Source organism: Micromonospora sp. WMMD1082 (assembly GCF_029626175.1).
Taxonomy (GTDB): domain Bacteria; phylum Actinomycetota; class Actinomycetes; order Mycobacteriales; family Micromonosporaceae; genus Micromonospora.
Genome location: NZ_JARUBM010000002.1, coordinates 2,723,358 through 2,954,043, shown reverse-complemented (window position 1 = coordinate 2,954,043; position 230,686 = coordinate 2,723,358). Strand labels below are relative to the sequence as shown.

201 protein-coding genes, 4 tRNA genes, 9 pseudogenes and 1 riboswitch (2 of these 215 only partly in view) are annotated in these 230,686 nt (G+C 72.1%); of the genes and pseudogenes, 89 read left to right on the top strand and 125 right to left on the bottom strand.

Translation table 11 applies throughout. The features are described 5' to 3' along the window. Positions 1–99, bottom strand: the 5' portion of a protein-coding gene (locus tag O7615_RS13610; RefSeq protein WP_278177878.1) for a 3-hydroxyacyl-CoA dehydrogenase family protein. Its footprint begins 792 nt before the window's first position; the window shows 99 of its 891 coding nt (coding positions 1–99); the start codon lies at positions 97–99; the stop codon falls past the left edge of the window. 192 nt (positions 100–291) lie between these two features. Here O7615_RS13610 and O7615_RS13605 point away from each other — a divergent pair, with 192 nt between their 5' ends. After that, a complete protein-coding gene (locus tag O7615_RS13605) occupies positions 292–588 on the top strand; it encodes a hypothetical protein (protein ID WP_278177877.1) in 297 nt (98 codons plus the stop codon). 45 nt (positions 589–633) lie between these two features. Here the strand turns inward: O7615_RS13605 and O7615_RS13600 are convergent, their stop codons facing one another. Next, complete coding sequence (locus O7615_RS13600; protein ID WP_278177876.1) at positions 634–1,410, bottom strand: methyltransferase domain-containing protein; 777 nt, start codon at positions 1,408–1,410, stop codon at positions 634–636. A 54-nt stretch (positions 1,411–1,464) separates the two neighbouring features. On the opposite strand from O7615_RS13600, the gene O7615_RS13595 reads away from it, so the two are divergent. Continuing rightward, complete coding sequence (locus tag O7615_RS13595) at positions 1,465–1,845, top strand: PPOX class F420-dependent oxidoreductase (RefSeq protein WP_278177875.1); 381 nt, start codon at positions 1,465–1,467, stop codon at positions 1,843–1,845. A 114-nt stretch (positions 1,846–1,959) separates the two neighbouring features. Here the strand turns inward: O7615_RS13595 and O7615_RS13590 are convergent, their stop codons facing one another. Next, the gene (locus tag O7615_RS13590) at positions 1,960–2,169 is read right to left on the bottom strand and encodes a BldC family transcriptional regulator (protein ID WP_007073996.1); all 210 of its coding nucleotides are present in this window, start codon (positions 2,167–2,169) and stop codon (positions 1,960–1,962) included. A gap of 252 nt (positions 2,170–2,421) precedes the next feature. Further along, positions 2,422–3,261: a hypothetical protein gene (locus O7615_RS13585; protein WP_278177874.1), complete on the bottom strand. Its 840-nt coding sequence runs from the start codon at positions 3,259–3,261 to the stop codon at positions 2,422–2,424. A 238-nt stretch (positions 3,262–3,499) separates the two neighbouring features. Here O7615_RS13585 and O7615_RS13580 point away from each other — a divergent pair, with 238 nt between their 5' ends. Next, positions 3,500–4,582 carry a Glu/Leu/Phe/Val dehydrogenase dimerization domain-containing protein gene (locus O7615_RS13580; protein ID WP_278177873.1) on the top strand — a complete coding sequence of 361 codons (1,083 nt, stop codon included), beginning with the start codon at positions 3,500–3,502 and terminating at the stop codon, positions 4,580–4,582. Between the two features lie 296 nt (positions 4,583–4,878). Beyond that, positions 4,879–5,091, top strand: coding sequence for a DUF3073 domain-containing protein (locus O7615_RS13575; protein ID WP_278177872.1), 213 nt, complete (start codon positions 4,879–4,881; stop codon positions 5,089–5,091). Between the two features lie 146 nt (positions 5,092–5,237). Here O7615_RS13575 and amcA read toward each other — a convergent pair whose 3' ends face one another. From amcA to O7615_RS13550, 5 genes are all read right to left on the bottom strand, one after another. After that, a complete protein-coding gene (amcA, locus tag O7615_RS13570) occupies positions 5,238–5,474 on the bottom strand; it encodes a multiple cyclophane-containing RiPP AmcA (RefSeq protein ID WP_278177871.1) in 237 nt (78 codons plus the stop codon). Continuing rightward, positions 5,443–6,546, bottom strand: a complete 1,104-nt coding sequence (amcB, locus tag O7615_RS13565; protein WP_347405125.1) for a cyclophane-forming radical SAM peptide maturase AmcB — start codon at positions 6,544–6,546, stop codon at positions 5,443–5,445. Before amcB ends, amcA begins: the two co-directional genes overlap by 32 nt. Before the next feature lie 176 nt (positions 6,547–6,722). Then, positions 6,723–7,877 carry a phosphoribosylformylglycinamidine cyclo-ligase gene (gene purM, locus O7615_RS13560; protein ID WP_278177869.1) on the bottom strand — a complete coding sequence of 385 codons (1,155 nt, stop codon included), beginning with the start codon at positions 7,875–7,877 and terminating at the stop codon, positions 6,723–6,725. 64 nt (positions 7,878–7,941) lie between these two features. Further along, positions 7,942–9,477, bottom strand: coding sequence for an amidophosphoribosyltransferase (gene purF, locus O7615_RS13555; RefSeq protein ID WP_278177868.1), 1,536 nt, complete (start codon positions 9,475–9,477; stop codon positions 7,942–7,944). Between the two features lie 161 nt (positions 9,478–9,638). Continuing rightward, positions 9,639–10,001 carry a sterol carrier family protein gene (locus tag O7615_RS13550; RefSeq protein ID WP_278177867.1) on the bottom strand — a complete coding sequence of 121 codons (363 nt, stop codon included), beginning with the start codon at positions 9,999–10,001 and terminating at the stop codon, positions 9,639–9,641. A 102-nt stretch (positions 10,002–10,103) separates the two neighbouring features. Between O7615_RS13550 and O7615_RS13545 the strand changes: the two are divergent. Continuing rightward, positions 10,104–12,232: pseudogene (locus tag O7615_RS13545) on the top strand (carboxypeptidase regulatory-like domain-containing protein). A gap of 81 nt (positions 12,233–12,313) precedes the next feature. Here the strand turns inward: O7615_RS13545 and O7615_RS13540 are convergent. The 4 genes and pseudogenes from O7615_RS13540 to purS form a co-directional block, all read right to left on the bottom strand. Continuing rightward, positions 12,314–13,069, bottom strand: coding sequence for a 2-phosphosulfolactate phosphatase (locus O7615_RS13540; RefSeq protein ID WP_278177865.1), 756 nt, complete (start codon positions 13,067–13,069; stop codon positions 12,314–12,316). 418 nt (positions 13,070–13,487) lie between these two features. After that, positions 13,488–16,052: pseudogene (purL, locus tag O7615_RS13535) on the bottom strand (phosphoribosylformylglycinamidine synthase subunit PurL); the annotation flags it as partial. A 67-nt stretch (positions 16,053–16,119) separates the two neighbouring features. Beyond that, positions 16,120–16,803: a phosphoribosylformylglycinamidine synthase subunit PurQ gene (gene purQ, locus O7615_RS13530; protein WP_278177864.1), complete on the bottom strand. Its 684-nt coding sequence runs from the start codon at positions 16,801–16,803 to the stop codon at positions 16,120–16,122. After that, positions 16,800–17,063, bottom strand: a complete 264-nt coding sequence (purS, locus tag O7615_RS13525; RefSeq protein WP_278177863.1) for a phosphoribosylformylglycinamidine synthase subunit PurS — start codon at positions 17,061–17,063, stop codon at positions 16,800–16,802. Before purS ends, purQ begins: the two co-directional genes overlap by 4 nt. 411 nt (positions 17,064–17,474) lie before the next feature. Between purS and O7615_RS13520 the strand changes: the two genes are divergently transcribed. Together O7615_RS13520 and O7615_RS13515 are read left to right on the top strand one after the other, a co-directional pair. Beyond that, complete coding sequence (locus tag O7615_RS13520) at positions 17,475–18,155, top strand: trypsin-like serine protease (RefSeq protein WP_278177862.1); 681 nt, start codon at positions 17,475–17,477, stop codon at positions 18,153–18,155. Between the two features lie 24 nt (positions 18,156–18,179). Continuing rightward, positions 18,180–18,746 (top strand): YbjQ family protein, encoded by a 567-nt coding sequence (locus tag O7615_RS13515; RefSeq protein ID WP_278177860.1) that lies wholly within the window; start codon positions 18,180–18,182, stop codon positions 18,744–18,746. Between the two features lie 134 nt (positions 18,747–18,880). Here O7615_RS13515 and purB read toward each other — a convergent pair whose 3' ends face one another. The 4 genes from purB to O7615_RS13495 all read right to left on the bottom strand — a co-directional run bounded on the left by purB (position 18,881) and on the right by O7615_RS13495 (position 23,561). Continuing rightward, positions 18,881–20,305, bottom strand: a complete 1,425-nt coding sequence (purB, locus tag O7615_RS13510; protein WP_278177859.1) for an adenylosuccinate lyase — start codon at positions 20,303–20,305, stop codon at positions 18,881–18,883. A 74-nt stretch (positions 20,306–20,379) separates the two neighbouring features. After that, positions 20,380–21,096 (bottom strand): GntR family transcriptional regulator, encoded by a 717-nt coding sequence (locus O7615_RS13505; RefSeq protein ID WP_278177858.1) that lies wholly within the window; start codon positions 21,094–21,096, stop codon positions 20,380–20,382. Positions 21,097–21,113: 17 nt separating this feature from the next. Beyond that, a complete protein-coding gene (locus tag O7615_RS13500) occupies positions 21,114–21,656 on the bottom strand; it encodes a UTRA domain-containing protein (RefSeq protein ID WP_278177857.1) in 543 nt (180 codons plus the stop codon). A 612-nt stretch (positions 21,657–22,268) separates the two neighbouring features. Further along, positions 22,269–23,561, bottom strand: a complete 1,293-nt coding sequence (locus O7615_RS13495) for an acetyl-CoA C-acetyltransferase (protein WP_278177856.1) — start codon at positions 23,559–23,561, stop codon at positions 22,269–22,271. Positions 23,562–23,615: 54 nt separating this feature from the next. Here O7615_RS13495 and O7615_RS13490 point away from each other — a divergent pair, with 54 nt between their 5' ends. The 7 genes from O7615_RS13490 (at position 23,616) to O7615_RS13460 (ending at position 31,141) form a co-directional block, all read left to right on the top strand. Continuing rightward, the gene (locus O7615_RS13490; RefSeq protein WP_278177854.1) at positions 23,616–24,989 is read left to right on the top strand and encodes a 3-oxoacyl-ACP reductase; all 1,374 of its coding nucleotides are present in this window, start codon (positions 23,616–23,618) and stop codon (positions 24,987–24,989) included. Positions 24,990–25,366: 377 nt separating this feature from the next. Then, on the top strand, positions 25,367–26,197 hold the full coding sequence (locus O7615_RS13485) for a MaoC/PaaZ C-terminal domain-containing protein (RefSeq protein ID WP_278182091.1): 831 nt from the start codon (positions 25,367–25,369) through the stop codon (positions 26,195–26,197). Between the two features lie 85 nt (positions 26,198–26,282). Beyond that, positions 26,283–27,035, top strand: a complete 753-nt coding sequence (locus O7615_RS13480) for an NUDIX domain-containing protein (protein ID WP_278177853.1) — start codon at positions 26,283–26,285, stop codon at positions 27,033–27,035. Then, the gene (locus O7615_RS13475; protein WP_278177852.1) at positions 27,032–28,006 is read left to right on the top strand and encodes a serine/threonine protein kinase; all 975 of its coding nucleotides are present in this window, start codon (positions 27,032–27,034) and stop codon (positions 28,004–28,006) included. Before O7615_RS13480 ends, O7615_RS13475 begins: the two co-directional genes overlap by 4 nt. A 10-nt stretch (positions 28,007–28,016) precedes the next feature. Further along, on the top strand, positions 28,017–28,976 hold the full coding sequence (locus tag O7615_RS13470; protein WP_278177851.1) for a hypothetical protein: 960 nt from the start codon (positions 28,017–28,019) through the stop codon (positions 28,974–28,976). A gap of 152 nt (positions 28,977–29,128) precedes the next feature. Continuing rightward, positions 29,129–30,439, top strand: a complete 1,311-nt coding sequence (locus tag O7615_RS13465) for an adenylosuccinate synthetase (RefSeq protein WP_278182090.1) — start codon at positions 29,129–29,131, stop codon at positions 30,437–30,439. Positions 30,440–30,526: 87 nt separating this feature from the next. Continuing rightward, positions 30,527–31,141: a DedA family protein gene (locus O7615_RS13460; protein WP_278177850.1), complete on the top strand. Its 615-nt coding sequence runs from the start codon at positions 30,527–30,529 to the stop codon at positions 31,139–31,141. 33 nt (positions 31,142–31,174) lie between these two features. Here O7615_RS13460 and O7615_RS13455 read toward each other — a convergent pair whose 3' ends face one another. Next, positions 31,175–31,813 carry a TetR/AcrR family transcriptional regulator gene (locus O7615_RS13455; protein ID WP_278177849.1) on the bottom strand — a complete coding sequence of 213 codons (639 nt, stop codon included), beginning with the start codon at positions 31,811–31,813 and terminating at the stop codon, positions 31,175–31,177. A gap of 66 nt (positions 31,814–31,879) precedes the next feature. Here O7615_RS13455 and O7615_RS13450 point away from each other — a divergent pair, with 66 nt between their 5' ends. The 3 genes from O7615_RS13450 to O7615_RS13440 all read left to right on the top strand — a co-directional run bounded on the left by O7615_RS13450 (position 31,880) and on the right by O7615_RS13440 (position 35,221). Next, positions 31,880–32,332 (top strand): SCP2 sterol-binding domain-containing protein, encoded by a 453-nt coding sequence (locus O7615_RS13450; protein ID WP_278177848.1) that lies wholly within the window; start codon positions 31,880–31,882, stop codon positions 32,330–32,332. A 1-nt stretch (position 32,333) separates the two neighbouring features. Next, on the top strand, positions 32,334–33,548 hold the full coding sequence (locus tag O7615_RS13445) for an acyl-CoA dehydrogenase family protein (protein ID WP_278177847.1): 1,215 nt from the start codon (positions 32,334–32,336) through the stop codon (positions 33,546–33,548). Between the two features lie 110 nt (positions 33,549–33,658). Further along, positions 33,659–35,221 (top strand): AMP-binding protein, encoded by a 1,563-nt coding sequence (locus O7615_RS13440; protein WP_278177846.1) that lies wholly within the window; start codon positions 33,659–33,661, stop codon positions 35,219–35,221. 13 nt (positions 35,222–35,234) lie between these two features. Here the strand turns inward: O7615_RS13440 and O7615_RS13435 are convergent, their stop codons facing one another. The 9 genes from O7615_RS13435 to O7615_RS13395 form a co-directional block, all read right to left on the bottom strand. Then, positions 35,235–36,176, bottom strand: coding sequence for a hypothetical protein (locus O7615_RS13435; protein WP_278177845.1), 942 nt, complete (start codon positions 36,174–36,176; stop codon positions 35,235–35,237). Then, complete coding sequence (locus O7615_RS13430; protein WP_278177844.1) at positions 36,166–36,666, bottom strand: SigE family RNA polymerase sigma factor; 501 nt, start codon at positions 36,664–36,666, stop codon at positions 36,166–36,168. The genes O7615_RS13435 and O7615_RS13430 overlap by 11 nt, the downstream gene beginning before the upstream one ends. 148 nt (positions 36,667–36,814) lie before the next feature. Continuing rightward, positions 36,815–37,741, bottom strand: a complete 927-nt coding sequence (locus tag O7615_RS13425) for an endonuclease/exonuclease/phosphatase family protein (protein WP_278177843.1) — start codon at positions 37,739–37,741, stop codon at positions 36,815–36,817. Positions 37,742–37,840: 99 nt separating this feature from the next. After that, a complete protein-coding gene (locus tag O7615_RS13420; RefSeq protein WP_278177841.1) occupies positions 37,841–43,027 on the bottom strand; it encodes a DNA repair ATPase in 5,187 nt (1,728 codons plus the stop codon). Next, positions 43,020–45,041, bottom strand: coding sequence for a flotillin family protein (locus O7615_RS13415; protein ID WP_278177839.1), 2,022 nt, complete (start codon positions 45,039–45,041; stop codon positions 43,020–43,022). The genes O7615_RS13420 and O7615_RS13415 overlap by 8 nt, the downstream gene beginning before the upstream one ends. Positions 45,042–45,201: 160 nt before the next feature. After that, positions 45,202–45,903 (bottom strand): OB-fold-containig protein, encoded by a 702-nt coding sequence (locus tag O7615_RS13410; protein WP_278177837.1) that lies wholly within the window; start codon positions 45,901–45,903, stop codon positions 45,202–45,204. Between the two features lie 128 nt (positions 45,904–46,031). After that, entirely contained in the window at positions 46,032–47,282 is a 1,251-nt protein-coding gene (gene purD, locus O7615_RS13405; protein WP_278177836.1) for a phosphoribosylamine--glycine ligase, read from the bottom strand. 101 nt (positions 47,283–47,383) lie between these two features. Next, on the bottom strand, positions 47,384–48,301 hold the full coding sequence (locus tag O7615_RS13400) for a type IV toxin-antitoxin system AbiEi family antitoxin domain-containing protein (RefSeq protein WP_278177835.1): 918 nt from the start codon (positions 48,299–48,301) through the stop codon (positions 47,384–47,386). 241 nt (positions 48,302–48,542) lie between these two features. Beyond that, positions 48,543–49,832 carry an adenylosuccinate synthase gene (locus O7615_RS13395; RefSeq protein ID WP_278177833.1) on the bottom strand — a complete coding sequence of 430 codons (1,290 nt, stop codon included), beginning with the start codon at positions 49,830–49,832 and terminating at the stop codon, positions 48,543–48,545. A 122-nt stretch (positions 49,833–49,954) separates the two neighbouring features. Here O7615_RS13395 and O7615_RS13390 point away from each other — a divergent pair, with 122 nt between their 5' ends. Both O7615_RS13390 and O7615_RS13385 read left to right on the top strand, forming a co-directional pair. After that, complete coding sequence (locus O7615_RS13390) at positions 49,955–50,953, top strand: hypothetical protein (RefSeq protein WP_278177832.1); 999 nt, start codon at positions 49,955–49,957, stop codon at positions 50,951–50,953. Between the two features lie 69 nt (positions 50,954–51,022). Continuing rightward, entirely contained in the window at positions 51,023–53,233 is a 2,211-nt protein-coding gene (locus tag O7615_RS13385; RefSeq protein ID WP_278177831.1) for a chromosome partitioning protein, read from the top strand. Positions 53,234–53,244: 11 nt separating this feature from the next. On the opposite strand, the gene O7615_RS13380 is transcribed toward O7615_RS13385, so the two are convergent. Beyond that, on the bottom strand, positions 53,245–53,673 hold the full coding sequence (locus O7615_RS13380; RefSeq protein ID WP_278177830.1) for a DUF3151 domain-containing protein: 429 nt from the start codon (positions 53,671–53,673) through the stop codon (positions 53,245–53,247). Between the two features lie 248 nt (positions 53,674–53,921). Between O7615_RS13380 and O7615_RS13375 the strand changes: the two genes are divergently transcribed. Continuing rightward, complete coding sequence (locus O7615_RS13375) at positions 53,922–55,169, top strand: hypothetical protein (protein ID WP_278177828.1); 1,248 nt, start codon at positions 53,922–53,924, stop codon at positions 55,167–55,169. Between the two features lie 64 nt (positions 55,170–55,233). Here the strand turns inward: O7615_RS13375 and fbaA are convergent, their stop codons facing one another. Together fbaA and O7615_RS13365 are read right to left on the bottom strand one after the other, a co-directional pair. Continuing rightward, a complete protein-coding gene (gene fbaA, locus O7615_RS13370; protein WP_278177826.1) occupies positions 55,234–56,259 on the bottom strand; it encodes a class II fructose-bisphosphate aldolase in 1,026 nt (341 codons plus the stop codon). A gap of 212 nt (positions 56,260–56,471) precedes the next feature. After that, positions 56,472–56,855 carry a phage holin family protein gene (locus tag O7615_RS13365; protein WP_278177824.1) on the bottom strand — a complete coding sequence of 128 codons (384 nt, stop codon included), beginning with the start codon at positions 56,853–56,855 and terminating at the stop codon, positions 56,472–56,474. 168 nt (positions 56,856–57,023) lie between these two features. Here O7615_RS13365 and O7615_RS13360 point away from each other — a divergent pair, with 168 nt between their 5' ends. The 4 genes from O7615_RS13360 to O7615_RS13345 all read left to right on the top strand — a co-directional run bounded on the left by O7615_RS13360 (position 57,024) and on the right by O7615_RS13345 (position 62,279). Then, a complete protein-coding gene (locus tag O7615_RS13360; RefSeq protein WP_278177823.1) occupies positions 57,024–57,236 on the top strand; it encodes a hypothetical protein in 213 nt (70 codons plus the stop codon). A 55-nt stretch (positions 57,237–57,291) separates the two neighbouring features. Next, positions 57,292–58,725 carry a 3' terminal RNA ribose 2'-O-methyltransferase Hen1 gene (locus tag O7615_RS13355; protein WP_278177822.1) on the top strand — a complete coding sequence of 478 codons (1,434 nt, stop codon included), beginning with the start codon at positions 57,292–57,294 and terminating at the stop codon, positions 58,723–58,725. Then, on the top strand, positions 58,722–61,247 hold the full coding sequence (locus O7615_RS13350) for a polynucleotide kinase-phosphatase (protein WP_278177821.1): 2,526 nt from the start codon (positions 58,722–58,724) through the stop codon (positions 61,245–61,247). Before O7615_RS13355 ends, O7615_RS13350 begins: the two co-directional genes overlap by 4 nt. A gap of 96 nt (positions 61,248–61,343) precedes the next feature. Continuing rightward, complete coding sequence (locus O7615_RS13345) at positions 61,344–62,279, top strand: DUF368 domain-containing protein (RefSeq protein ID WP_278177820.1); 936 nt, start codon at positions 61,344–61,346, stop codon at positions 62,277–62,279. Between the two features lie 51 nt (positions 62,280–62,330). On the opposite strand, the gene O7615_RS13340 is transcribed toward O7615_RS13345, so the two are convergent. The 10 genes from O7615_RS13340 to O7615_RS13295 form a co-directional block, all read right to left on the bottom strand. Beyond that, positions 62,331–62,708 carry a metalloregulator ArsR/SmtB family transcription factor gene (locus tag O7615_RS13340; RefSeq protein ID WP_278177819.1) on the bottom strand — a complete coding sequence of 126 codons (378 nt, stop codon included), beginning with the start codon at positions 62,706–62,708 and terminating at the stop codon, positions 62,331–62,333. A gap of 57 nt (positions 62,709–62,765) precedes the next feature. Then, the gene (pyrE, locus tag O7615_RS13335) at positions 62,766–63,296 is read right to left on the bottom strand and encodes an orotate phosphoribosyltransferase (protein WP_278177818.1); all 531 of its coding nucleotides are present in this window, start codon (positions 63,294–63,296) and stop codon (positions 62,766–62,768) included. A 168-nt stretch (positions 63,297–63,464) separates the two neighbouring features. Continuing rightward, on the bottom strand, positions 63,465–64,274 hold the full coding sequence (locus tag O7615_RS13330) for an SDR family oxidoreductase (protein ID WP_278177817.1): 810 nt from the start codon (positions 64,272–64,274) through the stop codon (positions 63,465–63,467). A gap of 8 nt (positions 64,275–64,282) precedes the next feature. After that, on the bottom strand, positions 64,283–64,999 hold the full coding sequence (locus O7615_RS13325; protein ID WP_278177816.1) for a hypothetical protein: 717 nt from the start codon (positions 64,997–64,999) through the stop codon (positions 64,283–64,285). 77 nt (positions 65,000–65,076) lie between these two features. Further along, entirely contained in the window at positions 65,077–65,871 is a 795-nt protein-coding gene (locus O7615_RS13320; protein ID WP_278177814.1) for a hypothetical protein, read from the bottom strand. A gap of 137 nt (positions 65,872–66,008) precedes the next feature. Further along, positions 66,009–66,611, bottom strand: coding sequence for a DUF4178 domain-containing protein (locus O7615_RS13315; protein ID WP_278177813.1), 603 nt, complete (start codon positions 66,609–66,611; stop codon positions 66,009–66,011). A gap of 73 nt (positions 66,612–66,684) precedes the next feature. Further along, the gene (locus O7615_RS13310; RefSeq protein WP_278177812.1) at positions 66,685–67,752 is read right to left on the bottom strand and encodes a hypothetical protein; all 1,068 of its coding nucleotides are present in this window, start codon (positions 67,750–67,752) and stop codon (positions 66,685–66,687) included. A gap of 70 nt (positions 67,753–67,822) precedes the next feature. After that, positions 67,823–68,203 carry a hypothetical protein gene (locus O7615_RS13305; RefSeq protein WP_278177810.1) on the bottom strand — a complete coding sequence of 127 codons (381 nt, stop codon included), beginning with the start codon at positions 68,201–68,203 and terminating at the stop codon, positions 67,823–67,825. Positions 68,204–68,295: 92 nt separating this feature from the next. Beyond that, positions 68,296–70,887, bottom strand: coding sequence for an ATP-dependent chaperone ClpB (gene clpB, locus O7615_RS13300; protein ID WP_278177809.1), 2,592 nt, complete (start codon positions 70,885–70,887; stop codon positions 68,296–68,298). Between the two features lie 114 nt (positions 70,888–71,001). After that, a complete protein-coding gene (locus tag O7615_RS13295; protein ID WP_278177808.1) occupies positions 71,002–72,126 on the bottom strand; it encodes a hypothetical protein in 1,125 nt (374 codons plus the stop codon). Between the two features lie 31 nt (positions 72,127–72,157). Here O7615_RS13295 and O7615_RS13290 point away from each other — a divergent pair. From O7615_RS13290 to O7615_RS13280, 3 genes and pseudogenes are all read left to right on the top strand, one after another. Next, a pseudogene (locus O7615_RS13290) lies at positions 72,158–72,244 on the top strand (potassium transporter TrkA); the annotation flags it as partial. A gap of 43 nt (positions 72,245–72,287) precedes the next feature. After that, positions 72,288–73,499 carry a cation:proton antiporter gene (locus O7615_RS13285; protein ID WP_278177805.1) on the top strand — a complete coding sequence of 404 codons (1,212 nt, stop codon included), beginning with the start codon at positions 72,288–72,290 and terminating at the stop codon, positions 73,497–73,499. Positions 73,500–73,670: 171 nt separating this feature from the next. Further along, on the top strand, positions 73,671–74,099 hold the full coding sequence (locus O7615_RS13280; protein ID WP_278177804.1) for a hypothetical protein: 429 nt from the start codon (positions 73,671–73,673) through the stop codon (positions 74,097–74,099). A gap of 56 nt (positions 74,100–74,155) precedes the next feature. Here O7615_RS13280 and O7615_RS13275 read toward each other — a convergent pair whose 3' ends face one another. From O7615_RS13275 to dnaK, 5 genes are all read right to left on the bottom strand, one after another. Further along, complete coding sequence (locus tag O7615_RS13275) at positions 74,156–74,365, bottom strand: hypothetical protein (RefSeq protein ID WP_278177801.1); 210 nt, start codon at positions 74,363–74,365, stop codon at positions 74,156–74,158. A 137-nt stretch (positions 74,366–74,502) separates the two neighbouring features. Beyond that, positions 74,503–74,940: a MerR family transcriptional regulator gene (locus O7615_RS13270; RefSeq protein WP_278177799.1), complete on the bottom strand. Its 438-nt coding sequence runs from the start codon at positions 74,938–74,940 to the stop codon at positions 74,503–74,505. A gap of 28 nt (positions 74,941–74,968) precedes the next feature. Further along, positions 74,969–76,153, bottom strand: coding sequence for a molecular chaperone DnaJ (gene dnaJ / locus O7615_RS13265; RefSeq protein ID WP_278177798.1), 1,185 nt, complete (start codon positions 76,151–76,153; stop codon positions 74,969–74,971). 85 nt (positions 76,154–76,238) lie between these two features. Further along, entirely contained in the window at positions 76,239–77,003 is a 765-nt protein-coding gene (gene grpE / locus O7615_RS13260) for a nucleotide exchange factor GrpE (protein ID WP_278177797.1), read from the bottom strand. Between the two features lie 46 nt (positions 77,004–77,049). Beyond that, positions 77,050–78,933, bottom strand: coding sequence for a molecular chaperone DnaK (gene dnaK / locus O7615_RS13255; RefSeq protein ID WP_278177796.1), 1,884 nt, complete (start codon positions 78,931–78,933; stop codon positions 77,050–77,052). 220 nt (positions 78,934–79,153) lie between these two features. Between dnaK and O7615_RS13250 the strand changes: the two genes are divergently transcribed. From O7615_RS13250 to O7615_RS13240, 3 genes are all read left to right on the top strand, one after another. After that, entirely contained in the window at positions 79,154–81,085 is a 1,932-nt protein-coding gene (locus tag O7615_RS13250) for an ABC transporter (protein WP_278177795.1), read from the top strand. A 5-nt stretch (positions 81,086–81,090) separates the two neighbouring features. After that, complete coding sequence (locus O7615_RS13245; RefSeq protein ID WP_278177794.1) at positions 81,091–82,770, top strand: GTPase; 1,680 nt, start codon at positions 81,091–81,093, stop codon at positions 82,768–82,770. A 116-nt stretch (positions 82,771–82,886) separates the two neighbouring features. Further along, entirely contained in the window at positions 82,887–84,107 is a 1,221-nt protein-coding gene (locus O7615_RS13240; RefSeq protein ID WP_278177793.1) for a hypothetical protein, read from the top strand. 34 nt (positions 84,108–84,141) lie between these two features. On the opposite strand, the gene O7615_RS13235 is transcribed toward O7615_RS13240, so the two are convergent. Further along, positions 84,142–84,420, bottom strand: a complete 279-nt coding sequence (locus O7615_RS13235; protein ID WP_278177791.1) for a hypothetical protein — start codon at positions 84,418–84,420, stop codon at positions 84,142–84,144. Between the two features lie 136 nt (positions 84,421–84,556). Here O7615_RS13235 and O7615_RS13230 point away from each other — a divergent pair, with 136 nt between their 5' ends. From O7615_RS13230 to O7615_RS13200, 7 genes are all read left to right on the top strand, one after another. Next, on the top strand, positions 84,557–85,093 hold the full coding sequence (locus O7615_RS13230; RefSeq protein WP_278177789.1) for a hypothetical protein: 537 nt from the start codon (positions 84,557–84,559) through the stop codon (positions 85,091–85,093). A gap of 636 nt (positions 85,094–85,729) precedes the next feature. After that, positions 85,730–86,905, top strand: a complete 1,176-nt coding sequence (gene pdhA / locus O7615_RS13225; RefSeq protein ID WP_278177788.1) for a pyruvate dehydrogenase (acetyl-transferring) E1 component subunit alpha — start codon at positions 85,730–85,732, stop codon at positions 86,903–86,905. Then, on the top strand, positions 86,905–87,894 hold the full coding sequence (locus O7615_RS13220) for an alpha-ketoacid dehydrogenase subunit beta (RefSeq protein WP_278177787.1): 990 nt from the start codon (positions 86,905–86,907) through the stop codon (positions 87,892–87,894). Before pdhA ends, O7615_RS13220 begins: the two co-directional genes overlap by 1 nt. 5 nt (positions 87,895–87,899) lie before the next feature. Further along, the gene (locus O7615_RS13215; protein WP_278182089.1) at positions 87,900–89,381 is read left to right on the top strand and encodes a dihydrolipoamide acetyltransferase family protein; all 1,482 of its coding nucleotides are present in this window, start codon (positions 87,900–87,902) and stop codon (positions 89,379–89,381) included. Positions 89,382–89,599: 218 nt separating this feature from the next. After that, entirely contained in the window at positions 89,600–89,737 is a 138-nt protein-coding gene (locus O7615_RS13210) for a hypothetical protein (protein WP_278177786.1), read from the top strand. Positions 89,738–90,078: 341 nt separating this feature from the next. After that, a complete protein-coding gene (locus O7615_RS13205) occupies positions 90,079–92,475 on the top strand; it encodes a hypothetical protein (protein WP_278177784.1) in 2,397 nt (798 codons plus the stop codon). Between the two features lie 116 nt (positions 92,476–92,591). After that, on the top strand, positions 92,592–94,427 hold the full coding sequence (locus tag O7615_RS13200) for an NHL domain-containing thioredoxin family protein (protein ID WP_278177782.1): 1,836 nt from the start codon (positions 92,592–92,594) through the stop codon (positions 94,425–94,427). 2 nt (positions 94,428–94,429) lie between these two features. Here O7615_RS13200 and O7615_RS13195 read toward each other — a convergent pair whose 3' ends face one another. From O7615_RS13195 to O7615_RS13185, 3 genes are read right to left on the bottom strand one after another with little or no spacing between them, the layout of a single operon-like run. Beyond that, complete coding sequence (locus O7615_RS13195) at positions 94,430–95,179, bottom strand: 5-oxoprolinase subunit PxpA (RefSeq protein WP_278177781.1); 750 nt, start codon at positions 95,177–95,179, stop codon at positions 94,430–94,432. Then, positions 95,163–96,101, bottom strand: a complete 939-nt coding sequence (locus tag O7615_RS13190; RefSeq protein ID WP_278177780.1) for a biotin-dependent carboxyltransferase family protein — start codon at positions 96,099–96,101, stop codon at positions 95,163–95,165. Before O7615_RS13190 ends, O7615_RS13195 begins: the two co-directional genes overlap by 17 nt. After that, positions 96,098–96,892 carry a carboxyltransferase domain-containing protein gene (locus O7615_RS13185; RefSeq protein ID WP_278177779.1) on the bottom strand — a complete coding sequence of 265 codons (795 nt, stop codon included), beginning with the start codon at positions 96,890–96,892 and terminating at the stop codon, positions 96,098–96,100. The genes O7615_RS13190 and O7615_RS13185 overlap by 4 nt, the downstream gene beginning before the upstream one ends. Positions 96,893–96,998: 106 nt before the next feature. Here O7615_RS13185 and O7615_RS13180 point away from each other — a divergent pair, with 106 nt between their 5' ends. After that, positions 96,999–97,676: a hemolysin III family protein gene (locus O7615_RS13180; RefSeq protein WP_278177778.1), complete on the top strand. Its 678-nt coding sequence runs from the start codon at positions 96,999–97,001 to the stop codon at positions 97,674–97,676. Positions 97,677–97,746: 70 nt separating this feature from the next. Here O7615_RS13180 and O7615_RS13175 read toward each other — a convergent pair whose 3' ends face one another. Further along, on the bottom strand, positions 97,747–98,028 hold the full coding sequence (locus O7615_RS13175) for a DUF6458 family protein (protein WP_278177777.1): 282 nt from the start codon (positions 98,026–98,028) through the stop codon (positions 97,747–97,749). Positions 98,029–98,145: 117 nt separating this feature from the next. Here O7615_RS13175 and O7615_RS13170 point away from each other — a divergent pair, with 117 nt between their 5' ends. Beyond that, positions 98,146–98,685: a histidine phosphatase family protein gene (locus O7615_RS13170; RefSeq protein WP_278177776.1), complete on the top strand. Its 540-nt coding sequence runs from the start codon at positions 98,146–98,148 to the stop codon at positions 98,683–98,685. An 87-nt stretch (positions 98,686–98,772) separates the two neighbouring features. Here the strand turns inward: O7615_RS13170 and O7615_RS13165 are convergent, their stop codons facing one another. The 4 genes from O7615_RS13165 to O7615_RS13150 form a co-directional block, all read right to left on the bottom strand. Then, a complete protein-coding gene (locus O7615_RS13165; RefSeq protein ID WP_088996804.1) occupies positions 98,773–99,042 on the bottom strand; it encodes a DUF6458 family protein in 270 nt (89 codons plus the stop codon). A gap of 81 nt (positions 99,043–99,123) precedes the next feature. Continuing rightward, entirely contained in the window at positions 99,124–100,980 is a 1,857-nt protein-coding gene (locus O7615_RS13160; protein WP_278177775.1) for an acyl-CoA dehydrogenase, read from the bottom strand. A 162-nt stretch (positions 100,981–101,142) separates the two neighbouring features. Then, complete coding sequence (locus O7615_RS13155) at positions 101,143–102,270, bottom strand: PP2C family protein-serine/threonine phosphatase (protein ID WP_278177774.1); 1,128 nt, start codon at positions 102,268–102,270, stop codon at positions 101,143–101,145. 100 nt (positions 102,271–102,370) lie between these two features. Further along, a complete protein-coding gene (locus tag O7615_RS13150; protein WP_278177773.1) occupies positions 102,371–103,012 on the bottom strand; it encodes a septal ring lytic transglycosylase RlpA family protein in 642 nt (213 codons plus the stop codon). 212 nt (positions 103,013–103,224) lie between these two features. Here O7615_RS13150 and O7615_RS13145 point away from each other — a divergent pair, with 212 nt between their 5' ends. Continuing rightward, positions 103,225–103,776: a phosphoribosyltransferase family protein gene (locus O7615_RS13145; RefSeq protein WP_278177772.1), complete on the top strand. Its 552-nt coding sequence runs from the start codon at positions 103,225–103,227 to the stop codon at positions 103,774–103,776. On the opposite strand, the gene O7615_RS13140 is transcribed toward O7615_RS13145, so the two are convergent. Continuing rightward, complete coding sequence (locus O7615_RS13140; RefSeq protein ID WP_278177771.1) at positions 103,773–104,288, bottom strand: alpha/beta hydrolase; 516 nt, start codon at positions 104,286–104,288, stop codon at positions 103,773–103,775. The genes O7615_RS13145 and O7615_RS13140 overlap by 4 nt on opposite strands. A gap of 102 nt (positions 104,289–104,390) precedes the next feature. Between O7615_RS13140 and O7615_RS13135 the strand changes: the two genes are divergently transcribed. Beyond that, positions 104,391–104,822: an ASCH domain-containing protein gene (locus O7615_RS13135; RefSeq protein ID WP_278177770.1), complete on the top strand. Its 432-nt coding sequence runs from the start codon at positions 104,391–104,393 to the stop codon at positions 104,820–104,822. Positions 104,823–104,846: 24 nt separating this feature from the next. Here the strand turns inward: O7615_RS13135 and O7615_RS13130 are convergent, their stop codons facing one another. The 3 genes from O7615_RS13130 to O7615_RS13120 all read right to left on the bottom strand — a co-directional run bounded on the left by O7615_RS13130 (position 104,847) and on the right by O7615_RS13120 (position 106,759). Beyond that, on the bottom strand, positions 104,847–105,761 hold the full coding sequence (locus tag O7615_RS13130; protein WP_278177769.1) for an LLM class flavin-dependent oxidoreductase: 915 nt from the start codon (positions 105,759–105,761) through the stop codon (positions 104,847–104,849). A gap of 78 nt (positions 105,762–105,839) precedes the next feature. Further along, entirely contained in the window at positions 105,840–106,370 is a 531-nt protein-coding gene (locus O7615_RS13125; protein WP_278177768.1) for a DUF6036 family nucleotidyltransferase, read from the bottom strand. Next, on the bottom strand, positions 106,367–106,759 hold the full coding sequence (locus tag O7615_RS13120; protein ID WP_278177766.1) for a hypothetical protein: 393 nt from the start codon (positions 106,757–106,759) through the stop codon (positions 106,367–106,369). The genes O7615_RS13125 and O7615_RS13120 overlap by 4 nt, the downstream gene beginning before the upstream one ends. Before the next feature lie 196 nt (positions 106,760–106,955). On the opposite strand from O7615_RS13120, the gene O7615_RS13115 reads away from it, so the two are divergent. Together O7615_RS13115 and O7615_RS13110 are read left to right on the top strand one after the other, a co-directional pair. Further along, a complete protein-coding gene (locus tag O7615_RS13115) occupies positions 106,956–107,444 on the top strand; it encodes a hypothetical protein (protein WP_278177764.1) in 489 nt (162 codons plus the stop codon). A gap of 130 nt (positions 107,445–107,574) precedes the next feature. Continuing rightward, on the top strand, positions 107,575–108,162 hold the full coding sequence (locus O7615_RS13110; RefSeq protein ID WP_278177762.1) for a DinB family protein: 588 nt from the start codon (positions 107,575–107,577) through the stop codon (positions 108,160–108,162). 122 nt (positions 108,163–108,284) lie between these two features. On the opposite strand, the gene O7615_RS13105 is transcribed toward O7615_RS13110, so the two are convergent. Further along, positions 108,285–108,355 (bottom strand) — tRNA-Gly (locus tag O7615_RS13105). Positions 108,356–108,600: 245 nt separating this feature from the next. Between O7615_RS13105 and O7615_RS13100 the strand changes: the two genes are divergently transcribed. Next, positions 108,601–109,602, top strand: a complete 1,002-nt coding sequence (locus tag O7615_RS13100; RefSeq protein WP_278177760.1) for a zinc metalloprotease — start codon at positions 108,601–108,603, stop codon at positions 109,600–109,602. Between the two features lie 61 nt (positions 109,603–109,663). Here the strand turns inward: O7615_RS13100 and O7615_RS13095 are convergent, their stop codons facing one another. Further along, complete coding sequence (locus O7615_RS13095) at positions 109,664–110,203, bottom strand: pyridoxamine 5'-phosphate oxidase family protein (RefSeq protein ID WP_347405085.1); 540 nt, start codon at positions 110,201–110,203, stop codon at positions 109,664–109,666. A 78-nt stretch (positions 110,204–110,281) separates the two neighbouring features. On the opposite strand from O7615_RS13095, the gene dcd reads away from it, so the two are divergent. Beyond that, a complete protein-coding gene (gene dcd / locus O7615_RS13090) occupies positions 110,282–110,860 on the top strand; it encodes a dCTP deaminase (RefSeq protein WP_278177758.1) in 579 nt (192 codons plus the stop codon). Positions 110,861–110,936: 76 nt separating this feature from the next. Here dcd and O7615_RS13085 read toward each other — a convergent pair whose 3' ends face one another. The 4 genes from O7615_RS13085 to O7615_RS13070 all read right to left on the bottom strand — a co-directional run bounded on the left by O7615_RS13085 (position 110,937) and on the right by O7615_RS13070 (position 116,376). Further along, the gene (locus O7615_RS13085) at positions 110,937–111,977 is read right to left on the bottom strand and encodes an NlpC/P60 family protein (protein ID WP_278177757.1); all 1,041 of its coding nucleotides are present in this window, start codon (positions 111,975–111,977) and stop codon (positions 110,937–110,939) included. A gap of 12 nt (positions 111,978–111,989) precedes the next feature. Further along, positions 111,990–112,125, bottom strand: a riboswitch (cyclic di-AMP (ydaO/yuaA leader). Between the two features lie 218 nt (positions 112,126–112,343). Beyond that, positions 112,344–113,354 carry a C40 family peptidase gene (locus tag O7615_RS13080; RefSeq protein ID WP_278182088.1) on the bottom strand — a complete coding sequence of 337 codons (1,011 nt, stop codon included), beginning with the start codon at positions 113,352–113,354 and terminating at the stop codon, positions 112,344–112,346. 248 nt (positions 113,355–113,602) lie between these two features. Then, the gene (locus O7615_RS13075) at positions 113,603–115,834 is read right to left on the bottom strand and encodes a (Fe-S)-binding protein (protein ID WP_278177756.1); all 2,232 of its coding nucleotides are present in this window, start codon (positions 115,832–115,834) and stop codon (positions 113,603–113,605) included. A 278-nt stretch (positions 115,835–116,112) separates the two neighbouring features. Continuing rightward, positions 116,113–116,376 carry a cell division protein CrgA gene (locus O7615_RS13070; RefSeq protein ID WP_278177755.1) on the bottom strand — a complete coding sequence of 88 codons (264 nt, stop codon included), beginning with the start codon at positions 116,374–116,376 and terminating at the stop codon, positions 116,113–116,115. A gap of 224 nt (positions 116,377–116,600) precedes the next feature. On the opposite strand from O7615_RS13070, the gene O7615_RS13065 reads away from it, so the two are divergent. The 4 genes and pseudogenes from O7615_RS13065 (at position 116,601) to O7615_RS13050 (ending at position 121,371) form a co-directional block, all read left to right on the top strand. Next, positions 116,601–117,401 carry a DUF881 domain-containing protein gene (locus O7615_RS13065; protein ID WP_278177754.1) on the top strand — a complete coding sequence of 267 codons (801 nt, stop codon included), beginning with the start codon at positions 116,601–116,603 and terminating at the stop codon, positions 117,399–117,401. Positions 117,402–119,487: 2,086 nt separating this feature from the next. Then, positions 119,488–120,411, top strand: a pseudogene (locus O7615_RS13060) (class E sortase); the annotation flags it as partial. A gap of 2 nt (positions 120,412–120,413) precedes the next feature. Beyond that, complete coding sequence (locus O7615_RS13055; RefSeq protein ID WP_278177753.1) at positions 120,414–120,716, top strand: hypothetical protein; 303 nt, start codon at positions 120,414–120,416, stop codon at positions 120,714–120,716. A 4-nt stretch (positions 120,717–120,720) separates the two neighbouring features. Beyond that, positions 120,721–121,371 (top strand): aminodeoxychorismate/anthranilate synthase component II, encoded by a 651-nt coding sequence (locus tag O7615_RS13050; RefSeq protein ID WP_278177751.1) that lies wholly within the window; start codon positions 120,721–120,723, stop codon positions 121,369–121,371. A gap of 118 nt (positions 121,372–121,489) precedes the next feature. Here the strand turns inward: O7615_RS13050 and O7615_RS13045 are convergent, their stop codons facing one another. The 8 genes from O7615_RS13045 to O7615_RS13010 all read right to left on the bottom strand — a co-directional run bounded on the left by O7615_RS13045 (position 121,490) and on the right by O7615_RS13010 (position 131,237). Further along, complete coding sequence (locus O7615_RS13045) at positions 121,490–122,176, bottom strand: YdcF family protein (protein ID WP_278177750.1); 687 nt, start codon at positions 122,174–122,176, stop codon at positions 121,490–121,492. A gap of 109 nt (positions 122,177–122,285) precedes the next feature. Then, a complete protein-coding gene (gene pknB / locus O7615_RS13040; RefSeq protein WP_278177749.1) occupies positions 122,286–124,112 on the bottom strand; it encodes a Stk1 family PASTA domain-containing Ser/Thr kinase in 1,827 nt (608 codons plus the stop codon). Further along, positions 124,109–125,479 carry a serine/threonine-protein kinase gene (locus O7615_RS13035; protein ID WP_278177748.1) on the bottom strand — a complete coding sequence of 457 codons (1,371 nt, stop codon included), beginning with the start codon at positions 125,477–125,479 and terminating at the stop codon, positions 124,109–124,111. Before O7615_RS13035 ends, pknB begins: the two co-directional genes overlap by 4 nt. A 1-nt stretch (position 125,480) precedes the next feature. Further along, on the bottom strand, positions 125,481–126,986 hold the full coding sequence (locus O7615_RS13030) for a penicillin-binding protein 2 (RefSeq protein ID WP_278177747.1): 1,506 nt from the start codon (positions 126,984–126,986) through the stop codon (positions 125,481–125,483). After that, the gene (locus O7615_RS13025; protein ID WP_278177746.1) at positions 126,983–128,473 is read right to left on the bottom strand and encodes an FtsW/RodA/SpoVE family cell cycle protein; all 1,491 of its coding nucleotides are present in this window, start codon (positions 128,471–128,473) and stop codon (positions 126,983–126,985) included. The genes O7615_RS13030 and O7615_RS13025 overlap by 4 nt, the downstream gene beginning before the upstream one ends. A gap of 26 nt (positions 128,474–128,499) precedes the next feature. Continuing rightward, complete coding sequence (locus tag O7615_RS13020) at positions 128,500–129,957, bottom strand: protein phosphatase 2C domain-containing protein (protein WP_278177745.1); 1,458 nt, start codon at positions 129,955–129,957, stop codon at positions 128,500–128,502. After that, the gene (locus O7615_RS13015) at positions 129,954–130,442 is read right to left on the bottom strand and encodes an FHA domain-containing protein (protein WP_278177744.1); all 489 of its coding nucleotides are present in this window, start codon (positions 130,440–130,442) and stop codon (positions 129,954–129,956) included. The genes O7615_RS13020 and O7615_RS13015 overlap by 4 nt, the downstream gene beginning before the upstream one ends. Before the next feature lie 6 nt (positions 130,443–130,448). Continuing rightward, positions 130,449–131,237 carry a DUF3662 and FHA domain-containing protein gene (locus O7615_RS13010; RefSeq protein WP_278177743.1) on the bottom strand — a complete coding sequence of 263 codons (789 nt, stop codon included), beginning with the start codon at positions 131,235–131,237 and terminating at the stop codon, positions 130,449–130,451. A gap of 227 nt (positions 131,238–131,464) precedes the next feature. Between O7615_RS13010 and O7615_RS13005 the strand changes: the two genes are divergently transcribed. The 3 genes from O7615_RS13005 (at position 131,465) to O7615_RS12995 (ending at position 133,525) form a co-directional block, all read left to right on the top strand. Next, positions 131,465–131,550: transfer RNA gene (locus tag O7615_RS13005), tRNA-Leu, on the top strand. A 107-nt stretch (positions 131,551–131,657) separates the two neighbouring features. After that, positions 131,658–132,731: an NAD-dependent epimerase/dehydratase family protein gene (locus O7615_RS13000; RefSeq protein WP_278177742.1), complete on the top strand. Its 1,074-nt coding sequence runs from the start codon at positions 131,658–131,660 to the stop codon at positions 132,729–132,731. Continuing rightward, positions 132,713–133,525, top strand: coding sequence for a WecB/TagA/CpsF family glycosyltransferase (locus tag O7615_RS12995; RefSeq protein WP_278177741.1), 813 nt, complete (start codon positions 132,713–132,715; stop codon positions 133,523–133,525). Before O7615_RS13000 ends, O7615_RS12995 begins: the two co-directional genes overlap by 19 nt. A 75-nt stretch (positions 133,526–133,600) precedes the next feature. On the opposite strand, the gene O7615_RS12990 is transcribed toward O7615_RS12995, so the two are convergent. Beyond that, positions 133,601–135,475 (bottom strand): S8 family serine peptidase, encoded by a 1,875-nt coding sequence (locus O7615_RS12990; protein WP_278177740.1) that lies wholly within the window; start codon positions 135,473–135,475, stop codon positions 133,601–133,603. A gap of 220 nt (positions 135,476–135,695) precedes the next feature. On the opposite strand from O7615_RS12990, the gene O7615_RS12985 reads away from it, so the two are divergent. Continuing rightward, a complete protein-coding gene (locus O7615_RS12985) occupies positions 135,696–136,298 on the top strand; it encodes a hypothetical protein (protein WP_278177739.1) in 603 nt (200 codons plus the stop codon). Here O7615_RS12985 and O7615_RS12980 read toward each other — a convergent pair. The 3 genes from O7615_RS12980 to O7615_RS12970 all read right to left on the bottom strand — a co-directional run bounded on the left by O7615_RS12980 (position 136,266) and on the right by O7615_RS12970 (position 137,966). Beyond that, positions 136,266–136,670 (bottom strand): hypothetical protein, encoded by a 405-nt coding sequence (locus tag O7615_RS12980; RefSeq protein ID WP_278177738.1) that lies wholly within the window; start codon positions 136,668–136,670, stop codon positions 136,266–136,268. The genes O7615_RS12985 and O7615_RS12980 overlap by 33 nt on opposite strands. Positions 136,671–136,893: 223 nt before the next feature. Further along, a complete protein-coding gene (locus O7615_RS12975) occupies positions 136,894–137,115 on the bottom strand; it encodes a DUF397 domain-containing protein (protein WP_278177737.1) in 222 nt (73 codons plus the stop codon). Continuing rightward, positions 137,085–137,966 (bottom strand): helix-turn-helix transcriptional regulator, encoded by an 882-nt coding sequence (locus O7615_RS12970; RefSeq protein WP_278177736.1) that lies wholly within the window; start codon positions 137,964–137,966, stop codon positions 137,085–137,087. Before O7615_RS12970 ends, O7615_RS12975 begins: the two co-directional genes overlap by 31 nt. A 532-nt stretch (positions 137,967–138,498) precedes the next feature. Here O7615_RS12970 and O7615_RS12965 point away from each other — a divergent pair. Together O7615_RS12965 and O7615_RS12960 are read left to right on the top strand one after the other, a co-directional pair. Continuing rightward, positions 138,499–138,786, top strand: a complete 288-nt coding sequence (locus tag O7615_RS12965; RefSeq protein WP_278177734.1) for a hypothetical protein — start codon at positions 138,499–138,501, stop codon at positions 138,784–138,786. 106 nt (positions 138,787–138,892) lie between these two features. Continuing rightward, positions 138,893–139,354 (top strand): hypothetical protein, encoded by a 462-nt coding sequence (locus O7615_RS12960; protein WP_278177732.1) that lies wholly within the window; start codon positions 138,893–138,895, stop codon positions 139,352–139,354. A gap of 9 nt (positions 139,355–139,363) precedes the next feature. On the opposite strand, the gene O7615_RS12955 is transcribed toward O7615_RS12960, so the two are convergent. Beyond that, entirely contained in the window at positions 139,364–140,200 is an 837-nt protein-coding gene (locus tag O7615_RS12955) for a PASTA domain-containing protein (RefSeq protein ID WP_278177731.1), read from the bottom strand. 99 nt (positions 140,201–140,299) lie between these two features. After that, positions 140,300–140,983, bottom strand: a complete 684-nt coding sequence (locus O7615_RS12950; RefSeq protein WP_278177729.1) for a PASTA domain-containing protein — start codon at positions 140,981–140,983, stop codon at positions 140,300–140,302. Between the two features lie 121 nt (positions 140,984–141,104). Here O7615_RS12950 and O7615_RS12945 point away from each other — a divergent pair, with 121 nt between their 5' ends. Beyond that, on the top strand, positions 141,105–142,511 hold the full coding sequence (locus O7615_RS12945) for a hypothetical protein (RefSeq protein ID WP_278177727.1): 1,407 nt from the start codon (positions 141,105–141,107) through the stop codon (positions 142,509–142,511). 4 nt (positions 142,512–142,515) lie between these two features. Here the strand turns inward: O7615_RS12945 and O7615_RS12940 are convergent, their stop codons facing one another. Both O7615_RS12940 and O7615_RS12935 read right to left on the bottom strand, forming a co-directional pair. Then, a complete protein-coding gene (locus O7615_RS12940) occupies positions 142,516–143,994 on the bottom strand; it encodes a glutamate--cysteine ligase (protein ID WP_278177725.1) in 1,479 nt (492 codons plus the stop codon). Between the two features lie 378 nt (positions 143,995–144,372). Next, on the bottom strand, positions 144,373–144,954 hold the full coding sequence (locus O7615_RS12935; RefSeq protein ID WP_278177724.1) for a YceI family protein: 582 nt from the start codon (positions 144,952–144,954) through the stop codon (positions 144,373–144,375). A 103-nt stretch (positions 144,955–145,057) separates the two neighbouring features. Here O7615_RS12935 and O7615_RS12930 point away from each other — a divergent pair. Beyond that, a pseudogene (locus O7615_RS12930) lies at positions 145,058–145,552 on the top strand (MarR family transcriptional regulator); the annotation flags it as partial. A 344-nt stretch (positions 145,553–145,896) separates the two neighbouring features. Here O7615_RS12930 and O7615_RS12925 read toward each other — a convergent pair. The 7 genes and pseudogenes from O7615_RS12925 to O7615_RS12895 form a co-directional block, all read right to left on the bottom strand. Further along, positions 145,897–148,344: pseudogene (locus tag O7615_RS12925) on the bottom strand (helix-turn-helix domain-containing protein); the annotation flags it as partial. A gap of 115 nt (positions 148,345–148,459) precedes the next feature. After that, positions 148,460–149,614 carry an acyl-CoA dehydrogenase family protein gene (locus tag O7615_RS12920; RefSeq protein WP_278177723.1) on the bottom strand — a complete coding sequence of 385 codons (1,155 nt, stop codon included), beginning with the start codon at positions 149,612–149,614 and terminating at the stop codon, positions 148,460–148,462. Positions 149,615–149,695: 81 nt separating this feature from the next. Further along, the gene (locus tag O7615_RS12915; protein ID WP_278177721.1) at positions 149,696–151,228 is read right to left on the bottom strand and encodes an acyl-CoA carboxylase subunit beta; all 1,533 of its coding nucleotides are present in this window, start codon (positions 151,226–151,228) and stop codon (positions 149,696–149,698) included. A gap of 68 nt (positions 151,229–151,296) precedes the next feature. After that, the gene (locus O7615_RS12910; protein ID WP_278177719.1) at positions 151,297–152,214 is read right to left on the bottom strand and encodes a hydroxymethylglutaryl-CoA lyase; all 918 of its coding nucleotides are present in this window, start codon (positions 152,212–152,214) and stop codon (positions 151,297–151,299) included. A 90-nt stretch (positions 152,215–152,304) separates the two neighbouring features. After that, positions 152,305–153,642, bottom strand: a complete 1,338-nt coding sequence (locus tag O7615_RS12905) for a biotin carboxylase N-terminal domain-containing protein (protein ID WP_278177718.1) — start codon at positions 153,640–153,642, stop codon at positions 152,305–152,307. Positions 153,643–153,781: 139 nt separating this feature from the next. Next, positions 153,782–154,408: a TetR/AcrR family transcriptional regulator gene (locus O7615_RS12900; protein WP_278177716.1), complete on the bottom strand. Its 627-nt coding sequence runs from the start codon at positions 154,406–154,408 to the stop codon at positions 153,782–153,784. 42 nt (positions 154,409–154,450) lie between these two features. Continuing rightward, positions 154,451–155,662, bottom strand: a complete 1,212-nt coding sequence (locus O7615_RS12895) for an FAD-dependent oxidoreductase (RefSeq protein WP_278177715.1) — start codon at positions 155,660–155,662, stop codon at positions 154,451–154,453. A gap of 107 nt (positions 155,663–155,769) precedes the next feature. On the opposite strand from O7615_RS12895, the gene O7615_RS12890 reads away from it, so the two are divergent. Continuing rightward, entirely contained in the window at positions 155,770–156,567 is a 798-nt protein-coding gene (locus tag O7615_RS12890) for a TetR family transcriptional regulator (RefSeq protein WP_278177713.1), read from the top strand. Positions 156,568–156,631: 64 nt separating this feature from the next. Here O7615_RS12890 and O7615_RS12885 read toward each other — a convergent pair whose 3' ends face one another. The 3 genes from O7615_RS12885 to O7615_RS12875 all read right to left on the bottom strand — a co-directional run bounded on the left by O7615_RS12885 (position 156,632) and on the right by O7615_RS12875 (position 159,869). Then, positions 156,632–157,522, bottom strand: coding sequence for a sulfurtransferase (locus O7615_RS12885; protein WP_278177712.1), 891 nt, complete (start codon positions 157,520–157,522; stop codon positions 156,632–156,634). A 95-nt stretch (positions 157,523–157,617) separates the two neighbouring features. After that, positions 157,618–158,979, bottom strand: coding sequence for an IS4 family transposase (locus O7615_RS12880; RefSeq protein ID WP_278175131.1), 1,362 nt, complete (start codon positions 158,977–158,979; stop codon positions 157,618–157,620). Positions 158,980–159,104: 125 nt separating this feature from the next. Continuing rightward, the gene (locus O7615_RS12875) at positions 159,105–159,869 is read right to left on the bottom strand and encodes an SGNH/GDSL hydrolase family protein (RefSeq protein WP_278177711.1); all 765 of its coding nucleotides are present in this window, start codon (positions 159,867–159,869) and stop codon (positions 159,105–159,107) included. 315 nt (positions 159,870–160,184) lie between these two features. Here O7615_RS12875 and O7615_RS12870 point away from each other — a divergent pair, with 315 nt between their 5' ends. Beyond that, positions 160,185–161,330, top strand: a complete 1,146-nt coding sequence (locus tag O7615_RS12870) for a hypothetical protein (RefSeq protein WP_278177710.1) — start codon at positions 160,185–160,187, stop codon at positions 161,328–161,330. A 264-nt stretch (positions 161,331–161,594) separates the two neighbouring features. On the opposite strand, the gene O7615_RS12865 is transcribed toward O7615_RS12870, so the two are convergent. Continuing rightward, the gene (locus O7615_RS12865; protein WP_278182087.1) at positions 161,595–161,945 is read right to left on the bottom strand and encodes a hypothetical protein; all 351 of its coding nucleotides are present in this window, start codon (positions 161,943–161,945) and stop codon (positions 161,595–161,597) included. Between the two features lie 409 nt (positions 161,946–162,354). Here O7615_RS12865 and O7615_RS12860 point away from each other — a divergent pair, with 409 nt between their 5' ends. Continuing rightward, the gene (locus O7615_RS12860) at positions 162,355–163,164 is read left to right on the top strand and encodes a helix-turn-helix transcriptional regulator (protein WP_278177709.1); all 810 of its coding nucleotides are present in this window, start codon (positions 162,355–162,357) and stop codon (positions 163,162–163,164) included. Beyond that, positions 163,149–163,337 (top strand): DUF397 domain-containing protein, encoded by a 189-nt coding sequence (locus tag O7615_RS12855; protein ID WP_278177708.1) that lies wholly within the window; start codon positions 163,149–163,151, stop codon positions 163,335–163,337. Before O7615_RS12860 ends, O7615_RS12855 begins: the two co-directional genes overlap by 16 nt. Positions 163,338–163,554: 217 nt before the next feature. On the opposite strand, the gene O7615_RS12850 is transcribed toward O7615_RS12855, so the two are convergent. Continuing rightward, on the bottom strand, positions 163,555–164,439 hold the full coding sequence (locus tag O7615_RS12850) for an alpha/beta hydrolase (protein WP_278177707.1): 885 nt from the start codon (positions 164,437–164,439) through the stop codon (positions 163,555–163,557). 279 nt (positions 164,440–164,718) lie between these two features. On the opposite strand from O7615_RS12850, the pseudogene O7615_RS12845 reads away from it, so the two are divergent. The 4 genes and pseudogenes from O7615_RS12845 to O7615_RS12830 all read left to right on the top strand — a co-directional run bounded on the left by O7615_RS12845 (position 164,719) and on the right by O7615_RS12830 (position 168,071). Beyond that, positions 164,719–166,480, top strand: a pseudogene (locus O7615_RS12845) (proline--tRNA ligase). Between the two features lie 55 nt (positions 166,481–166,535). Continuing rightward, positions 166,536–166,961: a CBS domain-containing protein gene (locus tag O7615_RS12840; protein WP_278177706.1), complete on the top strand. Its 426-nt coding sequence runs from the start codon at positions 166,536–166,538 to the stop codon at positions 166,959–166,961. A 25-nt stretch (positions 166,962–166,986) separates the two neighbouring features. After that, positions 166,987–167,415 carry a SufE family protein gene (locus O7615_RS12835; RefSeq protein ID WP_278177704.1) on the top strand — a complete coding sequence of 143 codons (429 nt, stop codon included), beginning with the start codon at positions 166,987–166,989 and terminating at the stop codon, positions 167,413–167,415. A gap of 20 nt (positions 167,416–167,435) precedes the next feature. Beyond that, positions 167,436–168,071, top strand: a complete 636-nt coding sequence (locus O7615_RS12830; protein ID WP_278177703.1) for a DsbA family oxidoreductase — start codon at positions 167,436–167,438, stop codon at positions 168,069–168,071. 71 nt (positions 168,072–168,142) lie between these two features. Here O7615_RS12830 and O7615_RS12825 read toward each other — a convergent pair whose 3' ends face one another. The 6 genes from O7615_RS12825 to O7615_RS12800 form a co-directional block, all read right to left on the bottom strand. Next, the gene (locus O7615_RS12825) at positions 168,143–168,691 is read right to left on the bottom strand and encodes a YbaK/EbsC family protein (RefSeq protein WP_278182086.1); all 549 of its coding nucleotides are present in this window, start codon (positions 168,689–168,691) and stop codon (positions 168,143–168,145) included. A 58-nt stretch (positions 168,692–168,749) separates the two neighbouring features. Continuing rightward, positions 168,750–168,944 carry a hypothetical protein gene (locus O7615_RS12820; protein WP_278177702.1) on the bottom strand — a complete coding sequence of 65 codons (195 nt, stop codon included), beginning with the start codon at positions 168,942–168,944 and terminating at the stop codon, positions 168,750–168,752. A gap of 37 nt (positions 168,945–168,981) precedes the next feature. Next, positions 168,982–169,761 (bottom strand): NAD(P)H-binding protein, encoded by a 780-nt coding sequence (locus tag O7615_RS12815; protein ID WP_278177701.1) that lies wholly within the window; start codon positions 169,759–169,761, stop codon positions 168,982–168,984. Between the two features lie 69 nt (positions 169,762–169,830). Beyond that, complete coding sequence (locus O7615_RS12810; RefSeq protein ID WP_278177699.1) at positions 169,831–170,463, bottom strand: GAP family protein; 633 nt, start codon at positions 170,461–170,463, stop codon at positions 169,831–169,833. A gap of 101 nt (positions 170,464–170,564) precedes the next feature. Continuing rightward, positions 170,565–171,962, bottom strand: coding sequence for an MFS transporter (locus O7615_RS12805; protein WP_278177697.1), 1,398 nt, complete (start codon positions 171,960–171,962; stop codon positions 170,565–170,567). 54 nt (positions 171,963–172,016) lie between these two features. Continuing rightward, the gene (locus O7615_RS12800; protein WP_278177696.1) at positions 172,017–172,334 is read right to left on the bottom strand and encodes a hypothetical protein; all 318 of its coding nucleotides are present in this window, start codon (positions 172,332–172,334) and stop codon (positions 172,017–172,019) included. A 154-nt stretch (positions 172,335–172,488) separates the two neighbouring features. On the opposite strand from O7615_RS12800, the gene O7615_RS12795 reads away from it, so the two are divergent. Further along, complete coding sequence (locus O7615_RS12795) at positions 172,489–177,066, top strand: cation-translocating P-type ATPase (RefSeq protein ID WP_278177695.1); 4,578 nt, start codon at positions 172,489–172,491, stop codon at positions 177,064–177,066. Between the two features lie 13 nt (positions 177,067–177,079). On the opposite strand, the gene O7615_RS12790 is transcribed toward O7615_RS12795, so the two are convergent. Further along, the gene (locus tag O7615_RS12790; protein WP_278182085.1) at positions 177,080–178,045 is read right to left on the bottom strand and encodes an L-threonylcarbamoyladenylate synthase; all 966 of its coding nucleotides are present in this window, start codon (positions 178,043–178,045) and stop codon (positions 177,080–177,082) included. A 77-nt stretch (positions 178,046–178,122) separates the two neighbouring features. Here O7615_RS12790 and O7615_RS12785 point away from each other — a divergent pair, with 77 nt between their 5' ends. Continuing rightward, entirely contained in the window at positions 178,123–179,076 is a 954-nt protein-coding gene (locus tag O7615_RS12785; RefSeq protein WP_278177693.1) for an alpha/beta fold hydrolase, read from the top strand. Between the two features lie 88 nt (positions 179,077–179,164). Here the strand turns inward: O7615_RS12785 and O7615_RS12780 are convergent, their stop codons facing one another. From O7615_RS12780 to O7615_RS12770, 3 genes are read right to left on the bottom strand one after another with little or no spacing between them, the layout of a single operon-like run. Beyond that, on the bottom strand, positions 179,165–180,115 hold the full coding sequence (locus O7615_RS12780) for a CU044_5270 family protein (protein ID WP_278177692.1): 951 nt from the start codon (positions 180,113–180,115) through the stop codon (positions 179,165–179,167). Continuing rightward, complete coding sequence (locus tag O7615_RS12775; protein WP_278177691.1) at positions 180,112–180,756, bottom strand: RNA polymerase sigma factor; 645 nt, start codon at positions 180,754–180,756, stop codon at positions 180,112–180,114. The genes O7615_RS12780 and O7615_RS12775 overlap by 4 nt, the downstream gene beginning before the upstream one ends. Before the next feature lie 52 nt (positions 180,757–180,808). Beyond that, complete coding sequence (locus O7615_RS12770; RefSeq protein WP_278177690.1) at positions 180,809–181,360, bottom strand: hypothetical protein; 552 nt, start codon at positions 181,358–181,360, stop codon at positions 180,809–180,811. Between the two features lie 135 nt (positions 181,361–181,495). Between O7615_RS12770 and O7615_RS12765 the strand changes: the two genes are divergently transcribed. From O7615_RS12765 to O7615_RS12740, 6 genes are all read left to right on the top strand, one after another. Continuing rightward, complete coding sequence (locus O7615_RS12765; protein ID WP_278177689.1) at positions 181,496–182,092, top strand: TetR/AcrR family transcriptional regulator; 597 nt, start codon at positions 181,496–181,498, stop codon at positions 182,090–182,092. Between the two features lie 42 nt (positions 182,093–182,134). Further along, on the top strand, positions 182,135–182,713 hold the full coding sequence (locus O7615_RS12760; protein WP_278177688.1) for a helix-turn-helix transcriptional regulator: 579 nt from the start codon (positions 182,135–182,137) through the stop codon (positions 182,711–182,713). Beyond that, the gene (locus O7615_RS12755; protein ID WP_278177687.1) at positions 182,710–183,435 is read left to right on the top strand and encodes an ABC transporter ATP-binding protein; all 726 of its coding nucleotides are present in this window, start codon (positions 182,710–182,712) and stop codon (positions 183,433–183,435) included. Before O7615_RS12760 ends, O7615_RS12755 begins: the two co-directional genes overlap by 4 nt. Beyond that, the gene (locus O7615_RS12750) at positions 183,432–185,891 is read left to right on the top strand and encodes an FtsX-like permease family protein (protein ID WP_278177685.1); all 2,460 of its coding nucleotides are present in this window, start codon (positions 183,432–183,434) and stop codon (positions 185,889–185,891) included. The genes O7615_RS12755 and O7615_RS12750 overlap by 4 nt, the downstream gene beginning before the upstream one ends. Before the next feature lie 71 nt (positions 185,892–185,962). Next, a complete protein-coding gene (locus O7615_RS12745; protein WP_278177684.1) occupies positions 185,963–186,241 on the top strand; it encodes a type II toxin-antitoxin system prevent-host-death family antitoxin in 279 nt (92 codons plus the stop codon). Continuing rightward, on the top strand, positions 186,238–186,648 hold the full coding sequence (locus O7615_RS12740) for a type II toxin-antitoxin system VapC family toxin (RefSeq protein WP_119578710.1): 411 nt from the start codon (positions 186,238–186,240) through the stop codon (positions 186,646–186,648). Before O7615_RS12745 ends, O7615_RS12740 begins: the two co-directional genes overlap by 4 nt. Before the next feature lie 486 nt (positions 186,649–187,134). On the opposite strand, the gene O7615_RS12735 is transcribed toward O7615_RS12740, so the two are convergent. Then, entirely contained in the window at positions 187,135–187,449 is a 315-nt protein-coding gene (locus O7615_RS12735) for a helix-turn-helix transcriptional regulator (RefSeq protein ID WP_278177683.1), read from the bottom strand. Next, positions 187,449–187,834, bottom strand: a pseudogene (locus O7615_RS12730) (type II toxin-antitoxin system RelE/ParE family toxin). The gene O7615_RS12735 and the pseudogene O7615_RS12730 overlap by 1 nt, the downstream one beginning before the upstream one ends. A 156-nt stretch (positions 187,835–187,990) precedes the next feature. Between O7615_RS12730 and O7615_RS12725 the strand changes: the two are divergent. After that, positions 187,991–188,452, top strand: a complete 462-nt coding sequence (locus O7615_RS12725; protein WP_278177682.1) for a site-specific integrase — start codon at positions 187,991–187,993, stop codon at positions 188,450–188,452. Between the two features lie 181 nt (positions 188,453–188,633). Here O7615_RS12725 and O7615_RS12720 read toward each other — a convergent pair. From O7615_RS12720 to gyrB, 6 genes are all read right to left on the bottom strand, one after another. Further along, positions 188,634–188,709 (bottom strand) — tRNA-Ala (locus tag O7615_RS12720). A gap of 39 nt (positions 188,710–188,748) precedes the next feature. Continuing rightward, positions 188,749–188,877 (bottom strand): DLW-39 family protein, encoded by a 129-nt coding sequence (locus tag O7615_RS12715; protein ID WP_210822541.1) that lies wholly within the window; start codon positions 188,875–188,877, stop codon positions 188,749–188,751. 44 nt (positions 188,878–188,921) lie between these two features. Beyond that, positions 188,922–188,995: transfer RNA gene (locus O7615_RS12710), tRNA-Ile, on the bottom strand. Between the two features lie 251 nt (positions 188,996–189,246). Beyond that, positions 189,247–190,188 (bottom strand): DUF3566 domain-containing protein, encoded by a 942-nt coding sequence (locus tag O7615_RS12705; RefSeq protein WP_278177681.1) that lies wholly within the window; start codon positions 190,186–190,188, stop codon positions 189,247–189,249. Between the two features lie 4 nt (positions 190,189–190,192). Continuing rightward, positions 190,193–193,972 carry an intein-containing DNA gyrase subunit A gene (gene gyrA / locus O7615_RS12700; RefSeq protein WP_278177680.1) on the bottom strand — a complete coding sequence of 1,260 codons (3,780 nt, stop codon included), beginning with the start codon at positions 193,970–193,972 and terminating at the stop codon, positions 190,193–190,195. Between the two features lie 132 nt (positions 193,973–194,104). Continuing rightward, a complete protein-coding gene (gyrB, locus tag O7615_RS12695) occupies positions 194,105–196,051 on the bottom strand; it encodes a DNA topoisomerase (ATP-hydrolyzing) subunit B (RefSeq protein WP_278177679.1) in 1,947 nt (648 codons plus the stop codon). A 542-nt stretch (positions 196,052–196,593) separates the two neighbouring features. Here gyrB and O7615_RS12690 point away from each other — a divergent pair. Further along, complete coding sequence (locus O7615_RS12690; protein ID WP_278177678.1) at positions 196,594–197,175, top strand: hypothetical protein; 582 nt, start codon at positions 196,594–196,596, stop codon at positions 197,173–197,175. 8 nt (positions 197,176–197,183) lie between these two features. Here O7615_RS12690 and O7615_RS12685 read toward each other — a convergent pair whose 3' ends face one another. The 5 genes from O7615_RS12685 to dnaA form a co-directional block, all read right to left on the bottom strand. Beyond that, on the bottom strand, positions 197,184–197,906 hold the full coding sequence (locus O7615_RS12685; protein WP_278177677.1) for a DciA family protein: 723 nt from the start codon (positions 197,904–197,906) through the stop codon (positions 197,184–197,186). Continuing rightward, positions 197,896–199,029, bottom strand: coding sequence for a DNA replication/repair protein RecF (gene recF, locus O7615_RS12680; RefSeq protein ID WP_278177676.1), 1,134 nt, complete (start codon positions 199,027–199,029; stop codon positions 197,896–197,898). The genes O7615_RS12685 and recF overlap by 11 nt, the downstream gene beginning before the upstream one ends. A gap of 16 nt (positions 199,030–199,045) precedes the next feature. Then, entirely contained in the window at positions 199,046–199,918 is an 873-nt protein-coding gene (gene gnd, locus O7615_RS12675) for a phosphogluconate dehydrogenase (NAD(+)-dependent, decarboxylating) (RefSeq protein ID WP_278177675.1), read from the bottom strand. Positions 199,919–199,957: 39 nt separating this feature from the next. Next, positions 199,958–201,091 carry a DNA polymerase III subunit beta gene (dnaN, locus tag O7615_RS12670; RefSeq protein WP_278177674.1) on the bottom strand — a complete coding sequence of 378 codons (1,134 nt, stop codon included), beginning with the start codon at positions 201,089–201,091 and terminating at the stop codon, positions 199,958–199,960. A gap of 774 nt (positions 201,092–201,865) precedes the next feature. After that, on the bottom strand, positions 201,866–203,686 hold the full coding sequence (gene dnaA, locus O7615_RS12665; protein WP_278177673.1) for a chromosomal replication initiator protein DnaA: 1,821 nt from the start codon (positions 203,684–203,686) through the stop codon (positions 201,866–201,868). A 642-nt stretch (positions 203,687–204,328) separates the two neighbouring features. On the opposite strand from dnaA, the gene rpmH reads away from it, so the two are divergent. From rpmH to O7615_RS12620, 9 genes are all read left to right on the top strand, one after another. Continuing rightward, a complete protein-coding gene (rpmH, locus tag O7615_RS12660; protein WP_013736606.1) occupies positions 204,329–204,466 on the top strand; it encodes a 50S ribosomal protein L34 in 138 nt (45 codons plus the stop codon). 35 nt (positions 204,467–204,501) lie between these two features. Then, a complete protein-coding gene (rnpA, locus tag O7615_RS12655; protein ID WP_278182084.1) occupies positions 204,502–204,909 on the top strand; it encodes a ribonuclease P protein component in 408 nt (135 codons plus the stop codon). After that, positions 204,906–205,193, top strand: a complete 288-nt coding sequence (gene yidD / locus O7615_RS12650) for a membrane protein insertion efficiency factor YidD (protein ID WP_278177671.1) — start codon at positions 204,906–204,908, stop codon at positions 205,191–205,193. Before rnpA ends, yidD begins: the two co-directional genes overlap by 4 nt. A 3-nt stretch (positions 205,194–205,196) precedes the next feature. Beyond that, positions 205,197–206,186: a membrane protein insertase YidC gene (yidC, locus tag O7615_RS12645; protein ID WP_278177670.1), complete on the top strand. Its 990-nt coding sequence runs from the start codon at positions 205,197–205,199 to the stop codon at positions 206,184–206,186. Between the two features lie 206 nt (positions 206,187–206,392). Beyond that, complete coding sequence (locus O7615_RS12640) at positions 206,393–206,983, top strand: R3H domain-containing nucleic acid-binding protein (protein WP_278177669.1); 591 nt, start codon at positions 206,393–206,395, stop codon at positions 206,981–206,983. 22 nt (positions 206,984–207,005) lie between these two features. Then, on the top strand, positions 207,006–207,794 hold the full coding sequence (rsmG, locus tag O7615_RS12635) for a 16S rRNA (guanine(527)-N(7))-methyltransferase RsmG (RefSeq protein WP_278182083.1): 789 nt from the start codon (positions 207,006–207,008) through the stop codon (positions 207,792–207,794). A 292-nt stretch (positions 207,795–208,086) separates the two neighbouring features. Further along, positions 208,087–209,379 carry a ParA family protein gene (locus O7615_RS12630; protein ID WP_278177668.1) on the top strand — a complete coding sequence of 431 codons (1,293 nt, stop codon included), beginning with the start codon at positions 208,087–208,089 and terminating at the stop codon, positions 209,377–209,379. Positions 209,380–209,406: 27 nt separating this feature from the next. Further along, on the top strand, positions 209,407–210,435 hold the full coding sequence (locus O7615_RS12625) for a ParB/RepB/Spo0J family partition protein (protein ID WP_278177667.1): 1,029 nt from the start codon (positions 209,407–209,409) through the stop codon (positions 210,433–210,435). Between the two features lie 1,669 nt (positions 210,436–212,104). After that, the gene (locus tag O7615_RS12620) at positions 212,105–213,046 is read left to right on the top strand and encodes a hypothetical protein (RefSeq protein WP_278182082.1); all 942 of its coding nucleotides are present in this window, start codon (positions 212,105–212,107) and stop codon (positions 213,044–213,046) included. 511 nt (positions 213,047–213,557) lie between these two features. Here the strand turns inward: O7615_RS12620 and O7615_RS12615 are convergent. Together O7615_RS12615 and O7615_RS12610 are read right to left on the bottom strand one after the other, a co-directional pair. Then, positions 213,558–214,547 (bottom strand): D-alanine--D-alanine ligase, encoded by a 990-nt coding sequence (locus O7615_RS12615; protein WP_278177666.1) that lies wholly within the window; start codon positions 214,545–214,547, stop codon positions 213,558–213,560. An 8-nt stretch (positions 214,548–214,555) separates the two neighbouring features. Further along, positions 214,556–215,869 carry a PLP-dependent aminotransferase family protein gene (locus tag O7615_RS12610; protein ID WP_278177665.1) on the bottom strand — a complete coding sequence of 438 codons (1,314 nt, stop codon included), beginning with the start codon at positions 215,867–215,869 and terminating at the stop codon, positions 214,556–214,558. A 317-nt stretch (positions 215,870–216,186) separates the two neighbouring features. On the opposite strand from O7615_RS12610, the gene O7615_RS12605 reads away from it, so the two are divergent. Next, positions 216,187–216,852: a GNAT family N-acetyltransferase gene (locus tag O7615_RS12605; RefSeq protein ID WP_278177664.1), complete on the top strand. Its 666-nt coding sequence runs from the start codon at positions 216,187–216,189 to the stop codon at positions 216,850–216,852. A gap of 67 nt (positions 216,853–216,919) precedes the next feature. Here O7615_RS12605 and O7615_RS12600 read toward each other — a convergent pair whose 3' ends face one another. The 7 genes from O7615_RS12600 to murJ form a co-directional block, all read right to left on the bottom strand. Next, positions 216,920–218,086: an N-acetylmuramoyl-L-alanine amidase gene (locus tag O7615_RS12600; RefSeq protein ID WP_278177663.1), complete on the bottom strand. Its 1,167-nt coding sequence runs from the start codon at positions 218,084–218,086 to the stop codon at positions 216,920–216,922. Positions 218,087–218,296: 210 nt separating this feature from the next. After that, positions 218,297–218,620, bottom strand: coding sequence for a thioredoxin (gene trxA, locus O7615_RS12595; protein WP_164448776.1), 324 nt, complete (start codon positions 218,618–218,620; stop codon positions 218,297–218,299). 24 nt (positions 218,621–218,644) lie between these two features. Further along, positions 218,645–219,595: a thioredoxin-disulfide reductase gene (gene trxB / locus O7615_RS12590; protein ID WP_278177661.1), complete on the bottom strand. Its 951-nt coding sequence runs from the start codon at positions 219,593–219,595 to the stop codon at positions 218,645–218,647. A 175-nt stretch (positions 219,596–219,770) separates the two neighbouring features. Then, positions 219,771–220,937 carry a hypothetical protein gene (locus O7615_RS12585; RefSeq protein WP_278177660.1) on the bottom strand — a complete coding sequence of 389 codons (1,167 nt, stop codon included), beginning with the start codon at positions 220,935–220,937 and terminating at the stop codon, positions 219,771–219,773. Next, on the bottom strand, positions 220,934–221,671 hold the full coding sequence (gene sigM, locus O7615_RS12580; RefSeq protein ID WP_278177659.1) for an RNA polymerase sigma factor SigM: 738 nt from the start codon (positions 221,669–221,671) through the stop codon (positions 220,934–220,936). The genes O7615_RS12585 and sigM overlap by 4 nt, the downstream gene beginning before the upstream one ends. Positions 221,672–221,705: 34 nt before the next feature. Further along, positions 221,706–223,304: a protein kinase family protein gene (locus tag O7615_RS12575; RefSeq protein WP_278177657.1), complete on the bottom strand. Its 1,599-nt coding sequence runs from the start codon at positions 223,302–223,304 to the stop codon at positions 221,706–221,708. Between the two features lie 442 nt (positions 223,305–223,746). Beyond that, positions 223,747–225,492, bottom strand: a complete 1,746-nt coding sequence (murJ, locus tag O7615_RS12570) for a murein biosynthesis integral membrane protein MurJ (RefSeq protein WP_278177655.1) — start codon at positions 225,490–225,492, stop codon at positions 223,747–223,749. A 125-nt stretch (positions 225,493–225,617) separates the two neighbouring features. Between murJ and O7615_RS12565 the strand changes: the two genes are divergently transcribed. The 4 genes and pseudogenes from O7615_RS12565 (at position 225,618) to O7615_RS12550 (ending at position 230,189) form a co-directional block, all read left to right on the top strand. Further along, positions 225,618–227,078 (top strand): CCA tRNA nucleotidyltransferase, encoded by a 1,461-nt coding sequence (locus O7615_RS12565; protein ID WP_278177654.1) that lies wholly within the window; start codon positions 225,618–225,620, stop codon positions 227,076–227,078. Between the two features lie 318 nt (positions 227,079–227,396). Continuing rightward, positions 227,397–227,678 (top strand): annotated as a pseudogene (locus O7615_RS12560) (protease inhibitor I9 family protein); the annotation flags it as partial. Then, positions 227,655–229,523 (top strand): S8 family serine peptidase, encoded by a 1,869-nt coding sequence (locus O7615_RS12555; protein ID WP_278182081.1) that lies wholly within the window; start codon positions 227,655–227,657, stop codon positions 229,521–229,523. The pseudogene O7615_RS12560 and the gene O7615_RS12555, both read left to right, overlap by 24 nt. 186 nt (positions 229,524–229,709) lie before the next feature. Beyond that, positions 229,710–230,189, top strand: coding sequence for a methylated-DNA--[protein]-cysteine S-methyltransferase (locus O7615_RS12550; protein WP_278177653.1), 480 nt, complete (start codon positions 229,710–229,712; stop codon positions 230,187–230,189). Between the two features lie 193 nt (positions 230,190–230,382). On the opposite strand, the gene O7615_RS12545 is transcribed toward O7615_RS12550, so the two are convergent. Beyond that, on the bottom strand, positions 230,383–230,686 hold the end of the coding sequence (locus O7615_RS12545; RefSeq protein WP_278182080.1) for an inositol-3-phosphate synthase. 776 nt of this gene lie beyond the right edge of the window; 304 of the gene's 1,080 nt are visible here — the last part of the coding sequence; its start codon lies off the right edge, out of view — the gene reads right to left on this strand; its stop codon occupies positions 230,383–230,385.

Below are 230,686 nucleotides of genomic sequence, written 5' to 3'. Positions count from 1 at the left end.
GACCTCGACCAGCTCCACCGCGTGACCGCTGCCGGCCGCCACGTACGCGATACCGAGGCCCATCGTGCCGCCCCCCACCACCACGAACCGTTCAGTCATCGCGGCACCACCGCACGGTGACGGTGAGTCGCTCGTTGACGCCGCCGGCACGCGGGATCGCCGCCACGCCGGAGCCAGCCTCTATGCTCCGCTCAGTCATCCAGCGACTCTATGCAGCACCGGACCTGCCCGAGGCGTGGGGGCGGGCGGGATCGGGTACAGACCGCCGACAACCGAGGGAAGGACGAGCAGATGAGCCAGGCACCGGAGACCGTGGACGGCGCGAGCACCGAGGGGACGATCGAGACGCGCGGCGACGAACGCATCGAGCTGCTGCGCGCCGACACCAACAGCGACGGCCGTCCCGACGTCTGGGTGGTCGACACCGACGGTGACGGCAAGGCCGACCTGTTCCAGTTCGACACCGACGGGGACGGCAAGGTCGACGTGACCATGGTCGACCTTGACGAGAGCGGCCAGCCCACGGAGGTCGTCACCGGCGACGGCGGGCTTCCCCCGGAGCAGCTCCCGCCCACCCTTCAGGTCTGAGAGGTAGGGCTGCGGACCGCAGCCACTCGCCACCCTGCCGCCGGCTCAGGCCAGCCGCAGGGTGGCGAGATAGTACGGGGCGTCGCGGTCGTCCACGTCGGTCAGCCGCCAGGCCGAGCCGTGGACCAGCTCGCCCAGCTCGGTCGGTGAGCAGACCAGGTAGTCGAACCAGGATGTGCCCAGCTCGCGGTAGCGCAGCCGCAGCCGCAGCTGCCCGCCGAGGCGACCCCGCCGCCGGTTCCGCTCGTGGTAGCCGGTGTGCACCGGGTCACGGGTGCCGTACGGATCGGTGCCGTGGGCGATCACCTGCGCACCGGGGCGGGCGAGCGCGGCCAGCGCGGCGAGGAAGGCGGGTGCCCGGTCCCGCCCCTCGATCAGGCCCAGGTTGTTGCCGAGCAGCAGGAAGGTGTCGTACCGCCGCCCGCTCGCGACGTGCTCGTCGACCGTGCCGTGCGCGAGGTCGCGTACGCCCCGGCGCCGGCATACCTGCAGCGCACCGGGCGAGATGTCCAGCCCGGTGACCGGCACGCCGCGCTCCTGGAGCAGCAGCGCGATCCGCCCGCCTCCGACACCGATGTCCAGGGTCGCGCCGCGCACCCGGTCCACCGCCCTATGGTCGTGCGGTTGCCAGTCCTGCGGCCCGTCGAGGTAGTGCGCGGCCGGCGCGCCGTTGACCAGCCCGTCGTCCCGCTCGATGATCTCGATGACCGGGCGGGGCAGGCGCCCCCCGGCCAGCGGGCGGGGGCCGATGCCGGTCGCCACGGCCAGCGCGTCGCGCAGCAGCTCCCCGAAGACGTCACCGATCCGTGGTTCCCCCGTCACATCCCTCACGCTATCGGGCTGCTCAGTCAGCCGCAGCGCCCGTATCCTGGTGGGGTGACCACGTTGGACCGCCTCGCGGCAGAGAAATACCTCCTCTTGACGACATTCCGCAAGGACGGTCGCGCCGTGCCGACCCCGGTCTGGGCGGTCCGCGACGGCGACGCCCTGGCGGTGTGGTCGACGGCCGACGCCGGCAAGGTGAAACGGATCCGCCGCAGCGGAGACGTCACGGTGGCCCCGTGCGACGTACGCGGCCGGCCGCACGGCGAGGCGGTGCCGGCCCGGGCAAGCCTCTACGATCCCGGCACGACCAACCGCATTCGTGGGCTGATCAAGCAGAAATACCGGGTGATCGGCCGGCTGGCCCTGCTCGGCAGCCGGCTGCGCCGGGGCGAGGGCGGCACGGTGGGGATCCGGGTCGAGCTGGCCGAGTGAACCGGCCCTGCACCGGCAGCTGGGTGCCGGGGCGCCCGGGGCACGACAAAGGGCGGCGGAAACGATCCCGCCGCCCTCGGTGAGGCTTGCTATCTGAGCTTTCTAACCGGTCGGTCAATCCCCCTGGCGCTGCTGCGGGATCTGCCCCTGTAGCAACGCCCTGACCTCAGACTCGCGGTAACGGCGGTGGCCGCCGAGAGTCCGGATGGCGCTCAGCTTGCCCGCCTTCGCCCAGCGGGTCACCGTCTTCGGGTCGACACGGAACATCGACGCCACCTCGGCCGGTGTGAGTAGCGGCTCTGGTTCATGCGTTCGCGATGCCATCGGTCACTCCTCCACATGGATAGACATCGGCCGGGGTCCCGCCGGCCGACGCGTCTCCCATGGTCCGGCTAGTCCCCGATGTCCGACATGGGCCGAACGGCCGAACGTCCCTAGACGGACGGATGAACCATGCCCGATTTATACAACCTTTACACCCCAGAAGCTACCTTATTCGGACTCATGATCACGGTTCGTGATGCGTCAACTACGAACCAGCTTCGCGTTGTACCTCGACAATGGGATGATTGAGGGCTAGTTGCACCGCTCCAGAAGTTGCACCGCGCGCCACCGGGCGACCAGTTTGTCGTACGCCTCCGAGGCCTCCTCCGCCTCGCCCCTGGACAGCCCGGCGAGGCCCGCCGCGACCAGCTCCGGCGAGTCGTCCTCGGCCAGCGTCTCGTCCGGGAGCAGCTCGACCAGCCCGCCGTAGTCCAGCTCGACCACCGAACGCGGGTGGAACTCCTCCAGCCAGCGGGCGGCCTCCTCGACCGCCTCGGTGATCGGCGCGTCGCCGACCGACTTACGGAGCACCGCCAGCGCCCGCGACGACCGGCGCCGGGCCTTGGAGATCTCCGTCCGGAAGCGCAGCGACCGGCGATCGGGCGCGGTCACGTGGTTGCGCTCCTGCGCCTCGAAGAGCACGAACCAGCGCAGCGGTACGCCCCAGGTCGCGATCTGCTCGTGTACCCGGGGCACGCCGTGCTCCAGCACCCGGGCCCCGCTGCGCCAGTCCTCCACCACCGCTTTGGCCTGCCCCGCCAACACCGGCGGAACGAAGGCGTCCGCCAGCACCGGCGGCACGCCGTCCCGCGCGCTCAACGCCGCCTCGGCCACCCGGATACGCAGGTTCCACGGGCACACCAGCAGGGTCTCGTCGGTCTCCAGCACGTACGCCTCGTCCGGCAGATCGGGCAGCCGCGTCCACCCGGCACCGAGCGCCTCGATGACCGAGGTCCGCTGCCGACCGGGCCCCTCCACCGGGGCCACCGCCCGCCCCTGCTCGACGTAGCGCCGCCAGTAGGACTGGCGGTCCCGGTGAAAGGCGGTCAGCGGCTCGTACACGCGCAGGTATGAGGCGAAGAGCGACGGCACGGCGCGATCCTCCCACGAACCGCAAGCCGAGCGTTGCTCGGCGTCACTCCGATCGCGGTGGCGCGGCGCGCCCGCGGCGCACGCGCGACGCGTCGGGGCTGCCCGGAGGGCGGGACGGCGACGGCGGGGCCGGCAGCCCGACGCGGACCGATACTAGGCTCGCACCACCGGCAGCATCCCCGCCGGCGTTGACCAGGTCCGCGCCCCACAAGGGCGCCCGCCGACACAGGAGCCAGTCATGGGCGTATTCGCCACCACGGACGACCCGGAGTCCACGGGCCACGAGCAGGTCGTGTTCTGCCAGGACAAGCAGACCGGCCTGAAGGCGATCATCGGCATCTACTCCACCGCGCTGGGCCCCGCGCTCGGCGGTACGCGTTTCTACCCGTACGCCAGCGAGGCGGACGCCCTCGCCGACGTGCTGGACCTCTCCCGCGGCATGGCCTACAAGAACGCCCTCGCCGGGCTGGACCTGGGCGGCGGCAAGGCGGTCATCTGGGGCGACCCCGAGCAGGTCAAGAGCGAGGCGCTGTTGCGCGCGTACGGCCGCTTCGTGGAGTCGCTGGGCGGTCGGTACTACACCGCCTGCGACGTCGGCACGTACGTACCGGACATGGACGTGATCGCCCGCGAGACGCGCTACGTCACCGGCCGCAGCGTCGAGCACGGCGGCGCGGGTGACTCCTCGGTCCTCACCGCCTGGGGCGTGTTCCAGGGCATGCGGGCGGCGGCCGAGCACGTCTGGGGTGTGCCGACGCTGCACGGCAAGCGGGTCGGCGTGGCCGGGCTGGGCAAGGTCGGCAAGTACCTGGTCGGCCACCTGCTGGAGGACGGCGCCGAGGTGGTGGCCACCGACGTCAGCCCACGGGCACTGGACTGGGCGCGTACCACGCATCCTCAGGTCACGCTGGTCGACGACGCGACCGCACTGGTCGCGGCCGACATCGACGTGTACGCCCCGTGCGCCCTCGGCGGCGCGCTGGACGACGACACGGTGGCGACCCTGCGGGCGAAGGTGGTCGCCGGGGCGGCCAACAACCAGCTCGCCCACTCCGGCGTCGAGAAGCTGCTCGCCGACCGGGGCATCCTCTACGCACCGGACTACGTGGTGAACGCCGGCGGTGTGATCCAGGTCTCGGACGAGATCGAGGGCTTCGACTTCGATCGGGCGAAGCTGCGGGCCACCCGGATCTTCGACACCACGCGGGAGATCCTCCGGCTCGCCGACGCCGACGGCGTCCCGCCGGCCGTGGCCGCCGACCGGCTGGCCGAGCGGCGGATGGCCGAGATCGGCCGGCTGCGCGCCATCCACCTGCGCTGACGACACGCCGCCGGGGGCGGGCCGGATTGGTCCGGCCCTCGGCGGTTATGCCCGGCTAAGATGAGTTTACGACGCGTTCATGAGGAATTAGCCCTGTGTCACGACCGTTCCCGGCCTCGCTCCTTACCGGGTACAATGGGTGACGACCTCACGACCGCGACGCGCGGTTGCGGTCGACGGTAACCCGAGGTGCCGAACGGTGGCATCCCCATGTACCGTAAGAGCCACGAGAGATGCCTGACGTCATCGGGGCCCGCCTTCGGGCTGCCCCGCATTCTGTGCGAGGGGGTCGAGCCATGGGGCGCGGCCGTGCTAAGGCCAAGCAGACAAAGGTGGCCCGGGAGCTGAAGTACCACTCCCCGAACACCGACCTCGCCGCCTTGCAGCGAGAACTCGGCGGCAGCGGCAAGTCGGACCGCAACTTCGACGACGACTACAAAGAGTACGTCGACGATGACGAGGACCCCGCCGAGGACGACCCGGACAACTGGGTCCGTCCGACCCGCTGACCCTCGGTCACATCTGAGCACGCGGTAACTCCCCGCGTGCTCACGCATGTGCCCGCCAGGGCGGCAGTGTCAACACCCGGCGAGCCAAGGGCCCGCCACGCCCGGACGATGCTCCGGCGGTGTGGCGGGCCCTCGGTACCGATTCGTCAGCGCGGACGGTTGTTCCAGTTGTAGAACGTCGGGATGTTCTCGAAGTGGTTCCAGGCGCAGACCGCACTGGCGCCGTCGCCACCCGCCACCTCCGCCCGCAGCTGGCGCGCGACCTCGGCCTCGTGGAGCAGGGCGGTGAGCCCTGCAGCGGCCTCGCGCACCCGGTCGGCGACCCGGTCGGGCCCGCCTCCCGTCACGGTCTCAGGCTCCCGGTGACTGGTGGTCTCGGGCATGATCCAACACTCCCTCCAGTAGGCGGATCTTGCTGTTGCGGCAGTGCTCGGTCTCCGTACCGTCAAAACGCCCCAGCTCGAAGTAGCGGTTGGCCGCGTGGCCGCCACCACAGAATCCGAAGTACGGGCAGGAGGAGCGGCAGGCCTCCACGCCGTCCATGAACTCGCCGACCCAGGTCGTGTGCTGCGCGTCGGCCAGGATCGTGTGCAACGGGGTCGTGAGCACGTTCCCACTGGAGAAGTCGCCGTAGCGGGCATCGGTGAAGCCGGCCAGTTCGGGCGAGAGCACCACGACCGAGCCGTCGTACGCCACGGTCGGGATCGGGTCGAGCCGGCCGGGCAGCAGGTCGTGCGCCGTGCCGTCCAGCACCGCCGCGGCGTACCGCAGTGACCACTCGACCTCCCGCAGATGGATCCGGGGATCACGCCGCCAGGCCGCGACCAGCTCGGCCCAGAACCCGGTCACGGCCGGGGCCTCGTGCGCGTTGTCGCGGGTGTTGACCCCCTCGGTCTCCTCGATGTTCACGCCGAGCACCTCGCAGCCGAGGCCGAGGAAGTAGTCGTACAGCTCCGTCGCCCGGCCCGGCGACGGGTCGTTGACCACGGCGAGCGCCGAGAAGGGCAGCCCGTGCCGGCGCAGCGCCGCCACCCCACGGACGATCCGGTCGTACGCCGGCCGGCCCGCCCGGGTGACCCGCTCGCCGTTGCGCTCCCGAGGCCCGTCCACGCTCACGCTCACCCGCATCCGGTGCGCGGCGAAGAACTCGCACCACGCGTCGTCGATCAGCGTGGCGTTGGTCTGGACGTGGTGCTCCACCTCGGCCCCGAAGGGTGCCATCAGCGCGGCCAACTGGTCCCGGCCGGCGGCCAGCGGTTCGCCGCCGTGCCAGACCACCGAGAACCGTCCCGCCGACGCCCAGCGGTTCACCGAGGCGGCCACCGCCTCGGCCACCGCGCTCGGCATCCGCCGATCCGCCGCCCGAAACGGCAGATAGCAGTATGCGCAGTCGAGGTTGCAGAGGGTGGTGGGCTGCATCACGACGTACGACGGGACGGTGGCCAGGCCCCGCATCCCGCGCAATGACCGTCCCCGCGCAGCCATCGCCCTCCTCCGTAGCGGTCTGAGGCTGCCGGGCGCACCCCTGCATGGGCGCGCCGCACAGCTCTGAGGGTGCCTGTTCAGGCTAGGCGGCGGCGACCACTCGGGTGAAGCCCTGATCAGGTGGTCGGAGGATCAGCGCACGGTGATCATCCTCGGGTGTGCTGGCCGACCATCCGCACCTCACCGGTGCCCTCGATCACCTCGCCGACCTGCCAGGCGTCGACACCGCGCCCGGTCAGCGTGGCCAGCGCCCGGTCGGCGTCCTCCGCCGACACGATCGCGAACATGCCGACGCCCATGTTGAAGGTCGCCTCCATCTCCGGGTCCTCGATCCGGCCCTTGGACTGGATCAGATCGAAGACCGGCTGCGGCTTCCACGTCGAGCGGTGCACCACCGCGTCCACGTGCTCCGGCAGGATCCGCACCAGGTTGCCGGGAATCCCGCCGCCGGTGACGTGGGCCAGGGCCCGCACGTCGGCCTCGGCGATCAGCTTGAGGCAGTCCTGCGCGTAGATCTTGGTGGGGGTGAGCAGCTCCTCGCCGAGGGTGCGTTGCCGGCCGAAGTCGTCGATCACCACGTCCAGCCGCATCCGGCCAGCGCCCAGCAGCACGTGCCGGACCAGCGAGTAGCCGTTCGAATGCAGGCCGGACGAGCGCATGGCGATCACCACGTCGCCCACCTCGACGCGCTCCGAGCTGAGGATCTCGCTCTCCTCCACCACACCGACGCCGGTGGCGGAGACGTCGTACTCGTCGGGACGTAGCACGCCCGGGTGCTCGGCGGTCTCGCCACCGAGCAGCGCGCAGCCCGCGTACCGGCAGCCGTCGGCGATGCCCGCGCCGATCTCGGCGACCTTGTCCGGCACGACCTCGCCGGTGGCGATGTAGTCGAGCAGGAAGAGCGGCTCGGCGCCGCAGGCGACCAGGTCGTCGACGACCATCGCCACCAGGTCGATGCCGACCGTGTCGTGGATGTCCATCTGCTGGGCGATCACCAGCTTGGTGCCGACGCCGTCGGTGGAGGAGGCCAGGATCGGGTTCTTGTACTTCGTGGTGTCCAGCCGGAACAGGCCGGCGAAACCACCGAGGTCGCCCATCACCTCCGGCCGGCGGGTCTGCTTCACCTTCGACTTGAGCAGCTCCACGGCACGGTCACCCGCCTCGATGGACACGCCGGCGTCCGCGTACGAGACCGAGCGTTTGCGAGCCGGGCGGCCGGCGCCGGCCGTCCAGGGCTGACGGTCCCCGCCTGCACCGCTCGGGCTGCTTCCTGCGCCGCTGCGCTCGGACACGTGCGTCACGGTTCTCCCCTTTGTGTTCCTCGGCTGCCGCGTCGACGGTGACCGGCGCGGCAACCGGGTGATGCTACGGGCGGTGTGTGGTCGCCGACATCTTCATGACGAGTTGCTCGGCGGCGTCGGTGTCGTCGGTCGCGTCGTGGGCGACCCGACGCCCGATCCCTTCGAGCACGTGCTTGCCGATCAGGTTGCCGACGGGCAACTCGATCGGGTACTCCCCGTCGAAGCAGGCCCGACACAGCCGGGTCTTCGGCTGCTCGGTCGCGGCGATCAGGCCGGCCAACGAGACGTAGCCCAGCGTATCCGCACCGATCGACCGCCGGATGCCCTCGTTGTCGAGGCCGTTGGCGAGCAGCTCGGCGCGGGTGGCGAAGTCGATGCCGTAGAAGCAGGGCCAGGAGACCGGCGGCGAGGAGATGCGTACGTGCACCTCCACCGCGCCGGCCTCGCGCAGCATCCGCACGATCGCGCGTTGGGTGTTGCCGCGGACGATGGAGTCGTCGACCACGACCAGGCGCTTGCCCCGCACGTTCTCGCGCAGCGGGTTGAGCTTGAGCCGGATGCCGAGCTGGCGCAGCGTCTGCGACGGCTGGATGAAGGTACGCCCGACGTACGGGTTCTTCACGAGGCCAGCGCCGTAGGTGATGCCGGACTCCTCGGCGTAGCCGATCGCCGCCGGGGTGCCCGACTCCGGCACCGGGATCACCAGGTCGGCCTCGACCGGGTGCTCCCTGGCCAGCTGGCGCCCGATCTGCACCCGGGCGGCGTGCACGTTGCGGCCGGCGATGGTGGCGTCCGGCCGGGCGATGTATACGTACTCGAAGAGGCAGCCCTTGGGCTCCGGGGCGGCGAACCGGTTGGAGCGGAGCCCTTCGGCGTCGATCGCGATCAACTCGCCCGGCTCGACCTCGCGGACCACGCTGGCGCCCACGATGTCCAACGCGGCGGTCTCGCTGGCCACCACCCAACCCCGTTCCAGCCGCCCGAGCACCAGCGGACGCACCCCGTGCGGGTCGCGGGCGGCGTAGAGCGTCGACTCGTCCATGAAGGCGAAGCTGAACGCGCCCCGCAGCTGCGGCAACACCTCGAGCGCGGCGGCCTCGACGGAGAGATCCGGCCGGCTGGCCAGCAGCATGGTGACCAGTGAGGTGTCGTTCGTCGAACCGTCGGTGCCCAGGCCACGCTCGGCCACCTCGCGCTGAAGCTCGGCGGTGTTGACCAGGTTGCCGTTATGGGCCAGCGCGATCGTCGTGCCCGCGCTGGTCGCCCGGATGGTCGGCTGGGCGTTCTCCCAGGTCGACGCGCCGGTCGTCGAATAGCGGGTGTGCCCGATCGCGACATGCCCGCGCAGGCTGGCCAGCGTCGGCTCGTCGAAGACCTGGGCCACCAGACCGAGATCCTTGTAGACCACCACGCCGGAGCCGTCGCTGACGGCGATGCCGGCCGCCTCCTGCCCTCGGTGCTGCAACGCGTACAGCCCGAAGTAGGCCAGGTTGGCGACCTCCTCGCCCGGAGCCCAGACGCCGAAGACACCGCATTCGTCCTGGGGGCCGGGTTGTTGGGGATCAAGGTCGTGGCTCAGCCGGCCGTCGCCTCGGGGCACCTGCCGCTCCCTCTTGCTGGTCTGGACTGGCCTGGCGGAAACCACTGGGCTGCTCCGCACTCCTCGGCCGGGACCACACTGTCGTCGCGTGACAGTGTACGCGAATCCATGTCGCCACATACAGTCACAGAGCCGCTGCTTTGTGTCACCAATCTCAGCTGTCACTCAAGTATCAGCGGAAGGTACGCGGACAGGTCCGCACGGTTACCACTCGCCCGCACCCGACCCTCCGTGACCGCCTCCGCCCAGGCGAGTCGACCCGTGGCCAACCTGAGCCAGGTTTGCGGATCCATCTCCACCGTGTTCGGAGGAATACCGCGGGTGTGTCGCGGCCCAGGTACGCACTGAACTGCACCGTAAGGTGGGACACGCACCTCCACCGATCGGCCGGGGGCGCGGTCCGCGAGGAGGGCCAACAGGGCCCTGACCGCCTCACGGAGCACCGACCGTTCGGGCGCGCGCCCCTCGTCGAGCGCCGACAACGCCGCCGCTACCGGGGCGGACTTAATGTACGGAGAGGACACGACGGGACGATACGGTGTGACCGCGCCGAGCATCACGCTGGCCCTGGGTCGCGCCGATCCGCCCCGACAAGGCATAGTTGCCGACGGCGTATTCGTACCGTGATGTTCCCCCGCCCGGCACCCGCCGGTCAGGGAGGTCAGTCCGGAAGGCGGTGGACGTGTCAACACACCGACGAGCCTGGCAACAGCGGGCCGGTGTGGTCGTGGCGCTGATTGTCGGTGCCCTGCTCGCCGTCCCAGCCACACCCGCCTTCGCCGCCCCAAGCGTGAACAATGTGTCCGCCTCCCCTAGCCGGGTCGAGGCCGGAAGGACCACCGTCGTTCGCTACTCGATCGGCATCACAGACGACAATGCCGCTGACATCACGGTGAGTTCCAACAACCCCAGGCTCAGCTGTGTCGACGGATGCAGCCGGGGCGGGGTAAACGAGAGCGGCAACTTCCAGGCGACCTTCCGGCTGGCGGGGGACGCAGCTGACGGGCAGGCCACGATCACGGTCAGGGCCGTCGACGCAACCGGCGAGCAGAGCCAGAGCACGAACGTAACCCTGGTTGGCGCGGCAGCGCCGCCACCGCCGCCGCCGACGACGCAGGCGCCGCAGACGGTGCGGTCGATCTCCGGCAAGGTCGTCAACCAGGGTGGCGAGGCCGTGTCGGGCGCGCTGGTGCTGCTCAAGGACAGCGCCGGCAAGCAGCGCGAGACCAACACCAACGGCGACGGCAACTTCCGGTTCACCGGCAGCAGCGACAACCCGATCGCGCCCGGACGGATCGACCTCGGCGCGAGCGCCAGCGGCGTGCAGGCCGTGTCGAGCTTCACCGCCAACGCGGGGCAGAGCGTCACCGGGCGGCGGATCACCCTCGCGATCCAGGCGTCGGCCAGCCCGAGCGCCACGCCGTCGGCGAGCGAGTCGGCGCTGCCGACCGAGGACCCGTTCGAGGACGAGTTCGCCGAGGAGGACGAGGCGGCCGAGGAGAGCGTCGCCGCGCAGGCCCCGGCCTCCAACGAGGACTCCGGCGGTGGCTTCGGCAGCTGGCTGCTGATCCTGCTGGGCGGCCTCTTCGTGGCCGTCGGCGTCGGCACGATCGTGCTGCTCTGGATGAAGCGTCGGGAGAACGAGGACGCCGAGACCGACGGCGACGCTCCCGCCGGCGCCCCGGCCGGCGCCATCCCGGCGGCCCGGGGCTCGTACGCCAACGCGGACGATCACACCCGGGTGGTGAACCGCGTCGGCGCGGGACCGGACCCGACCATGGTCGGCGGCCCCGGGCTGAGCAACGCGCCGACGATGATGCACCAGCCGGTCCTCGACGACGTACCGCCGGATCCCTACGGTGCGCCGCCGCAGCCGTACGGCGCCCCGGGTGGCCAGGCGGGCTGGTCCGGTGGCGGTTACGGCGACGAGCCGGGCGGCTACGGTGCCCCCGGTTACGGCAACGCCCCCTCCTCGGGCAGCGGCTACGGCAACAGCCCGTCGTCGGGCGGTGGCTACGGCAGCCGCGACTACGGCGCCGGCAACGCCGGGACGGACTATCCGCCGGCGGGCACCGGTGCCGGCTACGGCGAGCGGTACGACGAGCCGACCGGGCGCTACAGCGGTGAGGAGTCCACCTACCCGGCCCCCGCCGACCCGTACGCGACCGGCGTGTACCAGCCGGAGGCGGGCCAGGGCTACGGCCAGCCCGAGCCCGGCGGCTATGGGCGGAACGAGGCCGGCGGCTACGGACAGAGCGAACCGACCCGGGGCTACGGGCAGAGTGAGCCCGGCGGTTACGGGCAGAGCGACTCGACGCGCGGCTACGGGCAGGGCGAGCCGGCCGGCGACTACGGCCAGCCAGACTCCACCCGGGGCTACGGGCAGGCGGGCAGCGGTTACGGCACGGAGCCGACCGGCGGGTACGACCAGCCGGGTGGCGGCTACGGCCAGGAGCCCCCGCGTCAGCGCGGTGGCTACGACAACACCAGCTACGACAACGCCTACGACCAGGGTGGTTACGGCCAGGAGTCGCAGTCACGCGGCGGGTACGAGTCGGGTGGCTACGGCCAGGCCGGCGGCTACGGCCAGGAGCCCCCGCGTCAGCGTGACGGCTACGACAACGGCTACGAGGCCGGCGGCTACGGCGGTCAGGGTGGTGGCTACGGCGGCGACCCGGCGCAGGCCGGCCGTGGCCGCTCCGACGGCCCGTCCCAGGACCGGGGCGGTCGCCGGCTGGACTGGCTGGACGACTAGGGCCGATGTCGAAAGTCCTCGGCCGAGCCGGGCCGGGGACTTCGACACGGCCCCGATGCGGGCCGGGTGTCGCGGAAGCGGTCAGGCCGCGGCGAAGACGCCCTGGCGGAGCAGGGGAACGACGTCGGAGGCGTTGAGGCGTACCGCGATCTCGACGTCCTCGGCGAAGCCGCTCTCGACCAGCTCCCGGCCGGAGACGCAGCCCCGGATGGCCGCCGGCACGTCCGGGATGCTCGCCAGCGCGGCCAGCGCCATGGCCGCCTCCACCGAGAGCCCGCCCGGCACCCCGGAGAGGGCATCCAGCACACTGGCCGCGCCGAGCTGATCCTCCACCGACGGGCGCAACGACCCGTCCGGCCAGCGCTCACCGGCGGCCACGACACCGATCGGTGCGGCGGTCGTGCCGTACCCCTGGCGGATCAGCCAGCGCCCGACGGCGCGGGCGTTGCGAAGGTTGGCCGCGACCACGGGTAGCCCGGTGGCGCTGGCGGCGGCGCTGATGGCCGATCCGTTCGGCGACGGAAGCACCAGGTCGGGTACGACCGGCGCCCGACTCAACGCGGCCGGCGACAGCGACCACGGATGGTCGCGGGTGACCTGCCGGCGGCCGGTCGCGGCGACCGCACCGACCCGGCGCGCGAAGTCGGCGGCCTGCTCACCCCAGGGGAAGGGGTGTACGCGCATCCCCCGCCCGACGGCCACCTCGACGGTGGTGGTGAACGACAGCACGTCCACCACCACCAGTACCGCGCAGACCCGACCGAGTTCGGCCGCGCCCGCGAGACCCCAGTCGAACCGGGCCCCCGAGCCGGGTTGGCCGTGGACGGCCGCGGCCAACGCCTCAGCGCTCGTCGGGCGCGGCGGGCTGCTCGGTGGCACCGTGCTGCGGAGCGTCCGCCCCGGATTCCTCGTGGCTGACCGTCGGGGCCTGCGGGTCGACCGCCTCGGCCGACGGCGGAGCCGCCTCGACGCCACCCGTGCGCAGCGGCGGGGTGGCCCGCCCAGCCGGTCGGTCGGCCGGCTCGCCGGTCGGACCCACCGCAGCCGGCGCGGCGTCGGCCGCCGGTGCAGTGTCGGCCGTAGCCGGCGCGGCCTGCGCCGGGCCGGTCGGCTTCCCGCTGGCCGGCTCCGGCCCGGCCTGTTCCGGCTCGACCTGTCCCTGCTTGGTCTGTCCCGGCTCGATCTGTTCCGGCTCGGCCTGCTGGCGGTCGGCGGCCTGCTCCGGTGCGGTCGGCTCGCGGCCGGTGGTCGTCGCGGCGGTCGCAGCGGCAGGCGATGCGGCGTCGACCGATGCGGCGTCGACGTCGGCAGCCACGTCGACGTCGGCAAACCCGGTGGTCGGCCGGTCGATGACGAGCCCGGTGACTCCAGGGGCGGGCAGCTCGAACGGCTGCATGCCACCGAACAGGCTCGGCAGGGTGCCGGTGTACGCCTCCCGCAGCTCGTCCAGGCCGATCCGGAACTGGCCGTGCACCTCCAGCGCACCGCCGGTCGGGTCGGTGACCCCGATCAGCTCCCACGGCACGCCGTGCTCGGCGCAGAGCGCGGTGAACGCCTTCTCGTGGCCGCGCGGCACCGAGGCCAGCACCCGGCCGGCAGACTCGCTGAACAGGAAGACGAACGGCATCGAGCCGCCCTCGAAGCGCTCCGGCACCGCGATCCGCGCGCCGACGCCGTGCCGCAGGCTGGACTCCACCAGGCTCTGCGCGAGACCACCGTCGGAGAGGTCGTGCGCGGAACTGAGGTGCCCGACCCGGGCCGCGTCGGCCAGCAGCCCGGCGAGCTGCTTCTCACGCGCCAGGTCCACGTGCGGGGGTACGCCACCGAGGTGCGCGTGGGTCACCCAGGCCCACTCCGAACCGGAGAGTTCCACGTGCGTCTCGCCGAGCAGGAAGAGTTGGTCATGGTCGCCGTTGGCGCGCGGGACGAAGCCCGACGCCACCCGGTCGGCCACGTTCTCCAGCACGCCGAGCACGCCGACGACCGGCGTCGGGTGGATCGCCGCCGCGCCGGTCTGGTTGTAGAAGCTGACGTTGCCACCGGTCACCGGGATGCCCAGCTCGGCGCAGCCGTCGGCCAGGCCGCGTACGGCCTCGGCGAACTGCCACATGACGCCCGGATCCTCCGGCGAGCCGAAGTTCAGGCAGTCGGTGACCGCGATCGGCGTCGCGCCGGTGACGGCCACGTTCCGGTACGCCTCGGCCAGCGCCAGCTTGGCACCGTGGTACGGGTCGAGGCGGGCGTACCGGCCGTTGCCGTCGACCGAGAGCGCGACGCCCAGGCCGGTGCGCTCGTCGATCCGGATGACACCCGAGTCCTCCGGCTGGGCGAGCACGGTGTTGCCCAGCACGTAGCGGTCGTACTGCTCGGTGACCCAGGTCTTGTCGCAGAGGTTGGGCGAGGCGATCATGCGCAGCACGGTCTCGCGCAGCGTGTCCGGGTCGCTCGGTCGGGGCAGCGTCTCCGCCCGGTCGGCCTGAAGCAGGATCAGGTCGGCCGGCTCGCGCATCGGGCGGGCGTAGACCGGCCCGTCGTCCACCAGCGAGCCCGGGGGCACGTCCACCACCAGGTGGTCGCGCCAGGTGATCAGCAGCCGGCCCGGCTGGCCGTCCTCGGCCGGTGGGGTGACCTCACCGATCGCGGTGGCCAGCACGCCCCACTTCTCGCAGGTCTTGAGCACCGCCTCGAGCTTGTCCGGCGCGACGACGAGCAGCATCCGCTCCTGCGACTCGCTGGCCAGGATCTCGTGCGGCTGCATCGACGGCTCACGCAGCGGCACCCGCTCCAGCCACACCCGCATGCCGGTGCCCGCCGAGGCCGCGGTCTCGGTGAGTGCGCAGGTCAGCCCGGCGCCGCCGAGGTCCTGGATGCCGACGACCAGCTCGGCATCGTACAGCTCCAGACACGCCTCGATCAGCAGCTTCTCGGTGAACGGGTCACCGACCTGCACCGATGGCCGGCGCTGCTCACTGCCCTCGTCGAAGGTGGCGCTGGCCAGCACCGACACGCCGCCGATGCCGTCGCGGCCGGTCTTCGCGCCCATCAGCACGACGATGTTGCCGGGGCCGGTGGCGTCCTTCTTCTGCAGCCGCTCGACCGGCAGCACGCCGAGGCAGAGCGCGTTGACCAGCGGGTTGCCCTGGTAGCAGGGATCGAAGACCACCTCGCCACCGATGTTGGGCAGGCCGAGGCAGTTGCCGTACCCGCCGACGCCGGCGACCACGCCGGGCAGCACCCGAGCGGTGTCGGGATGGTCGGCGGCGCCGAAGCGGAGCGGGTCCATCACCGCCACCGGGCGGGCACCCATGGCCAGGATGTCGCGGACGATGCCGCCGACGCCGGTCGCCGCACCCTGGTACGGCTCGACGAAGCTCGGGTGGTTGTGCGACTCGACCTTGAAGGTCACCGCCAGCTCGTCGGAGATCCGCACGACGCCCGCGTTCTCCCCGATGCCGGCGAGCAGCCGGTCGCTCGGCGGGGCCTTCTCACCGAACTGCCGCAGGTGCACCTTGCTGGACTTGTACGAGCAGTGCTCGCTCCACATGATCGAGTACATCGCCAGCTCGGACTGGGTCGGCCGGCGACCCAGGATGTGCCGGATGCGGTCGTACTCGTCGCCGGCGAGCCCCAGTTCCGCGTACGGCTGGAGCTCCTCCGGGGTGCCGTCGGCGCGCGGCACGGTGTCCACCCCGTCGGTCCAGTCGGCGGACTCCGGCGCGGCGGCGTGCCGGGCCGGGGCGGCCGTCGGCGCGGCGGCCGGGTGCGGCTGTGCCGGGACTGCCTCCGGGGTCTCCCGTACCGGGTCCGGATGCGTGGTCATGACGTCTCCTCGTTGCGCTCGCCGCCCGACGGGCGGGTGAGCCGACCGGTGATCCCGCCGCGGACGGTCACGCCGGCGTCCCCACCAGATGCTTGAGCACCGAGGTGAAGAAGCCGAGGCCGTCGAGGGAAGGGCCGGTGAGCGCCTCCACCGCGTGCTCGGGATGCGGCATGATGCCGACCACGTTGCCGGCCGGGTTGGTGATCGCGGCGATGTCCCGCTGGGATCCGTTGGGGTTGCCGCCGACGTAGCGGGCGACGACCCGGCCCTCGGCCTCCAGCTCGTCCAGGGTCGCCGGGTCGGCGACGTAGCAGCCCTCACCGTTCTTGACCGGGATCAGCACCTCCTGGCCGGCCTGGAACGTGTTCGTCCAGGCGGTGCCGGTCGCCTCGATGCGCAGGATCTGGTCGCGGTTGCGGAAGTGCAGGTGCTGGTTGCGGGTGAGTGCCCCGGGCAGCAGGTGTGCCTCGCAGAGGATCTGGAAGCCGTTGCAGATGCCGAGCACGGGCAGGCCACCGCTGGCGGCGTCGACGATCTTCTCCATCACCGGCGCGAAGCGGGCGATGGCGCCGCAGCGCAGGTAGTCACCGTAGGAGAAGCCGCCGGGCAGGACGACCGCGTCCACCCCGTGCAGCTCCGGGTCGCCGTGCCAGAGGCGGACCGGTTCCGCGCCGGCGATCCGGACGGCCCGGGCCGCGTCCCCGTCGTCCAGCGAGCCGGGGAAGGTCACCACACCGACCCGGGCGGTCACGACCGGGTGCCCGCGGGCTCGTCGGCCTCGACCAGACGGACCGTGAAGTCCTCGATGACCGGGTTGGCGAGCAGCTTGTCGGCGATCTCCCGGGCCCGGTCCAAGTCCGGTTCACCGGTGAAGTCGATCTCGATCCGCCTGCCGATCCGTACCGAGGCGACGTCGTTGACGCCGAGCCGGGGCAGCGCGTTTGCGACGGCCTGGCCCTGAGGATCGAGGATCTCGGGCTTGAGCATGACGTCGACGACGACGCGAGGCACTGGGCACTCCTGACTGTGTACGCAGTTGGGTGCCGACCCACAACGGGCGAGCGCAGCCAGCCTACCTGGCAGATACGGCGTCAGACGCACCGGCCGGACGCCGCCAGGAGTGCTGATCGAGCCTACCCGCACGGCTCTCCCAGACCGATACTGGTTCGTTGCGATCCCGATACGGCTTTGTTGCCGGGCTCCGGCGAGTCGAACCCGGCACCATCCCGGGGCCAGCGGCCGGGAAATCCGACTGTTACATCATTCTGTTTCAATGAACCTCTTGTGAAACACCTCACGGCGCCCTACGGTACATCGTCAGACGTCGATTTATCGGCGTCTGCGGTGGCGGATCACCCCCGTCCGCCACCGCAGGTCGGCCCGGTGAACCCGGGTCCTGCGAACCCCGAAGGAGCCCCACCGATGCGCATCCGATCCCTGTTCGCGGTCTTCGCCGCAGCCCTGGCCGGCGCGCTAGGCGCCAGCTCCGGCGCCGTCGCCTCACCCGTCACGCCGTACATCATCGGCGGCGGGACCGTCTCCTCGGCGCCGTGGGCCGCCGCGGTCCTCAGCAACGGCTCGTTCACCTGCTCCGGCACGATCATCGCGCCGCAGTGGGTGCTCACCGCGCGGCACTGCCTCGGCGGCACGATGTCGGTCCGGGTGGGCAGCGTCAACCGCACCTCCGGCGGCGTCACCCGCACGGTCAGCGCCACCTACAGCCGCTACGACCTTGCCCTGATGCGACTCTCCAGCTCGGTGAGCACCACCTACGTCACCCTGGCCACCAGCAACCCGCCGGTCGGTTCGACCAACTCGATCTACGGCTGGGGCATGACCTGCTACAGCGGCTGCTCCGCGTCGACCCAGCTCAAGACCGCGAACGTCCAGGTCACCAGCAACGGCGCCAGCGACGCGTACGGCGGGCAGGCGATCCGGAGCACGCGGATCAACGGCAACGCCTGGCGAGGCGACTCGGGCGGCCCGCAGTTCTACAGCGGGCGGCAGGTCGGCGTGGCCTCCACCGCCGACGGCCAGAGCATCCAGAACTACGGCAGTGTCGCGTACAACCGGGCCTGGATCACCTCGGTGGCCGGTGTCTGACGGTTAGCGCCCCGGGCGGCGCGGATGGTGGGCTACGGGCCCGTCGTCCGCGCCGCGCGGTTTTTCAGCATCCGTGCAGGTGAACAGGGCTCACGATGGGGTGCAGCCACGGCTGCGAGCATCGGAACCGTGCTGGTCGTGACGACGGATCAACTTCCCGGCTACGAGATCCGCCAGATCCTCGGCGAGGTGGTCTCCTCCATGGCCAGGACACGCAACCCCTACCGCGAGGGCGTGAAGAATCTGCGCGGTGGCGCGTACGACCCGTCGGCGCCGGACAACCTCACCCGCTGGCGTACGGACTCGGTGTCCCGGCTCGGCGAGGAAGCCCAGCGGCTCGGCGCAAACGCCGTGGTGGGGATGCGGTTCGACAGCCGCGACTGCGGCGAGATGTGGATGGAGATCTGCGCCTACGGCACGGCCGTGATCGTGGTGCCCAAGGCCCCCGAGGTCATGCCCCCCGACCAGCCCTTGGTCGCCGCAGAGACCGCCCAGGAACCGGCCTTCACCGAAGAACCCGGCGGCATCGCCGAACCCGCCAGCGCCCCCAACCTCCGCACCGCCCCGGAAACCCCCACCCGCGACCCCTAAACCCCCACCCTCGCCATCCAACACCGCGACCACAGCTCCGTTGATCATGAAGTTAGCGGGTGTTTAGAGATCAAAATCCCCGCTAACTTCATGATCAACGCCGTCGGGCCCGGGTGGGTGGGGTGGGGTGGGGTTTAGAGGATGGGGGGTGGGGTGTAGGTGGTGGCGTTGGGGTGGGATTGGGCGATCTTGGTTATTCGGGCGGTCACCGACTGGATCTGGGCGGGGGCGGCGCCCACGAAGGCGGCGCGGTCGGAGACGAGGGCGTCGATCTCCGGGCGGGTCAGGGAGAGGCGGGGGTCGGCGGCGAGGCGGTCGAAGAGGTCGTTGTCGGGGGCGCCCCGCTCGCGCATGGCTAGGGCCACCGCGACGGCGTGTTCCTTGATCGCCTCGTGCGCGGTCTCCCGGCCGACGCCCCGCCGGACGGCGGCCACCAGGATCTTGGTGGTGGCCAGGAACGGCAGGAACCGCTCCAGCTCCCGGTTGATCACCGCCGGGTACGCGCCGAACTCGTCCAGCACGGTGAGGAACGTCTGGAACAGCCCGTCGGCGGCGAAGAAGGCGTCCGGCAGGGCCACCCGGCGTACCACCGAGCAGGAGACGTCCCCCTCGTTCCACTGGTCGCCGGCCAGCTCGCCGACCATCGACAGGTAGCCCCGGATGATCACCGCGAAGCCGTTCACCCGCTCCGACGAGCGGGTGTTCATCTTGTGCGGCATCGCGCTGGAGCCGACCTGACCCGGCTTGAAGCCCTCGGTGACCAGCTCCTGACCGACCATCAGCCGGATCGTGGTGGCCAGCGACGAGGGCGCCGCGGCCACCTGCGCCAGCGCGGCGAGCACGTCGAAGTCCAGCGAGCGCGGGTAGACCTGCCCCACGCTGTCCAGCACCCGGCGGAAGCCCAGATGCTCGGCGACCCGCCGTTCCAGCTCCGCCACCTTCTCCGGGTCACCGTCGAAGAGATCCAACTGGTCGGCGGCGGTGCCCACCGGGCCCTTGATGCCCCGCAGCGGGTACCGGTCGATCAGGTCCTCCAGCCGCTCGTACGCGATGATCAGCTCCTCGGCGGCCGACGCGAAGCGCTTGCCCAGCGTGGTCGCCTGCGCCGCGACGTTGTGCGACCGGCCGGCCATCACCACGTCGGAGTACTCGTGTGCGTGCCAGGCCAGCCGGACCAGGGTCGCCACCACCCGATCCCGGATCAGCTCCAGCGACCGGCGCACCTGAAGCTGCTCGACGTTCTCGGTGAGATCCCGCGAGGTCATCCCCTTGTGCACATGCTCGTGCCCGGCGAGCGCGCCGAACTCCTCGATCCGCGCCTTCACGTCGTGCCGGGTCACCCGCTCCCGCGCCGCGATCGAGGCCAGGTCAACATCGTTCAACACCCGCTCGTACGCCTCGACCACCCCGTCGGGCACCGGCACGCCAAGGTCCCGCTGGGCCCGGAGCACGGCGAGCCAGAGCCGCCGCTCCAGCCGGACCTTCTCCTCCGGGGACCAGAGCGCGACCAGCTCGGGCGAGGCGTACCGGTTGGCGAGCACGTTCGGGATCGTCGTCACCCGCCCATTCTCGCGGCATCGCCGTCCAGCTACCCGACCGGGTCCAGCTGGGCGCACAGGCGATCAGCAACCCATCAGGGCAGGCTCTGCCGATAGCGCAGCTCATGCAGGTGACTCCCCTTGACCAGGACGGACGCCTCGACCGGCCGGTCATCGATCGAGCGGATCACCCGGAACTGCCGAAGCACCGGGACGTACGCCGGCAAGGACAGCGCCTCGACCTCCTCGGTCGTCGGCATCCGCGCCGAGACGCGGTCCTGCATCTCCTGTGGCGGGTAGCCGAGGTCTGACAGGACTCGCGGCACCCCACCACTGATCTTGCTCCGCTCCGCCAGTTCGGTGCCCCGAGCGATGCCGGCCGGGTAGTACGACCAGGACAGCTCGACCGGTTCGCCGCCGTGCAGGAGCAGCCGATGCCGTAGTACCGCCCGGTCGCCGCCGGCCAGTTCCAGACCTTCCGCCACCTCGATCGGCGGGACGACCTCTCTTACGGCAAGAAGCCGATAGGCAAAGCCGGCCGCCGACAGCGCAAGGTACGGCGCGGCCTCCACTGCCAGCGGCCGCCGGTCCCGGACGTAGACACCCTTGCCGACCGCGCTGTAGACGGATCCCTCCGCCTTGAGCGCGGCGAGCGCGCGCTGGACGGTCGCCGTGGCGGCGGAGTACTGCGTCACCAGTATCGGGATCGACGGCAGCTGCGCCCCAGGGGCGAGATCGCCGGACATGATGCGTGCGCGAAGGTCGGCCGCGATCTGCTCATGGCGCGGACGGCCGTCAGTTCCGCTGGCCATGTCAGGTGCTCCGCTCGTCAGTCAATCGACAACTCGTATCGCAGACGCCGCCCCCACGGCACCATTGTCATGACGCTCACCTCGACCGGACGTCCCTGCTCCGTGCTCGATACGCGGGTGAGCCCCAACACCCACTCCCGGTCGACCAGGTCCAGCAAACGTCGCTCGACGGCGTCGGGCTGGCGCGTGTACACGTCCTCCCTGACCCGCCCCGGACGATAACCCAGATCCGCGAGCAGGCTGACCGCGCCGCCACGGATCTTCCGCGGCTCGGCCAGCGCGGTGTTCCGGGCGATCGACACCGGATAGTACGAGTCGGTCAGCTCGACCGGTCGATCGTCCAGCAGCATCAACCGCTGACGAGCGACCACCGGCTCACCGTCCTCGACACCCAACGCCTCGGCGACCTGCCCGGTGGGCATCACCTCACCGACATTGAGCAGGCGCTGGGTACCGACGCCACCCTGCCGCGCGGCCTCCTCGGCCCAGGCGTCCGCTTGCCGCTCCGGCCGAGGCAGGACGTAGGGCATCGAGACGCTGAGCCACTCGGTTCCGCTCATGTTCGGCTCCCACCGGGTCGTTGGCAACGCCTGACACTCGCACACCGACACCATCACGACGTCGGACCTGCGCCAGGTGCCGCCAGCGCTGCTCTACGAACGGTTCCTCGGTTGGCTACCCAACCGCCACGACAGGCCACCTGACTGACCTCACCCACTCGCCGCCGTCATGGCCGCCACGTAAGCGACCTGCCACGGCCCGACCGGGCCGCCGAAGCCATCGCCGAGGTCAATCTTGGACAGTTTCCGTTCCGTGCAGACTCCGCGCAAACAGAAACTGTCCAAGTCGCCCGGTCTCTTCGGGACGCCGCGCAGGCGCAAAGAGGGCATGCGGTCTGCCGCGCGGTCCGCTCGGCCCCCGTGGACCACGAAGCCCGCAAGGGCAAAGCCCCCGTCGGATCACGCTCCCAAGATCCGCACAGTTTCAGGGATACTGCTGCCTCAACTCCGCCCGAGGCAGCAGTATCAGGGAAGTTGCGCGGATCATGAACCCGAGGCCGGGACCTTTTGTCACCGTTGCGCTGTCGTGGGGCTCCCTCTACCGGTCAGATGGCAACGGCTGGGGGCCGCGGGCGGGGTGGGTGGGTGCGCGCTGGGCGGGCGGGTGGGGGGTCAGCGTTCGAGGATCGCGGTGATGCCCTGGCCGCCGGCGGCGCAGATGGAGATCAGGCCGCGGCCGCTGCCCTGCTGCGCGAGCAGCTTGGCCAGGGTGGCCACGATCCGGCCGCCGGTGGCGGCGAACGGGTGGCCGGCGGCCAGCGAGGAGCCGTTCACGTTGAGCTTGTCGGTGTCGATGGTGCCGAGCGGGGCGTCCAGGCCCAGCCGGTCGACGCAGAACTCCTTCGAGTTCCAGGCGGACAGGGTGGCCAGCACCTGCGAGGCGAACGCCTCGTGGATCTCGTAGTAGTCGAAGTCCTGGAGGGTGAGCCCGGCGCGCGCGAGCATCCGGGGCACCGCGTACGCGGGCGCCATCAGCAGACCCTCGTCGCCGTGCACGAAGTCCACCGCGGCCGTCTCCGACCAGGAGAACCAGGCCAGCACCGGCAGGTTGTGCTCGCGCGCCCACTCCTCGCTGGCCAGCAGCACGGTGGAGGCGCCGTCGGTCAGCGGCGAGGAGTTGCCGGCGGTCATGGTGGCCCGCTCGGCGTCCGGCCCCTGGGCGCCGAAGACCGGCTTCAACGCTCCGAGCTTCTCCAGGGTGGTGTCCGGGCGGAGGTTCTGATCGCGGGTGAGCCCCAGGTAGGGGGTCATCAGGTCGTCGAAGAACCCCTTGTCGTACGCGGCGGCGAGCCGCTGATGCGAGCGCAGCGCCAGCTCGTCCTGCGCCTGCCGCTCGATGTTCCAGCGCAGCGCCGTCTGGGCGGCGTGCTCACCCATGGAGAGCCCGGTGCGGGGCTCGGCGTTGCGCGGCATCTCCGGCTTGAACGGCTGGGCCGGGCGCAGCTTCGCGGCGAGCCGCAGTCGCTCGCCGAGGGTGCGGGCGGAGTTGAGCTTGATCAGCGTGCGGCGCATGTCCTCGTTGAGCGCGAGCGGGGCGTCGGAGGTGGTGTCGACGCCGCCGGCGATGCCGACGTCGAGCTGACCGAGAGCGATCTTGTTGGCGACCAGTATGGCCGCCTCCAGGCCGGTGCCGCAGGCCTGCTGGATGTCGTACGCCGGGGTGCGCGGGTCGAGCTTCGAGCCGAGCACCACCTCTCGGGTGAGGTTGAAGTCCTTGGAGTGCTTGAGCACCGCACCGGCGACCACCTCGCCGACCTGCTGCCCGGCCAGGCCGAACCGGGCGACCAGCCCGTCCAGGGCCGCGCCGAGCATGTCCGCGTTGGAGGCGCTGGCATAGCGCGAGTTGGAGCGGGCGAAGGGGATCCGGTTGCCGCCGATCACCGCGACCCGTCGAACGTTCTGCACGATCCGCCTCCTCAGGAGTGTTGCCCGCACCTTACTCGCCAGTAGGCTACGCCTATGACCGACAGGTACGCGAGCTTCGTCCAGTCGGGCGCCGGCAGGGCGCTGGTCAAGCGCCTCGGGCTGCCCGATCCGCCGCGACTGCGCCGGCACGCACCCGGCGAGCCGCTCCTTCCCGGGCCGGTCCTGCTCGGCGCCGCCACCGGTGGGCGCCTCGCCGAACCGGTCGGCAAGATCCTGGCCTCCGCCGGGCTCGCCCTGCGCGATCCGGCCACGGCCGTGCCCGAACCGGCAACCGGTCGTACGCCCGCCAGCGCCGCCCTCGTCTACGACGCTACCGGCATCACCGATTCGTCCGGCCTGCGACAGCTCTACGACTTCTTCCACCCGCAGGCCCGGGCGGTGCAGCCCAGCGGACGGGTGATCGTGCTGGGCACCCCGCCGGGCGAGTGCGACACGCCACGCGAGGCGACCGCCCAGCGGGCCCTGGAGGGGCTGACCCGCAGCATCGGCAAGGAGTTCGGCCGGGGGATCACCGCCCAACTGGTGTATGTCACCCGTGACGCCGACGCGGGCACCTGGACCGGCCTGGAGTCGACCCTGCGGTTCCTGCTCTCCGGCCGCTCCGCGTACGTCTCGGGTCAGGTGATCCGGGTCGGTGCCGGCCAGGCGAGCGCGCCAGTCGACTGGGACCGCCCGCTCGACGGGCAGCTCGTGCTGGTCACCGGCGCGGCCCGGGGCATCGGCGCGGCGCTGGCCCGGGTGCTGGCCCGCGACGGGGCGACCGTGGTGGCGCTGGACGTGCCGGCCGCCGGTGACGAGCTGGCCACGGTGGCCAACGAGATCGGCGGCAGCGCCGTGCAGCTCGACCTGACCGCCGCCGACGCGCCGGCCCGACTCGCCGAACACCTGGCCAGCCGGCACGGCCGGGTGGACGTGGTGGTGCACAACGCCGGCATCACCCGGGACAAGACCCTCGGCCGGATGGATGCCGACCGGTGGGACCAGGTCATCGACGTCAACCTCGGCAGCCAGGAGCGGATCAACGACCTGCTGCTGGAACGCGCGCTCATCCCGGCCGGTGGGCGGATCGTCGGCGTCTCCTCGATCGCCGGGATCGCCGGCAACCGCGGCCAGACCAACTACGCCACCAGCAAGGCGGGCGTGATCGGGCTGGTCGAGTCGCTGGCTCCGGCGCTGCGCGAGCGGCAGATCAGCGTCAACGCCGTCGCGCCCGGGTTCATCGAGACCCGACTGACCGCCCGGATTCCGCTGATGCTGCGCGAGGCGGGTCGCCGGATGAACAGCCTCTCCCAGGGCGGGCTGCCGGTGGACGTCGCGGAGACCATCGGCTGGCTGGCCTGGCCGGCGTCCGGCGCGGTCAGCGGCAACGTGGTCCGGGTCTGCGGCCAGAGCCTGCTGGGGGCGTGATGGCCCGGCGCAGGCGCAGTGAGGAACCGGCCGACGACCTGTCAGTCGGCGAGTTGATCGACGGGCCCACGGAGACCCTGACCCCGGAGATCCTGGCCGCCGCGTTCGCCGCCCCGGCAGGCGACAGCGGCCCAGCAGGCGGCCCGGCGGGGGACAGCACCCCGGCAGGCGGCCCGGCAGGCGGCAGCGGCCCGGCAGGCGACGCTGCCTCGGCGGGCGGGCCGGCGGGCGGACCAGCGGGCGACAGCCGCGCGGCAGGCCACAGCGCCCCGGCAGGCGGTGGCGGCATGGCAGGCGACAGCGGCGCGGCAGGCGATGGCGGCCTGGCCAGCGGGCTCGTGGAGCCGGCCGCCCGGGCTCGGGTCGAGCTGCCCCGGATGCCGGCGGCCGGGCCGCTGTACCGGCGGGCGCTGCTGGGCGCGCTGCCCGGGCTGGGCGGCCGGCGCGGCGACGGCGTGCCGGCGGTCGAGCTGACCGTCGGCGGGGTCGCGGTGGATCCGGAGTGGCTGGCCGACTACGACCGGGTGTGCGGATTCCGGCTGGCCGACCAGCTGCCCGCGACCTTCCCGCACGTCATGGGCTTCCCGCTGGCGCTGCGCCTGATCACGGCGCCGGAGTTCCCGATCCCGCTGACCGGGGTGGTGCACGTCGGCAACCGGATCACCGTGCACCGGCCGATCACCGTCGCCGACCGGCTGGACTTCAGCACCTGGGCGGAGAACCTGCGCCCGCACGACCGGGGGCGGCAGCTGGATGTCGTCCTCGTCGGATCGGTCGACGGAGAGGAGGTGTGGCGCGGCGTCTCGACGTACCTCGGGCGGCAGCGCACCCCCGGCGACGGCGAGCGGCGCGACCGGGGTGAGCGGCCCGCGCCGCCGGCCGCCACCGCCCGCTGGCGGGTGGCACCCCGGGTGGGTACGGACTACGCCCGCGTCTCCGGCGACCACAATCCGATCCACACCTCGCGGTGGGGCGCTCGGCTGCTCGGCTTCCCCCGGCCCATCGCGCACGGGATGTGGAGCAAGGCGCGTTGTCTCGCCGCGCTGGAGAGCCGGCTACCCGAGGCGTACACGGTCGACGTGGCGTTCAAGCTGCCGGTGCCGCTGCCCGGCACGGTGGCCTTCAGCGCCACCGCATCGGGCCCGGGCTGGGACTTCAGCCTGCATGACCTGCGCGGTCGCCCACATCTGGTGGGCACCATCCGCTGATCGAGGGCCGGGTACTTGCCCGGCCCTCGCTTTGCCGCTAGGTTGTTCTCATATAGAGATGTTCTCTAAGTGAGGTTGATCGAGCGTGAACGAGCAGGATTTCCTCGCCGCCTACGACCCGCGCGCCTACCCGGCCGTGGCGGTGACCGTCGACGTCGTCGCCCTGACCATCCGCGACGGCGCGCTGCACCTGCTGCTGATCCGCCGCGGCGAGCAGCCGTACGCGGGCCACTGGGCGTTGCCCGGCGGCTTCGTCCGGCCCGACGAGGACCTGACCGTCGCCGCCCGGCGGGAGCTGGCCGAGGAGACCGGCCTCGCCGGCGAGCGGCTGCGCCGCGTCCACGTCGAGCAACTGGCCTCCTTCGGCGCGCCCGACCGCGACCCACGGATGCGGATCGTCTCCGTCGCGCACCTCGCCTTCGCCCCCGACCTGCCGGACGCCACGGCCGGCACCGACGCCGACGAGGCGGCCTGGGTGCCGGTCGCCGAGCTGGCCAACCGGCAGCTCGCCTTCGACCACGGCCACATCGTCGCCGACGGGCTGGAGCGGGCCCGCTCCAAGCTGGAGTACACCCCGCTGGCCACCCGCTTCCTCGCGCCCGAGTTCACCATCGGCGAGCTGCGGGCCGTCTACGAGACGGTCTGGGGGCACCAGCTGCACGCCGGCAACTTCCACCGCAAGGTGCTCTCCGTGCCGGGCTTCGTGGAGAGCACCGGCGCCAGCACCGAGCGCGGTGGCACCCGGGGCGGCCCGCGCGCGCGGCTCTACCGGGCCGGTGACGCCCGACTCCTGCACCCGGCGCTGCTGCGCCCGGCCCGCGAGGAGACGGTGCGATGACGACCGACGAGGCGATCCGCATGGTCGCCGCCGCCCGCGACGACGACGAGCTGTTCGGCGCCGACGCGCCGGAGCGGCGCTACCGGGAACTCGTCGGCGCGCTGCACCCCGATCGGCTCGGCTGGGCCGGCCCGGGGGTCCGCGCCGCCGCCGTCAACGCCCTGCACCGGGTCACCGCCCGCTGGCGGGCCCGCCGGGTGACCGTGCTGCGCGGCTACCGGTGCGGCCGGCCCGCGTACTCCGGAGACCTCGCCGACCTGTACGACGTCGGCGCCGACCGGCTGCTCAAGCTGCCCCGCAACGCGGCCGACAACGACCTCATGGTCCGCGAGCAGCGCGCCCTGCGCACGCTCGCCGAGCGGGGTGACCCGCGCTGGCTGCCGTACGTGCCCCGGCTGGTCGACAGCTTCGCCCACCGGGACGCCGCCACCGGGGCGCAACGCCAGGTCACCGTGCTCGCCACCGCGCCCGGTCTGCACAGCCTGGTCGAGGTGGGGCGCGCCCACCCGGGCGGGCTGGACGCCCGCGACGTGGCCTGGATGTGGCGGCGGCTGCTGGTCGCGCTCGGCCTCGCCCACCGGGCGGGCGTGGTGCACGGCGCGGTGCTGCCGCCGCACGTCCTGATCGAACCGGACGAGCACGGTGTGGTGCTGGTCGACTGGTGCTTCTCGACCGAGCCGGGCGGCACCGTTGCGGCGCTGATGCCCGGCTACGAGGACTGGTACCCGGCCGAGGTCACCGAGGGTCGCCCGTGCGGGCCCGGCACCGACATCGCGCTGGCCACCCGTTGCATGGTCTGGCTGATGGGCCGCCGGGCGCCGCGCGAGCTGCTCGCCTTCGCCCGTGGCTGCCGGCAACGGCTGCTGCGTGCCCGTCCCGACGACGCCTGGCGGCTGCTGCGCGAACTCGACGACCTGCTGCACCGGCTCTACGGGCCGCGCACCTTCCGACCCTTCACCCTCAACCGCTAAGGAGGCTGCCATGGGCAGCGGAATGTGGTCCACCGACGTGTACGACGCCGCCGACCGGTACCGCCGGGCCACCGGCGCCAGCGCCTTCTCCTACAGCGACAGCGGGGCGCGGGTGGTCCATCCGGCACTGGACCCTCGCGGCGCGGTGCGGGAGAGCCGCGACTGCGCCGAGCACCCGCGGTCGACCCCCGTCGCCGTGCTCTTCGACGTGACCGGCTCGATGGGGTACGTGCCCCGCATCCTCCAGGCCAAGCTGCCGCACCTGCTGGGCCTGCTGCTGCGCCAGGGGTACGCCCGGGACCCGCAGATCATGTTCGGGGCGATCGGCGACGCCACCTGCGACCGGGTGCCGCTGCAGATCGGTCAGTTCGAGTCCGACAACCGGATGGACGACGACCTCGGCCGGATCGTGCTGGAGGGCGGCGGTGGCGGTCAGCTGCGGGAGTCCTACGAGCTGGCGCTGTACTTCATGGCCCGACACACGGTCACCGACCACTGGGAGAAGCGCGGCCGGCGCGGCTACCTGTTCGTCATCGGCGACGAGCTGGCCTACCCGAAGGTGAAGGCCACCGAGGTGGCCCGGCTGATCGAGGGCGACCTGCGCGAGGACGTGCCGCTGCGGCAGATCGTCGACGAGGTCACCCGCCGCTGGGACACGTACCACCTGATCCCCGCCGGCAGCCACTACTCGGGCAACCGCCGGGTGCTCGACTTCTGGCGTGACCTGCTCGGCCAGAACGTCCTGGAGCTGGACGACCTCGGCGCGGTCTGCGAGACCATCGCGCTCACCGTGGGCCTCGGCGAGCAGGCCATCGACCTCGACGAGGGCCTGCGGGACCTGGACCGGGCGGGCTCGGCGGCCACCGGCACCGTGTCGAAGGCGCTGGCCCGTCTCGGCGGGGGCCGGCGGGCCGAGGTGACCGAGCTGCCAGCCATCCGGGGCACCGGCGGCGGGGTCATCCGGCTGTGACCGGCACGGTGGCGGGTGCGATCCCGGCCGGCCCGGTGGCGGGTGCGGTCGTGGCTGGGCCGGTGGCGGGTGCGGTTGTGGCCGGGGCGGTGCGCCGGCGGGTCGGGCCGGGCGGCGGGCCGGCGGCGAGGGGCCCGCGCGGAGCGCACCCGATCGTGGTCGACCTGGGGTACGGCGACGCCGGTAAGGGCACCGTCGTGGACTGGCTCTGCGCGACCCGGCCGGTGCGGACGGTGGTGCGGTTCAACGGGGGCGCGCAGGCGGCACACAACGTCGTGCTGCGCGACGGCCGGCACCACACGTTCGCGCAGTTCGGCGCCGGCACCTTCCATCCCGGCGTGCGGACGCACCTGTCCCGGCACGTCGTGGTGGACCCGCTGGCACTGGTCGCCGAGGCCGACCACCTCGCCACCGTACGCGTGCCCGACGCGCTCGACCGGCTGACCGTGGACGGGGACGCGCTGCTGGCCACCCCGTACCACCGGGCCGCGAACCGGGCGCGGGAACTGGCCCGGGGAGTCGACCGGCACGGCTCCTGCGGGCTGGGGGTGGGCGAGGCCGTCGCGTACGGCCTCGCCCACCCCGACCAGGCACCACGGGTGGCGGACTGCCACCGCCCGGAGCGGCTGCGCCGCCGGCTGACCATGCTGCGCGACCGGCTGCACGCCGAACTCGGGCCGCTGGACGCTCCCCCGGTCGCCGACTGCCTGCCCGCGTACCGCGCCTTCGCGCGGCGGGTGGCGATCGTCGACCGGTCCTGGCTGGCCGGGGAGCTGCGGGCCGGGCTGTGCGTGTTCGAGGGGGCGCAGGGCGTGCTGCTGGACGAGTGGCACGGCTTCCACCCGTACACGACGTGGAGCACCACCACCTTCACCAACGCCGAGGCACTGCTGGCCGAGGCCGGGATGGCCGGTTCGGCGACCCGGATCGGGGTGCTGCGGACGGTCACCACCCGGCACGGGCCGGGGCCCCTCGTCACCGAGGACGCGGCGCTGCCGCTGGCCGATCCGCACAACCCGACGAACCCGTGGCAGGGCCGCTTCCGGTTCGGCCACTTCGACGCGGTCGCCCACGCGTACGCCCTGGCGGTCGCCGGTGGGGTCGACGGCCTGGCGCTGACCCACCTGGACCATGCCGGTCGCGGCCTCGGCCTGCGGATCTGCCGCCGCTACGCCGACCTGGACCGGCTGGCCCCGGGCCCGCCCGGCGACCTCGACCGGCAGGCGGCGCTCACCGCCCGGCTGCTGCGGGCCCGCCCGGTGTACGACGACGCCCCGCCGGCCGACTGGTCCATGGCGGTGGAGCAGGCGCTGGGCGCACCCGTCGTGCTCACCTCGCACGGCCCGACGGCGCAGGACAAGACCGCGCGCGGTGCCCTGCTCACCCCGCCGGCCGCCCGCTCTCCCGGGGGCCGAGGGCGGCGGTCGCGACGTGCGGCGTGTCGGGCCCTTCCGTCGGCGTGATCGCCCGGGTGCAGCCGTTCTACCCCTGATCAGCAGCGATTCGTCTGTCCCGCCACGGGGCGCCCGTCCGGCGGTGAGCATGGGTCCATGGAGGCCGCCCTCGACCTGATCCGGCAGACGCTCACCTCGCCGTGGGTGTACCTGCTGCTGTTCGGGCTCACCGCGGTCGACGTGTTCTTCCCCCTGGTACCGGCCGAGGCGGCGATCATCACGGTCACCGTCCTGGCCACCGGCGGCGAGCCGAACCTGCTGCTAGTGATCATGGCGGCCACCCTCGGCGCGCTCGTCGGTGATCACCTCTCGTACGCGGCCGGGCGCGGCGGCGGATCACGACGGCTGGACCACTCGCCGATGGACAGCCGACGACGGGCCAGCTCGGAGTGGGCGCGGCGGGCGGTGGACCGTCGCGGCGGCATCATCCTGACCGCGTCCCGCTTCATCCCCGGAGGTCGCACGGCGGTCACCCTGACCATGGGCGCGCTCCGCTACCCGCGACGGTCGTTCCTGCTCTTCGACCTGATCGGCGCGGTCTCCTGGGCGCTGTACTGCGTGCTGCTCGGCGTCGTCGGCGGTCTGGCCTTCGAGCGTGAACCGCTGCGCGGCATCCTGGCCGGGATCGGTCTGTCGGTCGCCGTGACCGTGCTGGTCGAGCTGGTCCGCCGGCTGCGCCACCGCGCCCGCCATCGTGCCCGACGGTCGTAACTGTCAGGAAGGGCCCGTCCTGACTCCGACGGCTTATTCCGACGGTGGGCGCCAGGTGGCGCCGTGCAGCAGTTGACCGGCGCCGAGCCAGGCGGCGTTCATCATCCGGGTGGCGGTCTTCTCCGGGTCGGCCTCCGGCCGGTCGGCCAGCCAGTCCGCGAGGGACTCGCTCGCGCCGACCAGGGCGTACGCGACGACTTCCAGCTCGGTCTCGGCCACCTCGCGCCCCTGCGCGCGCAACGCGTGGTCGAGCATGCCGGCGACCACCTCCACCAGCCGCGCCCGCATCACCGCCAGCTCCCGCGCGAACGGCTGCTCGGCCCGGGCCTGCCGGTAGAGCACCGCCCAGCCGTCCCGGTGTGCGCCGACGAAGCCGAAGAACGCCCGCAACCCGCGCCAGAGCCGCTCGTCGGCCGGCAGGTCGGGGACGGCCGCCCCGGCGATGGCCTCCATCATCCGGGTGCCCTCGCGGTGCAGGCAGGCGACGAAGAGTTCCTCCTTGTGCCCCAGGTACGCGTACACCATGGGCTTGGAGATGCCGGCCTCCTCGGCGATCTCGTCCATGCTGGCGCCGTGGTAGCCGCGCCGGGAGAAGACCCGCACCGCGGAGTCGAGCATCTGCTGCTCGCGTACGGCCCGGGGAAGGCGCTTGAAGGCGGGACCTGTGGACACCTTGCGAGCATACCTACTCATGCGTAAGGTTACGCCAGAGTAACCATTGTCCGAGAGGTGCTTTCCATGACTGACTTCGACCCGGCCTCCTTCGCCAACGTCGGCCCGAAGGATTTCGCCCAGCTCGTCAAGAACACCCCGGAGAGCAAGCTCGCCGAGGTGATGTCGGGCGACCTGCGCGGCAAGATTCTCGGCGAGGTCTTCGGGCGGATGCCGCAGCTGTTCCGCGCCGACCGGGCCGGCTCGACCAACGCGGTCATCCACTGGAACATCACCGGCGCCCCCGACGGCGGCACCGACACCTACGAGGTGGTCATCGCCGACGGCACCTGCACGGTCAACGAGACCGCGCAGCACGACCCTCGGCTGAGCCTGACCCTGGGCCCGGTCGACTTCCTGAAGGTCGTCTCCGGCGGCGCCAACCCGGTCATGATGTTCATGACCGGCAAGCTCAAGGCAAAGGGCGACCTGGGTCTGGCCGCCAACATCGCGAACCTCTTCGACATCCCCAAGGCCTGAGATGGTGGAGTTCTCGCTCGACCTGAACGAGGAACAGCGGGATCTGCGCGACTGGGTGCACGGCTTCGCCAGCGAGGTCGTGCGCCCGGCCGCAGCCGAATGGGACGCCCGCGAGGAAACCCCGTGGCCGGTCATCCAGGAGGCGGCGAAGGTCGGCCTGTACGGCTTCGAGTTCCTCGCCACCTGCTGGGCCGACCCCACCGGCCTGTCGCTGCCGATCGCCAGCGAGGAGCTGTTCTGGGGTGACGCCGGCATCGGGCTGAGCATCTTCGGCACCTCGCTCGCGGTCGCCGCCATCTACGGCACAGGCACCCCCGACCAGCTCGTCGAGTGGGTGCCGCAGTGCTTCGGCGACGTCGACTCCCCCACCGTCGCCGCCTTCTGCTCCACCGAGCCGGAGGCCGGTTCCGACGTCGGCGCGATACGCACCCGGGCCACCTACGACGGGGCCACCGACGAGTGGGTGCTGCGCGGGCAGAAGGCGTACGCCACCAACGGCGGGATCGCCGGGGTGCACGTGGTGACCGCCTCGGTGGAGCCCGAGCTGGGCTCGCGGGGGCAGGCCGCGTTCGTCGTACCGCCGGGCACGGCCGGGCTCAGCGCCACCCGCAAGCTGCGCAAGCTCGGCCTGCGGGCGTCGCACACGGCCGACGTCTTCCTCGACGACGTCCGGGTGCCGGGCCGGTGCCTGCTCGGCGGCAAGGAGGCGCTGGACGAGCGCCTGGCCCGCGCCCGCACCGGGCAGCGCGCCTCCGGCCAGGCGGCGATGCGGACGTTCGAGCTGTCCCGGCCCACCGTCGGCGCGCAGGCGCTCGGCGTGGCCCGGGCCGCCTACGAGTACGCCCTGGAGTACGCGAAGGAACGCGTCCAGTTCGGCCGTCCGATCATCACCAACCAGGCGGTCGCCTTCGCGCTGGCCGACATGAAGATGGAGATCGACGCGGCCCGGCTGCTGGTCTGGCGGGCCTCCTGGATGGGCCGCAACAACCGGCCGTTCACCGCCGGCGAGGGCTCGATGTCCAAGCTGAAGGCCGGCGAGGTGGCCGTCTCGGTCACCGACCGGGCGGTCCAGCTGCTCGGCGGGGCCGGTTTCCTGCGCGACCACCCGGTCGAACGCTGGTACCGGGACGCCAAGATCTACACCATCTTCGAGGGCACCTCGGAGATCCAGCGCCTGGTCATCTCCCGAGCGATCTCGGGGATGCAGATCCGCTGACCCCACTCGTCCTCGACGGACATTCCCCGGCCGGCGTCCCGCAGGTGGACGCCGGCCGGCGCGGCGTGGGCGACCCACCCAGGCTGCCGGGCAGAAGGAGGTACTCGGGTATGGACCTGCCGTTCATCGTCGCCACGCTGACCCGCCGTGGCCTGCTCACCCCGGGCCGCCCGATCCGCGTCGCGGCCCAGCTCAGCGCGCTGCGGACGTGGGGGTGGAGCCTCGCCGGCGAGCTGCGCCAGGCCGCCGCCCGGGATCCCGGCCGGATCGCCGTCGTCGACGACCAGGGCGACGAGCTGACGTACCAGGAGCTGCTGGAGCGCTCCTCGCGGCTGGCCCGCGCGATGCGCGCGGGGCTCGGCATCCAGCCCGGCGACCGGGTCGCCGTGCTCTGCCGCAACCACCCGGGTCTGATCGAGACCATCGTCGCCGCCACCCTGCTCGGCGCGGACGCGGTGCTGGTCAACACCGGCCTATCCCCGGCGCAGCTGGCCACGGTGGCGGAGGAACAGCAGCTGCGGCTCCTGGTGCACGACGACGAGTTCACCGAGCGGACCCTCGGGCTGCCGGCCGAGTTGCACCGCCTCGACGAGCCGGCCCGCGAGGAGCTGATCGCCAGCGCGCTGCCCGGCGAACTCGATCCGCCCGAGCGGGACGGCCGGATCATCGTGCTCACCTCCGGCACCACGGGCGCACCGAAGGGTGCCCGCCGCCCCACCCCGAACGGCTTCGGCCCGCTGGTCTCCATCATCGACCGGATCCCGCTGCACGTGCGCGACCGGGTGCTGATCGCCGCGCCGGTCTTCCACACCTGGGGGTACGCGGCCCTACAGGTCTGCTTCGCGCTGCGGGCCACCATTGTGCTGCACCGCCGCTTCGACCCGGCCGCCACGCTGGACGCCCTGGTACGGCACCGCTGCCAGGCGCTGTTCGCGGTGCCGGTGATGCTGCAGCGGCTGATGGAGGTGCCGGCGCCGCAGCCCCGGCCACCGCTGAAGGTGGTGGCCGTGAGCGGCTCCGCGCTGCCCGGCGGCCTGCCGTCGGCGTTCATGGACACCTACGGCGACGTGCTCTACAACCTGTACGGCTCGACCGAGGCGTCCTGGGCCTCCATCGCCACCCCCGCCGACCTGCGCCAGGCACCCACCACGGCCGGGCGACCGCCGTACGGCACCCGGCTGGAGATCCTTGACGACGCCGGTCAGCCGGTCACCGGTGGCCGGGTGGGTCGGATCCTGGTCGGCAACGCGATGCTCTTCGACGGCTACACCTCGGGCGCCGACCGGGAACGCCACGACGGCCTGCTGGACACCGGAGACCTGGGCCGGGTCAACGCCGACGGGTTGCTCTTCGTCGACGGCCGCGCCGACGACATGATCGTCTCCGGCGGCGAGAACGTCTTCCCCGGCGAGGTGGAGCAGCTGCTCACCCAGCTTCCCCAGGTACGCGAGGCCGCCGTCATCGGCGTACCCGACCCCGACTACGGCCAGCGGCTCGCCGCCTTCCTCGGCCTGCACCCCGGCGAGACGCTCGACGCCGAGGCGGTCCGCGAGTACGTCCGGCACTACCTCGCCCGCTTCTCGGTACCCCGCGACGTCGTCTTCGTCAGGTACCTGCCGCGCAACGCCACCGGCAAGGTCCTCACCCGCGAACTCCGCCGCTACTACGGCTGACCCGCTGGGCGGGTCAGAGGCGGTCGGCGGCCCGGCGGGTCATGGTCTGCGCGAAGTCGCGGGAGCCGCCGAGGTCGGAGTGGGGCTCCACCACGGCCACCAGGTCGCCCCGGCGGACCACGCCGAGGTACCAGCCGGGATAGCCGGCACCGTCCGCGCCGGTGCCGACGTAGATGAGCAGGCTCTCGTCACCGGCGAAGTTCCGCTCGACGATGACGGCGTGCCAGTCCCCCGGCATGTGTTGGTTGGTGAAGGTGGCGCACGCCGCGACGCGCTGGCGGACCTCGTCGAGGAACTCGGCGGCGGCGTCCGGGCGGTACCGGGCCACCGACTCGTACCCGCCGATCTCCGGGCCACCGTCAAAGTAGCGGAAGCGGCCGGCGATCCGCGCGGCGTCGGCCTCGTATTCGGCGTCGTCCAGGCAGACGTTCGGCTTGGCGCCGCCGGTCACCTCCGGGTCGTACACCGGGTATCCCGGCCGTTCGGCGATCATCACGTAGCAGCGGCCCCACTCCGCGGCGGTGAGCATCACCGAGGCGGGCAACGCCACCCCGGCGTGACTCGGTCCGGGATACGGGTAGTCCGCAACCTCCTCACATCGTGGTGCCGAGGTGGCGGGCGAGGAGGCGTTCTGCGCCGACGTGGAGGTCCGGCTCGACTCGGGCGTGGGCTCGACCGGCGCCAAGCTCGATGCGGAGGGCGACGGGGTGGGAGACGGGCGGGGCGACGGTGTGCTGTCGACGATCGGCGGCACCGGCGGCACCGGGTCCGCGAGCAGCTGGCGGGTGCCGACGGCGGTGCCGCCGACCAGGACGGCGACGGTGAGCAGGCCACCCACGGCGCGCACCCGCCGGCGCCGGTCACCCCGCCGGCGTACCGCCTCGGGCGCTGGCAGTGCCACGCCGTCGCTGTCCCTACCCAGCGACGAGAACATCCGCTCCAGCTCAGCCGACATCGTGGGCCTCCGGGGTCAGATCATCGAGTACGGCGGCGAGACCGGCTCGGCCACGGGACAGCCAGGACTTGACCGTCCCGGGTGGCGCGTCGGTTTCGGCGGCGATCTCCGCCACCGACATGTCGCAGAGGTAGTACAGGGCGATCGCCTGCCGCTGGACCGGCGGTAGCCGCCGCAACGCGCCCACCAGCAGCACCGTGTCGTCACTGGGGGCGGCGACGTGATCCGGCGGCCCGGCCCGCCGCAACGCCACCCGCTGGCTGCGCATCCGGCGCCACCGGTCGGTGGCCAGTCGGGCCACCACCAGGCGTACCCAGGACTCGGTGCTGTCGTACGAGGCGAGCTTCCGCCAACGCTGCCAGGCCCGGACGTACGCCTCCTGCACGATGTCCTGTGCCTCGGCGAGGTCCCCGGTCAGGGCGTACCCGTAGCGCAGCAGGCGACCGGACGTGCCCCGGTAGAACTCGTCGAAGCCCTCGGCATCGCGCATCGCTGACCACCCCTTCCTGCCCGTACCCCTGACACGGGCGGCCACCCGCAACGGTTGCACCCACCGCGCCGATCGCCGTCTGGCGGAAAGCGGTGGCTCAGGGGTGGGAGTCAGGGGTGGTGGCTCAGGGGTGGAGCGTCAGGCCGGTTCAGACGGTGATCGAGACGGTCACCGTGCCGACCAGGATGCGATGGTCCGAGCAGAGGCCACCGCAGTTGGTGGCAATGGCCAGGGAGTCGCCACTGTAACTGCCGACGATCCGGCTCTCCCGTACGAAGATCAGGTCGACCTTCTTGACCTGGCCGCACGGTCCGAGATCACCGGACTCCTGGGTCTTCTCGCCGTAGCCGTAGCAGGTCGATTCGGTGTCATCCAGCTCGCGGTAGGCCCCTCGGTTGTTGGTGTTGTTCGGGTGGTTCAGGCTGGCCGAATACCACCCGTCCAACCGACCGTAGTTGGGCTGCGCGTTGAAGTCGCCCGCGACGATGACCGTGTCGCCGTTGCCGTGAAACGCCTCCAACCTGCCCAGCACCTCACCCAACTGCCGCTCGTTGATCTTCTGCCCCCCGATCACCTCGTTGGAGGGGGTGATGTGGGTGGTGCAGAAGCGCAGCTTCGGCCGGGCCTCCAACGGTGCGCAGAGCAGCTTGCGGGTCTCGCTGCTGCCGTCAGCGGCCAGGGCGTACCGGTTGGCCGCGCCGAGCGGTGCCCGGCTGAAGATGGCCACTCCGAACGGTTCACCGCCGCAGCCCGTCTCGTTGTGTGGCTCGAACCGGGAGAAGTTCTCGACGTCCTGCGGCCAGCCGGAGTTGCGCAGATTGGCCTGCACCGCCTTGTACTGACTCCAGCACAACTCGTTCAACGCGGCAAAGTGCGAGCTGCGGTTGCGGATCGAGTTGGCCAGTGCCGGGATGAGACCGTTCGTGGTCGAACCCCGGTTCAGCTTCCAACCCGCTACGTTCCAGGTCCAGACGTTGTAGCTGGCATCGACGGTCGCCGCCCGGGCCGGCACGGCACCGCCAGCCAGGAGCAGTGCGGCGGCGGCGCACACCGCGAGTGCCCTCCGGATGAGCATGGACGTTCCCCCGTTGGTTCGCCGGTTTCGGAGTGTCACCGGTCGGCGACGATCATCGCATGCGTCGATTCACTGAGGACACCCGCGCAGTTGGCGGGATCACCGGGCGAGGTCGGCCCCGGCCCGGTCGATCGCCGCTTGCACCCCGCCGACCCGGTCGGCGAGCAGGCCCAGGGCGCCGACCGCCCGGTCCACCGGATCGTCGCCGGCGCCGCCGAGGGCCCGCGAGCGTTGGAAGGCGTCCTTCACCTCGGCCCAGCGGCGGGCCTGCTCGGGGGTGAGCCGGCCGCGCAGCTCGGCGAGCTTGAGCAGGTTGGCCTCCGCGCCCGCCGCGAGGGTCTGCGCCTCGCCCAGGTAGTGGTCGTCGATCACCGCCTCCAGCTCGTCGTCGGTGAGCACCGGGACGATCCGCTCGGCCAGCTTGTTCATGTTCCGGTACGACCCCTGGAGCTGGAACGGCGGCTCGGTGCGCGCGTCGTCGGACTGCCCCGCCGAGGCGATGTACGCCTGGTTGTTGGCCAGCACCACCTGCTGCACCCGCAGCAGCTTGCGCAGCACCGAGACGATCTGCTCGAGCTCCACCGGAGGGTACGGGTGGGACAGCTGGTCGGCCCGGACCGAGTCGTCGCCGCGGGCCATCCGGACCAGCAGTTCCAGGTCGGCGCGGTCCCGGCCGCTCAGTGGTGCCAGCACCGGGTTGGCGGTGAGCGCGTTCTCGATGTAACTGAGCGCGAAGACCTCCTCCCGGCCGGAGAGCACGTCGCCGAGATTCCACACGTCGGCCCGGTTGGCGAGCATGTCCGGGATCCGGAACCGCCGCCCCGACTCGGTGTACGGGTTGCCCGCCATGCAGACCGCGAACCGCTTGCCGCGCAGGTCGTACGTGCGGGTGCGGCCCTCCCAGACGCCCTCCATCCGGCGCTGCCCGTCGCAGAGCGAGATGAACTTCTGCAACAGTTCCGGGTTGGTGTGCTGGATGTCGTCCAGGTAGAGCAGCACGTTGTTGCCCAGCTCCAGGGCGAAGGAGATCTTCTCGACCTCCTGCCGCGCGGTGGCGTCGGGCGCCTCCGCCGGGTCCAGCGAGGTGACCTTCGAGCCCAGGGCCGGGCCGTTGACCTTGACGAAGACCAGGCCGAGCCGGCTGGCGACGTACTCCATCAGGGTGGTCTTGCCGTAGCCGGGCGGCGAGATCAGCAGCAGCAGGCCGGACTGGTCGACCCGCTTGCCGTCGCCGGTCGCGCCGAGCTGCCGGGCCAGGTTGTCACCGATCAGCGGCAGGTACACCTCGTCGAGCAGCCGGTTGCGGACGAACGCGTTCATCACCTTCGGCCGGTACTCCTCCAGCCGCAGCCGCTCCCGCTCGACGTCCACCAGCGCGTTGCGCCGCCGCTGGTAGTCGCGGTACGCCGGAACCAGCTCGGTGCGGAACGACCGGGTACGGGCCAGTGTCTCGTCCAGCCGAACGGCCAGCGTGGAGCCCTCGATGCGCGGATGGGTGCCGAGCAGGCCGCCGACGGTCTCCGTCATGGTCGCGGCGCTGTCCGCGCGGGCCACCTCGGCGCCACCCAACTCGACGGCGACCGCCTCGGGCAGGTCGTACCCGGACAGGTCCCCGTCGTCGGTGGCGAGGAACGCGGTCAGCCACGCCTGGACGAGCTGGTGGCGCCCGGCCAGGTCGTCGCCGAGGGCCCGCAGGTCGTCGTCGAACTCACGGGACGAGCGCGACTGCGGGCCGCCCAGCGCCCGGCGGAACCGGTCCAGCATGGACCGCGCCCCGCTGCCGGTGGCGAACCGCACCGGCGGAGCGGACAGCTCCGCGAAGAGGTACTCGCCGGCGAACCCGGTCCCGCCGTCCGGCGCGGGCAGCCCGGTGGCGCGCAGGAAACCGTCGACCGCATCGGCCAGTTGTCCGCAGAGCCGGTCGGCGGCGTCCTCCCCCTCGGGGCGGCCGAACCGCTTGCGGGCCCGGGCCAGCGAGGCGGCGCGGGCGGTCCAGGCGGACCGGCTCGCCTCATCGGTGCCGTACCGCCAGAACAGCTGGGCGATCGCCCGGTCGGCCGGCGGATAGCGCAGCAGGCCCGCGCCGGCGTGCAGGCGCAGCAGCACCCGCAGGATCTCGGCGGCGTCGTGGTCGTGCACGCCGCGCTCGTACCCCTCGTCGTAGCGGGTCTCGGCGACCCGCCGGACCAGCTCCCGCAACCCGTCGGCGTCCACCGCGGCCGCGTGCAGCGTGTCCAGGTCGAGCCCGTCGCGGCCCGCCTCGGCGGCGGCGAGGATCGCGGTGGCCAGGTACTCCCCCCGGTACACCTGTGCCGACTCGGAGACCAGCAGCTGGTCCCAGAACCGCCGGGTCTGCTGGAACTCCTCGTCGCGCACCGGGGCGCGGTAGTCGGTGCCGGTCACCGCCACCACCATCCGGCCCTCGGCCGGCACCACCGCCACGTCGATGGGCTGCGTGTTCACCGCGAAGCGGTGCCGGCCCAGCCGGATCGTCTCGCCGCCGTCGGCGTACAGGTCGAGGCGGTCGCGCAGGCCGCGCCCGGCCTCCTGCCGGGCGGCCCGGACCCGGCCGTCCAGCTCCTCGGCGCGCACCGCGTCGCCGAGGGTACGCAGTTCCTCGACCACCGCGCGCAGCTTGGCGACCATCGGGTCCGCCGCGAAGTAGGTGTTGATCTCGTCGAGCGACCCGAGGGTGCCGGCCCGCCGGTGCACGCTGACCAGGATCCGCTCGGCGGAGGCGACCAGCCGGTCGGCCCGGCGGGCCCGCTCGTCCAGCAGCGCCTGCTTGCGCGACGAGAACGCCTCGTAGATGTCGGTACGCCGGGTGGCCAGCTCGGCGAGGAAGTCGTCGAACTCACCGAACCGGGATTCCAGCTCCTCCACCCGCAGCAGCAGCCGGCCGAGCTGCTCGTCGCAGCGCTCGGCGGTGTCCGCCGCCGCCAGCGCACCGGTGACCGCCTGCCCGAGCAGGGCGAACTCGGCGGCGAACCCGGCCCGACCCTCGGCCGCGGCCAGTTCCTGGCGGCGCTTGTCCAGCACGGCCCGGGCCCGGTTGACCGCGCCCAGCACCTCGCCGACCCGGCCCAGGATCTGCGTCCGTACGGTCGCGTCGGCGATGTCCAGTCCACCCACCACGTCGGTGATGGTCTGCAGGCCGTCGGTACGGGCGGCCAGTTCGTCGCGGACCGCGCCCGCCTCGGCCACCGTGCCGATCCCGACGGCCTTCGCGGCCAGCCGCTCGATCTCCTGCTGGTAGCCGGTGAGCGCCTCGTCCCGGCGCAGGAACTCCACCGCCCGGCGGCCCGCCACCGCCAGTTCCTCGTCCAACCGGGCGGCCAGCTCGTCGATCCGGCCGTGGTCGACGTAGCGCAGCTCCCGCAGCGTCTCCAGGTGCCCGCGCGCCCGGTGCAGGCCACCCAGCTGGGTGACCCAGTCGTCGGCGGTCAGCGGCGCCTCGCCGCGCGCCCGGCGGGCCAGCGAGGCGATCTGTTCGGCGCTGTCGTCCAGCTCGGCGCGCGCCCGCTCGGTGAGCGTACGGACCTTCTCGTGCTCCTCCAGCACGGCGGTGGCGGTGCGGCGCAGCCCGGCCAGCGGGTTGGCCAGGTCGCCCAGCTCCTCCTCGCCGAGCCAGTGGTAGTGGTCGGTGATCCGGGCGCAGGCGGCGATCAGCGCCTCGTAGACCTCGGCCGTGGCGGTGCCGTCGACCATCCGGGCCGCCGAGAGCGAGTCCGAGATGCCGCGTACCAGGTCCGCGTTGCCGATCCGCTCCAGCGGCCCGGTCCCGGCCGGCTGCGCGGCCGCGTACGCGTCGGAGACGTACGGCGTCTGCCAGATCTGCATCGGGTGGACCCGGGTCGGTTCCTCGGAGACCGCCCGGGACACCACCAGCGTGCCGTCGTCGAAGAGCGAGAAGCCGTGGCACGGGATCGGCGCCGCCACCTCCTTGCGGATCGCGTTGTACGGCAGCAGCAGGGAGCGCCCGTCGGCGCGGGCGTGAAAGACGTAGAGCACGTCCTCACCGTTCGGCGACCGCACCACCCGCTCGAACTCCAGGTCGGAGACGTCGGTGTCGAAGGTACGGGTGACGCCGGTGGCGAGGTGGTAGCCGCCCGGGAAGATGATGCCGTGGTCCTCCGGCAGCCGCTGGCAGGCGACGCCGATGCCGTCGAGCCGGACCACCTCCCGGGTGAGCGTGTTGAAGACCAGGTGCCGCCACTGCGTCTCCTTGTACGGCCGCATCCGCAGCAGGATCAGCGCACCCATCCGGGCCCAGTGCACGTCGGCGTCGGCGAGACTCTGCAACGGCTCGTCCACCGGCTCGCTGTAGATGCCCTCGCCGACCTCGGTGTTGTTCTCCACCTTGACGGTCAGCGTGCCGCCCACCGTCTCGACGAAGACCTGGCCGTCGATGGAGATGTGCGGATGCCGGCCGAGGACATGGTCCTCCCGGGTGGTCTCGATCCACTCGAAGTCGTGCGTCGGCGGGAAGACATGATCCCGCTCGCCCCGGCTGTCCAGGTACTGCGGGCTGCCGTCGACGCCGACCTGCCAGCGCAGCACCCGGATGTCCTCGGTGCGCGGGCCGGTCTGGAACACCGCCAGCAGGCGGCCGCCGACCCGGCGCAGTTGCAGCAGCCGGGCCTGCCGGTAGTAGCGGTACAACTCGCCGAAGTCGCGGACGAACTGCGGGTCGCGCAGCAGGCCGGGCAGCTCGTCGTGGCCGGCCTCGTCGAACCGGAACCCCGCCGCGTCCGCACTGTCCGCACCGCCCTCGCGGGTGAAGCGGTGCAGCGAGAAGACGTCGTCGACCGTCGTCTCCGGCTTGAGCCCGATGAAGACGTTGTAGCCGAACAGCATCAGCCCGCCGACCGGGACGATGTCCCGGGGTACGCAGTTGTGCTCCGTACGGATCCGTTCGGTGCTCAGCAGCCGCAGCTCGGTGCTGCCGAAGACCTCCAACCGCCGGGCGTTCAGCCGCTCCGCCCGCCGGGCCAGCTCAGCCCCCTGCGTGGCGAGCCGGCGGCGCAGCACCTCGTAGCTGCCGTCGTCCAGCCCCGGCAGCCCGCCCGCCGGACCGGCACCCTCGACCGCCGGCACCGCCGCACCCGCCGGCTCCGCGCCCGCCGGCTCGGCCGGGCCGCCCGCCGGCTGCCTGGCACCGGTCCGGGCCGCCGGCGTTGCCGGATCGCCCGCCTGCCGGCTCGCGCCGGCTCGGTCCGCCGGGGCCGGTCCGGCGTCGCCGGGCGTACGCCCGACAGCGGCCGGACCGGCGTTCGGCTCACTCACCGGCGCGCTGCCGCGGGCCGGTGAGGGCGGCGACCGGGGTCTCCGCCACGCCGAGGCGCTGCGCGGCCTTCAGCAGCTCCTGGAGCTTGCCCTTGTCCGCACCGCCGGAGCGCATCTGCTGCACCAGGAACGCCGACAGGGTGAGGTTCTGCACGTCGGCGCTGTCCAGCGAGCCGACCATCCGGGCCAGGTCGTCGGTGAAGCTGGCGCTGCCGTCCAGCCACGGCTGGGCCAGGTTCTTCGCCACGTCCGAGTGGGCCACGAAGCCGTCCACACTCTTGCCGAACGAGATCGAGCTGAGCAGCCGGTCGAAGAAGACGCTGTCCCCGCCGACGATGTCGATGTTCGCCTTCTCCAGGCCGGTGGAGACCAGCTTGGCCTGCGCCTCGGCGACCTGCCGCTGGGTGTCCAGCCCGGCCAGGCGGACCTCCTTCTCCAGCTCCAGGCGCAGCCGGTACTCCTCGTGCTCCCGGGTGGCGTCGTCCAGCGCGGCCATCGCGGCGGCCTTCTCGGTGAGACCCTCGGCCTCGCCCTTCAGCTTCTCGCGTACCGCCTCGGCCGCGGCCACCGCCTTCTCGCGTTCCACGGCGGCCTCGGCGCGGCCGACCTTCTCGATCGCCTCGGCGCTGCGCTCCTGGACCTGCACGTCGGCCAGGCCGGTCGCCGCCGCCTCGGCCTGGACCCCCTCGGCCAGCCGGATCTTCGCCCGGGTGTCCAGCTCGGCGGCCTGCTGCCGGGCCTCGGCCAGCACCAGTTCCTCGCGGGCCTTGTGCTTCGCCGCCGCCTCGGCGGCCTCCGCCGCCTTGATGTCCTTGACCAGGTTCTCCTGCGCCTCGGCCTCGGCCTGGATCACCAGCGCCTGGCGGGTCCGCTCGGCCTCCTCGACCACCCGCAGCCGCTTGATGTTCTCCTCCTGCTCGGCGACGGTCTTCTCCACCGCGATCCGCTCCCGGATCACCTCGGCGATGGCCCGCTTCTCGGCCTCGACCTCCTTGTCCTTGGAGATCGTGCTCAGCTCGGTCTCCCGCTCCCGGCCGATCACTTCCAGCAGGCGGTCCTTCTCGATCCGCTCGGTCTCGATGGCGATGACCCGCTCACGGTTCTTCTCCGCGACCGCGATCTCCCGGGCCCGGTTCTCGTGCTGGACACCCAACTGCTCGTCGGTACGGATGTTCGCGGTCTCGGCCCGCAGCCGCTCCTCCGCGCGTACCCGGGTGATCTCGGCCTGCTCGCGGGCCCGCACGGTCTCGATCTCGCGGTTCTGCTTGGCCTCGGCGTCCGCCTGCCGGCGCTCCAGCTCCAGGATCGCCTCCTTGGCGTCCACGTTCTGCCGGGTGATCTCCTTCTCCTCGCTGCGCCGGAACTCGTTGGTCCGGACGTGCTCGATCGCGGTCAGCTCGGTGATCTTCCGGATGCCCTGGGCGTCGAGAATGTTCTTCGGGTCCAGCTGCGACATCGGCGTCTGCTCCAGGAAGTCGATCGCCGCGTCCTCCAGGCTGTAGCCGTTGAGGTCGGTGCCGATCACCCGGATGATCTGATCCCGGAACTCGTCGCGCTTGGTGTAGAGATCGACGAAGTCGAGCTGCTTGCCGACCGTCTTCAGCGCCTCGGAGAACTTCGCGTTGAACAGTTCCTGCAACGTCTCCCGGTCGCTGGCCCGCGCGGTGCCGATCGCCTGGGCCACCTTGATGACGTCCTCGACGGTCTTGTTGACCCGGACGAAGAAGGTGATCCGGATGTCGGCCCGGATGTTGTCCCGGCAGATCAGCCCCTCGTTGCCGGTCCGTTCGATGTCGATCGTCTTCACCGAGATGTCCATGATCTCGGCCTTGTGCAGGACGGGCAGCACGACCGCGCCGGTGAAGGTCACGTCGACCCGCCGGATCTTGGAGACGATCAGTGCCTTGCCCTGCTCGACCTTGCGGAACAGCCGGCTGACCATGAACACCACGCCGAGCGCGACGAGCAGGACGACGGCGAGGAGTACACCTACTCCGATGGTGATGACATCCATGGCTGGGCGCGCGGGCGTGGCGGCCGGCGGATGGGCCGGGCGGTACGCCGCGCATCCTCCTTTCGAGGAGTCTCAGGGGCAGCGTGGGGCGGGCCGGCGGATGGGGGTGACCGGCTGCCCGGTGGTGTCGGGGCGAACCACGCGGGTTCACCGGGGCGGGCTAGGTGGCGATATGTCTCATCGGGTCGAAGGCGGGCCCGGCGGGCATCACCCAGAAGAACTCGCCCTCGGTGTCGTAGTCGTAGATCAACGCGGAGCTGCCGGCCGGCATCCGCTCGTCGCCCGGCTGCCGGATCTGCACCACCGCCGACGAACCGTCGGCCGCGGTCACCTCGGCCTGACCGAAGTCGGCGGTGACCGTGCCGGTGCGTACCACGCAGAGGCGGCCGACGAAGGCGTGCCGGCTGGCGTCCGACTCCGTCGGGAAGAGCCGGCTCAACGGCGCCACGAGCAGGCGGGTCACCACCCAGGCGCAGGCCGTGGCGGCCAGCAGGACCCCGACCGAGACGACGATCCGGATGCCGGAGCCGATGCCGAGATCGTCGAGCAGCGCGGTGCCGGCGAGGCTGACGAACCAGGCCACCGCGACGAGCAGGGAGAAGATGACGGCGCTGGGCACACCGCCCAGGCCGAGACCCGCGAGGAAGGTGCCCGGCGCGCCGTCGACGTCCAGGTCGTCGCCGAGATCCAGCACGCCGGTCAGCACCAGCAGCCAGTAGCCGACCACGACCACCAGGAGGAAGCTGAACAACACGGTCGGAAAACTGAGCGCCACGCCGAGAAAGCCGGTCACCGCGTCCTCCTCCCCGTCCCGGTGGCCGCTACCGCCCACCGGCACGATGATCGTGACATGAGGTGTCAACGCGTCATGGTGGCCGATCGGCCGATCCCGCCGGACTGACCGGTCAGCCTCAGCCGGTCCCGGCCTCGACCAGCGCCCACCGCACCCGGTGCGCCGGCAGGTCCGGTCCGGACGGATCGCGGAGGCGGTCAGGCGGGGAGGGCGATCCGGCCGTCGACCGCGGCGGCGGCGATGTCGCGGCGGTGGTGCGAGCCGGCCAGCGTGATGCCGCGTACCAACTGGTAGGCCGCGTCCCGGGCGGCGGGGAGGTCCGGGCCGGTGGCCGTACCACAGAGGACCCGACCGCCGGCGGAGAGCAACGCGCCGTCGGCGGCCCGGCGGACGGTGCCGGCGTGGATGACGCCCGGCCGCTCCGCGCCGGTGATCACATCACCGGTACGCGGCCTCGCCGGGTAGCCCTCGGCGGCGACCACGACCGTCACCGCGGCGCCGGTACGCCAGCGCAGCGGCGGATGTTCGGCCAGTGCACCGGTGGCCGCGGCATGCAGCAGCCCACCCAGCGGCGTCTCCAGCAGGGCGAGTACCACCTGGGTCTCGGGGTCGCCGAAGCGGGCGTTGAACTCGATCACCCGAGGGCCGGCGGCGGTGATCGCCAGCCCGACGTAGAGCAGGCCGGCGAAGGGCGTGCCCCGGCGGCGCATCTCGGCCAGCGTCGGGTGCACCACGTCGCGCATCACCTCGTCGACAAGGCCGGCCGGCGCCCACGGCAGCGGCGCGTACGCCCCCATGCCGCCGGTGTTCGGGCCGCTGTCGCCGTCACCGACCCGCTTGAAGTCCTGCGCCGGCAGCAGTGGCACCGCCGCCTCGCCGTCGGTCACCACGAACAGCGACACCTCGGGACCGGCGAGATACTCCTCGACCACCACCCGGTCGCACTCCCGGGCGTGGGCCTGTGCCACCGCGCGGTCGTCGGTGACCACGACGCCCTTGCCGGCGGCGAGCCCGTCGTCCTTCACCACGTACGGCGGGCCGAACTCGTCCAGGGCGGCGGCCGTGCTCGCCTCGTCGGTGCAGGTGTACGCCCGCGCCGTGGGCACACCGGCCGCGGTCATCACCTCCTTGGCGAAGGTCTTGGAGCCCTCCAGCCGGGCCGCCGCGGCCGACGGCCCGAAGACCGCGATGCCCTTGGCGCGGACCGCGTCGGCCACCCCGGCGACCAGTGGTGCCTCCGGCCCGATGACGACCAGATCCGCGCCCACCTCGACCGCGAGCCCCGCCACCGCCCCCGGATCGGCCACCTCGACGGCCCGCAGCTCGGCCACCCCGGCAATCCCCGGGTTCCCCGGCGCCGCGATCAGCTGCTCGACGGACGCGTCATCGGCGAGGCGCAACGCGAGCGCATGCTCCCGCCCCCCACCCCCAAGAAGAAGAACCCGCACACCGAAAGATCCTACCCACCCCCCGTCCGACCCCCGCCCCACCCCGTTGATCATGAAGTTGTTGCCACTCGTGTCGGCGTGTCGTGACAACAACCTCATGATCAACGGGGTGGGGCAGCGACGAGCATGGCCTGCCGGACTGTCCACGGGATGTAGTCGGGTTTGAGCGTGTCGGACCAGGTGAAACGGAGAACGGCCCAGCCCGCGTTGATCAGGCGGTTCTGCCTACGGCGGTCGGCGAAGACGGCGTCGGGGCCGGTATGCGCCCCTCGCCCATCGGCCTCCGCGACGATCCGTTGCCGGCGCCAGCCCAGGTCACCAACGCCGAGGAGGTAGCCGTCCTGGTCTCGCACCGCCAATTGGAGTGCATCGGGTGGGACCTTGCCGTCGACGCAACGCAACCGGGCTCGCGTCTCCAGCGGCGACTGCGCCCGGCCGTCCGCCTCAGCCAGATGTGCACGTGCCACCACCGCGCCGCGCGGACCTCGGATGAGACGGTGGATCTCGGGCAGATCGTCGTCGCCGACGAGCCGCTGGTTCAGCGCCGAGTCGAGCAGGCACACTGCCGGATAGCGCCCCAGTCTCAGGATGAGGTCGGCGACTGTCCGCACGGGACAGGTGGCGGCGATTCCACCGACCCGCACGAGTTGCATGGGCCTGATGACGAGTTGGTGCACCGTCACCTGGGGATCACCCCGCCGAGCCGGTCTGGCGGCAGAGCCGGGAACCGAGAGATGAATCTCGTCGGACGCGCGAGACCCGGCGATGTGGTGCATCTCGGCAGCGGTGCCGAGCACGGCGACGGCACCGGGGCCGAACGACGCGACCGCTGCCCTGATCCGCGCCCTGCGCGGCACGCCGTCATGCAGGTCCGCGTCGACCAGGTAGACACCTCTGGCCACCATGCGCCACTGGCCGGCGCGGCAGAAACGGTGCACGTCGTGCACGGTAAAGCCGGCAGCACGGGCCTGCGCCAGCGTGACCAACCAGTCCTGTGTGGCCGCCACGCGCCGGACCACGGTCAATGCATCCACACCGACGACTGTCCCGGCCTACGGAGATCGACTAAACCCCCTGTGGATAACCACCCCCACCCCGCCACCCACTCCCCACCCCGCCCTGTGGATAACTCCCCTCCCCTCACGCGTTGATCATGAAGTTGTTGTCACGACACGCCGTGCCGAATGACAACAACTTCATGATCAACGCGGAGAGAGGGTGGAGAGGGTGAGGGTGAGGGGGTGGGGTGGGAGGGAGGGGTTAGGGGAGGAGGGGGTGGCGGGTTATGTTTTCTTCGCGGGCGGGGCCTACGCCTACGACGCTGACGCGGGTGGCGGTCAGTTCTTCGATGCGGGCTATGTAGCGGCGGGCGTTCTCCGGCAACTCGGCCTCGGTCCTGGCCTTGGTGATGTCCTCCCACCAGCCGTCGTGCTCTTCGTAGATCGGCGTGGCGTGGTGGAAGTCGGTCTGGGTCATCGGCATGTCGTCGACCCGCTTGCCGTTGATCTCATAGCCGACGCAGATCGGCACGGTGGGCAGGCCGGTGAGCACGTCCAGCTTGGTGATCACCAGATCGGTGACCCCGTTGAGGCGGCAGGCGTACCGGGCGACGACCGCGTCGAACCAGCCGCACCGGCGCTCCCGACCGGTGGTGGTGCCGTACTCGTGGCCGACCTTGCGCAGGTGCTGGGCATTGTCGTCGAACAGCTCGGTGGGGAACGGCCCCGAGCCCACCCGCGTGGTGTACGCCTTGCTCACCGCGATCACCTTCGTGATCGCCGTCGGCGGGATGCCCGCGCCCACGCACGCCCCGCCGGCCGTCGGGTTCGACGAGGTGACGAAGGGGTAGGTGCCGTGGTCCATGTCGAGCATGGTGGCCTGGGCGCCCTCCAGCAGCACCGTGTCGCCGCGGTCCAGCGCGTCCCAGAGCATCGCCCGGGTCTCCGCGATGTACGGCCGGAGCCGCTCCGCGTACCCGAGATACTCCTCGATGGTGGCGTCGACGTCGATCGCCTTGCGGTTGTAGACCTTGAACAGCACCTGGTTCTTCTCGCGCAGCGCGAGTTCCAGCTTCTTGCGCAGGATGCCGGGGTCGAGCAGGTCCTGCACCCGGATCCCCATCCGGGCGACCTTGTCGCCGTACGCCGGGCCGATGCCCCGGCCGGTGGTGCCGATCCGCGCGCTGCCCAGGTAGCGCTCGACCACCCGGTCCAGCGCCCGGTGGTGCGGCATGATCAGGTGCGCGTCACCGGAGATGCGCAGCCGGGAAACGTCGACGCCGCGCTCGGCCAGCCCGTCGATCTCGCTGAGCAGCACCTTCGGGTCGACCACCACGCCGTTGCCGATGACGATCACGGCGTTCGGGGAGAGTGCGCCCGACGGCATGAGGTGCAGGGCGTACTTCTGGCCATCCGGGGTGATCACGGTGTGGCCGGCGTTGTTGCCGCCCGAGTAGCGGACGACGTAGTCGACCCGCTCACCCAGCTGGTCGGTAACCTTGCCCTTGCCCTCGTCGCCCCACTGAGCGCCGATGAGCACGATCGCTGGCATCTTCTCGCCTCCAGAAGGCTCGGGTGCCAGATGGCGACCGGTCAGCGAGCCCGGGGTGTCAGGTTAACAAGTAGTGACGGCACGACCGGCAGGGGTCGTGTCGGGAGGCAGAGGAGCTACCCGTGTACGACGTGGTGCTGCTCACCCTGGGCTCGGAGCGGGACGCTCCGGGGGGCGGGTGTGGCAGCGGCGAGGCCTGCTGTGGCGGCGGGACCGAGGCCGCCAAGGACCGGGACGACCGCTGCGAGACGCCGCGCGTACCGGTGTTGGCCTGCTCGGATGCGCTCACCGCCCGGGGCGCCCGGGTCGAGACGGTGACCGCCCGCTCGGACGCGGAGATCGACGACGTGCTGGCCCGGCTGGACGGGCCACCCCGGCTGGACGCCCTCACCTGGCCGGACGCCGATTCCAAGACCCGGCTCGTGGTCGCCGTGGCCGGTGACGCACAGTTGCGCGCCGTCCTGCGCCGGCTGGTCCGACGGTACGCGCCACCGCCCAGTCGCCGCCCGGCCGACCTGGCCGACAACCGCACCGTGCCGGACCTGCCGCCGGTGGGCGTACTGCCGCTCGATCCGGCCCGCAGCGCGGCGCACCGCGACCTCGCCGCGCAGCTCGGGTTGCCCCGCGACCCGGCGGCGGTGGCCGCGGCGGTGCTCGACGGCACCCCGCGCCGGCTCGACCTGCTGCGCAACGACGCCGGTTCGGTGACGCTCGACGGCGCGCTGCTCGGCGCCGTCGCCGAGGACGGGCGTCCCCTGCACTGGCGCGGCCGGGTGGAGGTGGACGACACCGTCCTCTCCAACGGCGACGACCCGCTGCTGGCCTGCGCGATCGGCAACGCGGGCGGGTACGCCCGGCTCGACGACGTCACCCTGCTCGCCGAACCGGACCCGACGGACGGGCTGGTCGAGGTGGCGGTGGCCGTGCCGGTGGTCACCCGGTCACGGTGGGGACGACGCCGGGTACGCCTGGAGGTCCGCCGGGCCCGTGGCCGGGCCGTGTCGGTCCTGCCCCGGGACGACACGCCGCTGCCGTACCTGGACGACGGCGTGGAGGGGCAACTGACGCGCAAGCGGTCCTGGTGGACCGAGCCGGGTGCCTGGGCGGTCTGGACGGCCTGAGCCGGCCGGCGCCCGGGATCGGGGGTCGGCCGGTGGGCCTATCCTCGGCAGGAGGGACGGAGAGGAACCGTGGTGGACGAGAACGCCGACCGGGTGCACGTGACCGGCCAGCATGGCGTGCCGGAACGGGACATCGAACCACTCTGGCCGCCGGATCAGATCGACGGCTTCGGTGCGCCCGGCTGGGACGCGCCGCCACCCGCGCCGCCCGCCGTGCCACCCGCGCCCACCCAGCCGTCACCAGCGCCGCCGCACCCGTCCGGCCCGCTCGCCACCGGCCACGGGGCAGTTCCTCCGCCCCCCGGCCCCCCGGCTCCCGCCTACCCGGCGCCCGGCCAGCAGACCCCCAACCACCCGACCTCTGGCCCTCCGACCCCCGACCACCCGAGCCCTGGCTACCCGAACCCTGGCTACCCAGCTCCGGCTCCCGGCTACCCGGCGCCGGCCACTGGCCACCCGGTGTCCCCGCCGGCTCCAGCCACCGGGCACCCACCGTCGCCGGCCGACTACCCGTCGTTGAGTGGCGGCGGGCCAGCCGCCACCGGCTGGGAGCCGAACACCGCACCCGTGCCCCCCGGGCAGCCGGGGCCCGCCCCGGTCGACCTCGACCTGCCCTTCACCCTGGACCGGTCGACCTCGCTCGCCCCGACCCGGGACGGTGGGCCGGCCAGGACCGGGCCGGCGGGCGGCGAGGAAACCGACCAAATCGCCGACGGCGGCGCGACGGACGCCGCGGCGGGCACCGGACCGGGCGGCTCCGAGGGCATGAACACCGACGACGGTGGCGGTGACGGCGGCGACGGTGTGGACCCGTCGGCGGCCCGACCGCCGGCCGAGTCGCCGTGGGCGCATCCACCGCAGCGTCCCGCTACCGACGCGATCTCGCCGGCCGAGACGGCCGACGGCTCGCCGCGCCCCAGCTGGGCCCTGCCGGCCCAGCCGCTGCCGCCGGTGCCGCAGGCGATTCCGGGGCCGCCCGCGCCGCAGCAGGCCGGCCCGTATCTCCCCGCCGCCCCGCCGCCGCACGGCAGCGCCCCGGTACCACCGCACGGCAGCGCGCCGGTGCCACCGCACGGTGCCACCGCGACGCCGCCCCCCGGCCCACCTCCGACGGACGTGGGCCCACCGGCGCCGTACCACCCCGGGCCGATACCGCAGCAGCCCGAGCCGCCGTACGCGACGTCCCCGCCCGGCCCGTTTCCGCCGCAGCCGGCCTGGAACCCGGCACCCTGGCAGCAGGGTGCGCCGCCACCGGTGGCCCACCCGACGGCGCAGCAGCCCTACCAGCCGGCGAACACCGCGTCCCGGGTGCCTCCGGGCTACCCGGAGCCGGCCTGGAACCCGGAGGCAGGTGCCGCGCCCACCGCGGAGGACTTCGCCCGCCGCCGGCAGGTGCGCCCCGCCGACCCGGTGGCGACGATGGGCGTCCGCGCCGTGGTCAACAAGACGGGTCTGGTGAAGCTGCCACCGGGGCGGCACGAGCTGGAACTCAAGCAGGACATCGAGATGGTACGCCGCAACTTCGGCGGGCTACGGCAGGTGACCGTGGTGAACCCGAAGGGCGGTGCCGGCAAGACCGTCGCCATCCTGCTGCTCGCGATGACCTTCGGGCAGAAGCGCGGCGGTTACGTGCTGGCCTGGGACAACAACGAGACCCAGGGCACCCTCGGCATGCGCGCCCAGCAGGACTTCCACTCGCGTACGGTGCGGGACCTGCTGCGGGACCTCGGCCAGTTCCACGGCGCGCACGGACGCGTCGGCGACCTGTCGCAGTACGTCCGCTCGCAGGGCGAGGGGATGTTCGACGTCCTCGCCTCCGACGAGTCGGCCACCGGCGGCGAGATGCTCACCTCCGCCGCCTTCGGCGAGATCCGCGAGGTGGTCAGCCGGTTCTACAAGCTGATCTTCGTGGACACCGGCAACAACGTCCGGGCGCAGAACTGGCAGGCCGCGATGGACGCCACCGACCAACTGGTGGTCACCATGTCGGCCCGTAACGACTCGGCCGAAACCGCCGCCCGGATGCTCGACCACCTGGAGCAGAGCGGGCGGCAACGGCTGGTCCGGCAGGCGGTCACCGTGGTCTCCATGCCGCCGTCCCGCAAGGAGATCGACCTGCCCGCGATCCAGGAGCACTTCGCCGCGCGTACCCGGGCGGTGCTGCTGGCCCCGTACGAGCGGCTCATCGACACCGGCGAGCCGCTCCGCTACGCCCACCTGTCCGCGGCGACCCGGGACGCCTGGCTCAAGATCGCCGCAGCGGTGGCCGAAGGGCTGTAGCGGGCGGCGGGTCAGTTGCTGGCCAGCGCGTCGGCGGCGGCCGGATCGCAGTCGCGGAGGAACTGCGCACACCGGGCGGCCTCGTCCGCCTCGCCGATCGCGTCGGCGGCCCGGGACAGCACGTAGAGGCAGCGCAGGAAGCCCCGGTTCGGCTCGTGCGACCAGGGCACCGGCCCGTGCCCCTTCCAGCCGCTGCGGCGCAGCTGGTCCAGGCCCCGGTGGTAGCCGGTCCGGGCGTACGCGTACGCCGGAACGACCTGGCCCTGCGCGAAGGCGCGGGCGGCCAGCGCGGCCCAGGCCGCACTGTGCGTCGGGAACCGGGCCGCCACCGAGGCGAACGCCTCGTCGTCGCCGGACTGCTCGGCCGCGACCAGCGCGGAGTCGGCCTCGGCGTGGGCAGGCAGGAGTGTGGCGGGCGGCTCAGGCAAGAGGTTCTGCATCGCCCCATTCAACCCGCTTCGGACGGCGGCCCGCGAGGGGGTCCGGCGAGCCGGTCGGCTGAACGGCCGAGAGGTCGGTCACGCCTGCGGCCCATGCCACTGTCGGGCCGCGTCCACTACAACTGGGGGTCCGGAGCCTCCCCAGGAACCGGAAGCGCGGGAGCCCGGCCAGGCCGCCGGGCTCCCGTCTCCAGATCGGCATCGGGGCCGCGTCCACCGACGTCGCGCCGGCCGGGCAGGATGACCCGGTGCCGACTCCACCCCCCGCGGACGTCATCGAGCCGCACACCTGGACAGACGAGATCCAGACCCGGGCCGAGTTCGACCGGCGGCTGGCCACCGGCAGCCTGGTCGGGCTCACCGTTCAGGGGCTCCGGTTGGATCTGGACCCGGTCCCCGACCTCACCGGGGTCGAGGTGGCCGGGACGCTCTTCGTCGGCTGCCGCTTCGCCGCCCGGCAGGTCGGCGCCGACCTGGTCCGGCGGGGCGCCAACGTGGTGCCGCCGTTCTCCGGGCTGCCGTACCCGACCCAGCCGTCCCACCTCTACACCCCGGAGGAACTCGCCGCCGGCTTCGCCGAGGGTGGCTTCGCCGCCATGTACGACACCCGGGTCTACACGCACTTCCGGGAGCACGGCGGGGCGCTGCCCGATGTCCGGGAGGCGCTCGGCCAGCGCCTGCACGACCACGGCGTGGACAACGCGCTCGCCGACGCCACCCGCGCCTGGCTGGCCGCCCACGGGCCGCAGTCGGTGGTCGGCGTGATGGGTGGGCACGCGGTCCGTCGCGGCAGTGCGCCGTACCGGACGGCGGCGGTGCTCGGCCGGGAACTGGCGCGGGCGCACCGGTTGGTGGTCACCGGCGGCGGGCCGGGCGTGATGGAGGCCGCCAACCTGGGTGCGTACCTGTCGACCCGGCCGGCCGGGGACCTCACCGCCGCCGTCGACCTGCTCGCCACCGCACCGGACTACACCGATCACGATCGCTACACGGCGGCGGCGCTGCGGGTCCGGGAACTCTTCGGCCGGTCGGTCGCGCCGCCGCGCAACGGCACCGACCCGGTCACCGCCTATCGGGCGGACTCGGCCGTGCTGGCCACCGGCGACCTGGACTGGGCGGGTTGTGGCGGGCTGGCCATCCCGACCTGGCTCTACGGTCACGAGCCGGCGAACCTGTTCGCCGGCCGGATCGCCAAGTACTTCTCCAACGCCATCCGGGAGGACACCATCCTGCGGTTGGCCCGGGGCGGGATCGTCTTCGCCCCCGGCCGGGCGGGCACCGTGCAGGAGGTGTTCCAGGCGGCCACCAAGACCTACTACGGCACCGACGGGGTCAGCGGCGCGTACGTCTTCCTGGACCGGGCGTACTGGACGACGGAACTGCCGGTGGAGTCCCTGCTGCGGCCCCTGCTGGCCACCTCGCCCTTCGGCGACCTGTCGACCACCGTCCACCTGACCGACGACGCCCACGAGGCGGTCCGCCTGCTGATCCGGTAAGAGCGGGCTACGACGAACACGGTGGCCGGCCGCGGGAAGGGAGCCGGCCACCGTCGTCAGGACGTCACTTGGTCATGGTGGTGCCGGTCGAGCGCAGGTGCTCGCAGGCCTCCGCCACGCGGGTGGCCATGCCGGCCTCGGCGGCCTTGCCCCACACGCGCGGGTCGTACATCTTCTTGTTGCCGACCTCGCCGTCGATCTTGAGGACGCCGTCGTAGTTGCGGAGCATGTGGTCCGCGGCCGGCCGGGTGAAGGCGTACTGGGTGTCGGTGTCGATGTTCATCTTCACCACGCCGTAGTCGAGCGCCTCCCGGATCTCCGAGAGCAGCGAGCCGGAGCCGCCGTGAAAGACCAGGCTGAGCGGCTTCTCCTTGCCGTACTTGGCGCCGACCGCCTCCTGGATGTTGTTCAGGATCTCCGGGCGGAGCTTGACGTTGCCCGGCTTGTAGACGCCGTGCACGTTGCCGAAGGTCAGCGCCGCCATGTAGCGGCCCTTCTCGCCCAGGCCGAGCGCCTCGACCATGGCCAGGCCGTCCTCGACGGTGGTGTAGAGCTTGTCGTTGATGGCGTTCTCGACGCCGTCCTCCTCGCCACCGACGACGCCGACCTCGATCTCCAGGACGATCTTGCCCTTGGCCGCCTCGTCGAGGAGCTGGGCGGCGATCTCCAGGTTCTCCGCCACCGGCACGGCCGAACCGTCCCACATGTGCGACTGGAACAGCGGCTCCTCGCCGCGCTTGACCCGCTCCTGCGAGACGGCCATCAGCGGCCGGACGAACTTGTCCAGCTTGTCCTTCGGGCAGTGGTCGGTGTGCAGCGCGATGTTGACCGGGTACTTCTTGGCCACCTCGTGCGCGTACGCGGCGAACGCCACCGCACCGGTGACCATGTCCTTGACCGACGGGCCGGAGAGGTACTCCGCGCCACCGGTGGAGACCTGGATGATGCCGTCGCTCTCCGCGTCGGAGAAGCCCTTGAGCGCCGCGTTCAGCGTCTGCGAGGACGTCACGTTGATCGCCGGGTACGCGTACCGGCCGGCCTTGGCGCGGTCCAGCATCTCGGCGTAAGCCTCGGGGGAAGCGATGGGCATGTCGAACGCTCCTTACTTGCCGCTGTCGGCCGTACGGCCGCTGGTCTCCTTGGGGGCCCGGCCGTGCGGCCGCATGCCCTCCCTGAGGGGCCGGCCGTGCGGCCGCCTGTCTCCTTGGTGCGCCGGACCGCGCTGTCCTCCGCGGGCAGTATCCCGTAGCTGCGCCAGCGGGGCACAACCGGGCCGGTGCACCGCCGGCCCGCCGGGTCCGTTCACCGCCGGTCCGCCGGGTCCGGCACGACGACGCTGATCAGCCAGGTGACCACCGCCATCACGATGGCTCCCCAGAAGGCCGCCCAGAAACCGTCCACGTGGAACGGCAGGTCGCCGAGCCCGGCGACCCAGTCGGTCAACAGGAACAACAGGGCGTTGACCACCAGCGCGAACAGGCCGAGGGTCACCAGGTAGAAGACACAGCCCACGACCTTGATGACCGGTTTGAGCACCGCGTTGATCACACCGAAGATCAGCGCCACGACGAGCAGGGTGAACGCCGTGTCATAGCCGGTCCGCCCGGTCACCTCGACCCCGGGCACGATCAGCGTGGTGATCCACAGCGCGACGGCGGTCGCCGCCAGCCGGATAAGGAAGCCCACGGCACCCATCCTGGCACCGGCGACAGTCCCCGGTGGGTCGATTCGACCGACTCGAACCCGACCCTGGCGTACCCTCACCGGCCCGGCGCCCGGCCGGTTCCCAGCGGGTCACCGGCACACCCCGTACCGTGGGTGGGTACCCGTCCACCGACATCCCGGAGGCACCGCATGGGCCAGCCCGACGAGGACTTCGCCCCCGGCGACCACCTCGACCCGGAGGAACGCGACCCGGAGGCCGAGCCGGCCGACGCGGTCGAGCAGGCCGCCGTGGTCGACCCGAGCCAGGTCGAGGACGAGCCGCACCGTGGCCTGGAGGTCGACGACTGGGACGCGATGGAGCAGGCCCGCGTGGTCGGCGCCGACGAAGACGACTACCGCTGACCACCACCCCGGAAACCGGACGACGCAAGATCTATAGAGCTGGCACCATGTGCGAGTGCTGCTCACCCTGACCACCACGCACCAGCCGGCGACCGACCTCGGTCACCTGCTGGTCAAGCACCCCGACCGAGTGCACGCCTTCGACGTGCCCGTCGGCACCGCGCACGTCTTCTACCCGGAGGCCGGCGAGCAGCGCTGCACGGCCGCCCTCCTGCTCGACGTCGACCCGTTGCGGCTGGCCGCCGCGCGGGGCCGGGGTCGTGGCCGGCAGTCGGCCGCCACGCCGGAGAGCTTCACCCTCGGGCGGTACGTCAACGACCGGCCGTACGCCGCGTCCAGCCTGCTCGCCTCGGCGCTGTCGAAGGTGTACCGCTCGGCGCTGCGCGGCGAGTCCTCGGCACGACCGGAGCTGGCCGCCAGCGGGATCCCATTGGAGATCCGAGTTCCGGTGCTGCGCTGCCGGGGCGGCGCCGAGGTGGCCGCCCGGTTGTTCACCCCGCTCGGCTGGGCCGTCACCGCCACCGCCATCCCGCTGGACGAACTGCACCCGCAGTGGGGTGACAGCCGCTACGTGGACCTGACCCTCGACGGCACGCTGCGGCTCGCCGACGCGCTCAACCACCTCTACGTGCTGCTGCCGGTGCTGGACGACGCGAAGCACTACTGGGTGGCCCCGGACGAGGTGGACAAGCTGCTGCGGGCCGGTGCGGGTTGGCTGGCCGACCACCCGGAGCGCGGGCTGATCGTCCGCCGCTACCTGGCGCACCGGCGGGCGCTGGCGGGTCAGGCGTTGGAGCGGCTGGCCGCCCAGCGGCCCACCGACGAGCCGCTCGCCGACGACGGCGTGGACGACGTGCCGCCGGCCCCGACCCGGGCGTCGCTGGCCGCACGCCGCCGGGAGGCGGTGCACGCCGCGCTGGTCGACGCGGGCGCCCGTCGGGTACTCGACCTGGGGTGTGGCGGTGGTGCGCTGCTGGCCACGCTGATCGGGGACCGCCGCTTCACCGAGATCGTCGGCACCGACGTCTCCACCCGGGCCCTCACGCTGGCCGCCCGGCGACTGCGGCTGGACCGGCTGCCCGAGCGCCAGCGCGCCCGCGTCACGCTCCGGCAGTCCGCGCTGACCTACCGGGACGACCGGCTGCGCGGATACGACGCGGCGGTGCTGATGGAGGTCGTCGAGCACCTCGACCCGTCCCGGCTGCCCGCGCTGGAGGATGCCGTCTTCGGCCACGCCCGACCGGCCACGGTGGTGGTGACCACGCCCAACGTCGAGCACAACGTCCGCTACGAGGGCCTGCCGGCGGGCACGTTCCGGCACGCCGACCACCGGTTCGAGTGGACCCGCGCCGGGTTCGCCGGCTGGGTGGAGCGGGTCGGTGCCACGTACGGCTACGCCGCCACGCGACGCGGTGTCGGCGACGACGACCCGCAGGTCGGCCCGCCGACCCAGGTTGCCGTGTTCACCCGCGAGGAGGCGTCGCGATGAGTGTGCTGGACATTCCCGAGCTGGCGCTGGTGGCGCTGGTCGGCATCTCCGGCTCCGGCAAGTCGACCTTCGCCCGCCGGCACTTCGCGCCGAGTCAGGTGCTCTCCTCGGACGCCTTCCGGGCGATGGTCGCCGACGACGAGAACGACCAGTCCGCCTCGGCGGAGGCCTTCGACGCGCTGCACTACGTGGCGGGCAAGCGGCTCCGCGCGGGCCGGCTCACCGTGGTCGACGCGACCAACCTCCAGCCGCACGCCCGGGCCGCCCTGGTCCGGGTGGCCCGCGAACACGACGTGCTGCCGGTGGCCATCGTGCTGGACGTTCCCGAGGCGCTGGCCTGGGAGCGCACCGAGGCACGGGCCGACCGCACCTTCGGGCGGCAGGTGCTGGCCCGGATGTCCCGGGACCTGCGGCGCAGCTACGCCCAGTTGGCCCGCGAGGGCTTCCGCAAGGTGCACGTGCTGCGCGGGGTCGACGAGATCGAGGCCGCCGAGGTCCGCTACGAGCGGCTGTTCAACGACCGGCGCGAGCTGACCGGGCCGTTCGACATCGTCGGTGACGTGCACGGTTGCCGCGCCGAACTGGAGACGCTGCTGACCCGGTTGGGTTGGCAACTGCGCCGCGACGACGCGGGCCGGCCGGTGGACGCGACGCACCCGTCGGGGCGTACCGCCGTGTTCGTCGGTGACCTGGTGGACCGCGGCCCGGACTCGCCCGGGGTGCTCCGCCTGGTGATGGGCATGGTCGCGGCCGGGCATGCGCTCTGCGTGCCGGGCAACCACGAGCAGAAGCTGCTGCGCAAGCTGCGCGGGCGCAACGTGAAGGTGGCCCACGGGCTGGCCGAGACGTTGGCGCAGCTGGACGCCGAGCCGGCGGAGTTCGCCACCGAGGTGGCCGGCTTCGTCGACGGGCTGGTCAGCCACTATGTGCTCGACGGCGGGCGGCTGGTGGTGGCGCACGCCGGGCTGAAGGAGGAGTACCAGGGCCGGGCGTCGGGCCGGGTACGCGCGTTCGCGCTGTACGGCGAGACCACCGGTGAGACCGACGAGTACGGTCTCCCGGTGCGCTACCCGTGGGCGCGGGAGTACCGAGGTGCGGCCACGGTCGTCTACGGCCACACCCCCACCCCGGAGCCGGAGTGGGTCAACAACACCATCTGCATCGACACCGGCTGCGTCTTCGGCGGCCGGCTGACCGCGCTGCGCTACCCGGAGCGGGAACTGGTCTCGGTGCCGGCGGAGCGCGAGTGGTACGCCCCGGTCCGGCCGCTCACCGCGGCGCCGGCCCGGCCCGACGAGGTGCTGGAGCTGACCGACGTCGCCGGTCGACGGCACGTCGAGCACCCGTACGGCTCGCTCACCGTGCCGGCGGAGAACGCCGCCGCCGCGTTGGAGGTGATGAGCCGCTTCGCGGTCGACCCGCGCCAGCTGGTCTGGCTGCCGCCGACCATGGCGCCCTGCTCGACCTCGCAGCTGGACGGGTACCTGGAGCATCCGGCGGAGGCGTTCGCCGACTACCGGGCGGCCGGGGTGGACCGGGTGGTCTGCGAGGAGAAGCACATGGGCTCCCGCGCCGTCGTGCTGGTCTGCCGCGATCCGGACGGCGGCCCGTTCGGCCCGGGCGGCGGGGTGGTGCACACCCGCACCGGCCGGCCGTTCTTCGGCGGCCCGCTCGACGCCGAGCTGCTCGACCGGGTGCGCGCGGCGGTGAGCGGCGCCGGGCTCTGGGACGAACTGGACACCGGGTGGCTGCTGCTCGACTGCGAACTGCTGCCGTGGTCGGCCAAGGCCGGTGGCCTGATCCGCGAGCAGTACGCGGGGGTCGGCGCCGCCGGACGGGCCGCTCTGCCGGCGGCGTTGACGGTGCTGGACGCGGCGGCCGGTCGAGGGCTGGACGTGGCGGAGCTGCGGGAGCGGACCGCCCGCCGCCGGGACGACGTGTCCGCCTACACGGCGGCGTACCGGGCGTACGTGGCGCCGACGGACGGGTTGCGCGGGGTGACGCTCGCCCCGTTCGCCGTGCTGGCCGGCGCGAAGGCCAGCTACGTCGACCGTGATCACGGCTGGCACCTGGGGCTGGCCGACCGGCTCTGCGCGGCGGACCCGGAGTTCTTCACGCCGACCCGCCGTCAGGTGGTCGACCTGTCCGACGCCGACGCGGTACGCGACGCCACCGACTGGTGGCTGGCGCTGACCGCCGCCGGCGGTGAGGGCATGGTCGTCAAGCCGTACGCCGGGCCGGCCGCCCGCGGCGAGCGGGGCTCGCTGCGCCAACCGGGGATCAAGTGCCGGGGGCGCGAGTACCTGCGGATCATCTACGGGCCCGGGTACACCGAGCCCGAACAGCTGGCCGCGCTGCGGCACCGCTCGCTGGGGCGGAAGCGGGGGTTGGCACTGCGTGAGCACGCGCTCGGCCTGGCCGCGTTGGACGCCCTGGTCGACGGCGCGCCGCTGTGGCGCCGGCACGAGCTGGTCTTCGCGATCCTGGCCTGCGAGTCCGAGCCCGTCGACCCCCGGCTGTGACCTGGCCGGACCGACGGCGTGCGCACCGGTAGCCTGAGTGGCCGTGGCGGACGCCACCCGGGCGACTGGTCGAGCGATTCACGGAGCAGAATTTTTATGGCATTGGGCGAACGGGTAGGTCATGTCCTGCGCGGCGCGGCCATCGGCGTGGCCGAGGCCGTGCCGGGGATCAGCGGCGGCACCATCGCGCTCGTCACCGGCGTGTACGAGCGGGTCATCGCATCCGCCGGCCACGTGGTGAGTGGCGTACGGTACGCGGCCTCCGACGTGCCGCGCGGGCGCGGCTGGACGCGGGCGGGGCACCAACTCCGGCAGGTGCACTGGGAGGTGGTGATCCCGCTGCTGATCGGCATGCTGCCCGGCCTGCTGATCGCGGCGAAGGTGCTGGAGCCGCTACTGACCGGCTATCCGGAGCAGACCCGCGGGTTCTTCCTCGGGCTGGTGCTCGCCTCGGTGCTGGTGCCGATCTCGATGGTCGGCATGCCGTGGCGGCGCGTCGAGATCCTCGCCCTGATCGCCGCCGCGGCGGCCGCGTTCGCGCTGACCGGGCTGCCGCAGGCCACCCTCACGCCGCATCCGCTGATCGTGCTGGTGGCGGCGGCGGTCGCGGTCTGCGCACTGGTGCTGCCCGGGGTGTCCGGGTCGTTCCTGCTGCTGACCGTCGGCCTGTACGAGCCGACCATCACCGCACTCAACGACCGCAACTTCGGCTACCTGGCGATCTTCGTGACGGGCATGGTCATCGGCCTGTCGCTCTTCGTCAAGGTGCTCCAGTGGCTGCTCGAACAGCATCGCCGGATCACCCTCGCGGTGATGTCCGGTGCCCTGCTGGGCAGCCTGCGCGCGCTGTGGCCATGGCAGTCCGAGGAGCGTGCCCTGCACGCCCCCGGCGACGGCATCGTCTCCATCGCCGCCCTGTTCGTGCTCGGCGCCGCCGTCGTCTCGGCAATGATCATCGCCGAGCGGCGCCGGCTGCGCCGGGCCGCCCGGGACCTCACCGAGGAGACGTACGAAACGCCGCACGTCCGCTGACGCCCACCGCTTGGTGGCTGCCCCGCTGGGCGGCCACCAAGCGGTGCCGGTTCAGCGAGCCTTCTTGGTGGCCCGCTTGCGCGGCGGGGTCAGCAGGTCGGCGATCGTGGCGATCGCACTCGGGACCAGCCGGTAGTAGGCCCACACACCGCGCTTGTCCCGCTCCAGCAAGCCGGCCTCGGTGAGGATGCGCAAGTGGTGGCTGACCGTCGGCTGGGAGAGGCCGAGCGGTGCGGTGAGGTCAACCACACACGCCTCGCCCTCCGGCGCCGACTGGATCAGGCTGAGTAGCCGCAGCCGAGCGGGGTCGGCGAGGGCCTTGAGGACCCCCGCCAGCCGCTCGGCGTCGGCACGTTCGATCGGCTCGCCGGCAAGCGGCGAGATCTGAGGCATAGTCATTTCGGCCAACGCAGTTCCCACGTATTCCATCCTTCCACCAGCAGCATCGATCCGCCTGCATATCAGCAGATCCGAATCGGCAGACTTTTACGCCACAAGGCCGAGGTCAGCCAACGTATAGGCCGCCCGGTACGGCATTCCGGCGGCTCGCACCGCGTCGCCGGCGCCACGATCAACGATAACCGCCACCCCCACGACCTCGGCCCCGGCCTCGCGAAGGGCCTCGACGGCGGTCAACACACTTCCGCCGGTGGTGGAGGTGTCCTCCACCGCCAGCACCCGACGACCTGCCACGTCGGGCCCCTCGATCCGCCGTTGCAGCCCGTGCGCCTTGCCCGCCTTGCGGACCACGAACGCGTCCAACGGACGCCCGGCGGCGTGCAGCATCGCGACGGCGATCGGATCGGCCCCCAACGTCAGCCCACCCACCGCGTCGTACGACCAGTCGGCGGTCAGCTCCCGCATCACCCGACCCACCAGCGGTGCCGCCCGGTGATGGAGCGTGACGCGACGCAGATCGACGTACCAGTCCGCCTCCCGCCCCGAGGACAGCACCACCCGTCCATGGACCACAGCCAGGTCGGAGATGAATTTACGCAGGTCGTCGTGGTCCCCCATGGCGATAGAGGGTACTGCGCAAGTCTGGGCGCCGGGTGTGCGGGCCGCCTGGGTCAACCCTTCCGGGGGACCGATGAGTGGCGATGCCCGGTTACGCTACGTCGACTTGTCGCGTCGGATCGAGTGATCTCACGCCAGGCGGGTCGTCCCGCCGTCCGCGAGCGCCGGTCAGCCGCGATCGCGGCCGGTACGCCCCCGGGTGTCCCGGGCGACCACGTCGATCAGCCGGCGTGGGGCGTGCCGCAGGCCCGCCACGGCCAGCTTGTACTTCCACGACGGAACGCTGACAAGCTTGCCTTTTCCCAGGTCAAGCAGGGCATCATCGACCACATCGGGCGCGCTGAGCCACATCCATTCGGGGGTTTTCGACATGTCGATGCCGGCACGCTGGTGGAACTCGGTGCGGGTGTAGCCGGGGCAGAGCGCCATCACGCGTACGCCGAAGGGGCGGGCGGACTGGCCGACGGACTCGCTGAAGTTCGTGACCCACGCCTTGCTGGCCGAGTACGTCGAACCGGGCATCACCGCACCGAAACCCGCCACGGAAGAGACATTAATCACTGCGCCGATGCGTCGTTCGGTCATCGTACGCAGCGCCGCGTGGGTCAGCCGCATCACGGCGTGCACGTTGAGCCGCAGCAGCCGGGCCTCGTCCTGCGGTGACGATCGGAGGAACGGCTTGTTCAGGCTGATGCCGGCGTTGTTGACCAGCAGCTCGACCGGGGGGCCGTCGGCCAGTCGCCGCTCGACCGCCGCGCAACCGTCGTCGGTGGACAGATCGGCCGTGAGGGTCTCGGTCTCCACGCCGTGCCGGCCGGTCAGCTCGGCGGCCTGTGCGGCCAGCCGCGTCCCGTCGCGGGCGACGAGCACCAGGTGCCACCCGTCGGACGCGAGCCGGGCGGCGAAGGCCGCCCCGATCCCCGCGGTCGCCCCGGTGATCAACGCCCATCGCTCACTGGTCGGCTGGTCGGGCGGCACAGGCGTCCTCACCTCGGCGGGTACGGGGGCGACGTCGGTGCCCCGGGCGGCGGATAGGTCTGGTGCGGCGGTGCCGGCGGCTGGTGGGTGGACGGTGCCGGCGGCGGATACCCGGACGGGGGTGCGGGTGGCTGGTGCGGGGGTGCGGGTGGTGGGGATGCCGGGCGGCGACGGAACCAGGCGGTGGCCGGCGGCATCGCCAACAGCACGGCCACCACAAGGTAACCGAGCACCTGACCGACCGAAAGGGCTGCGGTGAGCGGAATCCACCACGACGGGTGGGCGTCCGGGATCAGGGCGACCAGCTCGGCGGTGGCCCGATCGTCACCGAACTCCAGGGGCGTCGCGCGCTGCACGACCAGCGTGGCGATCCCGCCGCAGCCGCAGCACACACCCAGCCCGGCGACCACCCAGGTCGCCACCCGGGCGGCCGGGCGGCCAGCGGCCAGGCCCAGTGCCAGGCCGGCGAGGAGCAGACCGACGAGCAGGCTCAGCACCGCGGACAGCGCGACCGACACGCCCAGCAGGGCGGCCATCGCGTCGACCTCTCCGGCATCGACCTCGACGGCGGCGGCCGCCGCGCGGAGCCGGGCCACCGTGCCGCCCACGGAGGTCAGCCCCGCCACGGCGAACGCGAGCGCGCCGAGCGCCATCACCCCCAGCACCGTCACGGCGAGCACGATCACGGCCGGCCTGCGGGCCGGTGCCTGTTCGGGGTACGACACGACGAGTCCCTCCGGTAGGCGTTCGGGAAGCAACCTACTCGGAGGGACCGTCGCAGTCCTGCCTAACTCACCTGCCGTCAGCCCGGGCGGTCCGTGGGCGGCTGCTCCGGGCCACCGGACGGCGGGGCCTGACCGCCCGGCCCGCCGGGCTGGTCACCGGCGGCCGGGTATCCGGGATCGGCCGGCTGCTGCCCGGTGCCCGGATACCCGGGCTCGGTCGGCGGGGTGGCCGGGTATCCCGGTGCCGGCGGGTAGCCCGGCTGGTTCGGGTACGTGCCGCCGGGGGCCGGCGGCTCCCACTGCTGGGTCGGCTTGCGGAAGAACTCGTTGGCCTTCGGCAGGGCCAGCAGGATCAACGCCGCCAGCAGCGAGATCAGGCTGATCACGCCGAGCAGAACGCTGACCGGGGTGGTCCAGGCCGGCAGTGCGTCCTCCAGTCGGCGCTGGATCTCCTCGTTGCTCGGCAGGTCGCCGCTGGTGTCGCCGGGGGCGCTGAAGCCAGCACCCAGGCCGCTGAGCAGGCTGAACCCGACGCAGCAGAACAGGATGCCACCGACGATCCAGGTGGCGATCCGCGCGCCGTTCTTGCCGCGCAGGTTCAGCAGGCCCAGGCCGAACAGCGCCAACGCCGCCACCAGCAGGACGATGGCGGAGCCGACGCCGACGACGACCACGACGTTGGCGACATCCTGCGCCCCCTCGACCGTGGAGTCCCGGTAGGCGTCGTCCATCACCTCGCGGACGGTGCCGATGGTGGCCAGCGAGATGATCACGCTGATCAGCTGGAGGATCGCGAACAACAACAGCAGGTAGGTGGATATCGTCACCACGCCCGGCCGTGGCCGGACCGGGGTGCTCTGGGGATCGACCATTCTTCTCCTTCCCTGGAACGCGCTTCACCGTATCGGCAACGGGCCATCCCGGCACGACACGGCGCCGGGTGGTGGGCGCGTCACCATCGCCCGGTCCGGCCGGGATCGACCGGCCGGTTCGCGTTCCCGGTGCGGCATCAGGGCCCGCTCTGCGGGTGGACGGTCACCTCGCCGCGATCCAGCCGCTCCCCGAAGGCCATCTCCCAGCCCGCCTCGCCGTACGCCTCGAAGGTGAGTCGCGCCCCGCCGGGCGCGCGGTAGTCGTGGTAGCGCACGGTGCCGCTCGGCGCGAGCCCGGTGCCGCCGGAGGCGGTGTACCGGGCCTGGCCGGACTCGTGCCAGCTGAACCGCCGGCCGCCGACCTCCACGACCGGGGCACCCGGAGTGACGGCGGCGGCGAGTGGCGCGGACTCCCAGAGCACCAGCTCGAAGCCCGGGTCCTCCGCCACCGAGAGCCGACGCCGGCGGCCGAGGTCGTCGACATCGTCCAGGAGGTGCTGCGCCCAGCTCCACTCGCCCTCGACCAGGCGGATCGAGCCCTGGACCGGGTAGGCGAAGTCGCCGATCTCGACGATGTCGCCGACCGCTATCCGGCGCGGATCACGTCGCGGCCCGCCGTGGCGGCGCGGGTGTGCGCCCGCCGGCGGCCGTGCACGGTCGCGCCGCCGCCAGCGCAGCGCGACGACGACGGCCAGACCGAGCAGGCAACCGACCGCCAGGTACGCCCATCCCCCGTCCACCCGGTCACCTCCCGAGGTAGGTCGGCGAAGACGCTGACCATGATCCGGGTCGAGGGTGCGTCCCGCCAGCCGACTACCGGTCGCCCCCACCCGGCCCGCCGGAGGCCGCGCCACCCGGCTCGCCACCGCCCGGCCCGCCGGTGTCACCGTTCGGCACCGTGTCGCCGCCGGAACCGGTGTCGCCGTTCGGGGCGGTCGGCTCATCCGAGGCCGGTGGCACCACCTGCGCGGTCGGTTGGTGCGGCGCGTGCGCGGTCGGATCCGGACCGGCCGCATATCCGGGCGGACCGGCCGCATACCCGGGCACCACATACCCGGTACCGGGCGGCGCATACTCGGGCGGCGCCGCGTACCAGGGCGGGATGGCGTATCCGGGCGGCGGTGGATATCCGGGAGGCGGCGGATATCCGGGGAACGCCGGGCCGAAGGGCGGGTAGCCGGGCGGGACCGGGTAGCCGGGAGTCGTCGGATAGGGAGCCGGCTGCGCCCGCGGCACGAACCAGCGGTGTGCCGGCGGCAACGCCAGCAGCAGCACCACCGCCACGGTGAGCAGGAACACCAGGAACACGCCGAGGCCGGCCAGCGGGAAGAGCACCGACTCGAACACGTTCGGCTGGCTGTAGAGCGTCTCGATGAAGTCCGACTCCTGCCAGAAGCCGTCGTCCGGCGGTGGGACGTCGTCGGGGTACGTCTCGTCGACGTACGGTCCGTCGGCCACGGCCACCGCCAGGCCGAACGGGATCAGGATCGCGCCGGCACACCCCTGGACGACGCAGAGCAACAGTTGCAGGCCACCGGCCACGAAGACCATGGTCCGGGCGGTGTTGCTGCCCTGACGCACCCCGGGCGCCGTCAGCGCCAACCAGAGCGCCAGCAACAGGGCGGGTACGCCGAGCACCGCGACCATGGTGACGCTGCTCCAGCGCTCCGCGCGTACCTCATCCGGATCGGCGTCGGGCACCTGCCGCACGGCGCGGTCGATCGCGGCGTCCCACTGGATCGCCTCGACGACCAGCAGGGCCAGGAGCCCGAGCAGGATCAGCACGGCGGCGAGTTGCAGCCAGAAGGCGACGGTGACGGTGCCGGGGCGGGGCGGGCGGGGCGGGGGCACGGCTGCCGGCGAGTCGGCGGTCGCGGTCATACCGCGGACGGTACGGCCCGGCCGCACGCGTCGACAGCGCCGATCGGCTGGACCCGACCGGGCGGACGGATCATGCTCCGGCGAGCCGCTCGGCGGCGTACTCGCCGACCGTGGTGCTGCCCATGACGCAGCCGGTGGCGGTGTTCAGCTGTGCCGGATCCCCGCGCAGGGCCGTCCAGGCGGCCTGGCCGGCCGCCGGGTCGAGCCGCTCCAGCAGGGTGGCGGCGTACACGCGGCCCGCGGGAGCGCCGGTGGCGAGCAGGCGGTCGAGCAGGTCGCGTACCTCGTCCGGGCGGTCGGCCATGGCCGCCACGATCCGCTGGTACGCCTCGGTCTCCGGCAGGAGCGATCCCGCGATCCCGACCCCGCCGAACGCGAGCGTGCCGGCGTGGGCGAGTTCCGAGACGGCCTTCGCCAGGTCCGATTCCTTCTTGCGCCGCATCCCGAACATGCCTCCATCCTCGCCCCACCGACTCCTGGCCGCCCGGTGAGAGAACGCGGGGAGAGGTCCGCGACAGGGCCCCTCCCCCTCTCGTCCGGGACTCAGCCGGCGGTCACCGACAGGCCGTCCTTGCCCTCGGCGAGGTCGACCCGCACCGTGTCCCCGTCGCGGATCTGGCCGGCGAGCAGTGCCCTGGCCAGCTGGTCGCCGATCGCGGACTGGACCAGGCGGCGCAGCGGGCGGGCGCCGTAGATCGGGTCGTAGCCGTGCTCGGCGAGCCACCCGCGGGCGTCGTCGGTGACGTCCAGCGACAACCGGCGGTCCGCGAGGCGCTTGCGCATCCCCGTCAGCTGGATGTCCACGATGGTCCGCAGGTCGCTGCCCTGGAGGGCGGCGAAGACCACGATGTCGTCGAGCCGGTTGAGGAACTCCGGCTTGAAGTGCGACCGGACCACCGCGAGGACACCCTCGCGGCGCTGCTCCTCGGCCATCGTCAGGTCGCCGATCACCGCCGAGCCGAGGTTCGAGGTGAGGATCAGGATCGCGTTGCGGAAGTCGACCGTACGCCCCTGCCCGTCGGTGAGCCGGCCGTCGTCGAGCACCTGGAGCAGGATGTCGAAGACGTCCGGGTGCGCCTTCTCCACCTCGTCCAGCAGGATCACCGAGTACGGCCGGCGGCGTACCGCCTCGGTGAGCTGGCCGCCCTCCTCGTAGCCGACATAGCCGGGCGGGGCACCGACCAGGCGGGCCACCGAGTGCTTCTCGCCGTACTCGCTCATGTCGATGCGGACCATGGCCCGCTCGTCGTCGAAGAGGAACTCGGCGAGCGCCTTGGCCAGCTCGGTCTTGCCGACGCCGGTCGGGCCGAGAAAGAGGAAGCTGCCCGTCGGGCGGTCCGGGTCGGCCACACCGGCGCGCGCCCGGCGTACGGCGTCGGAGACCGCGCCGACCGCCTCGGCCTGGCCGACCACGCGCTCGCCCAGCGACTCCTCCATCCGCAGCAGCTTGGCGGTCTCGCCCTCCAGCAGCCGGCCGGCGGGGATGCCGGTCCAGGAGGCGACCACGGCGGCGATGTCGTCCGCACCGACCTCCTCCTTGAGCATCGCGCCGTCGGACTGGAGCCGGGCCAGTTCCTCCTCGGCGGTGGCCAGCTCGGCGTTGAGCGCGGGAATCCGGCCGTACCGCAGCTCCGCGGCGCGTTCCAGCTCGCCGTCGCGCTCGGCCCGCTCGGCCTCGCCGCCGAGCCGCTCCAGCTCCTCCTTGGCGGTGGAGAGCTTGGTGATGTGGCTCTTCTCCAGTTGCCAGCGGTCGGAGAGGGCGGTGAGCTGCTCCCGCTTGTCGGCGAGTTCCTTGCACAACCGCTCCAGCCGCTCGGCGGAGGCGGCGTCCGGCTCCTTGGCCAGTGCCATCTCCTCGATCTCCAGCCGGCGCACCGCCCGCTCGATCTCGTCCACCTCCACCGGCCGGGAGTCGATCTCCATCCGGAGTCGGGAGGCGGACTCGTCGACCAGGTCGATCGCCTTGTCGGGCAGGAAACGGTCGGTGATGTAGCGGTCGGAGAGGGTGGCGGCGGCGACCAGGGCGGCGTCGGTGATGCGTACGCCGTGGTGCACCTCGTAGCGCTCCTTGAGCCCGCGCAGGATGCCGATGGTGTCCGCCACGGTGGGCTCGCCGACCAGCACCGGCTGGAAGCGGCGCTCCAGGGCCGGGTCCTTCTCGATGTGCTCGCGGTACTCGTCCAGCGTGGTGGCGCCGACCATCCGCAGCTCGCCCCGGGCCAGCATCGGCTTGAGCATGTTGCCGGCGTCCATCGAGCCCTCGCCCTTGCCGGCACCGACCACGGTGTGCAGCTCGTCGAGGAAGGTGATGACCTGCCCGTCGGAGTTCTTGATCTCCTCCAGGACGGACTTCAACCGCTCCTCGAACTGGCCCCGGTACGACGCGCCGGCGACCATCGCGCCGAGGTCAAGCGAGACCAGCTTCTTGTCGCGCAGCGACTCGGGCACGTCACCGGCCACGATCCGCTGGGCCAGGCCCTCGACGATGGCGGTCTTGCCGACCCCGGGCTCGCCGATCAGCACCGGGTTGTTCTTGGTACGCCGGGACAGCACCTGGATCACCCGGCGGATCTCGGAATCCCGGCCGATCACCGGGTCGATCTTGCCGTCCCGGGCGCTCGCGGTCAGGTCGACGCCGTACTTGGTCAGCGCCTGGTAGGTCTGCTCCGGATCGGCGCTGGTCACCCGACGGTCTCCGCCGCGTACCGTCGGGAAGGCCGCCACCAGGCTCTCCTCGGTGGCGCCGGCGGCCTTGAGGGCGCCGGCGACGGCGCCGCCGACGCGGGCCAGCCCGGCGAGCAGGTGCTCGGTGGAGGTGTACTCGTCGCCGAGCGGACGGGCGACCTGTTCGGCGGCGCCGATGGCGTTGACGAACTCGCGGGCCAGGGTCGGCTCGGCGATGCTGGAGCCACGGGCGGCGGGCAGGGCGTCCACGGCCCGCTGGGCGGCCCGGCGCAGCTCGGCCGGGTCCGCTCCGACGGCGCGCAGCAGACCGGCGGCGGTCGATCCCTCCGTGTCCAGCAGCGACAGCAACAGGTGCCACGGTTCGACGGTGGCGTGCCCCCGCTGGTTCGCCAGGGCGACGGCACCGGTGATGGTCTCCCGACTCTTGGTGGTGAGGCGTTCGGTGTTCATGGGCTCCCCTGGATCGGTGTGTCCACTGGTACCGACAGAACCAGAGTTGAGCCTATTCCACTCAACCTGCAAGGTGTGATGTACGTCACTCCTAGCCGCCGGCGAGGCCGCCTGTCAGTCCGTTTCGAGGGTCACCGCTGTCCAGGTGCGCTCGACGTAGCGGCCCGAGCCGAGCAGGACACCCTGTGGCGTGGCCGCGAACAGCGTGCCGTCGGCCAGCACCCGCAGGGAGTGCTCGGCGGTCACCGGCCAGGTCAGCTCCAGGTAGCGGTCGCCGATCACGGCGCCCGCGCCGCGCGGGCCGATCACCGCCACCGTGCTGCCGCCCAGCGGCACCACCCGGCCCAGCTCCGGATGCCCCTCGGCCGCCACGGCCAGCCAGCGTGGACCACGCTGCACCCACAGCGCCGGGAAACCCGTCCGGTCAGGCCGCTCGCCGATCAGCCATCGCTCGTCAGGCGTCACCGCCGCGCGCAGCACGCCGATCTCCCCTTCGGGTGGCGGCACCGGCTCCGATTGCCAGTCGCGGCCGCCGTCCCAGGAGACCGCGACGGCCGGCCCACCGTCCTCGGTCAGCCCCGCCACGATCAGCGGAGGAATGTAGGAGTCGAACCGCTCCGGTTCGCCCCCGGTGACCGTCTGCACCACGGGAACCGGCGGCTGGGCGGGCAGCGGGCGTAACACGCCGTCTACCCAGCGACCCACCTCTCCCGAACTCTCGATGATCTGGAACCGCCCCTGGGCCTCCTGCCAACTGGCCGGGGCTGCCTCTCCGGGGCTGTGCCGGAAGGTCTCGCCGCCGTCGGTCGAGGTCCACCAGCCGTGCGGCTCGGCCCAGAGGGCGAGCACGTCGACGGTGGCGTACAACTGCTGGTTGTCGGCGACCGGCCTCGGGTGACGCAGCCGCTGCCAGGACCGGCCGCCGTCCCGCGTCGACCAGAGCAGGGCGCGGCAGTCCGGGCCGCCGGGTGGGCGTCCGTCGCAGGCGGCGTAGAGGGCGTAGCCGCGTTCGGCGTCGACGAACTCCACGAACGGTGAGTCGTACCGCGCCGGGACGGCGAGCCGGGTACTGCGGGTCTCCGCGACGGGCCTCGGGGTCGGCGGCGGCCCCGGGGACGCGCTGTGCGACGGTGGCGGTTCGGGCGGCGGCGGGGTCCGGCGGACATCCCCGATCGAACAGCCGGAGAGCAGCACCACCAGGGTGAACACGGTCAACGGGCGGGCCCCACGCGTGGTCATTCGGCCTCCGTCGCGAGGGTAGCCTGAGCGCGTGCGAGTGCGTGTCGACCAGACTGCCCCATCGGGGATCGGCGTACGTCACGACATCATGACGCAATCGGGCCGCCCGCTGGGGGTACGCGCGGTCCTCGTCGACGACGACCCGACCGGCTGAGTCAGGGATGCACGACTTCACCAACCTGCTCATCCAGGTCGGCGCGCTGCTGTTCCTGCTCGGGCTACTCGGCCGGCTCGGCCGCCGGATCGGGCTCTCCCCGATCCCGCTGTACCTGCTGGCGGGTCTGGTCCTGGGCCACGGCGGCATCCTGGAGCTGCATGCCAGCGAGGAGTTCTTCGCCGTCGGCGCCGAGATCGGCGTGATCCTGCTGCTGGTCATGCTCGGCCTGGAGTACTCCGCCGACGAACTGGTCGGCAACCTGCGATCGGCGGCCCCGGCGGGGTTGATCGACGCGGTGCTCAACGCGCTGCCGGGCGCGGCGTTCGCGCTGCTGCTCGGCTGGGGCTGGCTGGCCGCGGTGGTGCTCGGCGGGATCACCTGGGTCTCGTCCTCGGGCGTGATCGCCAAGATCCTCGCCGACCTGGGCCGGCTCGGCAACCGGGAAACCCCGGTGATCCTCTCGGTGCTCGTGGTCGAGGACCTGGCGATGGCGTTCTACCTGCCGTTGGCGACCGCGCTGCTCGCGGGGGTCGGGCTGGTCAAGGGCGGCGTCGCCCTCGGGGTGGCGGTGCTGACCGTGGTCACGGTGCTGGTGGTCGCCCTCCGCTACGGCAGCTTCCTCTCCCGGGCGTTGTCGGCCGACAACGCCGAGGCACTGCTGCTCGGTGTGCTCGGCCTGACCCTGCTGGTGGCCGGGGTCGCGGCGAAGCTCCAGGTGTCGGCGGCGGTGGGTGCCTTCCTGGTGGGCATCGGCCTCTCCGGGCCGGTCGCCCATCACGCCACCGAACTGCTGACTCCGCTGCGCGACCTCTTCGCCGCCGTCTTCTTCGTCTTCTTCGGGCTGGCCACCGACCCGCGGCACATCCCGCCGGTACTGCTGCCCGCGCTGCTGCTGGCACTCGTGACCATGACGACGAAGATCCTTACCGGCTACCTGGCGGCCCGGCGCGTCGGCATCGCCGAGCCCGGGCGCTGGCGGGCGGGGCTGGCGTTGGTACCTCGGGGTGAGTTCTCCATCGTCATCGCCGGCCTCGCGGTGGCCGCCGGCAGCGTCGAGCCGAAACTGGCCGCGCTCGCCGCGACGTACGTGCTGATCACCGTGGTCACCGGTCCGCTGCTCGCCCGGCTGCCGGACCACACCCGGTTCAGGCGGTGGCTGCGGGTTCGGGAAGCACGGCAACAGGCCCGGAAGGCCGCGGCGATCGACAGAGCGTGACCGTCCGCCGGCCAGCTCGACCGTCCGGATGACGCCCTCCGACCAACCGATGCCGAATTGCTTCCCGCAAGGGTCTACCCGTACTCACCGGTACCGCGTTAACGTGTCGCCCCAGCAGCCAGGGTTTGCGGAGGGCGGACGCCACCGCGGGCGAGAGCGGAAGGTTGGCCGGTGAGCGTGCAGGAGTCAGCGTTCCACGGCTTTGCCAACCCCGTCGACCCGAGCCCGGCGGAGTTGCGGGCGTGGGCGTACCACCCCGATTCCGTCCCGTTGACCTCCATGCCGCCCGACTGGGACCTGCTGGTCTCCGGTGACCGGCTGGTGATGACGCTGTTCGAGCTGGCGATGGATCCGCGCTGCCCGGCACGCCGGTTCGCGCTGCACTGCCTCTACATCTACGCCGCGGACGGGATCCGGACGAACTTCCGGGCCCACCCGAAGCGACGCTTCCGCAAACTGGTGGATCAGGCCCAGCGCGACGGCGACGAGATGATGCGCAACTGGGCGCACAACAGCCGGCGGCTGCTGACCCGGCCCGAGCTGTTCGTGTACCGGGAGTGGTGCGAGGGCGGGCTGGTCCGGGAGAACCGCCGGCTCTGAGGTGCCGAACGGGCCGGGACCCCCCGTGGCTCCCGGCCCGCACGTCGGCGCATCGGTCAGCGAGCCGATCCACCCCGTTGGCGGCGATGCTGGTCGGTCCGCGCCTGCCCGGCGCCGTGGCCGCCACGTCCGCCGAACCTGCCGGTCTTGGCCTGGTCGGAGAGGCGCCCGCTGGTGATCCGGTCGAACTTCTTCCGGACGTCCTCGGCCAGGTTGTCGAACCGGCGTCCCGCCTCTTCGGCCACCTTCCGCGCCGCTTCCGTCATGGCGCCCCCCGCCAGTTCAGGGGTCCGTATTGAGACGGTTAGCCCCGTTTTCCCGAGCCTAACGGAGGCAGCTCGGCCCGCGCCCGGGTTTCGGGGAAGTACCGGGCGACCGCCGTGGGGAGCCGGCGGCCCCCCGATCAGCGGCCAGGACTGCGGCGGGGACGCCAGACCACCAGGGCGGTGGAGGTCTGGTTCGTCGGGACCAGGTCACGGCCCGGAAAGCGGGCCAGCGACTCCAGCTCGGCCATCCGGCGGTACGCGGCGTCGAGCTCGGCCTCCAGCTGGGCGACCCGCTGCTGCGCCTGCTCCAGCAGCCGCTCCAGCCCGATGATCCGCTTGATCCCGGCAAGGTTCACCCCGTCGTCCTGACTGAGCCGCTGCACCTCGCGCAGCAACACCACGTCCCGGACGCTGTACCGCCGCCCGCCGCCCGCCGCCCGGCCGGCCTGCACCAGGCCCAGCCGGTCGTACTGACGCAGCGTCTGCGGGTGCATGCCCGCCATCCGCGCCGCGACGGAGATCATCAGTACCTTGGCCTCGTAGGCAGGGTCATCCGATCCGATGAACCCGTCCATCCCGCTCACCTCCGCACCGCTTCACCGATCAACCGAATCGACGCACCCGCGCGTCGAGATGTTCCCGGGCCGCCGGCGGGGTCTGCTCGGCGAACGTCTCCAGGGCCGCCCGCGCCTCGTCGGAGACCCGCGCCGGAACCACCACGTCGAGGGTGACCAGCAGGTCACCCGTCTGACCGTCCCGGCGGCTGACCCCCTTGCCCCGGGCCCGCAGGATCCGACCGCTCGGCGTACCCGGCGGCACCCGCAGGGTCACCGCGCCGTCGAGGGTCGGCACCCGCAGGTCGGTGCCGAGCACGGCCTCCGCGAACGTGATCGGAACGGTCAGGGTGAGGTCGTCGCCGGTGCGCCCGAACAGCTCGTCCGGCCGGACCTTCACGTGCACGAAGAGGTCGCCGGCCGGCCCGCCCCGCTCGCCCGGCTCACCGCGGCCGGCCAGCCGGATCCGCTGGCCGTCGGCCACGCCGGCGGGAAAGCGGACGTTGAGCGTACGGGTCTTGGTGACCCCGCCGGTGCCCTGGCACTCCGGGCACTTCTCGTCCACCACCGTGCCGACGCCCTGGCAGTTGCGGCACGGCTCGGAGAAGCTGAACGCACCCTGGTTCCGGGTGGTGACCCCGGCGCCGTGGCAGACCGGGCAGGTCCGTGGCAGGGTGCCGGGCTTGGCGCCGTTGCCGTGACAGGTGTCGCAGACGCCCGGCGCCCGCAGCGTCAGCGGCAGGGTCACACCCCGGACCGCGTCGTCGAAGTCGAGCGCCACCTCGGTCTCGATGTCCCGACCTCGGGCCGGGCCGGGTGCGCCGCCGCCGGCCCCGCCGCCTCCACCGCCCGAGAAGATCGAGCTGAACAGGTCGGAGATGCCGCCACCGGCGAACCGGCCACCGCCGGACTGCGCGCCACCGAACAGGTCGGAGACGTCAAACGGCACGCCACCCGGCTGGCCCGCCTGGCGGGCGCCACGCCGGAACGCGCCGGACCCGAACAGCGAGCGCATCTCGTCGTACTCGCGGCGCTTCGCGTCGTCGCCGAGCACCGCGTACGCCTCGGAGACCGCCTTGAAGCGCTCCTCGGCTCTGGCGTCACCGGGGTTGTGGTCCGGGTGCGACTCGCGGGCCAGCTTGCGGTACGCCTTCTTGATCTCGTCAGCGGGCGCGGTCTTCGCCACGCCCAGGACCGCGTAGTAGTCCTTCTCGATCCAGTCCTTCGAACTCACCCGTGCACCTCCTCCCCGCCTCCGGGCCCGGACCGCCCCGCCCGCCAGGTCTCGGCGAGCGGGGCGGCCGGGTCACCGTCGGGCACTATTCCGGCTCGGCGACCGCGACCATCGCCGGCCGCAGCAGCCGCTCACCGATCTGGTAGCCCCGACGCATCACCTGCACGCAGGTCGGCTCGGTGACGTCGGCCGAGGTCTGGTGGGCCACCGCCTCGTGCCGGGTCGGATCGAAGGGATCACCCTGCTCACCGAACGGGGTCAGCCCGAACTTGCCCAACGCGGTGGTCAGCTGCTCGGCCACCGAACCGAACGGGCCGACCAGGTCACCGTGCTCCCGGGCGCGGTCGAGGTCGTCCAGGATCGGCAGCAGCGCGGCGAGCACCGAGCCGGTCGCCTGCTCGGTGACCAGGCCACGGTCGCGCTCGACCCGCTTGCGGTAGTTGGCGTACTCGGCCGACACCCGCTGCAGGTCGCGCGTGCGCTCCTCCAACTCGGCGCGAAGCGCCGCCAGCTCGGCACCGGGCCTGCCGCCGGCCGGCTCGGACGACTCCCCGACCGGCTGCGCCGGAGAGTCCACCACCGGCGGCGCCTCGGCCGAGGAGGCGTCACTGAGCGCGCTCGCCTCGACCTCGATTGAGTCGACCACGACCTCGGCCTCCTCGACCAGGCCCTCGGCCGGGACATCCGAGCCGGCGTCCGCGGCCGTACCCTCGGGCTCGCCGACCCGGCTGATCTTCCGGTTGTTGCGGATGACGACCCGCGGCGCGTCGCCGGCGGCCGGCTCGGACGCCGAGCCACCCGGCGCCGACCCGGTGCGACCCGGGCCGGCGGCTCGTGGCTTCTCCGTCATACGACTACCTCATCCCTCTGCCCGTGAGCTCGGATCGCCAGGACCGTCACTTCTTGTCCTCGTCGACGATCTCCGCGTCGACCACGTCGTCGGCACCGGGCCGCGCGCCGCCGGCCTGCGCACCGCCGGCCGCACCGGCACCGGCCGCGCCGGCCGCACCGGCACCGGGCTCGCCGCCCGCCTGGGCCTGCTCGGCCTGCTGGGCGTAGAGCAGCGAGCCCGCCTCCTGGGAGACCTGCGCGAGCTGCTCGTGCGCCGACTTGATCTTATCGATGTCGCTGCCACCGAGGGCACCGCGCAGCTCGCCGAGGGCGTCGTTGAGCTTCTCGCGGTTCTCGGCCGGGAGCTTGTCACCGTTCTCGGCGAGGAACTTCTCGGTCTGCCACTGCAGGGCCTCGGCCACGTTGCGGCTCTCGGCCTCGTCGCGGCGGCGCTTGTCCTCCTCCGCGTGCTCCTCGGCGTCCCGGCGCATCCGCTCGATGTCGTCCTTCGGCAGCGAGGAGCCGCCGGTGATCGTCATCTTCTGTTCCTTGCCGGTGCCCAGGTCCTTGGCGTGGACGTTCACGATGCCGTTGGCGTCGATGTCGAAGGTGACCTCGATCTGCGGCACACCGCGCGGGGCCGGCGGAAGGCCGGTCAGCTCGAAGGTGCCGAGCTTCTTGTTGTACGCGGCGATCTCGCGCTCGCCCTGGAAGACCTGGATCAGCACCGACGGCTGGTTGTCGTCGGCGGTGGTGAACACCTCGGAGCGCTTGGTCGGGATGGTGGTGTTGCGCTCGATCAGCTTGGTGAAGATGCCGCCCTTGGTCTCGATGCCCAGGCTCAGCGGGGTCACGTCGAGCAGCAGGACGTCCTTGACCTCGCCCTTGAGCACACCGGCCTGCAGAGCGGCGCCGACGGCGACGACCTCGTCGGGGTTGACGCCCTTGTTGGGCTCCTTGCCGGTGAGCTGCTTGACCAGCTCGGTCACGGCCGGCATCCGGGTCGAGCCGCCGACCAGGATCACGTGGTCGACGTCGGAGACCTTGATGCCCGCGTCCTTCACGGCCTGCTCGAACGGGCCCTTGCAGCGGTCCAGCAGGTCCTGCGTCATCCGCTGGAACTCGGCCCGGCTGAGCGTGACGTCCAGGTGCAGCGGACCGGCCGCCCCGGCGGTGATGTACGGCAGGTTGATGTTGGTCGTGGTGGCGGCGGACAGCTCGATCTTGGCCTTCTCGGCGGCCTCCTTGAGCCGCTGCATCGCCATCTTGTCCTGCGACAGGTCGATGCCGTGCTCGCCCCGGAAGGTCTTCACCAGGTGATCCATGATCCGCTGGTCCCAGTCGTCGCCACCGAGCAGGTTGTCACCGCTGGTGGACTTGACCTCGATGACGCCCTCGGCCAGCTCCAGCAGCGACACGTCGAAGGTGCCACCACCGAGGTCGAAGACCAGGACGGTCTGCTCCTTGGAGCCCTTGTCCAGCCCGTACGCCAGGGCGGCCGCGGTCGGCTCGTTGACGATCCGCAGCACGTTGAAGCCGGCGATCTCGCCGGCCTCCTTGGTGGCCTGACGCTGGCCGTCGTTGAAGTAGGCCGGGACGGTGATCACCGCGTCGGTGATCTGCTCGCCCAGGTATGCCTCGGCGTCCCGCTTGAGCTTCATCAGCGTCCGGGCGGAGATCTCCTGCGGGGTGTACTTCTTTCCGTCGATGTCGACGGACCAGCTGGTGCCGATCTCCCGCTTGACCGAGCGGATCGTCCGGTCCGGGTTCGTCACCGCCTGGCGCTTGGCGACCTCACCGACGAGCACCTCCCCGTTGCGGGCGAACGCGACGATCGACGGGGTCGTCCGCGAGCCCTCCGCGTTGGCGATGACGGTGGGCTCACCGCCCTCCAGGACGCTGACGCAGGAGTTCGTCGTGCCGAGGTCGATACCGACCGCACGTGCCATCTTCGCTTCCTCGCTTCGTAACGTTGAGCAGGTGACGGGCCCTCCCGTCGCGCTGCGCGGCGGGCGCCGCCCTCGGCGACCCCACCTCGACTTGAGTGAACTTGACTCAATAGTGCCACGCCCTCGAGAATCGTCAAGTCAGGGTTGAGTCGGATAGGCGCAACCCGTCAGTCGCTACCGATCGGTTGTCTTACCTTTGTCGGTCGGGCACGCTTTAGCGGTGACGACGAACGGCGATCCCGCCTCACTGTCCGGCTCGCCCGCCGTCGCAGCCCGCACCGGACCTGCCGGCGCCGGGGAGGACCGGCCCGCGGCCAGCGGGGACGCCGCCCTATCCGACGCCCTGACCGGCCTGCGTGCCGCGATCGGCGCGGCCCGGTTCCCGTTGGCCCTGCCCTCCGCCGAGGCGGCCAGGCGCAGCGCCGCCGCCCTCGCCGACCAGCTCGACGACTACCTGCTGCCCCGCCTCTCCCGCCTCGACGCCCCACTGCTCGTGGTGGTCGGCGGTTCCACCGGCGCGGGCAAGTCGACCCTGGTCAACAGCCTGGTGCAGGCCAGGGTCAGCGCCGCCGGTGTGTTGCGGCCCACCACCCGCTCCCCGGTCCTGGTCTGCAGCCCCACCGACTCGGCCTGGTTCCGTCGGGGTGAACTGCTGCCCGGACTGACCCGCACCAACCAGCCCAGCGCGGATCCCCGCACCCTGCACCTGGTCACCGCCCCGGCGCTCGCCCCCGGGCTGGCCTTCCTGGACGCCCCCGACATCGACTCGGTGGTCGACGCCAACCGGGCGTTGGCCGGCCAGCTGCTCGCGGCCGCCGACCTCTGGCTCTTCGTCACCACCGCCGCGCGGTACGCCGACGCCGTCCCCTGGGAACTGCTGCGCGGCGCGCGGGCCCGAGGTGCCGCGATCGCCCTGGTGCTCGACCGGGTTCCCGTGGAGGCGACCGACGAGGTCGCCGCCCACCTCGCCGAGATGCTCGCCGAGCAGGAGCTCGGCTCGGCGCCGCTGTTCGTGCTGCCGGAGACGTGGGTCGACGGGCAGGGCCTGCTGCCCGGCCGGGTCACCGCACCGCTGGCGGACTGGTTCGCCCGGCTCGCCGCCGACGCGGAGGCCCGCTCGGCGGTGGTCCGGCAGACGCTGGGCGGCGCGCTGGCCACCCTGCAGCCCTCCGTCGAGAGCCTCGCCGCCGCCGCCGAGGAGCAGGTGACCGCCGCCAACGCGATGGACGAGCGGGTACTCGCGGCGTACCGCGCCGCGAGCCGCACGGTCGAGCAGGGGCTGCGCGACGGGCGGCTGCTCCGTGGCGAGGTGCTCGCCCGCTGGCAGGAGTTCATCGGCACCAGCGACTTCTTCCGCACCCTGGAGGCGCGGATCGGCCGGCTACGGGACCGGGTCATCGCCGCGTTCTCCCGACGCCCGGCCCCCGCCGTCGAGCTGCGCGACGCGATCGAGTCACAGCTGGTGACCCTGTTGCGGGGCGTGGCCGCCGAGGCGGCCGAGCACGCGTACACCGGGTGGAAGGCGCACCCGGCCGGCGCGGCGCTGCTCGAACCGGAGCTTGCCCACCACTCCGCCGACCTGCCCGAGCGCGCCGAGCGGCTGGTCCGGGACTGGCAGCGCGGCGTGCTGGAGCTGGTCCGGGCCGAGGGCGGTGACCGGCGCTTCGTGGCCCGGACGGCGGCGTACGCGGTCAACGCCACCGGGTTGGTCGTGATGATCGCGGTCTTCGCCTCCACCGCGTTCATCCCGACCGGGCTGGAGGTCGCCACCGGCGCCGGCACCACCATCGCCGGCCAGGCGGTCCTCCAGGCCATCTTCGGCGACCAGGCCGTGCGTACGCTGGCCAACAAGGCCCGCGAGGACCTGCTGAACCGCGTGTCTGTCCTGCTCGACACCGAGGCCGCCCGCTACCTCGCCCGGACCGAGCAGGCCCGCCCCGCAGCCCGCACCGCCACCGCCCTGCGCCGAGCAGCCAACCGGGTGGAAACGGCCAGACTCCACAGCAACTTCCCCACCCCCGTCCCCCCGCCCCAACCCCCGGTTGATCATGAAGTTGTTGTTCCGGAGACCGGCGTGTCGGGGCAACAACTTCATGATCAACCGAGTCGGTGGGGGGCGAACGGTCCGGTGGCGGGGCGGGAACGGCCGTGACCGGGATGGGTGGGCGCCTCCGGGAGGCGCTGCGGATCGCCGACGGGCGGGTGGACCCGGACCAGCTGGTCGCCCGGCTGGAGGCGGTGCGGCGGTTCCTCGGCATCGTCGACGGCCACCTGCCGGACACTCCACTCGGTCCGGCCCGCACCCTGGTCGAACGGGCCGGTGCCCGGTTGGCGCTGTCCCGCAACCACACCGTGGTGGCCCTGGCCGGCGCGACCGGCAGCGGCAAGTCGAGCCTGTTCAACGCGATGGCCGGGATGGACCTGTCACCCGTCGGGGTACGCCGGCCCACCACCGGCGTCACCCACGCCTGCGTCTGGGGGCCGCTCGACGGTGGCACCCGGCTGCTCGACTGGCTCGGCGTACTGCCGCGGCACCGATTCGTCCGGGAGAGCCTGCTGGACGGCGACGACGAGTCCACCCTGCACGGGCTGATCCTGCTCGACCTGCCGGACTTCGACTCCATCGCGCACGCGCACCGGCTGGAGGTGGACCGGCTGCTCGGCCTGGTGGACCTCGTGGTCTGGGTGGTCGACCCGCAGAAGTACGCCGACCGGGTGATGCACCGCAGCTACCTCCGCGAGTTCCGCCAGCACCGGGACGTCACCGTGGTGGTGCTCAACCAAACCGACCGGCTGCCCCCGGCCGATGTGCCCCGGGTCCTCACCGACCTGCGCCGACTGCTCGACGCGGACGGGCTGGACGGGGTACCGCTGCTGGCCACCACGGTCGCCGACCCGGTCGGCCCGGAAGCGCTTCGGGCCGCACTGGAGCGCACCGTCGCCGAGCGGCAGGCCGCGCTGCGCCGCCTCTCCGGCGACGTGGACGCCGTCGTCGTCGCGCTGGACGACATGGTCGGCGCGCCCCGCACGGCGCTCCCCGCGGACGACCCCGCCGTTGCCGCGCTGGACCGCGCGCTGGGGGCGGCGGCCGGGGTGCCGACGGTCGTGGAGGCGGTCGAGCAGGCGTACCGGCACCGTGCCGCGTCGGCCACCGGCTGGCCGTTGGTACGGCTCTGGCGGCGGCTGCGGGCCGATCCGCTGCGCCGGCTGCACCTGCCCGGGCCGCAGGGCGCCCCGGGAGACCCGGCGGGGAGCCTGGTCGCCGCGACGTCCGTACCCGAGCCCAGCGCGGCCGACAAGTCCGCGCTGGCCCTGGCGCTGCGGACGGTGGCCGAGCGGGCCGGGGACGGGCTGCCGAGCGCCTGGCCCGACGCGATGACCGCGGCGGCCCGGTCCCGAATCGGCGACCTGCCGGACGCCCTGGACCGCGCGCTCGCCAGCGCCGACCTCGGCATGAGCCGTCCCCGGCGCTGGTGGCAACTGGTCAACGGGGTGCAGTGGCTGGTGACGCTCGCCGCGGTGGCCGGGCTGGGCTGGCTGGTCCTCGGCTACGCGATGCGGGCGCTGGGATTGCCGGAGCTGCGGCACCCGATGGTCGGTGAGGTGCCGGTGCCGACACTGCTGCTGCTCGGCGGGCTACTGGCCGGGCTGGCCGTCACGGCCCTGAGCCGCCCGCTGGTGCGGTGGGCCGCCCGGCGGGCCCGCCAGCGGGCCGAGGCGCAACTGACCCGGGCGATCGCCCTCGTCGCCGACGAGCACGTGCTCGCCCCGGTGCGGGCGGTGATCGCCGCGCACGCCGACGCGCGCACCGTCCTGGAGGTCGCCCGGCACCGGTAGACGCCCGCGTCCGACGTTCCCACACCCAACGGTCCGGTTACCCGGGGTGACCGCGTGGGCTCGCCGGTCGGTTCGCTCGTCACATGGCCGGCCGGCGAGCGGCGTAGGGTCGTGTCATGGCCACGCCACAGACCCCCTACGACGCGGTGCTGCACGCCGCACGCGACGTGACCAAGCTCGACTCGGCCCTCGACGCGGAGATGCTCGGCGCGGCACTGTTGGGCAGCGTGTACGAGATCGCCGAGACGGACCGGGAGACGGCGGTACGGGAGTTCGTCGGTGGATTCCTCGCCGCCACCTCGCGACGGCGGGCGGCCGCGGCGACCACGGTACGGGCCGTCTTCGCCGCCCTGGTGCCCGACGCGGACGGCGCGGACCGGGTCCGCCCCGGCGCCACCGCGCCGGCCTGGTCCGGGCAGCTCGGCAAGGTGCACCTCACCGGCACCTGGGCGTACGGCGACGTGTACGGCGACCAGACCTCCTACCTGGCCACCTTCGCCTACGACGACGCCACGGGAGGGCCGGAGCACGCGCTGGTGGCGCTCGTCGACCACAACATCGGCATCACCAAGGACGTCTTCGTCGGCGGGCCGGCCGGGCGGATCCTGGAGCAGGTCCGGCGGTTGTGCGCCGACGACGAGCTGACCTGGTTCCGGGAGGAGAGCCCGACCCGAATGCGCGACGAGGTGAGCCGGCACCTGGCGGTCACCGACCATCTGGGGCAGCTGCCCGGCGCCGCCTCGCTGGCCACGGACCGTGCCCTCGTGGGAGCCCGGCTGGCCGTCCTGCCGGCCACGACCGCGCCACCGCCCCGGCAGGCCGACGAACCGCTGCCGGATGCCGCCCGGTCCGCCGAGATCCGCCGCTTCCTGGCCTCGCCGGACGCGGCCCGGGCCGGGCTGGACGCCGTCGACGGCGGCGAACTGGCCTCCCTGCACTTCTGTCTGGGCCTGTTGCTCGACCACGCGGCCACCTTCCCGGACGCCGATCCGTTGCGGTGGAGCCCGACCGTCGCCGGGCTCTTCCTGCTCGACTGGGTGCACCGTCGGGCCGTGCTGGACATGGACGACGCGGCGATGCTGCCCCGGGTGCTGCGCGCCTGGGCCGGGTACGCGGCCCGCATGCGCGGGCTGCCCGAGCCGGCCGCGGCCGCGACGGACGCCGCGATCGAGGAGATGGTGCCGGAGTTCGTCCGGCTCTACGCGACCGGTGAGCGGCGCAGCCCGGCCACGGCCGCCGTGGCCCAGTTGATGGCCGACGGCGTCGACCCGGACGACCCGGCCGCCCTCGACGCCTGGATCGAGGCGAACCGGCACCGCCTCTCCGACGACGGCTGAGCGGCGCGCGGGAGACCTCCCGCCCGACCGCACCTCACCGGGCCGCCGGGAGGCCGGCGCTCTCCGACGAGTCTGCGCCGGGCCGCCGGCGGTCCCGCAGGCGGATCCGTGCCCGGGGACGTGCGCTGCCGTTGCGCTCCGGCGTGGTGGGCAGCACCGGCTCGGTGACCACGCTGGTCGGCGCGGACTCCGGCGTGGGAAAGCCGCCGGTAGGCGTGGATCCCGGCGTGGGGACGCCGCCGGTCGGGCCAGTCGATGCGGACGGCTCCACCGACGCGGGTGGCCCGGCGGACGCGTCCGGGTCCGTCGTCACAGGGGGATCGCCAGACGCGCTCGGATCTGTCGTCGCCGGCGGAGCACTCGACACGTCCGGGTCCGTCGTCGCAGGCGGAGCACTGGACACGCTGGGGTCCGTCGTCACGGGCGGAGCACTCGACGCGCTCGGGTCGGTGGTCACCGGCGGGACGCTCGACGCGCTCGGATCGACGGGGTCGCTCGGGTCGACGGACGCCGTGGGCGGGTCGGGCTCGCCGGTCGGCGCGGGGGAACCGGCCGTCGGGGACGGCGAGGGCGTCGGAGACGGCGAGGGCGTCGGGGACGGCGTCAGGGTGCGGGTCGGGGTGGGTGCCGGCCGCGGCGCGGGGGTGGTGGTGGGCGGCCGGGGCGCGGGGATGCTCGCCGGCGGCTCGGGGCGACGTGCCGGCGACTGTTCGCCCGGTGTGCCGGTGGGCACCGGGCGCGGTGTCTGCACCAGCACGTCGACCGGCGGGCCCACCATCTCGACCGGCGGGCGCATCGTCGCGGTGGCCGTCGGCACACCGGTGGGTGGCGGCGGGATCACCACCGGGCCGACCGAGGGCGTCGGGATGAACCGGGTGCTGCTGTCCGGCAGTGCCGTGCTGCCGACGGTGGCCGAGCCGGTGCTGATCGCGGCGAGGACCGGCATCGAGGCCGTGCCGGCGAGCAGCGCCACGGTCAGCAGGTAACCCCGGGTCGGTCCGGCGGTACGCGCGGCCCGGTGTGCGCCCACCACGCGGCGGTAGCCGCCGGGCGCCCGGTGCCGGCCGAGGATCGGCGCCCCGGGACCTTCACCTGGATCGGACACCACGCAACTCCTCGTCGTCGCCCCTGGCCGGTGCCGCCCGGTGCGGCCCCCGGCGGACCGCCGGAGCTGGATCCGGCCCGCCCGAACAGCCTGGGACAGTGACTCTGTGTAGGCCAACCCCACACCGCGTGTCGACACGCGTATCTGGCCGAATGGTGACTAACCATCACCGGATCGGTCGCGCGTCGCTCGACCAGACACTCCGGCTGTTCGGGTAACGAAGCGGGCCGGTCACGGGACGTGGGGCAGGTGGAGTGTGGGACGCCTCACCTCTGATGCGAATATGGAGCCACGACGGCAGCGCAGCCGTGACCTCCGCGCACCCACGCGGTAGGCGCGACTGCACGCCGGCCTCCCGAACCGGGTTCGGCCAGAATCCGGCTCACGCCGCGCGGCAACCCCTACCGGGGCTAGGCGCGGCCGCCAGGAACCATCCCGGCACCAGCCGGGGCGGGCGCACGAGTCGCGCGGCCGGGTGACCCCCCGGTGCCGACGCAGACACGACAGGGAGAGACGGATGGCAAAGGGCGACCCCGGGGCACCGGCCCGCGGCCGGCGAGCCGCGCCCCGATCCAGGAAGGCCACGACCGGCGATCCGGAGCTGGTGCAGCTGCTCACGCCCTCCGGCGAGCGGATCGAGAGCGTGACCGGCCCGGACGGCACGGAGTACCGCGTCGACTTCACCGACGAGGAGTATCGCGGCCTCTACCGCGATCTGGTGCTCGTCCGGAAGCTGGACGCCGAGGCGACGGCGCTGCAACGCCAGGGTGAGCTGGGCATCTGGGCGAGCCTGCTCGGCCAGGAGGCGGCCCAGGTCGGCTCGGGACGGGCCCTGCGTACACAGGACATGGCCTTCCCCACCTACCGCGAGCACGGCGTGCTCTACTGCCGGGGCATCGACCCGATCATGCCGCTCGGCCTGTTCCGTGGCGTCGACCAGGGCGGCTGGGATCCGAACGAGTTCAAGTTCAACATGTACACGATCGTGATCGGGGCGCAGACCCTGCACGCGACGGGGTACGCCATGGGCGTCGCGATGGACGGCCGGACCGGCAGCGACGACGGCGAGGCGGTGATCGCCTACTTCGGCGACGGCGCCACCAGCCAGGGCGACGTCAACGAGGCGTTCGTCTGGGCCGGCGTGTTCAACTCCCCGCTGGTGTTCTTCTGCCAGAACAACCAGTACGCCATCTCCGAGCCGCTGGAGCGGCAGACCCGCATCCCCCTCTACCGGCGCGCCGCCGGCTTCGGCTTCCCCGGCATCCGGGTCGACGGCAACGACGTGCTGGCCACGTACGCGGTGACCCGGCACGCGCTGGACAACGCCCGCCACGGGCAGGGCCCGAGCCTGATCGAGGCGTACACCTACCGGATGGGGGCGCACACCACCTCCGACGACCCGACCCGCTACCGCATCGCCAGCGAGGTCGAGGCGTGGCAGGCCAAGGACCCGATCGCCCGGGTCAAGGCGTTCCTGGAGCGGGAGAAGATCGCCGACGCCGGCTTCTTCGCCGAGGTCGACGAGCAGGCCCGCCGGGAGGCGGTGGACCTGCGCGAGCGGGTGCTGGCCATGCCGAACCCGGAGCCCGCCACGATGTTCGACCACGTCTACCCCAACGGGTCGCCGCTGCTGGACGAGCAGCGCGCGCAGTTCAGCCGGTACCTGGAGTCGTTCGAGGGGAGTGCGCACTGATGGCCACAGAAACGCTCACCCTCGGCAAGGCCCTCAACGTCGGCCTGCGCAGGGCCCTGGAGAACGACCCGAAGGTCGTCGTCATGGGCGAGGACGTCGGCAAGCTCGGCGGCGTCTTCCGGATCACCGACGGGTTGCAGAAGGACTTCGGCGACCAGCGGGTGATCGACACCCCGCTCGCCGAGTCCGGCATCATCGGCACCGCGGTCGGCCTGGCCATCCGCGGCTACCGCCCGGTCTGCGAGATCCAGTTCGACGGCTTCGTCTACCCGGCGTACGACCAGATCGTGTCGCAGGTGGCGAAGATGCACTACCGCTCGCGGGGCAAGCTGAACATCCCGATGGTCATCCGGATCCCGTTCGGTGGCGGCATCGGCGCGGTGGAACACCACTCCGAGTCGCCCGAGGCGTACTTCGCGCACACCGCCGGTCTGAAGGTCGTCTCCTGCGCCAGCCCGCAGGACGCGTACGTGATGATCCAGCAGGCGATCGCCTCGGACGACCCGATCGTGTTCCTGGAGCCGAAGCGGCGCTACTGGGAGAAGGGGCAGGTCGACCTGGACGCCCCGCTGTCCGGGGCGTACCCGCTGCACGCGTCCCGGGTTGCCCGGGCCGGCACCGACGTGACCCTGCTGGCGTACGGCCCGATGGTGCGGACCTGCCTGGACGCGGCGACCGCCGCCGCCGAGGACGGCCGCAACCTGGAGGTCGTCGACCTGCGCACACTCTCCCCGCTGGACCTCGGCGTGGTGTACGAGTCGGTGCGGCGCACCGGCCGCGCGGTGGTGGTGCACGAGGCGCCGTCCAACGTCGGTCTGGGCGCGGAGATCGCGGCACGGATCACCGAGGAGTGCTTCTACTCGCTGGAGTCGCCGGTGCTGCGGGTGACCGGCTTCGACACTCCCTACCCGGCGGCCCGGGTGGAGGAGGAGTATCTTCCCGACCTCGACCGGGTGCTCGACGCCGTCGACCGCACCTTCGGCTGGTGAGCGGCATGTCGCGGATCAAGGAGTTCAACCTGCCCGACCTGGGCGAGGGCCTGACCGAGGGCGAGATCCTCAGCTGGCTGGTCAAGGTGGGCGACACGATCGAGCTGAACCAGCCGATCGTCGAGGTGGAGACGGCCAAGGCGGCGGTCGAGATCCCGGCGAAGTGGGCCGGCCAGGTCCAGGCGATCTTCCATCCCGAGGGCACCACCGTCGAGGTCGGTACGCCGATCATCGCGATCGACACCGACCCGGGGGCCGGGCCGGTCGAGTCCTCGACCACCGGTGCGCCCGCCGCCGACCTGCCCACCCCGTCGGCGGCCTCGCTGGCCGCGGTCGAGGTGGCGCCGGCCGAGGGCGCGGTCGAGCCGGGCCTGATCGGCGGCCCCGCCCCGGGCGGGCGCACGGCGGTCCTCGTCGGCTACGGCCCGCGTACCACCGCGGCCAAGCGCCGTCCCCGCAAGGGCGGCCTCCCGCCCCGGGCCGCCACCGTGCCCGCCCCGGTCCAGGCCGTGCCGGCACCGGTCGCCCCGCCCGCGCCGGTCTCCCCGGCGGCACCCGCGCCCGTGCCGGCGGTGAACGGCAACGGTCACGTCGGCGGTGCGGTGCTGGCCAAGCCGCCGGTCCGCAAGCTCGCCAAGGATCTCGGCGTGGACCTGGGCACGCTGACCGGGTCGGGGCCGTCGGGCTCGATCACCCGGGAGGACGTACAGCGGGCGGCGTCGGCCCCGGCGGCGGCCGAGCCGCTGACGGTCACCGCGCCGGCCACCACCGCGGCGAGCTTCGGCGCGGACCGCGAGCAGCGCATCCCGGTCAAGGGGGTACGCAGGCTCACCGCCGAGAACATGTCCCGCTCGGCGTTCACCGCCCCGCACGTCACCGAGTTCCTGACGGTCGACGTGACCCGGGCGATGAAGGCACTGGACCGGCTGCGCGGGCGGCGGGAGTGGCGCGACGTCCGCGTCTCGCCGCTGCTGCTGGTCGCCAAGGCGGTGCTGCTGGCGGTCAGGCGGCACCCGATGGTCAACTCCAGCTGGGCCGGCGACGAGATCGTCGTCAAGGAGTACGTCAACCTGGGCATCGCGGCGGCCACCGAGCGCGGCCTGATCGTGCCGAACGTCAAGGACGCCGGCCGGTTGACCCTGCGGGAACTGGCGGAGGCGTTGAACGACCTGGTGCAGACGGCCAAGGCCGGCAGGACCTCGCCGGCCGACATGGGCGGCGGCACCCTGACCATCACCAACGTCGGAGTGTTCGGGGTGGACACCGGCACGCCGATCCTGCCCCCGGGTGAGGCGGCGATCCTGGCCTTCGGCGCGGTCCGCGAGCTGCCCTGGGCGCACAAGGGCAAGGTCAAGCCGCGCCTGGTCACCACGCTGGGCCTCTCCTTCGACCACCGGATCATCGACGGTGAGCTGGGTTCGAAGTTCCTGCGCGACGTGGGTGACTTCCTGGCCGATCCCGAGGCGGCGCTGCTCGCCTGGACCTGACGCCGCACCACGGTGACGGCCGGTGTGCCACGGGTTAACGCCCGGCACACCGGCCGTTGCCTTTTGTCGAAGAAATCCCCCTCGCCAACCGCGAGATGCCTAAGATTCTTAGGCGGGTGGCCCAACTCACCTAACAATCACTGGATACTCGGCCCTGGTTGCGCTTCAATGGATATCGACGACGGGACGACAACCGAATAGCCAGGAGGAGAGACCCCATGAGCATGATCGAGCGAATCCGCAGCCGCCGCGACGCCAGCCGCCGCGCCCGCGCAATCGAGCGGGCCCTGCGTTCCGCCAGCTCGCCCGCGGTCCGCGACGAGATCCTCGCGATCGCCCAGCGTCACATGCACTGACGCCACCAGACGTTATCCGCCTCCTCCAGATCGACGACCCGCCCGGGCGACCGGGCGGGTCGTCGGCGTTATGAGCGGGCGCTGACACCGGGATACCGCCCCGCCGCAGCGCCCGGTACGGTGGGGCTCGGTCGTCGTCCGCGCCCCGGGCCAGGCCGAGGCGATGGAAGCACCTCGACACTGCCCGGCGACGGACAGTGACGGCTGACGCTCCCCGGAAGCCCTTGGGCGACCACCGGGATACGGTGCGGGGAGCCGGCACGGCCGGTACGCCGGCACCGCCGGCTGCCCTGCCGAGACATCGGCAACGGCGGCCGACATGTGATGGAGGAGGCGCACGCATGACGTCCGAAGGCCCGCACCGCCCCGGCCACGAGCCGGACGAGGTGCCGCCGGGCGGCGGCGGACCGGCGCCGTACGGCGACCGACCGGCCCAGCAGGACAGCGGGTACGGCGCAAGCGCCCCCGACCTGGGTTGGGCCCCCCCGCCACCCACCCGCCCCGACGCGTCCGCGCCGTCCTGGGCGAACCAGCCGGGCAACGCGTGGGGCAGCGCCCAGGCAACCCGGCAGGCGGAAGCGCAGCCTGCCCCGGGTTGGCCCCCGGCCGGCGCGTCCGCATCGGACCAGCCGGCCTGGGCGAACGGCGCCCAGACCAGCCCGGCCTGGGCCACGGATCCGGCCACTTCGGACACCGCCCAGCCCGCAGAGTGGACGCCGAACCAGCCCGCGCCGAGCCAGCCCGACTGGGCCGGTAACCACCCGGCGTCTCATCAACCGGGCTGGGCCGACGAGCAGCCCGGCTCCGGTCAGCCCGGCGGATGGGCCGGTGGCCAGCAGCCGGAATGGAGCCCGACGCCCCGTACCGAAGACCAGACTCCCGGCTGGGCCTCGGCCGCGAGCCCGCCCGAGCCCGCCCAGCCCGGCTGGGCCCAGACCGACCAGCCGATGCCCACCCGCGCCGAGTCTGCGGCCCGGGCCACCGCTCAGGTACCGCCGGCCGACGCCGCCGCGCAGCAGCACCGGCCCGCCGACGGCGCGGCCCGCGCCGACGCGTGGCCGCAAGAGCAGCAGGAACAGCCGGGCTGGGCCACCGGTCAGCGGCGCGAGCCCACCGCCGGCGGCTGGGCCGGTGAGCAGCCGGCCGAAGGCTGGCACCCCGGCAGCGAGCGACCGCAGTGGGCGACGCCGGCCCAGGAACGGCCGGCAGGGGCGTGGACGCCCGCCGAGCCCACCGGGTCCGCCCGGCCGGACGACGCCGCACCGCCGTCCTGGAGCCCTGCCCAGGAGCCACTACCCTCGCGTACCGCCAGCGACCGGCCGCGGCCCGACATCGAGCCGTGGGCGCCCGGCGAGGCGTGGGGCAACGCCGGTACGGCAGAGCCCGCCTCCGCCCGGGGGGACGCCGAGCCCGACCCCGTTCGGTCCGATGATGCTCCCGCCTACCAGCCCGCACCCGCCCCGGGTATCTCGCCGGCCAACATGGTGCCGTTGCCGCCGCAGGAGCAGCGGGTGCCCGGTGCCAGCCTGGCCGCCACGCCACCCGGCGACTACGCCCAGCCGACGCCGTTGCGCGACGACCAGAGCGGTCAGGGCGGACAGGGCGCCCGCCCTGGCGCCGACCTGCCGGGCGGGGCCATGGGCTGGCCTCAGCCCGAGGCGCGGTACGACAGCCCGCAGTCGCCGGCCGGGCCGGCCATCCCCGCGCCCCGCACATCGCCAGAGGCCGAGGAGCGGGCCACGCCGGCACCGGCCGGTGGCGGTGTCACGGCAAGTGCCTCGGTGCCGCTGGCCAGCAGGGTGATGCCCCCGGCCGACCACGCGGCGCGCCCGACCGGCTCGGCCGCGCCACAGCCGCGTGTGTACGGCCGGCCGGCCCGCCCCGAGCAGGCCGAGGAGCCGGCCCAGGAGCGGGACGTGCAGCCGCTGGTGCCCCGCTTCGACCAGAGCCCGGAGCGGTTCGACCAGGCCCCCGAGCCGCGGTTCGGCGATCGGGAGCCGCCGGTCGGCGGTCCGAACGCCTTCGCTGGCTCGGCTGCCGCCGCGCCTCCGGCGGCCCCGCCGGCCTTCCCACCGGGGATGCCCTCCTTCGTCGACCCACCGCCCAGCAACCGGCCCGCCAACGGCGTACGGCCGCACGCCGAGCCGGAGCGTCCGGCGGACCGGTTCGGCGGCCCGCCCGGCGATCCGTTCGGTGGCCCGGGCAACGATCCGTTCGGCCCCCCCGAGCGGCCGGGCGGCGCGTACGGCTCTCCCGTGCGACCCGGAACGGACGGTACGCACACCTCGACGTTCCCGCCGCCACCACAGTCCGCGCCGCCGTGGAGCCCGGGGCCGTCGGCTCCGGACTCGGAGCAGGGCCGCTTCGACGCGTTCAAGCCGGTCGCCGAGCCGGCCCCGGAAAATCCGGTGCCGAAGGTACGCAACGGACGGGTGCTCGCCGCGGTGCTGGTCGCCGCCGTGCTCATCCTGGCCATCCCACTCGGCCTGCTCATGCTCCTCGGCATGGTCGGTGGATCGGACGAGGCGGGCGGGTTCGACCCGCCGATCGGGTCCTGCGTCAAGCGCTCCGGCGAGAGTGCGGTGGCCGCCGCCGACTGCGCCGAGGCGGACGCCTTCACGGTGGTGTCGAAGGTCGAGTCGAAGGACAAGTGCCCCGACCCGGCCATGCCGCATGTGGACCTGCGCGGCGCCACCGCCAACCCGGTGCTCTGCCTGAAGCAGGCAACCGAGGGCTGATCCGCGTACGCGAGGCGGGGTCACGGGCAACCGTGACCCCGGACCAGGCACCGTACCGCGGCCTCTCCACCTCCCGTCGGGCTGGCGGGCGCTCGCGCGTAGGGCACGATAGGACCATGAGTGCACGCGTACGAGCGCCCGAGCTTCGGGGCCGGGGCTGGTTGAACACCGGGGGGCGGGAGCTGACCCTCGCCGACCTGCGGGGCAAGATCGCGATAGCGGATTTCTGGACCTTCTGCTGCATCAACTGCCTGCACGTGCTGGACGAGCTGCGCCCGCTGGAAGAGAAGTACGCCGACGTGCTCGTGGTGATCGGCGTGCACTCGCCGAAGTTCGAGCACGAGAAGGACCCCGAGGCGCTGGCCGCCGCCGTCGAGCGGTACGGCGTCCATCACCCCGTGCTCGACGATCCCGAGCTGGACATGTGGCAGCAGTACGCGGCCCGCGCCTGGCCGACCCTCGCGGTGATCGACCCGGAGGGGTACGTGGTCGCCACGATGGCCGGCGAGGGTCACGCCGAAGGGTTGGCCCGGCTGATCGACGACCTGATCGCCACCCACGAGGCCAAGGGCACGCTGCACCGGGGCGACGGCCCCTACGTACCGCCGGTCGAGCCGCAGACCACGCTCCGCTTCCCGGGCAAGGCGGTGGCCCTGCCCGACGGCGGCCTGCTGGTCTCCGACTCGGCCCGGCACCGGGTGGTCGAGCTGGCCGCCGACGGTGAGACCGTCGTGCGTACCATCGGCACCGGCAGCCGGGGCCGGGCCGATGGGCCGGCCGGTGCCGCCACCTTCTCGGAGCCGCAGGGGCTGTGCCTGCTCCCGCCGCACGTCGCCGAGGTCGCCGGCTACGACCTGGTGGTCGCCGACACCGTCAACCATCTGCTGCGCGGTGTACGCCTGGCTACCGGCGAGGTGGTCACCGTGGCCGGCACCGGGCGGCAGTGGCGGTCCACGGTCGACGACCACGCGCACGACGCGCTCTCGGTCGACCTCTCCTCCCCCTGGGACCTCGCCTGGTACGACGACAAGCTCGTCGTCGCCATGGCCGGCATCCACCAGCTCTGGTGGTTCGACCCGATCAAGCGCACCGCCGGCATGTACGCCGGCACCACCGTGGAGGCGCTGCGCGACGGGCCGCTGGCCGAGGCGTGGATGGCCCAGCCCTCCGGGCTCGCCGCCTCCGCCGACGGCACCCGGCTCTGGGTCGCCGACAGCGAGACCAGTGCCATCCGGTACGTCGAGAACAGCGTCATGGGCACCGCCGTCGGCCAGGGCCTCTTCGACTTCGGCCACGTGGACGGGCCGGCCGCGCAGGCCCTGCTGCAGCACCCGCTCGGCGTCCTGGCCCTGCCCGACGGCTCGGTGCTGATCGCCGACACGTACAACGGTGCCGTGCGCCGCTACGACCCGGCGACCGATCGGGTCGCCACCGTCGCGAGCGATCTCGCCGAGCCGAGTGACCTGGTCCTCACCCCGGACGGCGCGGTGCTGGTGGTGGAGTCCGCGGCGCACCGGATCACCCGGCTGGCCCCCGGCGCGCTCTCGGCGGCGGGCGCGGACACCGTCGACGGTCCGCGGCACCGTACCGAACGCCAACCGACCGACCTGGCCGCCGGCCAGGTCCTGCTGGATGTCATCTTCACCCCGGCGCCTGGTCAGAAGCTGGACGAGACGTTCGGGCCGTCCACCCGGCTGGTGGTCTCCGCGTCGCCGCCCGAGCTGCTGGTCGAGGGGGCGGGCAGCGGCACCGAGCTGTCCCGTCGCCTGGTGATCGACGGCTCGGTGACCGAGGGGGTGCTCCAGGTGACCGCCCAGGCGGCGACCTGCGACGCCGATGTGGAGCACGCGGCCTGCCACCTGACCCGGCAGGACTGGGGCGTACCGGTGCGGGTGGTGGCCGACGGCGCCGCCCGCCTCCCGCTGGTCCTGCGCGGCCTGGACGCCGGCTGACCTCAGGTGAAGGGGGTGGGAGTGACGCCGGCGTCGATGAGGGCGGCGCGGACCAGTTCCGCGGCGGCCACCGCGCCGGGGGTGTCGCCGTGCAGGCAGACGGATTCGACCGTGCACGGCACGGTGCCGCCGTCGACGGTGACCACCACCCGCTCGGTGGCCATCCGCACCGCCCGGCTGGCCACCTCCTGCGGGTCGGTGACCAGCGCGTCCGGCGAGGTGCGCGGCACCAGGCGGCCGTTGGGCAGGTAGTTGCGGTCGGCGAATCCCTCGGCCACCACCCGGATCCCGGCCCCCTGGGCGAGCTGGGCCAGCACCGAGCCGGGCGGGCAGAGCAGGGGCAGGTCCCGGTCGTAGTCGTCGACCGCGGCCACCACCGCCGCCGCCTGCATCTCGTCGGTCGCCGCCGCGTGATAGAGCGCGCCGTGCGGCTTGAGATAGCGGACCCGGGTGCGGTACGCCCGGCAGAACGCGTCGAGCGCGCCGAGCTGGTAGAGGACCTCGTCGCGCAGCTCCGCGAACTCGTACGCCATGTGCCGCCGGCCGAAACCGGCGAGGTCCCGGTAGCCGACCTGGGCCCCGATGGCGACTCCCCGCTCGGCGGCGGCCGCGCAGACCCGCCGCATGGTGGCCGGATCTCCGGCGTGAAAGCCGCAGGCGACGTTGGCGGAGGTGACCAGGTCCAGCAGCGCCTCGTCGTCTCCGAGACGCCAGATGCCGAATCCCTCGCCGAGGTCAGCGTTGAGGTCCATGGAATCTCACCGTAGTGCCTGGGCGGGCCTGCGCGAGCGGGGTCACGTCGTCCACCACCGCGATGACGGGGTAACCGCCGGTGGTGGGATGGTCGGCGAGGAAGATCAGCGGTTGGCCGTCCGTCGGCACCTGCACCGCGCCGAGGACGAGCCCCTCGCTGGGCAGTTCCCCGGCCACCGCGCGGGGCAGCGGTGCGCCGGTCAGTCGCGCGCCGACCCGGTTGCTCAACGGACTCACCTCGTACGCCGTGCCGAGCAGCCGCTCCAGCGCGGCCGGGGTGAACCAGTCGTGCCGGGGACCGAGCCGGACCGCGAGGCGCAGCTCTGTCGGTGGCAGCACCGGCACGGTGACGTCGACCGGTGCGGGCGGGCCGGCCGGGGTGCCCAGCGGCAGCACGTCGCCGTCGCGCAGCGGTGCCGGCCCGAGCCCGGCCAGGGTGTCGGTGGACCGGCTGCCCAGCACCGGTGCGACGGCGATCCCACCGGCCACCGCGAGCCAGCAACGCAGGCCCCGTCGGGCGGGACCGATCCGCAACACCGCCCCGCCCGGTACGGCCAGCGGTCGGCCGGTGTCACCGGGCCGGTGACCGACCCGCACGTCGGCCTCGGCCCCGACCACGGCAACCGTGGTGGCCCGGGTCGGCCGCAGCTCGCAGCCGGTCAGGGTGATCTCCAGGCCGGCCGCGCACTCGGGATTGCCGACCAGCCGGTTGGCCAGCCGCAGCGCGGCCGGGTCGAGCGCACCGGAGCGCGGTACCCCGAGGTGCGCCCAGCCGGGCCGGCCCAGATCCTGCACGGTGGTCAGCGCTCCAGCGCGGAGGATCTCGACGGCGGCGGCCACCCGGGCCACGGTTGGTCCGGCGGGTCCACCGGCACCACCGCCCGGCCCGACGGTGCCCACGGGTCCGGAGTTCCCGGTCATGCCGGCACCAGCCGGACCCGGGTACCGGGGGTGAGCAGGGCCGGCGGGTCGGCCGTCACGTCGAAGAGAGTCAGCCCGGTCCGCCCGACCAGCAGCCAGCCGCCCGGCGACGCGGTCGGATAGATCCCGGCGTACGGGCCGGCCAGGGCGACCGACCCCGCCGGCACCCGGGGACGCGGAGAGGCCAGCCGGGGCACCGCCAGCTCGGCGGGCAGCCCGGTCAGATATCCGAAGCCGGGTGCGAAGCCGCAGAACGCCACCCGAAACTCGGTCTGCCGCAGGCGCCGCACGACGGCCGGCACGTCCACCCGCCAGTGCGCGGCGACCAACGGCAGATCCTCCCCGTCGTACCTCACCGGCACCTCGACCGGACCGGTGCCGGCTTGGTCCACACGGCCGGCGGTGCTGGCTTGGTCCACACGGCCGGCGGTGCCGGCTTGGTCCACGCGGTCGGCGGAGTCGGTGCGGGCCGGCGGTCCGGGCGTCCAGTCCGCGATGCGCGCGGCGGTCGCCGCCGGGTCCGGCACGCCGTCGAGCAGGACGGTCGCGGCGGCCGGCACGATCTCGTCGGCGACCAGGTCACCTCGGTCGCGGCGCCGCCACAGTTCCGCCCGCCACGCCTCGACGAGCGCGGCAACTTCGCCGCCGGGCGCCGGTGCGACGTCGGGATCGGGTGTGCGGGGCGCGGCGCGAGCCGCGAGGTCGGGGTCGGTGGCGCTGCCGTCGGCTGAGGTCGGGGGCGCGGCGAGGTCGAGCAGGAGGGCGTGCGCGCCGACCGGTCTGATCCGCATCCCGCCATCCTGGCGGACCCGGTCCCACCTCCGCGTCGTCCGCTGGTCGGACGACGTGACGAGTTGCACTACCCGAAGGTAACCTACGGTGTCGTAACCTGATGCCGTGACCACCTCAGCACGCCCCCGGCTCAAGCCGGTCGACATCGGGAAACCCCGGATGCGCGGCTGGCTGCACACGTACGCGTTCTTCGTCGCGCTGGTCTGCGGCATCGTGCTCTGCTCGATCGCCGCCGCCCGGCCCGGCTGGACACCCCTGATCGCTTGTGCCGTCTACAGCCTCACCGTCTGCGGTCTCTTCGGCACCAGCGCGCTCTACCACCGCCGAGTCTGGTCGACGCGCGGCTTCCAGGTCATGCGCCGGATGGACCACTCGATGATCTTTCTGTTCATCGCCGGCACGTACACACCGTTCTGCCTGCTGCTGCTGGAGACCCGCGCCGCCGTGATCATGCTGTCGGTCGTCTGGGGCGGCGCCCTGGCCGGCGTGGCGCTCAAACTGATCTGGCCGCACGCGTCCCGCTGGATCTCCGCGCCGCTCTACCTGGCACTCGGCTGGGTGTCGGTCGCGATGCTGCCGGACATCCTCCACTACGGTGGCGTGTCCGCACTGGTGCTGCTGAGCGTCGGCGGCGGGATCTACACCGTCGGGGCGGTCTTCTACACGCTGCGCCGCCCCAACCCGTGGCCCACCGTCTTCGGCCACCACGAGTTCTTCCACGCCTGCACGTTGGTCGCCGCGATCTGCCACCACGTCGCCATCTACTTCGCGCTGTTCGCCTGAGCCCATCGCACGACGACGGCGGGGGCGGTGGGTGGTACCCACCGCCCCCGCAGGGTCCGTCCGCCGAAGGTCAGTACGGGGGACCGGGCCGGCGCACCTCGCGGTACTCCTCCACCACCCGGTCTTCCTGCACCGGTACGGGGTGCTCGGCGATCACCCGCTCCTCGCGCACCGGGGCGACGGGGCGCCGGCGCGAGTTCCAGAAGTAGAGGGTCACGATCAGGCCGGCGACGCCCGCGAACATCAGCACCCAGCCGACCACGCTCAGGTTGAGCCAGCCGAGTTCCGCCTCCACGGCGAACGCGAAGATCGCGCCCAGCGCGATCAGGAAAATACTGCCACCGATGCCCATCTCGTCGTCTCCTTGGCTATCGAAGCTGGCATTCCACTCCGCCGCGGCCACGGATGAGGTTGCGGCACCGACCGACTTACCCCGGCACGGAGATCGCCAATCGGGCAAGCTGGAGACATGAAGGACACTTCGGTGGATGAGCGGACGCTGGTGCTGCTACGGCACGCCAAGGCCGAACAACCCACGGCGGACGGTCCCGACGTCGAGCGTCCGCTGGCCACCCGCGGACGCGCCGACGCCGCGGCGGCCGGCGCCTGGTTGGCCCGGCACGAGCTGCTGCCGGACGTGGTGCTCTGCTCGGCGGCCGTGCGCACCCGGCAGACCTGGCACAACGTCCAGATGGGGATCACCGGCTCCCCGCCGGAGAGCGGTCCCGCCGGCCCGGCGCCGGTCGTCCGCTACGAACGGGACGCCTACGAGGCCCATCCGGAGGATCTGCTGAACCTGGTCCGGCGGGTGGAGCCGACCGCGGCGACGGTCCTGCTGATCGCCCACAACCCGGGCATCTCGCTGCTGTCCGAACTGCTCGATCCCCGCCACGCCGAGCCGGAGGGGCTGCGCACCAGCGGCCTGGTGGTGCACCGCGCGGCCCTGCCGTGGGCGGAACTGGGCCGGGGCACCGCCGGGATCGCCGCGCAGCACACCGCACGCGGCTGAGTCGCTCGATCGACTCGGTCGCGTGCGGTGTGGCTGCCCCGGCCCGGCTGACGGCCGGGCCATCTCGGCGGCGCGGTCGGCGCCGGCTCAGCTTGGTGGCGCGGTCGGCGGTGGCGGGTCGGGAGGTGGCGGCATCATCGCGGTCGGGTGCGATAGCCGGTTCTCCTCCACGATCAGTGTCCGTGCCCGCTTTCGGCGATCCTGCCAGAACCAGAGCGTGGTGAGCAGGACGGCCAGCCCGGCCAGGATGAAGACCCAGCCGACCGCCCGCAGGTCGATCCACCAGACGTTGGCCCGGATGGCGAAGGTCAGGATCGCGCCGATCGCGATCAGGAAGATCCCACTACCAATGCCCATGTGCGCGGCACTCCCCCGTGCGGTTGCTTCTGGGCGTACTCGAACTGGTCCGCGATGGTTACCCGCCAGCCGTGGGCTTACTCAGAACGCGTCCTCCGGCAGATCCATGATGTCCAGGTCGGTGCCCTCGATGATCCGGCGGTCGGCACCGATGCGGGGCAGCACCTCGCGGGCGAAGAACCGGGCAGCGGCCACCTTTCCGGTGTAGAACGCCTTGTCCGCCGCCGACACCTCGCCGGCCAGCGCCTTCAGCGCCACGTCGGCCTGCTTCTGCAGGAGCCAGCCGACCACCAGGTCGCCGATCGCCAGCAGGAACCGCCGGCTGCCCAGCCCGACCTTGTAGAGCGCCCGGGCGTCCCCGCCCTGCGCCTCACCCAACCAGCCGGTCATCACCCCGAGGATGGTCTGGATCTCGGCGAGTGCCTTGCCGAGCGCCTGACGCTCCTCCTTGAGCTGGCCGTTGCCGGCCTCGGTGGCGATGAACTCCTGGATCTCACCGGCCACGGCCATCAGGGCCCTGCCGTTGTCCCGCACGATCTTCCGGAAGATCAGGTCGAGGCTCTGGATCGCCGTGGTGCCCTCGTACAGAGTGTCGATCTTGGCGTCCCGGACGTACTGCTCCAGCGGGTAGTCCTGCAGGAAGCCGGAGCCACCGAAGGTCTGCAGCGACTCGTGCCCGAGCAGCTCGTACGCCCGCTCGGAGCCGACCCCCTTGACCAGCGGGAGGAGCAGGTCGTTGACCCGCTTGGCCAGCTCGATGGCCTTCTCGTCACCGGCCGCCTCCGCGATGGCGACCCGGTCCTGCCAGGAGGCGGTGTAGAGAACCAGCGCCCGCAGGCCCTCGGCGTACGACTTCTGCATCAACAGCGAGCGGCGTACGTCGGGGTGCGCGGTGATGGTGACCCGGGGGGCGGTCTTGTCCGTCATCTGGAGCAGGTCGGCGCCCTGCACCCGGTTCTTGGCGTACTCCAGGGCGTTGAGGTAGCCGGTGGAGAGGGTGGCGATCGCCTTGGTGCCGACCATCATCCGGGCGTACTCGATGATCATGAACATCTGCCGGATGCCGTCGTGCTTCTCGCCCAGCAGCCAGCCCTTGGCCGGTACGCCGTGCTCGCCGAAGGTCACCTCGCAGGTGTTGGAGACCTTCAGGCCCATCTTGTGCTCGACGTTGGTGGCGAAGACGCCGTTGCGCTCGCCCAGCTCGCCGGCGCTCTCGTCGAAGTGGTACTTCGGCACGACGAACAGCGACAGGCCCTTGGTGCCGGGGCCGCCCACGCCCGGCACGCCGACCGGGCGGGCCAGGACATAGTGGACGATGTTGTCGGACAGGTCGTGCTCGCCGGAGGTGATGAAGCGCTTGACGCCCTCGATGTGCCACGAGCCGTCCGGCTGCGGGATGGCGCGGGTACGCCCGGCGCCCACGTCCGAGCCGGCGTCCGGCTCGGTGAGCACCATCGTCGAGCCCCACTGCTGGTCGATGAAGAGCTTGGCCCACTTCTTCTGCTGTTCGGTGCCCTCGACGTGCAGCACGTGCGCGAAGGACGGGCCGGAGGCGTACATCCAGACCGGGGCGTTCGCGCCGAGCACCAGCTCGGCGAGTGCCCACCACAGCGCCCGGGGGGCGTTGGTGCCGCCCAGCTCCGGGGGGAGGTCCAGGCGCCAGAACTCGGACTCCATGAACGCCCGGTACGACTTCTTGAACGACTCCGGCAGCGGCGCGGTGTGCGTGGCCGGGTCGAAGACCGGCGGATGGCGATCGCTGTCCTGGTAGCTGGCGGCCAGATCCTCCCGAGCCAGCCGGTCGACCTCGGCGAGGAAGCTCCGCGCGGTGTCGAGGTCGAGGTCGGAGTACGGCTCCTGGCCGAACGCCCGGTCCGCCCCGAACACCTCGAACAGGTTGAACTCGAGGTCCCGAAGGTTGCTCTTGTAGTGGGTCATGTCGCTGGCCCCGCTTCCGGACAGGTGTTACCGATCAGTAACTCAGACTGTATTACTCGCGGGTAGGCAGCGACAAGCCACATTCGGAGGTGACAGGCATTACACACCTAGGGTTCAGGTTCCGGTCAGCGGGCGTCACCGACCGTCATATCCAGCTCGGCGTCACCCCTCGGTCGCGCCGACCTCCCAGCTCGGCACCGCCACCGTCGCACCGCCCGGTGAGCCCGTGTACTCCATCAGCACCAGCGCGATGTCGTCGTCGAGCCGGCCGTGCACCCACTCGACCAGCGCGGTCTCCAGCGAGGCCAATCCGTCGGCGACCGTGCCGTGCCCGAGCAGCCGCCAGGCCCGGTCGGCGGTGGGGAAGAACTCGCCGTCCCGCCGCGCCTCGCCGAGCCCGTCGGTGAACAGCAGCAGGCGGTCGCCCGGCTCCAGCCGCTCCACCCGTGGCCGGACCACCGGCATGAAGCCCAGCGGGGGCGCCGGTGCCGGCGGTTCGAGGGGGATCACCGCACCACGGCGCAGCAGCAGCGGGGCCGGGTGTCCACAGTTGACGATGGTGAGCGTGCCGCCCCGCTCCTCCACCAGCGCCGCGGTGACGAAGTCCTCGTCACCCACGTTGCGGGCCACCGCCCGGTCCAGGTCCGTCACGACGGCCCGCAGGTCGGCCCGCTCGTACGCGACGTGCCGGTACGAACCGAGCACGATGCTCGCCAGCCGGACCGCCTCCAGGCCCTTGCCACGCACGTCACCGATGATCATGCGTACGCCGTACGGCGTGTCGATCGCCTCGTACAGGTCGCCGCCGATCTCCGCGGTGGCCGTCGACGAGATGTAGCGACCGGCCACCGACAGCGCGCCCACCCGCGGGCCGAGCGGTCGCAGCACCGCCTGCTGCGCCACCGTCGCGAGCTTCGACAACTCGGCGATCTGCTCCGCCTGTCGTTGCCGTACCGACGCCACCGCCGCCGCGATACCGGTACCCATCGCGATGCCGGCCACGGCGACGGCGGTGGAGAGCGAGACGGTCCGTTCGGCCATGGCGAAGGCCGCGCCCAGCACGGAGGCGGCGGCGCCGACGCCGAGCACGATCCGCCAGGAGGCCAGCGCCGCGGCCAGGAACGGGGCGGCCACCATCAGCGCGATGTAGTTCGTCGCGCGGCCGTCCGCCAACTCGACCGCCGAGACGATCGCGAGCAGGATGAGGGCCGCGCCGAGGCCGGCGCGGGATCCGGGGCTCAGCGGGCCACGGCCCGGCTGGAGGAGTTGCGTGCGTACATCCGACAGCATGCCCGATGGACGTGAGCGAAAGAATGAACCTGGCCCGTCGGACGAGACTGTTCTGCCCGCGAAGTGGCGGGGCAGCAGCCGATCGCCGCGCGACACGGGCTCAGCCGAGCACCTCGTACCGGACCTCGATGTGACCGAGGTCGAGCGAGGCGATCTCCGCGAACGCCGCCCGCGACAGGTCCAGGCAGCGCCCGTCGATGAACGGGCCCCGATCATTGATGCGTACGGTGACGGACTTGCCGTTGCTCGGGTTGGTCACCCGCACCTTGGTGTTGAAGGGCAGCGTCTTGTGGGCGGCCGTCAACTGCTCCGGGTTGAACGTCTCGCCGTTGGCGGTCATCTGCCCCTGCCAGTAGAAGGACGCGCCGCAGGAGCCGGTGTCCACCACCGGCCGGGCCGTCGTCTTCGTGGCCGTCGGCTTCGGCGTCGGGCTGGCCGTACGCTCCTTGCTGCGCGACGGCGCCTGCGCGGTGCGGCTCGCGGTCGGGCTCGGCGTCGCGCTCGCCGTCGGGCTCGGCGTCGCGCTGGCACTCGGCGACTCGGTCGGTGCGCCGGTCGGCAGGTCGCTCGCGGCGATGGTGGGCGAGAGGTCGATCGCCGCCGGCCGCACCGGCTCCGGACCGGCGGTCAGCCGTACGGCACCGACGGTGCCCCCGACGGCGAGGGCGACGGCCACCACGGCGCTGGCCGTCAGCGCGGCCGGCGAGGTGATCCTGCGGGTACGGGAGTGCCTACCAGCCACCGGCCCGGTCCTTTCTCAGGGGATCAAATCGGGTCGGACCATAGCGAGAGAAGCACTTCGGAAGTCAACCTGATCATGATGCTATGTCCGCAATTGCAGTGATACGTGAAGCCGATCATCCGATCCGAGATGGGCCGCCGGGCCGGTACGCGGTGGAGGCGGACCGGCGTGCGGTGAGGGCGGGCGGTGCGTCGCTGGCGCAGGATGGTGACATGCCCGCCGAACTGAGAAAACGCCTGGTCGACCTCTTCGGATGGATCGATCCCGGTCCGGGCGCGACCCACCTGGTCAGCGACATCTCCGGCTGGTGGCGCGACCCCGCGACGCTCGCCGCGCTGGGCCCCGCGCTGGTCGCGCCGTTCCGGGCGGCCCGGCCCACCGTGGTCGTCTCCCCGGCCGTCACCGGGTTCCTCCTCGGGCCGCTGGCGGCCACCGCGCTCGGCGTGGGCTTCGTGGCGGCGCACAAGCCGGGCGACGGGCGACTGCCCGCCGGGCCGCTGACCTGGGCGCAGAGCCCACCCGACTTCCGCGGGCGGCAGGTCGACCTCGCCATCCACGACCGGCACCTCGGCCCCGGCGACCGGGCACTGGTGGTGGACGACTGGGTCGCCACCGCCGCCCAGGTACGCGCCATCTACGAGATCTGCGCGGCCCGCGGCGCCGAGCCGGTAGGCACCGCCACCATAGTCGCCACCTGCCCACCCCCAGTGGCCGAGGAGCTACGAATAATCCCCCTCCTAACCCCCACCGACCTCCCCACCTAGCGGACGAAGGTTTCTACTGTGGTGCAGACCTGGCCTAGGGCCTCGGCGGAGTGGGCCAGGGGGCCGGGCACCATGAGGGCGTGGTCGGCGCCCGGGATCTCCAGCACGTGCGGGGTCAACCGGCGGGCGACCGAGCCGTCCCAGGACGAGTCCGCGGTGCCGCCGACCAGGATGAACGGCGCGGTGGCCCGGCGTAGCGCGTCGATCACCTCGCCACGGTGCAGCAGCGGGGTGAGCCAGACGGCGGGCAGCCCATGACGGGCCGCGAGCGGCGCGGCGAGCGAGCCGAGCGACTTGCCGACCAGCAGGTCCGTCCGCTCGGTCAGGGTGGGGGCGACCTGGTCGCACACCCACCTGCCGATGGTGTCGATGTCGAAGTCGTCCGGTACCTGCCAGGAGATCCCGTGCAGCCCGAAACCGACCCGGCGCAGCGCCTCACCCAGGTAGAGGAAGAGGGGGTAGCGGGTGTCGTACCCGCGTCCCGGGATGAGCACCGCACGTCGGTCCGCCATGGACGTCTCCTTCTCGTCGAGCATCGACCGTACTCCTCTGCGGCCGGCCGTGCGACGGCGAAGGCGCCTCCGGGCGTACGGCCGGTCGGTAGCGTCGGCAGGATGTGGCCACGGATCGGCGCGCTCCGCACCCTCGCCCTCGGCACCCCGGGCGAACTACGGACGCACCTCAACACCCTCGTGCTGGCCCGCGTGAAGACCGCCACCGCCGGCCTGCTCGACGAGTACGCCGAGGAGGGCGAGGAGGTGGAGCACGTCGGCGAGCGACTCGCCCTCGTTGACGACCAGGACGCCCTGGTGGGCGTGGTCGAGGTGACCGGCGTCGAGGTGAGCCGCTTCGGCGAGGTGCCGTGGGACTTCGCCCGCGCCGAGGGGGAGGGCGACCGCTCGATCGAGGAGTGGCGCGCCGGGCACGCCGCCTACTGGGCCCGCGCCGGCACCCCGGTCACCGGAGACAGCAGGATCGTGTGCGTACGCTTCCGGCTGGTGTCCGCCGGCGACGGCGGCGTGCCCACCGGCGACCTCGGCACGTGACCAGATCCGGAGCGGCCCGGACTGTCAGCCGCGCAGCTCGGGCAGCAGGCGGGTGGCGACGTCCACCAGGACCGCCTCGTCGCCGGCGTACCAGCTGCTCGTCCGGGGCCAGTGCGTGATCACGTCGGTGAACCCCAGCTCCGCCGCGCGGCCGACCTGGTCGGCGAAGAACTGCGCGCTGCTCAGCGAGAAGACCGGTGCCGAGTCCAGCGAGAGGTAACGGTCCAGGCTGGCCGGGTCCCGTCCATCGGCGTCGAGCCGCGAGTCGAGCCGGGCGACCAGCTCGGCCACCCCGGCCCACCACTCGGCCAGGTCGTCGCCGCCGGGACCGGTGGTCACCCAGCCCTGCCCGAACCGGCTGACCAGCCGCATCGACCGGGGACCGTTGGCGGCCACCACGAGCGGCACCCGGGGCGCCTGGACGCAGCCCGGGTTGTTGCGCGCGTCCACCGCCGCGAACCAGTCACCGCGCCACGTCGTCCCGTCCTGCCGCAGAATCGCGTCGAGCAACTCGGTGAACTCGGCGAACCGCTCCACCCGCTGCCGTGGCGGAAGCGTCTCCCCGCCGAGCACCGCCGAGTCGAACCCGATGCCACCCGCGCCGAGCCCCAGCAGCAGCCGCCCACCGGAGACATCATCGAGCGCGGTCACCTGCCGGACGAAGGCGGCCGGATGCCGGAAGTTCGGCGACGCGACGAGCGTGCCGAGCCGGATCCGGGAGGTCACCGTCGCGGCGGCGGTGAGCGTGGTGATCGAGTCGAACCAGGGCCCATCCACCAGGTCACGCCAGCCCAGATGGTCGTACGTCCAGGCGTGGTCGAAGCCCCACTCGTCGGCCTGCCGCCACCGGTGCTGGGCCACCGACCAGCGCTGATCGGGCAGGATCACGATGCCAAACCGCATGATCGCCAGCGTACGGCGACCGACGCCCCCGGTCATCCCGGCCCGCCTTGGTACCGCGCAGGTCTGCCGGGGCGCGGTGTGGCTGGGCGGGATGCATTCGTTCCAGCAGTCGGGCTACAGACCGTCGAAAACGTCGTCGAGTACGAGTCTTGCCCGGCCCGGAACCTCCTCCTCGGGGAAGATGTCCGCACACAGACCGAGGACCTCTTCGACGCTGGTCAACCTAAGGTGGTCAACCAGAAAACGGATGTCGTCGGCGTCCCGACGACGTGCGGCAAGCACCTTCATAGCCAACAGGTGTTCCGCAGACGCTGCCGCGACCCGCAGGCCGGGATGATCGAATACGCGAGGCGCTGTCGCGTCGCCGCCGGGAGCGACGTAGGCACTCGCCTGTTCGTTGAGCCACCAGCGCGGCAGGCCGAGTTCGTCGGCGACGGCTCGGGCCTCGTCGAGCACTACCCCGTGCGGCTGGAACACGGCATCAATGTCGCGGGTCGCCCGCCGTGCGTCGTAGGCCAGAGCCATGGCGGCCCCACCGAAGATGTACAGATCCGCAACCACGCCTCGCCTTGCCAGCCGGTCCCCGAGCCGCCGGAAAGCGTCCTCGATCGCGGCACGGTCCAATAGCGGATCATCGACGCTCACGCGACGTTCAACTCCTGGGCCGACACATACACGCCGCGACGACGGAATGCCGCTGGCGCGTGCACCACCGCGTCAACCCGGGCGGCACGAGTGTTGAAGGGAAACCAGAAACGCCGCAGCGACCGCGTCTCGACCCACGACGGCGCACCGCGCCCATCCTTGGCCGCCAAGTGCTCTGTCAATGCGGCGAGGAACACGTCCCAGTGCTCGTCCCCGGTAGGCGAAGGTTCCTGCTCCAGCAGACCAGCGCGCACATCGGACGGCTCCCAGCGGTACTCCTCCAGGAACTCCGCCACCAACCGCCACCGCCGCGCCTCGTCCGCTCCGACGAGCAGGGCACCCAGGCGCACCACCGTGAGCGGCTGATACCTCGCGCCACGCTTCCTCACACCCCTGACGCTAGTACACCGGGGGCAGATTCCGCCTGGCCCCTGGGAGCGACCCTCCCTAGACCTGAGGTACAACAGCGCGGTGACACCGAGCCAAGAACTGAATCCGCCGGCCTTGACCGAGCTGTGGGAGCAGCGCTGGTCCGAGTGCCCACCGTTCGCCCACTGGCTTCGCGGCCAATACCCGGATCGGTGGGTGAGGTTCCACAGCCTGCCAGGATCGAAGCGGTACGCAGACAACGAGACCGAGTACGCGATCGTGCTCGACCGGCACTACACGGTGCTGTCAGAGCTCGGTCCAGGTGCCGTCCTTCTTGTTGTAACCAGCGAGTGGACAGAGGGCCCGGCAGCCACCCCCCAGATGTGGCCGAGGCGTTCAGAAGTCGCGCCGTCGGCATGGCACTGGCAGACCCTGCTGGCAGACCCCGAGGAAGAGCCTGAGTACCGCACCTATACACAGCTCTACGGCGAGACGATCCCTTGGCGATCGGGCGCGATTGACACCCTGTTGAGGGCCGTCGCCGACGACGAGTTGTCAAACGTGATCCTCGCGCCGGCTGACCTTCGATGGCTGTATCACCCCTACGACGGTGGAGCCGATGTCATTCTGCCGACCCGAGAGCAACGGGACGCGCTGAAGGCACAGCACCGGGATTGGCTCTCCCAGCAGTCGTCCGGACTCTAGATGCCGCCAAGCCATCGCCCTTGACCCCTACGCATCGGGCACGCCCGCAGACTGCGGGCGGCACGCGGCGGGAATGGCTCGGCGTCCGCGCGTGTCGCAGCCAGGTCTCCGTTGTACGTAGGGTGCGGAAGTGACAAGAAGCGAGCAGCTCGCGGAGCAGTTGGACTGGTACTGGCGCAAGAACCTGCGGCCACGGCTGGAGGGTCTTACCGACGAGGAGTACTTCTGGGAGCCGGTGGGCGGCTGTTGGAGTATCCGCCCACGGGGCACGTCGGCCGCATCGATGTCGGAAGGTTCGGGGGGATGGACGATGGACTACGTGTTCCCTGGTCCGGTGCCGGCGCCAGTGACCACGATTGCCTGGCGGCTGGCGCACATTATCGTCTCGTGTCTGGGCTATCGGGTCGGATGGTACTTCGGCGGCCAGGACGTCGACTCCGAGACATTCGCCTACGCGGGGACCGCTGACGAGGCGCTGAAACAGCTCGACGAGATGTATGGGAAATGGAACGCGGGGGTTCGCGACCTCTCGGACGCTGACCTAGAGAATCCTCCCACGGTGGGCCCCGAGCGGTTTCCCATGGAGAGCAGGATCCTGCACGTCAACAGGGAGCTGATCCATCACGGCGCCGAGATTTCCCTGCTGCGCGACCTCTACCGCTGGCAGGACGGAGCCGTACCGAGCCGGCCCGGCCCCGCACGTCAAAGCGGGCCTTGACGCACGGTCGGACGCTGCCGGAACAGACGGAGTCGGCTCTCGTGTCACGGACCGGGCCCGACGGACACCGGCATGAATGAAGCCCAGGTCGGGAACCTGTCCTGACCTGGGCTTCAACCCGGAGCGGGTGACGGGAATCGAACCCGCACTGTCAGCTTGGGAAGCTGATGTTCTGCCATTGAACTACACCCGCGAGCGGGATCACTGTACCTGAGTCACCGCCACGGTGCACCCAGGCACCCCGCCGCCACCCGCTCCCGGGCGACGGCGGCCAGGCCAGCGGGACCAGGCAGCACGGCCGGCGTCGGGCCAGCAAGAAGTTTCCTGCCGGCAACACATAGCCATTCTCAAATCTGTCGATGGGTTGTAACGTCCTCCCCACATTTTCCGCACGGCGCGACACAACCCCCGGTCGCGCCGCCAGAAAGAGGTGGGCTTATGGGACTACGTCCCGTCCTGCTGAGCCGGCGTATGACCGGCATCGCATCGACGTCACTCGCGCTGGTGCTGGGCGTGGCCGCGGTCGGCCTGCTGCCGGCCGCCACCACGACCGCGAGCCCGGCATCGGCCGCCGTCACCGCCGACGAGGTGTGTGCGGACCCGACGGGCACGCTGGCCCGGGCCAAGGGCGGCACCGCCGTCGAGCACGACCCGAACGAGCTGACCATCGCGCAGGTCCACCAGCGCGAGGCCGAGTTCGCCGACCTGCTCCAGGAGCGGGCCAAGCGGGTCGGGCAGCGTACGTTGAGCACCCAGGCAGCCGCCGCCTCCGTCACCATCCCGGTCGTGGTGCACGTGATCCGCCGGGACACCACCCGGGCCGGCGGGAACATCCCCGACTCGATGATCCAGTCGCAGATCAGCGTGCTGAACCAGTCGTTCAGCGGCGCGACGGGCGGGGCCGCCACCGCCTTCGCCTTCCAGTTGCAGAGCATCAACCGGGTCACCAACACGTCGTGGTACCCGATCCGGCAGGGCTCGACGGCCGAGCGTCAGATGAAGACCCAGCTGCGTCAGGGCGGCAAGGCGACGCTCAACGTCTACCTCGGCCAGCTGAGCAACAACCTGCTCGGCTGGGCGACCTTCCCGCAGAGCAACCTGAACGTGATGGACGGCGTGGTCGTGCTGAGCGAGTCGCTGCCCGGTGGCACCGCCACCAACTACAACCAGGGCGACACCGGCACCCACGAGGTCGGGCACTGGCTGAACCTCTACCACACCTTCCAGGGCGGCTGCTCCGGTCAGGGCGACCAGGTCGCGGACACCCCCGCCGAGGCCTCACCGGCCAGCGGCTGCCCGACCGGTCGGGACACCTGCTCCAGCCCGGGCCTGGACCCGATCACCAACTTCATGGACTACTCGTACGACACCTGCATGTACCAGTTCACCCCGGGTCAGGCCACCCGGATGATCAACGCCTGGAACGCCTACCGCGCCTAGCATCAGCCCGTACGACCGGTGCCGGCCCGCTTCCCCACGGGCCGGCACCGGTCACGGGTGCTCAGGCCGCGCGGCGGTGGTGCCTGCCCAGGCGGGCCGGTGCCGGACGGACGGCCTCCGGGACGGTGCCGGACGGATCGAGCCAGACCTGGACGGCCGGCCGGACCGCCGGCTCGCTCGGCCCACCGGCACCGGCGTGCCCGTGCCGGGCGAGCATCGCCACGTCGACCGTGAACTCGAAGAGCCGCCAGTCGGCGTGCGGCGCGGCCCGTGCCGCGAGGGCCAGGCGGGCGACGGTGGCATCGTCGGTCACGGGCCGGGCGCGGCCGGCGACGTATGCCTCGTCGTCGCTCTCCTCCGGCGGGAACGAGTGCAGCGCGTAGCGCCCGTCGCGTTCCAGATCGCGCCGCTTCGGCGAGTCGATCACGAAGCAGAAGAGACCGTCGTCGGTGATCACCGGGGAGACCGGGTGCACCCGGGGCCCGCCGTCGGCGCGGACCGTGGCCAGGTAGCCGAAGCCCGGGCCGTACTGCTGCATGAGAAGGCGGATCCCGTTGGCGAGTCGAGGCTCGTCAGCGGCGAATTCGGACCAGGAAGCCATGCCTGCCATCTTATCGAACACACGTTCGAAGCGGGTAGCCCGACACGCAGGTCGCACACCGACAGCTATGGTGTGGCGATGCTGCTCTCCGACCGGGACCTGGTCTCCGAGATCAAGGCAGGCACGCTGGCGCTCGAACCGTTCGAGCCCACGCTGGTGCAGCCGTCCAGCATCGACGTACGCCTGGACACGTTGTTCCGGGTCTTCAACAACCACCTGTACACCCACATCGACCCGGCCACCCGGCAGGACGACCTGACCTCGGCGGTCGAGGTGCCCGACGGCGAGCCCTTCGTGCTGCACCCGGGTGAGTTCGTGCTCGCCTCCACGCTGGAGGTAATCTCGCTGGGCGACCAGCTCGCCGGCCGGCTTGAGGGCAAGTCGAGCCTTGGGCGGCTCGGCCTGCTCACCCACTCCACCGCCGGCTTCATCGACCCCGGCTTCTCCGGCCATGTCACCCTGGAGCTGTCCAACGTGGCCAACCTGCCGATCACTCTCTGGCCCGGCATGAAGATCGGCCAGCTCTGCGTCTTCCGGCTCTCCTCGCCGGCCGAGCACCCGTACGGTTCGGCCGTCTACGGCTCGCGCTACCAGGGCCAGCGCGGCCCGACGCCGAGCCGCGCGTGGCAGAACTGGCGCACCTGGCCCACCCGCTGACCCCGCCGCGGTCAGCCGCCGCCAGCGGGGCCCGCACCGGGATCGCGCAGGCCCCACCGTCGTACGCCCGAACGCCTCAGCCGGGCCGGCCGAAGCTGTGGATGGGGCTGCCGTCCAGCCGCTTCATCTTCACCGGCTGACCCGCGCGGGAGGCGTGCACCACCCAGCCACCACCGACGTACATGCCGACGTGGTGCAGGTCCCGGTAGTAGAAGACGAGGTCGCCCGGGCGCAGCGCGCTGCGGCTGACCGAGGCGGTGACCTGACGCTGCCGCGCCGCGTTGTGCGGCAGCGCCACCCCGGCCCGCGCCCACGAGGCCAGCATCAGCCCGGAGCAGTCGTACGCGTTCGGCCCCTCGGCACCCCAGGAGTACGGCTTGCCGATCTGGGCGCAGGCGAACGTGACCGCCTCGCCGGCCGGCCCGCCGGGATAGCCGGCCGGGCAGGGCGCAGGTCGCAGCGGGCCACCGCTCCCCCGGCCGTACGCCTGGGTGCGCAGCCGCTGCAACCGGTCGATCTCGGCGTCGATCTGCCGCCGCTTCTCCGCGAGTTCGGCCTCGGTGCGGGCCAGTTGGTTGATGGTGCGGTCCAGTCCGGCCTTGGCGGCGGCGAGTTCGTCGCGCAGGCCACTCGCGTGCCGCACGTCCTCCTGCTGGTAGCGGGCGTAGCGGTCGAGCAGGCCGAGCTGTTCGATGACCTCGCCCGGCGACCGGCTGCCCAGCAGGGTGTTGACGGCCCGTACCTGCTCTCCCTTGTACGCCCCGGCGGCCAGCCGGCCGACCCGGTCCATCGCCTCGTCCACCTGGCGTTCCAGTGGTGCCATCCGGGCGGCGAGGGCGTCGGCCTGCCGCCGCTTCGCGGCCAGGTCCTGTCGGGTGGCGTTGTGCCGTTCGATGACGGGTTCGAGCCGGTTCCAGTCCTCGTCGATCTGGCGCTCGATGTCGGCGACCGTCGGATCGGCCTGGGCCGCTGCCGCGCCACCGGTCAGGATCACGGCGGTCGCGGCGAGTGCGGCAAGTGCGGTGGTGCAGCGGTACCAGCGGAAACGCGGCGCATCCGGCGGGCGGCCCGGCAAGGCGGGCCGCTGCGACGGTGGCCGCGGGGCATGGTGTGCCACCGGGCTCCGTACTCCTTCTTCCCATACCGCCTACCGGGTTAGCTGACGGGTTCGGGCGGGGAGGGGGCGCCCTACCGCGACGATCGCGGATTCACCCCGGGTACCTGGGTCCCCGGCTCGCTCGGAAGCGACTCGACGGTGTCGGACCGTTACCGCCCCGGTGGGCGGATCTGCTACCGGGCCGACGATTGCCCAGCGTAGGGACGATCGGCGTCGATACGCAACAGATCCGCACCGTCACTGTCGGTGCTGACATCCGACAGCGACGAGGGCCCCCGGCAACTTGACCGGGGGCCCTCGGGCGTTCCTGCGCGCCCGCTCAGCGGCGTCGACCGCCGAGCCTCAGCGGCGCTGTCCGTCGACTACTCAGCCGGGGCGACGGAAGCCGGCCACCGGCATGGTCGTGATCGGAGAGACGTTGACCGGCTTGCCGGCCCGTGCCGCGTGGACCATCTGGTTGTTGCCCAGATAGATCCCGACGTGGCTCACGTCGCTGCGGAAGAAGACGAGATCGCCGGGGCGGGCGTCGGCCCGGGAGATGGCCTTGCCCTCGTTCCACTGGGCACCGGTGTAGTGGGTGAGGTAGATGCCGGCGGCCTTGTACGCGTACTGGGTCAGGCCCGAGCAGTCGAACGAGTTCGGCCCGGTGGCTCCCCAGACGTACGGCTTGCCGACCTGCTCGCACGCCGTCTTGATGGCGGTCCGCGCCGCGGCGCTGACGACACCGTTGATGGTCGGGCAGTTGGTGGTCTTCACCGTGGTCACCGGCAACGACCGCTCAAGCCGCTTGATCTCGCCGTCGATCTGCTTCTTCTTCGCCGCCAGTTGCTTTTCCTTCGCCTCCTGGTCGGCGATCAACGCGTCGAGCTTGGCCTTCTGGTCGTCGTACTTCTTCCGGATCTTCATGACGCCATCAAGCTCTCGACGCTCCTGCGCGGCGAGCCGGTCGAGGAGGGCCATCTGCTCGCCGAGCTCGTCGGGCTTCGCGTTGAGCAGCACCGCGCCGAGTTCCTGGGACGGGCCGGTGATGTAGTAGCGGGAAGCGAGATCGGCCACCCGGTTCATCGCCAGCTCGGATTCCAGGGCCAGCGGCTGGATCTTCTTCTGCAGGTCCGCCGACTTCTGCCGGTTGACCCTCAGCTGAGCGCGCACCTTGTTGTACTGCTCGATGGTGGGCTCCAGCTTCTGCCACTGCTTGTCGATCTGCGCCTCGATCTCGTCGACCGAGGGCTCGGCGTACGCGGGGGCGGCGAGCAGGCCGGCACCGACCGCGGCGGCGGCGACCAGAACGACCAGTTGGCGGGCGGCCCTGCGCAGCCCGCCCGGACGGGATCGTCCCGGCGCATGACGATGAAGGGGCATGGTTGCCACCGGCAGCGACTCCTTTGCAACCGACCACCGGGCGTCCCGCGAACGGTAGGAGGCGAGACAGACGACCCGCGACGGTCGGTGCCTCACATTAGGGAAGCCGCCGTACGGAATCAAGGCGACCAACGGATCATTCACCTTTGCGCGACCGGTCGCACACAAAGGGTGTCGGCCAATTCGTTACAGTTACGTTCGTAAATGCCAAAGCGGCGCGGCGGCACCGGTGCGGGTGCCGCCGCGCTCGCGTACGCCATCGGTCAGCCGGCGACCGGCGCGTTCTCCTCGGCGCCCGCGGCCTGCTCGGGGCGGACCGAACGGAGCAGGACGCTCGCGACGTCGACCACCTCGACCTGCTCGCCGGCGCCCTTGCCGTTCACCCCGTCGTTGAGCATCGTGGAGCAGAACGGGCAGCCGACGGCGACCGTCCTCGCCCCGGTGGACATGGCCTCCTCGACCCGGTCCACGTTGATCCGCTTGCCGATCCGCTCCTCCATCCACATCCGGGCGCCACCGGCGCCGCAGCAGAAGGAGCGTTCGCTGTTGCGTGGCATCTCGACCAGGCCGCCGTCACGGCCCGCGCCGGCTGCGCCGTTCTGGCCGCCATTGAGGGCCGCGCCGAGCACCTCGCGCGGTGGGGTGAAGACCCGGTTGTGCCGGCCGAGGTAGCACGGGTCGTGGTAGGTCACCCCGCCGTCGATCGGCTGCACCGGGGTGAGCCGGCCGGTGCCGACCAGGTGTGCCAGCAGCTGGGTGTGGTGCACCACCTCGAACTCGCCGCCCAGCTGGCCGTACTCGTTGCCCAGGGTGTTGAAGCAGTGCGGGCAGGTGGCGACGATCTTGCGCGTTGCTTTCTCCCGGCCCTCGAACGCCTCGTTGAGGGTCTCGACGTTCTGCTGGGCGAGCATCTGGAAGACGAACTCGTTGCCGATCCGGCGGGCCGGGTCGCCCGTGCAGGTCTCGCCCTCGCCGAGGATGGCGAAGGAGACGCCCGCCTCGTTCAGCAGCGTGGCCACCGCCCGGGTGGTCTTCTTGGCCCGGTCCTCGAACGCGCCGGCACAGCCCACCCAGAACAGGTACTCGAAGTCGTCGACCTCGCCGACCCGGGGCACCTCGAAGTCGAGGCCCTTGGTCCAGTCCTCCCGGGTGTTCGGCGGGGCACCCCACGGGTTGCCCTTGTTCTCCAGGTTGCGCAGCATCACACCGGCCTCGGACGGGAAGCTCGACTCGATGAGCACCTGGTAGCGACGCATGTCGACGATGTGGTCGACGTGCTCGATGTCCACCGGGCACTGCTCCACGCAGGCGCCGCAGGTGGTGCACGACCAGAGCACGTCCGGATCGATCACACCACCGGACTCGGCGTCACCGATCAGCGGCTTCTCCGCCTCGGCGAGTGCCAGCACGTCGAGGTGGGCAAGCTGGGCGGCGGTGGCCTTCTCCTCGCCGGTGAGGTCCTTGCCGCCGCCGGCCAGCAGGTAGGGCGCCTTGGCGTACGCGTGGTCGCGCAGGCTGAGCACCAGCAACTTCGGTGACAGCGGCTTGGCGGTGTTCCAGGCCGGGCACTGCGACTGGCACCGGCCGCACTCGGTGCAGGTGCTGAAGTCCAGCAGGCCCTTCCAGGTGAACTGCTCGACGTGGGCGACCCCGAACTGATCCTTCTCCGGGTCCGCCTCCTCGAAGTCCAGCGGCTTGCCGTCGCTCATCATCGGCCGCAGCGCGCCGAGACCCGAGCCGGCCGCGCCCGGCTGCCGCTTGAAGAAGATGTTGGGGAAGGCGAGGAAGCGGTGCCAGGCGACACCCATCGTCACGTTCAGCGAGATCACGATGAGCCAGGTCATCGAGATCGCGATCTTGATGAGGGCGGCGACGCTGACGCCGTCCTCCCAGGCCGGCAGCGTCGAGCCGACCGCGTGACTGAGCGGGGTGGCCCAGGTCGGGTACTCGAAGTGGTCGGTGGCCACCTTGAAACCGCGGATCAGGAAACCCATGATCAGTACGGCGAGGACGACCGCCTCGACGAAGTAGCCCTGCCACATGGTGGAGCCGACGAACCGCGACCGGCGTCCCGCCCGGTTCGGCCGGTTCGCCAGCCGGATGGCGATCAGCACCCCGATGCCGACGACACCCAGGATGCCGATCCACTCGGTCACCAGGCCGTAGAGCGTCCAGCCGCCGATCAGCGGCAGGCCACCGGTGGTGGAGACCACCTCGAAGTACGCCTCGAGCACCAGCAGCGACAGCACGACGAAGCCGACCATCACGAACCAGTGGGCCGCACCCACCACGCTCCAGCGGAGCATCCGGGTGTGCCCGGCGGTCTCCGCGAGCATGGTCTTCGTACGGCTGCCCTTGTCGCCGAACCGGGTCGGGTCGGGCTGACCCAGCCGGATGACGGCCACCATCTTCGAGACCGCGCGTACCGCAAGCCACACCGCCACGGCGGTGATGGCGGCCGCGAGGATCGTGGTGACGATCTGGACGCTGCCCATCGAGTTGGCCTCCCGGTCTGCTGCCTGTCGAGCGCGCGGCGACCGGGTCGGCGGCAGGGGTCGGTCGACCCGACCGTCGCCGCACCTCAACCTGACCGGTCGATGACCTCGCTCCGCTCGGTCATGCAGTGCAGCCTACGCGCAAGGTTACCCAGCAGTAACGTGAGTCTTCTCGCACCCGGGCCACGCTGCCCTGCGCACACCCTAGGAGGCGGCCGGGACTTCCGCTCGGCCGGCCCTCGGGGGCCCGCCGGCGGTCAGGGCCATCGACCCGCGGATCAGCGCCAGCGGGAGAGCACGATCAGGGAGGCGACCATCGCGCCGAAGCCCACCGCCAGGTTCCAGTAGCCCAGCTCCATCACCGGCCACCGCTGCTCGGAGAGGTAGTAGACCACCAGCCAGCCGATGCCGAAGACGATCAGCGACACCGCCAGGATCGGCAGCCACATCGGGCTGGGCTTCCGCGTCGCCGCTGTCGCCGTCGGGCGGACATCGGTGGGCGGGGTGTACACCTTCTTCTTGCGGACCTGAGACTTGGGCACGGCGCTCTCCAGAGGGGTTACGACCTCGTCCGGCCTGACAACCGGGCGCGAGGGCGACGGTCCATGGCCAATAATGTTCGACAGCTAGCGTAGTCCGGAAGACCCGTTCAATCCACGAATGGGGCCAGACCGGTGCCGGGCAGCACCGGAAAGCAGCGTCGCTCCGGCGCGCACCGGCCGGCGTCGGGGCGGCAGCGGAGCACGAGGACAAGGGGGGACGGTCCGTGGAGTACACGTCCGGCGCGGCGTCGTGGCAGAAGGCGCTGCGGCGACTCGTCGCCGGGTTGCTGCCCGGGCGGCCACGCCAACGCCGGCCGGGTTGGTCGGTCGGCGTGCCGTTGATCGCCCTCGCGGCCGGGCTGCTCTTCACCACCACGGCCACCACCGCCGGCGGTACCGCCCTGCGCGAGGACCGACGGCCCCAGCTCACCGAGCTGATCGAGGACCGCCGCGAGCAGGTGGCGACGAACGAGAAGCGCGCCGCCACGCTGCGGGGGGAGGTCGAGAGCCGTACGGCCGTCCTCGCCGACTCCGACGGCCCGATCAAGGAGCAGCAGGAACGGGCCGCCGCCAGCCGGACCGCGGCCGGCTTCACCGCGCTCACCGGCCCCGGGTTGACCGTCGAGCTCAACGACGCGCCGCAGCTCAGCAACCTGCCCGAAGGTGCCACCAATGATGACCTGGTCGTCCACCAGGGCGATGTCCAGGCGGTGGTGAACGCCCTGTGGGCCGGCGGCGCCGAGGCGATGTCAATCATGAACGTCCGCGTGCTGGCAACCAGCGCGGTACGCTGCGTGGGTAACACCCTGCTGCTGCACGGGCGGGTGTACTCCCCACCTTTCAAGATCGTAGCAATTGGCGATCCCGCCGCACTTCGGCAGGCCCTCGCCGTTTCCGAGGGAGTCCGGTGGTTCAGGGACGCGGTCGACAACTACCAGCTCGGCTACTCAGAGACTCCTGGCACCGTCACCGTGCCCGCGTTCGAGGATTCCACCACCTTGCGTTCGGCGAGGGTGCCGCAGTGAGGCCCGAGCGTGCCGCAGTGAGGCCACAGTGAGCCAGCAGCCAGACGGTCGCCATCGCGACCAGACCGACGAGCCCACCGCCCTCCTGCCCAAGGTCGACCGGGACGATCCCGCCAAGGCCCCCCGATCGGCGGGCGCGTGGCCGGACCCGGTCCCGCCCACCCGGTCCGGGTCGCCCCGGCCGCCGTACGACTCACCGCCGGCCGTGCCCCCGCGTCCGATCGACCAGGTGGCCGCCACCGGCCGGTTGCCGGAGAGTCAGCGCCCGACGAACCCCGGCCGCTTCGACGCGTCCACCGACGCCGCCCCGCCCGCCGGCCCGGGTCGGTGGGACACCGCGCCGGCAGCGGACCAGCCCGGTCGGTCGACGGCCGGAAACGGCACCGCGGACGGCTGGACCGCGACCCCCGGCCCGGAGCGCGCCGACCGCCCGGCGACCGACCATCGGGGTGCCGGTCCCGGCCAGGAGCGGCAGACCCCGACCTCCGGTCGCTGGGACGCCGCACCGCCCGCCGACCGTGCCGCGAACCAGTGGGATCCGGCACCGCCGGTAGACCACTCCGCGAACCAGTGGGACACCCCGCCGCCGGTGGACCGCACCGCGAACCAGTGGGATCCGGCACCGCCCGTGGACCACTCCGCGAACCAGTGGGACACCCCGCCCTCCGCGGACCGCTCGACCGGTCCCGGCCGTACGGCCGGCCAGTGGGATCCGGCAGCGGACCAGGGTCGCGGCATCGACCCCGGCCGGCGGCAGCAGGGCGCGGAGAGCGCCGACCAGTGGCACGGCGTACCGCTGCCGTCGGGTCAACCGGACATTCCGGTTGGTCCGACCCCCTGGCGCGGGGCGTTCGAGTCGAGCCGGGGCGCGGCCGGGGCGCCGCAGCCGAGCGGCACCCGACCCGGCGATGCGAACCCCGGTCACGCGGCCGCCACCGGGCCCGGCGCACCGGGCAGGTCGGCACCGGCCGACAACGGGGGCCGGCCAGGTGCCGCCGGGGGAACCGGCACGCCTGCGCCCTGGCCCGGCACCCAGCCGCCGGCACCGCCGGCCGCCGGCCCGACCTGGCCTGGAGCCGGATCGGCCCAGCCAAACGGTGGTGCTCCGCTGTCGGCCGCCGGCACCGCCCAGCCGAGCCACAACGCCGCGCAGCCCAGCACCGGGACCGCCCAGCAGAGCGCCAGGACCGCGCAGCCCGGCACCGGGACCGCGCAGCCGGGCATGGGGAGCGCGCACCCGGGCACCGCACAGCCGGGCACCGCACAGCCGGGCGTCGCGCAGCCGGGCCTCGCGCAGCCCGGCGCCGGGCAGCCGGGCGCCGCTGGCCTGCGCCCGGCCACGCCGCCCCCGGCCGGCCATTCAGCGCAGTCTTCGCAAACGGGGCAGTCCGCCACACCGCACGGCGGGCAGGCCTACGGACAGCCGGCGTACGGACAGCCGGCGTACGGCGGGCAGGCACCCCATCCCGGGCAGACGAACCTGGCTGGGCCGGTGAACCATCCGGGGCCGGCGAATCAGGCTGGCCAGGCGAACCAGGGCGGGCCCGCAGCACCGCACGGGCGTCACGGGCACCCGCCCCAGGTCGGGCCGGCCGCGAACGGAGCGCCCCACGCGCTGCCCGGCCAGCCGCCGACGGCACCGTCCTGGCAGATGGCGGGCCGCGGCACCGCCGAGGCCGAGTCGCCACGGCAGCCGGCAGATCGCGCCGCAGGCCGGGGTGGCTGGTCGGGCGAGGAGCCGACCGCGCTGATGCCCAAGGTCGGCGGCGCCGCAGCCGCCGGTCGTCCGGCCGGTGGTGACCGGGCGGCGGGTGACCGTCCGGCCGTTGACCGGGCGGCGGATCCGACCCGGCCGATCCCGACGGTCGTTCCGGCGGCGAGCCCGCCGGCCGCGTCGACAGTCACTCCGGGCGACCCGACGGCAACGGACCGCGCGGCTGCCCCGACGGGCCTGCCCGTGGCGCCGGCCCAGCAGCCCCACCCGTCGACCCCCGGCCGGCCGCACCAGCAGGCCCACCCGGCGGCACCGAACCAGCCGAACCAGCAGGCCGCCCCGAACCAGCAGGCCGCCCCGAACCGGGCGGCCGACCCGGGAGCCACCGCGCTCATTCCGGCCGTCACCGGAGCCAGACCGGCCAGCCCACCCCCGATGGACTCGACCGCTCTGATGGGAGCCGTGCCCCGGCCGCCGACGACCGAGGAGCCGGCCGACGGCGCCGACCAGCCCGCCGAGACGCCGAAGCCGCGCCGGGGCGATCGGGTGGTGCAACTGCGTCCGCACCAGACAGGTGAGGGCTACAAGAGCGTCTACTCGGAGCTGACCCGCCCGTCGCTCTGGTCCCGCGTACGCACCGGCCTCCGGTTCAGCGGCGAGCTGTTGATCACCTTCGGCCTGGTGGTGCTGCTCTTCGCGGGATACGAGATCTGGGGCAAGTCGGCGATCGTCGACGCCCACCAGGGCGAGCTGAGCGAGCAGTTGGCGCAGGTCTGGGCCCCCGAGCCGGATCCGACGGTGGCGGCGTCGGCCAGCCCGTCCGCCTCACCCAGACCGGCGGTGCAGGGCACGCCGATCGCGGGCCTCTACATCCCGAAGTTCGACAAGGAATGGATCGTGGTCGAGGGCGTCGGCCAGAAGGACATCCGGTACGCGCCGGGCCACTACCCGGACAGCGCCATGCCGGGCCAGGTGGGCAACTTCTCCGTGGCCGGGCACCGGAACCGGGCCACCTTCTGGCGGCTGGACGAACTGCGCAACGGTGACCCGATCCTCGTCGAGGGCCGCACCGAGTGGTACGTCTACCAGGTCACCGAGAGCCTGATCGTCAGGCCGACACAGGTCGAGGTGGTGGCTCCGGTGCCAGGTCGGCCGGGCGTGAAACCGACCAAACGGATGCTGACCCTGACCACCTGCAACCCGAAGTTCGACAACTATCAGCGGTTGATCATTCACGCCGAGTTGACGCGTACCCAGCCGAAGAGCGAGGGGCGTCCGGCGGAGTTGGGGACCTGACGATGTACGCCTGGATCTGGCGCAAGCTGCCCTTCGGGCTGCCCGGCAAGCTCGTCGGCAGCCTGCTGCTCGCCACCACCGCGGTGGCGCTGCTCTGGTATGTGGTGTTCCCCTGGGCCGAGCCGCTGCTGCCCTTCGACGACGTGCAGGTCACCCAGGAGGACTCCGGGGTGCCGGGCGGGCCCGCCGGCGACGTGGTGCCCGGCGACGACGGCTCGGTGGGCGAGGACCCGGCGGGCGACGACCACGACCTGCCGTACGACACGGATCGGAACAACACCCCGCCGCCCGACGAGGACGAGTGAGGCCGTGCGCGTCCTGGTGATCGACAACTACGACTCGTTCGTCTTCAACCTCGTGCAGTACCTCGGCCAGCTCGGCGTGGAGTGCGACGTACGACGCAACGACGAGATCGACGTGGCCGAGGTGGGGCGGGTCGACGCGGCCGGCATCCTGCTCTCACCCGGGCCGGGCAGCCCCGACCGGGCCGGCATCTGCCTCGACGTGATCCGCGAGTACGCCGGACGGCTGCCGATCTTCGGCGTCTGCCTCGGCCACCAGGCCATCGGCGAGGCGTTCGGCGCCACCGTCACCCGCGCCCCGGAGCTGCTGCACGGCAAGACCTCGGAAATCCGGCACGACGACACGGGCGTCCTCGCCGGCCTGCCCGACCCGTTCACGGCGACCCGCTACCACTCCCTCGCCGTGCTGCGGGAGACGCTGCCGGCCGAGCTGGAGGTCACCGGCTGGACCGCCTCCGGGATCGTGATGGCGATGCGCCACCGGACCCTGCCGATCGAGGGCGTCCAGTTCCACCCGGAGTCGGTGCTCACCGAGGGCGGGCACCTGATGCTGGCCAACTGGCTCGCCGCATGCGGCCACCCGGAAGCGCTGGAACGCGCCCCGGCACTCGCAGCCGAGGTCGACGCCCGCCGCCGCGCCGCCTTCGCCACCGCCTGAGGTCAGACCCCACGCCGGGCCCCCGGCGCCCGTGAACGCCGGCGCGATCAACCGGATCCCGTCGATAGGCCGGTTGGCGTCCAGACGTGGTCGGCCCGAACGGGATTGGCCGTGGCGGTCAGCGGGCCAGGGCGTCGGAAACGCCGGGGTCGGGGGGCGAGGTGACGGTCGGCGGCCGATCACGGATCGCGTCCCAGGCCGCCTTGCCGCTGGCGAGGTAGTCCCGAGCTGCCTTCCGCGCGAGCTGGGCCGAACCACAGCCCGAGCAGCGGGCGGGCACTCCCTCGGCGTCGATGCCGAGGTGCCGGCAGAGGGTCACCGCGCGGGACAGGTGGTAGGACTGGGTGACGATCAGGGCCCGCTCGATCCCGTACACCTCGCGCGCCCGGCGACAACTGTCGTACGTGTCCAGGCCGTGCGGGTCGGCGATCACCTGCCGCGGATCGACGCCGAGCCGCCCGGTCAGCTCCAGGGTCATCGCCGCCGGCTCGTCCCCGGATGCCCCGCCTCCGTCGCCCGACACCAGCACCACCCGAGCCTGCTGGCGGTGCACCAGCTCGGCGGCGGTCTCCAGACGACCGGCCAGCCGGGGGCCGGGCTGGCGTCCGTCCTCCGTCACGGCAGTGCCCAGCACGATCACGACGTCGACAGTCGGTGCCTCCGCCACCGGGTGCAGGTGGCCGCGGGCGGCGATCGTCGTCCACAGCCACGGCAGGCTGACGAGCAGCAGGACGGCCACTCCCAGAGCGGCTGCCCGGGTCAGGCGACGCCGCCACCGGGCGGCCCGGGCCGCCGGCTCGGTCATCGAGCGGACCGCGCTTCGCCGCCATCGGTTCCCCGGCACCGGCCACATCGGGTGCGTTTGTGGTCACTCCAGCGACCACGAACGCACCCGGTCGAGCCGGCCAATGCGATTACTCGCCGGAGAGGCGGAACGGCGGGACGGACGGCAGGAGGCCGCCACCACCGCCACCACCGTCGTCATCCGGCGGCGGGGTGGTCGGGGTGCCAGTGGGCGGCGGCGGGGTCTGGGTCGGCGGGTCCGGGTTCTCCGGCTCGGCCACCGACACGACGATCTCCACCCGGCTGCCCTTGGTGCGCTGGGTATTGGCGTTCGGGCTCTGGTCGACCACCCGCCCGGCCTGGTCGGCGGGCACCTCCGGGCCGAGCTCGACGGCGGGCTTGAAGCCGGCGTCCTCCAGGGTCCGCTTCGCCTCCGCTTCGGTGAGACCGACCACGGACGGGACCGGCACGATGTTGCCCCTGGAGACGGTGAGGGTGACCTCGCTGCCCTCCGCGACCTTTTCACCGGATGCGGGGGAAACCTCCAGCACCTGACCCGCGCTCTCCGCGCTGTCCTTCTGCGCGACCTTGACCTCGAGCTTCAGCTCGTCGAGCCGCTCCTCGGCGGCCTCGCGGGTGCTGCCGACCAGGCCGTTCGGGATCGTCACCTCGGGCTTGCCGCCACAGATCTCCACGGTCACCGTGCTGTTCGGCGCCACCTGCTCGCCGGCGGAGGGCGATTGGTTGGTGACGGTGCCCTCCTTGCAGTCCGAGGTGAACACGTCTTCGCCGCGCTCCGGGACCAGGCCGGCCTGCTGGATCTGCTCGAACGCGTCCGCCAGGCTCAACTCGGTGACCGTCGGCACCGGAAGGGCCTCCGCCTCCCTGTTGTTGTTCAGCAGCAGCGCGGCGACCAGGGCGATCACCGCGAGCACGCCGAGCGCCGCGAACGTGGCGAGGAGCCAGGAGGACGCCTTGCGCTGGCGCGGATCACCCACCCGGGCCGGGATCTGCCGGGTCTGCGTCGCCCCGGCCGACGGGTAGCCCGGGCCACCGGCCGCGGCCATCGCCACGGTCTCGTCCTCGCGCATCACCGGGGTCGCCATCACCGGTCGGCCGGCCGCCGCGCGGAGCAGATCCGCCCGCATCTCGCCGGCGCTCTGGTAGCGGTTGAGCGGGTTCTTCGACAGCGCCTTGAGCACGATCGCGTCGACCGCCGGGTTGACGTCCGGGTTGAGGTCGCTCGGCGTCGGCGGCGCCTCCCGGACGTGCTGGTACGCGACGCTGACCGGGCTGTCGCCCACGAACGGCGGGTGCCCGCAGAGCAGTTCGAAGAGCACACAGCCGGCGGCGTACACGTCGGAGCGGGCGTCGACCGCCTCGCCGCGCGCCTGCTCGGGGGAGAGATATTGTGCGGTGCCGATGACCGCGCTGGTCTGCGTCATCGTGGTGGCACCGCTGGCCAGCGCCCGGGCGATGCCGAAGTCCATCACCTTGACCTGACCGGTCTGGGTGAGCATCACGTTGCCCGGCTTGATGTCGCGGTGGATGATGCCGTGCCGGTGGCTGAAGTCGAGCGCGGCGCAGATGTCGGCGCAGATCTCCAACGCCCGACGGGGCTGCAACCGCCCCTCGGCGCCGAGCACCTCCTTCAACGTCCGCCCGTTCACGAACTCCATCACGATGAACGGGAGGGTCTCGCCGGTCGGCGCCTGCTCCTCACCCGTGTCGTAGACGGCGACGATGGCCGGATGGTTGAGCGAGGCGGCGTTCTGCGCCTCCCGCCGGAAGCGCATCTGGAAGGTGGCGTCCCGGGCCAGGTCGGCGCGGAGCATCTTGATCGCGACGTCCCGACCGAGCCGCAGGTCGCGACCGCGATGCACCTCGGCCATGCCGCCATAGCCGAGCAGCTCGCCGACCTGGTACCTGCCACCGAGCAGGCGGGCCTGCGCTGTCATCGCGTCTGTCGTCCTTCGCTCGTCGTCGTCTCGTCGCCGCCCGTTCCGGGCTGATCCAGTCGACGGTACGCCGTACCGGCTGGATCGTCTCGTCCGTCGGGCCGCAGCGCGTCGGACGTCACCGCTTGCACGGAAACCGCACCCGACGCACCCGCGCCGAGATTGTTCCGCAGTTGGTAGGAAATCACGCCGGAGCAGAGGAGGACCAGTGCGCCCAGCACGATAGCCAGGAACACCATCCCGGATCGTGACCGTCGGGGAACCGGCCGTGACGGGCCGGACTGCGGAGCGTACCCCGGCGGGACCGTGGCCGCGCCACGCGGATAGCCGGTCGCGGCCGGCGCGACCGCTGTGGGGTGCGGCGGCGCCGGCGGACGGGCCTGCGGGTGGGGTGGCGGCCGGTGCCCCGCCGCCAGCGCGTGCGGTGCGGCCGGGGAGTGCGGTGCCGCCGGGGTACGCGGCGGCTGCGGCACCTGCGCGCGGCCCGGGGCCGGCGAGGCCGGCGCGGCGGAGATCGGAGCGGCCTGACCGCCGGCGCGGGCCTGCTGGGACAGGGCCGTCTTCAACTGCCGGGCCACTGCGGCCAGCGCGGCGGCGCTCGGCCAGCGGTCCTTCGGGTCCTTGGCCAGCGCCCGCTCCACCAGTGCGCGGACCTGGGGCGGGATGTCGGACGGCAGCGGCCGGGGGTTCTCCCGGACGTGCCGCATGGCGATGTCGAGGGGATTGTCGCCCTCGAAGGGCCGGCGCCCGGCGAGGCACTGGTACGCGACCACACCGAGGGCGTAGACGTCGGAGGCGGGCGTGGCAACCTGGCCGGTGGCCTGCTCGGGCGAGATGTACGACGCGGTGCCGAGCACCGAGCCGGCCGCAGTGAGCTGCCCGACGAGTTCGGAGCGGGCGATGCCGAAGTCGGTCAGCACCAGCGTGCCGTTCGGGCGGACCAGCAGGTTGCCGGGCTTCACGTCCCGGTGCACGATGCCCTTCACGTGGGCGGCGTGCAGCGCGTCGGCGGCCTGGGCGACCAGCGCCATGGTCCGCGCCGGGGTGAGCCGGCCGACCCGACTCAGCGTGGCCGAGAGGGGGTCGCCCTCGACGTACTCCATCACCAGGAAGGCGATCTGCTGGTCGTTGCCGAAGTCGTAGACGTCGACGACGCCCGGGTGGTTGATCGTCGCCATGGTGCGGGCCTCGCCACGGAAGCGCTCGGCGAAGCCCGGCTCGTCCAGCAGCGCCGGGAGCAGGCTCTTGACCGCCACCGTACGGCCGAGCACCTGGTCGGTGCCGCGCCAGACGTCACCCATGCCACCGCTGGCGATCCGCTCGTCGAGCCGGTAGCGGTTGCCGAGCTGCACTCCGGGACTGAGCATGTCAGCGCCCCCCGGGCTCGGCGATGGCGGCACGCATGATCTGGCCGGCGATCCGGGCGGCCTCGGCGCTGCCGCCGCTGCCCGCCTCCTCCAGGACGACGCAGACGGCCGAGACCGGATTGCCGTCGGAGTCGAGCGCGAAACCGATGAACCAGCCGTGGTCCGGTCGGTCCGGCGCGGACTGGGCGGTGCCGGTCTTGCCGCCGACGGTGTAGCCGTTGATCCGCGCGTTGCGGCCGGTGCCGTTCTCGACGGCGCTGACCATCATGTCCCGCAGGTCGGCGGCGACCTGGCCGCTGATCGGCCGGCGCAGCTCGCGCGGGTCGGCGGTGTCGTAGACGGTGGTGCGGTCCGGCGCCAGCAGCTGGCGCACCAGGTACGGCCGCATCTGGCTGCCGTTGTTGGCCACCGCCGCGGCGATCATGGCCCCCTCCAGCGGGGTCATCCGCACGTCACGCTGCCCGATCGAGGACTGGGCCAGCGCCGCCGGGTCGGCACCGCCGTCGGGGTTCTCCATGCTGCCGGTACGGCTGGCCGCCACGGCCTGGCCACCCTCGCCGAGCCGGCCGACGGTCAGGTCCTCCTGCTCGAACCCGAACTGCCGGGCCTTCTCCTTGATCACGTCGGGGCCGAGCTGCACGCCGAGCTTGGCGAAGCCGGTGTTGCAGGACTCGGTGACCGCCCGCATCAGGGTCACCTGGGACTGCGGGCAGATCGACGGCGCGGCGTTCGTGATCGACTCGCCGGAGGTGGGTGGCGTGTAGCTCGATCCGGCCGGGATGTTGGTGTCCTTGCCGATCCCGTTCTCCAGCGCCGCGGCGGCCACCACGATCTTGAAGGTGGAGCCGGGCGGCAGCACCTCGGCGAGGGCCCGGTTCCGCAGCGGCCGTCCCGCGTTCTGTTCGAGCTTGTTGTACTCCCGGCTCGCCTCGTTGGTGTTGTGGCTGGCCAGCGGGTTCGGGTCGAAGCTGGGCATGGAGACCAGCGCCTGCACGGCCCCGGTCCGCGGGTCGATGGCGATCGCCGCGCCCTTGTTCACGCCGCGGTTGTTGTTGCGCAACTCGTCGTACGCGGCGTCCTGCGCGCGCTGGGAGAGGGTGAGCAGCACGTTGCCGCCGGCGGTGCGGTCGCCGGTGACCATGTCCCGCAGCCGGTTGATGATGAGCTGGTCGCTGGTGCCGGCGAGGAAGTCGTTCTCGGAGCGCTCCAGGCCGGTCGCGGATCCGTTCACCGGCTCGTACCCGAGCACGTGGGCATACTTCGCGCCGCCCGGGTAGGTGCGCAGGTACTTCAGCTCGCCGTCGGTCTCCTTGCTGACGGCCAGGGCGGTGCCGCCGGCCTCGATGTTGCCGCGCTTGCGGTCGTACTTGGCGACCTGGACCCGACCGTTGTAGTCACTGGTGCGGTATTCGTCGGCCTTGTAGGCCTGGATCCAGTTCAGGTTCGCGAAGAGCAGGCCGAACAGGACGATGACGACGACACCGACCCGGCGCAGGGGTGCGTTCACGGCCTGATCACCTCCGTGGTGGCACCGTGCAGTTGCTCTGGTGGGCCGCCGGCGGGCCGGTTCACCTTGCCGCCGACACCGCTGACCGGGCGGCGACCGGCGTCGGAGACCCGCAGCAGCACCGCGACGAGCAGCCAGTTCGCCATCAGCGAGGAGCCACCGGCGGAGAGGAACGGCGTGGTCTGGCCGGTGAGCGGGATGAGCCCGCTGATCCCGCCGACGATCACGAAGACCTGCAACGCCAGGGTGAAGGCCAGGCCACCGGCGAGCAGCTTGCCGAACGAGTCCCGCACCGCCAGGGCGGCCCGCAGGCCCCGCTCGACGATCAGCAGGTAGATCACCAGCAGCGCGGAGAGGCCGAACAGGCCGATCTCCTCGCCGATGCCGGCGAAGATGAAGTCGTTCTGCACCTCGGGCAGCAGCAGCGGCTGGCCACCGCCCGGCCCGGCGCCGAACAGCCCGCCGGTGCCGAGTGCGAGCAGCCCCTGCACCAGTTGGTAACCGGAGTCGTACGGGTCACCGAACGGGTCGAGCCAGATCTCCGCCCGCAGGTAGAAGTTCGCGAACGGCCCGCCGACCGCCTCGCCGAGCACGTACGCGAGGTAGGCGCCGCCGAAGAAGAGGACCAGACCGATGAGCAGCCAGCTGACCCGTTCGGTGGCGATGTAGACCGTTGCCACGAACATGCCGAAGTAGAGCAGCGAGGTGCCCAGGTCCTTCTCGAAGATGAGGACCAGCAGGCTGATCGCCCAGACGACGAGCACCGGGCCGAGGTCGCGCCCGCGCGGGAAGTCGATGCCGAGGATCCGGTGACTCGCCAGCGACAGCACCTCGCGCTTGCGGACGAGGTAGTAGGCGAAGAAGACCAGCAGGGCGAGCTTGGCGAACTCGCCGGGCTGGATGGAGAAGCTGCCGATGCGTACCCACAGCTTCGCGCCGTTGATCTCGGAGATGCTGGCCGGCAGCACCGCCGGCAGCATGACCAGCACGATGCCCGCCAGACCCAGCGTGTACGCGTACCGGGAGACCGACCGGTGGTCGCGCATCAGGGCCAGCAGCCCGGCGGCGAGGATCACCGAGACCAGCGTCCAGGCCAGTTGCCGGCCACCGATGCCGGCGAAGATGGCCAGGTCGACCCGCTCCTCGGGGGCCGCCCGGGCCAGATCGAGCCGCCGCAGGAAGCCGACCCCCAACCCGTTGAGCAGGGCCACCGCCGGCAGCAGGGCCGGATCGGCGAACGGTGCCAGGAACCTGATCACCAGGTGCATGCCGAGGAAGACCGCGGTGAGCGCGGCGGCCGGCACCCAGAATCCCGGGGTGACCGTGTCGAGCACGTTCGCCTCGACCATCGCCCCGTACGCGGCCACCAGCGCCATGGCCAGCAGCAGCAGCGACAGCTCGGCGTTGCGCCGGGACCGGGCCAGGCGTACGCCGGGTCGCTCGCCCGCTGTCGCGGGCGAGGTCGCCGGGGTGGCCGCTGCGGTCACGATCGTCCTCAGGTCGGAGCCGGTGCCTACTCGGGCGACCGGCAGGCCGCCGGGTCGACCGTGGGCGAGAAGGTGTCGACGGGAGGGGCGTCGGGCGTGCTCTCCGGTGCCGTGCTGTCCGGTGCGGGGGCGGAGGTGCCGACGGGCGTGCCGGCGGCGGTGGGGGCCACCGAGCCGTCCGGCGGCGACGGCGAGCCGTCCGGTGCACTCGGCGTCGGCGAGGGCACGCCCGTCGGGGCGGCCGGGCTCGGCGTGGGCGGGCAGATCGGCTTGAGGTTCACGTTGGTCGGGCTGTCCATCGTCAGCTCCGCCAGCCGCCGTTCCGCGTCCGGCTCGCTCTTGGCCGGGATGCCCTGCTTGACCTGCTCCTGCGCGGCGAGGGTGAGGTCGTCCAGCTGGGCGGGGCTCGTCGAGTGCACGCTGGAGAGATCCATGCCGGCGATCTGGCCCTGGACCCCCCGGAACACGGCCACCTGGCCGTCGTCCGTCGCGCCGACGTAGTACTGCCGCTGGGTGTAGCTCCACCCGGCGAACACGCCGCCGCCGACGATCACCAGCAGGGCGGTCGCCATCGCGAGCGCGCGCAGCGGGCGGCGGCGCGTCTCCGGCTCGTCGTCGGCGTTCGCGGCGGGCTCGTCGGGTGTGGCGGGCCGGGGGGCGGAGAGCGCGGAGGCGCGTGCGGCCGGGGTGGAGCCGTCCGCCGAGGTGGCCATGCCCCGATCGCGGGCCGCCGCGCCGCCGACGATCGGCGCCGCCTCGACGATGTCCCGATCGGTGGCGTCGGCGATGATCACCGTGATGTTGTCCGGGCCGCCGCCGCGCAGGGCGAGCTGCACGAGCCGCTCGACGCACTGCTGCGGATCGGCGTACTCGCGCATCGCCTCGGCGATGGTCTCCGCGCTGACCACGCCGGAGAGCCCGTCGGAGCAGATCAGGTAACGGTCGCCGGGAAGCACCTGCCGGACCGAGTACTCCGGGTCGATGTCGCGGCCGTCCAGCGCGCGGGTGAGCAGCGAGCGCTGGGGGTGACTGCTCGCCTCCTCCGGGCTGATCCGGCCCTCGTCGACGAGCATCTGGACGTAGGTGTCGTCCTTGGTGATCTGCGCGAACTCTCCGTCACGCAGGAGGTAGGCCCGCGAGTCGCCGATGTGGACCATGCCCAGCTTGCTGCCGGAGAAGAGGGTCGCGGTCAGCGTGGTGCCCATCCCCTCCAACTGCGGGTTGGCCTCCACGGTCTCGCGGAGCTGCTGATTGGCGGTGCCCACGGCGGAGCGGAGCGCGTCGACCAGGGCGTCACCGGGGACGTCCTCGTCCAGCGGCGCCATGGCACCGATGACGATGTTGCTGGCGACGTCACCGGCGGCCATGCCGCCCATGCCGTCGGCGACGGCGAGTAGCCGCGGCCCGGCGTAGACGGAGTCCTGATTACCGTCTCGGATCAGACCGCGGTCGCTGTGGGCCGCATAGCGCAGGGTCAGAGTCATGGCCGTAATTCGAGAGAGGTGCGGCCGATGCGAATCGGCACGCCGAGGGGGACGGGGGTCGGTCCGGTGACCTTAGCGCGATCGAGGTACGTCCCGTTAGTCGAGCCGAGGTCCTCGACGAACCATTGCCCGTCACGTGGCACGAGCCGGGCGTGTCGCGCGGAGGCGTAGTCGTCGGTGATGACGAGGGTGGAGTCCTCCGCACGACCGATGGTTATCTGCGCCTCACCCAGGGTGATCCGGGTACCGGCCAACTGGCCGGCGGTCACCACCAGCTGATGCGCCGCCCGGCCCCGCTTCACCTTCGCCGGCTTCGACGTCGCCTGACCGGTCGACGCGCCCACCGCCCGGGGCGCGGCCACCAGCCGGCCCGTACGGGCCCCCGCGAAGAGGTCCCGACGGATGACGCCGACCACCGTGAACACGAAGATCCACAGCAGGACGAGGAATCCGAACCGGGCGACGGTGATGACGAGTTCCGGCAAGGCGGATCAGCCGTCCACGCGGAAGGTCAGAGTGGTCGTGCCGAGCTGGATCATGTCACCGGGGTTCAGCGCCACGGCGGAGACCCGCTGGCCGTTGACCATGGTGCCGTTGGTCGAGCCGAGATCGGTCAGCACCACCTGCCCACCGTCGAAGTCCAGCCGGGCGTGTCGCCGGGAGATGCCGACGTCCGGCAGGCGCAGGTTGGCCTGGTCGCCGCGACCGATCACGGTCGAGCCCATCTGCAGCGGGTAGGTGCGGCCGTCACCGGAGACCAGCCGCACGTTGCGCCCACCGCCGTGACCCGGCGGCGGGCCGTAGCCGCCGCCCTGGTCGTACGACGGGTAGCCGGGCGGGCCGGCGTCGTAGCCGGGCGCCGAGACCGGGGCGACGTCGCCACCGGTGTAGACCTCCGCGGTGACCCGGAACATTCCGGTGTCCAGTCCTTCACCGCGCTCGATCTCGACGATCACGTCTCCGTAGACCGTCCACGCCTGCTCGCCGATGAACTCCGCCTGCGACTGGGCCAACTCCTGGGCCAGCGCGGCGGCGTACGGCGCCAGCCGACTGTGGTCGTACGGCGAGAGATCGATCACGTAGCGGTTGGGCACCAACGTGCGCCCACCAGCCAGGATGGCCTTGTGTGCCTCGGCCTCCCGCTGCATGGCGTTGAGGATCTCCACAGGGTGTACCACCCCTTTGAAGACCTTGGCGAAGGCCCCTTCTACCAGGCCTTCCAGACGCTTCTCGAAGCGTTGCAGCACGCTCACCGGCTCCTCCTCGGGTCCCGAGGACATGATGGTATCCGCCCAGAGCGCACGCAGCTCACACGCCGCTCGGCCAGCAGGCCACGGCCCGTTCGGACGGCTCCGGATTGTCGTGCTACTCTTTCGTCCGCCACGAACGGTAACCGCTGCGAGCAGCGAATGCCATTCGCGGCGAAGACCGGGGGCCACGTAACATGGCCGGGGTCCGCTGGCGACAGCGGCGTCGGCCTGGATCACGTTGTCCGAGGTCGAGCCACGGGGAAGTGGCGGAATGGCAGACGCGCACGGTTCAGGTCCGTGTGCCCGAAAGGGCGTGGGGGTTCAACTCCCCCCTTCCCCACCACAGACGAGGGCTCCGCGCCGTGCGGGGCCCTCGCTCCCGTATCGGGACATGCCGGGCGTCACGCTATGCTCCGATAGTTTCTGCCTCCGACGCACCAGGAGTGGCATGTGAGTGTCGCATTCGTGACCGGCTCCGGCGGGCTGATCGGCTCCGAGGCGGTCCGGCACTTCGCCGGCCTCGGTCTCGACGTCGTCGGCATCGACAACGACATGCGGCAGGAGTTCTTCGGCGAGGAGGCGTCCACCGCGTGGAACGTCCGCCGGCTGACCGACGACCTGGGTGAGGCGTACTCGCACCACAGCATCGACATCCGGGACCGCGGGGCGCTCGGCGCGCTGTTCGGGCGGTACGGCCGGGACGTGGCCGTGGTGATCCACACCGCCGCACAGCCCTCGCACGACTGGGCCGTGCGCGACCCGTTCACCGACTTCGACGTGAACGCCGCCGGCACCCTGAACGTGCTGCAGAGCGTCCGGGAGCACTGCATCGACGCGCCGGTCATCCACTGCTCCACCAACAAGGTCTACGGCGACCGGCCGAACAGCCTGCCGCTGGTCGAGCGGGAGACCCGCTGGGAGATCGAGGCGGGCCACCCGTACGAGCAGGGCATCCGCGAGGACATGTCGATCGACGCCTGCCTGCACTCCATCTTCGGCGCCTCGAAGGTCGCGGCGGACGTCATGGTGCAGGAGTACGGCCGCTACTTCGGCATGCGGACGGCCTGCTTCCGGGGCGGGACACTGACCGGCCCGGCGCACTCGGCGACCGAGCTGCACGGCTTCCTCGGGTATGTGATGCGGGCCAACATGGAGCGCCGGACGTACAAGATCTTCGGCTACCAGGGCAAGCAGGTCCGGGACGCCATCCACAGCTCGGACGTGGTCTCCGCGTTCGAGGCGTTCTTCCGCGACCCGCGTTCCGCGGCGGTCTACAACCTCGGTGGCGGCCGGCACTCCAACACCTCCAACCGGGAGGCGTTCGCGCTGGCCGAGGAGATCACCGGCCAAGAAATGATCACCGAGTACGTCGAGGCCAACCGGATCGGCGACCACAAGTGGTGGATCGGCTCGAACGAGGCGTTCCAGGCCGACTATCCGGACTGGAAGCAGGTCTACGACGTACCAATGATCATGCGAGAGATCTACGAGGCCAACGTGGACAAGTGGGTGCCAGCAGCGTGACCAAGAAGAACGTCCTCGGCGTCCTGGTCGACGCCACCGACTACGCCGACGCCACCGAGCGGGTCGTGGCGGCCGCGCAGGAGCGCCGCCCGCTGGCGCTGACCGCGCTGGCCGTGCACGGCGTGATGACCGGGGTGCTGGACCGGGCGCACAACGCCCGGCTCAACTCCTTCGACGTGGTGACCCCGGACGGGCAGCCGGTGCGTTGGGCACTGAACCTGCTGCACGGCGCCGGGCTCACCGACCGGGTCTACGGGCCCACCCTGACCCTGCACGTGCTCTCCCGCTTCGCCGACGAGGGCCTGCCGGTCTACCTGTACGGCTCGACCGACGAGACCCTCGCCCGGCTGATTCCGGCCCTGGAACGGATGTTCCCGGCCCTGAAGATTGCCGGGGTGGAGGCGTCCAAGTTCCGCGGCGTGCAGCCGGGTGAGGACGTCGAGATCGCCGACCGGATCCGGGCCAGCGGTGCCCGGCTGGTACTGGTCGGGCTGGGCTGTCCCCGCCAGGAGGTCTTCGCGTACGCGATGCGCCCGCTGCTGGACATGCCGCTGATGGCGGTCGGCGCGGCCTTCGACTATCACGCCGGGCTGCTGAACCAGCCGCCGCCGTGGATGCAGCGCGCCGGGTTGGAGTGGTTCTGGCGGCTAGGCCTGGAGCCGAAGCGGCTGTGGCGGCGCTACCTGATCCTCAACCCCGCGTACCTGAGTCGGTTGTTCGCGCAGAAGACCGGGCTGTGGAAGGCCCCACCGCCCGCACCGACCACCGAGCGACCGGCCGAGTTCGCGGTCTGACCCGCACCTGGCTACCGGAGCACGCACGGCAACCGGGCCCCGGCTTCCCGCCGGGGCCCGGTGCCGGTCCTGACGTCAGAGGGTCAGCGTCCAGGTGTTGATGTAGCCGGTGTAGCCCGAGTAGACGTCCCGCGCCTGGAGTCGCCAGGTGCCGTTCGCCGCCTCGCTGGAGAGGTTCACCGTGTAGGTGGCGTTGATGTTGCTCCCCCAGTCGAGGATGTTGCTGTTCTTCAGCCGGTAGGACGACCCGTCCGGGGCGACCAGGTCGATAACCACGTCACCGCGCCAGCTGTGCACGATGTTCACCGCGACCGTCGAGGACGACGAGGCGTTCCGGTTGCAGCCGGAGATCGTGATCGGGCTGGAAACCGTGGCGCCGGTGTCCGGGATCGCCACGTCGGTGTCGTTGGTACCGGAGCAGCCGCCACCGCCGCTGCCGGTCACCGTCAGCGAGTAGGTCGCGGTCTTCGAGCCCGACGCCGCGGTGCCGGTGATGGTCACCGGGTACGTGCCGGCCGGCGTGCTGGCCGAGGTGCCGATGGTCAGCGTCGACGACCCGCCCGAGGTGACCGTGGCCGGGCTGAACGAGGCGGTCGCCCCGGACGGCAGGCCGCTGGCCGAGAGGCTGACCGACTGGGCCGACCCGTTGGTGGTGGCGGTGGCCACGGTGGCGGTCACCGAGCCGCCCGGCGCGGTGGAGCCGGCGGTCGGCGAGACCGAGACCGAGAAGTCGTTGGCCGGCGGCGGGGTGTCGCCGTTGACCACGTAGAGCAGCCGGTTCGGGGTGCCGGTGCCCACGTTCGTGATCACGTCCGGGGTGGCGTTGTTGACCAGGTAGTCCCGGATTTGCTGCGGAGTCCACGACGGGTTGGCCGAGAGCACCAGCGCCGCGGCGCCGGCGACGTGCGGCGACGCCATCGAGGTACCGCTGATCGTGTTCGTCGCGGTGTCGTTGGTGTGCCAGGGCGCGGTGATGCTCACGCCCGGCGCCAGGATGTCCACACAGGTGCCGAAGTTGGAGAAGCTGGCCGCGGCGTCGTTGTTCTGGGTGGCGCCGACGGTGATCGCCGGTGCGGCCCGCGCCGGCGAGTAGTTGCAGGCATTCTGCCGCTGGCCGAGGGCGTTGCCGTTGCCGGCCGCGACCGCGTACGTGATGCCGGAGTTGATCGAGTTGATGATCGCGTTGTCGAGCGCGGTGTTCGCGCCGCCGCCGAGGCTCATGTTGGCCACGGCCGGCTTGACCGCGTTCGCGGTGACCCAGTCGACACCGCCGATCACGCCGGCATTGGTACCGCTGCCGGAGCAGTTGAGCACCTTCACCGCCACCAGGCGGGTCGCCTTGGCCACGCCGTACGCCGTGCCGCCGACCGTGCCGGCGACGTGCGTGCCGTGGCCGTTGCAGTCGGTGTTGTTGGAGTCGACGGTGTTGGTGCCCCAGGTCGCCCGGGTACCGAAGTCCGAGTGGGACGTCCGGATGCCGGTGTCGATGACGTACGAGGTCACGTTGGCGGCCGTGTTGGGGTACGTGTAGGAGTTGTTCAGCGGCAGGTTGCGCTGGTCGATCCGGTCCAGTCCCCAGGACGGGGGGTTCGTCTGGGTGGCGGCGATCGACACGGTGTGGTTCTGCTCGACGTACGCCACCGCGGGGTCCGCGGCGATGCGGGCCGCGACCTTGGCATCGACCCGCAGCTCGGCGCCGCGGACGGCCGCTTGGTACGTGCGGGCCGCCGCGCCACCGTGCCGGCGCAGCAGCCGGTCCACGGAGGAACCGACGGCCGTGCGGCTGACCGCGCTGTCCTTGAACACGACGATGTAGCTGCCCTCGACGGCGGTGGCACCGCCGGCGCTCTGGATGGTGCCGACCGGCTCGGCCGCCATGGCCGGCGTGGCCGCCGCCACCATGGCCAGCGCGGCCAACCCGACGAGTACGGACCTGTGTGGAAGAGCCATCTTCCTACCTCCCTCCGATCGGCCTCGACCGTCCACCTGCTCGTGGCAGATTGATCGATGAATGCCGATCAAGGTGAGAGTAGTGGGGCGCCTCGGGACAGATGAACATGCCGGATCCCTCATAACACTGACGAGATGGTTCCCCTACGGGGACGGGTACGGGACGAACAGGGGGTGGGCCCGGATTCGCCGGGCGGCGAATCGGGCAAGGCTGATGGGCATGCAGAGCCACCTCGCCCTCCTGCTTCCGGTCGCCACCGTCTGGTGGGTCGCTGGCTACCTCGCGGACGGGTTGCCTCGCATGACCCGCGCCCACGAACTGCGCCGGCACACCGGCCGGCTGCTCGCGCTGACCCTGGTCGCGCTCGGTCTGACGGTGGTGCTGCCGATCGCCGGGTGGGCCACCGTCGGCGCGACCGTGGCGGACCGGGCCGCCGGCGGGCTCACGCTCGCCGCCGTCCCGGCGCTGGTGGTGGCGCTCTGCACGGTGCGCCGGCTGCGTTGGCTCCGGGCCGGAGCCGGTGCACTGGCCGCCGCCGCACCGTCGACGCCGGCCCCGCACGGACTGCGCGCCGCCGCCGCCCACCCGCTGATCGGGCTGCCGTTGCAGGTCACCGGGTTGGCCCTGCTGCCGGCGCTGGTCGCGGCGAGCGGCGCCGGCCAGTTCCTCGGGCCCGGGGCCACCGGGCCCGCGATCACCGTCGGCGCGCTGGGCGTCGCGGTCATCGGCGTACGCCACGCGTTGCGTCACAATCGGCTCATCGAGCGGGCCATGCCGGAGCGGACGGCGTCAGCGCGACCGGCCGGCGCCCTGCACGTATAGCAGTTCCAGGATCGCCCGGGTCGCCTCGAACCAGCGGTCGAGCCAGCCGGGTGGTGGCACGCTGCCCTTCGGCGGCAACTCCATCAGCAGACCGCGCAGCAGCGGATGGTCCACGAGCGAACCGTCGTCCGTCGACGGCCAGCCGGAGGCCGGGAAGGACGGCTCGGTCAGCGGGTTCGGGTCCAGCGACGGCAGGGTAAGCGCCGACGGGGGCGGCTCCGTCGCCATCGCGGCCTCCCGGCCGGCATGCTCGGTCTCCGCCGACACCACCTCGGTCAGCACGGTGTCCCGCCGGGCCCCGCGATACTTGCCGCCGAACCGTTCCGGCTTCCCCGGCCCGTTGGTGAGGTTCTCCGACCCGATACTCGTCATCCGTCTCGCCTGCCTCGCTCGGTTACCCGCCCTGCCGGGGGGATGTCGACCAGCGCGTACCGAGAGGTACAACGAGACGGGTGCGATGTGGCGACGGTGGCCGGCGGATCATGCGGCCGGGTGAGCCGTGCGGGCGAACCATTGGGCCGTGCGGGCGACCGGGTGGACAGCGGGATCCCCGCCCGGCGTAGCCGGACGGGGATCCCTCAGTACTGCCCGGACGTCAGCCCAGGCCGAACGCGCCGTCCCTGGTACCAGCGACGAAGGCGTGCCAGCCGCCCGGGGAGAAGACCAAGGCCGGGCCGGCCTTGTCCTTGGAGTCCCGGACACCGACCGCCCCGGTCACGTACGCCACCTCCACGCAGTTGTCACAGTTCGGTCCGCTCTTCGAGCTTTTGAACCAGTTCGCCTGCGTCAGGTCCACGGGGATTCCCTGCGTCGCCATTTCCACAACGGCTCCTCTGCCAGTCTCACGATGTACTCGACGGACTCCTCCGGGCGTATGGCCGCTGCTCGAATGTGATCGAAGATGAAGCTGTACTTCTGTAGTTCGTCGCTCTTCTCCAGGAAGAGCCCACCCGTGGCGTTCTCCGCGTACACGACATCCGGATCACCGGGCTCGGGGAAGCTGAGGATCGTGAAGGTGCCATCCATGCCGGCGTGCGCCCCCACCTCGAACGGCAGGACCTGCAGCGTCACGTTCGGCAGTTGGGCCACCTCCACCAACCGTTTGAGCTGGTCACGCATGACCGCGTCCCCGCCCACCGGACGGCTCAACACCGCCTCATCGAGCACCACCCACAGATCGACCGGATCATCCTGGGTCAACAACGATTGACGACCCAGTCGGACACGCACCCGCTGACTCACCTGCTCGGGGGTGAAATCGGGGCGGGCGGCACGGATCATCGCACTCGCGTAGTCGTCGGTTTCCAGCAGGCCCGGCACCACCTGCTGCTCGTACGCGCGGATCGAACTGGCCGCCGCCTCCAGGCCCACGAACGCGCCGACCAGCACCGTGCTGTAGGGGTGCCACCAGCCCTTCTGGCGCGCCTCACGGGCGATCTGCACCAGCTCGTCGCTCTCGGCGCCCACCACTCCGTAGATCCGCAGCATGTCCCGTACGTCCCGGGGAGTCGCGGTGGTGTGGCCGGTCTCGATCCGGGAGATCTTGGACGCCGAGCACTCCAGCTGCTCCGCGACGGCCTCGATGGTGATCCCGGCGGTCTCGCGCTGGCGGCGCAGTTCGGCGCCGAGCCGGCGCCGCCGGATGGTCGGGCTGCGCCGCTCACTCACCGCGTCTCCCTCGCGCTCACACGCCACCTTCGTTCGCGGCGTGAGTGGAGCCGGTCCTCGGCCGGCCGCGACGGGCGAAACCGGCCCTCAGTGTGCCGTCCGGGTGGTGGCACGTTCAAGCGTTGCTTCGCGCGAGCCGCTCACGTATAGGCAAAACTCGACGTGCAACTTGCATGTAGCACGCTCCTGATGCACTCTGTCCGTATGACCCGGGTTACGGAACGTCCCCGACTCGTCTCCGCAGGTGATCAAGACCGCGGAGACGCGGGTGACGAGCACGCCTGGTCGTCAGTTGCCGGCGCGGCCCTCGGGACCGGGGGCCGCTCGCCCACGCCCGACGGCGGCGGCTGCGGCGACACCTCCTGAGCAGCCGACGCGGGTCGGCCACGAGTGTCGCCATCAGCGATGCCGCCACCGGCCCGGCCAGCGCCACGACCGGTCCACGAGACACGACCTCGTCGCCGGGCCCGAACACAAACCCCCAATCACCCTCACCGGCCCTCCCCGCCGGCCGACCATTCCAGGAGCCCATGTGCTTCCCCGCTCCGGTGACGTACTGCACGTGACACGCGCGGCGAGTGTCCAGTTCCGCAAACCCATCCTGTTCCGGGTGATCCGGGTGCTCGACCGGCCCACCTACGACGGCTGGCTCTGGCTCGAAGGCTACGAGTTGAACGCGGCGGGGGACGCGGTCAACCGGCGTTCGATCTTCGTCCAGCGGGCCGGGCTGCGGCAGGTGCAGGCCGCACCGCAGCCGCGCCCACACACCGTTCGCTCGGCCCGCCGGCCGGCGGCCCGGACTCCGATCCGAGTGGGCTGAGCATCACGAACCACCGGCCACGGGGCATACCGGCGCCATAGAATCGGTATGCCCACCCCGGCATGTCTGCACCCCGCGCGTCCAGGGCCCCGAGCCTGGGATGGCCATGGTCAATCTGTCCGCGCGGGAGCCGCAACGGTCCCGTATCACCTACGCCTTCGGACTCATGGCGCTTCTCGGTGCCGTCGCCACCCTGGTGGTGCTGGCCCATGATCCCGCCCTGTCCTCCACCCGCCTGGCCGAACCCGTTCCAGCCCCGGAGATCACCGTGGTGGAGAGTGAACCGGTCGAGCCGGACGGCCCGGCCGACACCTGGGCGCCGCTCGGTCCGGCCGACGCGTGGGCCGACGCCTGGGCCGCCGGCGACCAGCCGGCCGACGAGTCCGCCCGGTTCCACGGCGGCCCCGAGCACACGGTGGAGCCACCGCACCGCGACCCGCCCAGCCGGGCCGCGGGTGCGCACACGCGGGAAAAACTCAGCCGATCGCTGTTCTGGTCCGGCGTGTTCGGGCTGGCGATCTCCCTCGCCGGGCTGGGACTGGTCGGCACCAGACGCCGGATGTGGTGAGCTTCCCGGTCATCCGGTGGGGCTGGCGGTGGCGGTCGGCTCGGTGGTCGGCTCACCCGTCGTCACCGACGGGCTCGGGCTGGCCGCGGCCACCACCAGCCTGATCTCGTCACCGGCCGCCACCAGCTCGCCCGCCCCGGGGTCGGTGGCGATGACGGTGCCCGCCGGCTGGTCCGACGGGCGGTACTCCACCGCGTAGTCGAGGTCGAGCCCGTCCAGCAGCGCCCGCGCCGCGGCCTCCGGCAGACCGACCAGCGGCGGCACCGGCACCTCGGCCGGAGCGGCACTCGTCGTCGGTGGCGGCGAGGGTGAACGTGTCGTCGGCGACGGCGATGCGGTGGCCGTCGGGGTCTGCCTGGTCGGCTGCGGCGACGCCGGTGGCGACCCACCCTCGTCCAGTGCCTGGCGGGCCAGCCAGATCCCGACACCCAGCAGGCCGAGCAGGAGCAGCAGCAGGACGCCCCAGAGGATCGGCAGCCACCAGGGCCGGCCGGGCTGCTCATCGGCGTACCACTCGCCGCCGGACGGCTCGCGCTCCGCGCCGGGCCGTACCGACGGCACCTCCGCGCGCCCCGACCACGCCGCCGGCCCGGACCGCTGCGCCGGTGGCAACGGCGCGGTCCCGTCCGGCCGCTCGGCGGATCCGGGCGTACGGTCCAACGGCGCGGTCTCGTCCGGGGTGCGCCCAAGCGGTGCGGTCTCGTCCGGAGTGCGTCCGAGCGGCGCGGTCTCGTCCGGGGTGCGCCCGAGCGGTGCGGTGCCGTCCGGGTCACCGCCGGCCGGCGAGATCGGACGGGTCCGGTCGTCTGGTTGTTCCTCGGTCGGCTCCGGGCGGTCGTCGCTCATCGCACGTCCTTTCCGCCGACCGGGCGGGCGTCAGGGCCCTCGACGATCAACCTAGCGGTTCTGTCGACCGCCGGCCGGCATCAGCGTGTCGGGTGCGCGTCACGACTCTGGAGCGCTCTCGTCCCCACTCGACGCCGTGCCGCACCAGATCTGGACCACGTCGTTCCACCTGCCGACATGACCGCCGGCCGGCCGCTGTTCGGTAACGCTGCCGGATCGCCCGTTGGGGTAGCGGGGGGAGAAACCGGCATCGACGAGTTCGTTCCGCGCGTCGGTGCACGTCTCACCGACCAGGTCCGGCACCTCGTTCGGCGGTGCGGCCCCGGCCACGGTGATCACGACGGTGATGCCGCGCTTGACCGGCGTACCCGGCGCCGGGTTGGTGCTCCGCACGCTGGCACTGTCGCCGCTGCCGAAGACGAGCTGCCAGCCCAGCCCTCGGTCCCGCAGTTTCTCCCGGGCCTCCTCGAAGTCCAGGCCGATCAGGTCCGGCACGGTGAGCCCGGTCGGTGCGGAAGGCGTGGGACTGCTGCTCGGTGTGCGTGAGGTGCTCGTCGTCGGCCGCTCGCGGGGCGGAGAGGTCTGTCCGGCGGGGGTGGGGCTGCCGGTCGCGCCGGGCGGCGTCGCGACCGATCGTTCCTGGTCGCCGGCCAGCACCCAGCCGCCGGCCGCACCGATGATCGCGAGCAGTACGGCGGCGACACCGCCACCGATGGTCAACATCCTCCGGTCCGGGCCGGTGTCACCGCGCCCCGGTTGTCCGTCGGTCATCCCGTCCGTCATCCCGCCCACCGCCTCATCACCAACGACCGTAGTCGCCGGTTCCCAGCACTGTCCGTCACCGTCGCACTGCCGGCACCGCCAAGACTCGCCGCACCGACCACAGGACGTTACGCTGCCCGGCATGGCCAGACAGGGCTGGGGAGGATCGATCGCCACCGCGGCCGGCGCGGCAGCCGGCGCCGGGGCCGCTCAACTGGGTTTCGGGTACGGCCTGGGCATCCTCAACTGGGCGCCGACCGAGCCGACCGCCGGCACGGCGGCCTGGGTGGCCAGCCTGATCTGGGCCACCTGGATCGCCGCCACCTCGACCATCTTCGGTGCGGTCTGCGCCCAGCGACTGCACGACCGCCGCTCGACCCCGTCCACGTCGGACGTCGCGGCCGGTGACCCCGGCGCCACCCGGGAGACCGGCGCCGCCCGGGAGACCGGTGGCGGGCTGTGGGGGACCGCCCTGACCGTGGCCGCCGCCCTGGGCGCACTGATCACGGTGCTGCTGGTCGCCGTGCCGGCTCGGGTCGCGGTGGTGCCGGACACCCCCTCCCCCCGCGACATGGCCGCCGGGTACGCAGCGCTCGGTGTGCTGGTCGGGGCGCTCGTGGCCGTCTGGGCGCTGCGCTGCCGCGCGGCGGCCACCAACGTCATCGCCACGGCCGGCTGGCTCTGGCTGCTCGCGGTGGTCGCCGTCGTCGACTCGGTGCTCGCCGGTCGCGGACTGACCACCGCCCAACTCGGCATCTGGCAGCTCAGCTCCGACAGCGACCAGTTCTGGATCCGGGACTACTTCTACTGGCCGGGCGCGATCCTCTCGCTCGGGTCGGCGCTGCTGATCGGCGCGTTGGCCGCCCGGCACGGCGTCCGCGCGGCCGGCCGACGGGTCGGCGCCACCGCCTCGGGTGCCGCCGGGCCGTTGCTGGTCGCGGTCGCGTACTTCCTCGCCGTGCCGAGGCTGACGGCGATCAGCCCGGAACAGGTGTCGGCTCATCTCATCGCGCCGTACGCGGTGATCGTCGGAATCGGCGGGTCCGTGCTGGTGGCGGCGCTCGCCCAGCGCGCCGCCCGACGCGCGGCGGGCCGGGCAACCACGGGCGACGCGACCACCGGCGGTGTGACCACGGACGATGCGGGCGCGGACGGTGCGAACGCGGTGGTCGTGCCCCGGCAGCGCGGCGGGGCCGACGGCAGCCCGCTGCGGACCTCGGCAGACGGCCGGCCGGACGCCGTTCGGCCCGCTCCCGCCGCCGGAGCCGCCGAGGCGGCGCGGGATGCCGCCGACGCACCGGCGACCGCCGGTGCCCGCGCCGGTCGCGCGAGGGCGTCCTCGGCATCGACGGGCACCGGGACGAAGCCCTCGGCCACCCCGGCACCGGGTGGAACGACCGCACCGGATGCCGCGACAGCATCGGGTGACCCGGCGAGATCGGGTGACCCGGCGAGGAGGGACGACGGTCCGGCAAGTGCCTCCGCCAGCAGCGGCGAGGCAACCGAGGGCGCGAGCCGCCGGGCCCGACCGCCGCGGCGGAGCCGCTGACCGGTCAGTCGAGCGGCCAGGTGTGCACGGGCTCGTTGGTGTACTGCAACTCGGCGTAGCGCTGCAACATCTGGTGCAGGGCGGCGCGACGGTCCAGACCCAGGCGTCGCTCGGCGGCCCACACCGTGGCGGTCTGCCAGACCGCACCATTGCGGCCGGTACGACAACGCTGCTCGATGATGCCGAGCAGACGGTCGCGCTCGGCCGGGGCGACGCCGAAGCCGTCGAGACCATCCGCGGCGATCGGCAGCAGCAGGTCGAGCACGAGCGCGGTCACCGGAACCTCGCCCAGCCCCGGCCAGTGCAGGACAGCGTCCATGCCCCGGCGGGCCGCCGCGTGGAAGTTCTCCTCGGCCGAGCTGAAGGTCAGTTGGCTCCAGATCGGCCGGTCCGCCTCGGCCAGGCCCCGCACCACCCCGAAGTAGAAGGCGGCGTTGGCCAGCATGTCGACCACGGTCGGCCCGGCCGGTAGCACCCGGTTCTCCACCCGCAGGTGCGGACGGCCGTCCATGATGTCGTACACCGGCCGGTTCCACCGGTACACGGTCCCGTTGTGCAGCCGCAGTTCGGCCAGCTCGGGCACGCCGCCGGCATGCAGGACCTCGACCGGATCCTCGCTCTCGCAGATCGGCAGCAACGGCGGGAAGTAGCGGACGTTCTCCTCGAACAGGTCGAAGATCGAGGTGATCCAGCGTTCACCGAACCAGACCCGGGGGCGTACGCCCTGTGCCTTCAGCTCGTCCGGCCGGGTGTCGGTGGCCTGCTCGAACAGGGCGATCCGGGTCTCCGCCCAGAGTTGGCGGCCGTACAGGAAGGGCGAGTTGGCGCCCACCGCCACCTGGGCCGCGGCGATCGCCTGCGAGGCGTTCCAGTAGTCGGCGAAGCTGTCCGGCGCGACCTGCAGGTGAAACTGGAGACTGGTGCAGGCCGCCTCCGGCGCGATCGAGTCGTTGTGCGTACGCAGTCGCTCGACCCCCCGGATGTCGAGCTCGATGTCCTCGCCCCGGGCGCCGACGATCTGATCGTTGAGCACCCGGTACCGCTCGTTGGTGGAGAGATTGTCCGCCACCAGGTGACGCTCGGTGAGCGTGGGCAGGATGCCGACCAGGACGATCCGAGTGTCCGACCATGCCGCCCGGTCGTTTGCCCGGTTCAGGCTCGCGCACAGGTCGCGTTCGTAATCGGCGAACCCGTTACCGGAGATCATGCGCGGGTTGGCGTTCAGCTCCAGGTTGAACTGCCCCAGCTCGGTCTGGAACAGGGGATCGGCGATCGCGGCGAGGATCTCGTCGTTGCGCATGGCCGGCTCGGCGGCCGGGTCCACCAGGTTCAGCTCGATCTCCAGCCCGGTCATCGGCCGGTCGGCGTCGAAGCCGAAGTCGTCCAGCATCAGCGCGAACACGTCCAGGCAGCGGCGGACCTTCTGCCGGTAGCGGACCCGATCCTCGCGGGAGAAGGCGGCTCGATCGACGTCCCTGCCCATGCTTCCTCCCGGCGCGCGACGCCACGGAACGGTGCCGTCCCGCAGCGCATTGTGAACCATACTCGCTGGAAGTGCCGAGCCCAGCCGCCCCGAAGATCGGTCCATTGCCGCAGTCCACCCGCGGTCGGGTCCGATCGTGCCTGGCGGGACGGCTCGGGCGCTCCCGCCGGAATCCCTACCCAGCCGGGTCGGTGGACCACTCGGAATGGGCAGCGGACAAGCTGTGACAATTCGCACCGGTCGTCGGCGCGCTCCACACCGGGCGGAGGGCTGACAGGACCGCGCGGTGCGGGCGGAGAACCGACAGGCCGCCACGGTACGGGCGGACAGCCGACAGACCCGCGCGGTGCGGGCGCGGGTCTGTCGGGGACATGGCGGTCAGGATTGCCGGATGGCCTCGCCCTCGATCTCGATCTTGATCTTCTTGCCGACCAGGACGCCGCCGGACTCCAGGGCGACGTTCCAGGTCAGGCCGAAGTCCTCACGGTCGATCTCGGTGCTCGCCGAGAAGCCGAAGATGTCCTGCCCGAACGGGCTGCGCCCGACGCCCTCGAACTCGACCTTCAGCTCGACCGGACGCGTCACGTCCTTGACGGTCAACTCGCCGGTGAGGACGAACTCGCTGCCCTCGTGCGACTTCACGCCCGTGCTGCGGTACTCCAGCGTGGGGAACTTCTCCGCGTCGAGGAACTCCGGGCTGCGCAGGTGCGCGTCGCGGTCCGCCTGGGCGGTGTTGATGCTGGCGGCCTGGATGGTGGCGGAGACCGAGGAAGCCAGCGGCTCCTCGGCGATGGTGATGGTGGCGCTCGCCTCGGCGAACTCACCGCGCACCTTGCTTACCATCATGTGCCGGGCGACGAAGCCGACCCGCTTGTGCGCCGCGTCCAGCAGGTAGGTGCCGGCCGCCGGGATGGTGAGGCCGTTCCAGTCGCGGGTAACCGACTCGGTGCTGCTGGTCATGAGAAACTGCCCTCCGGGTGAGATTGTTTAGTAGCCCAACGGCTGCGTCAGCAACTATAGCTTCGGCAATATTCCTTCTGTCAAGGACTGATACGATGGGCTGGTGAACCCGAACGTGTTCGATGACCCGCGGATCACTGCCGTTGGCCTGCTCTTCGAGGTGCACGCCGGGCTGTCCGCCCGATTCGCCGCCCAACTCGACGAACACGATCTGTCATCGGTCGAGTTCGAAGTGCTGACCCGGCTCACCCGGTCCCCCGGAAACCAGCTTCGGATGACCGACCTGGCCGCGCAGACCTCGCTCTCCACCAGCGGCGTCACCCGCGTGGTGGACCGGATGGAACGCGACGGGTTGATCACCCGACGTGCCTGCCCCTCCGACCGGCGCAGCTCGTACGCCGTCGTGACGCCCGCCGGGCTGCGCCGGCTCGACGAGAGCCTGCCCGGGCACCTGCAGCTCATCGAGGAGTGGTTCACCGGCCAGCTCGACCCGGCGGCGCTGAGCGCACTGCTCGACGGCCTGCGCCAGGTGCGGGACGCCGTCCACCCCTGCGCCACCGCCGGCAGCACCTCCGCTCCGCCCGACCGCAAGCGCGATGGCGACGGCGACGGTGGGCGCGGGACCCCGGCCGAGGGTGCGGCGACTGCCGAGGGTGAGGCGATCTCCACCCACCGCTGATCCGCGCTGGCATCAGCGGCAGAAAGACCGGCAGAACCCAATCGGCCAACGGGCGATAGTCCAGCAAACCCGACAGATGCCCCCGCCATCCCTCGCTAGTCTCGCAGCGGCGGGGGCACCGTGGGGGGCACCGGCGCGGGCGATGAGCGAGGGGTGGCAACAGGGGGCTTCCTCGCCCGCGCCACCCCCGCCTCCGCCGCCGGTTGGCCGGGCTGCTCGCCCGGCCGGCCGCGCCTCGCGACACTGTCGGCAGTGGGCCCGCCCCGGGTCACCGACAGCACGTAGAGCAGTTCCTCCTCCTGCCCCAGCAGCCGGATGCCGCCATCCCGGCAGGCCAGCTCCAGTCGGTCGAGGACCGCCGGGTCGGACGTGCTCGCGGCCAGCCCCACCAGGGCCTCCACCATCGTGCGTCGATCTTGGCTCGTATCGTCCGACCCGGCCGCGGCGGCGAACCACTCCGCCGCGACCTCCCGGTCACCCCGATGCAGCGCCAGGTGCCCCTCGATCAGCGCACCGGCGCCGTCGAGCGGGCGCAACTCGACGAGCACCTCGGCGGCTTCGGCCGCCCGACCGTCCTGCGCGAGCGCCAGCCCCAGCGTGCCGAGCACCTGGCGCCGATGGCGCGGGGCACCCAGATCGGCGAAGGCCGTCAGCACCCGCCGGGCCTCGTCGACCGCGTCGGCGTACCGGCCCTCAAGGCGGAACACCTCCGCGACCGTGCTCCGCGCCAGCACCCGCAGGTGCTGCTCGGCGCACTGCCCACCGAGTCGGTCCACCACGGCCAGCCGGCGGCGGGCGGCGGGCAGGTCGCCGAGCCTGATCTCGTGCCACGCGAGTTGATGCTGCGCGATCGCCATCCGGCTGGTCAGGTCGCGCTCGGTGGCCAGGGCCAGCACCGCCTCCGCCTGCTCCCGCGCGTGCTCCGGCCGGCCCGTCGCGGCCAGCAGGGCGCCCAGCACCGTGCGCGCCTCCAACTCGCCCGGAACGTCGCCGAGCCGGCGGAACTCCGCCAGCGCCGCGCGGGCCGTCGGCAGTTCCGCCGCGGCCGCACCGTGTTCACCGGCCAGCATCGCGACGCCGAGCGAGGCCCGGGCGCGCAGCGCCGGATCCGCGTCGGCGGTACGCGGGTCGGCGAGCAGGCGCAGCAGCCACTGCCGGCCCACCACGTCACGCCCGCGCAGCCGCCACCACCGGGGCAGACTCGCCGCCAGGCGCAGCGCGGTCAGGGGGTCGTCGACCGCCGCGTACGCCAGCGCCGAGCTGACGTCGCCGGTGACCTCGTCGAGCCGGTGCGCGGCGGCGCTGGCACCGGCGCCGGTCAGGCCCGAGGCGGCCCGCTCCACCAGACGGGTCACCACCCGGGCGTGCCGGCGGCGGATCGCGGTCGACTCACCGGCTCCCGATGCCTGCTCGACGGCGTAGTCCCGAACCGCGTCGACCAGTCGGAACCGGAACGAACCGCCACCGCGTACGCTCAGCAGCCCCAGATCGAGCAGCCGGTTCAGCAGCGGAACCGGATCGATGCCCGTCTCGGCGAGCATCTCCTCGGCCAGCTCGACGGACCACCGGTTGCCGAATGCGGCGAGCCGGCGCAGCGCCGCCCGCTCGTCGTCGGCGAGCAGCCGGTAGCTGGTCGCGACCGCATCGCGCAGGGTCTCCGCCACCGCCGTGCGGGCGTCGTCGCTTCGCGGCTGCGCCTCCCAGCCGCTGCGGCTCGCGGCCGAGGTGTCCAGGTCCAGCACGCGGTCGCCGTACCGGTCGAGCAGCTCGGTGAGATCGAGCAGCCGGCCCCGCGCCGCCATCAGCTCGATGGCCAGCGGCAGCCCGCCCAGCCGCCGGACCAGCGCGGCCAGCGCCGGCAGTTCGGCGTCCGCCGGCGGCTCCCGCCGCACCTGGGCCAGCCGCGAGGTGAACAGGGCGACCGCCGGGTAGCCGGCGAGCGTCACCGGATCGGTGTCGCCCGGCGGCGGCGCCTCCAGCGGTGAGACGGGCCGCACCCACTCGCCCGGCAGCCCCACCGGGTGCCGGCCGGTGACGAGCACCCGCAGCGACGGCACCGCGTCGAGGAGCCGCCGCAACGTGCCGGCCACCGGGTCAGGTGCCCGTTCCGCGGCGTCCACCAGCAGCAGTGCCGGGCGGTCGCCGAGCCGGGCAGCCAGCTCGGTGGCGCGGGCCGCGCCGAAGACCGTCACCGAGGCGGCGAGCACGTCGGCGGCGTCCGACCCGGCGCCGATCAACACCCCGGCGGCGCCACCGGAGTGGGCGCGGGCGACGGCATGGACCGCCGCCAGTGCCAGCGCCGTCTTGCCGACGCCGGCCAGCCCCACCAGGCTCACCACCCGGGGGCCGCGCGGATCGGTCAACAGGGCGGCCAGCTCCGCCACGTCCCGCTCGCGGCCGATCAGCTCAGGCGGCGGCGGTAGACCCAGCGGCGTGCCGGCGTAGGGCGGTGCGGTCGCGCCACCACGGGCTGCCAGGAACGCCGCGCGGGCCGCACCGGTCAGCCCGAGAGCCCCGGCCAGCAGCTCGACGGTGGTTCGCTGCGGCCGCGAGGAACGACCGCGTTCCAGGTCGCGAACCGTCCGTACGCCGATGCCGGCGCGCGCCGCCAGTTCGGCCTGGGTAGCGCCGGCGGCGAGCCGATGGGCCCGGAGCAGCTCGGGCAGGCCGGCGGGCGATGGACCGGAGGGACGATCATGACCCGAAGTCATGGCCAGGGACATTACGGGCCAGGCCCGACACCGGACACGGGATCGTCGGCCACCCGACGGGACGGCGCCGAAACCCGACAGCGGCCCACCGACAGCGCCGGGCCACCCCCGGCGGCTACATACCCAGGTCGCGGGCGATGATCATCCGTTGCACCTCGGAGGTGCCCTCGCCGATCTCCAGGATCTTGGAGTCCCGCCAGAACCGGGCCACCGGGTACTCGTTCATGAAGCCGTATCCGCCGTGGATCTGGGTCGCCTCCCGGGCGTTGTCCACCGCGATCGTGCTGGCGTGCAGCTTGGCGATCGCCGCCTGCCGCTTGAACGGCTCGCCGGCGAGCATCCGGGCCGCCGCGTCGTAGTACGCCAGCCGGGCGGTGTACGCCTTCAGCTCCATGTCGGCGATCTTGAACTGGATCGCCTGGTAGTTGCCGATCGGCTGACCGAAGGCGTGCCGCTGTGTGGCGTACTTGATCGACTCGTCGACGCAGCCCTGGGCGAGGCCCACGGCCAGCGCGGCGATGGCGATCCGGCCCTCGTCGAGGATGCGCAGGAACTGGGCGAAGCCCCTACCACGCTCACCGAGCAGGTTCGCCGCCGGCACCCGGCAGTCGTCGAAGGTCAGCTCGTGCGTGTCCGAGGCGGTCCAGCCGACCTTCGAGTAACCCGGCGCGACCGTGAAGCCCGGCGTCCCGCTCGGCACAATGATGGTGGACAGCTCCTTCGCGCCGTCCGGCCGCAGCCCGGTCACGGCGGTCACGGTGACCAGGGAGGTGATGTCGGTGCCCGAGTTCGTGATGAACGCCTTCGAGCCGTTGATCACCCACTCGCCGGCCGTCTCGTCCAGGACCGCCCGGGTCTCGGTGCCGCCCGCGTCCGAGCCGAAGCCCGGCTCGGTGAGCCCGAAGCCGGCCAGCGCCTCGCCGCTGAGCAGCTTCGGCAGCCACCGTGCCTTCTGCTCGTCGGTACCGAACCGGTAGATCGGCATCGCGCCCAGCGAGACCGCCGCCTCCAGGGTGATCGCCACGCTGGAGTCGACCCGGGCCAACTCCTCCAGGGCCAGGCAGAGGGCGAAGTAGTCGCCGCCCATGCCGCCGTACTCCTCACCGAAGGGCAGGCCGAACAGCCCCATCTTGCCCATCTGCCGGATGATCTCGTACGGGAAGGTGTGCTGCTCGTAGTGCTCGGCGATGACCGGCGCGACCACCTCGCGGGCAAAGTCCCGCACGCTGTCACGCAGCGCCTCGTGCTCCTCGGTGAGCCGGAAGTCCATCGGGTTCCTCCTGGGTGGACGGCCCGCCGGGCGCTCGTGACGCCGGGACGGGATCGTGCTGGCTCCTGCTGGCTCGACGGCTCAGACCGGGGTGACGCCGTGCCGGCGACGGGAGAAGTGCCGCTGCTTGCCCCGGGCGGCGGCGAACCGGCGCACCAACTCGGCACGCAGCTCGGTCGGCTCGACGATCGTGTCGACCACCAGTTCGCTGGCGAGCCGGACGATGTCGATGTCCCGCTCGTACTCCTCGCGCCGGGCGGCGACGAACGCGGCCCGCTCGGCCTCGTCGGCGATGGCGGCGATCTTGTTGGCGTACACGGCGTTGACCGCGGCCTCGGCACCCATCACCGCGATCTTCGCGGTGGGCAGCGCGATCGTGGCGTCCGGCTCGAACCCCGGGCCGGCCATCGCGTAGAGGCCCGCGCCGTACGCCTTGCGGACCACCACACAGATCTTGGGTACGGTCGCCTCGGAGATCGCAGTGATCATCTTGGCGCCGTGGCGGATGATGCCCTGCCGCTCCACCGCGCTGCCGACCATGAACCCGGGCACGTCGCTCAGGAACAGCAGCGGCACGTTGAACGCGTCGCAGAGCTGCACGAACCGGGTCGCCTTGTCGGCGGAGTCGACGAAGAGCACGCCACCCTTGAACATCGAGTTGTTGCCGACCACACCGACGACCTCGCCGTTCAGCCGGCCGAAGCCGATGGTCAGCTCCTTGGCCCAGAGCGCCTGGATCTCGAAGAAGGAGTCCTCGTCGAGCAGGCCCTTGACGTACCGCCGCATGTCGAACGCCTGCCGCTCGCTCGCCGGCACCAGCGCGGCGAGGTCGGCGCTGGCCGGCGCGGCGGCGGCCGGCGCGGCCGGCGGCTGCTGGGTCCAGTTCGGCGGCAGGTACGACAGGTAGCGCCGGACCACGTCGAGCGCGTCGGCCTCGGACTTGCAGAGGAAGTGCCCGACGCCGGACTCGGCGCAGTGCACCCGTGCCCCGCCCATCGCCTCCAGGGTGGTCTTCTCGCCGGTGACCATCTCGACCATCCGGTCCGAGCCGAGGTACATGCTGGCGTTGCCCTCGACCATCGCCACCACGTCACAGAAGGCGGGAATGTACGCCCCACCTGCCGCGCTCGGCCCGAACAACGCGCAGACCTGCGGGATCGAGCCGGAGGCCCGCACCTGGTTCCAGAAGATCTTCCCGGCGCCGCGGCGCCCCGGGAACAGCTCGACCTGGTCGGTGATCCGGGCGCCGGCCGAGTCGACCAGGTAGACCATCGGCACGCCGGTGTCGTACGCCCGCTCGATGATCCGGATGATCTTCTCGACCGTACGCGCGCCCCAGCTGCCGGCCTTGACGGTGGAGTCGTTGGCCATCAGGCAGACCTGGCGGCCGTCGATGGCGGCGGTGCCGGTGACCACGCCGTCGGCCGGCAGTCCCTCGGCGAGGGCGTTCGCGTAGAGCCCGTCCTCGACGAACGATCCCTCGTCGACCAGCAGGGCCACCCGTTCCCGGGCGAACAACTTGCCCTTGGCCGCGTTCGCCGCGTGGTACTTGTCCGCGCCGCCGGCCCGGACCCGCTTTCCCAGCTGCTCCAGCCCGCCACCCTCACCCGTCACGCCGGCTCCCCACCCCAACCCACCTGAACGATCGTTAGGCTACCCCATCCCCACCCCACCCGCGAGGGTCAGGGGGTGGGGGTCAGGCGGGTGCGGGGGCCGGCGCGGAGGATGGCGGAGGGGAGGCGGCGGGCGGTCAACTCCTCGGCCAGGGCGGCGGCCTCGATCAGGGCGTCCAGGTCGATGCCGGTGTCGATGCCCATGTCGTGCAGCATGTGCACCGCCTCCTCGGTGGCCAGGTTGCCGCTCGCCCCGGGGGCGTAGGGGCAGCCGCCGAGACCGCCGACGCTCGCGTCGAACTCGGTCACCCCCAGTTCCAGCGCGGTCAGCAGGTTGGCCAGCGCGGTGCCCCGGGTGTTGTGGAAGTGCAGCAGCACCGGAATGTGCGCGTTGCGGTCGCGTACGGCGGTGAGCAGCTCACGGACCCGTCGGGGCGTACCCATGCCGGTGGTGTCGCCGAACGCGACGCGGTCGGCGCCGTCGCGGACCACCCGGTCCACGATGGCGGCGACGCGCGCCGGGTCGATGTCACCCTCGTACGGGCAGCCGAAGCTGGTGGCGACGATCACCTCGGCCCGGGCGCCGGCGCCGTGCAGCAGGTCGATCAGTTCGGCGATGTCGTCCAGCGACTCGTCCGTGGAGCGGTTGACGTTGCGCCGGTTGTGGGTGTCACTCGCCGAGACGACGACCTCGATCTCGGTGAAGCCGGCGGCGAGGGCCCGTTGCGCGCCCCGCGTGTTCGGCACCAGCGCCGAGTACCGCACCCCGTCGACCTTCGTCGCCCGCTGCCACACCTCGTCGGCGTCCGCCATCTGCGGGATCGCCTTGGGGTGCACGAACGACACCGCCTCGATCCGGCGCACGCCGGTGCGGGAGAGCGCGTCGAGCAGCCGCACCTTGGCGTCGGTCGGGATCGGCTCCTCGTTCTGCAACCCGTCCCGCGGCCCGACCTCCCGAATCGACACGAACTCCGGCAGTTCCGCCATCAGGAATCACCTCACTGTGACACGCCCGGTCGCTGACGCCCCAAGCATGTCACGCCGCACGTGAACTTCTTGATCAACACGGGAAGCGGGTCAGCGCATGCGGGAGATGAGGCTGGTGTCGTAGGTGCCGGAGCGGAACTCCTCGTTCTCCAGCAGCTCGGCGAAGAAGGGGAGGTTGTTCTTGGGGCCGGCCAGCTCGAAGGAGGCGACGGCCGCGCGGGCCCGCTCGATCGCCTCGGCCCGGGTCGGCGCGCTGACGATGAGCTTGGCCATCAGGCTGTCGTAGAACGGGGTGACGGTGTTGCCCGCGACGTAGCCGGAGTCCACGCGTACCCCCTCGCCGGTCGGCTCCACCCAGGTCCCGATCACGCCAGGGCCGGGCAGGAAGCGCTTCGGGTCCTCGGCGTTGATCCGCAACTCGATGGCGTGCCCACGCGGGGTCAGCGCGTCCGGGTCGAAGGCCGGTGCCAGGCCGGCGGCCACCCGCAGCTGCTCCTCGACCAGATCCAGGCCGTACACCAGCTCGGTCACCGGGTGCTCCACCTGGAGCCGGGTGTTCATCTCCAGGAAGAAGAACTCCCCGGTCGACACGTCGAGCAGGCACTCGACCGTGCCCGCGTTGCGGTAGTCGACCGCCTCACCGGCCCGTACCGCCGCGGCCAGCAGGCGCGACCGCAGCAGCGGCGAGACGGCCGGGGACGGCGACTCCTCCACCAGCTTCTGGTTGCGTCGCTGCACCGAGCATTCCCGCTCGCCCAGCGCCACCACCCGCCCGTCGGCCAGGCCGAGGATCTGCACCTCGACGTGGCGCACCCGGGGAAAGTACCGCTCCAGCAGCACCGAGCCGTCGTCGAACATCCGCTCGGCGAAGGCACGCACCTTGTCGTACTCGGTGCGCAGCGCCGCCTCGTCGGCCGCGACGCCCATGCCCATGCCACCACCACCGGCGGCGGCCTTGACCATCACCGGGTAGCCGATCTCCGCCGCCGCCGCGACCGCCGCCGCCAGGTCCGCCGCCGGCTCGGTGGTCCCGGGTGCCACGGGCACGCCCGCCGCGGCCATCAGGTTCCGCGCATTGATCTTGTCGCCCATCGCGCTGATCGCATCCGCGCCCGGTCCGACCCAGGTCAGGCCGCCGGCCTCGACGGTACGGGCGAAGTCGGCGTTCTCCGACAGGAAGCCGTAGCCGGGGTGGATCGCCCGAGCCCCGGTCGACCGGGCGGCGGCGAGAATGGCCTCCGTGTTGCGGTAGCTCTGCGCCGGGTTGGCCGGGCCGACGCAGACGGCCTCGTCGGCCTCCGTCACGAACGGCAGGTCGGCGTCGGCCTCCGAGTACACCGCGATCGCGCGCACTCCGAGCCGCTTGGCGGTACGGATGATCCGGCGGGCGATCTCGCCCCGGTTGGCGACCAGCAGCGACTCGATCATGGTTCCTCCGAGCGTCCAGATGGTGAGAACGCGTGCTAGCGAACCACGTCACCCAGGGTGCAAGGAAGGGCCCCCGGTCGACGCCTCGCGTCGACCGGCGGTGCGGAGCGTCGACCGGCGGTGCGGAGCGGGTCGAGCCTCAGCCGGGCTCGGTGGGGGCGAGCAGGGCGGCCAGGGTGGCGGCGCGCAGCAGCTCGGCCCGGCGACGATGGTCGACCTCACCGCCGAGGAACGGGGTGGAGTTCATCAGGCCGAACGCGGCGTGTGCCAGCACCCGCGCCTCGCCGTCGGGCAGCCCCGGGTGCAGGGCGGTCAGCACGGTGACCCACTCCTCGACGTAGAGCCGCTGAAGACGGCGGATGCGCCGCCGGGGCTCCTCCGGGAGGCGATCCAGCTCGTGCAGGTGCAGCGCGATGACGGCCGGGTTGGCGAGCGCGAAGTCGACGTGGAAGTCGATCAACGACTCCAGGACGGCACGGGGGTCACCCGGATGGGCGGTGGAGCGTTGCCGACCGCCGTCGAGCAGCCCTTCGCTGACCGGCACCAGCGCGGCGACCAGCATCGCCTCCTTGCCGGCGAAGTGATGGTAGAGCGCTGGGCCGGTCACCCCGGCGGCCGCGCCGATGTCGTCCATCGACACGCCGTGGTAGCCGCGGGAGGCGAACAGCCCCACCGCGATCTCCAGGATCTCGTCCTTGCGGGATCGGCGTCGTCCCGCCCCCGTCGCCCCGCCGCGCGCCCCCCGGGCCTGCTGCTCGACCGTCACCGGGCCAGCGTAGACCCGGCCGGCGACGGCGTGTCGCCGTGGTTACCCGCCGGTCCGACTGCCGGGAACGGGGACACCGGGCGTCACGGATGGTCGCTGGTTGAGGCCGGAGAGTTGCAGGGCCACCCGCTGCCGGACCGGCGGTAGCACCGAGACCAGGCGCAGCAGCGCGTCGCGGACCGGCCGGGCCGAGGGCGGCACGGTGGCGAGTCGGGTCAACCGGTCGGCGAAGGCGGCCACCTCGTGGGCGAGCGGGCGGCGCCGGGCAGCGTACTCGTCCAGCCGCGTCCCGGGCGCCCCGGCCAGCACGTCGGCGAGGGTCTCGCCGAGGTCGACCGCGTCGCAGATGCCGAGGTTCATGCCCTGCCCGCCGGCCGGGCTGTGCACGTGCCCGGCGTCGCCGGCCAGCAGCACCGGCCCGGCGCGGAACGACTCGGCGACCCGGCGGTGCAGCCGGAACCGCGACGACCAGAGCACCTCCCGCACCCGGTCCGGCCGCCGCCGCAGACCGCGCTCGTCGAGCAACCGTTGCAGGTAGGCCGCGTCCGGCTCGGCGGGCGGGTCGGTGACGGTGGCGACCAGGCGGACCCGCCCGTCGGGCAGGGGCGCCCAGACCAGGGGGCCACCACGGGCGAGGAAGATCGACGCGCCGTCGCGGGGCAGCGCGCTGTCGACGCGTACGTCGGCCAGGACGAAGGACTCCTCGCTGCCGTCCGGGCCGGTGAAGGGGATGCCGGCCAGCTCACGGACGGTGCTGTGGATGCCGTCGGCCCCGATCACCCACGTGGCCCGGACGGTCGTGCCGTCGAACTGCGCCACCGCGCCGCCGCCGTCGTGGTTGTCGTGGCCGTCGTGGTGCAGCCCGGTCAGCCGGTACGGGCGCAGCACCCGCACGCCCGCGTCGGCGAGTCGACCGGTGAGCACCTCCTCCGTGACGGACTGGGAGACCATCAGCGCGTACCGGTGGCGGGTGGGCAGCCGGTCGAAGGGCACGGTGACCAGCGCCCGGTCCCGGTCCCGGACGCTGAACCGCACCGACCGCAGCCCGCGCGCCACCAGTTGCTCTCCCGCACCGATCCGGTCGAGCAGCTCCAGGGTGTACGCGTGCACGACCGCCGCCCGCGAGGTCACCGCCGGTGAGTCCCGCTGGTCGACCAGGGTCACCTCGACCCCTCGACGGGCCAGGGTGAGCGCGGCGGCCAGCCCGGTCGGGCCGGCACCGACGACCAGGACGTCCGTTCGTTCGGGCAGCATGACGACCTCCTCAACCGAGGTGCCAACAAGTGTTGGCCAACGCTTGTTGGCAACGTTAGGCGCCCCCGACTCCGCAAGTCAACAGCCGTTGGCATACCGTCGGTCACATGACGGAGGGACTGTCGGGAAACCCCGGGGCGAGCGAGGCGGAGTCCGGACGGCGATCCGGCAAGGCGGAGATTGGTCCGGATACCGGTGTTGTATCCGGACCAATCTCCAACGCCGCCGGTCGTCGGGCGGGCCCGCCGCAGCCGCCGCGAGGTTTCCCGACAGTCTCTGAGGGCGTACCCCGGCGGGATCGGGAAGCGACGGCGGAGCCGGCGGCCGGGGGCGGCCGTGCGCGCAGCTCGGACGCGACCCGGGCGGCCATCCTGCGAGCCGCCCGGGACAGGTTCGCCGCCGACGGATACGACCGGGCGACGATCCGGGCCATCGCGGCGGACGCGCGGATCGACCCGTCGATGGTGATGCGCTACTACGGCAGCAAGGAGGGACTGTTCGCGGCGGCGGCCGAGTTCGACCTGCGGCTGCCGGACCTGAGCGGCGTGCCGGCCGACCGCCTCGGCGAGGCGCTGGTCAGCTACTTCTTCACCCGGTGGGAGGGGGACACCACGCTGCCGGCGCTGCTGCGCACGGCGAGCACCAACCCGAGCGGGGCGGAGCGGGTACGCCAGATCTTCGCCACCCAGCTCGGCACGGCGGTGGCCCGCGTGGTCGCCGACCCGGCCGAGGCACCGCGCCGGGCCGGCCTGGTCGCCAGCCAACTGCTCGGCGTGGCCCTCACCCGCTACGTCCTGCGCCTACCCCCCATGGTCGACATCCCGCCCGCCGACCTCATCACCTGGCTGACCCCCACCATCCAGCACTACCTCCGCACCCCCGACCCCACCCCTCCGCCTAGTTGATCATGAAGTTGTTGTCACCCCGCCCGGCGTGTCGCGACAACAACTTCATGATCAACAGGATGGGTCATCGGGGGTTGGGGCCCTTGGTGACGGGGGCGCGGACGAGGTTGCCCCACTCGGTCCAGGAACCGTCGTAGTTGCGCACCTGCGGGTAGCCGAGCAGGTGGCGCAGGACGAACCAGGTGTGGCTGGAGCGTTCGCCGATCCGGCAGTAGGCGATCACGTCGTCGTCCGGGCTCAACCCGAGCTGGTCGGCGTAGATCGCGCGTAGTTCGTCCGCCGACTTGAAGGTGCCGTCGTCGTTGGCGGCGGACTTCCACGGCTTGTTCACCGCGCCCGGGATGTGCCCGCCGCGCAGCGCGCCCTCCTGCGGGTAGTCCGGCATGTGCAGCATCTCGCCGGTGTACTCGCCCGGCGACCGCACGTCCACCAGCGGCCGCTCGGCGGCGACGTGCGCCGACACCTCCTCGCGGAACGCCCGCAGCGGGGCGTCGTCGCGCGGCGGCACCGGATATTCCGCCCTTGGCCGGGCCGGCCTGTCCCGGGTCAACTCCCGCCCCTCGGCGATCCACTTCTGTCGGCCGCCGTCCAGCAGCCGCAGGTCCGGATGCCCGAAGAGACTGAAGACCCAGAGGGCGTACGCGGCCCACCAGTTGAAGTTGTCGCCGTAGAAGACGACCGTGTCGCCCCGGCCGATGCCCTTGGCGGCACAGAGTTCGGCGAACCGTTCGGCGTCCAGATAGTCCCGGGTCACCTGGTCGTTCAGCTCCAGATGCCAGTCGACCTTGATGGCGCCGGGGATGTGACCGCTGTCGTAGAGCAGCACGTCCTCGTCGGACTCGACCACCACGAGCCCGTCGTCGCCCAGATGTTCGGCCAGCCATTCGGTGGTGACCAGCCGCTGCGGGTCCGCGTACGACTGGAGTCGGGGATCGGGATCACTCGGCACAGGCATGATCCCCAAACTACGCCGGATCCCCACCTCCCACCCCCCGTTCCGTTGATCATGGGGTGGGGTGGGGTCAGGGGGTTAGGGGCAATGCCGCTCAGTTAGGGTTCTGGGCCGGTCGTCAACCCTGCTGTGGCGAGGATGTTGATGTTGATCGTGGCTTGGTAGTTGGTGCGGTCGATGGTGCCTTTGGCGCGGTGTTTGGAGATTGCTCGTTTGACCACGTGAGGGCTGACTCGGGTGCGGCGTGGGGGCAGTGGGTCGGCCAGGACTGCGCGGCCGATGGCGCCGACGAGGTCGATGGTGGTCTCGGCGATGACACCTGCGGCGTGGATGATCTGGTCGCGGGCGGCGTGCAGCGCGATGGTGAAGCTGGCCCGGTCGGGGCTGGTCGTGGGTTGGCTGGCGGTGGCGTCAGCCATCGCCAGCCGGACCGCCTGGTAGGCGGCCAGTAGGGCGTAGACCTCCTGGTTTACCCCGTTCGGGGTCCGTGCCCGCAGGACCCGTCCGCCCAGCAGGGTGGACTTCAGCTCCAGGTACGCCGTCTCGATCTCCCAGCGTTGGTGGTAGAGGGTGACCAGATCCAGGGCGGGGAAGCGGCGCTGGTCGGTGAGGGTGGTGATCAACCGGTACCGGCCGACGTGGCGTTTACCGTTCATGCTCACGACGATCTCGGCGTCAACGACCCGGACCGTCATCGCGCCGATGACAGACAGCCAGGACCCGTCGCGATGGCGGCGGATGACGGGCAGCCGCCGGTCGTCCTTGTCGCGGATGAGCAGGTCAGCGCCGGTGCCGGCGAACTGTTCGATCATCTGACGGGCGGCGAACCCACGATCGGCCAGCAGCAGCATTCCTGGGCGCAGGCAGCTCAGCAGCCGGCCGGCGCAGCCCAGTTCACCGATGCTGATCGGCGCGAACACGGCGTCGATGACAGCGCGAGTGCCGCACGCCACGACGGCGACCAGCCGCAGCATCGGATACCCCGACCCACCGTGGCTGCCCGCCTGACGCGGATAGACCCTCAAGTTCGCCGTAGTGTCGGGCACGAACATGCTGGTGCCGTCGATCGCGCACACCAGCAGACCCCGCCACCGGGCGGCCCCCGCCGGCGGACCCGACAGCAGCCGGAACAACGCCACCAGAGGCTTGTCCCCGACCCGCCGGCGAGCCTGCGACAGCGCCGAGGACGTCGGCAGCGCCACTGTCAACCCGTCCAGCCCGGCAACCAACCGAGCCCACACCTGCCGGTAACCGACCTCAGCGAACAACCCCGCCGCGAGCAGCAGATACACCACCACCCGCGACGGCAGATCCCGCACCCGCGACTGCACACCACCGGCCTCGGCCAGCACCGCATCGACCATCTCGAACGGCACCTGCTGCGTCAACTCACCCAGATGACCCGGCGCGAACCGCCCCGCAGCCACCGTGATCGTGGACGTGATGGCAGACTGTTCCAACGGCGGGGCTCCCGGTCCAGAGGCTGTCTTGGAGTGACAAACCTCTATACCGAGACCCCGCCGTCCTCGTCTACCACCACACCCCTTGACACACGCCCCGCCCCCTTAACTGAGCGGCATTGGGGTTAGGGGAGGGGGGTAAGGGTGGGGCGTTTGGGGGTGCGGGTGTCGCCGGAGGAGCGGCCGGTGAGGCGGCGCCGGATCCAGGGGGCCAGGTGCCGGCCGACCCAGCGCAGGTCGGCCGTGCGGGCCGACAGCCACGGGGTCGGCTCCGGGGTCGGCGGCACGAGCAGCCACTCCTCGTCACAGGCGACGCCGAGCGCGGTGAGCACCTGGGCGGCGACGCGCCGGTGCCCGGCCGGCGACAGGTGCAGCCGGTCGGTGCTCCAGAGCAGCGGGTTGAGGTACGTGTCGTCGGCGTACAGGTCGACCAGGATCGCGCCGTGCCGCTCGGCGGTCTCGCCGACCGCGCGGTTGAGCAGGGCGACCCGGGGGGCGATCAGCCGCTGCCCGGGCAGCCGCGCCATCACGTCGGCGAACCGGAACAGCACCACGTCGGCGCCCCCGCTCCGCAACTGGCCGACCACCTCGTCGAAGCGGCTGACCAGGGTCTCCGGGTCGAAGCTGCGGCGCAGCACGTCGTTGCCACCCGCCGCGAAGCTGATCAGGTCGGGCTTCATCGCCAGCGCGGCCGGCACCTGCTCGGCCACCACGCTCGGGAAGGTCCGACCCCGGATCGCCAGGTTCGCGTACGCGAAGTCGGGGCCGGCCTCGACGGCCAGCCGGGTGGCGACCAGATCCGACCAGCCCCGGAAGCTGCCGTCCGGGTAGGCGTCGTCCAGGCCCTCGGTGAAGCTGTCCCCGACCGCGACGAAACTGCGCCAGCGCACTGCTCACTCCTCCGATGTGCGAGTAGAGAAGGGAACTCCTGCCTACCACCGGAAGTTTTGCATCGGTCACCCTCCTGGCGGTGCCCCGGGCGAGGGAACGTGGTGGACGTCATCGACGCGGCGGTCCACGGGGCAGCGACCGGGTGAGCCAAGGGCTAAACTGCCAGCCGGTCGCGAACAGTGCTCTGAAGCACACGCCCCGCTCACCCGAAGGACTCTGCTGTGGCTGTTGGTCGTCGATGGCTGTCACGAACAGTCACTGCTGCGCTGCTCATCGTCGGCGGGATCGCTCTCCCCGCCGGTCCCGTCTCGGCGGTGGATCCGGATCCGGCGTTCACGTTCGATCTGAGCAGCACGACGATTCCGCTGGGTGTCCGCCAGAAGACGATCCACCTGAGGTTGACCAATCTGACCGACGACGCTCCGAGCGAGGTCGTGTTCCGGGTCCGGCCCCTCGAACTGGACTGGTTCGAGACGGCCTCCGTCGACTGGGCGGACCGGGGCGCCTCCGGCGAGTGCGATGGCGACAGCGGAAGCTGGTATTGCAGCATCACGAAGGACTTCCGGCCCGAGTTGCTGCCGGCACCCGGTGGGACGGCGGACATCCCGATGGATGTCCACATCTGGCGGGCGTCGGAGCCCTTCGCAGGCAGGATCGCGATCGAGGTCAGCCTGACCTGGGGCGAGAACCGGGAGCGGATCACCGACAGTAGGGAGTTCACGCTCGCGTTTGTCGACGACTCCGAAGCCGACCTGTCGGTGGTGGCGCCGGACGTGAAGCAGTCGGTGCGCGTCGGTGCGGGCGGCAGGCTAGAACTCGCCGGGGCGTTGCACCCGGGCGACACGGGCGCGGTGCGGTATCAGATCGTCAACCAGGGCCGGCGGGCGGTCAGCGGCGTCACCGTCACCGTGCGCCTGCCCGAGGGCGTGACGTTCACCCGGCCACCGCAGGAGTGCGTGATCGATGCCGACGGGCGGTCGGCGGTCTGCACCTACGCTGCGCTCGCGCTCGTACCGGTCGGCCAGGACACTGACCCGAACGACAGCGTCCACTCGGCTGTCGAGTTGCACAACCTGGTGACGGTGCCGGCCGGCATCACCGCACCGGTCACCCTGGCGGGCGGGATCGTGCAGGTCGAGGGCCTGACCGAGGGCGTCGGCACCCGCTCCGGCCCGGAACGGACCGTACTGCCGGCGAACGCCGTCGCCGTACCGGCGGCCGACGTGGACGCCAGCGACAACCAGGACGGGTTCGCCGTCGTGGTCGCCGCCACCGGCAGCGGCGGTGGGGACGATGACGGCGGGGACGGCGGCGGCGGTGGTCTGCCGGTCACCGGGCCGCAGGCGGGGCTGATCGCCGGGGCCGGTCTCACCATGGTCGCGGCGGGCATCGTGCTGCTGCTCGCCCGACGCCGCCGATCGGTCGCGTTCGTCCCCGGCGACGACACCGCCGCCTCCTGATCTGCTCCCCCCACCCGCCCGGCCAAGCCCTCGCCGGAGCACCAGGCGCAGCGCGCTCAGCACGTCCCGCGCCCGGCGGGTCGGGGAGCGGCCGACCCCGGTTGGCCATGCCCGCCACCGCCCCACCCCCTGACGCCCTCCCTCCCCCACTCCTCCGCGGTTGATCATGAAGTTGTTGTCACCCCGCCCGGCGTGTCGCGACAACAACTTCATGATCGCCCGGGACGATCTCGGCCGGGCACGCCGGCCCAGCGCCGGCATGCGTCAGGCCGTGCGGCAGCGGCCGGTGCAGGCGGGCGGCAGGGCAACTGCCGGGCGACGGTACGGCCCCCACGCGACGAACCGCTGGAACAGCTCGCGCGGGGTCGGGCCGCCCTCCGGGTCCAGCCGGAACAGGTCGTGGGTCGCCTCGTAGTAGAGCCCGGACAGGTAGACGGCCAGGTCGAGCCAGCGGTTGTCGTACTCGACGCGGAGCAGCAGCCGGGCCTCAGCGCACGGCCAGGACAGCCCGCACGCGCGGCAGAACCAGAGCGGTCGTAGCGGCAGATGCTGCGGGCCGTCGATCGGGTGCCGCCGGGGACGCTCGGCCGCCGGGCCGCGACGCGCCACGGGCATCCCGGTGGCCGGGCCACGAGGCATTACGGCCGGGTCACGAGGCGGTATGGCCGGGCGCAAGGCCGGGCCACGAGGCGGTACGGCCGGGTCAGGAGGCGGTACGGCCGGGCGCGGGGCCGGGTCGCGGCGCTCCACGCCCGGCGGCGTGGTCGGGCCACGAGGCGGTACGGGCGGTTGGTTCTGATCGGGCATCTCCACCTCCTGCGACAGGGGAAGGGGCCGCCCCGGCACGGGGGAAGCGGGACGGCCCCGACGCAGCCCCACCCCGTCCCCGATGGATGGGAGCAGGACCGCCAGGTGACAGTGTGGTTGCCGGACGACTACTGTCGGAAGGCATCGACGCCGGCCGTGGCGCTGCCGATCCCGGTCGGGAAGTCCCCCCGAGCAGCCGATCGATCGTGGAGGCACTGTGGAATCCGAGCCGACCGCCGAACTGATCCGGGCACAACTGCGCCGGCTGCGGCTGGCCGCCGACCTGACCCAGGAGGACTTCGGCAAGCAGGTGCACTTCTCCGGCTCGCAGATCTCCGCGATCGAGCTGGGGCAGCGCCCGTTCGACCGGCTCTTCCTCAAGCGGGCCGACGAGGTGTTGGAGAGCGACGGCCTGCTGCTGGGGCTGCTGCGCATCGCCGAGTTGCACGGCCAGCCCGGCTGGTTGCGGCCCTGGCTGGACGCCGAGCGCAACGCCCGGCAGTTGCGCTGCTACCACCCGACGCTGATCCCGGGGCTGCTCCAGACCGAGCACTACGCCCGCGCGGTGATCCGCGCCGACGACATGCTCAGCGACGACGAGGTGGAGCGGCGGCTGGCGGTGCGGATGGACCGGCAGGCGATCCTGACCCAGCCGGACCCGCCGATCCTGGTCGCGGTGATCGAGGAGGCCACGCTGCGTCGGGCCGACGAGAGTTTCCGGGGCATCATGACGCAGCAGATCGGTCACCTGCTCGACTGCGTGAAGCGCGGCGGCGTGCTGATCCACGTCATCTCGGCCGAGGTCAGCGTGCACGTCGGCCACGCCGGCCCGCTCACCCTGGCCCGTGGCGTCGAGGGTGACTGGGTGGGGCACCTGGAGAACCATGTCGGTGGTGCGACCATCGACAAGGACGAGGAAATCGCTACGCTGCTGGCGAGGTGGGAGGGCATCCGCAGCGTCGCCCTCCCCAAGGGACAGTCCGAGCTGCTGATGAAGGAAGTGATGGAGTCGTGGTCCACGATCTGACCGGCGCGACCTGGCGCAAGTCCACCCGCAGCGCCAGCGGCGAGTGCGTCGAGGTGGCCGACAACCTGCCCGGCGTGGTCGGCGTACGCGACAGCAAGGACGCCACCGGCCCGGTGCTCACCTTCGCCCCGACCGCCTGGCGCCGCTTCGTCGACCACGCCAAGCTCGGCTGACCCGCAGCACCACCCCACCCGCCGAGCCGGCCCGACCCGCCGAACGGGCCCGAGCCGCCAAACGGGCCCGAGTGGGCCCGCCCCGCCGAGCAGGACCGACCCGCCGAGTGGGCCCGAGTCGCCGAGCAGGACCGAGCGGCCCGACCCGCCGAACGGGCCCGACCCACCGCGCAGGACGGCCGAGTCGCCGGGCAGGCCGGGCAAGGCCGCCCTGCGGTCAGCGGGAGGCGACCGCCAGCACCGCGTCGGCGAAGTCCTGCGGTGCCTCCTGCGGCAGGTTGTGCCCCACGCCACCGCTGATCGTGCGGTGCTCGTACGGGCCGGTGAACTGTGGGGCGTACACCTCGGGTGGTAGGTGGGGTGCGCCGTTGGCGTCCCCTTCGAGGCTGATCGTCGGCACGGTGATCGGCGGTTTGCCGGCCAGCCGCTCCTCCAGCTCCGCGTACTGCGGCTCACCGTCGGCGAGGCCCAACCGCCAGCGGTAGTTGTGGATCACGATGTCGACGTGGTCGGGATTGTCGAGCGCCACCGCGCTGCGATCGAAGGTGGCGTCGTCGAAGTTCCACCTCGGGGAGGCCGTCCGCCAGATCAGCTTGGCGAAGTCACGCGTGTTCCGCGCGTAGCCCTCCCGGCCGCGTTCGGTGGCGAAGTAGTACTGGTACCACCAGGCGTGTTCGGCCGCCGGGGCCAGCGGCACCCGCCCCGACGCCTGGCCGTCGATCAGGTAGCCGCTCACCGCGACCAGACCCCGACAGCGCTCGGGCCAGAGCGCGGCCACGATGCCGGCCGTCCTGGCGCCCCAGTCGAACCCGGCCAGCGTCGCCCGCTCGACGCCGAGGGCGTCCAGGAACGCGAGGGTGTCGACCGCCAGGGCGGCCGGCTGGCCGTTGCGCACCGCGTCGGCCGACCGGAACCGGGTGCTGCCGTGACCCCGGGCGTACGGCGCGAGCACCCGGTAGCCGGCGCCGGTCAGCAGGGGTGCGGCGTCGGCGAAGCTCCGGATGTCGTACGGCCAGCCGTGCAGCAGTAGCACCACCGGCCCGTCCGGCGGACCGGCGTCGACGTACCCGACGCTGAGCACCCCGGCATCGACCCCCCTCACGTCACCAAACAAGACCCGCCCCCTCCGCTCCCCCCCACACACCCCCTACTGAAACCTATGACCCCACGCCGAGCCCCGCCGACGGTTTCATGATCCGCGCAACTTCCCCGATGTTGCTGCCTCGATGGGGAGTTGAGGCAGCAACATCCCTGATGTTGTGCGGATCTTGGGGAGGGTCGGGGTCGGGGAGGGGAGGGGCGGGGAGGGGCGGGGAGGGGAGGCGAGGGGTGGCGGGCAAATGGGATCGCCAGCCGGCACCTCCGGTCGTACGCTGCGGCAATGCTGCTGCGCATGTCGACCACGCTGCTCCGGACCCTGCGCGAGGATCCGGCCGACGCGGAGGTGCCGAGCCACCGGCTGCTGCTGCGCGCCGGCTACATCCGCCGGGCCGCACCGGGCGGCTACACCTGGCTGCCGGCTGGGCCGGCTCGTGCTGGACCGGGTCACCGAGATCGTCCGGGCCGAGATGACCGCGATCGGCGACCAGGAGGTGCACTTCCCGGCGCTGCTGCCGGCGGAGCCGTACCGCACCAGCGGCCGCTGGACGGAGTACGGCGACGATATCTTCACGCTGGCCGACCGGCGCGGCGCCGAGCATCTGCTGGCACCAACCCACGAGGAGTTGGCCGCGCTGCTGGTGAAGGACCTGTTCACCTCGTACCGCGACTTCCCGGTGACGCTGTTCCAGATCCAGACCAAGTTCCGCGACGAGGCCCGCCCCCGCGCCGGACTGCTGCGCGGGCGCGAGTTCCTGATGAAGGACGCGTACTCCTTCGACCTGGACGAGGCGGGCCTGCGGGCCGCGTACGCCCGGCACCGCGACGGCTACCGGCGGATCTTCGACCGGCTGGGCCTGGACTACACGGTGGTGCACGCGATGTCGGGGGCGATGGGCGGCTCCGCGTCGGAGGAGTTCCTGGCCAGCACGCCGGTCGGCGAGGACACCTACGTCGGCTGCACCGACTGCGCGCACGCGGCCAACACCGAGGCGGTCACCACGCCCGCCCCGCCGGCCGGTGACCCGCACGCGCGGCCCGCCGCCGAGGTGCACGACACCCCGGAGACGCCCACCATCGCCAGCCTGGTCGAGCTGGCCAACGACCGTCGGCTCGCCGGCCGCGACGACTGGACGGCCGCCGACACCCTCAAGAACGTCGTACTGACGGTACGCCGGCCCGGCGTCGACCCGGCCGAGGTGCTGGTCGTCGGGGTGCCCGGCGACCGGGAGGTGGACCTGCGGCGGTTGGCCGCCGCGCTGGCACCGGCCACCGTGGACGTCTTCGACGCGTGGGACGAGCATCCCGAGCTGGTACGCGGCTATCTCGGGCCGCAGGTCCTGGACAAGCTCGGCGTGCGCTATCTGGTCGACCCCCGGGTCGTCGCGGGCACCGCCTGGCTGACGGGTGCGAACGAGCCGGGCCGGCACGCCACCAACGTGGTGTGCGGCCGGGACTTCACCCCCGACGGCACGGTCGAGGCCGCCGAGGTGCGCCCCGGCGACCCCTGCCCGGCCTGCGCCACCGGCCGGTTGACCATGCGTCGGGGCATCGAGATCGGGCACATCTCCCAGCTCGGTCGCCGCTACACCGACGCCTTCGCCGTGGACGTGCTCGGCCCGCAGGGCAAACCGGTCCGGCCCACCATGGGCTGCTACGGCATCGGGGTGTCCCGGGCGGTGGCCGCGATCGCCGAACAGCACCACGACGAGCGGGGACTGGTCTGGCCGGCGGCGGTCGCCCCGTGTGACGTACACCTGGTGGCTGCCGGCAAGGGCCCGCAGCTCGACGCGGCGCTCGACCTCGGCACCCGGCTGGCCGCCGTCGGCCTGCGGGTGCTGGTCGACGACCGGGCCGGCGTCTCCGCCGGGGTGAAGTTCACCGACGCCGAGCTGATCGGCATCCCGCGCACCGTCGTGGTCGGACGCCGCCTGGCCGAGGGGTACGTCGAGTTGCGCGACCGGGCGACCGGCGAACGCACCGACGTTGTCGTGGAAAACCTGGCGAAACGCCTGCTGGGCGAGGTAGGCAGGGACGGGGTGTAGCCGTCATGCGGCGGGGTACCACCTCCCGATCGGCTGGACGTTTGGAGGCGCTCTGATGACCGGTTACCGGGTCGCTGACGTGATGACCAAACAGGTGATCTACCTGCCGGCGGAGACCACCCTCGACGAGGCGGCCCGGGTGATGAAGGAGGCGGACATCGGCGACGTCGTCGTCACCGACGGCGCCAACCTGGCCGGCATCCTCACCGACCGCGACATCGTGGTACGCGCGGTGGCCGACAACGCCGACACCACCGCCACCACCATCGGCTCGATCATCACCCGGGAGGTCGTGATGATCGAGCAGTTCAGCACCGCCGGGGAGGCCGCGTCGCTGATGCGTGAGCGCGGCATCCGCCGGATCCTGGTCTGCGACAACCAACGCAAGCTGGTCGGCATCGTCTCCCTCGGCGACCTGGCGATGCAGCTCGACCCCACGTCCGCGCTCAGCGAGATCAGCGAACAGTCACCGACGGTGTAAGGACCGGCGCCGGTAGCCTGGCGGGATGCCCGAGATGCCGAGCAAGCTGGCCGAGATCGTCGACGAGTTCGCCACCGCGCCGCGCGACGTGGTGCTGGAGATGCTGCTGGAATTCTCCGACGCCGTGCCCCCGCTGCCGGCCGGGCACCCGGGTCACGAGGGCATGGAACAGGTCGTGGAGTGCCAGACGCCGTTCTTCCTGCGCGCCGAGGTGAGCCCGCAGGGCACCGTGCACACGCTGTTCGACTGCCCGCCGGAGGCACCCACCACCCGGGCGTTCGCCGGCATCCTCGCCGAAGGACTGGCCGGCGCCAGCCCGGATCAGGTCCTCGCCGTCCCGGACGACCTGTACCAGCGGATGGGCCTGGCCCAGGCGATCAGCCCGCTGCGGATCCGCGGCGGCACGGCCATCCTCGCCCGGCTCAAGCGGCAGGTCCGGGAACAGATCAGCTGACCAGCGGGTTGGTACCGGTCATGGAGATCGACATCTACGCCGACGTGGTCTGCCCCTGGTGCTGGATCGGCCGTCGCCGGCTGGAGCAGGCCCTCGCGTCGTACGACGGCACGGCGACCGTCCGCCACCGTCCCTTCCAGCTCGACCCGTCGCCGGTGACCTCGCCGGTGCCGCTGCTCGATGCCCTCGGCGCCAAGTTCGGCGGGCCGGAACGGGCCCGGCAGATGGCCACCCAGGTCACCGAGATCGGCGCAAGCGTCGGCCTGGACCTGCACTTCGAGCGGGCGATCGCGGCCAACAGCTTCGAGGCGCACCGGCTGATCAACTGGGCCGCCGAGCGGGATCGTGGTGGCGAGACGGTCAACGCCCTGCACCGCGCCCACTTCACCGACGGCGTCGACATCGGCTCCCGGGAGACGCTCGCCGGGGTGGCCGCCGGTGTCGGGCTCGACGGCGACGAGGCCCGCCGCTTCCTCGACTCCGACGAGGGCGTTGCCGACCTCACCGCCGAGCTGACCGCCGCCCAGCAGCTCGGGGTGACCAGCGTCCCCACCTTCGTGCTCGCCGGCAAGTACGCGGTCACCGGCGCCCAGGAGCCGGCCACCCTGCTCGCCGCCCTCGCCGAGGTCGACCAGCGCGAGTCCGCCGCCGGCTGACCGCCCATCGCATCGACCGATATCGACGCCGTCGATGTTTCACGTGCAACAACATCGATCCCGGTCGACGGTCAGGCGGGCCTGGCCAGGTCCTCCACCACTCGCGCGCCGGGCAGTGCGGCCAGCGCCGCGCCCGGCAGTGCGATCTTGCTGTGCCGCACGCCCGACCCGACGATCACGTACGGCGTGGCCACCACCCGGGCGTCGACCAGGATCGGCCACTCCGGCGGCAGCCCGATCGGGGTGATGCCGCCGTACTCCATGCCGGTCAGCTCCACCGCGTCGGCCATCGGCGCGAAGCTCGCCTTGCGCACGTCCAGGGCCCGCCGGGCCACCCCGTTCACGTCGGCCCGGGTGGTGGCGAGCACCAGGCAGGCCGCGTACCGGATCACCCCTTCGCGCTTGCCGGCGACCACCACGCAGTTGGCCGACTCGTCCAGCCCCACCTCGTACGCGACGCAGAACGCCGCCGTGTCGGCGAGGTCGGCGTCGATCGGCGCGACCAGCACCGCGTCGACGTCCACCGGCGCGTCGGCGGGCCACTGGGCGAGCGCGGCGGCGACCGGCGGCGCCAACAGGTCGGTACGGGCGCGGGCCGGCTCGGTCTTCAACGTTCCCATCACGCCAGCGATCGTCGCATCCGGGCCGGCGCAGCCGCCCAGCGGTCGACCCACAGGGTCAGCCGTTGGTCAGGAAGCCGTGCTTCTCCAGCATCGCCCGGTCCCGGGAGACGGCCATCTCCTCCGCCCGCTCGGCCTGGACCCGACGCATCTCGATGTCCTCCAGCGCATGCCGGACGGCGAGTCGGATCACCCCGTAGAGGAAAACGAACCCGCAGACGTAGAGGAGGCTGGTGACCACGAACGTGAGCATGGGTCGACGGTAGGGCGAACGTGAACGGGAGCAGGTGTCATCTTGCGGCCGTTCGCCCGTACGTGTCGGCCAGGTAGTCGGCCCAGGTGCGCCGGCCCGCCGGCTGGGCGTCGGTGACCAGGCCACCCGCGCGCAACTCCCGCCCGAACCCACCGGGGAACCGGACCGGCAGCAGCGGCCGACGGGATCCCCGCGCCTGCCGCCACGCCCGCACCGCCTCGTCGAAGCGCAGCACCTCGGGGCCGCCGTACTCCACGATGCCGTCCCGCGCGCCGGTGCGGAGCAGTTCGATCAGTTGCTCCGCCACCTCGCCCGGGTCCACCGGCTGCGCCACCACCGCCCGGTCGCCGATCACCGGGCCGAGCCGGCCGGAGGCCCGCACCAGCGCGTCGAGGAACTGGGGGAACTGGGTGGCCCGCAACACCGTCCACGGCACCCCGCCCGCCGCCACGACCTGCTCGGCGGCCAGCTTGTGGCGGTAGTACCGGTAGGGCACCCGGTCCACGCCCACGATCGAGACATACACCAGGTGCCGTACGCCGGCTGCCGCCGCCGCGCCGACCAGCCGGCGGGTGCCGAGCACGTCGACCTGGTGGGTCCGCCGGACGGGTGAGGACGCCAGGTGCAGCACCGCGTCCACCCCCGACACCGCCGCCGTGACGCCCTCGCCGGTGGCCAGGTCCGCCACCACCCACCGCACCCCCGCGCCGCTACGCGGCCGGCGGCTGGTGGCCCGCACCTCGAACCCCTCGGCGACCAGTCGGGGCAGCACCGCCCCGCCCAGCGTGCCCGCTGCCCCGGTGACCAGTACCCGCATGCCAACCTCCCTTGTCGGTTGCCCGATCGACGGATCGCGCAGGGCCCGACGTGACGGCTGTGACCCGACTCACCGGGCCAGGTCGAGGATCGTGATCAGCACGAAGAACGCGATGACGGCCTCGCTGACCAGCCAGGAGTGACTGTCCGCCCAGTCCCGTACCCGGGGCAGCACCACCGCGGCCCGGCGCCCGAGCAGCAGCAGGGCGAGCAGCGGGATGGCGAGTAGCCCCACGGTGAGCAGCACGAACGGCAGCAGATGCCACCAGGGCAGGCCGTGCCGTGCGGCGCTGGCACCGACCGTGATCATGGTCAGATCGTTGGCCGGCATGGCCAGGAAGAGCAGCAGGCCGACCTTCAACGCGTACCCGGGGCCGGCATGCTGGAGCCGGCCCATCCAGGCGGGTGGTCCAGTGTGCCGGCGCAGGAACACGACCACCGCCAGCACGGCCAGCAGTGCCAGCACGAACCAGTCGATCCACCGCTCGACGGCAGCCCGGTCACCGCCACCAAAACTGATCTTGAAGAGCCGGACCGCCAGCCAGGCCACCGTCGTACCGCCGCAGACCACGATGGCCGCGCCCGCCAGGTAGCCCAGGGAGGCGGCCCGTGGCCGGTCGGACGAGGCGAAGAAGACCGCCGCCACCAGTTGGGTCCCGGCGACCATCACCACGGCCAACGGCAGCAGCGTCAGGAAGGTCATCGCCAACCCATCCTCCCGGTCGAGCCGGGTGACCGCGGCCGTTTCCGCCCAACGCCCCGTACGCTCGGGCCGACGCTTGATGCCCGCGCGGCCCGCTCGCTTCAGGCGGGCGTGGCCGGCGAGGCGGGTGTGGACCGGGCGCCGGGCACCACGCGGCCGGCCAGCAGCGCCCCGACCAGCGCCAGTCCGGCGGCCACCGCGAGCGTCACCGCATAGCTGAGCCGGCCGGGCGCGGCCCCGGCGGCGAGCACCGCACCGGTCAACGCCAGCACCGTCGCCGCCGCCAGCGAGTCGCACAGTTGCAGAGACGAACTGTTGCGCCCCTGCTCACCGGGGGCCGACAGCTCCAGGGTGAGCACCGACAGCGACGGATAGAGCAGCCCCATGCCGAGCCCGGCCGCCGCCCAGCCGAGCACGCCCACCCAGACCGGCACCGCCGGTACCACGCAGCTGCCCACCACCGCGGTACCCACCGTGATGCTGGTGAGGCCGGCCCTCGGCAGCGTGGCCCGGGACCGGGGTGCCCGGACCCGCCCCTGCAACCAGGAGCCGAGCGACCAGGCGACCGCGCCGGTGGTCAGGACCAGACCCGCCGCCGTCGGCGAGAACCCGCGCTCCCGGGACAGCATCAACGGGATCACCACCTCGGCACCGACGAACGCGCCCGAGGCCAATCCGCGCAGCCCCACCACGGTGGGCAGGCCCCGACCGGCCCGCACGAACCCGGCGGGCAGCAGCCTCGGTGCGCAGACCAGCAGCCCGCCCAGGGCGAGCCCGACCAGCGCCACGGCGGCCGCGCCACGCTGCTGACCCCCGATGTGCAACAGTGCGGCGCTCACCCCCGCCCCGCAGGCCCAGCCGATCCGCGCCACCGCACCGGCCGAGCGGCGGGCCGGACCCGCCGCGCCGACCGACCGCAGCCCGGGATGGATCAACAGCACCGCCGGCACCGCCACCACCGGCACCGCCAGGAAGACCCAGCGCCAACCGACGTGCTCCACCACCAGCCCCGCCAGCACCGGCCCGACCAGCGACGGAACGACCCATGCGGCGGCGAACGCGGCGAAGATGCGGCGGTGCAGACGCTCCGGGTACGCCTGCGCGACGATCACGTACAACGCCACCGACAGCAGGCCGGAGCCGAAGCCCTGCACGATCCGGCCGACCACCAGCGTTTCCATGGCACCGGCTCCGCCGGCGAGCAGCAACCCGGCGACGAACCCGCCGAGGCCGGACCACATCGGTGCCCGGGGGCCCCGGGCGTCACACCAGATGCCGGAGATCACCATCGCCACCACGCCGGCGGCGAACGGGCCGCCGAAGGCGATCCCGTACCACGCCAGCCCGTCCAGCGCACGGGCCACCGTCGGCATGGCGGTGCCCACCGCCAGCGCCTCGAACGCCAGCAACGAGACCAGCGCGACGCTGCCCACCGTCATCGCCCGCAGCCGGGGTGCGAAGAGCGACTCGGCTCGTACCGGTTGCGGGGCGATCAGCATGGGGCAAGCCTCGAACCTCAACCCATCTTGAGGTCAAGGGTGACCCGGCTTACCTCAGGCGGACTCCAGCGCCTCACCTATCCCCTTGGCGAGGCCGGACAGGTGCTGGTCGGCCAGCAGATGCCCGGCCGTGATCACCAACGCCAACGGCCACTCGATCACCTGGAGCGCGGTGAGCACCCCGATGCCCGCGTAGTAGGCGAGCTTGTCCGGCGGCGGCACGGCCACCTCGCCGAGCCAGGGAACATCCACCCGGCGGGTGAACGCCCGCAGTGTCTCGTGCGTCCCGCTGAGCTGTCGTGTCAGCACACTCATCTCGCCTCCCCCTCGCCGATGACGCCCACCCCGGATTCCTCCACCGGCGCCGTCCATGCCCCGCCCGACCAGGAAACTTCCCCCACCCGGACGGGCATAAGGGACGTCCGGCCGGGAAGCCAGGCCGCCGGGTACGAACGGTAGGAGGCGAGATGCGGTACGGCGGGGACAGCGGACGACCGGTCGACCACCTGACCCGTCGTACCCGTCGATGACGTCCCTTGGCGGCCTCGCCCGCCGCCTCCGACCACCCGTGCCCGTACCGCCGGTGGTGAGCGACGCCTCCCGCGGCGTCGGCGCCGCCGCCACCCGGCTGGCCCGCGCGGTCGGGCTGACCAGCCGGCGGGTGTGGTCCCGCCCGGGACGGCACCACATCGAGGTGCACGGCGTCTGCCAGGACGGCGGCGACACGCTGGCCCGCCAGGTCGAGACCGCGCTGGAGCGGCTGCCGGGGGTGCACTGGGCCCGCGTCAACGCGCCCTCCGGACGGGTGGTCGTCGCGGTCGACACGCCGGGACCGAAGGTACGCGAGCTGGTCGCCACCATCGCCCGGGTGGAACGCGCCTGCCCCCACGAGCCGGACCCGGAGATCCCGCCGCCGCACCCGCCCGAGGAGGGACCGCGCACCCCGCGTACCCTCGGCGCCCTCGCCTCCGACGCGCTCGGCCTGACCATCTCCGCGGCCACCCGGATCCTGCCCGTCACCCCGGTCCCGGCCGAGGTCTCCGGCCTGCTCACCGCCATCGACCTGCACCCGAAGCTGCACGCCCTCGCCGGCCTCGGCCTGCGCCGTGACCCGCGCGCCGACGTCCTGTTCCCGCTCACCGAGGCGGTGGTGCAGGGCCTCACCGGTGGCTGGACCGGGATAGTGCTCGACGGGGCGCAGCGGATCGTGCAGTGGGGTGAAGGGCTGGCCCAGCAGCGCGCCTGGGAGAAGGCCGAGCCCCAGCTCACCGGGGAACCGGATCGCGCCGTGGCCCGCACCCCGGCCTACGAGCGCCCCTGCCCGAAGCCGGACAGCACCGTCGAGCGGTACATCAACCGGATGCTCGGCGGCGGGGCGGCCGCCTTCGCCGCGGCGGCGCCGGTGATCGGCCCGAAGCGGGCCGCCGCCCTGGGCCTGTCCGCGCTGCCCAAGGCGCCGGGCAGCGGGCGCGAGGGGTACGCGGCCCACCTCGGCCGGATCCTCGCCAAGCGCGGCGTCATCGCGATGGACCGCAGCGTGCTGCGCGAACTCGACCGGATCGACACGCTCGTCCTGGACGCCCGGATGCTCGGCTCCGACCGGGGCGTACTGGCCGACCTGGCCCCCCTGTCCGGTGCCGACACGTCCCAGGTGGCGGCGCGGGCGTTCACCCTCTTCGAGCCCGCCGCGCCGACCGACGTACGCCAGCTCGACGGCTGGCGGCTCGGCCCGCTGGACCGCCTCGACGCGCGCGACCCCGGCGACACCGACGACAGCCGGCGGTTGCGCGGACGCGGTGGCAACCTGCTCGGCCTCACCCAGGGTGACGTCCTCACCGCGGTGCTGCGGGTCGAGCCGGAGCCGGCACCCGGCGTCGAGGCCCTGCCGGCCGTCGCCCGACAGGCCGGCCTGCGACTCGTCGTGGCCGGCGGTGACTCCCAGCGGCACGCCTCCGCCGACGCGCTGGTGCCCGGCGGCGACCGGCTGGCCGAGTCGGTGCGCACCCTGCAACGCGAGGGCGCGATGGTGATGGTCGTCTCCGGCGACCGGGCGGCGCTGGCCGCGGCGGACTGTGGGTTGGGCCTCGCCGGTCCGGAGGAACCGCCGCCGTGGGGGGCGCACCTGTTGGTCGGCACGGACCTGCGGGTCGTCGCCCTGATCATCGAAGCGGCCGGGGTGGCCCGGCGGATGACGGCGCAGAACCTGCGCATCGGGCTGGCCGGCACCGGCCTCGGTGCGCTCGGCGCCTTCACCGCCGATCCCGCGTTGCTGCCCGGCCGCGCCCTCGCCTCGGTCAACGGCGCGGCGGCGCTGGCCTTCGCGCACGGCGTCTGGCGGGCCGGCCGGCTCTCGGAACGGACCGGTTCACCGGCGCCCGCGATCACCGCCTGGCACCTGATGCCGGTGCCCACCGTCCTCGACCAGCTCGGCACGGAGCGCGACGGGTTGACCGACACCGAGGCCGAGCGGCGGCGGGCCGCCGGATCGGGCGAGACCTCCGGTCCGGGCGGGCTGCTCCGCGCCTTCGTCGACGAGTTGGCCAACCCGCTCACCCCGGTACTCGCCGCCGGTGCCGTGCTCTCCGCCAGCTTCGGCTCGCTGGTCGACGCCGCCCTGGTCGGTGGGGTGGTCGGTGGATCCGCGCTGGTCGGCGCGGTGCACCAGCGCAACACCGAGAAGTCACTGGCCGCGCTGCTGTCCCGCTCGGCGGTGACCGCCCGGGTCCGTCGCAACGGCGCCGAACGGGTGGTCCCCGCCGACGACCTCGTCCCCGGTGACGTGATCGTGCTCGAATCCGGCGACGCCGTACCGGCCGACTGCCGGGTGCTGGAATCCGTCGGGCTGGAGGCCGACGAGTCCTCCCTGACCGGCGAGTCGCTGCCGGTCACCAAGACCGACCAGCCGGTGGTCGCCGCTGCCGTGGCCGAACGCCTGTCGATGGCGTACGAGGGGACCACGATCGCCGCCGGGCGCGGCATCGCCGTGGTGGTGGCCACCGGCGCGGACACCGAGGCCGGACGCAGCCTCGCCCTGGCCCGGCAGGCCCCACCCGTCAGCGGCGTCGAGGCTCGGCTGGGCCGGCTGACCCGTGCCGCGATCCCGCTGGCCGCCGGATCGGCGGTGGCGGTGGCCGGCGCCGGGCTGCTGCGCGGCGTACCGCTGGCCCAGACGGCCGCGACCGCCGCGAACCTGGCCGTCGCCTCGGTGCCCGAGGGACTGCCGTTCCTGGTCAGCGCCGCCCAGCTGGCCGCCGCCCGGCGGCTCGCCGAGCACGGCGCGCTGGTCCGCAACCCGCGCACCATCGAGGCGCTGGGCCGGGTCGACGTCCTCTGCTTCGACAAGACCGGCACCCTCACCGAGGGGCACCTGCTGCTGGCCGGGGTGGGCGACGCCGACGGGTACGCCCCGGTGGAGCAGCTCGACGACCGGCTGCGGCGGACCCTCGCGACGGCGTTGCGCGCCACACCGGCGGCCGAGGACCCGGAGGAGCTGTCCATGCAGACCGACCGCGCGGTGCTGCGGGGCGCCCGCGCCGCGGAGGTACGCGAGCAGGACGGTGCGCCGGATTGGCGGGCCGCCGGCGGCCTGCCGTTCGAACCGTCACGCGGCTACCACGCGACCGTCGGCGAGACCGGGGGCCACCTCCTGCTCAGCGTGAAGGGCGCGCCCGAGACGGTGCTGCCCCGCTGCGCCGCCCGCCGCACCGCCGGCCGGGACGAGCCGCTCGACGACGCCGGCCGCGCCGAACTGCAGCGGCTGCTCGGCGAGCGCGCCGGTGCCGGGCACCGGATCCTGGCGGTGGCCGAGTGCACGGTCGGCGACCCGAACATCACCGACGACCGGGTACGCGGCCTCGTCTTCACCGGCTTCCTGGCGCTCGCCGACGGGGTACGCGCCAGCGCCGCGCCGGCCGTGCGCCGGATCCGCCAGGCCGGCGTGCACACCATCATGATCACCGGTGACCACCCGGCGACCGCCGAGGCGATCGCCGCCACCATCAGCGACGGGGACGCGCAACGGGTCGTCACCGCCACCGAACTCGACGAACTCGACGACGACGCCCTCGCCGAGCGGCTCGCCGCCACCGACGTGGTGGCCCGCTGCACCCCGGCGCACAAGGTCCGCATCATCCAGGCGTTGCAGAAGTGCGGGCGGACCGTCGCGATGACCGGCGACGGCGCCAACGACGCGCCCGCCATCCGGCTGGCCGACGTGGGCATCGCCCTCGGTCAACGGGGCACCCCGGCGGCGCGCGCCGCCGCCGACCTGGTGGTCACCGACGACCGGCTGGAGACCATCATCGCCACCCTGGTCGAGGGCCGGGCGATGTGGTCCTCGGTCCGGCACGCGCTGAGCATCCTGGTCGGCGGCAACCTCGGCGAGATCGCGTTCAGCGTGCTGACCGCCGCCGCCACCGGCCGGGCCGCGCTCAACGGGCGCCAACTGCTGCTGGTCAACCTGCTCACGGACATGGCACCCGCGCTGGCCATCGCCGTCCGGCCGCCCGGCGACGACCACGCCGACGGCCTGCTCCGCGAGGGGCCGGACAGCTCGCTCGGCCAGACCATGACCCGCGAGATCGGGCTGCGGGCCGCCGCCACCACGCTGGGCGCGACCGCCGGCTGGACGCTGGCCCGCTACACCGGCCGACCGCGGCGGGCCGGCACCGTGGCCCTGGTCTCCCTGGTCGGTACGCAGCTCGGGCAGACCGTGCTGGCCGGCGGCACCAGCCCGACCGTGCTCGCCTCGACCGCCGCGTCGTTCGGCGTCCTGGCGGCGGTGGTGCAGACACCCGGGCTGAGCCAGTTCTTCGGCTGCACCCCGCTGGGACCGGTCGGCTGGACCATCGCCACCGGTTCCGCGCTCGGCGCCACCCTCGCCAACGGAGCCCTTACCCGGCTGGTCGCCCGGCTACCCCAGGTCGACAGCGGGTCGCCCAACGGATCGACGCCAGCCGGTGAGACCGAGCCCGCCGACAAGCCTGAGCCAGCCGACAAGGCCGAGCCGGCCGACGAAGCCGGGCAGGCCGACAAGGCTGGCAAGGCCGAGCCGGCCGATAAGGCTGGCAAGGCCGGGCCGGCCGACAAGGCTGGGCTGAGCTGAACGGTCCTGGGCGTCAGCCGGCGGGATGCCAGGTGGCGGCGGCACGCCGGAGCCGGTCGTTGATCGCCCGTCCGACCCCCGTCTCCGGCACCGGCTCCGCGACGATCTCCGTCACCCCCGCCGCGTCCAGCCGGTGCAACGCGTCGAAGAGCCGGGCCGCGGCCGCGGTCAGGTCACCGGCGGCGGAGAGCACCTCCACCGCCGCCCAGTCGCCGTCCGGCCGATCCCGGAACGCCAGGTAGCCGCGCCGGCCCGCACCGCCGGTCTCCGCCGGCATCGCGGCGGACACCAGCCGCAACGGCGTACGCGGGGCGTAGTGCGCGGCCAGCGTGCCCGGCGCCACCGGCTGCCCCGAACTGCCCGGCCGGACCGTCACCGGGCCGATGACCTTCTCCAACTCCTCGACCGGCAGCGCGCCGAGCCGCAGCACCACCGGACGCTCGCCCCGGGCGTCCACGATCGTGGACTCGATGCCACAGCGGGTCGGCCCGCCGTCGAGCACCACGTCCACGGCGGCGCCCAGGCCGGCGACCACGTGCTCGGCCCGGGTGGGGCTGAGCTGGCCGAAGCGGTTGGCGCTCGGCGCGGCCATCGGCACCCCCGCAGCGGCGATCAACCGACGGGCATGCTCGTTGTCCGGTACCCGGACCGCCATGGTGTCCAGCCCGGAGGTGACGATCGGCGGGATCCGGGCCGGCCGGTCCACGATCAGCGTCAGCGGCCCCGGCCAGAACCGGGCGGCCAGCGCCGCCACCGCCGGCGGTACCGACCCCACCAGCGGTGCCAGGTCGGCCGCGTCGGCGAGGTGGGTGATCAGCGGATCGAAGCTCGGTCGCTGCTTCGCCTCGAAGATCCGGGCCGCCGCCCGCGCGTCCACCGCGTTCGCGCCCAGGCCGTAGACGGTCTCGGTGGGAAAGGCCACCAACCCGCCGGTACGCAGCACGGAGGCGGCCTCGGCGAGATCGCCGTCGGCGGGCAGGACGCGGGGAGATCCGGTACGCACCCCCCGACGCTAGCCTGCGACGGATCGCCGGCCCCGCCGGCTACCGTTTCGCCGTGCTCTTCGCGCCGGTGTCCACGGAACTGTCCTTCGCACACGGCGGAAACACGCTGGCCGGTGACCTCGTCCGACCGCCGTGGCCGGGCCCCCACCCGGCGGTGGTCTTCGTGGAAGGATCCGGACCAGGCGGGCGCGACCTGGGCTCGTGGCCCACCCGACTCGCCGCCGCCGGCTTCGCCAGCCTCGCCTACGACAAGCCCGGCTCCGGTGCCTCCACCGGCGACTGGACCCGTCAGACCCTCGCCGACCGGGCGCGGGAGACCATGGCGGCGGTCCGTGCGGTACGCCACCGCGACGACATCCGGCCCGACGCAGTCGCGCTGGTCGGCGGCAGCCAGGGCGGCTGGGTGGCCCCGCTGGCCGCTGCGCTGGACGACACGATCGCGGCGGTGGTCACGGTGTCCGGTCCGGGCGTGGGGGTGCTCGCCCAGGAGGAACACCGCCTCCGTCACCAGCTACCCGCCGAGGGCTTCACCGACGCGGATGCCGAGCAGGCGGTGGCGCTGCTCCGCGACCAGATCCGGCGGATCCGCGCGGGCGACAACCCGGTACGCGTACACGCCGCGCAGGCGCGGTGGCGGACGGCCGGGTGGTATCCGCTGCTCGCCGGGACCACGCCCGAGTCAATCGCGTTCCTGGCGGGGATCGCGGACCACGACCCGACCCAGGCGCTCGCGGCGCTCCGCTGCCCGCTGCTGGCCGTCTTCGGCGCCGACGACGTGCTCGTCCCGGTGGCGGAGAGCGTGCGCGCCATCACCGGCATCCTGCGCGACGCCGGCCACGGAGACCATCAGATCGTCGTCTTTCCCCATGCCGACCACGGCATCCGCGTGCCTGCCGGCGACGGACCGGCCACACTGAGCCACGGCCGCTATACGGCGGGCGTCCGGGCCCCGGGCTTCGACGAGATGCTCGTCACCTGGCTACAGCGCCGACTCGACATGGCGTGACCGGCTGGCGGGTGGCCGCCGAGCGGGGCCGGGCGACCATTTGATCGTCCGGCCCCGACGGGGACACCCACCCGACTCGCTCCCCCGATCAGCCGGGCAGGGTGTCGGTCCACTCGGTAGTGATCTTGTGGGAGCCGGGACCACCCGGGCCATCGCCCTTCGCCGCGTCCGCCGACTCGTAGAACGCCTGCTCCAGCAGTTGGGAGGTCTCCGGGTGCACGATCAGCTTCGCCACCGCCCGCTGGCTGTAGGTGACGAGCACCGCCTGCCCGCCACCGGCCGGACCGGCGTTCTCGATGTTCGGGTACTCGGAGAGCGCCCGGAACGCCGCCGAACGCACCGCCGCCGGGGACGGCAGGACGGAGACCAGGGCCAGCAGACCATCGAAGACGAGATGGTCACGCAGCTCGGCGTCCTGGTCCACGCCGCTGCGCGCCACGGCGTCGGCGATCCACCTGGTCAACGCGGCCGGGTCGGTCGGCAGCTGCTCAAGCTGCGCGATGTCGGCCTCGATCACCCGGCCCACCCGCAACGGGGCGACCGTGCCGCCCTCGACGGCCCCGTTCTCCGTGCTCCGGTGCCAGGCCCGGCCGTCCCGCGCGGTCCACGACTCGGTCCGGAACGGGCCACCCGACTCGTCCGTCGAATCCGTGGTGACGTGCCAGTAGGTGCCGGAGTCGCCGGACGTCCGAGCTGCGGCGGTGGTGGCCGCCACCAGCAGGATGTCCCGGCCCGTCTGCTCGTACGCCACGGCGGGCGTGGTCTCCGCGCCGCCGAGGCCGCCGTTGCCGACGGCCACCACGGCGACGGCGCCGGCCACGACGGCCGTCAGCCCTGCCGCCAGGACGGCGAGCCGGGGCTTGGTGGCGCGGCGCGGTGCCTTAGCATCCGGCCGCAGGTCTTGCTGGATGTGACTCATCACGAACTCCTGGAGCTGCTGGTGACGGTCGCCCGGGAGATCCCGCTCGGTGGGCCCGGGCAACAGCCGGGCCAACTCCGCTGGCTCGTACGAGTCAGGCCGGTTCGGGTGCTGGTTCATCGCGGGGTCTCCTGAGCGAACAGGACCGCGGGTCCGCGGTCACCATCTACCTGTCCGTGGCCGGTACGCGGTTCCCGGATCTGCGCGACCGGGCCGAGTTTTCCGTCGGCGACGAGCTTCTCGAGCTTGCGGCGCGCCCGGGAGAGCCGGGAACGCACCGTGCCGACGGGGACGCCGAGCGCCTCCGCCGCCTCGGCGTAGTCGAGGCCGGCCCACACGCAGAGCGCCAGCACCTCGCGTTCCGGCCCGCGCAGGGCGGCCAGCGCCGCCCGCACCACGGCGAGCCGCCGCCGATTGTCGATCCGGCCGGTGGCCTCCTCGGCGAAGTCCGGCGCGACGGCATCCGCTCTCGGCAGCCGGGCCAGCGCGTCGTCGTGGCGGCGGGCGGCCCGGCGTACGTTGCGGGCGACGTTCGTGGCGATCCCGAGCAGCCACGGGCGCAGTGAACCCCGCTCGCTGCCGCCGTCGACGCGGTCGCGTAGCCGCCACGCCTCCAGGAAGGTCAGTGACACCACGTCCTCTGCCACCGACCAGTTCCCGGTCAACCGGAAGGCGTGGTTGTAGACCGAGCGGGCATGTTCGTCGAACAGCTCTCGGAACGCCTCCGGATCACCGGCCCGGATCCTGGCTCGCGGATTCATCCTCACGAACCTGACCTGTCCGGCCGCGTCCCCGAAGTTCCCGTGACCTACCTCACTTCGCCGTCCGGCCGAGACGCACGGCGGAGATGAGGAAGAAGATGGCGCCGGGGATGGCGTAGCCGATCGCGTTGGTCAGCGCCGGGTTGTCCGCGGCGGCGCTCGCGATGAACACCCCACCGGCGAGTACGGAGATGCCACCGCTGACGATCATGGACCACTGGCCGCCCATCCTGCGCCGGGTGACACCCACGAGCAGCTGAATCAGGCCGGCCACGATCGCCCAGGCACCCCAGACGCGCAGGACCGCCGGGATTCCGGACGCGCCGGCGATGGCCAGGCCGACGGCGGCGAGCAGGCTGACCGCGACGTTGGCGTACAGCAGGGTGGGCGACCCGGTGGTGCGCGACGCGCGAGCGTCGACGATGGCGGCGGCCACGTCGAACAGCGGATAGAGCACGAGCAGCGCGACGGTGAGCGGGCCGAGTTGCGTGGCGGTCGTGAACATGACGATGGCCCAGGTGATGGCGAACACGAAGCGGACGAAGTACAGCCTCCGCAGGGCGGCCGCCGTCGTCGAGATGCCGGAGGTGGCAAGGGTGCTCATCGTGATCCTTTCGAGGGTCACCGGACGGCGACCCGACGCCGGAGCACCATTCGGTAGAACGAACGTTCTGTCACTAGTTTGCCGAGCGCTCCGCCGTTCGTCAAGACCGAACGTTCTATCGCTACCATGAAACCCATGGCCTCCAGCGAAACCGAGACCCGGCCGTCCGAGGCACGACTGCGACTGCTCACCACGGCGAGCAAGATCTTCTACGCGGAGGGAATCCATTCGGTCGGCGTCGACCGGATCATCGCCGAGGCGAAGGTGACCCGGGCCACGTTCTACCGGCACTTCCCCGGCAAGGAACAGCTCGTCCTCGCCTATCTGCAGGTAGCCGACCACGCCATCCGCGACCAGGTAAACGAAGCCGTCGCCGCCGGCCTACCGGCAACGGAGACCGTCCGGGCCGTCGCCGCGGGGATCGCCCAGAGCATCCAGTCCCCCGGCTTCCGCGGATGCGCCTTCTTGAACGCCGTGGCCGAGTATCCCGACCCCGACCACCCCGTGCACGAGGCCGTACTCGCCCATCGGCAGTGGTTCCTCGACACGATCAACGCCCTGATGGCGCGCATCCAAGAGGCCGAAGCCGAGGCCGCCGCGCAACACTTCGTCATGCTCCGCGACGGCGCCATGGCGGCCGGTTGCCTCTTCGACCCGGCACTGATCTGCGAGACCTTCCTGCGCGGCGTCGACGGACTCGTCCAGACCCAGGCCGCCCGCCAGCCATCCTGAACCGTTGACCGCGAGACCAGTATACCGAGTATCATACTCGGTATGAGTATCCGGCACGCCCTGTTGGCCCTGCTCAGCGAGGGCCCCAAGTACGGCCTTCAGCTGAGGCAGGAGTTCGAGTCCAGAACTGGGGAGGTATGGCCGCTCAACGTCGGGCAGGTCTACACCACTCTTCAGCGCCTGGAGCGCGACGGCCTCGTCGAGTCGGAGGGCTCCGGCGGGCCCCAGAACGTCTTCACGATCACGCCGACCGGCTCCGACGAGCTGAACGGGTGGCTGCGCACACCACCGGACGTGATTCCACCACCGCGCGACGAACTCGTCATCAAGGTGCTCGTAGCGATGCGGGTACCCGGTGTGGATCTGCCCGAGCTGCTCCAGGGGCACCGACGGCACCTCGTGCAGGCGATGCAGGAGTACACCCATCTGAAGTCCGAGATCGCCGAGGATGAGGTGGAGCTGTCGCTCGTCGTGGATTCGGAGCTGTTCCGGATAGAAGCGATCGTCCGGTGGCTCGACACCACAGACGCCCGGCTCAAGCGCCTACCGGCCCGCACCGCGAGCAAGGACACCACCTCCGCGCCCCGCCTCGGTCGCAGGATCGCGGGGGTACGGCGATGAGTGCGGCCGTCGAACTGCGCCAGGTATCCAAGGTCCACGGATCGGGCCCCACCGAGGTCCACGCGCTGCGCGAGGTCGACCTGTCCGTTCGGGCCGGCGAGCTGGTGGCGGTGATGGGCCCGAGCGGCTCAGGCAAGAGCACGCTGCTCACGATCGCCGGAACGCTGGAGGAACCGACAAGCGGCGACGTCGTCATCGCCGGTCACGAGTTGGCGCGCCTGTCCCGCCACGACCGCGCGCGGCTGCGGCGGCAGTCCATCGGGTACGTCTTCCAGAACTACAACCTCCTCGCCGGGCTGACCGCCGTCGAGAACGTGGCGCTTCCGCTGGAGCTGGACGGCGTGAAGGTCAGGGTTGCCCGGGCAGCCGCGATGGAGGTACTCGCAAAGCTCGGCCTGACCGAGCGGGCCACCCGCTACCCGGACGAGCTGTCCGGCGGCGAGAGCCAACGGGTGGCGATCGCGCGGGCCGTCGTCGGTGAACGGCGGCTGCTGCTGGCGGACGAACCCACCGGCGCGCTCGACTCGTTGAGCGGCGAGACGGTGATGCGCATGCTCCGCCTGGCCAGCCACGATGGCGTGGCCGGCGTGGTGGTGACCCACGACGCCCAGATGGCTTCCTGGGCCGACCGCGTGGTGTTCCTGCGGGACGGCCGGGTGGTCGACCAGACGGTACCGAGCCGTGGCCCGGAATCCCTCCTGGCACCGGGAGCGAACCCGTGAGCCGTAACGGCGGCCTGCCGGCCCGGCGCGCGGTGGTCCGCTGGGCGTGGCGGCTGTTCCGTCGCGAGTGGCGCCAGCAGATCGCGGTGCTGACGCTCCTGACCGTCGCCGTCACGGCAGCCGTCGTGGGCGTGTCGGCCGGCTACCACCTGACACCGCCAAGCACCGCCAGGTTCGGCGACGCCAGCCAGCGGTTCACGTTGTACGCCGACGACGATCGGTCACCGGATCCACAGATCGCGCAGGCACGCGAGTGGTTCGGCACGATCGACGTGATCGGGCACCGGTACCTGCCGGCCCCGACTTCGGCGGACACCGTCGAGCTGCGGGCGCAGGATCCGCACGGGCCGTACAGCGGGCCGATGCTAAGGCTGCTGACGGGTCGCTATCCGACCGCGGCCGGCGAGGCGGCGCTCACCGACGAGATAGCGGCAGACCTGCGGGTACGCGTCGGCGACGTGCTGACGCTCGACGGGCGCACCTGGACCGTGGTCGGCCTGGTCGAGAACCCCGGCGATCTGCGCGCGGAGTTCATCCTCGTCGCGCCGGCACAGCCCGAACCGTCGGCGGCGATTACGGTGCTCACCGCCGCCGATCCGGCACGGTTCGCGGAGTACCGCGCGCAGCACGGCCAGCCCGTGTACGAGCTGCGCCCCACGCACGAGTGGGTCGAGGCCGCCGCCGGTGTGTTCAGCGTCTTCGCGGTGAGCATGCTGCTCATCTGCCTCATCGCGACGGCCGGCTTCGCCGTCATCGCGCACCGTCGGCTGCGCCAGCTCGGCCTGCTCGCCGCAGTCGGGGCGACTCCACGACACCTCCGTCTCGTGCTGCTGGCCCACGGTGCCGCGGTCGGTGCCGCGGCGTCGGCGGTCGGCACTGTCGCAGGCGTGCTGATGTGGTTCGCCGTGACGCCACGGTTCGAAACGGCGGCGGGACACCGCATCGACCGGCTGGACCTACCGTGGTGGCAGATCGTCGCCGTCGTACTGCTGACTCTCCTGACGGCGACCGCCGCGGCCTGGTGGCCGGCGCGCACCGCTGCCCGGGTACCGATAACACGTGCGCTGTCCTCGCGCCCGCCACGGCCCAAGCGGGCCCGCCGCTCGGCGGTGGCCGCCGTTGTGCTTCTCGTGCTGGGCGTCGGGTCGCTGCGGCTCGCCCAACGCAACAACGCGGCGGGTGACAACGAGTTGGAAATCGCCGATCTGGCGCTGGTCGTCGCTGGCACGCTGGCGATCGGATTCGCACTTCTGTTCGTCGCCCCGCTCGCGGTCCGGGTGCTCGCCGCCGTCGGCGCCCGGCTCCCGGTCGCTGCCCGACTAGCCTTACGTGACCTCGCCCGCCATCAGGCCCGGTCGAGCGCCGCGCTGGCCGCGATCAGCGTGGCGCTCGCGATCCCGACCGGGATCGTGCTCGCGGCGAACGTCGTCGAGCAGACCACCGCCGAGAGCAACCTCTCCGACCGCCAGCTTCTCATCTGGATCGACGTCCCCGGCCTACGCGTTCCCGACCGCACACCGGATCAGCTGACCGCGATCGAGGCCCAGGTCAGGCAGTACACTGCCACGCTCGCCAACCCCACCGTCATCCCCCTCGCAGTCGCGATAGACCCAATCGAGATTCCGCGGGCCGATGCGGACGGCGGACGGACCGGGCGGCTGCCGGTCGATGTCGGCCCGCAGACCGACCCGGGCTCCGGTGCGCGGCAGGCACCGTTGGTCGCCACACCTGAGATCCTGCGGTACTACGGCGTCGATCCCGCCAGCATCGGAGGAACAACGGACGTGCTGACCACGCAGCCCGGCTCGGACCTGTTGCTGCGTGCCGAGTCTGGCGAGACCGCGCGGTCCTTTCCCCAGGCGACCACCCAGCGGCTGCCGACCCCGCAGTTCGAGTCGCTTCCGAAGACGCTCCTCACACCGGCGGCGCTGTACCGCAACAACTGGCAACCAGTGCGGACCGGCTGGCTGGTCGAGACCCCCCAACCGTTGACCGCGGAGCAGCTCACCGGAGCACGGGAACTCGCGCTCGACGCGGGACTGGTCGTCGAGGACCGCGACAAGAGCGCTGGACTCCTGGCACTGCGCGCAATCGCGACAACGGCCGGAGCCGTACTCGCGCTCGCGATCCTTGCCATGACCGTCGGGCTGATCCGGGCCGAGGCGGCAGCCGACCTGCGCACGCTTACCGCAACGGGCGCGACGGGTCGCATCCGGCGCAGGCTCACCTCGGCAACGGCTGGCGGGCTCGCACTGCTGGGCGGGATCCTGGGCATCGGTGCCGCGTACACCGTCATCGTGGCAGGCTCATCCCGCGACCAGTTCAACGAGCTGGCGCGCGTGCCGCTCGTGGAACTGCTCGTGATCGCTGTCGGCGTCCCGTTGGTCGCCGCAGCTCTCGGCTGGCTGTTCGCCGGACGTGAGCCGCGATCCCTGGTACGAGCACGGCTGGAGTGAACGGATACCCGAACCAACCCGACAAACCTTGGAGCTGGAATCGTAGAACATTTTGTTCTACACTCGTGTCCATGGAACGCATCGGTGTCCGGGAGCTGAACCAGAACACGAGCCAGGTGTTGGCTCGGGTGAGTGGCGGGGAGACCGTCGAGATCACCGATCGTGGACACCCGATCGCCCGACTTGTTCCGGTAGGCGACGACAGGTCGATTCTGGCCAAGCTGGTAGCGGCAGGGCGGGCCGTCGCCCCCACCGGTGGGGGCCCTGTTCCACTCCCACCGAAGCTCGGTGACGAGAGTGTGGACGTGGCCGCCTCGCTTGCTGCGATGCGTGACGAGGAGCGCTGGTGATCTATCTCGATTCCGCCGCCGTCGTCAAGCTGGTGCGGCAGGAAGCATGCAGCGCCGACCTTGTCTCCTGGCTCAACAAGCACGACGACGTGCCGCTGGTCTCCTCCGCGCTCGTCGAGGTGGAAGTACCCAGAGCGCTGCGCCGATCAGCTCCGCAGGCGTTGATCGGAGTGCCGGCTGCTGTCGGACGGCTGTTCCGATTGGAGATCGACAGCACGATCCGTGCAACCGCAGCCGCGTTCGCCGAGCCGACGCTCCGCAGCCTCGACGCCATCCACCTGGCTACCGCCCAGGTGCTGACCAACGAGTCCGGCACGGCACTCACCGCCTTCGTCACCTACGACCGGCGGCTGCTCGATTGCGCCAAGGAAGCAGGACTACCCGTAGCAAGCCCCGGCCAGAACTGACCCACGAATCCACCACCCTGTACAAAGTCCGGCCGCCACTTGGCCGCGCGGCCACGACATCGGCCGTGGCCTGCGTTCTGCGGCCTTGTACCTCTCCGTTTGGGTATCCGTTCGAGTGGGCCGGAGCTACCACCATACGAACCGCAGCGCCACGATCGCCGGTAACCCGCTACCACTTTCCATCTCACGGGCATCGGGTGGTGCCCGTGATCCCAATCCGACCGGCCGAACCGCCGGTGCGGTTCGCCGACGCCGAATAGATCAGCCTGTGCAGCTTCCGTCACGGGCCTCCGCTGGCTGCGCGCTGACGGACCCCCGACCAGTTAGGGGCTCTTGACGTCCACGCCCCGGAATGTCCGAGCTGCTGCACGGCGGCATTTCTGTCCGGTAGCTCGCCCGCTTCGCACCGTCGGAATCCGTCGAGCTGATTGCCCCAAGCAAGCGGGTTGACCGGACTTGGGGATACTTCGTCCGGCATAGCGGAGATCAGGCGATCTGACGGAGATCGCTGCCGTAGTCGAAGATGATCCGCATCCGGGCACCCAGCGCTCGTGCATACCGGCCGAGGGTCGCTACCTCGTTGGCCTCCAGATCGCCGTTCTCGATCTGACTCACCCGGCCGGGCGTAACCCCCATCAGCTCGGCCACCTGCCGCTGGGTGAGACCGAGACGCTTACGCTCCTCGGCGAGGTGAAACGCGCTAACCCACGCCTCGGCACGAGCACGTTCCACATCGAGCGCATCGTCATCCCCATCGTGCAACTCCGCGCGGATGTCGTCCCAGTCGTGGAAGTCGCTCATCAGCCCTCCCTCCGTTTCCTCTCGAAGGCAAGCCAACCCTCGTACGCAACCTCGGCGATCGGGATCGCGTTCTCGTACCACCGCGTCCAGTCTCCTGCCTTGTTGCCGGCGACCAACAACACCGCCTGCGACCAGGGATCAAAGACGAACAGAAGTCGGATGGCGACATCCCGGCCTGACCTCGGCCGCAACTCCTTGAGATTGCTGATGTTCGAAGAGTGTCGACCAGCGGACGCCCCAGGCCCGGACCGGTCTCGGCGAGCATGTCGATCGCCACGTTGACGGATCGGTACGCCGCCGGGTCGGTCTGACGCAGAGCCCGTAACCAGTCACGGACATCGCCTGTCGTCCTGATCGCCCAGCGGCGCGCCTGCCCGTTGGCCACGGAACAACTATAGCTCAGCCTATACACGCCCGATCCCGGCGGCGACCTGAATCTGAACCCTGATACGCGTGGTGGCCACAGGCCGCCAAGCCGCCGGCTCTCGGTCGGACCGAGCGGCGAGCGCTAACGCCCGAGGAAGCCAAGACACTGTTGTCGGTGTTGACCGGGGACCGGCTGGAATCGCTGTTCGTCCTGGCGCTGGCGACCGGGCTGCGGCGGGCTGAGCTGCTGGGCCTGCGGTGGTCGGATGTCGACCTGCAGGGGAAGGCGCTGTTCGTTCGGCAGACGCTCCAGCGAACGGATCACGGGTTGGTGTTCGTGCCACCGAAGACGCACCGATCGGCCCGTCCGCTGCCGCTGTCGGCTCTGGTCGTCTGGCCGTTGGAGGCACAGCGCGTGCGTCAGGCCAAGGAACGGCTCGCGGCCGGGGAGGTGTGGTCCGATCTGGGCCTGGTCTTCGCCAGCACCATCGGCACCGCGATGGAGCCACGGAACGTCAACCGGCGCTTCGAGCAGCTCCGCGCGGCGGCCGGGCTGGACTGGCTGCACCTGCACGACCTGCGGCACGCCTTCGCCACGCGTTCCTGCTCGATCAGGGCGAGGAGCTGCGGACGGTGATGTAGCTGCTCGGGCACTCCACGATCCGGATGACGGCCGACACCTACGGCCACGTTCTGCCGGCGCAGGCTCGTTAGGCTGCCTCGGCCATTGACCGGATTCTCGGCCAGGAGGGGGACGGCGTGACCAGCTTGGTTGTACGGATGGCTGTACTCGGGCCGAGATCAACCGAGGAAAGTGCTGGTGGAGCCCAGGGGACTTGAACCCCTAACCCCTGCCTTGCAAAGGCAGTGCTCTGCCAGTTGAGCTAGGGCCCCGTAGCGGACGGTGCCGCCCCGCGGTCGGGACGGACGCCGTCAGCGCAGATCCGGCGAGGTGGTCGCCTCGTGCCAGAGGGCGCGCTCGTCGTTGGCTTCCTTGATCTTCTTGGCCACCACGGCGGCCACGCCGACGACACCAACCAAGATCAACAGCTTCTTGAACATCGGGGCTGCCCCTTACGCTCGACGTGCCGTCGGACCATGTGCGGTGGGGCTAGCTGGAATCGAACCAGCGACCTCAGAGTTATCAGCTCTGCGCTCTAACCGACTGAGCTATAGCCCCGCGAAGCGACGAGCAAGGTTAACCCATCCGCCCAGGCGCCCCCAAATCGGGGCCGGGGCGTCGCTCACCTGCCGTCGCCCTCGAACCTACCCGACGGGCGACACCCGGCACATCCGGATAAAGACCACCTGGCAACCGCCAGTTGCGGCATGTTGCGGCATCGTCGGACGGTGAGACCACGAGATGCCGCAGCCGGAGTCGATCAAGCCCGGCCGGGCCGCGACGGCGGGCCGACCGGGCTTGATGTCGAGTCAGTCGCGCTCGGCGAGGGTCAGCTCGATGCCACCCACCAGATCGGCGCAGACGTTGTAGACGAAGGCGCCGAGCGTGGCGAGCGCGGTGAACAGCACGACGTTGACCAGGCCGATCAGCGCCGAACTGAAGATCACCCCGCGTGCGGTGATCTGGAAGCCGTTGGTGCTCTGCCCACCGCCGGCGTTGACCAGGTCTCCCAGGCTGTCGTTCACGCTGGCGAACACGCCCATCGCGTCCAACGCCAGGTACAGCACCGAGGTCGCGACCACGATGACGATGAACAACACCACCGAAACGGCGAACGCGAACTTCATCACCGACCAGGGGTCGATCCGCTTCAGGTTCAGCCGGGCCCGCCGCGGCCCGCGCGAGGCGGCCGAGCTGACCGAGGTACGCGCGGCGCGTACCGCCTCACCCACCCGCGCGGCGCCCACCGCCGCCGTACCGATCCCCGGCGGCAACCCGCCACCGTTCGCCGGGCGACCCAGCCCGGCCGGCCGGGTGACGTCCGGATTCGGGCCGACCCCGGTCACCCGTGGCTGGGTGCCGGTCGCAGCGGTGCTGGTCGTCGGCCGAACCCCGGTGGCGCCCGCCGAGGACTGGCCCGGGCGGGCGGCGGCCGGCGGAGGGGTCGGCGGCTTACCGGCGGTGGCGGCGGGAGCGGTAGTGGCAGTGGCAGCAGCGGCGGTGTCTGTGGGACTACTGCCGTCGGCGACGTCCTTCTCCTCGGCGGCGTCGGCCTCCTGGTCGTCTGTGGGCTTGTCGGGCGGCGGAGCCATACCGGGAGCCCGGGTGAACTTCGGCGCAGGCGCGTCGGCGGGGACGGTGGCCCGACCCACGGCCGCGCGACCGGCTGGCGCGCCGCTCTTCGCGGCCTCCTCGTCGACCGGGGTGGCCGAGGTCCCCGCGTTCCCCGACTTCGCCTGTGTCTCCGTCATTCAACTAGTCCTGTTCGTCAGGTTCGTCGGCATTGCGAGCAATCGCCACGATAGTCACGCCGTCCGGAAGGTCCATCAGCTTGACCCCCATTGTGTTCCGGTCACGCGTACGGCGTACAGGCTTCACCGGAGTCCGGATGACGCCACCGTTGCTGGTGATGGCAAACAGCTCGTCGTCCGGGTCGATCACCACCGCACCGACCAGACCACCGCGTCGCTCGGTGATCTTCGCAGTCAGTACACCCTTACCTCCCCGGCCCTGGACCGGGTATTCCTCGATCGGGGTACGTTTCGCGTATCCCCCGTTCGTGGCCACCAGAACGTCCAATCCCTCCCGGACGACCTCCATGGCCAACAGCTCGTCCTCGTCGCTGAAGCGCATGCCGATCACACCCGAGGTGGCCCGGCCCATCGGCCGCAGCGCCTCGTCCGTGGCGTTGAACCGGATCGCCTGGGCGTTCTTGGAGACCAGCAACAGGTCGTCGGTCGGACCGGCGAGCGCAGCGCCGACCAGCTCGTCCTCATCGCGCAGGTTGATCGCGATGATGCCGCCCGAGCGGTTGGAGTCGAACTCCTCAAGCCGCGTCTTCTTCACCAGGCCGTTCTTCGTCGCCAGGACCAGGTAAGGGGCTACCTGGTAGTTCGGGATCTCGATGATCTGTGCGATCTGCTCATCCGGTTGGAACGCGAGCAGGTTGGCCACGTGCTGGCCCTTGGCCACCCTACTGGCCTCCGGAAGCTCGTACGCCTTGGCCCGGTACACCCGACCCTTGTTGGTGAAGAACAGCATCCAGTCGTGCGTCGAGCAGACGAAGAAGTGGCTGACGATGTCGTCCTGCCGCAGCGTCGCACCGCTGACGCCCTTGCCGCCCCGCCGCTGCGAACGGTAGAGGTCCACCTTCGTCCGCTTGGCGTACCCGGTCCGGGTGATCGTGACGACCACGTCCTCCCGGGCGATGAGGTCCTCCATCGAGACCTCACCGTCGAACGGGACGATCTTGGTGCGCCGCTCGTCGCCCCACTTCGCGACGATCTCACCCAACTCCTCCGAGACGATCCGCCGCTGCCGCTCCGGCTTGGCCAGGATGTCCTTGAGGTCGGCGATCTCCACCTCCAGCTTGGCCAGGTCGTCGAGGATCCGCTGCCGCTCCAGCGCGGCGAGCCGCCGCAGCTGCATGTCCAGGATCGCGGTGGCCTGGATCTCGTCGATGTCCAGCAGCTGGATCAGGCCCTGGCGGGCGTCCTCGACCGTGGGCGAGCGCCGGATCAGGGCGATCACCTCGTCCAGCGCGTCCAGCGCCTTCGACAGGCCGCGCAGGATGTGCGCCCGCTCCTCCGCCTTGCGCAGCCGGAACGCCGTCCGCCGCCGGATCACCTCGATCTGGTGCTCGACGTAGTAGCGGATGAACTGCGCCAGGTTCAGCGTGCGCGGCACCCCGTCGACCAGCGCCAGCATGTTCGCGCCGAAGGTCTCCTGGAGTTGGGTGTGCTTGTAGAGGTTGTTCAGCACCACCTTCGCGACCGCGTCACGCTTGAGCACCAACACGATCCGCATGCCGGTACGCCCGGAGGACTCGTCCCGGATGTCGGCGATGCCGCCAAGCTTCCCCTCCTTGATCAGCTCGGCGATCCGCTCGGCCAGGTTGTCGGGGTTGACCTGGTACGGCAGCTCGCTGACCACCAGCGCCGGCCGCCCCCGCTTGTCCTCCTCGACCTCGACCACCGCGCGCATCCGGATCGACCCACGGCCGGTGCGGTACGCGTCCTGAATGGCGGACTGGCCGACGATCAGACCGTACGTGGGGAAGTCGGGGCCCTTGACGATCTCCAGCAACGCCTCCAGCGTGCTGGCCTCGTCCGCCTCCGGATGCTCCAGGCACCACTGCACCGCCGCGCCGATCTCGCGCAGGTTGTGCGGCGGGATCTTGGTGGCCATGCCGACCGCGATGCCCTCGGAGCCGTTGATCAGCAGGTTCGGGATCCGCGACGGCAGGATGGTGGGCTCCTTGGCCCGGCCGTCGTAGTTGTCCTGCAGGTCGACCGTGTCCTCGTCGATGTCCCGCAGCATCTCCATCGCGAGCGGGTCGAGCTTGCACTCCGTGTTGTGGCTGACGAAGCCGTCGGAGATGAAGGAGTGGTCGTCGGTGTCCACCCGGATGCTGTAGACCGGCCGCACGCCCGCGTCGGTGACGTCGGCCACCTCCGCGTAGTAGAAGCGGCCGTCCACCAGCGGCTCGACCACGTCGAGCACCTCGGTGTCGGTGATCCGGGCGGCGATCTCGTCCCGGTCCCGCTCCCAGCGTTCGATCCGGTCCACGTTGTGCCGACGCAGCCAGTCGCGCTCGGTCCAGCGGGTCGCGCCGTGCTCCCGGATGAAGTTGCCGACCAGCGGCACGTGGTCGCCGGAGAGCGCGGTGCTGCTCGTCGGCACCGACGCCAGCTCCGACTCCAGCTTGGCCTGCTTGCGGCCGAGGAAACCGACCTGGCCGGCGAAGATCCGCGCGTCCCGACGGTTGGTCACCACGACCTTGATCTCGCCGCTGTCGTACCGGCACTGCCGGCTGATCACGCCGAACTCCAGCAGCAGCTGCTGCACCTCGCGGGCCAACCGCTCACTGCGGGTGGAGTACGAGACCTGAATGGCGTTGCGCGGCAGCAGCGAAGAGGAACCGTCGCCCTCGAACAGCGCCTGGAGGAAGGCGCGCTTGATCGCGGCCGGCCCCTGCCAGACGAACTCCGGCACGAACTTGCCGGCGCTGCGTGCCCCGACCAGCTCGCCGAGCACGCTGGCGCGCAGCGAGCTGAGATCCTGGATGTCGAGTTCGTGCAGGGTGCTGCCGGAGGCGATCACCCGCTCGGCGACGTACCGGGGCCCGCCGACCGCAAGGTCGTAGGCGGCCAGGACACGGACGAAGAACTCGCGGTCGGTGTCGTTGAAACCGGCCCGGTTCTCGGAAACCCAGCCCTCGCTGACGAAGGCACCCGCGAGGACGGCGGCCTCGACGTGCTCCAGCATCGGGTAGCCGATCTCGTCCGGCACGCTGCGCTGGAGCACCACCCGGTCGCCGGGAGAGATCTCGGCGAGCAGCTTCCAGAGCAGGGTCGGCACGCCGGCCACGTCCACCAGGCAGAGCACCGGGTGGTTGTGGGTGCCGGTCAGCTCGTACCCCTCGCGGGTGCGCAGCCGCAGCGTCGGGTGCTCGCCGGAGTGGAAGAACGCCGAGGCGCGGACCAGATCGCCGTTGCGGTCGCGGACCTTGAGGTCGATGTCGGTCTCGCTGCTCGACGCCGCGCCCGGCACCACGTCGCCGATCCGCACGCTGCCACCAGCGGTACGAATACGGACATCTGCCGTGATGCAGTATCTCATGGCCGCAGCCGGATCATTTCCGGGCGAACCAAAGTTGCCGTTGCCGTCGACCAGCGGGTACCGCAGCGACCAGGGCTGGGCCATCCGGACCAGCGCGTCGTAGATGGCCGAGTCGCCGTGCGGGTGGAACTGGCCCATCACGTCGCCGACGACGCGGGAGCACTTCACGTAGCCGCGGTCCGGCCGGTAGCCCGAGTCGAACATGGCGTAGAGGATCTTGCGGTGGACCGGCTTGAGCCCGTCCCGGACGTCCGGCAGCGCGCGCCCGACGATGACGCTCATCGCGTAGTCGAGGTAGGAGCGCTGCATCTCCACCTCGAGCCCGACCGGCTCGATCCGGTCGTGCGAGACGACGGCGGCCTGCGCCTCGGGGACCTCGGGCTCGTTGGGTGTGGACTCGGGGGAATCGGTCACTGTTAACCCTTATCAGACTGAGAGTCGTTTTTGTGCTGTGGATAACGGCTGTGGATACCGGCCAAGCTGTGGATAACTCTGTGGATCAGCGAGCCGGACCGCAACGGGTGCCCGGTCCGGCCGCCGGTTCCGTCAGATGTCCAGGAAGCGGACGTCCTTGGCGTTGCGCTGGATGAACGAGCGGCGGGCCTCGACGTCCTCACCCATCAACACGCTGAACAGCTCGTCGGCGGTTGCCGCGTCGTCCAGGGTGACCTGACGCAGCGTACGCGTGGCCGGGTTCATCGTGGTCTCCCACAGCTCCGGGTAGTTCATCTCGCCGAGGCCCTTGAACCGCTGGATGTCGTCCGGCTTGGCGTTCGCCTTCTTCTGCTGGCGCAGCGCGATCAGCCCGTCGCGCTCCCGGTCGGAGTAGGCGTACTGCGCGTCGTCGCCCTTCTTGTTCCACTTGATCTTGTAGAGCGGCGGGGCGGCCAGATAGACGTGGCCCAGCTCGACCAGCGGACGCATGAAGCGGAACAGCAGGGTGAGCAGCAGCGTCTGGATGTGCTGGCCGTCGACGTCGGCGTCGGCCATCAGCACGATCTTGTGGTAGCGCAGCTTCTCGATGTCGAAGTCGTCGTGGATGCCGGTGCCGAGCGCGGTGATCAGCGCCTGCACCTCGTTGTTCTTGAGTACCCGGTCGATCCGGGCCTTCTCCACGTTGAGGATCTTGCCCCGGATCGGCAGGATCGCCTGGGTGCGCGGATCGCGCCCCTGCTTGGCCGAGCCGCCGGCCGAGTCGCCCTCGACGATGAACACCTCGGACTCGCGAGGGTCGGTGGACTGGCAGTCGGCCAGCTTGCCCGGCATCGAGCCGGATTCCAGCAGCGACTTGCGCCGGGCCAGCTTGCGGGCCTGCTGGGCGGCGATCCGGGCGCGGGCGGCCTGGGACGCCTTGGTGATGATGATCTTCGCCTCGGCCGGGTTGCGGTCCAGCCAGTCGACCAGCCACTCGTTGCAGACCCGCTGCACGAAGCTCTTCACCGGCGTGTTGCCCAGCTTGGTCTTGGTCTGGCCCTCGAACTGCGGGTTGGTCAGCTTGACCGAGATGATCGCCGCCAAGCCCTCGCGGATGTCCTCGCCGGAGAGCTTCTCGTCACCCTTGAGCAGCTTCTTGTCGGTGCCGTACCGGTTGACCACGCTGGTCAGCGCGGCCCGGAAGCCCTCCTCGTGGGTGCCGCCCTCGTGGGTGTTGATGGTGTTGGCGAAGGTGTAGACCGACTCGCCGTACGACTCGTTCCACTGCATGGCGATCTCGACGGACATGCCCTCCTCCTCGGCGCCGAACTCGACCACGGTCCGGTGGATCGGGTTCTTCGAGGCGTTGAGGTGGCGGACGAAGTCGGCGATGCCGCCCGCGTAGCAAAAGGTGACCTCGCGCGGCTTGCCCTCCTCGCCCTCCGTGACCCGCTCGTCGACCAGGTGGATGGTGAGGCCCCGGTTGAGGAAGGCGTACTCCTGGATGCGCCGGTAGATGGTCTGGAAGTCGAAGTCGACGGTCTCGAAGACGTCCGGGTCCGGCCAGAAGGCGACCGCCGAACCGGTGGTGTCGGTCGGCTCACCCTTCTCCAGCGGCGTCGGCTTGGAGTTGGTGTAGCGCTGCCGCCAGACGAAGCCGGCCTTGTGGATCTCCACTGCCATCTTCGTGGAGAGGGCGTTCACCACGCTGACCCCGACGCCGTGCAGGCCGCCGGAGACCGCGTACGCCTTGCCGTCGAACTTGCCACCGGCGTGCAGCACGGTCAGCGCCACCTCGACACCCGGCTTCTTGAGCTTGGGATGCAGGTCGACCGGGAAGCCTCGGCCGTTGTCGGTGACCCGGACGCCGCCGTCGGCGAGCAGCACCACCTCGATGGTGTCGCAGTGACCGGCCAGCGCCTCATCCACCGCGTTGTCGACGACCTCCCACACCAGGTGGTGCAGGCCCCGCTCGCCGGTCGACCCGATGTACATGCCGGGCCGCTTGCGGACCGCCTCCAGCCCTTCGAGGACGGTGATCGACTCGGCGCCGTACTGCTGATTGTCCTGCGCTGCCACGCTCGGCCACTTTCTCGCGCCCGCCGCGCCCACAGGGCGCGTCCGGGCGCGGGTTCGGCGGACAGGGCGCGACGTCGGCACGCGGACCGGCACCGGGGACAATTCCGGGGTACGGGTCGAACGCGCCGGTCGCCGCGGTTGCCCGCGGATCGCGATCGGCTCGACCCGAGTCGGACAATGATCGCGGGCCCGCACCGGACCCGTGACCCCCGTCGCTCCACCGGGTCTTTCGTCTCACACCAATCTTACTGTGCGCGGGCGATAGAACCACCACTCGGCACCCCTTCGCGGCGGCTCAGATCTACGTAGCGGGCCGAACCGTGCTGTCCGCGACTCCCCCTACACGCCACGGCATGATCACCCGATCCGTCGCGTGACGGCGTCGACGGCCATGGTCCGGAAGCGGGCGATACCGGCCGGTACCGCCCCCGTGCGGGCGATCCGTGACCGGCGGGTTGGCGGGCCGGCCTTGATCTTTCACGGCTGGAACCGGACGATCGACCCGATCGACTCGCCCGCGCCCGTTGAGAGGTGACACCAAGATGGGGCTGGACAACGTCGCGGTTCAGTGGCCGCGGACCGGCCGCTTCTACGACCCGGTCGCACCGGCCGAGTTCGTCGACTTCGGCGATATCGTCGACGTGCCGGGTATCTCGGCACCGACCGCCGCGCTCGCCGAACTGATCGCGAAGACAGGCACCGTCCGGGCCACCGCCTACACGGAGGTGGTGGATCTGATCCTCGGGCTGGAGGGTGTGCTCTACGCCACAGACGCCGCCGCCGAGGACGAGGACCCGGTGATCGACCCCGACGGGTGCTCCTGGATCGCGGCCGGCATCGAGCGGTTCGTCGCCGCACACCGCCCGCACGGTGAGGCGGTCACCTTCGAGTCCGTCGGCACGGTGCTGCGCTCGCTGCTCGCCGACGGCCGCCTCGCCGAACAGCAGCTGCGCTGGCTGGACAGCCGGCTCGACGCGCTGCGTGACGACAGTGGCGCCGCGCCGCAGTGGACCTTCACCTGCGCGGAGCTGAGCGTGCTCGCGGCCTTCTACCGGCGCTGCGCCGACCACGGCTTCGCCGTCTACGCCGAGTCGGCCGCCCCCCGCCGGGCACCCCAGACGTAGCGGGCAGGTCAGCCGTAGGTGTCGCGGGGGCCGCGACCGCGTACCCGGCGTGGGCCGCGCGACCAGGAGGGCGCGGCCGGGCCGTGGATGTGCAGCTTGCGGACCACGTTGTGGCCGACCTCGCGGCCGATCTGCTGCAACAGCGAACCGGCGAGCAGCCGCAGCTGCGTCGCCCAGGCGGTCGATCGTGCCTCGACGGTCAGCTCGCCGTTCTCCAGCTTCACCGGGCGGCTGTGCTGGGCCACCTCCGGCCCGACGACCCGTTCCCAGGCGCCGAAGACCGTCGCCTCGGCGGCCGGCTGCTGCCAGCCACGGGCCTTGACCAGCCGGTTCAGCACCGCGCCGAGCGGCTGCGGATCGCGCGGGTCCGGCCCCGGCCCGGAGTAGCCCCGCAGCCGGCGTTCGCCGTCGCCGCCGCCGGTCCCGCTGCGCCGCCGGGGCCGCCCGGCCGCCTCCCGCCGGGCCTTCGCCGCATCCAGCACCGCACGCGCCAGTTGCGGCCCGGAGGCGCCGTCCGGGCCGCCGTCGGCCGTTGCGCGCTCGGCGCCATCGCCGCCGGACCCGGCCGGTAGCGGCCGGGGCTCGGTGTCCGCCCCACGGTCGCCGGCCGCACCGGCGCCGCCGCCGGATCCACCCGACCCGGCGGTACGCGCACCGCGCCCCCGGGGGACGGCACGCGGTTGTCCCGCCGGCCCGCTGTCTCGGGCCGGGTGCTGCGGTTCATCCGACACGTTGCACCGTTCCCTCCACCACCTCGTACCGGGCGCCGCGCAGGACCGCCGGTACGTCGTCGGCGACCGCGCAGGTCACCAGCAGTTGACTCGCCCCGCCGACCAGTTCGGCCAGCCGGTCCCGCCGGCCGGCGTCCAGTTCGGCGAAGACGTCGTCGAGTACCAGCACCGGTTCGATGCCGTCGCTGCGGAGCAGGTCGTACCCGGCCAGCCGGAGGGCGAGCGCGTACGACCACGACTCGCCGTGGCTGGCGTAGCCCTTGGCGGGCAGCGGGCCGAGGCGGAGGGCGAGTTCGTCGCGGTGCGGGCCGACCAGCGTGGTGCCCCGCTCGATCTCGGTGGAACGGGACTCCTCCAGCGCGGCGGCCAGCACCGCCGCGAGGGTCTCCCGGTCGGTGGTGGACTCGGCGAGATCGACCGACGGCCGGTACGTCATTCCCGCCGCGCCGTGGCCGGCGGCGACCGCGTCGTACGCCTTGGTCACGTGGGGGGCCAGTGCGGCGACCAGCTCCAGCCGGCCGGCGAGCAGCTCGGCGCCGTGCCGGGCCAGGTGGGTGTCCCAGACGGCCAGGGTGGACAGGTCCCCGCCGCGCGAGCCGCCGGTCTTGCGGGCCAGGTACGCGGTGCGCAGCAGCGCATTGCGCTGCTTGACCACCCGCTCGTAGTCGGCGCGGACGCCGGCGTAGCGGGGCTGACGCAGCACCAGCAGGTCGTCGAGGTAGCGCCGGCGCTCGGCCGGGTCGCCCCGGACCAGTTCGAGATCCTCCGGGGCGAAGAGCACCAGGCGCAGCGCGCCCAGCACGTCCCGGGCCCGGCGGGCCGGGGAGCGGCCGAGCCGGGCCCGGTTGGCCTTGCCCGGGACGATCTCCAGCTCGACCAGGAGTTCCCGGCCGTCGTGCGCCACCGCACAGCGGATCACCGCGGCGGTGGCGCCCATCCGCACCAGCGGCGCGTCGGTGGCGACCCGGTGCGAGTCCAGCGTCGCCACGTAGCCCAGCGCCTCGACCAGGTTGGTCTTGCCGACGCCGTTGGCGCCGATCAGGACGTTCGGCCCCGGTTCGAGGTCGACGGCGACCCGCTCGTAGGAGCGGAAGTCGACCAGTTCGAGCCGGCGGACGTACACGGGGTCGCGGTGCCGGTCAGCGCTTGCGCACGGTGTGCCCGCCGAACTGCTGACGCAGCGCGGAGACGGCCTTCAGCGCCGGTGAGTCGTCCTGCCGGGAGGCGAACCGGGCGAACAGCGAGGCGGTGATGACGTTGAGCGGCACGGCGAGACGGACGGCCTCGTCCACGGTCCAGCGCCCCTCGCCGGTGTCCTCGGTGTAGTCGCTGAGCTGGTTCAGTTCCGGGTCCTCGTCGAGGGCGCGGTCGAGCAGGTCCAGCAGCCAGGAGCGGACCACGGTGCCCTCGCGCCAGGACTTGATCACACCCGGCACGTTGGTCACCAGTTCGGAGGCGGCCATCAGCTCGTAGCCCTCGGCGTAGGCGTGCATCAGGCCGTACTCGATGCCGTTGTGCACCATCTTGGCGTAGTGGCCGGCGCCGACCGGCCCGGCGTGGACGAAGCCGAACTCGCCCTCGGGCTTGAGCGCGTCGAAGATCGGCATGAGCCGTTCGACATGCTCCTGGGCACCGCCGACCATCAGGCCGTAGCCGTTCTGCCGGCCCCACACCCCACCGGAGACCCCCACGTCGAGGTAGCCGATGCCGCGTTCGTGGAGCCGCTCGGCCCGGGGGGCGTCGTCGCTGAACCGCGAGTTGCCGCCGTCGATGATGAGGTCGCCCTCGCCGAGCACGGTGGCCAGTTCGTCGATGGTGGCGTCGGTGACGGCCGCGGGCACCATCACCCAGACCGCCCGCGGCGCCTCCAGCTTCTCGGCCAGTTCAGCCACGCTGGCAACATCGCTCAGCCCCGGGTTGTGGTCCAGACCGACCACCTCGTGACCGGCGGTGCGCAACCGCTCGCGCATGTTGCCGCCCATCCGGCCGAGTCCTACCAGACCGAGCTGCATCTTTGGTGACCTTTCGTGGGTGCGGTTGTGCGCTGCCGATCAGCGGGACACGCGGATCGGCATGATGAGGTACCGGTACCCACCGATGAGCTCGCCATCCTCGCCCGCCGGAGAAATCACCGCGGGCTTGAAGGCGTCGACGAAGTGCAACACGGCGAACTGGGTTCCGAGGTTGGTCAGCCCGTCGATGAGGTACTGCGGGTTGAAGCCGATGGTGAGCGGCTCGCCGGTGAAGGTGGCCTCCATGGCCTCGCTGGCCCGGGCCTCCTCGGTGCCGCCGGCCTCGACCACCAGCCCGTCGGCGCTGAAGCTGAGCAGCACGGGGGTGGCCCGCTCGGCCACCAGCGCGACCCGCTTGACCACCTCGATGAGGGTGCTGACCGGCAGGTGGGCCTCGGCGTTGTGGTTGGCCGGGAAGAGGGAACGCACCGGCGGGTAGTTCGCACCGTCGAGCAGGCGGCTGGTGGTGCGCCGGGTGCCGCCGGAGAAACCGATCATGCCTTCGCCCGCCGAGCCCTGGGCCAGGGCCAGGATGACCTGGCCGCCGAGTGGGCCGAGGGCCTTGGCGGTGTCGTTGAGCGTCCGCGCGGGAACCAGCGCGTTGAGGCTGATCTCCGGGTCGTCCGGGTTCCACTCCATCTCGCGCAGGGCCAGCCGGTAGCGGTCGGTGGCGAGCATGGCCAGGCTGCCGCCGGAGAGTTCGACGCGTACGCCGGTCATCATCGGCAGCGTCTCGTCCCGGCTGGCGGCGACCGCGACCTGGGCCACCGCGGCGGCGAAGGCGGCCGCGTCGATGGTGCCGGCGCTGGCGGGCATTTCGGGCAGGGTGGGGTAGTCCTCCACCGGCATGGTGGGCAGGGTGAACCGGGCGCTGCCGCAGACCAGTTCGAGATGTGCCCCGACCGCGGCGATGTCGACCGGTTTGGCGGGCAACGCCTTGGTGATCTCGGCAAGCAGGCGACCGGAGACGAGGGCGGCACCGTCGGCGTCGCCCTGCACCTGGACGGTCACCTGGCTGGAGACTTCGTAGTCGAAGCCGGAGACCTGGAGGCTGCCGTCGGTGACGCGCAGCATCACACCGGCCAGCACCGGTACGGACGGCCGGCTGGGCAGGCTCTTCGCGGTCCAAGCCACGGCTTCGGCGAGCGCGTCGCGCTCCACTCGGAACTTCATCAATGCCTCCGCGTCGACGTCGACGTCGTCAACTCTCTCATGCCGGCCGCTGCCCACTGACCCGCCTGGTGTGCGGGTACCCCTCGCACCTTAGGGCGCGAGGGTATCGGCTGTGTGCCCGACCCCGTGGATCGTGTCGCTGCTGACGCGTCTGTCCGGCAGCGGTCGACCGATCCACAGGAAGTCCAACGGTGATGATTGGTTTTCGTTCTTTTAGAAGAGATAACTCATCGTCTTCATCGCACCTGTGCAAACTGTGGAGAACCCGCGTATGGGCAGGTCAGACGGGTTATCCACCGGTGGTTTAGCTGTGGAGAAGCCGGGGTACAACCCGGCTCGCCGTCCACAGGGGGCCCGCGCGGCACCGGTTGTCCACCGTTGTCCACTGGTTGTCCACCGGTAATCCACCGACTTCCTCCCCAGGCCTGTGGATCGTCGCGGGCGGCTCGGCCGCCGTCATCCCCAGAACCTTCAACAGGCTGCCCACAGGCCGGCCGTTGTCGGTGGACAACGCGGTCGGCTGTCCCCAGGCATCCACAGGCGTCCACAGCGTCGTCCCCAGGGTTTCTCCACAGGCTGTGGGTAACCGGATGCTGACGTCGCGTCGTTGTCCACCGTCGGTGGATAACGAGCTGTGGACAACGAACGGCGGCGGGAGTGGACACGCCTTTGATGGTGTGGTCTACACCTCGTCGAGGGTCAACCGGTGACGCAAGAAAAAGAGGGTCCGACCGGTGCGGTCGGACCCTCGCCACGACGCGCGGCAGCCGTCGTTCAGGTGTTCTGCTTGATCCGGTTGGTCAGCTCGGCGATCTGGTTGTAGAGCGAGCGCCGTTCGGCCATCTGCTGACGGATCTTGCGGTCGGCGTGCATGACGGTGGTGTGGTCCCGCCCGCCGAAGGCCTGACCGATCCGGGGCAGCGACAGGTCGGTCAGCTCGCGGCACAGGTACATGGCCACCTGGCGGGCGTTGACGAGCACCCGTGATCGGGAGTGTCCCCGCAGATCCTCCAGGCTCACCCCGAAGTAGTCGGCGGTGGAGACCATGATCTGGTCGGCGGTGATCTCCGGCCCGGCACCGTCCGGGATGAAGTCCCGCAGCACCTCCTCGGCCAGGGACAGCTCCACGTTCGAGCGGGTCAGGCTGGCGAAGGCGGTGACCCGGATCAGCGCCCCCTCCAGTTCCCGGATCGAGTTGGACACCCGGGAGGCGATGAACTCCAGCACGTCGGGCGGGGCGAAGAGCCGCTCCTGGGCGGCCTTCTTCTGCAGGATCGCGATCCGGGTCTCCAGGTCCGGCGGCTGGATGTCGGCGAGCAGTCCCCACTCGAAACGGGTCCGCAGCCGGTCCTCCAGGGTCGCCAGCTGCTTGGGCGAGCGGTCCGAGGTGATCACGATCTGCTTGTTGGCGTTGTGCAGCGTGTTGAAGGTGTGGAAGAACTCCTCCTGGGTCCGCTCGCGGTTCTCCAGGAACTGGATGTCGTCGATCAGCAGGATGTCGACATCGCGGTAGCGGCGCTGGAAGGCGCTGGTCTTGTCGTCCCGCAGCGAGTTGATGAAGTCGTTGGTGAACTCCTCGGTCGAGACGTACCGGACCGAGCGGGCGTTGCCCAGCGTCGTGGCGTAGTGCCCGATGGCGTGCAGCAGGTGGGTCTTGCCCAGCCCGGAGCTGCCGTAGATGAACAGCGGGTTGTACGCCTTCGCCGGCGACTCGGCCACCGCGACGCTCGCCGCGTGCGCGAAGCGGTTGGACGAGCCGATGACGAACGTCTCGAACATGTACTTCGGGTTGAGCCGGTTGCCACCGCTGTCGGCGCCGGTCGGCAGCCGCCGATCGTCCCGCCCGACGGGGCGGTGATCCGCGCCACTGCGGCCGGGCCCGCTGTCGGTGCCCCCGTCGGATGGCATGGCCCGGATCACATGCTGGTCGCGGGGGGAGAAGGGGGACTCCTCGCCGTACCGGGTGCCGAAGCCGCGTGGCCCGGCGGCCGGCGGATCCAGGCGCCCGGCCTGCTCGGGGAAGCCGAGCCGCTCGGGGCCCCGTCGGCCGGCCTCCGCCGGGTGGGGCTGCTCCACGAACGCGGCACCGAAGAGGGACTCCTGGCCGTCGGTCACGCCGGCACGAGGGCTGACCTCGGCGGGCGGCTCGTCCAGGACCGGCCGGTCGAACCGGCCGGGGTGCGGTTGCTCGGGAATCAGCGGGAGCTGCCGACCGACGTCGGTCCCCGGTTCCGGGCCGGCTGTCCGGCCGTCGAGGTCACCGGAGCCACCGGTGTGGTCGACGGAGTCCGATTCGGGGGTGGTGCGGTAGACCGTGCCCGTGGCTCGCCCGTCCTCCGGCACCCGGACGGTCACCGCGACCTGGATCGGCCGACCCAACCGGCGGGTGAGCGCCTCGGTGATGGCCGGCCGCAACCGTGACTCGATCACGTCCCGGGTGAAGGCGTCCGGCACCGACAACAGAACGGTGTCCTCGACGATCGCCCGTAACCGGGTCAGCCGCAGATACGCCCGCTGCTGCGCGGAGATGATCTCGTCGGCGAGTTCATCGGTCGTCGCCGTCCACACCGCGGCAAGGTCGGTCGTACCGGCCACCGTCGTGCCACCCCCTCGCCTCTGCTCCCGGACGCCGCCGTCCCCCGGCCGTCCGGTGGCCCGTACCGAGCGGGCGTGACCTCGTCGTCGTCACCCCGCCCGGCCGCCGCACCGGTCGTCCTCCACAAGTTATCCACAGCCTGTGTACCGACCGATTGTGGCCGCCCGCCGGGCGCGGGTCTGACCTGCCCCCTGCCGTGGCCGGGCACTGAAGCGGGTTCACCGTGCCGAACGATTCACCACCGTGTCCGGTCTTGCCTGCCGGCGACATCGGCGGAACTCCGACGCTGACCGCAATCGGGCACGGTAACAGCGTTGTCGCCGCGCCATCAACCGTCGACGTGCTCCGTGCCTGTCGGCATCAGTGAAAACGCCACTTCTCCGCACCCTCCGCCGCTCTTTGCCGCAGGTCCCGCACCGGATGGACCGGTTTGACGGTGATTGACCCCCGACCTACGCTGGAGGGGCTGCTCGCACGCCCTCTGCTAGGGTGATGGGTGCCTGCCGCCCACGGTCGCTCCACGCATCGCCGAGGCTACGCACCGCCTGGGCAGCGTTGATCAGGGCCACCGCAGCGGCGGCCCGGACCACCACGACCCGGCGATCCCCTCGCCCGGGGCGTCCGACAACGGAGAGCCTGACGTGAGCAAGCGCACCTATCAGCCGAACAACCGCCGGCGCGCGAAGACCCACGGCTTCCGGCTGCGCATGCGCACCCGGGCCGGCCGCGCCATCATCTCGACCCGTCGCGCCAAGGGCCGCGCCCGCCTGTCGGCCTGAGGCCGGTCGGGTCCGCTCGGGAGGACGTGGCAGTCGTGCTGGCGGCCGCGCAACGACTGCGGCGCAGTAGCGACTTCGCCGCAGCGGTTCGCGGTGGCCGTCGGGCGGGCCGGGGCACGCTGGTCGTGCACCTGACCCTGCCGGTCACCTCCGGGGAAACAGCGCCGAAGCCGGCGCGGGGTGGTGCGGAGTTTGACTCCGCGCCGGTGTCCCGCGCCGGCTTCGTGGTTTCCAAGGCGGTCGGGCCCGCGGTGGTCAGGAACAGGGTGCGTCGCCGGTTGCGGCACCTGACCCGGGAACGGCTCGTCGACCTGCCGGCCGGCAGCACCCTTGTCGTACGCGCCCTGCCGGCCGCGGCCGACGCGGCGTACCAGCGACTCGGTGCCGACCTGGACGCGGCGCTCGCCGCCGCCCGGTCGGGCCGGGGTCGGCGGCACCGATGAACGACGGATCGACGCCGTTCCGCCCTGCTACCAGGGGTGCCCGGGTGCTGACGCTACCCATCATCGCGTACCGTCGGTGGATAAGTCCGGCGTTGCCGGCCCGCTGTCGGTTCTACCCGTCGTGCAGTGCGTACGCCCTTGAGGCGGTCGCCCGGCACGGCGCGCTCCGGGGAGCCGGTCTGACGGTCCGGCGACTGTCGCGCTGCCACCCATTCCATCCTGGTGGATACGACCCGGTGCCGGAGCCGGGCGGCCGCCGATCCGCCGACGTGACTGGAGCCTGAGAATTGAGTCTCGACTGGATCTACTACGCGATCTCGTGGATCCTGCTGTCCTGGCATTCGGCCTGGGACGCCATCGGGATTCCGGACGCCACGGTCCTCGGCACCAACTGGTCGTGGATCCTGGCCATCTTCTTCCTGGTGGTCACCGTCCGGGTGATCCTGTTCCCGGTCTTCGTCAAGCAGATCAAGTCGCAGCGGGCGATGCAGGCCCTCCAGCCTCAGGTGAAGGCCCTGCAGGAGAAGCACAAGGGTGACCGGGAGACGCTCCAGAAGGAGATGATGGAGCTCTACCGGAAGGAAAAGGCCAACCCGCTCATGGGCTGCCTTCCGATGTTCCTCCAGATCCCCGTCTTCCTCGGCCTCTTCCACGTGCTGAGGCGCCTCAACCCCGATCGCGGCGAGGTCGCCAAGACGCTGTACGGCTGGACGGTCAGCCAGTTCGACAGCGCCGCCACCGCCACGCTGTTCACCGCGCCGATCGCCGGCAAGTTCGGGTCCACCGCGGAGGAACTGGCGCAACTCGGTAACGCCAACGGCACGGTCGTCAAGGTCATGGCCGGTGTCCTGGTCCTGGTGATGATGGGCACCACGTACCTCACCAGCCGCCAGATGATCCTCAAGACCGGCTGGGCGGAGGACCCGCAGCAGCGGATGATCCAGCGCCTGATGCTCTACGGCATCCCGCTGTCGCTGCTGATCTCCGGCGCGATCTTCCCGATCGGTGTGATCATCTACTGGGTCACCAACAACCTCTTCACCCTCGGCCAGCAGCAGTGGGTGCTGCGCAAGTTCCCCCCACCGGTGACCGCGACCAGCAAGCCGGCCACCTCCGCGCGTAACGGGACGCAGCCGGCGAAGACCGGTGGCCTGTTCGGCCGGAGCAAGCCCGCCGCCGCGCCGCCGCCCCCGGCCGCGCCGAAGGTCGCCGGCCCGAAGCCGGGTGCCAAGCCGGTCAACCCGAAGAAGGGCCGCCCCGCCAAGCGGCAGGGCTGAATCGTCCGGGCCGTCGCCGGTCTCCCCGGCGGCGGCCCGTTGCGCGCCGTGCGGCCGCCGCGAGGCCGGCGCCGGAGCGCGAAGCGCCACGCGCGACGTGGCGTACGGGCGAGACTGCCCTACAGACGTGCCCGTGGGCACCGGCGACGTCCCGCCGGCCGCGCGGGAAACCAGCGGACCCGAGGTCCGGCCGAGCGAGTACGGAGATGACAACCGTGACCGACACCAGCATCCCCCGCGCCGAACAGCCCTTGGACGACGAGGAGCCGACCGCGGCGGCCCCGGTCGAGGGCGAGCCGGAGGAGACCGACGCCGCGCCGGGCAAGTCCGCCGGTGAGAGCGACCTGTTCCGGCAGAGCGAGATCGCGGCCGACTACGTCGAAGGGCTGCTCGACATCCTCGACTACGACGGCGACATCGACGAGCTGGTGTCGGCCGGCCGGCCGGTGGTCGAGGTGGTCGGCGCCCGCCTGCAGAACCTGGTCGGTCAGCGCGGCGCCACCCTGGAGGCGCTCCAGGAACTGGCCCGGCTGGCCGTCTTCCGGCAGACCGGTTCGCCGAGCCGGCTGCTGCTCGACGTGGGTGGGTACCGGGCCAACCGGCGCAAGGAACTCGCCGCGGTCGCCCGTAACGCCGTCGAGAAGGTCAAGGAGCACGGCGAGCCGGTGCAGCTGGAGCCGATGTCGGCCTTCGAGCGCAAGTGCGTCCACGACGTGGTCAACGCGATCGACGGCGTGGAGAGCGAGTCCGAGGGCGTCGAGCCCAGCCGGCGTATCGTCGTCCGTCCTGCGGACTGAGCGGGTGACCCGAGACGACGCCATGGGCGTTGCACCGTCCGGCCCGGGTGGCACGCCGCCCGGGCCGGCGGCTATCCCGCCCGGATCAGGCGCACCGTCGGCCGAGCCCGCCGTGGCGATGCTGCCGCCACAGCTGGCCGACGCGGCCAGCCGGCTCTTCGGCGTACGCCTCGATCTCGCGGCCGCGTACGCCGAACTGCTGGCCACCGACGGCGTGGTGCGTGGCCTGATCGGCCCGCGCGAGGCGCCCCGGATCTGGGACCGTCACCTGCTGAACTGCGCGGCGGTCGCCGAGCTGCTCCCACCGGGCGCCACCGTGCTGGACGTGGGATCCGGGGCGGGGCTTCCCGGTCTGGTGCTCGCCATCGCGCGACCCGACCTGGCGGTGACGCTGATCGAGCCGCTGGCCCGCCGCACGGCCTTTCTTGAGGAGGCGGTGGAGGCGCTCGCGTTGACCGGGTCGGTGCGGGTGCTCCGCGGTCGAGCCGAGGAGGCGGCGGCCGGTCCGGACCCGGTGCGCGGCGACGTGGTCACCGCCCGCGCGGTGGCGCCGCTGGACCGGCTCGCCGCCTGGTGCCTGCCGCTGGCCGTGCCGGGTGGACGTCTGATCGCACTGAAGGGCGCCTCGGCGGCTGAGGAGATCACCGAGCATGCCCAGGCGGTGCACCGGCTGGGCGGCGGCCGGCCGGTGCTGCACCGGTGCGGCGAGGGGATCGTGGACCCCCCGACCACCGTGGTCGAGATCGTGCGGGAGCGGGTGATCGGCCCGGCGGGCCGGTCGTCCGAGAAGTCCCGGTCGCGGCGACGGTGAGCCAGATCGCGCCACCGGCTCCGTGACGGGTACGGCGGGCGCGTGGCCCGCCCTGCGAGTGGCGTTCGGTCGCCGGGTGGCGGGCGTACTGTCGGCGGGTTGCGAACCCGACATGGACCGGCCGCGCCCGTGCGCCGTAGGCTGACCGCGCGTCGATAGTGTGGAGCGGGCGGCGATGGATCTCCCTCCGGGGCCCGACCGCTCCCGCCGGGCGGTACCTCTGCGGACAGTACGCGCGAGTGGCCCGGTTGACGGGTGCGGACCGACCATCCGAAGCGGGCAGGGATGACAGGTGCATGACGACGGCAGGTACGACGATCCGCGCGTGACCGGGTCAGCGGGTGACCCTGTTTCACGTGAAACCGACTATCCGAACTGGCGGCCCACCGAGGTGCCGCAGGGTCCACCGGAGCCTGGCCGGAACTCGCCGACGTCGGGTGCGCCATTCTCACCGCCGCCGGAGCGGGACGGCGCGGACCCCAACGGGCGTCCGGCCAACGCGTCTCCCGAGGCGCGGGTGATCCCGATCCGCCGGAACACCTCGGCCTCCGCCCGCTTCGAGGCGGCCCCGTCGCACCAGCCGGTACCCGGCGTGGTGCCCGATCCCCGACCGGCGTCCGACACGCCGGCCGCGCCTGCGGCCGGCCCCCACCCCACGGACACCGCCGACGCCGCGTACGTTTCACGTGAAACCTCGACGCGCGAAGAGGATGACCCACCGTTGGCAATGGAGGCGATGCGCGCCGTGCAGATCCTGAACCCCAGTGGCGAGGTGACCATGCCTCGGCCGGAGCGGACCCGGGTCATGTGCGTCGCGAACCAGAAAGGCGGCGTGGGTAAGACCACCACCACGGTCAACCTGGCAGTGGCCCTGGCCCTGCACGGCAACCGGGTGCTAGTGGTCGACCTTGACCCACAGGGCAACGCCTCCACCGGGCTGAATGTCCCGCACCACACCGGCATACCCGACGTCTACGACTGCCTGATCAACAGCGTGCCCCTGGAGGACGTGACCCAGGCCGTCGAGGGCATCCCCAACCTCTGGTGCGTGCCGGCGACCATCGACCTGGCGGGCGCGGAGATCGAGCTGGTGTCGGTGGTGGCCCGTGAGTCTCGCCTGGAACGGGCCATCACCGCCTACCCCGGGCGCTTCGACTACGTCTTCATCGACTGCCCGCCGTCGCTCGGCCTGCTGACCGTCAACGCGTTGGTGGCCGCGCAGGAGGTGCTTATCCCCATTCAGTGCGAGTACTACGCGCTCGAAGGGCTGAACCAGCTCATCAACAACATCAACCTGGTCCGGCAGCACCTCAACCCGCGGCTCGATGTCTCCACGATCCTGCTCACCATGTACGACCGGCGGACCCGGCTCGCCGATGCGGTCGAGCAGGATGTCCGGAACCACTTCGGCGACAAGGTGCTCCAGGCGGTGATCCCGCGTAACGTGCGGGTCTCCGAGGCGCCCAGCTACGGCCAGTCGGTGATGACCTACGATCCCGGTTCGCGAGGGGCGACGAGCTACTTCGAGGCCGCGCAGGAGATCGCCGAGCGGGGTGCCAAGGAGCCGGTGAGCCGGAATGCGTAGTGCGGAAGAGGCGCTGGGAGGCGTGGTATGAAGAACCGTCCTCGGGGCGGTCTGGGACGGGGCCTGGGGGCGCTCATCCCGACCGCACCGGCACAGGACGCCGGTGCCAGCACCGGCGCTGGTACTGGTGCTGGTGCGCTCACGGTGGGAGCCAACGGGGCGTCGGCCGTCGCCGCGCCGCCCGTAGCGGCTGCGCCGGCTCCGCCGGCCACGCCCGAGCCGGTTCTCAGCCCGGTGCCCGGTGCGCGCTTCGCGGAGATTCCGGTCGACTCGATCGTGCCCAACCCGAAGCAACCCCGTCAGGTCTTCGACGAGGAGGCACTGGAGGAACTGAAGACCTCCATCCAGGAGGTCGGTTTTCTCCAGCCGATCGTGGTGCGGCAGCTCGACGACGAGAAGTTCGAACTCGTCATGGGCGAGCGGCGATGGCGGGCCGCGCAGGCGGTCGGGCGGGAGAACATCCCCGCGATCGTCCGCGACACCCGCGATGACGCCATGCTGCGGGACGCACTGCTGGAGAACATCCACCGGGCGAACCTCAACCCGCTGGAGGAGGCAGCCGCCTACCAGCAACTGCTGGAGGAGTTCGGGGCCACCCACGAGGAACTGGCGCGGCGCATCGGCCGCAGCCGGCCGCAGATCTCGAACACCATCCGGCTGCTGAACCTGCCGGCACCGGTGCAGCGGCGCGTTGCGGCCGGAGTGCTCTCCGCCGGACACGCCCGGGCACTGCTGAGCCTGGAGGACCCGGAGACCCAGGAGCAACTCGCGCTAAGGATCGTCGCCGAGGGACTGTCGGTCCGGGCGACCGAGGAGGTCGTCGCGCTTGCCCTGAGCGAGGGACCGGTCAAGAGGGAGTCTGCGAAGCGCCGGCCGAAACCACACGCGCCGGCCCTGAACGATCTCGCCGACCGACTCTCCGACCGGTTCGACACCCGGGTGAAGGTCGACATCGGGCGGAGCAAGGGCAAGATCACTATCGAGTTCGCCACCGTTGACGACCTGGAGCGGATCGTCGGCATCATCGGTGTCGAGGGAGAAGAGCCCCAAGGCTGAGCCCCTGCCACACCCTGACGGCCGCGTCCCCGTACCGCGAGGACGCGGCCGTTCCATGCGAGGCCGTTCTGTGCGGGCAGTTCGTGCGGGCGGTCTACGTGTCGGGTGGTGCCGGCGCGGCAGCTCGTGCGAGGCCCGCTCCGTGCAAGGGGCTCCTTGCCGGGCGGCTCATGCGGCGTGGGCCTGGCTCTCGATGGTGAAGGGACTGCCGGCCCTGTCTCCGGGAACGGGATGCGGCGGTCCGGTGCGCGGTCGTACCCGGCGTCGGTTGGTCCCTGCTGTCCGGGCCGACACGGCCCGGCGGCGTCGCATCCCACCCCTGGACTAGGACCGCGCGATCACGGCGCTCCTGGCGCCTCCTGCGGGCCGTTAAGGGCCCACAGCGGCTCGGGGGCGACCTGGCCCGCCGGCAGACCTTGCCTCCCGTGCAGACCCGCTCTCGGCAGACCGGTGCGCGGCCCGTGCGCCATGCGGCAGGCAGCTCGGTCGTCGCAGGCTCCCCAGTGGCCGTGGGGCAGCCTGATCGTCTCGTCTCTCCGGCAGATCCACACCTCGCCGTCGTGCGGCTCACGAAAGACGTGGCTTGCGTACACCGGGGTGGTCACCAGCCGAGCCGATGCACGGTCATGGACGACACCACACCGGGCAGCAACTTCGTGATCAATCGGGAGTGGCGGGGGCGCAGTTGGGGACCCGTGCGAGCCTTGGGCGCCCTCGAACCACGGCGGCCCCCGGACGACGCCGCCTGCCTCGGCTGAACGATCTCGGCGGGTCGTACGGGTGCTAGTCGGGCTTGTTTCACGTGAAACCATGCTCCAGTCGTGCACCAGGACCGCCCGGCCTCAGTGCTCTGGAACCTTGGGCAGTGCCAGGCGGCGCCGACACGTGGATCCCGCCTGACCGATCGTCCGTTGGCCGCCCGCGTCTGGTGCGGTGTCCAGGAGACGCTGCCGGGCCATCGCCAGGACCCGGCGCGGCCCGCTGAACACCTCTGGACGCCGCACCGGCTAGGCCGTCAACCGTCGCTGTGCCGGATGGCCGCTGTGGGCGTTCGCGCCGCGACGAGATCCAGGAGAGGGGGCGCTGAGCGGGCATCGTCTGCTGGCGACTGCGGCATGCCGGGGACGATTGGCTGCGCCCGGGTAGGTCGTGAACGTCCTCTGCCGGTGAGGTTGACGCCCGGACGCGCCAGACTGGCCAGCGGCAGGCAGGTCGCGTCCGACGAACCACCCGGCTCCGCTCATGATCGCGCCGCTCCGGTTCCGTGGTTCGCGCTTCGGCGGGCGGTAACCGGCTGATCGGTCGGGCTGGCGCCTCCTTCCGCTGCGGTCGGGAGGGCTCTGGCACGGCAGGTCTCGTTTCACGTGAAACAGACCCGCCGTCTCTCCGTGCGCCTGGGTCGCCCGCCGTCTCTGCGGGCGACGTTATCCACACCGGTTGTCCACAGGCGTGCGGCGTTTCACGTGAAACGAAGACTGAATTCCCTTGTTGGACCGGGATCGCGGTCGCCGCGGGGTGACCCGTCAGCCTGTGGATAACCCTGGGGAAAGCGGTGTGGCGCTCCCCGTCTCGCGTCATTCGAGCCCTCGGCGAGCCGAAGGTGATTCAGGTAGGGACAGCCGCCCTCGACTCGGTTAGGGTCAGCGTCGTGCAAGACACCCCTCCCTCAATCCCGGACTTCACCCAGTGGCCGTCCTTCCCCTTCGAGGGCGACCTCCGGGTCAAGCAACTCGCCGACCCGGTCCCGGTCGAACCACCCCGCAAGGGTGAGGCCCACCGGGAATGCACGGCGTGCCAGGCGCCCGACGATGCCTACATCTGGGTCGGCGAGCGATGGCGCGTACGAGCGATGGACCGTCCCACCGGCCTGCCGATGGTTCTCATCCTGGAGTCCCGGTCGCATCTGGATCTCGGTGACCTGCCGAACCTGCTCGCCGCCGAACTGGGGGTGATGACGGTACGGCTCGAACGAGCCATCCGCTCGCTGGACGGAGTGGCGCGAGTCCACGTCAACCGTTGGGGCGACGGGTCCGCCCATCTTCACATGTGGTTCCTCGCCCGGCCGTACGGTCGACTCCAACTCCGAGGGACCTTCCTGTCCCTCTGGGATTCGATCCTGCCGCCCATCTCTGAGGACAAGTGGCGGGAGAACCTCGCCCTCGTCGCGGCCTGGCTCGCCGAGTTCGGTGGGCGGCCCCTGGCCGAGCCGCCCCGCATCCAATGGCAGGCGCCGTCCAGCCTGGCCGCGCAGGCGGCCTCACCCGGAGAGACGAAGCCGGCCGAAGGCGGGTCACTCCTGGACGTCATCGGAGAGACGGCCGAGCCGCCCGACGCTCCCGGGAGCGTCGCGGCGCCGACTTCGGCCGAAGGCGCGGGAGCCGAAGCTGCGGGACCGGACGGCGGCCCGCAGCCGGAGCCGACGACCGACGTTGCCCAGGAGGAGGACCCGGGAGATGCCTCCGTGGCGGCTCGCTCTGAGTCGACGCGGCAGACAGCGCCAGATGCGGAGGCGGGAGCCGCCAAGAGCGAGCGGAACGCGGAAGCGGCAGAGGGAGAGACATCCGCTGAGGCGACCGGGGCGTTCCGGCGATCCCCACCCGGCGGAGGGTAAGCCCGACTCATCGAGCGCCGGCCCTGACCGGCAGGGCACCGGCCCTGGCCCGCGAGGGCCCGGCCCTGACCTTCGGAGCGCCGTTCCTAACCCGCGGAGCGGCCACCCTGACCCGCGGGGCGGCCACCCTGACCCACGGAGCGCCGGACCCGACCCGCGGAGCGGCCGCCCTGATTCGCGAAGGGCCGGGCCTGACCCGCGAGGCGCCAGGCCTGACCCGCACCCCGATCAGCCCGACCCAAGGACCGCCAGCTGACGTGAGCGCCGGCAGTAACCAGCCGGCGACACCGACCGTCAGGGACACGGCCGCCAGGGACACCGACCGTCAGCGGCGAGAAGATCGGAAGCGCCGCCCTACCCGGCCCGGACCGTCCACTCACCGACGGACGTCCGGGCCGGCGGCAGGTGCCGGAGCATCGGTCGCCGGTACTGGTCTGGCGCCGTTCTCCGAGCGGGCGCCGGCGAGAATCGGGCAGCAGCAGCTGCCGGCCCGGATCGCGGGCGCGGGATGTCAGCGAGTGGTGGCGCGGGCGACCAGGCCGCCGATCACGCGCCCGAAGTCGAGACCGGCGGCCTGCACCGCGAGCGGTAGCAGCGACGTCTCCGTCATGCCCGGCGAGACGTTGACCTCGAGCACGTGTGGTTGACCCGCCGAGTCGACGATCAGATCCACCCGGCTGAGGTCACGCAGGCCGAGTGCGGTGTGGGCGGCCAGCGCGACCTGGGCCACCGACTCGGCCACTGCGGGCTCCAGGCGGGCCGGGGTGTGCCAGGTGGTCCGGCCGGCGGTGTAGCGGGCGGCGTAGTCGTACAACCCGTTGCGGGGCACGATCTCGACCGGCGGCAGCGCCTGCGGGCCGTCCCCCAGGTCGATGACGGAGACGGCCACGTCCATGCCGGGCACGTACCGCTCGACGAGCGCGGTCGAGTCGTACGCGAAACAACCGACCATGGCGGCGGGCAGGGATGCCGCGTCCCGGACCACCGCGGCGCCCAGGCCGGAGCCGCCCTGCGCGGGCTTCACCATGAGCGGTAGCCCCAGCCGGTCGACGATGCGGTCCAGCACGGCCACGGCGCCCAGCTCGCTGAACCGGTCGTGGGGCAGCGCGACCCAGTCCGGAGTGGCGATGCCGGCCTCGCGCAGCACCGCCTTTGCCGACGGCTTGTCCCAGGCGAGGCGGGAGGCCCGGGCGTCGCACCCGACGTACGGGACACCGCAGAGGTCGAGCACCCCGCGCAGCGAGCCGTCCTCGCCGGTCGCACCGTGCAGGGCGATCACGACGGCGTCGGGTGGATCGGCGGCCAGCGCCGGCAGCAGGGCGACGTCGGCGTCGCGCAGCTCGGCCTCCATCCCGACGGCGCGCAGCGCGTCGAGCACCCGGCGACCGGAGCGCAGCGAGACGTCACGTTCGTACGACAGGCCGCCGGCGAGCACGAGCACGTGGAGGTCGGTGGTCTCGGGACCGGACACGACGGGTTCTTCGGCAGCGGTGGCACCCATGCCGGGCATCATGCCAAGTCGGGTCCTGGGGTGTCCCAGCCGGCCCGGCCGCGCCGGGCATCCGGCCCACCGACCGCGCCGAAGACCCGCCGCATGGCGATGTCCTGTTCCATCACGCCGGCCAGCCGGCGGACGCCCTCCCGGATCCGCTCGGGCGGGGGGAACGAGAAGTTGAGCCGCATGTGACCGGTGCCGGTGCCGTCGGCGTAGAAGCCGGTGCCGGGGACGTAGGCCACCCGCGCGGCGATGGCCCGGGGCATCATCGCCTTCGAGTCCAGCCCGTCGGGCAGCGTCGCCCAGACGAAGAGACCGCCGCCGGGCGTGGTCCACCTGGTGCCGTCCGGCATCAGATCCTCCAGCGCGGTGAGCATCGCGTCGCGCCGCTCCCGGTAGACCTCCCGGTAGACCTTCAGCTGCTCGCGCCAGGGCATGGTGCCGAGGTACGTGCTGACGGCGGCCTGCGCGTACGCGCTGGGGCAAAGGATCTGCGCCTCGCTGGCGATCACCAGCTTGTCGCGCACGGCGTGCGGCGCGAGGATCCAGCCGACCCGTAGCCCGGGGGCGAAGGTCTTGGAGAAGGTGCTGAGGTAGAAGACCCCGTCGCGGCGCCGCGCGCGGAGCGGCGCGGGCGCCTCGCTCTCGAAGCCCAACTGGCCGTACGGGTCGTCCTCGACCACCAGCAGGCCGGCGCGTTCGCAGATGTCGAGGACCTGCTCCCGCCGCTGCTCGGTCAGCGTCACGCCGGTCGGGTTCTGGAAGGTGGGAATGGTGTAGAGGAACTTGACCCGGCGACCGGTGCGGGCCTGCTCCGCGATGGCGATCTCCAGCGCCTCCGGGATCAGGCCGTCATCGTCCATCGGCACGTGCACGACCTGTGCCTGGGCGGCCTGGAACACCCCGAGTGCGCCGACGTAGGTCGGCCCCTCGGCGAGCACCACGTCGCCCGGGTCGAGGAAGAGGCGGGCCACCAGGTCGAGCGCCTGCTGCCCGCCGACGGTCACCACCACGTCCTCGGGGGAGGCGCCGCAGGCGGCGTCGATGCCGGAGAGGGCCATCACCTCGCAGATGCGCTCCCGCAGTTCCGGGGTGCCCTGACCGATGCCGTACTGCAGGGTGCTGTTGCCGTGCTCGGCGCCGAGCCGGCCGAGCATCTCACCGACGGCGTCCAGCGGCAGCGCGGCAATGTACGGCGCACCGCCGGCCAGCGACACCACCTCCGGCCGGCTGGCGACCGCGAACAGCGCCCTGATCTCCGACGCGGTCATTCCCCGCACCCGGCGGGCGTACCGGTCGGTGTAGTCGTCGAGTGTCGTGCCGGTCATCACATCACCTCGATGGCTGCTCGAACGGCTCCCGTCCCGGGTACCCGGGACACCGGCGACCATGACGGCACGGCACGCCGGAGTCGATCCTAGCCGCCGCACCGGGCGCGGGGCGTCCTCGATTGTCCGCGCGTCCACATGCCGGGCCGGCGGCGGGCGCTGCTGAGGTGGACGTTTGCGATTTTTCTCCCACGTCGCCGATCGGCGGCGTACGATCGCTCGTCGGGGGCAGGAATGCGGCGGTGCCGTCTGGACCGCTGATGCGGCGGTGTCGTCCGGCCGGGTCCCAGCTGCGAGCCTAGTGTGGGGAAGCGTCAATGTCGCGACGTCTGGTCAGTCTGACCCTGGACACCCTGGAGGATCTTCCCCGTCCCTGCCGGCAGTGCGTCTACTGGGAGCTTGATCCGGTCTCCGCCGACCGCGCCTGCGCCGCCGGCGACCCCGGGCTGGAGAAGGAGGCGTGGGTCTCGCAGACCCTGCTGGAGTGGGGCTCCTGCGGCAAGCTGATCTACGTCGACGGCCTGCCGGCCGGTTTCGTCATGTACGCTCCGCCGGCCTACGTGCCCCGCTCGATGGCGTTCCCGACCTCTCCGGTCTCCGCCGACGCGGCGCTGCTGATGACCGCGAACGTGGTGCCCGCGTTCGCCGGTGGTGGTCTGGGCCGGATGCTGGTGCAGGGGGTGGCCCGCGATCTGACCAAGCGCGGGATCAAGGCGATCGAGGCGTTCGGCGACGCGAAGTTCGGCGACGCCGCCGATCCCGCCGGCACCTGCGTCGCACCCGCCGACTTCTTCCTTTCGGTGGGCTTCAAGACGGTCCGCCCGCATCCACGGTTCCCCCGGCTGCGACTGGAGCTGCGTACGGCGTTGAGCTGGAAGTCGGACGTCGAGTACGCGTTGGAGAAGCTGCTCGGCTCGATGAGCCCGGAGTCGCTGCTGCGCCCCGTCCGCCCGACTCCGGCCACCCGTTCCTCCGCTGGCTGAGCGTCGCGCCGGTGCCACGGCCGCCGACGCGGTGCGTCCGCGTTCGTCGAGGCCGGGCACGCGTCGCTCAGTCGACCACGGTGCCCGCGGCGACCGCCGCCCGCAGCTCGCTCACGTCGATCGAGCCGGTCGGCACGTCGCGCTCGATCGGCAGGTACATCCGCTGCACCGCCGCCACGATCGCCTCGACCAGCTTGTCCCGGAACCGGGGATCGATCAGCCGCTCCCGGTCCGTCGGCGAGGTGAGGTAACCGACCTCGACGCGTACCGCCGGCATCCGGGTGATCCGGAGCAGGTCCCACGCCTTGGCGTGGGTACGGCAGTCCCGCAGCCCGGTACGCGCGACGATCTCCCGTTGGACCAGCCCGGCCAGCCGCTCACCGGTCGCCGAGGTCACCCCGTTGTCGGTGCCGTAGTGATACGTCGCCACCCCCTCGGCGGACGGGTTGGCGTGGCCGTCGGTGTGCAGCGAGACGAAGACGTCGGCGCCGAGCGAGTTGGCCAGTTGTGCCCGGTCGATGTCGGGCAGGCAGGTCTCCGGCGACGGCCCCCGGGTGAGCTGCACCCGCACCCCGGACGCGGCGAGCCGCCCTTCGAGCCGACTCGCCAGATCGTGCACCAGGTCCGCCTCGGTCCAGCGCAGCGGTCCGTCCGGCACCACGACGCCCGGGTCGGTGCCGCCGTGGCCCGGGTCGATGACCACCGTCCGACCGACCAGGGTGGGACCGGACTGCCGGATGGCGTCGGATTCGCGCAGCCACTGCGGCCGGCCGCCGACCACCTTGCGGCCCAGCCGGCGCAGCGCGCCCATGGTGTGCGGGCCGCAGGTGCCGTCGGGGACGAGCCCCACCTCACGCTGGAACTGCGCCACCGCGCGGGACGTACGGATGCCGTAGATGGCATCGGCCCGGCCGGTGTCGTACCCCATCTCCAGCAGCCGTTCCTGCAGTGACCGGACGTCCTCGCCGGTGAGCGGGACCGGCACCGCGTGGTAGAGGGTGCGGGCACCGAGGCGCCAGCGGGCGGCGTCGAGCGCCCGCCAGGTCTCGGCGCCGACCCGGCCGTCGACGCTGAGCCCCCGCGACTGCTGGAAGGCGCGTACGGCCCGTTCCGTGGCCGGGTCGAACTCGTCGCTGTACGGGCCGGTCGCCTTCGACAGGAGATCGAGGCCGGTCAGCACCGCGCGGATCTCGGTCACGGCTGGTCCCCGGTCACCGGGACGGATCGGACGCACGCACGACCCCCTCTGCACGGTCGGTGGCTGGCCGGGCCCGTCGACGGTGCGCGGGCACCGTTGACGGGGACCAGGTGGTCACCGGCGTCCGGCGCCCCCGGTTTCGAGGTTAGGCGCTCGGCGATCCGCAGGGGTGGTGGGCGGGGAAAAACGCGCCGACCCCGTGCCGTCGAGCCTGGCACGGGGTCGGTGGCGACGACGTCGCTGGGGTCAGAGGGCCGATTCGATCAGCTTGACCAGTTCGCCCTTGGGCTTGGCGCCCGCGATCGACTGCACCGGCTCGCCGTTCTTGAAGACGGTGAGGGTCGGCACCGACATCACGCGGTACGTCCGGGCGGTCTCCGGGTTCTCGTCGATGTTGAGCTTGACGATGCTGACCTGGTCACCCATCTCGCCGGCGATCTCCTCCAGCAGCGGCGACACCTTGCGGCACGGCCCGCACCACTCGGCCCAGAAATCCACCAGGACCGGCTTGTCGGACTTCAGCACGTCCGCAGCGAAACTCGCGTCGGTGACCGATTTGGTTGCTCCCACTGTTGACCCTCCTCCGATTGTCTTTCAGCTCTTGGGCAGCGTGGCGATGAAGCGTTCCGCGTCCAGGGCGGCCGCGCAGCCGGTGCCGGCCGCGGTGATGGCCTGCCGGTACGTGTGGTCGACCAGGTCGCCGGCGGCGAAGACGCCGGGGACGCTGGTCCGCGTGCTGGGCGCCTGGACCTTCACGTATCCCTCGTCGTCCAGCTCCACCTGCCCGCGGAACAGCTCGCTGCGCGGGTCGTGGCCGATCGCCACGAACACGCCGGTGACGTCGAGCACGTTGGCCTCGCCGGTGTGGATGTTGCGCACCCGTACGCCGGAAACCTTGCCGTCCGCGCCGAGCACCTCCTCGACCACCGTGTTCCACTCGACCTTGATCTTGTCGTTGCCCAGCGCCCGCTCGGCCATGATCTTGCTCGCCCGGAACGAGTCCCGGCGGTGGATGATGGTCACCGACTCGGCGAAGCGGGTCAGGAAGCTGGCCTCCTCCATCGCCGAGTCGCCGCCACCGACGACCACGATGTGCTGGTTGCGGAAGAAGAAGCCGTCGCAGGTGGCGCAGGAGGAGACACCGTGGCCGAGGTACTCCTGCTCGCCCGGTACGCCGAGCGGACGCCACGCGGAACCGGTGGCGAGGATGACGGCCCGGGCCCGGTAGGCGGTCTCGCCGACCCAGACCGTGCTCACCGTGCCCGGGTGGCCCGTGTCGGTCAGCTCGACCCGGGTGACGTCGTCGGTCAGGAACTCGGCACCGAACCGCTCGGCCTGCTTGCGCATGTTGTCCATCAGCTCGGGACCGAGGATGCCGTCCGCGAAGCCGGGGAAGTTCTCCACCTCGGTGGTGGTCATCAGCGCGCCGCCGGACTGCACACCCTCGATGACCAGCGGCTTTAGGTTGGCACGCGCCGCGTAGACCGCCGCCGTGTAGCCGGCCGGCCCGGAGCCGATGATGACCAGGTTGCGGACCTCGTCCACTGCCGTCTCCCAATCGTGTTGACTGTCGTCACCGGCGTACGGGCCGATGCCGATCCGAGTGCCGACGCGGCCGGCAACTGATGTGCAGAACGTCATCGTACGAAGCGGGGATTCCCGAGCCGGTCATCCGGTGGGTCAGGTCACGTGGACGGCCAAACGTCCGGTGACCGCCGACTCACCCTACCCGCGTCCGGTAGCGGGCGTCCGAGCCGGACCCGGGGACACCACACTCGGGGCCGCTGACCCACGCCCAGCTCACCCCGGAGCTGTCGGTGAAGCGCACGACCAGCGCCGGGAGCCCCTGGAAGCGGGCGTAGTCGACGACGTCGAAGACCAGCGGCTGCCGGCCGTGTTCGGCGCTGATCTCGGCGAGACAGGCGCTCAACGCGGTCTGGTCGCCGAGCCGGGTCAGGTCACCCGGGCCGGGCAGGCGCTCCTCGTTCTGCGCGCCGACCTCCGGATCCGCGCCACTGGTGAACTGCCTGACCGTCGACATCGCCCTGGCCAGCGCCTCCGGCGTGTAGTCGGTGTCGCTGCGCTGCGGTGTGCCGGCAATCCGGAAGGACGGCAGGGCCAGGGCGGAGGCGCCTTCGGCCCCCTCGTCGGTGGCCCGCTCCGGGGAACCCTGCGGGTACGCGTGGGGCACGACGGGACTGGCGCCCCGATCGCTGAGCACGGTGTCGGACGCCGTGTCGTCGCCCCCGTTCGGCCCGGTCAGTTGGAGGGCGCCCAGCCCGACCACCGCGGCGGCGGCGAGCGCGACCGGCCCGGCCACGCGCGCCCAGCGGCGCCGCCGCTGGCCCGGCCGGGCCGGTGCGCTCCGCTCCTGCCCCGGTCGCAGCGGGCCACCGGGGCGGCGTGGGCCGCCGAGCGGCTGGGCCGGTACGACCGTCGGTCTTCCGCCGGCAGACTCCGGCGCACCGGTCGGGTCGGTGCTGTCGGTCGGGTCGGGCTCCCCGGTGTCGGCGGAGTCGCCGGTGGCGGAGTCGGCCACCATCATGACCGGCGGGCGGACCAGGTCCGCCAGGTCCGGATCGTCGGGTGCCGTCGGGGCCGGTGCGACATCGTCGCGGGCCACGCCGGGAAGGTCGGTGGCGGCGAGCGCGCTGCTGATCCGATCGGCGATCTCCGGCGGCAGCTCCAGCGCCGGCTCGCCCCACTCGGCCAGCTCAGCGCGGATGCCGTCGACTGCCGGGGCCAGCCGCGCGTGGGCCTGCGCCCAGGCCGGATCCTGCGCGACGAGCCGGGCGATCTCGGCCTGCTCGGCGGTGCCGTCCAGCGCGCCGCCGAGGTAGTCGGCGAGCAGGTCGTGGTCGACCTCGCTGAACTCCCCGGTGCTCACGCTTCCTCCTGCTGGTGGATGGCCGGTCGGGACCTGCCCGACCCCGATCGGACGCCCGAGGGTGCCCTCGGGTTCCCCCGGGTGACCTCCGGCACGTCCGGCCCGTCGGGGGCCGATCCGCTGCCGGGTCGCAGGTGCCCGAGCATGACCGCCAGCCGGGCACGGCCCCGGGCGCACCGGCTCTTGACCGTCCCCTCGGCCACCCCGAGGATCCGCGCGACCTCGGCGACCGGGTAGCCCTGCACGTCCACCAGGACGAGTGCGGCCCGCTGCTCCACCGGCAGCGCGGCCAGAGCGTCCCGGACGACCATCGCGGTGTCGTGGTCGCGTACCGGTGCGGCGGGCTCGACTCCACCGGTGCCGGGGCCGTCCTCCGGGCCGCGGTTCCCGTCGGGCAGCGGCACCGTCGGGTGGGCCCGCCGGCGGCGGATCCGGTCGAGGCAGGCGTTCACCACGATCCGGTGCAGCCAGGTGGTGACGGCGGAGTCACCCCGGAACCGACCGGCGGCGCGGTGGGCGGAGAGCATCGCGTCCTGGAGGGCGTCCGCGGCCTCCTCACGGTCGCCGACCGTACGCAGGGCGACCGCCCAGAGCCGGTCCCGGTGCCGGCGGAACAACTCGCCGAACGCGTCGCGATCCCCGGCGACATGGGCGCGCAGCAGATCAAGGTCGCTGACCGTGTCGCCCACGGAAGCCGCGCCCGTGTGGTTCCGCCCGGCGTCGCGTACCTCCATCACCCGACCCGGTGGGTGCCGCCGCGCTGCTGCCTCATGACCCCTGGACCGTGATCTCCTGGACACCGACCTTGAAGCCACCGCTGCTCGGGGGCAGCTCGGTGATCCAGAACAGCAGGTACCGGTACGTCTGGTCGACGTCGAAGCCGTTGAAGGTCATCGTGGTGCCGTCGTGCGCCTCGAAGGGCTGCCCGATCCTGTTCTTGAGGTAGGCGGTGAGGATCTGGTCGTCACCGGCACCGGACGAGGGCGCGTCGATCGTGCCGGTGAGCAGTTCCGCCGAGGCGCCGGTGACGGAGAGGTTGACCTGCACCGACTTGACGTTCCGCTCGGCACCGAGGTCGATCCAGACCCCCATGCCCCGCTTGAAGTTGCCGAAGTTGCTGCGGCTGTAGGTCTCCGTCGACCAGCCCTCGTCCTGATCCCCGTCGAAGACCTTCTCGGCGTCGCGGACCTCGCTGCGATCCCGGCTGTCGGGGTCGATGATCCGGGCGGCGCTGATCTTCAAGTTCCGGACGACCGGCTCTGCGGGCTCCTCGGTCACCGGAGCGGTGGACGTCGGCGCGGCGACCGGCTCGGTCTGCGGATCCTCGTCGTCGCCGCCGAGGGCACTGATCCCGATGAGGAGCCCCACCAGGACCACCGCCAGCAGGCCGGCGATGCCCAGGGCGACCTTGCGCCCGCCCGCCGCGGCCAGCGGCGACGGTTCCTCGCCGGTCTCGCCGACGAAGCGCAGCGGACCGCTGTTGTCGAGGTAGTCGTCGTCGGGCACGTCCAGTCGGGCCAGCTCCGCCGCCAGGACATCCGACGACGGCGGTGCGATCCCGGCGTCGAGCAGATCCATGGTCAGGTCGTCCAGGTAGGCCGGCACACCGGCCCGGACCTGACGAGGGGCGGCCATCACGCCGTTGGCGTCGCGTACCGCGTCGGGGATGGCCGCCCGGCCGTGCCCCGCGGTGGCCCCGCGCAGTGGCGCCTCGGTGTGCGGCCAGTAGCCGGTCATCGCGTAGTAGAGGACTCCGCCGACGGCGCGGACGTCACTCTGCTGGGTGTCGGCGCCGTCGGTGCGGGCGTCCGCGAGGACCACCCGGCCGTCGTCGCTGATCATCACCGTGCCGGGGTGCACGTTGCCGTGCACCATGCCGGTGGCGTGCACGGCGGCCAGGGCGCTGGCGACGGCGCTACCGACGGCGGTGGCCCGGGCGGCGTCCAACGACCCGCTCGCGACCAGATCCCGCAGCGACTGCCCGTCGACCCATTCGCGCACCACGTAGGCCCGATCGGCCTCGTCGATGGCGTCGTAGACGCCGACCAGGTTGGGGTGGACGACCCGGCTGGCAGCGACGGCGGCCTGAAGCATCTCGGTGGCGGACTCGCCGCCCGGGTAGCGCATGACGACCGCGACGGGCCGGCGCAGCACGACATCGACACCGCGCCAGACCAGCCGGCCCGCGCTGTCGTTGTTGATGTGTTCGACCAGCTCGTAACGTTCGGCGAGGATCTCACCGGCCGTCGGAGCGCCGAAGGTCATGACCGGCGGAGTGGTCTCGTCCGCGTCCTGACCCTCGCCGACCTGGGTCACCCGTCCTCCCTCGGTGATCGTGTCGATCGATGGACCCGCGCTGCTGGGCATCTGTTTCCCGCTCCGCCTTCGTCTGGTACCGCCGACCGGTCGCCACGCGGTGCCGCGCGCCGGTGCCTGCCGTACCCGTCGAGAGCGACCTTACCCGGGTTGGCACGGTCCCCGACATGTCATCTTCCCGCCGTGACCGACACCGGGAGTCGGCAGTCGGACGGACTTGCCCGGTTACCACCGTTGTCAGCCCCGTTGCTGGCACTTGTACCAGCCAATCTAAAGGTCGACAACAACCGGCTCCGGCAGGGGCGGGGCTGGCTGTGTCGGTAGGTCCGGCGGCGGTGGGGTTCCCATCGACCGGCCGGGCATACTCGGCCGTCCGGCTGGTTATCCACAGGCTGACTCGGTAGGTGAGCGGCGGCGCGCGGAGTTATCCACAGGCGCATCCCCAGCCTGGTGATCCGCGGTCACTCTGGGTGCGTGCATGCCGCGTCGATGATCAGCGGCCGAGCCGGCGGCGGACCATGCCGACCACCTCGGTGATCTCGGAGATCCGCAGCACGGTCGCCAGGCCGAGGTACGTACCGCCGATCACGCTGCCGCCGACCACCAGCTGCACGATCGCCTCCGACCGCGTCGGCGTGTCGTCGCCGGGCAGCAGGGCCACCACCAGCAGGCCGGCCACGGCGGCACCGAGCGCGGCGACCACCACCCGGCTCAGCGTACGCAGGATCGCGCCCAGCCCGATGCGACCCACCCGGGGCCGCAGCAGCCAGGCCGAGGCGATGGCCGCGGCCAGGTACGAGACGGTGTTGCCGATCATCATCCCGGATGCGGCGAAGCTCGCCGAGAACGCCACGAAGAGCCCGATCTGCACCAGCGACCGCAGCGCCACTACCGGGATGTTCACCAGGGCCGGCGTGCGGGTGTCGGGCAGCGCGTAGAAGGCGAAGGTGAACAGCTGGCTGACCGCGAACGGCACCAGTGCCAGCGCGGCGAAGAACAGCACCGGGGCGGTGGCATGGGCGTTGTCGTCGGTGAACGCACCCCACCGGAACAGGGTGAAGGCGATCGGGGTGGCGAGCACGGCGTAGCAGACCGCGATCGGGGCGAGCACGGCCGACACCGTGCGAGTGCCCCGGGACAGGTCGGCGGCGAGGTCGGCGTACCGGCCGTCGGCGGCGGCGGCGCTCATCCGGGGCATCAACGCCGTGATGATCGAGACGGCGATGATGCCGTGCGCCATCATCAGCAGCAGGAAGACGTTGTTGTAGATCAGTGCGCCGGCGGCCTGGCCGCTGGTCCGGCTGAGCAGGTTGAAGATCACGATCAGGCCGAGCTGGCTGACCGCGACGTAGCAGAACATCCAGGCGCCGAGGCGACCCAGCTCGCCCAGCCCGAGCGCCCGGAAGTCGAACCGGAACCGCCACCGGAAGCCGACCCTGCGCAGCGCGGGCAGCAGCCCGGCCGCCTGGACCGCCACACCGAGCAGCGTGCCCCCGCCGATGAGCAGGATCCGCCCGGTGGTCATCTGATCCGGGGCGAGGATGTCGGTGCTGAAGATCGCGATGTAGAGGCCGGCGGTGGCGATCACCACGATGTTGTTCAGGATCGGCGCCCACATCGGGGCCGCGAAGTGGCCACGGGTGTTGAGCACGGCGCTGATCAGCGCGCTCAGGCCGGTGAAGAAGATCATCGGCAGCATGAGCCGGGCCAGCGCGGTGACCAGACTCCGGTAGTCGGCGGGGGACTGGTCGCTGGCGTACAGCCAGGTGAGCAGCGGCGCCGCGGCCACCGCGAGCAGCGCCGCGCCGCCGAGGGCGAGCACGGCCAGCGTGAGCAGCCGCTGGGTGTACGCCTGGCCGCCGTCGCCGTCGAACTTGCGCCGTCGGACCAGCACCGGGATCAGGACGCTCGTGAGGATGCCGCCGAGCAGGAACTCGTAGACCATCCCCGGCAGGATCTGGGCGGTCGTGTACGCGTCACCGATCGCCGAGCCCAGCGCCGCGGTGATCGCCAGGGTGCGCAGGAAGCCCGTACCCCGGCTGACCAGGCTGCCGATCGCCATGACCGCGCTGTTGGTCGCGGCGCTGCCCTCCGCCACCTGCTCCGGCGGCGGCGCGGTCGACTCCATCGCGGGCTGGTTCAGCGGCTCGGCGGAGATGAACGTGGCCCCGTCGTCCGGGCGGCTGTCGGGCGAGCCGCCCTGCGCGGCGTTCGCGCTGCGGTAGAGCCCGCCGCTCATCTGTGCCTCCAAGGGGTACGCCGGAGCCGGCACCGGCCCCCACGTCACAGACCTTAGTCAACCCCGGTTCGTTACCCGCGCCCGGCGGAGGAGATGCCGGTCAGGACCGATAGGCTGCTGATCCCATGTCCGACGCCGCCGCATCCCACGCCACCGACCGCCGCGAACTCACCGCCGCGCAGCGCAACGCCGTCGCCGAACTGCTCCGGGTCTCCCCGGTCGCCGACGAGCTGGGCCGCCGGTTCGCCGTGGCCGGTCATGAACTGCACCTCGTGGGCGGTTCGGTACGCGACGCGCTGCTCGGGCGTCTCGGCGAGGACCTGGACTTCTGCACCGACGCGCACCCGGACCAGACACTGGACATCGTGCGGGGCTGGGCCGAGGCGATCTGGGAGACCGGTCGGGAGTTCGGCACCATCGGCTGCCAGCGCGGCGGCCTGCGACTGGAGATCACCACCTTCCGGGCGGAGTCGTACGACCAGGTGAGCCGCAACCCGACGGTCGCGTACGGCACCAGCCTGGTCGAGGACCTGCGGCGGCGGGACTTCACCGTCAACGCGATGGCGGTGAGCGTGCCCGAGCACCGGTTCACCGACCCGTACGGCGGCCTGGCCGACCTGGCCGCGAAGGTCGTGCGTACCCCCGGCACGCCCGCCGAGTCGTTCGGCGACGACCCGCTGCGGATGCTGCGGGCCGCCCGCTTCGCCGCGCAGCTGCGCTTCGCGGTCCACCCGGACGTGCAGGCGGCGATGACCCGGATGGCGGCCGACCTGGACCGGATCACGGCCGAGCGGATCCGCGACGAGTTCACCAAGCTGCTCTGCGGAGCCGACCCGATCACCGGTCTGCGGCTGCTGGTCGACACCGGCCTGGCCGAGCGCTTCCTGCCCGAGTTGACCGGGCTCAAGCTGGAGATCGACGAGCACGCCCAGCACAAGGACGTCTACGAGCACACCCTCACGGTGGTCCGCAACGCGGTCTCCCACGAGAAGGAGGGGCCGGACTTCGTCCTCCGGATGGCCGCGCTGATGCACGACGTGGGCAAGCCGGCGACGAAGTCGGCCGGGCCGGACGGGCGGGTCAGCTTCCACCACCACGAGGTGGTCGGCGCCCGGCTGACCAAGGCGCGGATGAAGGCGCTGCGCTACCCGAAGGACGTCACCGCACAGGTCACCGCGCTGGTCGCGCTGCACCTGCGCTTCTACGGGTACGGCCGGGGCGAGTGGACCGACTCGGCGGTGCGCCGGTACGTCACCGACGCCGGTGACCTGCTGCCCCGGCTGCACAAGCTGACCCGGTCGGACTGCACCACCCGCAACCGCCGCAAGGCGGCCCAGCTGGCTTCGGACTACGACGCGCTGGAGGAGCGGATCGCCCGGATCGCGGCCGACGAGGACCTGGCCCGCGTCCGGCCCGACCTCGACGGGAACGCGATCATGGAGTTGCTCGGCGTGCCGCCCGGGCCGATCGTGGGACGAGCCTGGAAGTACCTGAAGGATCTGCGGCTGGAGCGTGGGCCGCTGGACCGCGACACCGCCGAGGCGGAGCTGCTGCGCTGGGCCCGCGACGAGGGCGTCCTCGGCTGAACGGCGCCACCGCCTGACCCTGCGGTGTCGACACTGCCGGGCCGGCGTCCATCCTGGCTCGTCCCGTCCTGATGGTCGCTACGACGAAACGCCGACGTTTCGACCGAAAGGTTGACCCGGATCGTTGCGTCGGTCGTAGATGATGTTGGGCACGTCTCTTCACTCGCTGTTCATCTGTCGAAGCGGGACGATCCACTGTCGGTTCGACCACCCCATCGGGCACGGTCGACGATCAACGGGGAGATCACACTAGTGAAACGCCGTGGCGTACTGCGCCGCTCGGCGGTGGCGGGGCTCGCCCTCGCCACCGCCTCGTCCATGCTCACCGTCGTCTCCGGCGGTGCCGCACTGGCCGCTCCGCCCGACCTGCCCCGGGCCGAGGTGCTCGGCACCGGTGCTTTCGGTGTCGTGCCGGATCGCTACATCGTCGTCCTCAAGGACCGGGGCGCCACCTACAGCACCGTCCGGGCCGCCGCCTCGGCGCTCGCCGGTGCGAACGGCGGCACGGTCCGGGAGGTCTTCGGCAACGCCCTCACCGGCTACTCGGCCACCATGAGTCGGCAGCAGGCGGAGAAGGTGGCCGCCAACCCCGCGGTGGCCTACGTCGAGCAGGTCCGGCGCCTGTCGGCCAGCGGCACGCAGAGCAGCCCGCCGTCCTGGGGCCTCGACCGTCTCGACCAGGCCTCCGCGAAGCTGAACAAGAGCTACAAGTACCCGAACACCGGTAGCAAGGTCACCGCGTACATCCTGGACACCGGCATCAACGTCAAGCACCAGGACTTCGGCGGCCGGGCCAGCATGGGCTACGACGCCATCAACCCGCCGCCCAAGCCCACGCCCACGCCCACCCCGACCCCCACTGCCGAGCCGACGCCGGATCCGGAGCCCACGGTGGACCCAGAGCCGACGGCGGAGCCCGAGCCCACGGCGGATCCGGAGCCGACGGCGGATCCGGAGCCCACCGAGCCGGGCGGTATCCAACCCCAGGCGAACGGGGACTGCAACGGCCACGGAACGCACGTGGCCGGCACCGTCGGTGGCGCGAAGTACGGCGTGGCCAAGGGGATCAAGCTCGTCGGTGTACGGGTGCTCGGCTGTGACGGTTCCGGCACCACGGAACAGGTCATCGCCGGTGTCGACTGGGTGACCGCCAACGCCAAGAAGCCGGCCGTGGCCAACATGAGCCTCGGTGGCGGGGCGTCGACGGCGATCGACGATGCCGTGAAGCGCTCCATCAACTCCGGCATCACCTACGCGGTGGCGGCCGGCAACGAGATGAGGGACGCCTGCAAGGTGTCGCCGGCCCGGGTGCCCGACGCGATCACCGTGGGCGCGACGGACCGGGTCGACATGCGGGCCTGGTTCTCGAACTACGGCAAGTGCCTCGACGTGTTCGCTCCGGGCGTGAGCATCGTCTCGGCGCGGCACGACAACAACACCGGCAGCCTGGGGGCCAGCGGCACCTCGATGGCCGCTCCGCACGTCGCGGGTGCGGCGGCTCTGCTGCTGCACACCAACCCGACGTGGAAGCCGAAGCAGGTCCGCGACCGCATCGTCACCACCGGCATCGCCGGGGCGGTGTACGACACCAAGGGCTCGATCGACCGGCTGCTCACCGTTGGCTCGGTCACCCCCGCCCGCAGCTCGTACGGCTTCAAGGCCAGCTCCAACGGCAAGTTCGTGACCGCCGCCAGCACCAAGAAGGCGTTGGTCAACAACGGTAAGAGCCTGGGTACCGCGCAGCGGTACGACATCGTCAACGCCGGCGGCGGCCTGGTCGCGCTGCGCTCCAAGAGCACCGGCCGATACGTGGTCGCACCGAGCAAGGGCACCAAGCCACTGATCGCCAGCCACAAGACGATCGTCACCTCGGCCAAGTTCACCATCGTGAACCACACCGACGGCAGGATCAGCCTCAAGGCCAAGATCAACGGCAAGTACGTCACGGCGTCGAAGGCCGGCAAGTCGGCGCTGAAGGCGAGCAGGACCACCATCGGTACCAACGAGAAGTTCACCATCGACGCGCCGGCGCCGGTGATCAGCATCAAGTCGAAGGCCAGCGGCAAGTACGTGGTGGCCGCCAGCAGCACCAAGCCGCTGGTCGCCAGCAGCAAGTCGGTCACCAAGGCGGCGAAGTTCCAGATCGTCAACCGGGGCGACGGCTTCTTCGGCCTGAAGGCGCTCTCCAACGGTCGGTACGTGGTCGCGGCGAGCAAGGGCACCAAGCCGCTGATCGCCAGCAGCAAGACCCTGGGCCTCTGGGGCACCTTCGACTTCGTCGACTACAACGGGGATGGCACGATCTTCCTCCGGGCCAGCGACAACCAGGCGGTCTCCGCCGGTTCGGCCGGCACCAGCAAGCTGATCTCGAACAAGAACATCAAGTGGACCGCCCGTGAACTCGGGCTGGGCAACGGCGAGAAGTTCACCGTCTCCGCCGCCTGACATCCAGCACGACCCCACCCGGCGCCCGCCGAGCACCCCCACCCAGGGAAACGCCCGGCGGGCGCCGCCGTCCCCCACCCCCTCGCTCTCCCCGTTGATCATGAAGTTGTTGTCGCGACACGCCGGGCGGGGTGACAACAACTTCATGATCAACGGGGTGGGGGCAACGGGTGGGACAATGGCGGGATGCGATGGACGGTGCTCGACTCGCCGATCGGGGAGTTCTCCGTGGCCACCGAGGGCGGCAGCGTGTGCGGGACGCACTTCGGCCCGGTCGCGAACGCCACCGCCGAGCCGGTCGACGAGGCGTCCCGGCGGGCGGTGCAGGAGCTGCGGGCGTACTTCGCCGGGGAGCTGACCGAGTTCGACGTGCCGGTGACGGTGCCGCGCGGTTCCGAGTTCGAGCGGGCGGTGTGGCGCGAGATGACCCTGATTCCGTACGGCGAGACGCTGACCTACGGCGAGGTGGCCCGGCGGGTGGGCGATCCGGGCGCGGCCCGCGCGGTCGGCGTGGCCTGCAACCGCAACCCGATCCCGGTCATCGTGCCGTGTCACCGCATCATCGGTGCGGGCGGGAAGCTGGTCGGCTTCGGCGGTGGCCTGGACCGCAAGGTCAAACTGCTGGAGTTGGAGGCCCGGGTCGCCCTGCAACGCGCCTGGTCCTGACCGCACGCTCGCTGTCCACCTGGTGGCGGTAAAGGCGGCCTGTGCTCGGCGTGTCGACTGCCGGCGCTGCCCCGAATCGGGGGACACGTTTCGGGCCGGGCGGACGTAGTGCCGGATGAGGGCCGGGTCCGTGTGGACCCGGCCCTCGACGGTGCTGGCGGCGGGCGTCAGCCCGGGCGAGCGTTACGGCAGCTCAGCGCTCGATCTCGCCGGCGATGAAGGACTCGACGGCGGCGTGCGCGTCGTGGTCCGCGTACTGCACCGGCGGGGACTTCATGAAGTACGACGAGGCCGACAGGATCGGGCCACCGATCTTGCGGTCGAGGGCGATCTTCGCGGCGCGGACGGCGTCGATGATGACACCGGCCGAGTTCGGCGAGTCCCAGACCTCAAGCTTGAGCTCGGCGTTGAGCGGGGTGTCACCGAACGAGCGGCCCTCCAGGCGGATGTAGGCCCACTTGCGGTCGTCCAGCCACGGCACGTGGTCGGACGGGCCG

Bases quoted from the DNA above. Each gene is read 5' to 3' on its own strand.
- O7615_RS13360 (WP_278177823.1), top strand. From the start codon at position 57,024: ATGGGCCAGCCCGACGAGGACTTCGCCCCCGGCGACCACCTCGACCCG.
- O7615_RS12795 (WP_278177695.1), top strand. From the start codon at position 172,489: ATGACGTCCCTTGGCGGCCTCGCCCGCCGCCTCCGACCACCCGTGCCC.
- O7615_RS12735 (WP_278177683.1), bottom strand. From the start codon at position 187,449: ATGAGCGACTTCCACGACTGGGACGACATCCGCGCGGAGTTGCACGAT.
- O7615_RS13205 (WP_278177784.1), top strand. From the start codon at position 90,079: ATGACGTCCGAAGGCCCGCACCGCCCCGGCCACGAGCCGGACGAGGTG.
- O7615_RS13135 (WP_278177770.1), top strand. From the start codon at position 104,391: ATGTGGCCACGGATCGGCGCGCTCCGCACCCTCGCCCTCGGCACCCCG.
- O7615_RS13100 (WP_278177760.1), top strand. From the start codon at position 108,601: ATGGGACTACGTCCCGTCCTGCTGAGCCGGCGTATGACCGGCATCGCA.
- O7615_RS13590 (WP_007073996.1), bottom strand. From the start codon at position 2,169: ATGGCATCGCGAACGCATGAACCAGAGCCGCTACTCACACCGGCCGAG.
- O7615_RS12865 (WP_278182087.1), bottom strand. From the start codon at position 161,945: ATGCCCGTGGCGCGTCGCGGCCCGGCGGCCGAGCGTCCCCGGCGGCAC.
- O7615_RS13470 (WP_278177851.1), top strand. From the start codon at position 28,017: ATGGGCAGCGGAATGTGGTCCACCGACGTGTACGACGCCGCCGACCGG.
- O7615_RS12565 (WP_278177654.1), top strand. From the start codon at position 225,618: ATGTCCGACGCCGCCGCATCCCACGCCACCGACCGCCGCGAACTCACC.
- O7615_RS13505 (WP_278177858.1), bottom strand. From the start codon at position 21,096: ATGGCCAGCGGAACTGACGGCCGTCCGCGCCATGAGCAGATCGCGGCC.
- O7615_RS13380 (WP_278177830.1), bottom strand. From the start codon at position 53,673: ATGCAGAACCTCTTGCCTGAGCCGCCCGCCACACTCCTGCCTGCCCAC.
- O7615_RS12920 (WP_278177723.1), bottom strand. From the start codon at position 149,614: ATGGACTTCCGGCTCACCGAGGAGCACGAGGCGCTGCGTGACAGCGTG.
- O7615_RS12955 (WP_278177731.1), bottom strand. From the start codon at position 140,200: ATGAGCGACGACCGCCCGGAGCCGACCGAGGAACAACCAGACGACCGG.
- O7615_RS13240 (WP_278177793.1), top strand. From the start codon at position 82,887: ATGGCCACGCCACAGACCCCCTACGACGCGGTGCTGCACGCCGCACGC.
- O7615_RS13340 (WP_278177819.1), bottom strand. From the start codon at position 62,708: ATGGAATACGTGGGAACTGCGTTGGCCGAAATGACTATGCCTCAGATC.
- O7615_RS13285 (WP_278177805.1), top strand. From the start codon at position 72,288: ATGCACGACTTCACCAACCTGCTCATCCAGGTCGGCGCGCTGCTGTTC.
- O7615_RS13130 (WP_278177769.1), bottom strand. From the start codon at position 105,761: ATGACCGGGGGCGTCGGTCGCCGTACGCTGGCGATCATGCGGTTTGGC.
- O7615_RS12960 (WP_278177732.1), top strand. From the start codon at position 138,893: ATGGTCAATCTGTCCGCGCGGGAGCCGCAACGGTCCCGTATCACCTAC.
- O7615_RS13185 (WP_278177779.1), bottom strand. From the start codon at position 96,892: ATGCGGATCAGACCGGTCGGCGCGCACGCCCTCCTGCTCGACCTCGCC.
- O7615_RS13515 (WP_278177860.1), top strand. From the start codon at position 18,180: ATGGTGGGCTACGGGCCCGTCGTCCGCGCCGCGCGGTTTTTCAGCATC.
- O7615_RS13445 (WP_278177847.1), top strand. From the start codon at position 32,334: ATGGTGGAGTTCTCGCTCGACCTGAACGAGGAACAGCGGGATCTGCGC.
- O7615_RS13210 (WP_278177786.1), top strand. From the start codon at position 89,600: ATGAGCATGATCGAGCGAATCCGCAGCCGCCGCGACGCCAGCCGCCGC.
- O7615_RS13075 (WP_278177756.1), bottom strand. From the start codon at position 115,834: ATGGGCAGCGTCCAGATCGTCACCACGATCCTCGCGGCCGCCATCACC.
- O7615_RS13305 (WP_278177810.1), bottom strand. From the start codon at position 68,203: ATGTTCGGGATGCGGCGCAAGAAGGAATCGGACCTGGCGAAGGCCGTC.
- O7615_RS13490 (WP_278177854.1), top strand. From the start codon at position 23,616: ATGACCGACAGGTACGCGAGCTTCGTCCAGTCGGGCGCCGGCAGGGCG.
- O7615_RS12830 (WP_278177703.1), top strand. From the start codon at position 167,436: ATGGAGATCGACATCTACGCCGACGTGGTCTGCCCCTGGTGCTGGATC.
- O7615_RS13095 (WP_347405085.1), bottom strand. From the start codon at position 110,203: ATGGCTTCCTGGTCCGAATTCGCCGCTGACGAGCCTCGACTCGCCAAC.
- O7615_RS12815 (WP_278177701.1), bottom strand. From the start codon at position 169,761: ATGCGGGTACTGGTCACCGGGGCAGCGGGCACGCTGGGCGGGGCGGTG.
- O7615_RS12640 (WP_278177669.1), top strand. From the start codon at position 206,393: ATGACAACCGTGACCGACACCAGCATCCCCCGCGCCGAACAGCCCTTG.
- O7615_RS13155 (WP_278177774.1), bottom strand. From the start codon at position 102,270: ATGCTGTCGGATGTACGCACGCAACTCCTCCAGCCGGGCCGTGGCCCG.
- O7615_RS13310 (WP_278177812.1), bottom strand. From the start codon at position 67,752: ATGACCGCGACCGCCGACTCGCCGGCAGCCGTGCCCCCGCCCCGCCCG.
- O7615_RS12760 (WP_278177688.1), top strand. From the start codon at position 182,135: ATGAGTATCCGGCACGCCCTGTTGGCCCTGCTCAGCGAGGGCCCCAAG.
- O7615_RS13440 (WP_278177846.1), top strand. From the start codon at position 33,659: ATGGACCTGCCGTTCATCGTCGCCACGCTGACCCGCCGTGGCCTGCTC.
- O7615_RS13395 (WP_278177833.1), bottom strand. From the start codon at position 49,832: ATGCCAGCGATCGTGCTCATCGGCGCTCAGTGGGGCGACGAGGGCAAG.
- O7615_RS12890 (WP_278177713.1), top strand. From the start codon at position 155,770: ATGACGGAGGGACTGTCGGGAAACCCCGGGGCGAGCGAGGCGGAGTCC.
- dnaN (WP_278177674.1), bottom strand. From the start codon at position 201,091: ATGAAGTTCCGAGTGGAGCGCGACGCGCTCGCCGAAGCCGTGGCTTGG.
- O7615_RS13145 (WP_278177772.1), top strand. From the start codon at position 103,225: ATGCCCGCCGAACTGAGAAAACGCCTGGTCGACCTCTTCGGATGGATC.
- O7615_RS13345 (WP_278177820.1), top strand. From the start codon at position 61,344: ATGGCATTGGGCGAACGGGTAGGTCATGTCCTGCGCGGCGCGGCCATC.
- murJ (WP_278177655.1), bottom strand. From the start codon at position 225,492: ATGAGCGGCGGGCTCTACCGCAGCGCGAACGCCGCGCAGGGCGGCTCG.
- O7615_RS12820 (WP_278177702.1), bottom strand. From the start codon at position 168,944: ATGCTCACGTTCGTGGTCACCAGCCTCCTCTACGTCTGCGGGTTCGTT.
- O7615_RS12905 (WP_278177718.1), bottom strand. From the start codon at position 153,642: ATGATCGAGTCGCTGCTGGTCGCCAACCGGGGCGAGATCGCCCGCCGG.
- O7615_RS13500 (WP_278177857.1), bottom strand. From the start codon at position 21,656: ATGAGCGGAACCGAGTGGCTCAGCGTCTCGATGCCCTACGTCCTGCCT.
- O7615_RS13415 (WP_278177839.1), bottom strand. From the start codon at position 45,041: ATGGATGTCATCACCATCGGAGTAGGTGTACTCCTCGCCGTCGTCCTG.
- pdhA (WP_278177788.1), top strand. From the start codon at position 85,730: ATGGCAAAGGGCGACCCCGGGGCACCGGCCCGCGGCCGGCGAGCCGCG.
- O7615_RS12885 (WP_278177712.1), bottom strand. From the start codon at position 157,522: ATGCCTGTGCCGAGTGATCCCGATCCCCGACTCCAGTCGTACGCGGAC.
- O7615_RS12950 (WP_278177729.1), bottom strand. From the start codon at position 140,983: ATGACGGACGGGATGACCGACGGACAACCGGGGCGCGGTGACACCGGC.
- O7615_RS12940 (WP_278177725.1), bottom strand. From the start codon at position 143,994: ATGGGCAGGGACGTCGATCGAGCCGCCTTCTCCCGCGAGGATCGGGTC.
- grpE (WP_278177797.1), bottom strand. From the start codon at position 77,003: ATGACGGAGAAGCCACGAGCCGCCGGCCCGGGTCGCACCGGGTCGGCG.
- pyrE (WP_278177818.1), bottom strand. From the start codon at position 63,296: ATGGGGGACCACGACGACCTGCGTAAATTCATCTCCGACCTGGCTGTG.
- O7615_RS13190 (WP_278177780.1), bottom strand. From the start codon at position 96,101: ATGACCGGGAACTCCGGACCCGTGGGCACCGTCGGGCCGGGCGGTGGT.
- O7615_RS12690 (WP_278177678.1), top strand. From the start codon at position 196,594: ATGGGGCTGGACAACGTCGCGGTTCAGTGGCCGCGGACCGGCCGCTTC.
- O7615_RS12990 (WP_278177740.1), bottom strand. From the start codon at position 135,475: ATGGCTCTTCCACACAGGTCCGTACTCGTCGGGTTGGCCGCGCTGGCC.
- O7615_RS12985 (WP_278177739.1), top strand. From the start codon at position 135,696: ATGCAGAGCCACCTCGCCCTCCTGCTTCCGGTCGCCACCGTCTGGTGG.
- O7615_RS13020 (WP_278177745.1), bottom strand. From the start codon at position 129,957: ATGACTCTGACCCTGCGCTATGCGGCCCACAGCGACCGCGGTCTGATC.
- O7615_RS12575 (WP_278177657.1), bottom strand. From the start codon at position 223,304: ATGCCCAGCAGCGCGGGTCCATCGATCGACACGATCACCGAGGGAGGA.
- O7615_RS13580 (WP_278177873.1), top strand. From the start codon at position 3,500: ATGGGCGTATTCGCCACCACGGACGACCCGGAGTCCACGGGCCACGAG.
- O7615_RS13035 (WP_278177748.1), bottom strand. From the start codon at position 125,479: ATGCTCAGTCCCGGAGTGCAGCTCGGCAACCGCTACCGGCTCGACGAG.
- O7615_RS13520 (WP_278177862.1), top strand. From the start codon at position 17,475: ATGCGCATCCGATCCCTGTTCGCGGTCTTCGCCGCAGCCCTGGCCGGC.
- O7615_RS12975 (WP_278177737.1), bottom strand. From the start codon at position 137,115: ATGGCGACGCAGGGAATCCCCGTGGACCTGACGCAGGCGAACTGGTTC.
- O7615_RS13175 (WP_278177777.1), bottom strand. From the start codon at position 98,028: ATGGGCATCGGTGGCAGTATTTTCCTGATCGCGCTGGGCGCGATCTTC.
- sigM (WP_278177659.1), bottom strand. From the start codon at position 221,671: ATGGAGGTACGCGACGCCGGGCGGAACCACACGGGCGCGGCTTCCGTG.
- O7615_RS12895 (WP_278177715.1), bottom strand. From the start codon at position 155,662: ATGCTGCCCGAACGAACGGACGTCCTGGTCGTCGGTGCCGGCCCGACC.
- O7615_RS12775 (WP_278177691.1), bottom strand. From the start codon at position 180,756: ATGAATCCGCGAGCCAGGATCCGGGCCGGTGATCCGGAGGCGTTCCGA.
- O7615_RS13350 (WP_278177821.1), top strand. From the start codon at position 58,722: ATGAGTGTGCTGGACATTCCCGAGCTGGCGCTGGTGGCGCTGGTCGGC.
- O7615_RS13435 (WP_278177845.1), bottom strand. From the start codon at position 36,176: ATGTCGGCTGAGCTGGAGCGGATGTTCTCGTCGCTGGGTAGGGACAGC.
- O7615_RS12825 (WP_278182086.1), bottom strand. From the start codon at position 168,691: ATGGGAACGTTGAAGACCGAGCCGGCCCGCGCCCGTACCGACCTGTTG.
- O7615_RS13165 (WP_088996804.1), bottom strand. From the start codon at position 99,042: ATGGGCATTGGTAGTGGGATCTTCCTGATCGCGATCGGCGCGATCCTG.
- O7615_RS13475 (WP_278177852.1), top strand. From the start codon at position 27,032: ATGACGACCGACGAGGCGATCCGCATGGTCGCCGCCGCCCGCGACGAC.
- O7615_RS12715 (WP_210822541.1), bottom strand. From the start codon at position 188,877: ATGTTCAAGAAGCTGTTGATCTTGGTTGGTGTCGTCGGCGTGGCCGCC.
- O7615_RS12610 (WP_278177665.1), bottom strand. From the start codon at position 215,869: ATGACCGGCACGACACTCGACGACTACACCGACCGGTACGCCCGCCGG.
- dcd (WP_278177758.1), top strand. From the start codon at position 110,282: ATGCTGCTCTCCGACCGGGACCTGGTCTCCGAGATCAAGGCAGGCACG.
- O7615_RS13010 (WP_278177743.1), bottom strand. From the start codon at position 131,237: ATGTCCTCGGGACCCGAGGAGGAGCCGGTGAGCGTGCTGCAACGCTTC.
- yidD (WP_278177671.1), top strand. From the start codon at position 204,906: ATGAACGACGGATCGACGCCGTTCCGCCCTGCTACCAGGGGTGCCCGG.
- O7615_RS12980 (WP_278177738.1), bottom strand. From the start codon at position 136,670: ATGACGAGTATCGGGTCGGAGAACCTCACCAACGGGCCGGGGAAGCCG.
- amcB (WP_347405125.1), bottom strand. From the start codon at position 6,546: ATGCGGGGCCTGGCCACCGTCCCGTCGTACGTCGTGATGCAGCCCACC.
- O7615_RS13055 (WP_278177753.1), top strand. From the start codon at position 120,414: ATGTACGCCTGGATCTGGCGCAAGCTGCCCTTCGGGCTGCCCGGCAAG.
- fbaA (WP_278177826.1), bottom strand. From the start codon at position 56,259: ATGCCCATCGCTTCCCCCGAGGCTTACGCCGAGATGCTGGACCGCGCC.
- O7615_RS13485 (WP_278182091.1), top strand. From the start codon at position 25,367: ATGCCGGCGGCCGGGCCGCTGTACCGGCGGGCGCTGCTGGGCGCGCTG.
- O7615_RS13320 (WP_278177814.1), bottom strand. From the start codon at position 65,871: ATGGTCGATCCCCAGAGCACCCCGGTCCGGCCACGGCCGGGCGTGGTG.
- O7615_RS13245 (WP_278177794.1), top strand. From the start codon at position 81,091: ATGGGTGGGCGCCTCCGGGAGGCGCTGCGGATCGCCGACGGGCGGGTG.
- dnaK (WP_278177796.1), bottom strand. From the start codon at position 78,933: ATGGCACGTGCGGTCGGTATCGACCTCGGCACGACGAACTCCTGCGTC.
- O7615_RS13425 (WP_278177843.1), bottom strand. From the start codon at position 37,741: ATGCTCATCCGGAGGGCACTCGCGGTGTGCGCCGCCGCCGCACTGCTC.
- O7615_RS12835 (WP_278177704.1), top strand. From the start codon at position 166,987: ATGCCCGAGATGCCGAGCAAGCTGGCCGAGATCGTCGACGAGTTCGCC.
- O7615_RS12910 (WP_278177719.1), bottom strand. From the start codon at position 152,214: ATGGCGGAACTGCCGGAGTTCGTGTCGATTCGGGAGGTCGGGCCGCGG.
- O7615_RS13215 (WP_278182089.1), top strand. From the start codon at position 87,900: ATGTCGCGGATCAAGGAGTTCAACCTGCCCGACCTGGGCGAGGGCCTG.
- O7615_RS12810 (WP_278177699.1), bottom strand. From the start codon at position 170,463: ATGACCTTCCTGACGCTGCTGCCGTTGGCCGTGGTGATGGTCGCCGGG.
- O7615_RS12625 (WP_278177667.1), top strand. From the start codon at position 209,407: ATGAAGAACCGTCCTCGGGGCGGTCTGGGACGGGGCCTGGGGGCGCTC.
- O7615_RS12840 (WP_278177706.1), top strand. From the start codon at position 166,536: ATGACCGGTTACCGGGTCGCTGACGTGATGACCAAACAGGTGATCTAC.
- O7615_RS12805 (WP_278177697.1), bottom strand. From the start codon at position 171,962: ATGCTGATCGCCCCGCAACCGGTACGAGCCGAGTCGCTCTTCGCACCC.
- O7615_RS13450 (WP_278177848.1), top strand. From the start codon at position 31,880: ATGACTGACTTCGACCCGGCCTCCTTCGCCAACGTCGGCCCGAAGGAT.
- O7615_RS13275 (WP_278177801.1), bottom strand. From the start codon at position 74,365: ATGACGGAAGCGGCGCGGAAGGTGGCCGAAGAGGCGGGACGCCGGTTC.
- gnd (WP_278177675.1), bottom strand. From the start codon at position 199,918: ATGCAGCTCGGTCTGGTAGGACTCGGCCGGATGGGCGGCAACATGCGC.
- O7615_RS12705 (WP_278177681.1), bottom strand. From the start codon at position 190,188: ATGACGGAGACACAGGCGAAGTCGGGGAACGCGGGGACCTCGGCCACC.
- O7615_RS13575 (WP_278177872.1), top strand. From the start codon at position 4,879: ATGGGGCGCGGCCGTGCTAAGGCCAAGCAGACAAAGGTGGCCCGGGAG.
- O7615_RS13605 (WP_278177877.1), top strand. From the start codon at position 292: ATGAGCCAGGCACCGGAGACCGTGGACGGCGCGAGCACCGAGGGGACG.
- pknB (WP_278177749.1), bottom strand. From the start codon at position 124,112: ATGACAGCGCAGGCCCGCCTGCTCGGTGGCAGGTACCAGGTCGGCGAG.
- O7615_RS13200 (WP_278177782.1), top strand. From the start codon at position 92,592: ATGAGTGCACGCGTACGAGCGCCCGAGCTTCGGGGCCGGGGCTGGTTG.
- O7615_RS13295 (WP_278177808.1), bottom strand. From the start codon at position 72,126: ATGACCACGCGTGGGGCCCGCCCGTTGACCGTGTTCACCCTGGTGGTG.
- O7615_RS12770 (WP_278177690.1), bottom strand. From the start codon at position 181,360: ATGAGCACCCTTGCCACCTCCGGCATCTCGACGACGGCGGCCGCCCTG.
- O7615_RS12800 (WP_278177696.1), bottom strand. From the start codon at position 172,334: ATGGACGGCGCCGGTGGAGGAATCCGGGGTGGGCGTCATCGGCGAGGG.
- O7615_RS13170 (WP_278177776.1), top strand. From the start codon at position 98,146: ATGAAGGACACTTCGGTGGATGAGCGGACGCTGGTGCTGCTACGGCAC.
- O7615_RS12780 (WP_278177692.1), bottom strand. From the start codon at position 180,115: ATGAACCAGCACCCGAACCGGCCTGACTCGTACGAGCCAGCGGAGTTG.
- O7615_RS13045 (WP_278177750.1), bottom strand. From the start codon at position 122,176: ATGACCGAGCCGGCGGCCCGGGCCGCCCGGTGGCGGCGTCGCCTGACC.
- O7615_RS12755 (WP_278177687.1), top strand. From the start codon at position 182,710: ATGAGTGCGGCCGTCGAACTGCGCCAGGTATCCAAGGTCCACGGATCG.
- O7615_RS12615 (WP_278177666.1), bottom strand. From the start codon at position 214,547: ATGGGTGCCACCGCTGCCGAAGAACCCGTCGTGTCCGGTCCCGAGACC.
- O7615_RS13220 (WP_278177787.1), top strand. From the start codon at position 86,905: ATGGCCACAGAAACGCTCACCCTCGGCAAGGCCCTCAACGTCGGCCTG.
- O7615_RS13140 (WP_278177771.1), bottom strand. From the start codon at position 104,288: ATGGCGGACCGACGTGCGGTGCTCATCCCGGGACGCGGGTACGACACC.
- O7615_RS13460 (WP_278177850.1), top strand. From the start codon at position 30,527: ATGGAGGCCGCCCTCGACCTGATCCGGCAGACGCTCACCTCGCCGTGG.
- amcA (WP_278177871.1), bottom strand. From the start codon at position 5,474: ATGCCCGAGACCACCAGTCACCGGGAGCCTGAGACCGTGACGGGAGGC.
- O7615_RS12550 (WP_278177653.1), top strand. From the start codon at position 229,710: ATGCGATGGACGGTGCTCGACTCGCCGATCGGGGAGTTCTCCGTGGCC.
- rsmG (WP_278182083.1), top strand. From the start codon at position 207,006: ATGGGCGTTGCACCGTCCGGCCCGGGTGGCACGCCGCCCGGGCCGGCG.
- O7615_RS12605 (WP_278177664.1), top strand. From the start codon at position 216,187: ATGTCGCGACGTCTGGTCAGTCTGACCCTGGACACCCTGGAGGATCTT.
- O7615_RS12765 (WP_278177689.1), top strand. From the start codon at position 181,496: ATGGCCTCCAGCGAAACCGAGACCCGGCCGTCCGAGGCACGACTGCGA.
- O7615_RS13195 (WP_278177781.1), bottom strand. From the start codon at position 95,179: ATGGACCTCAACGCTGACCTCGGCGAGGGATTCGGCATCTGGCGTCTC.
- O7615_RS13270 (WP_278177799.1), bottom strand. From the start codon at position 74,940: ATGGACGGGTTCATCGGATCGGATGACCCTGCCTACGAGGCCAAGGTA.
- O7615_RS13160 (WP_278177775.1), bottom strand. From the start codon at position 100,980: ATGACCCACTACAAGAGCAACCTTCGGGACCTCGAGTTCAACCTGTTC.
- O7615_RS12935 (WP_278177724.1), bottom strand. From the start codon at position 144,954: ATGACCAGCAGCACCGAGTCGGTTACCCGCGACTGGAACGGCCTCACC.
- clpB (WP_278177809.1), bottom strand. From the start codon at position 70,887: ATGAACACCGAACGCCTCACCACCAAGAGTCGGGAGACCATCACCGGT.
- O7615_RS12945 (WP_278177727.1), top strand. From the start codon at position 141,105: ATGGCCAGACAGGGCTGGGGAGGATCGATCGCCACCGCGGCCGGCGCG.
- O7615_RS12745 (WP_278177684.1), top strand. From the start codon at position 185,963: ATGGAACGCATCGGTGTCCGGGAGCTGAACCAGAACACGAGCCAGGTG.
- O7615_RS13430 (WP_278177844.1), bottom strand. From the start codon at position 36,666: ATGCGCGATGCCGAGGGCTTCGACGAGTTCTACCGGGGCACGTCCGGT.